Raw genomic sequence first — 182,396 nt, forward strand, 5'->3', positions numbered from 1 at the left:
ATCGCGCGCCCCCTCAACGGGTGCGGCAAATGCGCGATCAGGAACAACAGCGATCAGGAAACGGCGGGCGGGCCTCTTGGGCGTCCGGACGGGAACGCGCCGAGCGGCGTGAAGCGGGTGGAGAGGGCGGGCGGCACAGTGCCGGCAAGCGCGAGTGCGGGCGGCGGTTCGACGGCCGCAACGGTCGGCATGGCGACGTGATGCTGGAGCAGATGGCAGTAGCCGCATGCGCCGAAGGCGTCGTCGTGGCTGAGGTGGACGGGCGCCGGGTTGGCCTGCGTGGATTGGCTCACCAGGCTCTGATTGGCCGGCTGCAGCGCCGAGCAGAGCGCCGCGAAGGGCTCGTTCGCGCGGTTCGACACCAGCATCTGACTCACGACCGGCGCGAACACGACAAGCCACATGGCGATCAGGCCAAGCCATGCGGTCATGCGGTTATGGGAGCGTGGAGTCATGGTGATGAACGTAAAGACGCGGGCGATTCTAGCACTGCCGCGCGGTCTTTTCTCCTGTGATTCCGTCTATAGCGTCGGATTAGAAGGCCGAAACCGGCTCATTTCGGGGCGTTACAGCGTGACCGTTTCCCTTAAGCTGCATGGTAAATGTTCGGCTTTCCCTGTCGGCGCTTCGACCTCCTGCGCGGCCGCGCAGATACGCGAAACGCCGGACAGGGCAGGCAAAACACGATTGACCCGGCTGACCGCCACCACCCGTTACCACGACTCATGACTGCCACGCAGACGCGCGCTTCCTCGATAGCCGACATCAATCAGCAGGCGGCATTGCTCTGCAAAAGCGGGCAATTCGCCGATGCCTGGTCGTTGGTGGAGCCGATCCTCGACCCGCACGACGAGGTGGAGGAAGACGCGCGGGCCGACGCGTTGAATATTGCGGGCGCCTGCTGGTACGGCATGGGCAATCTGTCCGACGCGGAAACCTATTGGCGCCAGTGTCTGCGCGCCAAACCCGACTATGCCGAGGTGTACAGCAGTCTCGGCATGCTGCTCAAATCGCACGGCCGCCTGTCGGCGGCCAAGGCGGTCTATCGGCAACTGGTCGCGCTGCGGCCCGGCCAGGCCGACGCGCACAACAATCTCGGCACCGTGCTCTACGGGATGGGCTACCGGGAAGAGGCCGAGGCGTCGTATCGTCAGGCGGTGACGATCCGCCCCGACTACGCGGAGGCGCACTACAACCGGGCTATCGTATTGCACGAACTGCGCCGGCTGCATGAGGCGGAAGTGGCCTATCGCGAGGCGCTGATCGGCCTGCCGGAACACGCCGAGGCGCACAACAACCTGGGCAACGTGCTGATGGAACTCGGCCGTGTTGCCGAGGCGGATGCCGCCTACCGGCAGGCGCTGACCATCAAGCCCCAGTATCCCGAAGCGCTCAATAACCTCGGCGGCGTGCTGAAGGCGACGTGCCGTCTGCCCGAGGCCGAGTTGGCTTGCCGGCTCGCGCTGGCGATTCGCCCGGATTACGCGGAGGCGCACCTCAACCTCGGTGCGGTGCTGGCTGATCTCCAGCGTCTGCCCGAGGCTGAAGCGGCGTACCGGGAGGCAATCGCGCATCGCCCGGATTATGCCGAGGCGCACTACAACCTCGGCCTCGCGCTAACCAGCCTGGAGCGTCTACCCGAGGCCGAAATGGCTTACCGGGAAGCGATTCGCTGCCGGCCCGACATCGTTCACGCGCACAACAACCTGGGCTGCGTGCTTCGTCAGATCGACCGCTTGCCGGAGGCTGTCGAGGCCTTCGCGCAAGCACTCACGCTTCGTCCTGATCTCGCCGAGGCTCACTACAACGTCGGGGCCGCGCTGGCGCAACTCAAGCGGCTGCCGGAAGCCGAAGCCGCTTACCTGCGGGCGCTCGCTTTACGCCCCGATTACGGCGATGCCAGGTTCGGTCTGGCTGTGCTGGTGCTCAGCATGGGCCGCTTTGAAGATGGCTGGCGCTTGTACGAGTGCCGCTACGACCAGCCGGGTTTCGTGCATCACAAGACGCGTTCCATGTTGAGCTGTCCGCAGTGGCAAGGCGACTCGCTCGCCGACAAGTCCTTGCTGGTCTGGCAGGAAGACGGGCTTGGCGATATGGTCCAATTCAGCCGCTATTTCGCCTTGCTCAAGGCGCAAGGGGCCGCGCATATCGCCTTTGTGTGTCAGCCTGCCTTGCACCGGCTGATGGCTACGGTGGACGGCGTGGATGCCGTGCTCGATCACGATACGGCGTTGGCCCATGTAGCCGCATCGACATACGACTGCTGGACGAGCTTGTTGAGCGCGCCGCTGCACTTGCGTACGGCAGTGGACACGATTCCGCGCCCGGTCCGTCTCGCGGCCGAGCCGTCGCTCGTCGAAAAATGGCGGCCGATGCTCGAGACCCTGCCGCCCGGCCGCAAGGTCGGGCTGGTGTGGAAAGGCAATGCGAAACACCATAACGACGCGAACCGGTCGATCCCAACGCTAGCCACGCTTGCGCCGCTCTGGAGCGTGCCGGGTCTGAGCTTTGTGAGTCTGCAAAGAGGCCAGGGCGAGGACGAGGCGCAAAACCCGCCCGCAGGTCAGCCGCTGCTCGAACTCGGTTCGACGGTGAACGATTTCGCGGACAGCGCCGCGATCATCGAACAACTCGATCTGGTGATTTGCGTGGACACGTCCATGGCGCATCTGGCCGCCTCGCTGGGCAAACCGTGCTGGATAATGCTGCCGGAGAAAGACATCGACTGGCGCTGGATGCACGAGCGCAATGATTCGCCGTGGTATCCGCATACGCTGCGGCTATTCCGCCGGGCAGTGGGCGAAGACTGGGCCGTTTCGGTCGAGAGAGTGCGGCAGGCGTGTGTGGAGCGGTTTGCCGTTGAACGCGCTACCGAACTCTGAACTCCTCCGGATTCCTCACTTGATCCGCTGCCCGCGCTTGCGGCCCGCTTGCGTTGAAGCGTGAAACTGGCTCTCGGTCGCCTCGATCGCGTGGCCGAGGAACTGCAGGAACATGCTCATCGCGACGGTCGTAGTCAGGTCGGAGCGTTGATAAAGGCAACTGAACGACTTCGCGCCCGCATCGGCGAGCGCAGTCCACGCAAGCTTGCGTTGCGTCACATCCTCCGCCACGTTCTCCGCAATCAGGAAGCCGATCCCGACACCGTCCGCAACGAGCCGGCGCACCATCGAAACCGAACTCGTTTCCACCAGCGGACGCGCCTTGCGTTGCTCGCGGTGGTCGATCTGATCCACCATGGCCCGCAACTCCGTATCCGGTGTCATGAGGATAAGCGGGTAGTCGAGGCAGTCGCGCAGCCGGGGCCGTTTGCCGAGCTTCGTCAGCGGATGCCCGGGCGGCGTGACGAGCCCGAGGTGCTGCGAGAAGGCGCGTACTTCCACCACACCGGGCGGCGGTTTGCGACGCAGGCCATAACCGATGTCGGCTTCCCCGGTCTCCACCCACTTGAGAATGCTCTCGCCGTTGCCCGAGCGCACGCTGTACGTCACCCCCGGATAGCTTTTCATAGCGGCCTGAATGGCTTCGGGCACCAACTGCTCGGCCGACGAAGGCGACACCGCGAGGTTGATATGCCCGCGGCGCAGCGAACGCAGGTCCTCCACCTGCGTCATCGCATTGTCGAAATCGCGTTGTCCGCGCCGCACCGCAGCAATGATGATCTCGCCAGCCGTGGTGAGCTGCATGCCGCGCGGCAACCGGTCGAAGAGCGGCGAGCCGACCTGCTCCTCGAGATTAAGAATTTGCTGGTGCACGGCGGCCGCGGTCAGGTGCAGCGATTCGGCCGCTTTGCGGATCGAACCACGCCTGACTACCTCGTCGAAACAACGGAATGTCTGCGATATTGGACGCATAAATCGACCGTATAGTTTTTCCATACGGCCCGTTAAGAATAATCAGATTTTATTGACGGAACGGATAGCCTAGATTTCGCTTCATCATCTTAACGGAGCGAATCGTGACCACGACAGTCGATCAAATTACCCAGCGCCGCCGCGGCGTTGGCCTCATCGCTCACGACCCCAGGGTTTCATTCGGCGGGTATACGCTGATTGCTCCGCAAACGGCGGGTGGCCGCGTCTATCTCATCGATATCGAGGGCGTCGTCGTGCACGAGTGGAAGATGCCGGTGCGGGCCGGACGCCACGCCGTGATTCTTGCCAACGGCAATCTCGGCTACAACGGCAATCATGCAAAATCGGAAGGCCGTTACGCCCCATGGTCGATGTGGCACGGCGGCGATTTCTCCGAAGTCACGCCTGAGGGCGAGGTGATCTGGCATTACGAAGATCCCGCGCATCATCATGACGCGCAGTGGCTCGCCAACGGCAATCTGCTTTACGCCGCGTGCGCACCCGTGCCGGCGGGATTTGCCGAGCGCGTGCCGGGCGGCACCGCGCACAGTCCCGACGAAGTCATGTACGCCGACGTGATCCGCGAAGTCAATCGCGCGGGCGAACTGGTGTGGGAATGGAAAGCATGGGAGCATCTCAAGCCCGAAGACTTTCCGATCGCGTCGGGCTTCGGCCGGTATCACTGGCCGCTCGTGAACGGGCTCGGCGTGAATGCGAAGGGCGACGTGTTGATGAGCCTGCGCACCACGTCGGGCATCGTCGCCGTCGATCGCAAGACCGGCGGCGTGACGATGCACATTCCGCCGAGCGTGGTGTCGCACCAGCACGCACCCGTGGCGCTCGCTAACGGCAACATTCTCACGTTCGACAACGGCAATTTCCGTAGCGGCGCGCATGTGGCTTTTTCGCGCGTGCTCGAAATCGATCCGTCGAACAACGAGGTGGTGTGGTCTTACGCCGACGACATGGTGAATGCGTTCTACAGCGCTTTCATGGGCAACGCGCAGCGACTCGCGAATGGCAATACGCACATCACCGAGTCGGCAACGGGCCGCCTCTTCGAAGTGACGCCCGCTGGAGAGGTGGTGTGGGAATACGTGATTCCCTGGTTCGACCAGTACCCGGACGAAGCGGCGCGCAAAACCGGCCCCGGCCAGTTGAACAGCGTCTTCCAGACCTTCCGCTACAGCCGCGAGCAATTGCCGTGGCTGCGCGCCTGAACGCCGCGTTTTCGATCCCTCGGGGGTAACGTGAATCCAGACCCAGCCACACATAGCGTCGATACGCGCCTGCCTGCGTGGCAACTCGCGCTGTTCGGCTTGCAGCATGTCCTGTCGATGGCGGCTTCGCCCGTCACCGCGGTTTTTCTGGTGTCGAGGATGCTGTCGCTCTCATCGGACATGACCGTGCATCTGATCGGCGCGACCTTCTTTGCCTGTGGCGCCGGCACGCTGTTGCAATCGCTCGGGGCGGGGTCGATCGGGGCGCGGCTGCCCTTTGTAATGGTGCCGGGCGGCGCGCCCGCCATGCTGTTCGCCGTCATCGCCACGCAGACGGATCTGCGCACCGCCTCGGGCGCGGCGATTCTCACCAGCCTGTTCTACTGGCTCGTCCTGCCGGTATTCGCGCGATGCCTGCGGTTTTTCCCGCGTGTGGTGGTGGGAACGATGCTGCTGCTCGTCTCAGTGAGCCTCATCAAGATTTACGCCGGCATCATCGTCGGCCAGCCGGGCACACCTGGTTTCGCTCGGCCGCAGTCGCTCGGCCTTGCGTTGCTCACGATCATGGCCACGCTGGCTGTGGCGCGTATCTTCAAGGGCACGGCGGGGCGGCTTGCCGTGCTGCTCGGTCTTGCGATGGGCACGTGTGCCGGCTGGGCTATGGGACTGATGCCCGCAGGCGATATGTGGGGCGGTCCGCTCTTCACGCTGCCGGTTTTGCTGCCATTCGGCATGCCGCGTTTCGACGTGCTCGCCGCGCTACCGATGCTGATCTTCAGCGTGATCTCGATGGCCGAGGCAACGGGGCAGACGGTTGCCGTCGGCGAGATCACCGGCAGGAAGATCGACATGCGCCGCGATGTGCCGAGGACGATTCGCGGCGATGCGGTGGCGTCGCTGCTCGGCTCGCTGCTGGGCACCTCGCTCATCATCACGAGCGCGGAGAACATCGGCGTCGTGCAGACCACCGGGGTGCGCTCGCGCTACGTGACCGCGACGGCGGGTGCGATGTTGATGGTCATCGCGCTGTTTGCGCCGCTCGGACGCTTCGCTTACGCCATTCCCGCGCCGGTGGTAGGCGGCACGGCGCTGATCGTGTTCGCGATGATCGGCGTGATGGGCGTCAATCTGCTCGGCAAGGTCGACCTGCATGCACGCGGCAATCAATACACGCTCGCTGCCGCGCTCGTTGCGGGGCTGATACCGATTCTGGTCCCCAACGTCTACGCATCGTTCCCGGGCTATGTGCAGATCGTATTGGGCAACGGCATGGCGGCGGGGACGCTCACGGCCATCGTCGTCAATCTGGTTTTCGGCGCATGGCATCTAAGCCCCGCGGAAAAGATTCAACCAACCTGATGAACTCGGGCTTTAACTTCTAACGCACGGCCACGCAGTTCTCCCTCCAGCGCTTCAACCAACACGCCATGAAAACCCATTTCGCTTTCCGCGCGACATTCGTCGCGTGCTTGCCTGCGCTCGTCGTTTCAACCGCGGCCAACGCCCAGAGCAGCGTCACGCTGTATGGCAGTCTCGATGCGGGTCTCGGCTACGTGAGCAATCTGCACGGCGCCCATGCGTATATCGCCGAGCAGGGCACCTTTCAGGCCGACCGCTTCGGCTTCCAGGGCGTCGAAGATATCGGCGCGGGCCGTTCGGTGGTATTCAGACTCGAAAGCGGTTTCGTCACGACGACGGGCGCGTCCGCCAGCAGCAGCACCTTCTTCAATCGTCAGGCCTACGTGGGACTGTCCGATCCGATGTTCGGCACCGTGACGCTCGGCCGTCAGACCGACTGGAATTTCGATTGGCTCGGCTCGGTGTCGACCGGTCAACTGCTCGGCGACTTCTCTGCGTTTCACCCGGGCAATCTCGATGGCCTTGGAAGCACCTTGCCGGTTCAGTTGTCGAGCACCGTGAAGTGGAAGAGTGCGAACTACAGCGGACTCAGTTTCGGTGCGCTCTACGGATTTCCCGGCGCGTCGGCCAGCAACACCGATGGACGGACCATTAGCTTCGGTGCCAACTATACGAACGGGCCGCTCAAACTGGTGGCGGTGTATTCCGAATACCGCGACCCTTTGCTGCCGCTTTCCAATGGACTCGGCCTGACGTCGTTCGAAGGGCAGACACTCGCGCCAGGCACCACCTTCAACGCGAAACAGGTACGCGACATGGGGATCGGCGGATCGTATCGTTTTGAACGCGTGACGCTGCATGCGCTCGCAACGGATGTGCGAATCCAGTCGGACGGCGGCAGCGAGCACTTTCGCACCGTCGACGGCGGCGTCAATGTGCGCCTGACGCCTGCGGCGGAGATTGCGGCGGGGGCATGGACCGCGACACTCGCGGGGCGCCGCTGGACTCAATTGACCGTGGCGAACGTGTATTCGCTTTCGAAAGCAACTCAACTCTATGCCGATCTGATGTTCGAGACCGCAGGTGGCGGGGCGGTGGCGAATACGCTCGGAATCGGCGCGGCGTCAGGTGGAAGGCAGACGGTGTTTCTGAGCGGGATACACCATCTTTTCTGATTCGAGCGCGGGACGACGGAGTTGCAGTCGCGCTGTGCCGCGTGTTCGAGAACATCGTTGAACAACGCGCTCCTCAAGGTTCCAAGCCGGTCTCGCGTTGAACCGACTCATTCCGATAAACAGATTAGATGGCATTGCACGCTCCTTTAGGTGCTTCCTCGCCACCTTCGAAACCTACAATAGTACCCATCACATAGTGAATACAGGTGGATTGGAAATGGCAGGCAAGGCGATGTTGGTGGTGAGCGCGCATAGCGCCGATTTCGTGTGGCGAGCAGGTGGTGCAATCGCTCTGCACAAAAAAAACGGATACCGTACGAAGGTCGTGTGTCTTTCTTTCGGCGAGCGCGGAGAATCGGCGAAACTCTGGCGCAAGGGCGAAATGACGATCGAGAAGGTCAAGGCGGCGCGCAAGGAGGAGGCCGAGCGGGCCGCGGACATCCTCGGTGCGGAAGTCGAATTTCTTGATCTCGGCGATTACCCGTTGCGCGTGCCGGACGAGGCTCTGATGCGCCTCGTCGATGTGTACCGTGAACTGCAGCCGGCGTTCGTATTGAGCCATTCGCAGAAAGACCCGTATAACTTCGATCATCCGCTCGCCATGCACGTGGCGCAGGAAGCGCGGATCATCGCCCAGGCCGAAGGTCACAATCCCGGGCAGAAGGTGGTTGGTGCGCCGCCCGTCTACGCGTTCGAACCGCATCAAACCGAACAGTGCGAATGGATGCCCAATACGTTCCTCGATATCACCGAGGTCTGGGACACCAAGCGCCGTGCGATCGAGTGCATGGCGGGCCAGGAGCACCTGTGGGAGTACTACACGCGCGTCGCCCTGCAACGCGGCGTGCAGGCCAAGCGCAATATCGGCATCACCGCCGCGCGCGATATTCAATACGCGGAAGGCTATCAACGCATCACCCCGGCCGTGACGGGAGAACTGGCATGAAGCGAGGCGTCGTGGTGACGACTATCCGCCGCGCCAATCCGCGCGATGTGGCCGTGCTGCAGCATGCGGGCGCCGCCACCGTTCACGAGGCGCAGAACCGGCTAGGCCTGCTTGCGTCGTACATGCGACCGATCTACTCGGGGCCGGCTATCGCGGGGTCGGCGGTGACGGTGCTGGTGCCGCCGTCGGACAACTGGATGCTGCACGTTGCCGTCGAGCAATGCCGCGAGGGTGACATTCTCGTTGTGGCGCCGACTTCGCCTTGCGAGGACGGTTATTTCGGCGACCTGCTCGCGACCTCGCTTACGGCACGTGGCGTGCGCGGACTGATCATCGACGCGGGATGCCGCGACGTCGCCTCACTCAGGGAAATGAAATTCCCGGTCTGGTCGAAGGCCGTGTCCGCGCAAGGGACGGTCAAGGAAACGCTCGGTTCGGTGAATATCCCGGTGGTATGCGCGCAGCAGATCGTGCATCCCGGCGATGTCATCGTTGCGGACGATGACGGCATTGTCGTCGTGCCGTTCGATACCGTGGCGAGTGTCGCGCAGGCGTCGCAAGCCCGCATCGCGAAGGAAGAGAAGACGCGTTCGGTGCTGGCCGGCGGCACGCTCGGTCTCGACTACTACGCGATGCGCGAGAAGCTCGCGCAAAAGGGCCTGCGCTACGTCGCCTCGGCCGAAGATATTTGACGGAGAGGCGAGGTCATGCCCAGTCGCGCACAAACGCGCATTCCGTGCATGATGATGCGCGGCGGCACGTCGAAAGGCGCCTATTTCATGGCGACGGATTTGCCGGCCGATCCCGCTCTTCGGGACCGTGTTCTGCTTGCCGTGATGGGCTCGCCCGATCCGCGCCAGATCGACGGCATCGGCGGCGCCGATCCGTTGACGAGCAAGGTGGGGATCATCTCGCCCTCCACGCGCGACGATGCCGACGTCGACTATCTGTTTGCACAAGTCGTCGTGAACGAAGCGCGGGTCGATTTCGGACAGAACTGCGGCAATATTCTCGCGGGCGTCGGCCCGTTTGCGATCGAACGCGGTCTCGTGGATGCACGCGACGGCAGCACACCGGTCGCGATTCACATGGTCAACACCGGGCAGATCGCGGTAGCGACGGTAAGCACGCCGGGAGGCCAGGTTACCTACGAAGGCGATGCCCGCATCGACGGCGTGCCAGGCCTCGCAGCGCCGATTCCGCTCGAGTTCAGGGACACGGCTGGTTCCACTTGCGGCACGCTGCTGCCTACGGGGCATCTCAAGGATACGGTCGACGGTATCGACGTGACGTGCATCGACAACGGCATGCCCCTCGTGCTGCTGCGAGCGCGCGATCTCGATCGCACCGGTTACGAAACGCGCGAGCAACTCGACGCGGATGACGAACTGAAAGCGCGCATCGAAAAGATCCGGCTTGCTGTGGGGCCAATGATGAATCTCGGCGACGTGAGCGCGCGCACGGTGCCGAAGATGTGTCTGGTGGCCGAGCCTCGCCACGGCGGCACGATCAGCACGCGCAGCTTTATTCCGCATCGCTGCCACGCGTCGATCGGCGTACTCGGTGCGGTGAGCGTGGCCACGGCCGCGGTGCTGCCGGGTACGGTCTGCGAGGGCCTTGCCGAGGTGGACGCTGACGGCGCGCGAAAGCGCGTGTCGGTTGAGCACCCGACAGGCGAGTTCACGGTGGAACTCGTTCTTGGCGGAAGCCTTGGCCAGCCTGAAGTGCTGAGCGCGGCGCTGTTGCGCACGGCGAGGTGGCTATTCGACGGAGCAGTCGGCATTCCTTCGGCAGTGTGGCCGGCACGGACATAAGCGGACTTCAGGCGGGTCGCTTCGCTGGGTTTCAGCGCGGTTAGCGGTATTGCGGGTTGTTTGTGGAGTTCAACCCGATAAATAAGTCAGAGGCATCCGCGCTGATTGAAATTCTGCCTATTCTTAAAATTGATGCGCGTTGTAATAAATGTTTCGCAATGTCGAGGTAGGGATGGTCGCCTCGATAAAGTTTCGGTCTGTAAATACAATATTCAAATATAAACAGACTCAGCGAATTCAAAATGAATCGATCGTGTTAATTAAGCCGTCGATTCAAACATTGGTGTGTTGAATGGATCAGCCATTAAGCCACGCCCGGCGGGCATCCACGGGGCTGTGGCAGTGTTATCGAGGGGCATTGCGGGGGCCCTGTAATGCGGAAGTATTCAACAGACAAAACAGCAGTTTTGATAAAGCGCATCCCGCATATTGCATTTGAAAATTGAGCGGTTATGATGGCGTCTCCCAGATGCGATTTCTCGAACGATCGCTTGCGGAGACGGCAGGAACATTTGCCGGGCATTAAAGCTGGAGGGGGTAATTAATACTTCCCGCGCAGATGGACTAAATCGAGGAGACGATATGTTGAGTCCCCATGAATTCGCTACGTTAATGCTCATCAAGAACGCCCCGGATCAGATCGAACTGGGCCGCGCCGAGCTCGACGCTCTGCTCGAGCGACAACTCATATCCCTGGAAAACCTCGCGTCGGGACGTTCACGTCCTCAGATCACAAGCGAAGGCGATTCCATTCTCAAGGCGGTTGCCCGGATGCGCTAGGCATCTGCATCTGCGACACCCACATCGATTTATTCACCATCGCGATCCGCCGCAGCACACCCGTCCGATCGGGGCTTCGCGTGCCGGACCGAACTTTGAGGAATTCACAATGACTCTATTGAGTCCCGAGCAGGTTGCTGCACAGAAGGCCAACGTCGACGCGTTCTTCGGGGTGGCCGGAAAGATCTTTGAAGGCTTCGAGAAACTGGCCGCGCTGAACCTGCAGGCCGTCAGGGCCACGCTGGCCGAAACGCAGGAAAATATGGCGAAGGTGTCTGGCACGACGGAGCCGCCGCAATGGTTCGCGCTGCAAGCCGGTTTCACCGCACCCTTCGCGGAAAAATCACTGTCATACAGCAAGCAGGTGTTCGAGATCGCATCGAGCACTCAGACTGAAGTGACGCAACTCGCACAGGCGCACTACGAGCGCTATAACGACCGTGTGCAGGCATTCGTCGAAGAAACGGCGAAGCATGCTCCTACCGGCTCCGAAGCAGCAGTTGCCGCATGGAAGTCCGCGATTGCCGCCACCACGACCCTGTACGAAACGCTGCAGAAAACGGGGCAACAGGCTGTGCAGTTTGCCGAAAGCAATCTTGATGTAGTCACAGCCTCGGCATCGAAGGCCGTGCAAGGCAACTCTGAGAAGGCTCCCGTAGCCGCGGGCGTGAAGCGTTAGAACTGAAGCCGATAGTTCGCTAGTTCCGCAATGGAGGTCGCGATGAGTGAAGCAGTGGGAATCGTTATGGGTTCGTTCGTGCTGGCGATGGCGCCTGTGTTCGTCGCCGCTCATTATTACCGGGAGCAGATGCGTCGCAAGCGGCTTAGACATCTCGATCACCGCCACTACTGGCCGCATTGGAGCAAAGCCCGGCATTGAGCCTCCGCGCTCGCCAGGCTGTTATTGCCGTACCTGGGTGCTGCTGCGGTCCAAGGCGCAGCAGGCACCTTTGGATTCTGCTGGACTTCTTGACCCACAGAATTTTCCAAGCCAAGGCTTCACGCCTTGGCTTTTTTTGTGCGCGTCTCTCATGGAAATCCCGTACGGCTCCTTGGTCTCCGTGTAAGCCGAGGGAAGGATTCGCTCTCCTAGAATCGGCCCATCGATGCAGACGGGCGGCACTCCGCCGCACCGGACAATAACGGAGACAATCGATGACCCCTCGCTTTCGCACCTTGCGCCATATCGCCGTTGCTTCCGGCCTGCTGTTCAGTCTTGCGTCGCAGCACGCGATAGCCGCTGACGGCGAGAAGATCACGATCATGGTCGGCGGTATCACGAAGCTGATCTATTTGCCGGCGCGCCTGACCGAACAGCTCGGCTATTTCAAGGATGAAGGGCTCGACGTCGAACTGCTGTCGCAGCCGGCAGGCGTCGATGCTGAGAACGAACTGCTGGCCGGCGCCGTTCAGGCCGTCGTCGGTTTCTATGACCATACGATCGATCTGCAAACCAAGGGCAAGGACGTCAAGGCAATTGTCGTGTTCGGGCAAGTGCCGGGCGAGGTCGAAATGGTATCGACCAAAGCGGCCGAAACGGTCAAATCGATGGCGGACGTGAAGGGCAAGACGCTAGGTGTGACCGGCCTCGGTTCTTCGACAAGCTTCCTGACGCAATACCTCGCCGGACAGCACGGCATCCCGTCCACGCAATACACGATGCTGCCGGTGGGCGCCGACGCGAGCTTCATCGCGGCGATCAAACAAGGCCGCATCGACGCCGGCATGACGACTGAGCCGACCGTCTCGGCATTGCAGAAGTCCGGCGACGCGAAGGTGCTTGTCGACATGCGCACGGTGGAAGGCACGAAGGCGGCATTGGGCGGCACCTACCCGGGATCGAGCCTCTATGTGCAGGCGGCATGGGCCGATTCCCACAAGGCGGAAGCAGCAAAGCTCGCGCACGCGTTCGTTCGCACGATGCAATTCATCAACACGCATAGCGCGGAAGAAATTGCAGCGAAGATGCCTGACGACTATCAGAAAGACAAACCGCTCTACGTGAGCGCGTTGAAAGCATCGCTGCCCATGTTTACGAAGGACGGCAAGATGCCGGCCGACGGTCCCGAGACCGTGCTGAAGGTGCTGTCGGCGTTCAACCCGTCGGTCAAAGGTAAGCATATCGAGCTGGCGAAAACTTACACCAACGAGTTCACCGGGTCGAAATAAGCCGGCGCTTGCCGGTCACTGTCGCGTGTTGGTTGCGGAGTGATTTCGTTGCGCCGCCGGTGCCGCTTTCGCGGTACCGGCGCCTCGCACGCATTTACCTGATGAATCCCGCTGTTTCCAAAGACGCTCCGGTGATCGAGTTCGACGCCGGTGGCGTACCGCTTTATCTCCGAACGGCCTGCGGCGCTGAAGTGGGTCGGCATCATCTTGCGCGGCATCGATACCGCGTAGCGAGCGCCGAATTATCGACGTATATCGGTGAATTCACTTAGTTGTGCCGGTGATGCGGGAAAGCGGCGTGAAGGATTGAGAAAACTAGGATTGCGCTCATCGACTGATCGGGGCTGTTGTCCGGATCTCCGGACCGCAGTCACCGCAGTCGGCGAAAACGAAAATTTCAACGTTGTAATCAGAGGAGACGATCGTGAAGAAAAAGTATCTGGCTTTGGCCGCTACGGCAGGCGCTTTTGCGGCAACCGGCGCGCACGCCCAATCGAGTGTTCAGCTCTATGGCCTGATGGATCTGAGCGTACCGACCTATCAGTCGCACGCGAATGCGAACGGCGATCACGTGATCGGCATGGGTATCGGCGGCGAACCGTGGTTCAGCGGCAGCCGTTGGGGCCTGAAGGGCGCGGAAGATATCGGTGCCGGTTCGAAGATCATTTTCCGGCTTGAAAGCGAATACGTTGTCGCCAACGGCCAGATGGAAGATCCGGGCCAGATTTTCGACCGTGACGCATGGGTCGGCATCCAGAACGATACGTTCGGCAAGATTACGGCAGGCTTCCAGAACACGATCGCACGCGACGCATCGACGATTTATGGCGATCCGTACGGCACCGCGAGTCTGACGACGGAAGAAGGCGGCTGGACGAACGCGAACAACTTCAAGCAGATGATTTTCTATGCGGCCAGCGCGACCGGCACACGTTATAACAATGGCGTGGCATGGAAGAAGCTGTTCGACAACGGCATTTTCGCCAGCGCAGGCTACGCATTCGGCAACTCGACGAGTTTCGGCTCCAACGCCAACTACCAGGCAGCGCTCGGGTACAACGGCGGCCCGTTCAACCTGTCGGGCTTCTATAGCCACGCGAATCGCGTCGGCTTTACCAACCAGTCGTTCTCGGTGGGTGGCAACTACACGTTCGGTATTCTGCGCGCCAACGCGGGTTACTTCCGTTACCTGGGCAATCAGGGCGCGCTCGGCCAGCGTCAGGACAATGCCTTTACGGTGTCGCTCAAGCTCTCGCCGAAGGGGCCATTCGACTACGAACTCGGCTATCAGCAGATGCGGGTACACAACGCCGCTTACAACAGTGACGGCGATATCCCGAACGCGAACATCGGCGCTTTCGATCCGACGTCGGGCCTCCACAACGGTTACAAGGAAACGCTGTACTGGTCTGCGTTCTATCACCTGTCGAAGCGTACTGAAGTGTATCTGGCGGGCGACTACATGAGGCTGCATGGCGGCTACACCGTCGGAACGACGTTCGGCGCAACCAATCAGCTCGAACTGACTTCGGGCGTGCGCACTCGCTTCTGATGCAGGAATCAGATTCGCGCTGATTCGTTCATCGGCGTGCTCCTACTAGCGGTGGGCGGACTTATCCGCTCACCGTTTTTTTGGGGCTCACCATGTGCAACCTCCCACGCCGACGGTAGGTCCAAGAACTAGCGTATGCGGTAGATGGGAGGAGGTGTGCGATGAACGGTCGAGCAGCAGTACGGTGCATTTGCGCCGCTTTACTCACGTTACTCACGTGCGGCTTTCTCGCCGGTGTTGCCGGGTGCAATGCGCTAAGCGGTCCACCGGCGGCGGAATGGCCAGGGCCTCACACTCCCTATCCTTTCCCGGACGACGTTCCGCATCGTACCGAATGAGCCGCACGCACTCCGTCACGCCACTCCAAGTCAACCGACGGCCCCGCACGCGACGTTCGGTGCTGTGTACGGGGATGGATACGCAGACGTGGGGCCGCTGACGAGGCGCAGTCGCTGAGTCGCCAATACGTCGGCTTCCGTCGTTTCGCGTCGGGTGAGCGCGGTGCCGGTGGCGCGCACAGCGGTCGGGGGCTCGTTCACAGCACAGCTCAGCGTTTTGCCGTCGGAAAGGTGCACCGTTGTCGAATAGGCGTAATTCGGCTGAGCGGCTTGGCTATCGGCAGCCCAGAACGCGGTGACGGCGAATAGTGCGAACAAAAAAGATTGGCTTTTCATAGTGCTTCCGTTGTCTTGATCGTCACTATTCGACCAAGACAACAGCGGCATATTCTGGCGATCTTTGTAATTCTGAATTCCAGTTTCCAGTGACTTTGCAGCGTTAAAGCTGGTTAAAGCTGGCTCGTGGCGATGCTGATCGTCCGCGTGACATCGACAACCGAGAGCCGGATCGCGTCGATCAACGCACGCGCCGCGGGTGAGGGTGTGCCGGCTGCCCGCATGGTCAGGCCTATGTCGCGCCGGGTGTTGTGCAACTGCACGTCGAGCATCGTCAACTGACCAGATTGAACTTCGTAGTGCAGTTGCTGGCCCGATAATGCCGCGACCATGTCCGTGCCGAGCAGCAGCCCACGAATCACGGCAAGGTCGGCCGTCTCGACCGTGGGCATGGGCGGCTTTACTTTCATTCGCTTGAATTGCGCTTCGAACAGTGCGCGAGCCGGCGCATTGCTGCGCGGCACGATCCACTGCGCGTCGCGCAAATCCATGATGGTCAGATCGCGTGCGCGAGTGAGCGGGTGATCGCGACGCACCAGAACGACCATATCTTCCGACATCAGGCGCTCGTTCTTCAAACCGCTGCTGGCGTCATTATCGCGCAGCGCGCCGAGAATGAAGTCGATATCGCCCGCGCGCAGGCCGGCGACCAGCGCCTCATAGGCGCTTTCGTCAGTGACGACTCTCACGCCCGGATGCTGCGTGGTCATCCGCGCAATCGCCTTGGGCAGGAGCAACGTGCGCCCGAGCGGCAATGCGCCTACCGTCACCGCACCCTGAATCTTGCCGTGCAAGGCGGCGATATCGTCGGGCACATGCCGCAATTCGTTCAATGCGCGGCGCACGTGAAGCAGAAACGTTTCGCCCTCCGTGGTGAGCAGGATGCCGCGCGCGCTGCGATGGAACAGACTCAAACCGGAGCCGCTTTCCAGCACCCGGATCGCTGTGCTGACGGCCGGCTGACTGATGCCGAAGGTCTTCGCCGCACTCGGCATATGCCGATGACGGGCCAATGCGATGAATAGCTGAAGCCGCCGGGTGTTGAGCAGATAGGCCGGCAACGCGCCTTCTGCTGTCGGCCGCCGGCGTGCCTGCCTCGTGGAGCACCACTGCGCGAGCTCTTCCAGCTCGGCGAAGATCCGCTCGCACCGCTGCAGCACGGCGCGGCCAACGGGCGTCGGAAGCATGCCGGAGGGGCCGCGATCGAAGAGGGGCTCGCCGAGTGCCGACTCGAGTTCCTGTACCGAGCGCGTCACAGCCGATTGGGCGCGAAATAGCGCCGCTGCCGCACGCGTGGCGCTACCCATGTCGGCGACGAGTCGAAATGCGCGCAATTGCGCCAGGTTGAGGAGTTCTTTGCTGCTCACGGGTGGCGGCATTCCGGCTGGCGGATGTTCAACGTGTCCGCGATGGTGTGCTGGGTGATCTCGTTCATGGGTGTCTGCTCATTCGAGGCCATCAAGTATAGCGACGCATCAGGTCCGGTACCACGCTTGCCAGGCGGCTTGCGACTTCGTTTCCCGGGCATCTGTTTTGTTTATCGCATGTGGATAGTCGGGAGTGTAGGCCGGGACTAGGCACGCTCGCCAGCGATACCCCACACCCTATATCCGGTGGGGCTTCCAGCGCTTATCCGTGCGCCGGCCACGGGCATTCAGGGTGCTTGCGAGCAATTTAATCGGTGCAAATGTGGTTTACCCGTACTTTCGGCAAGCCTGCATGATCTTTATGGTTGCACCTCAAGATGGTTGCAAAGGCTGCCACCCCGGTAGCGGCGACCCATCCGATTGGCGCTTGTTGAAGCACGGCACGAAGTAACGGAAGACAACGGGATATGGCAAGGATCATTGGTGGAATCGGCACGTCGCATGTGCCCACTATCGGCATGGCGTACGACAAGGGTAAGCAGAACGATCCCGCGTGGGCGCCGCTCTTCAAAGGCTACGAACCGGTGGCCGACTGGCTCGCCGAGCGCAAGCCGGACGTGATGGTGATGTTCTACAACGACCACGCAAACAGCTTCTTCTTCGATTGCTATCCGACCTTCGCGCTGGGTGTATCGGCCAATCACGAATTCGCGGACGAGGGCGCAGGCAAGCGCCCGCTGCCGGACATTGCCGGTCATCCCGATCTGGCGATTCACATTGCCGAGCAGCTCGTCAACGACGAGTTCGATCTGACGATTTTCCAGGACCGTGCACTCGATCACGGATGCAATTCCCCACTTTCGCTGATGTTGCCGCATGACGGCGGCTGGCCGATGTCGCTCGTGCCGATGGAAGTCAACGTGCTGCAATATCCGCTGCCGACCGCGAACCGCTGCTACCGTCTCGGCCAGGCGCTGCGCCGGGCGATCGAGTCGTTCGAGCAGGACCTGGATGTCGTGGTGGTCGGCACCGGCGGGTTGTCGCATCAGGTCCACGGCGAGCGCAGCGGCTTTAACAACACCGATTGGGACATCGAGTTCCTCGATCTGATCGTGCATGAGCCACAGCGGCTCGCCGCGATGAAGCATGTCGACTATGTGCGCCTTGGCGGCGCGGAGAGCGTGGAGACGATCATGTGGCTCGCGATGCGCGGCGCGCTCGGGCCGAAGGTTCGTGAACTGCATCGCAGCTATTACCTTGCGACGAGCACCGCGATGGCCGTGACCCTCTACGAAGAGGAGGTGATGCAATGAACCCGCAACTGATCGGTATCGAGGAATTGACGGGTACGTATCCGTTCGATATTCGCCAGAGCATGAAAGCGATGCGCCTGAACCGTTTCTTCTGGCAGATGCGCGAAGCGCCGGCTCGCACGCTGTGGCTGGAGAACCGGACCGCTGCCTACGACGCGGTCGGCCTGACGGCGGAGGAGCGCGCGCTCGTCGACAACACAGACTGGATCGGACTGATTCGATATGGGGTGTGTTTCTTCGTGCTCGAGAAATTTGCGCGCGTGGTGAAGATTACTAACCTGGGCATGTACGCCAGCATGCGAGGCGAAACACTCGAGGCGTTTCTGAAAACGCGCAGGGTGCCGGAGGCCGTCTAAGGCGACTCGACCCTGCGTCACCCCTTTTTTTAGCGGCTTTTTCATTTCAATACCAAGAAGACCCGGCTTCGACAGAACGCCGGGGCGGGAAACTGTTTTCTCCGGAGACACGCATGAAATCTGCAGACTCAGTCGACATCAAGGCGTTTATCGACGCACGCAAGATGTCGGCGTACCAATGGCTGGTCCTCGTTCTATGTTTTCTGATCGTCATGATGGACGGGCTGGACACGGCCGTGATGGGCTTTGTCGCGCCCGTCATCATGCATGACTGGAATGTCAGCCGGGCTGCCTTCGGCCCCGTGATGAGTGCCGCGATGGTCGGCCTTGCAATCGGCGCGCTGTCTGCAGGACCGATTTCCGATCGCATCGGGCGCAAGAAAGTGTTGATTGCCTCCGTGCTCTGCTTCGGCTTCTTCAGCCTGACCTGCGCATTCGCCGACTCAGCCTTGGAACTCGTTGTGCTGCGCTTTCTGACGGGCTTGGGCCTCGGCGCCGCGATGCCGAATTCGACCACGCTGCTCTCCGAATACGTACCGTCGCGCAGTCGCTCGCTGTTGCTCACGATCATGTTCACCGGCTTCAACTTCGGTTCGGGGGCCGGCGGATTCGTGGCGGCTTCCCTGATTCCGCACTTCGGCTGGCGCGCGGTGTTCATGTTCGGCGGTATCTTGCCGATCCTCAGCATTCCGGTGCTGTTGTTGCTGCTGCCTGAGTCCGCGCGTTTGATGCTGGTGCGCAAAATGTCGACTGAGCGCATCGCCGCAACGCTTGGTCGCGTCTGCGGGCATGTCTTCGGTCAAGACGTGCGCTTCACTGCACCCGAACCGGTGGTCACAGCGAAGGCGCCGGTGCGGATGCTGTTCGCGGACGGCTACGCGTTCAGCACGCTGATGCTGTGGCTCACGTACTTCATGGGCCTGCTGATCATCTATCTGCTCACTGGCTGGCTGCCCACGTTGATCAAGGACGCCGGCCTGCCGGTCGAGCGTGCTGCCGCGATCACCGGCATGTTCCAGTTGGGCGGCACCGTAGGCGCCATTGCGGTCGGCTTCGCGATGGACCGCATGGATCGCAACGCGGTGATCGGTGCGGCGTATCTGCTCGGTGGGGTGTTCATCTTCGCGCTGGGCATGGGCACGCTCAAATCGAACCTGCTGCCGGTTCTCGTTACCTGTGCCGGCTTTTTCATGAGCGGCGCACAGACCGGCCTCAATGCGCTTGCCCCGAGCTGCTATCCGACACGTGCCCGCGCAACCGGCGTGAGCTGGATGCTTGGGTTCGGCCGGCTCGGCGGCATTCTGGGATCGCTCGTGGGGGGCACGTTGCTGTCGCTGGGATTCAGTTTCGAAACCGTATTCGCGGTGCTCGCTGTACCTGCGCTGATCGCTGCTGGGGCGATCGTCATGAACCGTCTCGCGCTGCGCTTTATCACCAGTCCCGTGGCCGACGCCTGAACGCGTTTCCAGCGGGCTCACGCAGCGGCTTGCTGGCCGCTGCGCGCACGGCATCCCTTACCAGAAGTTATTGAAGGAGAGCAGACATGGGCGGCAATTTTAGCGTGAGCGGAAGCGGGCTCAACAAGGGCGAGGCGACGAATGTGACGGAATGGCCGAACCGCATGGCCATGATTCGCGCGGGCGTGATCGGTGGATTGGTCGGCGCCGTGATCATCTGGATTTACGAAGCACTCATCTGGGTAGGGGCGCAGCACCTGATGCCGTTGGCGGGGATTCCACGGAACGCGACGGGGCTGGTGTTCGGCAAACAGGTGCAGGAATCAATCGGTGTGTGGGCGTATATCGTCGGCACGGGCATTCACTTCGTGTTCGCGTCGGCGTGGGGTGTTCTGTTCGCGGCAATCTGGCCTTACTTTCGCCGGCGCGGATACGAAGCCACTTTCGTGGCGCTGTTTTACGCGGTTTTCGCGTGGATCGTCATGCATGTGGCGATCATGATCGCCTCCGATAACCATCCGAACTACTACGACCCGGCTGTGATCATCGGTGGCTTCATGTCCCATATCTTCTTCACCGTCCCCCTGGCCTTGACGGTAAAGCGACTGCTGCAACCGCAAGGGCAATAGAACAAAGTGTTTGGCGAACCTCGAGCGTCAATGCCGATTAAGACAATTTCAACAAGACGTACGATTTGGAGATCTGCAGCATGAATAAAAGTATCAGACGAGTAGACGTTGTGCTGTTGGGAGCAGCGATCGCAGCTTCTGTGCCGGCTTTCGCGCAAAACAGCGTCACGTTATACGGTATCGTCGACAACGGCTTTTCTTATACGAACAATCAGACGTCGCTCGGCTCCACTAGCGGAGGAAAATCGGCCGTCAAAATGGCGCAGGGTGTATTTGCGGGCAGCCGCTTCGGCCTCAAGGGCGCGGAAGACCTGGGTGGCAACACGAAAGCGATCTTCCAGCTTGAGTCCGGCTTCAATTCGGCAACCGGTGCTCAGCAATACAGCAACGCGATGTTCGGCCGCCAGGCGTGGGTCGGCCTGACCAACCCGACATACGGTACCTTCACGGCGGGCCGCCAATACGCTTCGTACTACCAGATGCTCTCACCGTATAGCCCGACCACCTGGATCACCGGCTACTACGGCGCGCATCCTGGCGATATCGACGGCCTCGACACGATCTACCGTGCGAACAACACGCTGGAGTACACGTCGCCGAAGCTCTATGGCCTGACGGTGAGCGGCTCGTATTCGCTGGGCGGCGTGGCGGGCAGCACGAACCAGGGGTCGACCTGGGCGACCGGGATCCAGTATGCGATGGGGCCGGTCGGCCTCGCAGTCGGCTTCTCGCGAATCAATAACTCGACCGCGGGCGGCGGCTCATGGGGCTCGGATTCGACGACCTCGAACGGCGGCTCGCAAATCGGCGTATCCGCGTTGACGAACGGCTATCAGACCGCGCAGGCGCAACAGCGTTTCGCGGTGGGTGGCGGCTATAAGTTCAATGGCGCGTGGGATATTACGGCGACCTATTCGAACGTCCAGTACATTCCGGGCACTGGCTCGAAGTTCCACGATACGGCGATCTTCAATACGGCGGGTACCGTCTTGCACTGGAAACCGGCCGTTGCGTGGGATTTTGCCACGGGGTACAGCTATACCCGTGCTACACGCGCGAACGGCATTCAGGACAGTGCGCAATACCACCAGTTCAATCTCTCCGAGTACTACGCGTTGTCCAAACGCACGGGTTTGTATGCGTTGGAGGCCTATCAGAAGGCGAAGGGCAAGACGCTGGGCACGAACGGCGCGGGGCAGATCATCGACGCCACGGCGACACTCGGCGATGGGTATAACACCACGCCTTCTTCCTCAGGCAGTCAGTTGGCGGTGGGCGTGGGCCTTATTCACCGGTTCTGATTGGTAGTTTTTGCGGTGAGAAAGGCCGGGGGCAGTTCAGACCCGGCCTTTTGCTTTTCGTGAACGCTTGCATGGCCGCGTGCCGGTTACCGAAACCTATTACATCCGAGGTAATTGGCGAGCCGCACGCTCACGCCTAATCTTCGGTCATCGCGCAACTCATCCCGAGCGGCGCTTACGATCGAGGACACACCATGTCGACGTTTCACATTCACACGATTGAATCCGCACCCGAACAATCCAGGCCGGTGCTTCGGCAACTTGAGCAAAACTTCGGCCTTATCCCTAACATCGCGGGCGCGATGGCTGAATCGCCGGTGTTGATCGGCGGCTTCATCGGTATCTTCCAGAAGGTTCATGCGGGTACTTTCACGGAAGCGCAGATACAGACGCTATTGCTGACTAACGCAGTGACCAATGCATGCACGTGGGCGGTTGCGTTTCACACCGCGCTCGCGCTGAAAGAGGGCCTTTCACCCGCCGATGTCGAAGCGATTCGCGACGGCCGCGCACCTGCCGATCGCGAGCATGCCGCGTTGTCGACCTTGACGAAAACGGCGATTGAGAAGCGTGGACACCTGGAGGACAGTGACGTGAACCCGTTTCTCGAAGCCGGCTTCCGTCAGGATCAGGTGCTCGAGGTTCTCACGGTGCTCGCTGCTTCCACTATCACGAATTACGCCGGCAACATCACCAAGCCTCCGCTCGAAGCGCCGTTCCAGGAATATGTCTGGACCGCGTAGGTCGCGTCTGGCAGGGCCGGTCCGCAACTGGGAGTATGCTGACCGGCGCGGTTCGAACGACCGGTTGGCGCCGGACATCTGCGATGCTCCGGCGCCGCCGATCACCGAACCTGATCTGTATCGACTAACGGACCACAGACCGATGAATCCTGCGAATCCCGAAAGGAAGACGCCGCCGAACGACCTCGGCGCGTTGTTGCGTCACTGGAGAGACATGCGCGGCATCAGCCAATTGGACCTGTCGTTCAACGCGGGTGTCTCGCAGCGTCACATTAGTTTTATCGAAAGCGGACGCAGCGTGCCGAGCCGGCAGATGCTGTTGGACATCGCTCAGACGCTCGACATTCCTCTGCGCGAACGCAACACGCTGCTATTGGCGGCGGGCTATGCGCCGATGTATGCCGAAGGCGCCTGGAACGCCCAGGAAATGCAGAGCGTCACGAAAGCACTTGGGCGAATGTTGCGCCAGCACGAGCCGTTTCCCGCGCTCGTCATGGACCGCTACTGGAACGTGCTGATGACCAACGAATCCGCGCCGCGCTTTTTCAATTGCTTCATCGATATGGCTGCGCGCAAGGGACCGCGTAACATGCTGCATCTGATTTTCGATCCGGATGGAATGCGTCCGTTCGTTGCCGATTGGCAAGCGGTGTCGAATAGTCTGATTCAGCGTGTCTATCGGGAATCGGTTGGTCGCGTGGTCGACGAACAGACGCACGAGTTGCTTGCCGCGTTGCGCGCCTATCCGGATGTGCAGTCTGATGTGAAGGCTTCTCAACGGGCCGTGGAAACCGGGGCCGCTGCTGCGGCCATGCCGGTGATCCCCATCGGTTTCATCAAGGACGGCAAGGTCCTGAACTACTTTTCAATGGTCGCAACCGTGGGCACGCCACAAGCCGTCGCGGCACAGGAGTTGCGTATCGAATGCATGTTCCCCGCAGACGAAGAGACAGAAGCGCGTCATCTCGAGATGATCGACGCGGTCCAGCAACAACACTGAACGGCAGCGCCGGCCAGCCACTCCAGCGCCGCCCAGACCCATCAGAACCGGTGCCGCAAGCCAATGCTCACAATAGCCTGGGACTGCGCGTCCGACGAGTGGCTGTTGCCCTTGTCGCTGACCGACGCGGTCGCCGCGACCGGATTGCCGAGCGCATCCAGCGTGACGCCGGACGCGTGCTGATAGCCGCCCATCAGATAGACCGTCGAACGTTTCGAGAGGTTGTACTGCGCGCCAAGCGTCACGTTGTGATATTGCGCGCGCTCATCCACACCTTCCACTTCGCCGCCGCGCGTGTAACTGTAGCCCGCGAACAGTTGCACGGCGGGGCGGATCGTCCACTGTCCGAACACACCCGCGATATTGAACGTCGCGTGCCCGTTGAACAACGAATCGGCGCCCGAGCGGTACTGCACGTTGCTGTAGTTCACACCGAGAATGGCCGGGCCGAAGTTGTACGTTGCGCCCGCGCCGATGATCTGTTGCGATTGCGCGCTCGCGTAGCCTTCATTGATCGACGAATTGAACAGGCCGTCGTCCGTGCCGTTCCATTTGCCGACCGTCGAATCATTCGGCCCGTTCTTGCTGTTATCCGAACGCTCGTAGCCGACGCCCACATGCAGCGGGCCGTTGCCGTATCCCGCGCCCACGCTCCACGTGTTCTGCTGCTTCAGGCTGCCCGGTTGACCGCCGAATCCATACAGCGCGCCGAACGTAAAGCCCGAGTAGTTCGCGCTCGTGTACTTGATCGAGTTGTTGACGCGCGCGGTCTGGTCGAGATCGTCGATATCGCCCGGATGCGCGCCGAAGCCGCCCACGAACGCGACCGGCGAAACGGGCGCGACGAAGTCGTTCAACGAGGTGTACTGGCGGCCGAGCGTGACCGTGCCATATTGCTGGCTGCCGATGCCGACAAACGCCTGGCGGCCGAACAGTCCACCGTTCTGGCCGGTCTTGCCGTTGGTGATGTCGAAGCCGTCTTCAAGCAGGAACAGCGCGTTCCAGCCGCCGCCGAGGTCTTCCTGACCCTTGATGCCGAAGCGGCTGCCGGAGAGGTTGCCGCTCGTCAACGCGACGTTCGAGTGTCCCGTGTAAGCGCCGACGGAGCCGGTGCGCTCGTTGCTGCGATAGCTGATACCCGCATCGACGATGCCGTACAGCGTGACAGAGCTCTGCGCGGCCGCAATGCCGGCGAAGGACAACAGCAGGGGTGCAGCAATCAATTGCTTTTTCATCGTGGTTATAGCTCGGTTGGATCGTCTATCTCAGGTCGCCTGCACGGCGATCTCTCTTTTTTCCGCGCGCACGCAGTCCGCTCCTGACCAACGGAGCAGATTGCGTGACGCGGGGGAGGCGGCTTGCGCGACCCTTGTTACTCGCCCTGATTGCGGGCGCGCTGCAAGGGCATGTTTAGCGGCTTAGTGGCTTAGCGCCGCACCAGGTGGCATTTCGGGCGCATGCACCGTGACAGTCTTGCGGACCTTGGCGACATCCGCCGCGCTGACCGTCGAACCGGTGTTGCCCCAGCTAGTGCGCACGAAGTTCGTGACGTCAGCGACTTCCTGATCGTTCAGGCGCCAGCCGAAGGCCGGCATCGTGAACGAGGAGGGCGCGGTTTTCGTACCTTCGAGCGTGTTGCCGGTCAGCAGCACATGAATCAGTGAGGTCGCGTCCTTGCCTTGCACGACAGGATTGCCGCCTAGTGCCGGGAACACGCGTGTATAGCCGCGGCCGTCACTGCGGTGGCAGGCGGTGCAGTTGTCGCGGTACACGGCGGCTCCTGGCGCTGTGGCGTCGCCGGTGCGCAGAGCGCGAGCCGCCGTATCGTTGTACACGTACGGCGTTTCCTTCGGATCGGTCGACGGCAGCGTCTTCAGATAACGCGCCATTGCCGTCAGGTCGGCGTCGTTCATGTGCTGCATGCTGTGCTGCACGACGTCGGTCATGCCGCCGAACGCCGCGCTGTGCTGCGTGCGTCCGGTCTTCAGGAATTGCACGATATCGGCCTCGCTCCACGAGCCGATGCCGGTGCGTGGATTCGCGCGCAAGCTCGACGGGACCCAGCCGTCGATCGCTGCGCCGCCCGCGAGAAACTCCGAGCCGTCGAGATCGCTCAACGCGCGTTCCTGCATCGTCACTGCACGCGGCGTGTGGCAGGCGCCGCAGTGGCCGAGGCCCTGCACGAGGTATGCACCGCGTGCGACCACCGGATCGGCATAGTGCTTCGAATTGAACGCCACGGGATCAGGCGCGAACAGATAACGCCAGATGCCGAGCGGCCAGCGCATTGACAGCGGCCAGACGATATCGACAGCACGGTTCCCCTGGTTCACAGGTGCGACGCCTTGCGTGAAGTACGCATACAGCGCATGCATGTCGTCATCGCTCAAACGTGCATACGAGGGGTACGGCATCGCAGGATACAGCGTGTCGCCATTCGGCCGCACACCTGCGCGCACCGCGCGATCGAACTGCGCGAAAGTCCATGAGCCGATGCCGGTGTTGCGATCGGGCGTGATGTTGGTCGAGTAGATCGCGCCGATCGGCGTGTCGAACTTCAGGCCGCCCGCGAAGGGTTTGCCCGATTGTGCGGTATGACACGCGATGCAGTCACCCGCACGCGCGAGGTATTCGCCGTGCGCGATCAACGCCGCGTCGGATTGAGTTGGAGGCGTTGCGGCTTGCGCGGCGAGCGGCATGGCCAACGTAGCCGCCACGCAGAACGACGCTGCGCGCACGCGTCTGAATGCCTGACCCAGGCGTTTCACATCGATGTTTTTCTTCATACGCTCACCAGCGGGCCGGGGTTCTTCAGATACTGCTCGCGGATCGCGCGCGCCGACCAGTAGGCGAGCGCAGCGACAAGGCCAGTCGGGTTGTAGCCGATGCCTTGCGGGAACGCCGACGCGCCCATCACGAACACGTTATGCACGTCCCAGCTTTGCAGGTAGCGGTTCAACACGCTCGTCTTCGGATCGGTACCCATGATCGCGCCACCGACGAGGTGAGTCGTCTGATAGCGGCGCGAATCGAAGTGCGCGCCGAATTCGCGCGTATAGACGCCGATGGACTTCGGCCCCATCTGTTGCGCGATCTTGTGCATCTGCCCGGTCACGTATTGCGCCATCTTGATGTCGTTGTCCTTCCAGTCGAAGGTCATGCGCAACAGCGGCTGGCCGTATGAGTCGCGATAGGTCGGATCGAGATCGAGGAACACGTCGCGGTACGACATGTTGGAACCGTGCGCGTCCATCGAAATCGTGTGCGCGTAGTGGTCCTTGACCGCCTTCTTCCAGTCCACGCCCCAGTTGGGCGTGCCGGCCGGTGTCGCGATGCCGCTGATCGGTTTGGTGCCGGCCTGATTCACCCACAACGGCGAGCCGCCGACAAAGCCGAGCGGACCGTGATCGAAGTTGTCGGCATTGAAGTCGTCGACGGCGACGCCGTTGCCGCCCGCGCCAATGAACGGATTGGTGAAGGTGTCCTTGTCAAAGAACGCGGTGATCGTGGAGAGATTCTGATACGCGAAATTGCGGCCGACCACGCCTTCGCCCGAGACCGGGTCGTACGGCTTGCCGATGCCCGAGAGCAGAAGCAGGTGGACGTTGTGATACTGGAACGCCGCGACGATCACGAGATCCGCAGGCTGAAACACTTCGTTGCCCGCCGGATCGACGTACGTCACGCCCTTGGCGCGTTTTTTCGTGTCGTCAAGTTCGACGCGCAGCACGTGGCAACGCGAGCGCAGTTCGAAATTCGGCGACTGCTTCAGCGCAGGCAGGATGTTCAGATTCGGCGACGCTTTCGAGTACATGTAGCACGCGTAGCCGCTGCAGAATCCGCAGAAGTTGCACGGGCCCATCTGCACGCCGTACGGGTTCGTGTACGGACCCGAGGTATTCGCCGAAGGCAGGCGGTACGGGTGCAGTCCGAGTTCGCGCGCGGCCTTGCCGAAGCGTTCGGCTGAGTAGGTGTTCAACTGCGCGGGGAGCGGGAAGTTGTCACTGCGCGGCGCGTCGAACACGTTACCGTCGCCGACCACCTTGCCGTTGACCTTATAAGCCTGGCCCGAGGTGCCGAACACTTTCTCGGCGAAGTCGAAATGCGGTTCGAGTTCGTCGTAGCTGACGCCGTAATCCTGAATCGTCATGCCGTCAGGAATGAAGCGCTTGCCGTAGCGCTCTTCATAGTGGCTCTTCAGACGCAGCTCTTCCGGCGTGATGCGGAAATGCACGCCCGACCAATGCAAGCCGGCGCCGCCGACGCCTTCGCCCGGCAGAAACGCGGCAAGCTGCCGATAAGGCAGCGCCGTTTCGCCAACGTTATGACGGATCGATACGGTGGTCTTGGAGAGATCGAGGAACAGCTTCTTGCGGACGTTGTAGGTCAGCTCGTCGATCGTGTTCGGATACGCGCCGTCCGGATAGGTGTCGCGATACTCGCCGCGTTCGAGCGCGACCACTTTGAGGCCGGCCTCGGTGAGTTCCTTCGCGAGGATCGCACCGGTCCAGCCGAAGCCGATGACGACCGCGTCGACGTGCGGTTTGGTTTGTGTAGTCATCAGGTGCGTTTTCCTTCAATCGACACGGGGCCATACGGATAGGCCTGGCCGTTCTGGTTGACGAAGTCCATGAAATCGGCGCGCGCGCCGGGGAAGCCGATCATCTTCCAGCCGCCCATGTCGCGATTGCCGCCGTGGATCGGATCGCAGAAGTAGCCTTCGCGGGTGTTTTGCAGCAACTGGCCGAAGAAGACGCCAGCCGGTACATCCGCGAGTTCGATCGAGCCTTTCTCGAGCGCGGTGAGCACGGTGTCGCATGTGGGGGCGTCGAGGGCGTCGAAAGGATGCGAGTAGGTCTTCGTGCAGTAGGCGTTGACCGCGGCGATGCCGAGGCGGTACAGATCGCGCGGCACGAGCTTCAACTGATAGCCGAGTTCCGGTGCGCCTTGCTGGAACGGGCCCTGCATGTACCAGAGCGCGCCGTGCGCATACGGCGTGTCCATCTGCCGGTCGATGAACTCGGGCACGCCGGCTTCGACCGCGCCCGGGCCTTCGCTGTCCGATGGAATCAGGCGATCGACCGCTGCGTGGATAAACGCCCATTCCTTCGCGTCGAAGAAATGCGGCTTGTAGTCGACGCCGGAGGGTTGGCCCGCGGAGGCGGCGCCGTTCGCGCCCTGAGCAGTCGTGGCGGATTGCTTGACTTCACAACCGGCGAGGGTCCCGGCTGGAACCAGCGCGACAGCCGTGCGTAAGAAGCCGCGGCGGGAGGTAAGAGGAGATTGAGCCATATTGTTCTTTATCGCGAGATTAGAACGCGCCGTGCTGCGCACGGACGGTCGTCGGATTTGGGCGCCATAGTAAATGGAACCGGTTCCAAAGTGTCTCTACTTTTTTACAATAAGCTGTTTCGTGAAGTGATTAAATGACGTCTTGAAAGAAATATGTCTTTCAAATCATAAGTGTTTTGCCGCGCGGAGCACTGGGAAGTTGACGCGAAAAAGCGACGCTTTTTGCTCCGGCCATGGCTCTGAGCGGCCGTTCGGGTGAACGTGGTTTACCCGCGCTTACAGCACGCTGACAACGGCAAGCGGTCGCCGGTCGGGCCTGAGACGGCCATACGGGGCAGGTGAATCCCGCTATATCTTCCAGCCGTATTGCGCGAGCCTCGACGCAAGAATACTTTTCGCCTGCCGCAAACGCGCGAAAACAGACGAAGCCTACAAATTGAAAGAAATTCCGCGCTGAAGGGCTCTTTTCGACGCCTGTGCCTCGCGCCGCCGGGGGCACACATCACGACGATCATCAAGGAGACAAGCTGTGCTTCCCGCAACCATGCCGATCAACGTTGGCAATACCGCTTTCATGCTGCTGTGCGCGAGCCTCGTCATGCTGATGACGCCGGGTCTCGCGTTTTTCTACGGCGGCCTCGTCGAACGCAAGAACGTGCTGGCGATCATGATGCAGAGCTTCATCTCGCTCGCGTGGACAACCGTGCTGTGGTTCGCGTTCGGCTACTCGATGTGCTTCGGCCCTAGCTGGCACGGCATCGTCGGCGACCCGACCTACTATGCGTTCCTGCGCGGCATTACGCTGCAAACCATGTACACGGGCAACGACGCGGGCATTCCGCTGGTGGTCCACGTCGCGTATCAGATGATGTTTGCGATCATCACGCCGGCGCTGATCACAGGTGCGTTCACCAACCGCGTGACGTTCAAGGCCTACTTCCTCTTTCTGACCGGCTGGCTGGTGCTGGTGTATTTTCCGTTCGTGCACATGGTCTGGAGTCCGGATGGACTGTTCGCGAAGTGGGGCGTGCTCGATTACGCGGGCGGCATTGTGGTCCACAACACCGCCGGATTCGCCGCGCTAGCGTCGGTGTTGTATGTGGGACGCCGTCAGACCCTCACGCACAAGCCGCACAACGTGCCCTTGATTGCGCTCGGCACGGGCCTGCTGTGGTTCGGCTGGTACGGCTTCAACGCCGGCTCCGAGTTGCGCGTCGACGCCATCACGGCTTCGTCTTTCCTGAACACCGACGTCGCCGCTTCGTTCGCTGCCATTACGTGGCTGCTGATCGAATGGGCCAACGCACGGCAGCCGAAATTCATCGGCTTGCTGACCGGTTCGGTCGCCGGCCTCGCGACCATCACGCCCGCGGCCGGCTATGTGTCGTTGAGCACCGCCGCGATAATCGGCATTTCTGCCGGTGTGATCTGTTACTACGCTGTTGCGCTGAAAAACCGGCTCGGCCTCGACGACGCGCTCGACGTGTGGGGCGTGCATGGTGTGGGCGGTCTCGTCGGTACCGTTCTGCTCGGCGTGTTCGCGTCGAAGGCGTGGAATCCGAATGGCGCGGACGGCCTGCTGTTGGGTGGCGGCGCTTTCTTCGTCAAGCAATGTGTGGCGGTATGCGTGTCCGGCGTCTGGGCGTTCGTGTTCACGTGGGGCATGTTGTGGCTGATCAACCGCGTGACACCCGTTAAGGTGGGTGAAGCGGCCGCGCAGCACGGGCTCGATACCGAGTTGCATGGCGAAGTGGCTTATCTGGACGCGTAGGCCCATGGTCGCCTCTGTGCTAGCGTTGGGTCTTGGCTCAACGTTAAGCGCAGCATCCATGGAAAATCTCCTCAAAAAGCTCGATCTCACCTCGCTGCGCCTGTTCGTCGCCGTCTGCCAGGAGCAGAACATCGCGCGCGCGGCTGAGCGCGAGTTCATCGCGTCGTCCGCGGTGAGCCGGCGCATCGCCGAAATCGAGGCATTGATCGGCTTGCCGGTGATTCAGCGCCAGTCGCGCGGCATTACGGTGACGCCGGTTGGCGAGACGGTGCTGCGCTACGCGCTCGCGATCATCGGCAACATCGAACAGATGAGCGCCGAGTTGTCGCGCTTTTCCTCGGGGGCGAAGGGGCGGGTGCGGGTGGTGGCGAATCTCTCGTCGATCGTGCAGTTTTTGCCGGAGGACGTGGCCGCTTTCGGGCGCGCGTTTCCGGAGGTGTCGATCGAACTGGAGGAGGAGAACAGCGCCGACGTGCTGCGTATCGTCGACGAACACGGTGCGGACTTTGGCATCTGCAATCCGGTGGCGGGCAGTGAAGCTTTCGAGCAGGTGCCGTATCGGGAAGACCGACTGGCGGTGCTGGTGCCGGGCGGTCATCGTCTGGCCTCGGCTTCGCGGGGCGTGGCCTTCGACGAGTTGCTCGACGACAGCTTCGTCGGCCTGCGCAGCGAGAGTGCGCTGACCAAGCTTCTCGCGCAGCAGGCGGCCAGCGCAGGAAGGCAGATCGACGTCAAGATCCGCGTCAGCAGCCTCGATGCGCTGTGCCGGATGGTCCATGCCGGCCTCGGCATCGCAATCGTGCCCGAGCAGGTGGGGCTGCTCTATGTGAATGCGCTCGACGTGCGCTTACTGTCCTTGAGCGACGCCTGGGCGGTGCGGCATCTCATCATGATCTTCAAATCGCGCGATCAGTTAAGCGCCAGCGCGGCGGCGCTGGTCGGGTTCCTCGGCAGCAAGCCTTAGCCCGCGGGGCGCCTCGCACCATTCTCCAAACAAGACGTCTGCGTTGCTGGACCGGCACTTCGGCATTGCCTACGCGCGCCGTATAGTGGGCGCAAGGAGAATGCTCATGAGCGATACGATTCGTCTGGACGGCCGCGTGCTGTACCTGTCACAGGACCCTGCGGTGATCGAGGCGCAACTCGCCGGCGAAAATTTCACGCGCGCCACCGCCGGTGCGCTGCGCGATAACGTCTCCACCGACGAAATCACCCCGGTTACCGTCATGCTCACCTATGACGAACGCCTCGGCCAGTATCCGTACGTCGGCTTCAAGGCGGGCGAGCGCATGCCGATCGGCCGCGATGCGGTCAGGAACGGCGGCTTCCAGGTGACGGTGGCGGGCAAGCGCTACGGCAAGGGGTCGTCGCGCGAATCGAGCCCGTTGGCGGAGTTGTCGGCGGGCATTCGCCTGATCGTTGCGGAGAGTTTCGAGCGTATCTATCAGCAGAACTGCGACAACATCGGCATTCTCACGACCACCGATTTCTCCGTGCTCGATCGTCTGATCGCAGGAGAGGCGGTGCCGATTGACGAGTTTCTCAAGGGGCGCGATGCCCTCACGCAGCAGATCATTCGCAGCGGCGGCTTGCTTGCGTACAGCAAGTTCGCGGACTGGCCGGCGCCGCGGGTGCGGGAGATGGCAAACCCGGCAAACGAAGCAAGCACCGCCGAACCGAAGACGCTGGTCGAGAAGATCATCGAGCGCCATCTTCATCCCGGCATTGAAAGCGCGCAGCGCGGCGACGGCGTGTTCATTGCCGCCGATTGGCGCTTCAGCCACGACTACTTCACCGGCATGTGCGCGCATCTGATGCATCGCGCGTTCGGCAAGCCTGCGCCGCTGCATGCGCCGGATCACATCATCGCGTTTCAGGATCACCTGGTGCTTGCCTCGCAAAGCATTCCGCACGTTCGCGACGGATTGCTGCCGGGCGTTGCCAATCTGATGGAAGGGCACACGTCGTTCTCGCGCGACTATCCGGTGCGCTCGCACGGCGCGCTCGACAACTCGCCGGGTTCCGAAGGCATCTGTCATGCGCTGATGGCCGAGCAGTACGCATTGCCAGGGCAGGTTGCATGCGGTACCGACTCGCACACGCCGCATTCCGGCGCGCTCGGTTGCCTGGCATTCGGTGCGGGCGCAACGGAAATCGCCAATAGCTGGGTGACGGGCTACGTGCGCTGCAAAGTGCCGGAGACCTTGCGCATTGAAATCGACGGCACGTTGCGCGACGGCGTCACCGCGAAGGACCTCGTGCTGCACCTGTTGCAGATGGACGCGATCCGCTCGGGCGGCGCGATCGGTCTCGTGTTCGAATACGGCGGCGCCGCGGTGCGCGCGATGTCGATCGACGAACGCGCCACGCTGACCAACATGGTCGCGGAACTGGGCGGTTTCACGGGCATTGTGGAGCCGGACGAACGCACGGTGGCGTTCCTGAAGGAGCGCCGCGGTGTCGATTTCACCCTTGAAAGCTGGATGAAGAGCGATGCGGGCGCGACGTATCGCGACACGATCCGCATCGACGCCACCGCCATCGAACCGATGCTCGCGCGCCCGGGCGATCCGGGCAACGGTGTGCCGGCGCCGCAACTGGAGCAGGACGTCGCGATCGATATCGCGTATGGCGGCTCGTGTACGGCGGGCAAGCGCGAAGACTTCGACTTCTATCACGAGGTATTGCGCTGGGGCGTGGAGCAGGGCATGCATGTGCCCGAGGGCACGCGTCTCTTTCTGCAATTCGGCACCATGGCCGTGCGCGCCTACTGCGAGAACCAGGGCTATTTACCGGTTTTCGAGCGTGCCGGCGTGACGCTCGTGATGCCGGGCTGCGGTTCGTGCGCGAATTGCGGACCGGGGCAGTCGGCCGATGCGAGCGAGGTGACGATCAGCGCGATCAACCGCAATTTCCCTGGCCGCTCGGGGCCGGGCAACGTGTGGCTCGCGAGCCCGTACACCGTTGCGGCGAGCGCGCTGGCCGGAAAAATCACCACCTTCGAACAATTGAAGCGCGCACGCGGCTAGAATGCTGGCCGGACCTTGCGGCCCGGCATCGTGGTGCGTGCGACACACTAAAGTACCTAAGGCCGGCACAAGACCGGCTGCGGCGAGCATCATCGTGCATCGCCTGAATGACCTGCATCACCAGGAGACAAACAATATGACATCCCCCGATCACGCTGGGTCCGTCGCGCGCAGCGCCGGCGGCGCGGCGTCTTCCGCAAGCGCGACTGCCGCGGCGTCCGCTGCATCTACCACGCTCGACGCCGGCAGCATCTCCGCGCGCCTCGACCGGCTGCCCGCCACGCGTTCCATCTGGAAGCTGGTGGTGCTGCTGAGCCTCGGCTTCTTCTTCGAACTGTACGACCTGCTGTACTCGGGCTACGTCGCGCCTGGCCTCGTCAAAAGCGGCCTGCTGACCGCGACGACGCACGGCCTGTTCGGCTCCACCGGCGTCGCGAGTTTTATCGCGGCTCTGTTCAGCGGGCTGTTCATCGGCACGATCGCGTGTGGGTTTCTGGCGGATCGCTTCGGGCGCCGCGCCGTGTTCACGTATTCGCTGCTGTGGTACACGGCGGCCAACGTCGTGATGGCGTTTCAGGAAACGGCGACGGGTTTGAACTTCTGGCGCTTCGTGGCGGGGGGCGGCATCGGCGTCGAGCTGGTGACGATCGGCACGTATATCTCGGAGCTGGTGCCAAAGCAGATTCGCGGCCGCGCTTTCGCATGCGAACAGGCGGTCGGTTTTACAGCCGTACCTGTGGTGGCTTTTCTCTCTTATCTATTGGTGCCGCGCACGCTGTTCGGTCTCGATGGCTGGCGTTGGGTGGTGCTGATTGGCGCGCACGGTGCGCTGTTTGTCTGGTGGATCCGGCGCGCGTTGCCGGAAAGCCCGCGTTGGCTCGCACAACAGGGGCGCCTCGCCGAAGCCGATCGCGTGATGAGCGAGCTTGAAGCGAAAGTACGCAGTGAATACGGCCGTGAACTGCCGCCGCCGGCGCCGCCCGCGCCGGTCGCGCCGCGGGGCAGCTTCCGCGATATGTGGGTGCCGCCGTACCGCAGCCGCACGCTGATGATGACGATCTTCAATATCTTCCAGACCGTCGGTTTTTACGGCTTTGCGAACTGGGTGCCGACGCTGCTGATCAAGCAGGGCATTACGATCACCACGAGCCTGATGTACTCGAGCGTGATCGCGTTAGCTGCGCCTATCGGTCCGATTATCGGCCTTTTTATCGGCGACCGCTTCGAACGCAAGACGGTGATCGTAGTGATGGCGGCCGTGAATATCGTGTGCGGTTTGTGGTTTAGTCAGGCGTCCGGCGCGGTGTTGTTGGTGAGTCTCGGCGTGTGTCTGACGCTCGCGGGTAACATCATTTCGTACAGCTACCATGCGTATCAGACGGAGCTTTTTCCGACCAGCATCCGCGCGCGGGCGGTGGGCTTCGTTTATTCGTGGAGCCGCTTCTCGGCGATTTTCACGGCCTTTCTGATTGCGGCGGTGTTGAAGCACTTCGGGACGACTGGCGTGTTTGTGTTTATCGCTGGGGCGATGCTGATTGTGATGCTGGCGATTGGCTTGATGGGGCCACGGACGAAGGGGCTTGAGCTGGAGAAGATTTCCAGGTAGACGGGGGGTGGGGCACGAATGAGTGCTCCCGGCCCACAACGGCGCTGCAGATGCGACTAGTTCGCCGAACCCTTTGGACGCGCTTCGCGTTCGAGATACCCTAGACAGAGCGACTCAAGTTGACCGCGAAGCTTGCGGATCATTGATTGCGGCAACTTCCCCTCAAGCAGCAAACGCATGGGACCGACCAATGCCCCCGTGAACATGAAAATGGTCGTGGACATGTCGTCAAAATGCGCATCGGAAGCCGTCTTCAGCATAGCCTCCAGCGCCGCGCGGTTGCGAGCCTCCACTTCACGAACGTAGCCGCGTGAGTCGAGTTCGAGGGCAACCGCATATAGCGCACGCGATTCGTCCAGGTTCTCCGTCTTTGCTTTCACGAATGCTGCAACCACAGCCTTCACCATCGTCGACAAACACGCGTTATGCGCTGACGCAGTGGCGTCCTCGATCGCTTTCACCACTCTTTCCAGATGCCGCTGCAGCACGGCAAAAAGAAGCGCCTGCTTTTGAGGGAAGTACTGATAAAGCGTTCCGACCGATACGCCAGCTCTCTCGGCAACCCGGATAGTGGTCAGCCGCTGCAAGCCCTCAGCCAGCAAAACCTGAATAGTCGCATCGAAAATCGCGTCCACGGTAGCCTGGGAACGCGCCTGCTGCGGCTGTTTGCGGGCGTCCAGCCCTTGTCCGTTATCTGTCCGCATATGCGAATTCACAATCTGAATGATTATTCGTATTCTATCCGAACACTTTGTAGCTACGGAAACAACAACCCGAAAGAAGGAGTGCATCAATGGCTGACGTTACGCGAGCTGGTACTTTTCAACTTGGCGACCTGTCTGTGACGCGCATGGGCTACGGCGCGATGCAGCTAGCGGGTCCTCACGTTTTCGGCCCACCGAAAGACCGCGCCACAGCGATAGCAGTGCTGCGTGCCGTTGTTGAAAGCGGAATCACGCACATTGACACGAGCGATTTCTATGGCCCCCACGTTACCAATCAGCTTATCCGCGAGGCGCTCCATCCTTATCCTGACGCTCTCACTATTGTCACGAAGGTAGGGGCCAGCCGGGGTAGCGATGGCTCGTGGAATGTTGCGTCATCGGCGGCCGAACTGGAATCGGCGGTGCATGACAACCTTCGCAATCTCGGTCTCGATACGCTGGACGTCGTGAATTTTCGTGTGATGTTCGACGTCGCAGCACCGACTGAGGGCGACATCGAAGAGCCTTTGACGGCGCTCGCGGAGCTTAAGACGAAAGGCTTGATTCGTCACATTGGGCTGAGCAATGTGACCGCACGGCAGGTGGCACAGGGTCGCGCGATTACGCGCATTGCGTGCGTGCAGAACATGTACAACCTTGCTCATCGGAACGATGACACGCTGATTGACAGTCTTGCAGAAGAGGGCATCGCTTATGTCCCGTTTTTTCCGCTCGGCGGCTTCTCTCCGCTGCAGGCCGATGCACTGAGCCACGCTGCAGACCAATGCGAAGCGACACCGATGCAGGTAGCGCTTGCATGGTTGTTACAGCGCTCGCCGAACATCCTCCTGATACCCGGTACCTCGTCAGTAGAGCATCTGAAGCAGAACATTAAAAGCGTAGACCTCCACTTGCCGGAGGATGTTTTGTCGTCGTTGGACAAAATCGGTTCCGGGAAGGCGCAAGACTAGGTCCGTCGTGTCGGCTGCTTCGGCTGCAGGTTTGACCATTGATGTGCGCGGCGCAATCAGCGCGGTAACCGCTAGAAGCTAGAATTGCGGTTTTACCTCGGAATACGCCAATGTCTTTTGCCTCGCTTGGCCTGATCGATCCCTTGCTGCGTAATCTGCAGGGCCTCAATTACCAGACACCTACGCCGGTGCAGGCCAAGGCGATTCCTGCTGTGCTCAGTGGCAAGGACGTCATGGCTGCGGCACAGACCGGCACTGGTAAAACGGCGGGTTTTGCGCTGCCGCTGTTGCAACGGCTGGTGCAACACGGCCCGGCGGTGTCCAGCAACCGCGCGCGTGTTCTGGTGCTGGTGCCCACGCGTGAACTGGCCGAACAGGTGCTGCAAAGCTTTATCGAATACGGCAAAGGCCTCGACTTGCGATTTCTGGCCGCCTACGGCGGTGTGAGTATCAACCCGCAGATGATGAAGTTGCGCAAAGGCGTGGATGTGCTCGTTGCCACGCCGGGCCGTTTGCTGGATCTCCATCGCCAGAACGCAGTGCAGTTTGATCAAGTACAAACGCTGGTGCTGGATGAAGCCGACCGCATGCTGGACCTCGGCTTTGCGCGCGAACTCAACGCCGTCTTTGCTGCCTTGCCCGCTCAGCGCCAGACTCTGCTCTTCTCTGCCACGTTTACCGATGATATCCGCGCCATGGCGGCGGGCATTCTGCGCGGCCCGGTCAATATCAGCGTCAGCCCGCCCAATGCCACGGCCAGCAAGATCAAGCAGCGGGTGGTGACGGTGGATAAAAAGAACAAGCCAGATCTCTTCATGCACCTTGTGGCTGAGAACAACTGGGAGCACGCGCTGGTGTTCGTCAAAACCCGCATTGGCGTGGATTACCTGGCGGCCATGCTGGATGACGCGGGCTATGCGGTCGACACCATCCACGGTGACAAACCGCAACCCGCGCGCCTGCGTGCGCTGGAGCGCTTCAAGACGGGCGAAGTCCAAATGCTGGTCGCCACCGACGTGGCGGCGCGCGGGCTGGATATCGACGACCTGCCGCTGGTGATCAACGTTGATCTGCCGATCGTGGCGCAAGACTATGTGCACCGGATTGGCCGTACCGGCCGCGCGGGCGCGAGTGGCGTGGCTGTGTCCCTTGTGTGTGCCGATGAAGCGCCTCAACTGGCCGCGATTGAAGCGCTGATCCGGCAAACACTGCGCCGTGAAGAAGAGCCGGGTTTTGAAGCCGAACACCGCGTGCCGCAAACTAGCGCGACAGGCGAGATCATCAAGAAACCCAAAAAGCCCAAGAAGCCGAAAGTGCCGCAAGCGGCGTCGGGCGCCATGCAGGTGCCCAGCAATAAACCGCGCCCACAAAGTGGCGAAAACAAACGCAAGCCTGCGACGCAGCGCACTGTGGCCGCGGGCCAAGGCTCAAGCTTCTCCAGCGGTAGCCCATTCAGCGTGCAAAAGCCACGCAGCAAACCCGCCAGCAAGCCAGCTGCGGGTTCACCTAAAGCGGCTGGCAAACCGGCCGGTGGCCGCGGCAAACGCTAACCCTGATCTGTGGGGATGAGGACGACGCGGTATTAGACCTTCAATGCATCCGTGTCGCCCGGACTTTGCGCCGGCGCCACCATTGCCATAGTCCCGTCGCCGCCATCGCGACGGCGGCCGGCACGGTGCCTGGCGCGCGCAATCAGCGACGAGGAATCGCCGCCTCGGTAATTCTCGGATGGGGCGCGCTAGTCGGTGCGATGTTCTGTGCCGCATGGGCCCCCGCGACACACTCAGCATTCACCTTTGACCCGTCACTGCGGTATATCGGCAGCCCCTGCTGTATCTCGCGGTCGCAGCGTCGTGCGGCGGCACCTCGCTTGCGACACTGGCCGCAAAGCTGGCGCGCTATGCGGACTTCGAACAGCGATTCGAATCGCGCTACGGCAAGGTGGTCGTGTTTGCGCCTTACGGCTACGACGCGATGATATTGCTCGCCGATGCGATGCGTCGCGCGCATTCAGTCGATCCGCATGTCTAATCTGCCTGCGCTGGAAACCGCCAACTATACCGGCGTGATTGGCACGATTCGTTTCAACCCGCAAGTTTCCCCTCTCTTTGAGGCCGAAAGCATCAAAGAATCATCTAGAGCGTAAGCCTGCTGCACGACGGATTCAGGCATGCAATAAGTCTTGCATTAATCGGTAAGGATTCTATTTATTAATTCTTAATAGAACATGATACCGTTGCGCAGGTGTGCACTGCTGGATAAGCTGCGCCGCCGACCTCCTGGTCTGGAAGTCGGAACATTCTGATATCGGGAGTCAGAATTTGCGATGATGGATTTTTCTCGCTATATACGGCTTGAATAATTTCGGCATTGTCCGGGTCGGCACGCTAAAAGCACATAATTCTGCATTGGTCATGTCATGCTCACAGCAACAAACGAAATATCGAATCCAGCTTCCACACTGGGTAGCAAGATACGCTCGCTGCGACTGCGGCTGAAACGCACTCTCGAAGAAACGGCAACGGGGGCGGGTATTTCGAAGCCCTTCCTCTCGCAAGTCGAGCGAGGTCTGGCATCTCCTTCTATCACTTCGCTAACAGGCATTGCAAACGCCCTCGGCGTAACTGTGCGGTATTTCGTCGAACGGCCCAGCGAAGAGCGCTCGGTCTGTCGTGGTGACCAGGTGAGTTTTTTTGGTTTTGCAGACTCGGCGAATCGGTTTGCACGGTTGACAAACTTGAGAGGCGGGTGTCAGTTAGATCCGATTCTTGTGAAGATGCCTCCCGGGCAAAAGCGTACCGAAGTCGCAACGCATGCATCTGAGGAGTGCTTGTACGTCATTGCCGGCGAAGTGTTGCTGACATTGGAGGGCGAAACGTTCGTATTGAAGGCCGGAGACAGTGCGCATTACGAATCGAAGGTGCCGCACAGTTGGGAAAATACAGCACAGATTGAATCTGTCTTTCTTTGGGTCGGGACGCCCAGGCTCCTTTGAATAGCAGCGCAACTGTCAATTGGTTTCGGAAAGCGAAAGCGCTGCTGAGCGGCTCTTCCAATATTGCCTTCGCACGAGGGTATCGTCCCGCCAGGAGTCAGTCGCCTGGCGGGGGAAACGCGTACAGTGATCTATATCTTCGGTCGTCCGGCGAGGCATAGCCGGAGCTGTTCGCGCGCCTGCAGGCCGTCGTGGTAGAACGTGTCGATTACCTGCTTGCCATCCACGGACACTTTGAACGTCATATCGTTCTTGGTCATCCCTTGCAGCAGCGCCTCGGCAGTGGGGATGCCGAACGAGACGGCACCAAGCTTGCCCTGCGCCACGGCGTAATTGAAGACGTTCACGGTTTGCGGATTGCCATCGCCTTGATCCAGCGTGACTTTGATGTGCGCGACTGTCGAGGGCTTGGGGATATCCAGGCCCATCAAGGTGAGCATCGCTCCTTTGTAGGAGCTGCCAGGTCCCGACAGTTGGACGGCACCCTTGAGGTTCTGGAAAAGCGCCACGCACTTTTGTCCCGAGCTGGGCTGCTGGGTGTCGTGGAAGTAGCTCCAATAACCCGTTCGAAGCTTCCTGAATTCAGGGTCCTGCGCCGTTTTGCTCATATCCTCCAACAGATATATCTGGCTTGTGGCGAGGCCGCCCATCGCCTTCGCGAGCCCGGCAGCAGCATCCGCTTGCGGATCCGCGGCGCGGCCCGGTTGTGATTGCTGTTGGGATTGTGCGTCCTGGACGCACATGGGCACGGGTGCGACGCCGGGAGAGCCACCCGCCATGCCGATCTGGCGTTCGCCTGGCCCAGGGCCAGTCGGACACACAAAGCTCCCGCCGAAAGCGGCCGACGATATACCGAACGATATGGCCAAGACGCCCAATATTTTGCGATTCATTCCAGCAATCCGTAGTTGTTGATGGCGTTGCGAGTATAGCGGGCTGACCTGCTTCAGCAGCCCAGCCGTCAAGTCGCGCAGTGCTTGCGCGTCCAGGGCGTTGAGGTCAGGCGGGATGAGTGTCAGACGCTGCTTTGAGCCGCTGAGCCCCGGGCTTCGTGAAGAATCCATTTCGCAAATGCCTGTAGTGGGGCTTCACTTAACTCGATTGGCTCAGGAAGAACAAGGCAGAAGTTTTTGGTAATCGCTTTGCCGTCCGGCCAAGGCGCTACCAGGCGGCCTTGCTCAAGCTCTGCCCCGATGTAAAGACGCGGCACCAATGCAACACCCAAGCCCGCTAGCGCCGCCTCGATCAGCATGGAATGGAGATCGTAACGTGCGCCAACCGCCGAATTGGTCAGCACGATGCCGGCCTCTTGTGCATAAACCTGCCACGCGTCCGGGTTTTGTCGCCTGTGAAGGCGTGGGAGTTCGTTTAGCGACATGTTCGCATCGGCGTCTGCGAGGAGCGCGGGACTACAGACGGGAACAAGCACCTCCTCTAGCAGGCGATGTAGATGCATACCCGCCCATGCTGGATGCTCAAAATGGATTGCTGCGTCAAAACCGCTACCCGCAAGGATGAAGGGTTCCATACGTTCGGCGATATGCACAGTGATGTTCGGATGTTTATTTTGAAAGCGTTTCAGCCGAGGGATAAGCCAACGGGTGGCGAAGGTCGGAATCGCGGCGATATCAATGCTCGCGCCTTCGATGGGCTGCCCCATCAGATATAGGCTGTCCCGTTCCAGTCGATCCAGAATCTCGCGAACCTGCACAGCGTATCGCGTGCCGTTGGGAGCAAGCCGTACCCGATTTCCAACGCGCTCGAACAGCGCGACACCCAAAAATGCTTCCAGTCGACCGATCTGACGACTGACGGCGCCTTCGGTCAGCGCTAGTTCTTCAGCCGCGCGGGCGAAGCTGCCGTGTCGAGCCGCGGCCTCAAAAGCCTGGAGCGCGGAATTGCTTGGGATCTTACGTCGCATTGGGTCTCGCCGATTGTTATGCGTTCAATGTCAGCTTGAGTAAATATCACTGAAGGCTGACTTTATATCGTTATATACGCCGAAAATCTCAGATTAGCATTACGTTACCGCAATGAACATGGATCGTTTGCAGCAATCTGCTTACGCGCCACGAAGGATAATCTGATGATCTACACCGTGGAATGCAGCTTCGCCGATCTAAGCAGCGAAGCCGAATGGAACGACTTCTACAGCCTTGAGAAACTGCCCGCCCTTATCTCGGTTACCGGCTTTCACACGTCACAGCGCTTCAAGTCGTTAAGCGATGGTTGCCCGGCCTACCTTGCCGTCCACACGATCGACGGTCTCGATGTCCTGACGGGAGAGGAATATCGCCAGAAAGGCGGCGGCAATTTTGCAAGGTGGCAGCAACACATCGCCGACTGGCACCGAAATCTCTACAGCGATATTGGCCTTGCGCCGGCGGTCAATGCAGACGAACTCCTCGTGTTTTGTGCAAACGGCCCCGAACCGCTGATCCAAATGGGCCTCACACCGTTGGCCATGCGAGCAGTTGCGCTGGAGAAGTTTCCGGAACACCGTTGGCTCGCAAAACTGCCTCGGCGAAACGCGCAGCTTGTCGGGAGCATGCCCGAAGGTGTCCACCTCTACTCGCCGATGACGGAACAACTGACACGCTCCTCCACCGTTTCGACCGGACAGGAAAAATAGGTCCGCGATGCCCAATGTGACTATCTACATCCCTACCGGGCACATGCCGTCTGATGAGAGGCTTGCCAATCTTTCCTGCGACTGCGTCAAACTCTGTACTGGTGTCCTTGAAGCGGCACTCGAAAACGTTCATGTCATCTATGTCGACGTTCGGCAAGGGCACGGACATCCCGTCTTCGCGGAAGTCCAATATCGCCTTGAGACATTTCGCACGCCTCCGGTGATGAACCAGTTCATGGAAGCCCTGGACGACGCCATCGAGCGCTGCACGGGTCTCACAGCGCGCATCCGTTGTTTTGGTTATGCCGCGTCGAACATTCACGCCCGAAATTAGGAAGTCTTCCGGAGAAGAATTGTGTCCACCATTACCTTTCCAAGGCAGCGAGCCGGGGATTTCACGATCACCGCAATCAGCGACGGCTACCTCACTGCTAGTCTGGACTTCCTCTCGAATATCGACCCTTCCGAAGCCTCCAGAATACAAAGTGACGCAGGGCAGAAGGAGCCTTCCGCCGTGCATATCAATTGCTATGTAGTACGCGGAGCGGGCCGCACGATTCTCATCGACGGTGGGGCTGGAGGCATCAAGCAATGGGGCGGTCGCCTGAGAACCAATTTATCGCTTGCTGGCGTCGAACTATCCGAGATCGACACAATCCTGCTCACGCACGCCCATCCCGACCATGTCGGAGGGCTAGTGGACGCGGCCGGACAAATTACCTTTCCGAATGCGGAGCTAGTTGCCCATCATCGAGAGGTCGAATTTTGGCAGGATGACGGAAATCTAAGTCGTGCCAGCGAGCGTGCCCGCGGTAACTTCCTGATAGCGCGCCAAGTGTTCGACGGCTACCGCGACAAGCTCCGTACTTTCGATGAGGGGGAAGTGCTTCCCGGTATCAGAGCGATGCCACTACCGGGACACACAGATGGACACTCCGGATATCTGCTCGAATCCCGCGATCAGAGCCTGCTTGTCTGGGGAGATATTGTTCATTTTCCTCACATCCAGATTGAACGGCCAGACGTATCGATTGCATTCGATCAAGATCCTTCCCTAGCAGTCACCACACGATCACGGCTTCTGGACCTGGTCAGTTCGGAGAGACTGTTGATTGCCGGTATGCATTTGGGGGAACTCGGCTTCGCGCGAATAAAGCGAACAGGCGGGAGCTACGGCCTGCTTTACGAGACCGAAGCATGAGGCCGCGAACAGAAGCAACCACATCTGATACCACTCCGGCATTCTGCACTGGAGCAACTACGCACACTCCGTTGCGGTGACAACGGCCTTGGCCGCTTCGTGCTTTATAGGGGACATCCGGTTGCACTAACGGGGCAGCCGCTTCGGCCGAAAAAGGAGCGTTTGTCTCTCTCGACCGGATGACCGGTTACAGGGGCAAGCCGACGCATAAGCGTCCGACCGACAACGCATGTTAAAGGCGGCTCATGGCCGCACTGTGAGGGATGACGATCGGCTCAGGCCGACCCGATTCGGTCCTTCGACCCGGCGCGACCTCAACGGCGGCTTCCACGGTTCAGCGGTCATTCACGCCTTCCCCGTTCTAGTCATTCCGCAATGCCCGCTTTCGTGCATTGATCAATTTGAAGAATGGATTAGGTGTCCAGGTGGATCACATTTACTCGACTTCATAACTAAAGCAGGGCAGTTTTAAATCCACATTTATATATTGGCCCTTGGTCAATGTGCATGAGCGGAATTCATATTCGCCATTATTGTCGCGAATTTGACCCTCAAAATCACCCCACAGATACTGGATTCCATGCGGCGCCGCGCACCCCGCCTTACGACATGGGCACCATCGTGGGCAAATGATGTTTCACGCACCTGGACAGGATAATGAAATCCACTAATACGCCAAGAAATCACGTGTTGGAAAAATTCAGATTTTACGCGGTATTGACGCAAACCAGATTGAAACGCTTACCGACACTCCTGGTCTCGTCCAGTGTTGCTGTAATGCTGGGGGGATGTGGTGGTAGCGGCCCGTCGACCACGCCGACTATCACCATGACTGATGCCGGCGCGGTGCAGGGCGCGACGGCCAAGGGCGTCATTGCTTACAAGGGCATCCCCTTTGCGGCTCCGCCGGTCGGCAACCTACGCTGGCAACCACCTCAACCTGTGGCGGCCTGGAACGGCGTGCTCCAGGCCACGTCATTTGTTCACGACTGCATGCAGCCTGTCGACCCGGCGGTTACGCCGCTGGCCACGACGCCGTCCGAAGATTGCCTGTATCTCAACATCTGGCGTCCCACCAGCAGTTCCGGGTCCTCGTCAAACACCAAGTTACCGGTCATGGTCTGGATCTACGGCGGTGGATACGTCGTGGGCGGCACGTCCATGCCCGAATATGACGGCACGCAATTTGCCAAGCAAGGCGTCATCCTCGTCACTTTAAATTATCGTGTCGGCCGCTTCGGTTTCTTTGGCCATCCCGCGCTCACCGCGGCCGCAGCGCAGTCCGGCCAGGTGTTGGGCAATTACGGCTACATGGATCAAATCGCCGCGTTGAAGTGGGTGCAGCGCAACATCGCCAATTTTGGTGGCGACCCCGGAAACGTCACGCTTTTCGGCGAATCGGCCGGCGGTGAGTCGATCCATAATCTTTTGACATCACCATCGGCCGCAGGATTATTCCAGAAGGCAATTAACGAGTCTGGCAATGGACGCGTAAATCAATATTACGGGCGTTCCCTTACACGTAACTCAAAAACCGTCGGGGCCTCCGCCGAAGAACAGGGTACCGTATTCGCTCAGGAATTCGGTATCAATGGCGCCGACACGAACGCGCTGCAAGCGCTGCGCGCGCTGTCGGCAGATCAAGTCGTCAATGGACTCGACATTACGACGTTGAATACTCCGCAAAACGTCGCTACCTTTTCGGGCGGCGCGATTGTCGATGGCAAATTGGTGCTCGATGAACCCGAAAATCTATACAACAGTGGGCAATTCGCCAAAGTGCCTCTCATGCTCGGAGTAAACAACGCCGACCTCGGCTTTTCCACTCCCGGTATTACGACGAAAGACCAGGCGTACGCGATCTTTGGCGCTCAAAATGTAGCCGCAGCAAGCGCGGCATTTGATCCCACGGGCACGGCCACCGTCGCCGCCGTCGAAAGCCAGATCTCCCGTGTAATTACGATGGACGAGCCCGCGCGTTTTGTTGCACGAAACTTCACCTCCCGAGGCGCCCCCACCTACTTGTATCGCTTTTCGTACGTTGCACAATCAGTGCAAAACACGGTCAGCGGCGCAGTGCATGCTGCCGAGGTACCGTATGTCTTCGACACCCTTGCGTCACAGTACGGCAACGCGGTCACGAGTCAGGACGAGCAGGTCGCCCAACGCATGAATGCGTATTGGGCGGCGTTTGCCAAAACGGGAAATCCATCTGACGCGGGCGTCACCAACTGGCCGGTGTACAGCATCGCGCTCGACAATCAGATCGAGTTTACCGCGGCCGGTACGGTGCAAGTGGATCAACCAAATCCGGTGAAAGCACAAATCGATCTTGTTCAGCCACTTAACGACGCAAACCTGACGGTTAACCGCCAATACCAGTAAGCACGCGAGATTAAGATCCATACCTGTTTAATGGTACTAAGGGAAGAGTGTCAGGACTATTTCGAATGGAGGGAATCGGTATTGGATGACGCTTTGGCTGACCAAATCGGCCAGCGTCATCCAAGGCGGTGCAAATAGTCGACATGCACCTCGCCATAGAATTCGTATCGAGCCTCGATTTTGCAGTTGGCATCTTCGAGCGATTTGAACCAGGGGTAAGCGCGCGATAGACAGTGTGGATTGCGCGAGGTGAAAGGATTTGCGTCAGTCTACCGAAGCAATTAGCCGCCAAAGTAGGAGGGCAGCCAGCACCGGGCGAACAAAAGACGCATCGTGAGTGTTCATGGCCGCCAGCGATGACATCCTCGTCGGTTCCATGGCCGCCGAAGCAGGCAAGAATTTCCGAACCGACAACGTCAGTATCGCTATGGTTGTTCGGCATATAGGCTTTCGCCTGGGTTATACCCGGAAGCACTACCCTGGGCCCTTAAGGGCGTGCTAAAAATAGTCGATATCCCGTAAGCGCGGGTGAAGCTCCGGTCCTGAGATTGGAGAATCCCACGCGGTCTGTCGCACGGAATTCCGAGGTGAAAGTATGGAAAAAAAGTGCTCGTCGCGGTAGCCGCTGCGCTTGTGTCTTCTGTGGGCGCGCTGCATCCCGAATCCGCCCGTGCCGCTGATGCCGCACCCTCGGCCTTCGAAGACTCCACCGTCGACGCATCTCTCGACCCCGGCGAAAAACGCGTCTCCACCGATGCCGACATTCAGGCGCGCCTGGCGGACCTGCGCTATGCGTATTTCATCGGCTATAACGCGCGCGCCAGGGAAGACTCGAAATCCTATGCGACGTTGGGCGACGAGGTGAAGCATCGGCAGAAGCAGCCTGCTGCGCCGGCCATACCCGCATCGCCGAAGCCGGTTGCCGAGCGTGTTGCACCCCCAAGGCGGGTCGTAGCGCAAGCCGCGCCGCCGAGGCAAGTATCCGCGCCGGTCACATTGCCGAAGCGGAATGCTGCGGCGCGAGCCACGCCGGTGAGGCAGGTCGTCGTGCAGGCCAGCCCTGTGCCGCTGAAACACGCCCCCGTGCAAGTCGCGTCTGCGCCGCCGAAGCGGGTCTCTGCACCGGTCGCGGTCGCGTCGGTGAAACAGGCTTCACTGCGGGTTACGCCGCCTAAGCGGGCCGAGATACAGCCTGTGCCTCTGAAGCAGGTTTCTACTAGGACTACGTCGCCGAAACTGTTTGGTCCCGAGTCCGAGCCGCCCATACTGATTCCGACGCAAGCCGTGACGGCATTGCCGCATGATGACGACGCGCAGGTGACGCAGAGGCGCGATGTGCAGAACGCTCAGCGGGCAGTGCCGCAGTATCGGCAGGCCGATGAGGAACCGCAATACGCGGCGGAGCAGGGGACTCAAGCGGCTTACAACCGGCAAGCCCGGCAATATCAGAATCAGCAGCCCCAGCAATACGCAGCGGCGCCGGCCTATAACCAGACGTCAGCAGAGTCTCAGGAGTCAAGTGGCTACTCGAGGCGGGACTACGCGCCGCCGGCTCGAACTGCTCAGGCTAACCAATACGCGCCAGCTCCGTATCCGCCCGCGCGATACCAAACGGCTGACGCGCAGTCCGCCTATGTGCCTCGGCCGCCCACTCAAGCGGCGCAGCAGGTCATCATGGTGGGCCGCCCGCCTGCTTATCCGGCCTACAACGAGATGTACACGCCGCCGGAGCAGCGTCGACCGTACCCTGCCGGTTACGGCAATCCGGCGCAGCCTGCCGGATATCAGGGATGGGAGTAGGCGCACTCACTCACATGAGCCGCTGGGTGCGCTGACTCACGTATGCAACGGGCCGTGACAGGCGTCCCGTTTCCATGATGGCGGCAACATGCGCATGCCGCACACGGGCGATGGCACTGCCGTGACACCGCTCGCCCATCAGGGCGATTCCTGCGAAGGTCCATAATCGTACCGATTGTCGCCACTGGAGCATTCCCCACCGGCGTGACTCGACGGCTGGTTCATGCCGAAACTTGCTGGATAGGTAAGGCGGGGCGTCTCGACCGATACCGTTACAGGCGGCTTTCGTTAGAATGTGTTTGCGATCCTTATATTCGTCTAATAACCGGAGACAAACGTGCCAAGCTTACTTCCCGATGTCGACCGCGAGGGACTGCTCGAGTATTCAGTCGTATACACCGACCGATCAATCAATCATATGTCGCAGCTCTTTCAAGGAGTCGTGCGCGATATTTCCGCTTCGCTGAAGAAAGTCTACAACGCGAAGTCGGCCGTTGTGGTGCCGGGCAGCGGGACGTTCGGCATGGAAGCCGTTGCCCGGCAGTTCGCCACCAACAAGAAGTGTCTTGTCATCCGCAACGGCTGGTTCAGTTTCCGCTGGTCGCAGATTTTCGACATGGGCAGCATTCCGTCTGAATCGATCGTGCTGAAGGCGCGGCCGGTCGAACAAGGGAGGCAGGCTGCCTATGCACCGCCACCGATCGAAGAGGTGGTCGCTGCGATCAGGGAAAACAAACCGGATCTGGTCTTTGCGCCGCATGTCGAAACCGCATCCGGGATCATGCTGCCGGACGCTTATTTGCGCGCGGTGGCCGACGCTGTGCATGACGTCGACGGCATGTTTGTACTGGATTGCATTGCCTCCGGCACGGTCTGGGTGGACATGAAGGCGAGCGGCGTTGACGTCCTGATCAGCGCGCCGCAAAAGGGATGGAGCGCGTCACCGTGCTGCGGGCTGGTCATGCTGAGCCCGCTTGCTCGCGAAAGAATCGACGGAACGACCAGCACCAGTTTCGCTTGTGATCTTCGCAAGTGGCTGCAGATCATGGAAGCCTACGAGAATGGTGCGTTCGCGTACCACGCCACGATGCCCACGGACGGTCTCGCTACGTTGCGTGACGTCATGAAGGAGACCGAGGCATACGGCTTCGATAAAGTGAGAGTAGAGCAGCTTGAACTCGGCAAGCGCGTTCGCTCACTCCTCGTGGAGAAGGGTTTTAAAAGCGTGGCGGCCGAAGGGTTTGAGGCTCCGGGCGTCGTCGTCAGCTACACGGACGATGACGGAATACGATCCGGTAAGAAGTTTGCTGATGCCGGCTTGCAGATCGCGCCTGGCGTTCCCCTTCAATGCGACGAGCCTGACGATTTCAAGACCTTCCGTATTGGGTTATTCGGCTTGGACAAACTGCATGACGTTGAAGGTGCGGTGGGCAGGCTTGCGAAGGCGCTGGACAGTATTCGTTAGGGCGGTTTTTCTTTTTGCGGAGGGAGGTTGATCTGTACAGGAAGCGCGTTCCCGCCAGCTTCGTAGAAATTGGAACCGTCACATCGCCTTCAGATCAGGCAGCAGTCTTTCGCACTCGTTCCTGACAACGCGATAGCACTCGCACGCGCGCTTTTCGACCAGATGCGGGGCGACGCGTGCCCACTCCGACTCGTCCAGCACCGCAAGAAGGTGATTACCGTTTCGATTGTCTTCCTTCAACATTTGCCGCATTCCTCGCAGACTGTCTGGAAACCGCACCGTGTCGCCGATCTGTTCCTGTGCGTGACACATCGATGCGGATATTGGAAGCACTGCGCATAGTACGGCGAGCATGGGAGCGCGAGTCTGTTTTCACATCAAACGCATCCTCGCCGGGTCCGTTTGCGACGCTGGACGATAAAAGCTGAATGCCCCTGCGCCTGAAGTTCGATCAGCCGCCGCGTAATAGGCGCTACACTGGCGATCCAGCAGTCTCCAGCGTGGCACCATGAATGATTCCAATAACACTTCTGCTGCGCCAGGGCTGGTCGTCGCTCCCCGCATAGTCGCAATCGGTGCATCGGCCGGTGGCCTTCATGCGCTGAGCCTGTTTTTTAGGGCGGCTTCCGAAATTCCGGCCGACGTTGCCTTCGTGGTCGTTGTCCACCTGGCGCCAGGCGCCGAGAGTCATCTCCCGGGGTTGCTGGCGAAAGACACGGCTTTGCCTGTGTCGGCGATTGAGGACGGCGCAATACCGCGTGCGGGGCACGTCTATGTCATCCCGCCGAAGGTGTCGGTTGTTATCGAGCAAGACGCGTTCAGGCTGCGTGCAGCCGTTGATCGTCCAGCAATCCCCATGCCGATCGACGCGTTCTTCACTTCGCTGGCCGCTGACCAGCACGATCGCGCTATCGGGATCGTGCTCACCGGCGCGAACGCAGACGGTTCAGCGGGCCTGAGAGCGATCAAGGCCGAGGGCGGCATGGTCATGGCGCAAACGCCTGACACGGCGGAGCACAGCGCAATGCCTGGCCATGCAATCGCAACGGGGTTGGTCGATTATGTGCTGCCGGTTGAAAACATGCCTGCTGCGCTGTTCGATTACATCACACGATCCACGGCAGGGACGTCACAGGCCGCCTTGGATGCCGCGCGGCCGGTCGATCTTGAACCGGTGCTCAGGGCGCTTGCAGCTGCCGGATCAGATTTCAGGGGCTACAAACGGGGAACGCTTCAGCGTCGCATTGCCCGCCGCATGGCGGTCAACCGGATTGATAGCCTTGATGCCTATTGCGGCGTCCTGTCGGCCTCGCCCGAGGAGGCTCAGGCACTCAGTCTCGATATGATGATCGGTGTGACGGAGTTCTTCCGCGATCCTGATGCTTGGACCGCACTGTCCGAACGCGTGCTGAGCGTTCTGCTGGAGGAGCCGCAGAGCGAGCAGCCGATTCGTGTATGGGTGCCGGGATGCGCAACGGGCGAAGAAGCCTATTCGATGGCCATGCTGCTGACCGAGGAGATCGAGAAGCGCCGGGTGACGCGGCCGTTCATGATCCTTGCCTCCGACGTGAACCGCGTTGCGCTGGGACGCGCACGCCAGGGCATCTATTCGGCCAGCGTCGCGTCACCAGTGGGTGAAGCGCGGCTCGAGCGTTTCTTTCAGACGCACAGCGATGGATTCCAGATCCGGCAGGAACTTCGCGAAACGGTTCTGTTCACCCCGCAGAACCTTATTGCTGATCCACCGTTTTCCCGCGTCGATCTGATCAGTTGCCGGAACCTGCTGATCTACCTCGAGCCCGAAGCCCAGCAGCGGGTATTTGAGTTATTCCACTTCGCGCTCAATCCGAAGCGCTACCTGTTTCTGGGACGATCGGAAAGTACCGATCCCGATTCCACCCAGTTCCAGGAGGTGTCAAGAGCCTGGCGTATTTACCAGCGCAGTCCGGTCATCGCACCGGCTGTCACTGGCTACCGGTTTTCCGCAAGTACGGCGCGCCGCGAGGAATTCCCGCCCGCAAGCCGCGTCGGTGTCCGCAGCAAAGGCTACGCGGAACTGGTCAACGCCACGCTGCTGGAAGAGCACCATGCCGCCTCGGTGCTGATCAATTCTGCTCACCAGGTGCTCTACGTGAGCGGCTCGACGGACGAATACCTGACGCAGCCGGCAGGTGAGCCAACCGGCAATATTCTCGACATGGCGCGCGACGGCCTGCGCCTCAAGCTGCGGATTGTATTGCGCCGGGCGGTCCAGGACCAGGCAGCCTCGCCGGTCAGTGAAATCGTCGCTGACGGTGGTGCGCCCGCGGTGAAAATCACGGTGACGCGACCATTCGACACGACGCATGCCGGCAAGGCATTGCTTGTCATCTTCGCGAGGTTGCCGACGGCCGACCGGCCTGCGTCGACGGCGCCCTCCGGCGCGGATTCCGACCTCTGGCATCTCGAGAGCGAGCTTCGCACAACGCAGGTGGAGCTTGGCAGCACAATCGAGGAACTGGAGGAGAGCAATAGCGAATTGCGGGTATCGAACGAAGAAATCCTTTCGATGAATGAGGAACTGCGCTCCGCGAACGAAGAGCTCGAAACGTCGAAAGAGGAGCTACAGGCGGTCAACGAGCAATTGAATGTCGTCAATTCCCAGCTCGAGCAGAAGGTCCACCAGTTGGAGGTTCTCAGTGAGGACGTCACGAATCTGCTTGCCAGCACGGAAATATCAACACTGCTTCTCGACAGGCAGAGTCTGATCAAACGGTTTACGCCCAGCGCGGCGAGGATCCTGGGACTTGCGCCGCCGGACATCGGGCGCAGGATCGTAGAGGTTCTCGGCAACCCGCTCGGCAACGCGTTGCCGGAGGAGGTCGACAGGATACTTCTGGGCCTCAACGAGAAGGTGGAAAAGGAAATCGAAACCGCGACCGCGGAATGGTATGTCCGCCGCATTACGCCCTACATTGCGGTTCGCGGAATGCCGCCTGCTGGCGTCGTGGTCACATGGACAGATATCACCCAGGTCAAGCTGTCCGATGAACGTGCCCGGCGCCTTGCCGCCGTGGTTCAGGATTCGAACGACGCGGTGACGGTATTCGACCTCAAAGGCCGCTTTCTCGCCTGGAACCGCGCGGCTAGCGCGATGTACGGCTATAGCGAGACTGAAGCGTTGCGTATGACCGTCTCCGACCTGGTCCCACGCGGCGCCAGGCAGGATCATCTCGACTTCATCCACCACGCTGAGCACAATGAGGCGCTGCATTCCTACGAGACACAGCGGGTCACGAAGGACGGACGCGTGGTTGATATCTGGCTCACGCTGTCGGTTCTGTCGGACGACGCGGGCAACGCTATTGCGGTGTCATCAACTGAGCGCGATCTCGTCAACCGCAGCGTGAGCAATGCTCATCTTCGTGAGCGTGCCGAACAGCTGGCGGTCGCCGACCGGCGAAAAAACGAATTTCTGGCCATGCTCGGCCATGAGCTGCGCAATCCACTTGCAGCGCTGGTTTCCGCCGGAAATCTGCTCGCGTCGGAAACGGTCCCAGTCATGCAGAAGGACTGGGCTGCCGGCGTCATTCAAAGGCAGGGGCGCGCAATGATGCACCTCGTGAACGACATGCTCGATATCACCCGGATAACGAGTGGCAGCATCGAGTTGAACCGACAGACGGTTCTCCTTAAAACAATCGTTCAGAGCGCCATCGAAGTTTGCCAGCCGATCGTCGATGAGCGTCGCCATTCATTGTCCGTCTCCCTGCCGGAAGAACCCATCTGGCTAAACGCAGACCCGACCCGCCTGTCGCAGGTCATCGAGAACATCGTGATCAACGCGGCGAAATACACCGCGCCGGGCGGCTCCATACAGTTGCGGGCGACCACCGCGGCGCATCGGCTATCGCTCAGCATCAAAGACAACGGGAGAGGTATCCCGTCCTCGATGCTCGGGAGTCTTTTCGACATGTTTGTCCAGGGGCCCGCGTCCAATAGCCAGCGCAACAACGGCCTGGGTGTTGGCCTGTCCGTGGCGCGGCGACTGGTCGAGTTGCATGGCGGTTCGGTTCGGGCCATTAGCGATGGCAAGACTGGCAGTGAGTTTGTCGTCGATCTGCCTCTCGATCCGGGACCCGTCCCCGGAGATCGGATCAGTTCGCAGCCGGCACCGGTCACCGCCCGCCCGCAGCGGATTCTGATTATTGATGACAACGCCGATGCGAGTGAGGCGTTGGGCATGCTTCTCGCCAATGAGGGGCATCAGGTCGAGACGCGCATAGACGGTGTTTCGGGACTCAGCGCTGCGGCGGCCTTCAACCCTGACTTCGTACTTCTCGACATCGGACTCTCAGGCATGGACGGATACGAAGTAGCGAGAAGGCTACGCGAATCCGGGGCAAATCGAAATGTGATCCTGGTGGCCGTCACGGGATACGGACTGCCGGCGGATCGCATCAAATCAGTCGAGGCGGGGTTCGACCATCATCTGACCAAGCCGGTCGACTATGAAGCCTTGATCCGCTTATTTGGCGCAGGGACGCAGGGGACGCCACGCACGTAGAGGTTCCCTCGGCCACCACGCGGTCCGCCACCGTACCGACTTTCTCCGGGTGACACGGCAGAGTGGGTTCAAGCGACGACAGTCGCGCGTCAGTTCAACCGCCCGAACAGACATGAACCACTGCGTACGGGCCGATCCAATGCAACCGGAGTTACCTACAATGAAAGCATTCGTTTATCTTGGTGCTGGCAAGAAGGCTGTTGAAGAACGGCCCAAACCCGAGATCGAGGCGTCCACCGACGCCATCGTCAAGATCAGCAAGACGACAATTTGCGGCACGGACCTGCACATTCTCAAGGGCGACGTCGCGACCTGTCAGCCCGGCCGCGTGCTCGGCCATGAAGGTACAGGCGTAATCGAGCAGGTCGGCGCAGGCGTCACGGCGTTCAAGCCAGGCGAACGCGTCCTGATTTCTTGCATCAGCGCATGCGGTAAGTGCATGTACTGCCGCAAACTCATGTATTCCCATTGTGTCAACGGCGGCTGGATTCTTGGCAACAGGATCGACGGCACGCAGGCCGAGTTCGTGCGGATTCCGCACGCGGATACCAGTCTTTACCGGATTCCCGACGGCGCCGACGAAGAAGCGCTGGTGATGCTGAGCGATATCCTGCCGACGGGCTTCGAGTGCGGTGTACTCAATGGGAGGGTGCAGCCCGGCAGCATCGTGGCTATTGTCGGCAGCGGGCCGATCGGGCTTGCGGCATTGCTCACCGCCCGTTTCTATTCTCCCGCCGAAATCATCATGATCGATCTGGACGATAACCGGCTAGAGACCGCAAAGCGCTTCGGTGCGACCGCGGTGATCAACAACGCGGATGGCAATGCGGTGAAGGCGATCATGAAACTCACGGCCGACCGCGGCGTCGATACCGCAATAGAGGCGGTCGGCATTCCGGCTACCTTCGAAATGTGCGAGGCTATCATCGCGCCGGGCGGGACGATAGCGAATGTCGGAGTGCATGGCGTGAAGGTGGATCTTCATCTGGAGCATCTGTGGGACCGAAACATCACCATCACCACGCGGCTGGTCGATACCGTCAGTACACCGATGCTGATGGATACGTTGCGCGCCCGCAAGCTCGACGCCAGCCTTCTGATTACGCACCGCTTCAGGCTCGATCAGATTCTCGACGCTTATGAGACCTTCGAGCGTGCTGCGGACACGCGTGCGCTGAAGGTGATCATCTCTGCATAGCCGGTCGCCGCGACGATAGTGTTGCCGCTCGAGCGCGGCCTCTCTCATAGGCCTTCGATATGAAATACAAAGACTATTACGAAGTGCTGGGATTGCCACGCAGCGCGACGCAGGACGATATCAAGCGGACGTATCGCAAGCTCGCTCGCAAATACCACCCGGACCTGAGCAAACTCGACGACGCGGAGCCACGCTTCAAGGAGGTCGGCGAGGCGTACAGCGTGCTCAAAGACACGGAAAAGCGCGCGGCCTACGACCGGATGGGCGACCAGTGGCGCAATGGTCAGGACTTCGAGCCGCCGCCGCAGTGGGACGAGGGCTTCGAATTCAGCGGCGGGGAAGACCGCGGAGCTGAGGATGCACGCTTCAGCGAATTCTTCGAGGCATTGTTTCGCGGTGAACATGCCGGTGGTGGTCGCGCCTCGACAAGACGCGGGCGGCACGCTGCCGGCGGCAGACATGATCGCGCAAACGCGCAAGACATGGAGGACGCCTATGGCGGTGTGCCGCACTCGGCTTCGGGGCAGGACCACCATGCCAAAGTGGTGATCGATCTGGAAGATACCTATCGTGGGGCGCAGCGCACGATTTCGCTGGAGATGCCAGTACTCGATGCGAGCGGCCGTGCCGTGCTGAAGTCGCGTACGCTTGACGTCTCCATTCCGAAGGGCGTGCACAGTGGGCAGCATTTGCGACTCGTCGGCCAAGGGGGGACGGGTTTCGGCGAGGGGCGTGCTGGAGACCTGTATCTGGAAATCGCGTTGCGCCAGCATGGACTTTTTCGCGTCGACGGCCGCGATGTGACGATCACCGTGCCGGTCGCCCCTTGGGAAGCGGCACTTGGCGCGCACATTACCGTGCCGACGCCCGACGGCGCCGTCGAAATAGCCATACCCAAAGATTCCAGCGGAGGCCGACGCTTACGCTTGAAAGGCAAGGGAATCCCCGCGAGCGGTCCGACTGGTACATCGGGCGATCTCTATGCGCAATTGAACATCGTTCTGCCGCCGTCTGACAGCGAGCAGGCACGCGCGGCTTTCGAGACACTGCGACAGGCATGCGACTTCAACCCGCGCGCGCACTTTTCAGGTGATGCATCATGAACGAATCGCGCACTGGCTGGCTTGAATGCCTGATCGTCGAGGAGCAGGTGGAGTTTACGCTACTCGAATTGTGCCGGGTGTCCGGCGCTTCTGAAGTCCAGCTCGTTGAATGGATCGAGCAAGGCGCAATTGAGCCGAAATACGTCAGCGAGGACGATGGCCCGCACTTCGACGGCGTCTCATTGCGCCGTGCCCGCAAGGCTCGCCATCTCGCGCAGGATCTCGAGATCAACGCTGCCGGCATCGCGCTCGCACTTGATCTGCTTGATGAAATCGAAGCTTTGCGAGCGCGGTATCTGAAGCGATAGGGCAGCTCCTTCACGCTATTTAAGGTTGTTGAGCTCGGCACGTGCAAGGGTCTCGGCCGATTCCCATGCGACATCTTCACGTTCGAAGAAAGTGTCGAGTTTGATGATGGGTTCGTTGCTCTTCGCTGCGCCTTTCGGAACGACACACACGCTCGCCACCCAGCCATCGGCAATATGGTCTCTGACTGTCATGTAAGCGTCATGTGTTGTGCTTGAGATAATTCTGTCCGCCATGGTGTCGCCCGTTTGAGTAAACGACAGCCACATTGGCCGTCGTCGCTGCTGGTAAATCTCGCGGTTGATCTGGCACGGTCCGGATTTGATGAGGACCGTGGTCCGTGCGGCGGTTCATTCCGATGCGACTGGCTCGTCGGCGCCTGCGTCCGACCAATATCCATGCTTGTCGTAAAACTGGTGCAGAACGACCTCGTAACGCCGGTCGATCGGCATCGAGTCGTCATAAGCCGGGCTATTCTTGATGACGTCGCGCGTCAATTTCGTCGATACGGTTGAGTCGAACCAGTCGACTTCGTCTATCCAGTGAATCGCGATGAGCACGGCCTTGCCACCGGGCCACCAGTTGTGCGTCTCTACGACCAGGTAACGAATCGCCCAGTCGGTGTCGTCATAAATGAAGTCCGATACGTGACCGATGCTGCCGTCGGCCGTCTTGAGGTGGTAGCCCTTGACCTCGTCGGTGCTACGCAGATGGACGTCGGGTTGCGGTTTGCTCGTATCAAGGGTTGGCCCTGGTGGCTCATCGGGCAGGGCGTCAGGCGCTACACCTGTTGGGTCATAGGCCGGGTAGGCGCCCATCCCCCACAGGTTTGGGCCGCCCCAATAGGTCGGATAGCTGTAGTAGCGCAGATACTCGATCTCGTGCTGCCGCGATACCGGCTTGTGGGCGTCCAGCATTGGGCTGTCCCTCACTTGCTGCTGGGAGAGGCCGACATGCACGACGCTCGATCCGGGATCGGTGTGTTTCACCGAATACGGCGAAACCAGCACTTGCCGGTCATTGAGCCAATTGCCTGTTTCGACCACCAGGTAGCGCACACCCCATGACTCATCGTCGAAATAGGCCTGGCTAACTGAGCCGATGTCGCCGTCCACTGCGCTAACGGTGCTTCCGTGCAAGTCTCGCATGCTTCGTAACATGGTTTCTCTATCCTGTGTTTCGACGAGGGCGCACATCACGCGCGTCCCTCGGCCTCAATTTCAAAGCGACGTGAGCCGCGTGACTTTTGTGCCTTCCAGCGACGCGCCCGCCATCAGGCCAGTGTTGGTCAACACGAAAGCGTCGACCTGTCCGGTCGCGGTGCTAGTGTCGAGATTGCCGTTCGCACCGACTTTCAGCAGGGCCACGGAGGCGTCGCCGCCAGCCGACCATCCGTCCCTGCTACGGAAGCGGTTGAGCGACTCGTCGGTCATGAACAGGAAGACGATTGCGCGCGATTGCGCGCCGATCTGCCAGCCGATCGAACCGGTCGCCGTGCTGTAGTAGCCGACCGTGTGTCCGCCGACGCGCAAGGAGCCTTCGCCATACTGACCGCCGACCACGAAGCCGGCATCGATCACCGACGGGAACGTCAGTACACCGTGCGCCTTGCCGACCAGTTCGCGTGATCCGCTTGCCATACCGTACAGGCGAGTCAGAGTCGAGTCGACGCCTGCATCGATGGTGCGGCGCTTGTCCATCTGCTGACTGCGGCTCGCATCGGAAGAAGAGGTGGTAGTGCAACCTGAGAGCGCTGCGCCGAGCACCAGAAGCGATCCGGATGTGCTCCAGATAAAGGTTCGTCTAAGCATGATTTTCTCCGCGCTGGTCAACGATAGAAGTCACGCTACGCGCACGCGCGGCAGAAAGCGGTACGACAACGTACAGAGATCTGTCTATGTTCAAACGCACAATCCGCGCAGACCCGTTAAGGCGTGGCCGGTGGCGCGCCGCGACGTACCACCAGACGCACGCGAACTATAATTTAAACAGGGTTTACTCTGGTTCGACGTCCTCGCCCCATTCGTCTGGCGCATTCATGCAACTACTGCTGATGCCTGATACTGTTAAGGACAATTCTGCGAAAACGGCGCAGTTTCTGGACGGGATGTCGGGGAGCGATAAATGGAAAACGAGCAACATTCCAAAGAAAACCACCTGCTTTCGGTTTTGCCGGAAGCAGAGCGGGCGCGCGTAGCGCCGCATCTCGTACCGGTCGAAATGCCCTTGGGGCAGGTCGTGTACGAGTCTGGCGATCGCCTTGATCATGTCTATTTTCCGACAACGTCCATCGTATCGCTGCTCTATGTGATGGAGGACGGCGCGTCCGCCGAGATCGCAATTGTGGGCAACGAAGGGATCATCGGTATTGCGCTCTTCATGGGCGGTGAAACAACGCCAAACCGGGCAGTCGTGCAAAGCGCAGGACGGGCGTATCGACTGGATGCGCGCATCCTGAAAGAGGAATTCCATCGCGCTGGCCCGGTGCAGCGGTTATTGCTGCGTTATACCCAGGCATTGATTACACAGATGGCCCAGACCGCTGTCTGCAACCGGCATCATTCGATCGACCAGCAATTGTGCCGCTGGCTGCTGCTCAGCATGGACCGCCTGCCGTCAAACGAGCTGAAGATGACACAGGAACTGATCGCCAACATGCTTGGCGTGCGCAGATCCGGCGTGACGGAAGCGGCGCTGAAACTCCAGGACGCGGGGCTGATCCGCTACGGTCATGGCCACATCGAGGTACTGGATCGACCGGGACTCGAAAAGCGTGTGTGCGAGTGCTATGGCGTGGTGAAACGGGAGTTCGACCGGTTGTTGCCTGATCTGAGGGCGATATAAACGCGCATTATTCCGTCGGACGAGGCGCGGCCCGGCCCCATTTTTAGCAAATTTTTCGTTCTTTCGATGGCGACGGATTAACTCCAAAATTGGCTTCTTTTTAACGGATTGGACTCCCCATCGTCGGCGCACACTGACATCGTGCCAATCGCGCAGGGAGCCTGAGATGTCTTTCCGCCACGACAAAAGTTACCAGTTCGAAGTCGGCCTGCCGGACGTATCTATGTCCGATGGGAACGGTCCTTCGCCATACTCCGACGCGGGCATGATGCGCGGCCTGCACCTCGCGTCGGAGTCCGTGTTGCGCCTCGCGACGCAGACTCACAACGCCGTCGCACGTGGCGACACGGTGGGTGCGGAAGTAGCGCGCGTATCGCTCGAAAAGCAACTGGCACTGACCACGTGCCTGATCGATGAGCTATTGCTCAAAGGTACCGACCAACCTACGACACATTGATTGGCCGTCAGGCCAGACAGAACTAATCGCAGTGTCGAACTTCTGAAGACTGAAATGAGTGCCTTGACCGTAATTCTTAGCATTTGGACGATGGTAGCTATCTGCGCGATCCTCTTCATCCGCGGCGCCAGCCCGCGCGTTGAGCGGACCACCAAATCGCCGCAACGCCGCCCGGCGCGCTTTTCAATCGCTGAGTAACGGCGATCAGCCTGCCAATACGGCGGCGGGCGCGGCCGCTTCTTCGACCTCACCCGAATTGCTTCCTTCGTTAAGTGATTGTCGTGAAGGGCAACACTTTAGCAAACGCCGTGCTGCGGATAGTCCGCGACGGCGAGGCAGACGAACACGAGGGGCGGTAGCCTCCATAGCCTAGCTGTCAGCTTGCGGCCACAAGTGGACGTTCGACACACCGGCTTAGATCCCCGACAATCGCGTGCAGAACCTTCATTAGCGACGTCGCTACCATGACTACCACCGTCTACGAAACAATCCTTTGGTTACAGTCGAAAACCAGCGAAAAGCAATTCCCCATCGTCGAATTTTCCGCTGATACCGACATGGCTACTCTCGGATGGGTGTCTTTAACGAGCACAGACCGACCCGAAATCGTTGTCACTCAGGCAACAGCAGAGGAGTTCCGAGCAATAGCAGATGACCTAGATGGTTACCTAGGAGTTGAACACCGAGTAAACACCGCTCTTAAGCGCTGCGACCTCAAATGCTCATGGCTGGTTCGTGTTGAAAACGTAACTTCAAGCGCCGAAGGCCTCTCGTTCCAAGAATTCAGAAAAGCGTATCAACCACCAAAGCTATTTTTTCGCGACATTCTGCATTGCGATTCACTAGCGGTGGAAGTCAGTCGTACCACACGCTCCGAGTTTGAGCGCAACGGCGGAAAATTCATCATTCTCCAATGAGGCACCACCAGCCAGCCGACTTGCTAGGGCACATTGTCAGCCGCCCCTCAGGTGAAGGACCATGTTAATGTCTGCTTCCGGGAGTTTTGACCGGCCGCTCGGGGTCGATCAGAGCCGGTCGTCGTCGGGCTCAGTTCGGCCACTAAGGGCCAGTCGCGAATGTGCGAGCGACGGCCGCAGCTTCGACGTTATCGGTCATTCGATTGATGCGAAATTCTGGACCGTGCGCCGTGCTCATGACAGCTAGTTGATACCTCAATTGTCGGCGTGCTCACGCGCGTTGCGGCGAATAGCCTGAGGTGGCTCACCGAAAGCTCGCAGAAACGCACGGCGCATTCTGTCTGGATCAGCAAAACCCGTTTCCCGCGCAACGACGTCAATCGGCAGCCTGCCCTGCTCGACCATGAGTCGCGCTGCTTCCAACCGCAAGTTCTCGACAGCTTTCGCAGGTGATTGCCCGGTCTCCTCACGGAACGCCCGGCTAAATTGCCGCACACTCAGATTGGCGGCTTCAGCGAGTCTGTCTACCGTCAGTGGGGTGTGCAAATTGCTTTTCGCGTAGACCAGCGCGGTTTGTATCCGGTCAGTTTTTGCATCGAGGTCCAGCAGTGTGGAGTGCTGTAGCTGTCCGCCGGCACGTCGATGGAACATGACCATTCGCTTGGCGACAATTCGCGCTACCTTTGCACCAAGATCTCTTTCCACCATCGAAACCGCAAGATCGGTCCCCGCAGTCATGCCCGCGGATGTCCATACTGGACCATCCACGATAAATATCCGATCTTCTTCGACTTTGACTTTCGGATACGTCGTCTGCAATTCGCGCGCGTGTGCCCAGTGAGTCGTGGCACGCCGATCGTCCAGAACGCCGGCTTGAGCCAAAAAGAACGCACCCGTGCACATTGAGGCAACGCGCCGGGTGTTTTTCACCGCGCCTCTTAAATATTCAATCAGCGCGGCGCTCGCCGGGTACGCGCCAGTGATGACGCCGCCGATGATCACCGTATCGAACCCACCTTCAGCGAAACTATCCGTCATGACGGAGTATCCGAGAGAACTTTGAACCGGCCCACCGCTTTCAGATATCAGACGTATCTCGTAGTACGGCTCCTTGGTCAGTCGGTTTGCGAGCTCAAACACTGTTAGTCCGCCGAAAACCATGACCTGGAAGCCTGGAACGACGATGTAGCCAATGCGCAGCATGATAGGTCCCGGAAAATAGCAGGACATAACGTTACGTCCTGCGCGCTGGCGCCTGGCGCGAGCCGTCGCCTGCTGAGCTGTGATTCTAACCAGCGATCCCGATGCCGATAAGAGTGGCCGCGCCAGCATGGCCAGAATTGTCGGAAATACGTCCCTCCCGCCTCGTTGAGGGCTTCTACCATTAGCGGATTCCCGAGTCTCACATCGGACCAATCGAGAAACCCCTATGGAAAGCAACCTCTCTGGAACAGTGTCTATTCCTGCACCCTCTATCTCGCGCCGCGCGTTCCTCGCGAGCGGGACGGCCTTTGGTGCAAGCCTGCTGCTGGATCGCGGGGCGCAGGCGCAAAGTCCTGGAACCGGCGGCGTACCGGGTATCAAGGAGTACGACGTCAATACCAATGGCATCACCATGCACGTAACCGAACAGGGAGATGGGCCAGCCGTACTCTTCTGCCACGGGTTTCCGGACACTTCCTACACGTGGCGCCGGCAGATGAAAGCGGTGGCGTCTGCCGGATATCGGGCAATTGCTCCCGATATGCGCGGCTACGGACGCAGTTCGGCGCCGACGGACCCAACCTTGTACACGCCACTGCAAACGGTCGGCGACCTGGTTGGCCTGCTCGATGCGTTGAAGATTCCAAGCGCTGTCCTTGTGGGTCATGACTGGGGTGCAACGCATGTGTGGCAAGCAGCGTTGATGCGTCCCGATCGATTCAAGGCCGTGTTCTGTCTGAGCGTGCCATTCGTTCCTCGTGGGGATGTCAGCGTCTTCGAGAAGATGCGCAGGTCCGGCCACCAGGATGATTTCTACATGTTCGAACAGATCCGGCCAGACGCCGATCAGATCTGGGCCGACGCCACGGTGACCATTCCAGGAATGCTGTACTGGGCATCGGGCTCCGCTCCCGCAGACAAGCGGTGGAGTCCGATGGATCCGGCACGCAGCCTTCACCGTGCGGCCCCCGGACCGTTACCGTCATGGGCGGAGCCTGATTACGTCGCTTATAACGTGGCGGAATTTCAGCGCACCGGCTTTCACGGTGCCCTGAACTACTATCGGGCCGCTGAACCGTACTTCTACCTGTCCGCTCCTTGGAAGGGCGCCAGGATTACCCAGCCTTCATTTTTCATCTGGGGGAAGGCGGATGGCTTGAAAGAGCTTTATCCGCTGACCATGGACCAGATGCGCTCCGGCGTTCCCAGTCTCATTGGCGGTCTCGAACTCGACAATGTGGGCCACTGGGTACAACACGAAGCCCCTGATGTGGTCAATGAGCAACTCGTGAAGTTTCTGCAAACCGTAACGACCACCTGACTCGCGCTGGGATTGATACGAGGAAGGGACATCTATCCTGCGTGATAGCACCCGATTCCACGCACTTTGCAGCAGCCGCGCCGGCAAGAACTACATCCAACTGAAACGGATTTAACGATGGTGACAGGCAAAAGCCCCGTGTACAGGTTGAACAATGGAATCGAGATGCCCGCATTCGGACTTGGGGTGTTTCGTAGCGAGCCTGAGAAGACCGTAGCTGCGGTCAGATCGGCAGTCGCAAACGGATACCGGCTGATCGACACCGCTGCGGCCTATATGAACGAGCAGCAGGTTGGGGAAGGTATCTATGTCAGCTATGTCACGCCGCACTCTGCTCGCCAATGGAACCGCCTTTGGTGCAAGTCTGTTGATGAGTAAGACAGCTTTTGGGTCTGGGTCTGGGTCTGGGTCTGGCGCTGCCGGCGGCACGGTAGTCGTCGGTGCCAGTGCAGATAACGTCCCTAACCTGACCGTGCATACCTTCAGCTCGCCGCGCCACACAACGCGCTACCTGGCGGCTGGCCCGGCCGATGGGCCGTTGATGATTCTCCTCCATGGCTGGCCCGAGATCGGCCTGATGTGGCGCGCGCAGATCGAGGCGTTCGCATCCGAAGGCTGGCGCTGCGTTGCACCGGATATGCGTGGCTATGGCGGCTCATCGGCGCCGGCCGCTTCCGAGGCCTATGCCTTGAACGAGATCGTCCACGACATGGTCGAACTGCACGACCATTTGGGGGCACGCCCGGCAATCTGGGTTGGCCACGACTGGGGAAGCCCGGTGGCCGGAGCGCTCGCTGCGCACCACGGGGTGCGCAGTCGCGGCGTGGTGCTGATCTCAGTCCCTTACTTTCCGGAGGGCTTCGCGCTGCCCAATCTCGTGCCGCTGATCGACCGTCAGTTGTACCCTGCGGATCAATATCCGGATGGGCAGTGGGATTACTTCCGCTTTTACCTGACGCACTTCAGTCAGACGGTTAGCGATTTCGAGGCGGACACCCCGGCAACGCTCGCGTCGCTTTATCGGCGCGGCAATCCTGCGTCTGTCGGCCAGGTCTCTCCGTCCGCCTTGATCACAAAAAACGGCGGGCGTTATGGCTCGGCGCATCGCGCCCCGGCGACGCCGCCTGATCCAGCGCTCTGGACGCCCATCGACTTTGACGCGCTGGTCGATGCGTTCGATGTCAGTGGTTTCCGTTCGGTCAATGCCTGGTACCTGAACGACACCGCCAACATTGCATACGCGCGCACAGCGCCGAAAGGCGGCCAGCTATGCCAGCCCGTTTTGTTCGTCAACGGTGATTGGGACGCAATCTGCGACATCAACCGCAGTCGCCTCGGAGAACCCATGCGCAGCGCCTGTGCCGACCTTTCCATAACGAACCTGCCCGCTGGCCACTGGCTTCCGCTTGAGCGCAAGGCTGAGCTTGTCCAAGCGATTCGTGCGTGGCTTAAGACAAGCGGGTTGTAGCGGGTGGACCGGCCGGGTGAACGTTTCCCGGTCGAAGTGAACCAGTTCGTCGATTGGCTGAGGCAAAGCTTCCTCGCATGAGGTTAATCAAGCACCCCGACGTGCCACAGATCCAACAGCCCTTTCCCTACAGCGTGGAGTGTTCGAAATGTCTGATAAGAAAATTTTTGTTGCCGGAGCGACAGGCGATACCGGTGGAGCAGCTACCGAAGCACTTGTAGCGGCCGGTGAAAAGGTACGCACGCTGGTGCGGAAGGAGGACCAACGTTCGGAACGACTGAAGTCGCGTGGAGTCGAGGTTTTGGTCGGTAACCTTTCCAGTCTGGACGACGTGGCACAAGCTCTCGAGGGCATTTTTTCCGCGTACTTTGTCTATCCAATCGAAGCAGGGGGAATACAGGCGAGCGTCTATTTTGCTCAGGCGGCCCGGGAGGCTGGAATCAGCGGGATCGTGAACATGTCGCAAATTTCCGCTCGCAGGAACGCAACGAGTCACGCCGCACGTGACCACTGGATCTCGGAGAGGGTATTTGACTGGTCGGGAATCCCGGTCACCCACATTCGCCCGACGTTCTTCGCACAATGGTTAACTTATCCCGGCCAGGTTGCAAACGTCAAAAAGGACGGAACGTTGAGGCTGCCCTTTGGTAACGGGCGTCATGCACCGATTGCAGCCGAAGACCAGGGGCGCGTCATCGCTGCGATTCTTCGTGATCCAGCTCCTCACGCTGGCAAGGTCTACCCGCTATACGGCCCCGTCGAGATGAACCACCATCAGATTGCTGATGAAATGAGCAAGGTTCTGGGCCGGGAAGTGAAGTACCAGCCGATTGACCTCGATATGTTCGAAAAGCGTTTGAATACCGATTCGAAATTTAGCGATGCATTTTCACAGCATCTCCTGTCTGTCGCTGTCGACTATCAAAATGGCGTTTTCGCCGGTACCAATACGCTGGTCGAGGAACTAACGGGCACCCCGCCCATGACCGTCGAGGCGTTCATCCGGAAGCACGTGGCGGTCTTCGCAGACTGACGGTCTAGTCCTGCCCTCGAAAGAAGCTGCTCGCGATTGTCTGGACTTGCGTAGGACGCTTCGTGAGCAGGTATCCCGATCACCAGAGAACGCATGAAGTAGTTGGCACTGAGCGCAAAGTGCGAACCCTTCCGGTTCCAATACCCGCGATATATGACGTAGTTGATTCTGAATCGGATTCGAAACTTTGACCCGAGAGAGCGGACTGTGCATACGGCCGCTACCGAATGCAAAGGAGTCGTTCCTGTGGCGGCGCCGACTGGCAGTTCCGGGTCAATGCTGGTGAAAAATGCTGGAGGACACTCCGATTTCATGGGTTGCTTTGTGAGTGGGTATGCAGAGGCATGCGAGCGTATTCGCGCGACGCTGCTCGACGCTCCGCCTGAGAACGGAAAGCGTGTGCTGCTTTACATCTGCCCAGAGTGCGGCGATGTTGGCTGCGGCGCATATTCGGCCCTCGTGCGGCGCGATCGCGAATCCTACGTCTGGGAAAATTTTGCCTACCAGGTGGGCGAATATGATTCGACGTCACTTGAGGCAGTTGGACCGTTTGTTTTCGAATTAAGTCTATATAAAGCCGGTTTGCTCAATGCGTCACGATTTTGACGGACCCGAATAGGTGTGAGGCCCCAGTCGGCCACCAAGAGTCATTCGCCGGCAGCGTCGATTGGACATCAAGGCGATCGCTGCACACCGGCAACCGGCCGTTTGACAGGTGTTGCTGAAAGACTCGGGCCGACAATGCGCGCTTCCATCGGCTCGCACCAAGCCCGGTAGGTCTCTTCGAGCTGATGGTCACGCGACTGCCCCTTCGCGCCGATTCCCCCGTGCTCCGAACTGGATTGACGCGGCCGACGTATGTCAGTCACGATGATCCTCCGGGCTGTCGGGCCGTCTTGTAGTTCACCAGGCTAGTCATTGCGCAGCAGCAGTCGAGATTCCGGGCGAGCAGGAGCGCCGCTGGCGTCGTTCAGGTCGTCGAGCCTTTTCAAATCCCGAATCACGTGGAAACGATCACGCATTGAATCAAGATCAATCAGTCTCAAAAACGCAAAGGTATCCTGATAAGCTCGCATCCAGGGGCTCATTGCGGAAGCCACAGCTTTTCGTCCCTCGGTCGTCACGGCGAGCTGATGTGTCCGCCGATCTCCCTTGTGGGTGATCGATGAGATGAGCTTGCGACGGAACAATGGTGCCAGATTGGCCGACAGGTTCGATCGGTCCATTGCCAGTTCTGCTGCCATGTCGCCGAAAACCATTGGTTCGCGTAGATGTAGCAAGGCGAGCATACAAAACTGGGATGCGTTGACGTCGGTATCCCGCAGCGCTTCGTCGAAATGAGCCCATAAGGCGCGCATTGCGCGCTGGGCGAAAAAATGGTTGAGCGCGAGAGCGGAGATTTCTCCGATTGCGAGCATCGACGACTCGAAATTCTGACTTTCCATATGTGCGGTTCCGGGTGCGTACGGGCTCGGTTGCAAAGAGTTCCGTGCTGCTGCGGGCCGTGGTTGAAAGGCGCCGAAGTTGTCATGACCATGGACGGCTGAAGCTAATCACTCGTCGGCGCAGGGCAGGCCCGCGAACGTGATGCACGTTGCGGCGGGAGAGAGGATTTCACGCGAGCCCGAATGTTTTCCTCAAGCTTGCATCCACGGGGCCGGAGGGCATGAAGCGCCGCAATTTGCGCAACAGGGATGCTTCGCCGGCCGGCGTGCGACGCATACGCCAGGTACCGAGCGCCGCTTCAACGATTGTCTTCGCTACGCCGTCGGGCGCGGGGGCGCCATTGACACTGTTGACGACTGCACTTGATGCAAGGACCCGCTCGCGATCATAGTCGGCGATCTTCGAACTCACCTCCGGTGCATTGACATCGAGATTTGTGCGGGTAAAGGACGGCTCGACCAACGATACTCGGATACCGAACTGGCGCACCTCATGATCCAGGGTCTCGGTCAGCCCTTCGACGGCATGCTTGGACGCGGAGTAGAGTCCCATGTAGGGGGCGGGCAAGAACCCGAGCACCGAACTGACATTGATGATCCTTCCGCCATGTTGTGCACGCATACGGGGAAGTACTGCCTGCGTCGTGCGCAGAATGCTGAAGACGTTGGTATCGAACAGCGACAAGGCCTCGGCAGCCGAAGTTTCCTCCACGGCACCGATCAGGCTCGTTCCCGCATTATTGACGAGGACGTCGATTCGCCCGGTGCATTCGATGACGGACTGGATTCCGGCCTGGACCGAAGCATCGTCGCGAACATCCATCTCGACAAGCTCGACTCCGGAGATAGGCACCGCTTTTGCAATGCTGCGCACTGTGCCAAACACGCGGCAATCTCGCCTCGTAAACCTCTCGGCGGTGGCGCGTCCGATACCCGATGACACGCCGGTCACAACGACAACCGTGGAATGCGACATGAAAAGCTCCGTTTGGTGATTTGATGGTGTTTCAACGCGCGTCGAGCGCATCCTGGGTCATCGGTTCGGAGCGCGAAGACTGGTGATTCCGGCTCTTGTGCGAACCCACAGGGCTGCCGGGGCGGATCCTGAACCAGATCGCGAACATGGCCGGTAGGAACACCAGCGTGAGAATCGTTCCGGCTAACGTGCCACCGATCAGCGTGTAGGCGAGGGTTCCCCAGAACACCGAATGCGTCAGCGGGATGAATGCCAGGATCGCCGCCATGGCCGTGAGAATCACCGGGCGCGCCCGCTGCACAGTGGCTTCGACGACCGCATGGAACGGATCCAGCCCGGCATGTTCGTTCTGGTGAATCTGCCCGATCAGGATCAGCGTGTTGCGCATCAGGATGCCCGAGAGCGCGATGAGACCGACCAGCGCATTGATGCCGAACGGCTGCCGGAACAGGATCAATGTCGGAACGACGCCAATGAGGCCGAGCGGACTCGTCAGGAACACCATCACCATCGCCGAGATCGAGCGAACCTGGAGAATGATGATGATCAGCGTGATCGCCAGCATGATCGGGAACAGCGGCAGCATCGCAGTCGTCGCTTTGCCCGATTCCTCGATGGAGCCAGCCTGCTCGATCCGGTAGCCGGTCGGCAGCTTCGCGATGATCGGCTGAAGCTGCCTGGTAATTGCCGTTGATACGTCCGGTGGCTGCAGATTTTCGGCAATGTCGCCACGTACCGTGATCGTCGGCACGCGGTCGCGCCAGCGCTTGATCGGCTCCTCCAGCCGCACGTCGACCTTGCCGACCTGCGACAGCGGAATGCGCTGCCCGTTGGCGCCGGCTAGCGTTAAGTCGCCGAGCCGGGCAGGGTCGAGACGCACATCGCCGGCCGAGCGCGCGATCACCTGCACGGTTCGGATATCCTCACGCACGGCGGTGACAGGCACGCCGGTGAGCAGGAACTGCAGCTGTTGCGCGACGGCGCTGGACGTCAATCCCACCGCCTGCAAGCGATCCTGCTGCAACGTGAAGTGCAGCGTCGGTGAGCGCGTGCCCCAGTCCGTGTTGACCGTGCGCATCATCGGACTGGCCTCCATCACCTGCTGGACTTGAGCCGCGATTCCACGCAGTTTGTCCGGGTCCGGACCGGTGACGCGATAGGCGACCGGGAACGGCGAATATGGCCCGAACACGAGTTGCGTGACGCGCACGCGCGCTTCGGGCACAAGACCATCGGCGATGGCTCGCCTCAGTCGCGCCTTCAGTGCATCGCGCTCCTCCTGACTGTCCGTGCGGATCACGATCTTTGCGAACGACGGATCGGGCAGTTCCGGTCCCATCGCCAGGAAAAAGCGCGGTGCACCTTGCCCGACGTACGCGGTGACGATCCTGGCGTCCTTCTGTTCAGACAACCATGCCTCCACCTTTCGCGTGGCGATGCTGGTCTGCGAAATCGATGTGCCGTAGGGCATCTGCACTTCGACCAGCACTTCGGGGCGATCGGAGATCGGGAAGAACTGCTTCTTGACCACGCCCATACCGAGGATGGCCAGGGCAAAGAGGCCAACGACCGAACCGGCGACCAGCCATTTGCGCGCGATCACGCGCGTCAGCAACTGGCGGAAGCGGTTGTAGCGCGGCGTGTCATAGATCGCGTCATGCCCACCTTCGACCTTTTTGAAGTCGGGCAGCATCTTCACGCCGAGGTAGGGCGTGAAGAACACGGCAACGACCCAGGATGCGATCAGTGCAATGCCGACTACCCAGAACATATTGCTGGTGTATTCGCCCGCGGTGGACCGCGCGAAGCCGTTGGGCATGAAGCCCACGGCCGTCACCAGCGTGCCCGACAGCATGGGGGCGGCAGTGTGGCTCCAGGCATAGGCAGAGGCGGCCACACGGCTGTAACCTTCCTCCATTTTCACCACCATCATTTCAATAGCGATGATCGCGTCGTCCACCAGCAGGCCCAGCGCCAGGATCAGGGATCCCAGCGTGATGCGATCGAAGTTCTTGCCTGTCGCGGCCATCACCACGAACACGATGGCCAGCGTCAACGGGACAGCGGCGGCAACCACCAGGCCTGCGCGCCAGCCCATGCTCACGAAGCTCACGAGCATGACCACCAGCAGGGCGACAAAAAACTTGAGCATGAACTCGTCGACCGCCGAATGAATGTTGACGGCCTGATCGGTGACCTTTGTCAGGCTCATGCCCAGCGGCAGCCCGGCGTTGATTGCGCCGACCTCGCTGTCCAGTGCCTTGCCGAGATCGAGCCCGTTCCAGCCGTCGCGCATCACGATGCCCAGCAGCAGCGCGGGCTCGCCGTTGTTGCGGATCATGAATGTCGCCGGATCTTCATAACCGCGCTCGACGGTGGCAATGTCCGACAGTTTCAGCGTGCGGCCCTGCACGACGACCGGCGTGTCGCGGATCTTCTGCAGGTTGTCAAAGGCGCCGTCCAGGCGAATGAACACTTCCGGACCTTTGGTCTCCACGGAGCCGGCCGGCGTCAGGGCGTTCTGGCCATTGAGCGCGGCGAATACGTCCTGCGGACTGACACCGAGCGTTGCCAGCCGGTCATGCGAGAACTGGACGTAGATGCGCTCGGCCTGCTCGCCGATGATATTGACCTTCTTCACGCCCGGCACATGCAGCAGCCGCTGGCGCAGCGTCTCGGCATCGCGCACGAGCAGCCGTTGCGGTTCGCCCCGGGCTTTCAGTGCGAAGAGCGCAAACGTGACATCAGCATATTCGTCATTGACCATCGGCCCGATCACGCCAGCCGGAAGGTTAGCTGCTTCGTCGCCGATTTTTTTCCGGGCCTGGTAGAACTCCTCCTGCACTTCCGACGGCGGTGTGCTGTCGAGCAACGTCAGCGTTGTGTATGCCAGGCCAGGTCGTGTGTAGGTTTCGGTTCGGTCGTACCAGCGCAGCTCCTGCATGCGCTTTTCGATCTTTTCGGCGACCTGGTCGTGCATTTCCTGCGCAGTGGCCCCCGGCCATACGGTGATGATGGTCATCACCTTGATTGTGAACGCCGGGTCTTCGGCGCGACCCAGCTTGAAGAACGACAGGAGCCCGGCCAGCGAGATCAGGCAGATCAGGAACAGGGTGATGGAACGCTCGCGCACGGCGAGCGCCGACAGATTGAATCGGCCTTCGCTCACGGACGTGCTCCTTCGTTTGCCATCGCGACGGCCTGGCCGGACACGCGGACCTGCTCGCCTTCGCGCAGCAACTGGGCACCGAGCGCAATGACGCGATCGCCTTGCTTCAACGCACCGGACACGCGCGCGCTGTCGTCGTCCAGGTGAAGGACCGTCACCGGCTGCCATGCAACCCTGGCCGGCTCGCCGTTGGCGATCCACACGCCGGGCCCTTTGCCCGCGTCAAGCACCGCGCCGATCGGAACCTGCATGCCGCCCTGGAGCGCCACGCGTGCGTCCGGTATCTCGATCGTGACGGTTGCGCCTAGCGGCGCGTCGGCGAGCGCGTCCTGCAACACATAACGCGCTTCGAATGTGCGGGTACGCGGATCCGCCGTATCCGAGAGCTGGCGCAGCGTGGCTGGCACGCTGACGCCGCTGTTGCCGAACAGGGTTGCCTTGGCGACCGAACCGATGGCGGGGCGCAGAGTTTCCGGTAGCTGGATCACGGCCTCGCGGCGCCCGGCATGGGCCAGGCGCACCACGGGCTGTCCGGCGCTGACGACCTGGCCCGGTTCGGCCAGCGTTTCCATCACGACGCCATCGCCGTCCGCGGCCAGATTGGCGTAGTCCGTCGCATTGCGCGCCACGTCGGCGTCGGCCTGGGCCGCGCTGAGCTGCGCCCTGGCGGCATCGGCGGCCGCCTTGGCCTGGTCGTAGGCCGAAGCCGAAATCGCACCCGTGCCGCGCAGGTCGCGATACCGCTCCTCATCCTGCGCGGTCTGGTGCGCTCGCGCCCGCGCGGCGGTGACCGCCTCCTGCCGGGCCTGCGCGGCAAGCTTGAGATCGATGGGATCGAGGCGCATCAGCAGCTGGCCGCGTTTGACGGTTTGGCCGGTATCCACAAGCCGTTCCAGCACCTTGCCGGAAACACGGAAACCCAGGTCGCTTTGCACGCGAGCCGCGACAGTCCCCGTAAACGAACGGGCTGCGGGGACGGCGCTCTGAACGATGGCCGTGCGCACCAGCGGCACCTCGGTGCGCGGATCGGACGGTGCTTTTTCGCCGCAGGCCGCTAGCGCAAGCGGCAGCGCACAGGCGAGTGCGGAGGTGGCGAAGCGACGCGAGAACATGAAAGTCCCATCGATGAAGTGATGACGGCTTTCATTATGGTTCTAGTGACCAAATTAGTCAAGAGTCACTAGTGTTGATCGCGTCAGGGCGACAGACTTCGGAGAACCAGGCTGGACAGCTGCGCAGGCGCGACATCGGTGGTGTCGCGGTTGTACTGCAGGAGTAGCGGGTTGAGGTACGGGCGCAGCACCAGGTAGATTGCCATCGCGGTTTCGTCCAGCGGCGTCTTGCGTTCGAAGTCTCCGCTTTGCCGACCTTCCTGCAGAACTTCCTGGAGCAGCTTCTGAACACGTGCCTCATAGGCTTGCACCGCCTGCCAGTTTTCCGTGGCGGCCGATGCTGCGATTTCGTATAGCTTGCGGTCCCGGAAAAACAGCCTGAGGCTCGCTTCGGTAAAGACCTTGAAGATCCGTCGCAGCTTCTCCGGCGGCAGATCGGTCTCTGCGACGGCTGTCCGGACCTCGCTTTCGATTTCGCGCAGGCAGTTGACGCAGATCATCTCGCCAATGGCCTGCTTGGATTCGAAGAACTTGTAGATGTAGGCCTTGGAAAACCCGATCGCCCTGGCAAGGTCAGAGACCGTCGTTTTCTCGTAGCCATACCGGCTGAAGTGCTCGGTGGCGGCGGCAACGATCTGGTCCCGCACTTCGTGATCAGCCGGGCCACGCGCGGGGGCGGAGGAAGTGGTGGTGTTTTTCATGGGCATAGCATACAGGAATGGACAACGAGTGACTATTTGGTATTATAGTCACATCCGGAACTTCGCTAAGACGCTCATGCTACCCAAACACCTCCTTGCTGCGGTCATTGTCGCCAGCCTCTCGGCGGCCTGCGCTGTCGGCCCCGACTATGTCCGGCCCGATGTAGCCATGCCGGACCATTTCCAGGGCCAGGCTGCGGTAGATCACCGGCAGGCGGCGGCGAGCGCAGACCTGGTCACGTGGTGGACGGGTTTCGGCGATCCGCAACTGACGCGATTCGTCGCGCTTGCGCTGGAGCAGAACCTCGACCTCGCGCAGGCATCCGCTCGCGTCGTGCAGGCGCGTGCAGGACTTGGCGCGGCGAATGCCGCGCTGCTGCCTTCTGGCAATGTTAGTGGCCAGGCGGCCCGGGTCTACCAGTCGGTTGAAACTCCGCTGGGACGTGTCCTGAACTCAACGCCTGGTTTCGATCGCTACGGTAACGACTACGAGGCCAATTTCAACGCGAGTTGGGAACTGGATGTGTTTGGTGGCCTGCGTCGCGGGCGGGAAGCGGCACTTGCCGACTATCAGGCTTCAGAGGCCGGCGAGGTGGCTACGCGCCTGGCTGTGGCAGCACAGACCGCCGACATCTACATCACCATCCGTGGATTGCAGGCTCGTCTGCAGGTGGCCCGCAAGCAGTTGCAGACGCAGCAGGATCTGCTCTCGACCATCGAGCTTCTGTATGGGAAAGGCCTGGCGGCCGACCTTCAGGTGAGCCAGGCTGAAGGCGCGCTTGCGCAGGTTCAGGCGTCCATCCCGGTCCTCGAGGCCGGCCTGGATGCGGCGATGAACGCGCTGGATGTGATGCTGGGCTCACAGCCCGGCACGCATCGGGCGGAACTCATCGAGGGCGGCGATATCCCGGCCGCCCCGCGAATCGCAGGCACCGGATCGCCTGGCGAGTTGCTCAGGCGTCGGCCCGATCTGATCGTGGCCGAGCGCCGCCTTGCTGCATCGAACGCGCGTATCGGCGTGGCAGTCGCTGAGTATTACCCCAAGCTGTCACTCAGTGGACTGATCGGGAGCGCCACTTCAGTGGCCAGCGGCAACCTGTTCAGTAGCGGCGCCGGTCAGGCCGCTGGTCTGCTGGGGCTGCGCTGGCGTCTGTTCGATTTCGGCCGCATCAATGCCCAGATCAATGAGGCCAAAGGCCAGGACGCCGAGATGCTCGCCGCGTACCGGCTTGCCGCATTGCACGCAACGGAGGACGTCGAGAATTCTTTCTCTGCACTCGTGAAGCGCGAGGAGCAGGCCGCCGTTCTCGCGCAGGGTGTGAGCTCGCTCGGCCGGGCGCGAGCCGCCTCGTTTGCGGCCTACCAGAAAGGTGTCGTCAGCCTGATCGAAGTCCTGCAGGCCGATCAGAACTTGCTGAGCGCATCCGACGAGCGGGTGCAGGCGCAAACAGAATCGGCGCGCGCAGCGATCGCCGCATTCAAAGCGCTCGGCGGGGGGTGGCAACCCGCCGATCCTCAGGCCGTTGCAAGCCGATAGCACCACCACCCTGGGCCGGCTGCAGTTGGCCCGCTCGTTTGCAGAGGCTTCCTCCGACAGTCGGGACGCTGTTTCCGCGCCTGCCGATGCGCAGTGCGCACGACAGGCAAGTGACCGTTGGTAATTCGAGAACGGCCACAGCTAGTGCAATGACCTGACTGAAGGAAACGGATCCGCAAAGCGGCCCTGTCCGTTATCGATCGATAGTGCCGTAGAGCTAATGTTTCATGGCCTCGATGCGGGCGGCCGCGGTCGCTGCGCTACCTTCCTTGACCGGAGCTAAAGAAGCCGTGATTCTCGTTAGAAAACGCTGGGAACCAGGTTCTCACCACCGGATACCTCGATGACGGTGCCGGTTACATAACGGTTGGTCATCAGGAACAGCGCAGCGTGTCCAATATCATCTGCTGTGCCTGCGTGTCGCGCCGGAAAGGACTCACGTACTTTTGCTCTCAATGCCTCGCGCTCGTTATCGGACATGACGCGCCACAAGTTTGTGTCGACATAGCCGGGACGTATCGTGTTAACTCGGGTAGGGGCTAGTTCGAGTGCGAGTGAGCCCGATAAGGATTCCACCGCGACAAACGCAGAGGTGACAGCGCTGAAGCCGCTCTTATGTCGCGCTGCCAAGCCACCGGTAAGGAAGGTAATCGAGCCGCCGGCTCTCAGGTGGGGCGCTGCATAACGCGCACAGGCCCAACTGCCAAGGAACTTATTTTCTATATAGCTTCGGACGCCGCGCATATCGTCGTCCATGAAAGTCCCCCAGGTCCCCAAATCGGGCCCTGCTGTGACGGCGAGATGGTCGAATGGTCCTATGTTGTCAAAGGCCTTTCTCACCGCTGCCTCATCGCAGATATCCAAGGTCACCTGTTCGAAATTAGCCAAATCCCGACGTTCCTCCGCCGAGGTGATACGCCGACTTGCGACCGTCACGGACGCACCCGCCGCATACGCCGCGTGCGCAATTCCAAGGCCAATTCCTGTTTTCCCGCCAACCACCACCACTTTTTTTCCCGAGAGGCTCAGTAAGGGCGGTGACGAATGTTCTCGATGATTCATTGCGGTGCTCATGGCTCTAGTCCTATTTGATCAGTAGTTTTGTTGTTGATCCAGGAAGCGCCGCAACTTATCGACCAAAAAATCGATGAGCGGCGTTCCTTCCAACAGGGGTTTCAAGGTGCTCGATGGGCTTGGGCGGCTGTGACGCATTGTTTTGGTAAAAAACGTGTTGCCACGCTAGCTTCTGCTGTCGTTCGACCGATCGATCGGGCACGCATCGATACTAATTTGGTCGGTTAAGATTGATAATGGGCAAATATTTCATAGGTACCATTCTTTGAAAGAATAGGTCGATCTGCCCCGGGAGGTCCGCAGTCGATTCCTGGCAAGGTTCATGCGAGCCCCGCCAAGCTCGCCAAGGAAATGGAATGGATCGATTTCATGAATTGACCGCTTTCATCACGGTTGTAGAAGCGGGTGGTTTTTCCGCTGCCGCGCGCCGGCTTGATGATTCGCAATCTGGAATGAGCAAATCCATCAGTGCATTGGAGAAGCGGCTCGGTGTGCTGCTTTTCAACAGGAGCACGCGCAGTGTGACGTTGACCGATCAAGGGCGAAAATACTATGACCGTATCAAGCCGCTTCTCGAGGAAATGGACGAAGCGGACGGGGAGCTAACCAGCAGCTCGCTGGAAGTCTCCGGTCTTGTCAGGATCGCTGCGCCCTCTACATTTGGCCGGCTTCATGTCCTTCCGCTGATCCCACAATTGTTGGCACTTCATCCGAAGATCAAGTTGGATCTTGGTCTTTCGGACAGCGTCCGAGATCTGCTTGCGGACGGGATCGATTTGGCGATTAGAGTCGGTCCTGTGCACGATCCGGATGCGGTGGTGAAACGGGTGACGGGCACTTCATTGGTATGTGTTGGGTCTCGCCATTATTTTGCTCGACACGAGGCGCCCACGGTCCCGGAGGATCTTGTCAGTCACAATTGTCTTGTCTACAACGAGATGACGAATTGGGCTTTTGGCGGCCCAAAAGGAGAATTTAGCGTGCCCGTGAGCGGTAATCTTTCTTCGAATAGTATGGAGACGATTCTTTCCGGGGTGCTTGCTGGTATAGGCATAGGCATGTTTTCCCGGGCGTCGTTGGTAGGTGAACTCCAGCATCCAGACATCGTTACCGTGCTCGATCCGTTTATGAATGAAGCGAGAGACGTCAGCCTCATCTGGCCAAAGCGTAGGTTTGTACCAGCCCGTGTGCGGCTGGTAACTGATTTCTTCGTGACGACGCTCTCTCAGCGTGTTTGAGCACCATGTGGCAAATAGCCCATGACGATTTCCGTTCATGCGAAGGGATGGTCAAGTTAGCGACTGAACGGGTAGGCCCCCGCATTCGCACCGATCCGACTGGCCCTTGAACAACCCCAAAGCGGACATATGCCTCTCGAGTGCGAACGACCGTTTCCGTCGTTCAACTGTCATCCGGCTTGATCTGAGAATGGCCGTCGTACTCCGAACGCGGATGCCCTCCACATTCTGGCAATACTGCTCGAAAGACATGGCGACTGATCGTTATACAGTGTCGCGTATGCAGCCGCACTTACTGCACCCGAGCGATCCACGGATCAGCGTCGCGGACGATATCATCGGGGCTCGATTTGGCCAAGCCGCTCCGTCAGCGATTGCGGGTGGCCATCAAACAGCGCCGCGTAGTAAACCGTGTTCGACAATACATTCTTGACGTAGTCGCGGGTTTCGTTAAACGGAATTGTCTCCGCGAAAATCGCGCCTTCCACCGGTCGCGGCAGGTTGGCCTGCCACTTACGCGGGCGCCCAGGGCCGGCGTTGTAGCCGGCGGTCGCGAGCACGGCAGAACGGTCAAGCTGGTTGTAAATCATCGATAGATAGGACGTGCCAAGCAGGATGTTCGTGTCGATGTCGTTCATCCTGGCCCGCGAGATCGTACCGAGCCCGATCTTCCTCGCGACCATGTCAGCGGTGTTCGGCATCACCTGCATCAGGCCGCCCGCGCCAACCTCCGAGCGCGCATTGATAATGAAGCGCGACTCCTGGCGAATGAGGCCATACGCCCATCCGACGTCGAACCCGGTGGACCGCGTATCGCGCTCGACAATCGTGCGGAATGGCGCCAGGTAGCGCAGCGAAAAATCATGTTCCGTCTGCGTCCTGTCGGCAGTGCTCACAGCCCGGTCATAAAGCTCGATGCGACGCGCGTACTCGGCGACTGCGAGCAGTTGTCGGTCAGTCATGCCGCGCAGCTGCCAGTTCCACTCACGGTTGCCTTCCGTACGCAGGTGCAGCGCGTAAAAGCGTTCTGCCAGCTCGAAGCCTGGTGTCCGGCCAGCCCGCTCAACTTCTTCGTCGGTCACCTTGGTCTGCGGCGGGATCACGATCTGCCGGCCGAGCGCCTCGGAGGCCAACTGGCCATAGAAGGTGTAGTTACCCGCGATCGTTCGGAATTCCTGGTCGGCTGCCTCCACCTCGCTGCTCTGCTTCAATGCGCGCGCGTACCAGTAGACCCATGCTGGCTGTGCGCGCAGCGCGGCCGGCATCTGCTCGATCGACCAGCGCACCATTGTCCAATCCCCGGCCAGCAGCGCGCTGCGCGTGCGCCACTCGTAGGCCTGACTCGACAGGGGCGCGTTCGCCGACAGCCGGTACCAGTTCACCGCGCCCGGTAGCTGCCTGAGCACCGCCTGATAGGCGATCGTGCCCCAACCGATAGCCCGTTCTGCCAGGGTGAGCGACGGTGCGATTACGGTGAAGGTGGCCTCGGCGGCCTCCGGATCGCCGACCGCCAACTGTGTGATGGCGAGCAGCGCGAGTTGATGGGACGCTGCGTCCAGCTGGATGCCTTTCGCGAGCAACAGGCGTGGCTGGTTCGTCGCCTGCTCGAGGAGCCGCTGATCCGGGCGCGCCGCGCCCAGCGCATCGACCAGTCTGCCGCCTGTCGTCCTCGCGCCCTGTTCATAGGCCTGGCGAATCAGCTGCCACCCATCGTCCGGAGTGAACTGCTGGTTACGGACGAGCGCGGTGATCAGATCGACGCAGCCGTCACCGTACCAGTTCGGCTCGACGAGCAGCGCCCGCGCCGCGTTGGCCACATTTTCGCCTCGCGTGGCACGGGACTCGAGCGCATAGCACTTCACCTGCGTGTCGTCGTCCAGGACGAACTTTGAATATTGCGAATCGAAATCGTGCCAGTCGTGGCGCGCCCCGAGCACGCGAAGGTAGTCGTTGCGCAGACGGTCGGCAATCGCCTGTCCGTCGTAGCGTTGCAGAAATGACAGCACCGGTGCGTCCGGCGCGTCGAGATTCGCATGCCCCGCGCCGGTGAACAGACGCGGCTTGATCTGGAAATAGCTGAGATAAGCCGGCGCCGGATAATTCGGAATCAAGCTTGCCAGGTGCGCTGCGCGCGCGGGATCGTTGTCGCGTGCAGCGTCATGCAACTTGATGAAAATCTGATCGTCGGCGGACAACGAGGTGAACGGGGTGGGATGTCTGGCTAGCACCGTGCCAGACATGACCAATGTCACGGCGGCAAGGGCAAGGCCGACCGTGCGAGACACCCGGTGAAGTCGTGTGGACATCGCTGTTTTCTCGTTGTTTCAGTGCAGAACATTGAACCAAAGCTTAGGCCGCTACCCTTCGAAGCGAAGCTTCGAAAAAGACAGGACTCAACCCGCAATTCAGCTCTTTGCGAGCCGGATGCCTGGGGCACATCGGCACTTGCGTGTCCGCTGTTTCGTAGCGTGGGCCGGGAGCTGGATTCGGCAATGCGATCCAGAAGGTCTTGAACGCGGCGTTGGTCGTTCTGGCCGGGATGCTCGCTTCTGGGTGGTTTTGGAGCGGAGGGTCGTCAAAGTGCAGCGAGGACTAAATGAAAACGGGCACCCACCTGGGTGGAGATTCCTCCGCTTATGTCGAGAAAGACTCTTGACTGACCAGCGCGGCTAGAGCTCACGAGTGCTGCGAGTGAGGTAGTTGTTGGACCCAACCACGGTAGCCAGGCAGCGAGCGCGGGGGGCACAGCCGAGACCTTGGCTAGTCGGATGGAAGTCGCGATCGACGAACGTGGCCGAGTTTGTGATCTACATCGTCAAAGGCCGTGACGTTCGAAGCAAATCTTTATACGACTGCTTTGCGCGCTGCGTCAGTATTTAACGGAGCACGGTAGTCTGCGACGATAGACGGCCAATTGCAGCAGTTCGCTCTCGTCGGCGCGTGGTCATTCGACCGGCGATTCAGCTTTGGTAAGAGACATTGAGACGGCCGAGCGTCGGGCGGCAGAGAAGGGTCGATCAGAGCCGGTCGTCGTCGGGCTCAGTTCGGCCACAAACGGTCATTTGACGATCGCCCTCAGATTGCTGACAATCCGGCGTCTTTCGCCGATCGACGACTTGTCAATCCATCCAGTTTTTCGCTAGACAGCGCCACGAGAGTGCCAATGACCATCTCCAGAATTCTCGAACTTTACGCTCGGAGCGGACGGTCGCTTGAAGATATGGGCCTAAAGGAAGCCGCGCTAGATCTCTCTGAAGCAGGGCAAGCGTTGGACCTGTTTGCAGGCCAAAAATGGCTGGTCCTTGGAGGGGACGTTTACCGCGCAACGTCAGACGGACGAAGTCTTGAGCCCACGTACGACAATTGGTTTTACGAGGGAAACAACGTCGACGAGGGCATCTCTGCAGCCCGGGATTTCTTGCATTCCTTGCGAGACCGTTCGTTATTCGTTGTGTTTGTCGTTACTGGCCGAACTCTACCCCCGCGAATCACCGCCTCATCGAAGCGAGCGGGCGCTCATGGCGAATCTGCAGTCCTAGGTGCCGGCCCGCTACGCGAATGTAATAAGGCGACGGTCGGCCAACAGCGGCCTGTCGACCGCGCTGCGTAGATCGTTGACGATCGTCATCCAGCCTTTACGGTAATCCGCGTCATGCCGTGAGACGCCAGAATTTCGATAAACTCGATCATTGCTTGCGCCGGCGCCGTACCAAAGTCAACTGTCAGGTACCACCACTCGCCATTCGATTCGACAGGAGTGAAGGAATGAGCCGCCCCGCTAAGATTGTCATAGGCATGAGCTTCTGTTTCTTCAACGTCGAGCCACCGAGTAATAAATCGGTCCAACTGCTGCTGATCGGCGATCGCCTTTTCGAAAACGATTTGTGCCCTGTTCCAGCTGAACGGATAAAATGCGACCTGAAGCCCACCAAACTTGAATGCGGTCGCCTCGAAATTTGGGTCTGGGTCAAGCGCCAACTCGAATGGCTTGATCGCGTCATCGGAGTTTTTGGAGAGCACATCGACTCTGAGATAACGATACGGATACGGGATCTGTTCGTTGTTGAGAGCGATTAATACCTCTGCGGCGACGTTTTCTTCAGAGGCCGAAATGCGGTCGCGGGCAGCCGTGAAAAATTCAATGTAACGTCGCTGTACGTCACCGATCAAAGACGTAATCGTCACCAGGCCACCTAAGTAGAGTTTTCGAACTGGCCGTCAGTATAGACTGACGCCAACTTTCAGAACTTGCACCGACGATCGAGTTTTATCGGTTTGAGTGGCTGCTTTGGAGGGATCTGAGAGACCGTTCGGGGTCGACTTCTGCCGATCGCATCAGGCTCTGTGTGGCCTATCAACGACCTTCGGCTACAGGCAACCATTTCTGTCCCGCGCGCCAATAGTTCGATGGCTAGCAAAGCCATGATGGTCCAGTGCTACGCGGATCGGCGGCCCGGTTGCCCGGTCCGCCGTTTTCCCCGATGCGTGGTTCCTTCGTTACTTCCTTGATGTCAGCCCACCGAGCACGGCGCTGGATGACCCGGACGTTCCTCCGCTGGCGCCGCCAAGCGCACTCTTCAGGGCGTTGACGAGGCCGGTCACGGGCGCGAGCAGGTTGGTCGTGCCGGACCCACCTGAACCGCCTGAGGCGTGTAGCGCGCCTGTCGACGATGATGCTACTGACGTCGCTGGTACTAGCGGGTTGTTGGCGCTGCCTGTCGCGCCGTTCAGCGCGACGCTTGCCGAGATGGCCACGCCGGTGAGCGGCGCTAATGGATTGCCCGGTCCTCCGACCACGCTGGTCAGCGAAGAGGTCAGCGAAGTCAGCGTGCCGGCCAGAGGTGCGAGTGGATTGGTCGAGCCGCCAATACTGCCAAGTCCGCCCGTCAGCGTGCCGGGCAGCGAAGTGAGGATGCTGGTGAGCGGTGCCAGCGGATTGCCGGACGAACTGCCGCCCGGATTGAGGATGCCGGTCAGGCCGCCGAGCGGATTACCGCTGCCCGAGCCACCTGTGGTCAGCAGGCCGCCGACCGAGGTAACCGTATTGCCCAACTGGGTCACGACGTTACCCAGGTTCTTGCCGATCGGATTACCCGTGGCGCTGCCGATCTGGCCGCCCGCAGTGTCGAGGCCGTGGCCGATGGTCGACAGTAGTCCATTGAGCGGCTTACCCAAACCGGTCGTGTCGCCGACGGTCTGGGTGGTCTGCGCGAGCGTCGCGGTGATTGGCGTGATTGCAGTGCTGAGGGTCTGCGTGAGCTGCTGCACCGGGCCGTTAGTGAGCGTCGAGCCGAGTTGCGTGCCCAGGCTGCTGACGGCGGTGCCCACGGTTGAGATCGTGCTACCGAGCGGGGCCGTCAGGGGGCTGAGCGGAGCAGTCGGACCGCTGCCGAGGCTGGTCACGAGCTGTCCGGCGCTATTGACGGCCTGGCCGGCGTCATAGACCAGGTTGCCGCTGCTGGCGAGGGTGGTACCGAGAGGGTCGGTCGAGTTCCCTAGCTGGCCGAGACCGTTGAAAGCGCCCGCGCCGAGTGCGGACACTCCGGCGCCGAGATTCGAAACCACACTGCCGAGCGCTGTGGCGGTAGCGGTGTTGCCGCCAGGGATCGGCGTGAGACCGATCTGGCTGCCGATGGCCGAGACAGTCTGGCCGGCCGCAGTGACGACATTGCCGGTGTTCTGCACCACGACGCCGAGTGGGTTCGCGCTCGACGGCGTGGGTGTCGGCGTCGGCGTGGGCGTAGGCGTAGGCGTAGGCGTCGGCGTCGGCGTCGGCGTGGGCGTGGGCGTGGGCGTGGGCGTGGGCGTAGGCGTAGGCGTGGGCGTGGGCGTGGGTGTGGGCGTCGGCGTTGGCGTTGGCGTGGGCGTCGGCGTCGGCGTCGGCGTCGGCGTCGGCGTGGGTGTAGGCGTGGGCGTGGGTGTAGGCGTTGGCGTTGGCGTTGGCGTGGGCGTGGGCGTCGGCGTGGGCGTGGGCGTTGGCGTAGGCGTAGGCGTCGGCGTGGGCGTTGGCGTTGGCGTGGGCGTCGGCGTGGGCGTGGGCGTTGGCGTAGGCGTAGGCGTGCCGTTACCTGAGCCGGACCCCGATCCGGAGCCTGTACCGGACCCCGCCCCTCCTCCCGAACCACTGCCGGACCCGCCGCCTGTACCTGTGATGGCGCCGCTTCCCGAACCATTGCCAAGCGTTGGCGACTTCGTGGTCAATGTCGATCCACAACCTTGAAGAACCATCAGTGACGACACGCACATGGCGATCGTCGTCATTTTGAAATTGCGATTCATGCTTGCACCCCCCGGTGATGAAAATCCTGGGGTTGTGACTGCAAAGGTCATACCATATGGGGAGCGCACCGTGCGGTGCATAAGAAAGGTCAGCAAATCAAGGGCGCGCAGGCGATCGATTCCCGCGCGTCGCGATCTTGAATGCCAGTGTGGTGCGGAACATTGTCTTCCAAACCTCGAACGTAACGTAACGTGCGGAGCGGTTTTCACACATCTGCGTTTCCCCCGAGGCAGCTGTTCTTCAATAATGAACAGTCGTTTAAGAGCCGATTGCGATCGACGGTTGATGGTCGACGACTTTGCCTGACGACGACCGGCTCAGTTCGTTTAGGATTGTTCGACGCCTGCTCGCATGCGTCATGCGTGCGCTCACGCGGCAGCAGGCAAGGGCAGGTGTCGAATAATCCTAAACGGGTGTGGACGTTCGCCGTCGTAGGCGCTCAAGCACCCGATGCGGTTGCTTCCTTGCCTGCATTGCAGACTGGCGTACCGTTCGGGCTAGTTGTGGCATCCGGGCGAATGTCCGTTGTCGATCAATTCGAACGTCCCTATCGGGTCCACTGCACACAAACGCATTGAGCAGCCAGCCGGCCACTCAATGCACTCACCGGCGCGCTCGCCTGCGGAACTCGCTTCCAACATTTCCGTAGGCCAGTCGACCAGCGAAGAGCCGAACCAGCCTGAGGCACTAACAGCGCACCTCAAGCAAGCGCCACGACAGCAATCTCGACAAGCAACTCGGGCGCGGCCAATTTCGCCTGCACTGTCGCACGTGTTGGTGCGCAGCCTTGTGGAACCCATGCGTCCCATACTTCGTTCATACCGGCGAAATCGCGGCTAATGTCCGAAAGCCAGACCTGCGCGGAAACCAGACGCGTCCTGTCGATGCCAGCTTTCTCCAGAAAGCCGTCGATCTTCTCCAGTACTTTCGCGGTCTGAACCTTCACGTCGGGTGCGTGATCGGCCGACGTCTGGCCGCCAACGAACACGAGGCCACCGGCTTTGACGACGCGGCTCATACGCTGATTGGTTTCGATACGAACGATATCGGTCATGAACATCTCTCCAGTTGAAGTCGGACGAAACCGTCGCGCGCCGACTCAACGCGCGTGACGGAGCAAAAAGAAGAAGGCGATTAGTGCGCGACCAGCTGCGCAGTGCGTGAAAACGACGAGTCGCGGCCGAAGCGATCGATAGCGAACGCATCGAGCGGGATCGATGGCGCGCCGTCGAGTATCAGTTCGGACACGAGCTTGCCGCAGCCTGGCCCCAACTGAAAGCCGCTGCCGCAATAGCCAAACGAGTAATACAGATTCGACGCCTTGCGGCTCGCGGAGATCACCGGCAATTCATCCTCGGTGAAGGCTTCGACGCCGGCCCACGCGCGATTTACACCGAGATTGCGCAGGTGCGGAAACAGATCGGTCACGGTTCGCGCGCTGCGCACGAGGCGGGCGAAATCCACTTCGCCGTGACGATTCGCGAGGTCCGCGATACCGATCAGTTTGCCGCCGATCACCACCGTGCCGTTGTCGAATTGCTTGAACGACAGCGGCCTGCCCGTTGCGCCAAGCGTCGCGCGACAGAAGGGCGCGACACGATGCGTGACCATCAGCATCAAACCTTCGGGGTGCACCGGAACCGGTTCACCCACCTGCTTCGTGAGTTCGCCGGACCACGCGCCCGCGGTGACCAACAGTTTTTCCGCGCTGAACGTGCCACGCGATGTCACCGCGAACCACCGCGTGCCGCGCTGTTCGATGCGGCGCACCGGCGTGCCTTCCAGAAAGCGCGCGCCCAGTCTTTGCGCGGCGAGTCGGAAGGCAGTCGTTGTCCGATAGGGCAGTGCGAAGCCGTCGCGCTCCACCCAGATGCCGCCCGTCACGTGCTGCGCAAGCGCTGGCTCGAGTTCCAGCACGGACTCGCGGTCGATCACTTTCTCGTGCGTGAATCCATGCGATTCGAGCAACGCGACGCGCTGGCGGCACGCTTCCAGTTCGTCATCGGTTTCGGCAATTTTCAGCTGGCCGGACGGGACGAAGCCCCCATCCTCGCAGAGCAGATCGCTCATCCGATACCAGATTTCGCGCGACATCAACGCGAGCGGAATCTCGGGCAACGGGCGGCCCAGCGTGCGCACGCCGCCCGCGTTCACGCCCGACGAATGACGCGCGACGTAGTCGGCTTCGAGCACGATCACCTTCGCGCCACGCCGCGCCATGTGGAACGCGCTGCTGGTGCCGTGCAGTCCACCGCCCACTACAAGGACATCGACTTCGTGAAGGTGGGTGGTGTCATTCACCGGCGAGTTCTCCGAGCGTGAGCGGCTTGATCGGCGGACGGATGCGGTAATAGCCCACTTCGGCGGGCGAGACGCGGCGCGCTTCGGCGATCACTTCCGTCACCGTGAGACCGCACATGCGGCCCTGGCACGGTCCCATTCCGCAGCGTCCGAAAGACTTCGCCTGATTCGGTCCCACACAGCCCAGCTCGACGAACTTGCGCAACTCGCCCGCGGTGACCTCCTCGCAACGGCACACAATGGTCTCGTCGCGCGGAATGCGGTTGATGTCGCGCGGACGATAGAGGCTGTCCAGAAACGGCCGGATGCGCATGACGTCGGCGAGCGCGCGGCGATGCTGAGTGGCCTCGGTATCGCGAAGCGAGGCAGTGATGGCGTCCAGTTGCGCGGCGGCCGCGAGCCCCGCGAGCGACCCCTGCAATGCCGCGGCCTGCGCGCCGCCGATCCCCGCGCAATCGCCCGCCACGAAGATGCCCGGCACGTCGAGTTCGCCCCACGCATCGACTTGCGGCGTAAAGCAGAGTTGCCCGTTGTCCCAGCGGTGCGTGGCGCGCAGCGCCTGCGTGAATTGCGTGTTCGGCACGACGCCCTGGTGCAGCAAGATCACGTCGGCTTCAATGCGATGCGCCGTGCTTTGGGTCGTGAAGTGAAGCGCGGCGGCGCGCTCGACGTGATCCGTGCCGATGCACCCTTCCACACGCAGATCGTCTGCCGCCTCGAAGATCGGCACGCCGGCTTCGCGCAGCGTGCTGATCAGTTGCAAGCCTTTGGAGAGAAACGGCCACGCGCGCAGCGCCGCAAACACATGACGCTTGGCGCGCCAGCGATCTTCATGACGCGTGGTGTCGACCAGCGCGCGAATCGGCACGCCGGCGCGCACGTATTGCCAGCCCAGCAGATAGAGCAGGGGGCCGCAGCCCGCCAGCACAGGCGGCGCGGCGGGCACTTCGCCCGCGCTTTTCAGGAGAATCTGCGCCGCGCCCGCGGTCAGCACCCCGGGCAGCGTCCAGCCGGGAATCGGAAAGGGCCGCTCCAACGCGCCGCTCGCGAGAATCACGCGCTGTGCGTCGAAGCTGCCAATCTTGCCGTCCTTCAGATAATTGACGCCGCGCTCGCGCGTGACTTGCCACACGCTCGCGTTGGTCACGTGGCGCGCGCCGGAAGCGACGAACGCGTCGGCAGTGGCGGCACCCGCTGCGTAGTCCGGACCGAGAATTTCCTTCCGACGCGCGTCGGCGCGGCCAATGCCGCGATAGATCTGGCCGCCCACGGCGTCCTGTTCGTCGATCAATACGGTTTTGAGGCCTGCGCGCGCGGTGCGCGTCGCCGCGCTCATGCCTGCGGGACCGGCGCCGACCACAACGACGTCGACAGTTTCAGAAGCGAAATCAGCTGCCATGTATGTTCTCCAGCGGTGCGTCAGTCACGGGCGGCAGGTCGCGCGCGCCTTCCTGCGAGCGAATCCGCATGCCGGCCTTCACTTCCACCATGCAGCTCTGGCGGCTCGGCACGCCGTTTATTTCGACGAGGCATTCGAAGCACGCGCCCATCATGCAGAAGGGCGCGCGCGGTGCGCCGGACACGGGCGTCGCACGAAAGCGCGAGACGCCCGACGCGAGCAGGGCGGCCGCGACGGACCGGCCGCCGGGCACGGTGAGCGGCTGATCGTTGAACAGGATGTCGACGTTCGCGGCGGCTGTGCCTTGCGCGTCCGCTAGTGGCTTGAAGAGGGTGTGGGTCGATTGCGAAGTCATATCGATGGTCAGTGAGCGGGAGTCAGTTCTCGGGCGTGCTCGAAGCGGCGCGCGGAAAAATTGGGCAGTTCCTCTGGCATCGGTCTGCCCATGATCCACGGCGCCACGCGCAACGCGTGCGCCGCCGCGAGCGTCACGCCGCTGTGACACGTCACGACGAACGCGCCGGGATGCTTCACGGACTGGTCGTAGATCGGGAAGCCGTCGGGGGTGTAGACGCGCAATGCGGCCCACATGCGCACGAGCCGCACGTGCTGCAACAGCGGGAATGCGCGCACGCCGCGTCGGGCGATGTCGGCCAGCACGTGCGTGGTGGTGAAGTCGTTGAAGCCGACTTCCTCCATCGAATCGCCGAACTGCACAGTGCCCTCGTCGGTCTGTCGTACGTTGAGCGTCGGATAGTCGAGAAACTGCGTCACGCGCTCGCTCACCAGCACCTGTCCCCGATTGGGCGCGACCGGCGCATTCAGTCCGACGAATGGCGCGAGCGCGCGATTGCCGAGGCCAGCGGCGAGAACCACTCGCGCCGCGCGATACGTGCCGCGTGTGCCATGCACGATGAAGCCATCGCCTTGCGGTTCGATGCGCTCCGCGCGTTCGCCTGAGACGAGCCGCACGCCACGCGCCTGCATCGCGGTGTGCAGTCCGCGCAGGAGCTTGAGCGGATTCACGTGACCGTCCATCGGCGTATAACTCGCCCCAATCACATCGGGGCCGATCTGCGGAATGCGCGCGCGGACTTCGGCGGCATCGAGCATCTGATACGGGTAATCGCCGAGTTCGGCTTGCAGCGTGGAGAGGCGTTTCTCGCGTTCGGCGAGTTCGTCGTCGTTGAAGCAGAAGTGGAAGCCGCCTGGCTGACGCAACGCGACATCCACGCCGGTTTCCTTGAGCAGCGCTTCGGCGAGCAGGGGCCAGCGCGTGGCCGAACTGCGCGACCAGCGCGCGTAGGGCGACATGCCGTAGCCCTTGCCCTGAATCCAGACGAGGCCGAAGTTGCCGCGCGAGGCGCGGAAGCCGCCGTCGTCCTCGTCGAGCACGGTCACGCGCGCGCCTTCGCGGGCGAGTCCGTAGGCCACGGCGGAACCGACGAGTCCGCCGCCGAGCACGAGCACGTCGGGGCAGACGCTGCTTGTCAATGTCATCGGGCTTCTCCGATCAGAATGCGATCGAGTCCAACCATGCGATCGAGCAGGATCATCAGGAGGACAGTGCCGACGATCAACACCGCCGACACCGAAGCGACCAGCGGATCGATCGTCTGCGCGATCTGGTTGTACATGGCGACGGGCAGCGTGGTGGTGCCGGGCGTCGCAACGAAGATGGTCATCGTGAGTTCGTCGAAACTCTGGATGAACGAGAGCACCCAGCCGCCTGCCACGCCGGTGCGGATCATCGGCAGCACCACGCGGCGAAACGCGGTGAACCGGCTGGCGCCACACGAGAGCGCGGCGCGCTCCGCATCGCGATCCAGTCCGACAGCGGACGACAACGCGAGCCGCAACGCATACGGCAGCACGATGATCACGTGTGCGCAAACCAGTGACCAGAACGATCCCGACAGATGCAGCAGCGACAGAAAGCGCAGGAACGCGATGCCGAGCACGACGGCGGGAATCATCATCGGTGAGAGAAAGAAGCTCGTGAGCGCGGCGCGGCCGGGAAAGCGATACCGCGCAATGGCGAGCGCGGCGGGCACCGCGAGAACCACGCCGATGGTCGCCGAAGCGAACGCGAGCCGCACCGAGAGCCAGAATGCCGAGACCATGTCGTCGTTCTCCAGGATCGCGCGGAACCAGCGTAGCGACGCGCCATCGAAAGGCATCGAGATATAGCCTTTATCGGTGAAGGCCACGAGCATTACCGCCGCGAGCGGCGCGATGATGAAGGTGAGAAAGAACGCGTTGTACACGAGCCCGAGAATGCCGTTCTGTTTCATGTTCGCTCTCCCTCGCTCAGTCGAAGATATGCCGGAAGCGGCGTTCTGTGAGACGGCTGCAGCCCATCACGATCGCCACGTTGGCGATCAGCAGCAGCATGGCGATGCTTGCGCCGAGCGGCCAGTTGAGCGTGCCGAGGAATTCGTCGTAAGCGGCGGTGGCGACCACTTTCAATCGACGTCCGCCGATCAGCGCTGGCGTCGCGAAAGCCGAAGCCGAGAGCGCAAACACGATGATCGAGCCCGACAGCACGCCCGGCATGATCTGCGGCAGCACCACGCGGCGGAACACCGCGAATGGCGAGCCGCCGAGCGAGCGGCCGGCCCATTCCACTTGGGGATCGAGCTTCTGCACGGTCGCCCACACCGACATCACCATGAACGGCACTAGCACGTGAGTGAGCGCGATGATCATGCCCGTCATCGTGAAGACGAGACGGATCGGTTCGCTCGTGATATGCAGCGACTGAAGCAGATTGTTCAGCACGCCGTTATTGCCGAGCAGGATTTGCCAGCCGAGCGTGCGCACCACCACGGAAATCAACAGCGGGCCGAGCACGATCAACAGACACAACGACTGCCATGGACGCTTCATGCGCGCGAGGACGATGGTCTCCGGCACGCCGAGCACGATCGAAAGCAGCGTGACGGCGAACGCGAGACCGGCAGTGCGCAGGAAGATCGTGCCGTAGTAGGGATCGCTGACCACTTCCCAGTAGTCCGTGAGCGTATAGGCGGAGGTGACGCCGGCCGTGTCGCTGAACACGCGGAACGACAGCATCAGCGTGAGCAGCAGCGGCACCAGCAGCAGGCCGACGAACAGCAGCAGCGCGGGCCCCGACAGCAGCCACGGCGCCGCGCCGGGGCGGCCGTCTTCAAGCGTGGCCATGAGCGCTTTCCCGATCGTCTTGCGTGAGTACGCGTAGGTCGTCGTCGGTCCATGCGAGACCCACTTCGTGACCTTCCTCGGGCGGCGGCGCGCCGAGGTTCGGCTGCGCCACGCGCAGCTTGCCGAGTTCAGTCTCCACTTCCAGCAGCCACTGATTGCCGACGAAGACCCGCGTCGCGATACGGCCGCGCACACGGGCGTCGCCATTCGCCAGATGAACCTTTTCCGGGCGGATATAGACGTTCACCGATCCATCTACCTGACGGCCCTCGTGCGGAACATGCAGCGTGGTGCCGACCACCGCGACTTCCGCGCAACGCGGATTGCGGCGCAGCACTTCGCCGGGAAACGCGTTGGTGCGGCCGAGGAAGGTGGAGGCGAACGGCGTGGCGGGCCGTTCGTACGCGTCGTAGGGCGTGCTCAGTTGCGCAATCGCGCCGCGATGCATCACGGCAATGCGATCGCTCATGGTCATCGCCTCCACCTGATCGTGCGTGACGAGAATCGTCGTGATGCCGAGGCGCTTCTGGATGGCGCGCAGTTCGATGTGCATTTCCTCGCGCAGCTTCGCGTCGAGGTTCGACATCGGTTCGTCGAGCAACAGGAGTTCGGGCTGCATCGCGATGGCCCGCGCTATCGCGACGCGCTGCCGCTGACCGCCAGACAGTTCCTTCGGATAGCGGTGGCCAAGGCCATTGAGGCGCACGAGTGAGAGCGCTTCGGCCACGCGCTCGTCGCGCTCCTTGCGCTTCACCTTGCGCATCTCCAGCCCGAAGCCGACGTTGCCGGCGACTGTCATGTGAGGAAACAGCGCGTAGCTTTGAAACACCACGCCAATGCCGCGTTTTTCCGGGCGTTCCTGGGTAATGTCGCGGCCATCGAGCAGAATCCGGCCCGCGGTCGGCGTGACGAAGCCCGCGACCATCTGAAGGGTGGTCGTCTTGCCGCATCCGGACGGGCCGAGCAGCGCGAGCAGTTCCCCACGTTCGACGGCCAGATCGAGCTGCTCGATGGCGGTGAAATCGCCGTAGCGCTTCGAAATGCCTTGCAGAGTCAAAAAGGCCATACGCCTCGCTCCTTCATCAGATCGCGCGCCGCGCGAAGAACTTACCAGTCACAGACGGCTGTGACGTACATCAGCGTTCGACCGAACGGTTCCAGCGCTCCGTCCACTCGGCGCGATGCTGGTTGATCGTGGCCCAGTCCATTGCGGTCAGCTTCGAGACCTGCTCCGGTCCATACGGCACGCGCGCGGCGATGTCAGGTGTGAGCTTCACCGTCTTGTTGACCGGACCGATGCCGATGCCTTGCGCCTGCAACACCTGCACTTCCGGGCTCAACAGGTACTGCACGAACTGCTGCGACAACTGCGGCTGCGCGTTCTCCGCGACAACGCATGCCGCCACCTGCAACGCGACCGCGCCTTCCTTCGGGTAGATGAACTTGAGCGGGAAGCCGGTGTTCTGGAGCGCCACGGCGCGGCCGCTGCCATAAGGCGCGAGGATCACGTCGCCGGCTTGCATCTGACCGTCCATCTCGCCGGGCGTCGGCGCCCAGGAGAGCACGTTCGGCGCGACTTCCTTCGTCATCGCGGCGAAGCCAGGATCGATATTCTTTTCGCCGCCGCCGGAGAGGCGCGCGAGCATCACGAGCGTATGCAGGCCGTAGGTGTTGGTGATCGGCGGCACGCCCAGCTTGCCCTTGAGGTGATTGTCGGTGAGCGCCTTCCACGAGTCGGGCGGCGGCAGGCCGGCTTTCTTGAACGCCTCTTCGTTGTAGCCGATTCCGGTCGCCACCATGCCGACGCCGATCGAGGTCGGGCCGAGTTTGGCGAGCGGATAGACGTCTTTCATCACGGGCGCGTCGTCGAGCTTCGCGCACAGGTTGAATTGCATCGCCTGATACATGGGGCCGTCGTCCATCACCGCCACGTTGATCTGCTGATGGCCTTTCTGCGCCTGGAGCTTGGCGAGCGTGTCGCTCGAATTCCCCGCGACGTAGACGATCTTGACGTCATGCGCCTTTTCAAACGGCGGAATGATCTTTTGCCGGTAGACCTGTTCGTTCGAGCCGCCGACGTTGGCCACATAGAGCGTGGTCTCGGCCTGCGCGAAGAGCGGGGCGGCGAGGGCGGAAGCGAAGGAAACGGCCGCGATGGCGGCGCGCGACGGGGCGGACAGACGGCGATGCAACGCTCTTCTCATGACGACGATCTCCAGTTCCGGTGTGGGGAGGCGGGCTTGGTCGCCCGTCGTTAGAATGCAGTGTCACGCTGCCTAATCATGTCGTCCAATACGAATTAAATACCTACCTATGCATGAGTGATATGGGTTAGGGGTGGTCGTTTAAGGGAGAATACGGATGAATCTCAAGCACATCGAGGCGTTTCGCGCGGTGATGGTGTCGGGGTCGATGACCGCCGCGGCCAAGGCGCTCTTCACGTCGCAGCCGAATGTGAGTCGGCTGATCGCCCAACTGGAGCGCGATACGGGCTTGCAGCTCTTTCAGCGCAGCGGCGTGCGGCTGATTCCGACCAGCGAGGGCGAGGCGTTCTTTCGCGAAGTCGAACGCGCATTCGTCGGCTTGCAGGGTTTGGCCAATGCCGCGGCGCAGATTCGCAATCTCGGCAGCGGCCGTTTGCGCATTGCCGCCATGCCATCGGCGGGCATGACGCTGGTGCCGCACGCGATCAAGCGGTTTGTCGCGCTATTTCCGGAAGTCACCGTATCGCTGCATGTGAATACGTCTGGCACGGTCAATCATTGGACTGCTTCGCAGTTCTGCGATCTGGGTGTGGCGGTGTACGTCAGCGAGGCGTCGGATTGCGAGGTCGAGCAGTTGTCGAAGGTGGCTGCCGTTTGCGTGATGCCGGCGGAACATCGGCTGGCGGGAAAGCGCAGCATCAAGCCGGAGGATCTGGAGGGTGAGTCGTTCATCTCGCTGTGTCACGGCGATGGCACGCGCGTGCTGATGGACGAAGTGTTCCAGCGCGCCGGCGTGCAGCGCGTCCTGGCGATCGAGGCGCAATACACCGCGATGTGCTGCGAGATGGTTCGGCATGGGATGGGCGTGACGCTTGCGCATCCCATCGTCGCACGCGACTTCGCCGGACCTGATATCGCAATTCGCCCATTTCTACCGGCCACACTCTTTCCGACTTATCTGCTTTTTCCTCCGCACCGGCCACGAGAGCGGCTCGCGTCAGCTTTTGTAGAAGTGTTGCGGGGGCTGCACGAGGAATTGCTTGCAGAGGTAGTTGCGCCGGTTCGGAGTACGGCGGGCCGCGCGCGAGCGCGCTCTCGGGCCGGGGCGTGACGGGAAACGTTTCGAATTGGCGGCGGCGTATTCTGGTCTTGTGGTGGGGCCGTCGGGCGGGGTTCGGCCAATTGCGGCCGTTGGTCAAGTCTTTGAGTCGGACGCTTAAACGTCGCTTTCTTGGTTGGCTGCTGACATTCGAACGCCAGTCGTGGTCGTCGCGATATCAGCCTAAGGACGGCCGCTTGCAGCGTATCGCGGGTACTGGCGTCACCGTCACCGCTGTGGTGCCGCGGCCAACGCGCTGCAAGTTTTAGGGCGACTTGATTGAGAAGCAGCCCGAGGGCAATTGCGTCACGCAAGAGGAAGTCAATCACGGTTTCCTGAAGGCGATGCATGATGGGTCCGACCACCCTCGTCCAGCTCGCGACCAAGGACGAGGTTATCAACATCATCGTTAATGTTTGTTTGGAGCAGGCAAGCGCGACGAGCGGCACTGAACTAAAGTCTCAGGCGGCGGCGTCCGCTGAGTCGACTGAGGCGGGAGCGACGAATACCTGATCGTGAAATGTGAAGATAAAAATACGGTATCGGCTGAAGCACTCAACCGGCTTTTTCGATTCGACCGTACGTACCGGAAATGGACCGACGCCCCAGTCGAAAAACGCTTGATCCACGACCTCTGCGTCCTTCACTGAACACGAAGGGCCGCACGAGGTTCTCCAGACTAAAGCGAGCGGTCGCGCTCGGCAAGAGTGTTCACCATCTCTGCCATGTTCTCTGTTCCCCAAGTGCATAGCGGGACAATCTTGTCGGCCAGACTACGACCGAGTGGGGTCAGCGCGTAGTCCACGCGTGGTGGCACCTCCTTGTAGTCCGTCCGCTCCAGTACACCATCGGCCTCCAGTTCCTTCAATTGCTGAATCAGCACCTTGGCGCTGATACCGTGGACATTGCGTTTAAGCTCGCCGTAGCGCTTCGGGCCGTCGAGCAGGAAGTAAAGGATCAGCGGCTTCCACTTGCCCGCGATGATGCTGAGGGTGGCTGCGAGCCCGTAGGAGTAGCGGCCACCACACTTTTCAGAGCAGTCGTTCATTTGATGGTTACCAAAAGGTGCATACTTGTACTCAGGTTATCAGAACTGCATACTGGACTCAAGTAAGCAGTTCGCTGCTTCCCAACAACTCCAAGGAAGGATGCAAGTGATGACCAGATTGAATGGAAAGACCGCTGTGATCACCGGTGGCGCTACCGGCATCGGACGCGCGGCAGCAAAGCGCTTCATCGAGGAGGGCGCCTTCGTCTTCATCTACGGCCGCCGACAAGAAGCGCTCGACGCCGCTGTAGCCGAGCTCGGCTCCAATGCCCGCGCGGTGAAGGGCTCGGTCTCGGATGAGGCCGACCTAGACCGACTCTACGCGGCGGTGAAAGCCGAACGCGGAACCCTCGACATCGTCTTCGCTAATGCCGGGGCTGGAAGCCAGCTTGCGCTCGGCAAGATCACCGCCCAGCACATCGACGAAACCTTCGACACTAACGTGAAGGGAACCATCTTTACTGTTCAGAAGGCGCTGCCGCTGATGGGCCAAGGCGGTTCGATCATCCTGACCGGATCGAGCGCGGGCACCACGGGTGCGCCGGGAATGAGTGCGTACAGCGCGAGCAAGGCGGCCGTGCGCAACCTCGCGCGGACCTGGGCGGAAGATCTCAAGGGCACTGGCATCCGGGTAAATGTGCTGTCACCAGGCGCGACAGCGACGGAACTCGCGAAGGAGGCGCTGGGCGAGGAAGGTCAGAAAGTCTATGCCTCCATGACTCCGCTGCAGCGTATGGCCGATCCGGCCGAGATCGGAGCGGTGGCGGCCTTTCTCGCGTCGCAGGACAGCAGCTTCATGACCGCTAGCGAGGTCGCCGTCGACGGTGGTCTGGCGCAACTGTGACACCCAGCGCATAGCAACTCAACGCGCGTGAGCTATCCATCACGGTCTATGTTCATTGCCGATACGGAAAGGCAAGTGCCGGAAGCTTGTCCGCGTCAGAGGCCGGCACTTCACACCTGACGATCCACCGCAGCAATTGGAGAATCCTCGTGAATGCGCAAACGAATGTTCGGATAGCGAAGGCGTTTTTTTCCGCTATCGGGAAAGGCGATAAGCAAGTCGTGATCGCGCTGTGTGCCGAAGACATCGAATGGATCATTCCAGGCGAATGGGCGTGGGCCGGCGCACATCGCGGACATGCGGGATTGACAGATTTTATTCAGAGATCGTCTGAAACGGTGGAGATTTCATCTTCTGAGCCACCGACATTCATCGCGGAAGGAGACCGGGTTTTGGCAGTCGGTGTGGCGAAAGGAAAAGTCAAAGCCACAAACAAGACTTTCGAGGACCATTTCATCTTCGACTTTACCGTTCGCGAAGGAAAGGTGACAAACATTCGGGAGTATATCGACACGCTGGCACTCGCAAGGGCCTCCGAGACGGCCTAAAGCTACGGACTAACACTTCTAGAGAACAGTTATGAGCTACGCAATTATCGGCTTCGGCAAGATAGGACAGGCGCTTGCCACGGCGTTCGCGCGCAGCAACATCGAGGTATCGGTAGCAACCACACGCGACCCGGCAAGCTTTGCATCCGCTGCGGCCGCGATTGGACCCACGATCATTCCCAAGACACTGGCCGAAGCGGTCAAGGCGGATATCGTTTTTCTGGCTGTCCGTTTCGAGTCGCACCAGGATGTCGCGAAGACGCTGACCGACTGGCAGGGTAAAACTATCGTCGATGTGACGAACGCCTACGGCGTATCGCCTGAGGAGCTGGGTGGGCGACCTTCGTCCCGCTTTGTCGCGCAGAGCTTCGTTGGCGGCAGGCTGGTCAAGGGCTTCAATCACTTGGGCGCTGCCGTCCTTGCCCAAGACCCAGCTATTCATGGCGGGAAGAGAGTCGTGTTTCTGGCGAGCGACGATGACGACGCGGCAGCGGAAATCGGCGCGCTCGCGGACAGACTCGGATTTTCGCCGATCGAACTTGGCGGCCTTTCGGAAGGTGGACTGCTTGTGCAGGCGCGCGGAAAAAGCTGGGGCCGACTAATCTTCAAGGACCTGGTCAAGTTCGACTGACGGTAGGGGACCTCTATTCCCCTGCTTTTAGTGCAGACGCCGGTAGTCATAGCGGTGAGCAAGCCAAGGCCTCGCTGTTCCATCTGCGAGGATGAAATACTGATCTTTCGTTTCATGATCGGGGCCATCGCGCGTAATCACTTCTTCCATGCGAAGCATGCGCCCGGCCCAACCGGGCGCAACCGGCGGCGCGGCGAACGGTTCAAATCGTACGGTTATGCGCTCCGGCGTGTCCCGCGCAAAACTCGACGCCGACATCGGCGCAACAAGAATGCGCGCTTCGATCGAGACGTAGCGCCATTGTCCTGCTGTCGTGTCGTAGCCGAGGTAGTCGATACGAAGAGGTCTGGAGGTCTCCGATGTGTGCAGCGTCTCCTCGAGGAAGCTTCCTACCATCCGACGCTCGGCAACCAGCCCCTTGCTGACCTCCGGCGCCATGTCTGGTCCCGCCTTGAACGTATCGACCACTGACCAACTACCTTCCTGTTCTGATAGCGCCGCTGTTTCTCGCGATGTTTGTGCGGAGGTAGACAGGCTCGAAAAGAAGCCAGTGACGATAAGCGCTATCTGCAAACCGCGGCTTGTGCGTTGTGAAAGCATGTGTATCTCCTTTCGCGAAATACTATCCCGTGAAGCCGGTGAATATCAACGGGCTACATTGGGATATTATTTCCACTTAATGTAGCGTCACAGGATGCAATGTGCTTGATCTTTTCAATGACATTCCGGCGTTCGTTGCGGCCGCCAAGGCCGGAAGTTTCTCGGCCGCCGGACGCGATCTGAACCTCTCCCGCTCCGCGATCGGCAAAGCAATCGCCCGCATCGAAGCGCGGCTCGGCGTACGATTGTTCAGTCGCACGACGCGCGCACAGAGACTCACCGAGGAAGGCCGAGCATTCCTTGCGCGGTGTGTCAGGGCAACAGACGAATTGCTCGAAGGTGCGGCTTTCCTTGAAGCTGGGCGTTCAAGCATCACGGGCGTGCTCAAGGTAACGATGCCGGTCCTCTACGGGCGGCTGAAGGTCGCGCCGACGCTGTTGGCCCTCGCATGTGACCATCCCCAACTGACACTTGAACTCGACCTGCGGGACCGACGCGTCTCCCTGGTGGAGGAAGGATTCGACCTGGCTGTCAGAAGCGGTTCAATCGGTTCCGTAGCGGGTCTGTCGACCTGTGTCGTCGGTCGACATGCCACCGTGCTGTGCGCCGCACCGTCCCTTGTCGAACGACTAGGCATGCCCGGTTCACTCGATGACCTCGGTCGATACGACGCGATTGTTTATCACCGTGATGGAGTGACTGAGCCCTGGATGTTCCCGGGCGAGGACGGGCGCCAGTTGTCGATCGAACCGGCTTCCCGAATTCGCGCGGCCGATCTCGGCATCATCCTTGATGCCGCCATTTCGGGGCGGGGTGTCGCGTGGCTTCCCGACTGGCTAATAGAGGATGCGCTCAAGACAGGACGACTTATACGCCTGCTGCCTGATCTCCCTGCTCGTCACCATGACATCCATTTGCTGTGGGCGACGGCACCGATTCTGCCGGCCCGACTGCAAGTTGCCATAGCGGCGCTTACCGAAGCATCCGATACCTGATGTGCAGGTGCCACCAGTCAGGGCCAGGATTCACGGCAACCCGGACCCGTAGTGACTGCGTCGACTTTTGAACAGTCCCTCTTGCCCTGGTTCAGAATCGGCCGGCTCGAAAGTCAGCGAACGCTTGCTGGATTTCCGCCTGCGTGTTCATAACAAAGGGACCTCCAAACGCGATCGGCTCACGCAGAGGCTGGGCGGCGAAAAGAAGAAAGCGGCCGGCATTGCCACGCGCCGTTATGGTAAGTTCCGACGATCCCGGCTCCTTCGATCGCGTCAACCAGCCAAGCTGGCTGGCCTCCAAACCGATCGGCAGGCGCACGATGCCCGCAGCTCAGGTCTTATTCGCGGACGATCCGGCGGACGAAGTGCAATTCCACAGCCGAAAGAGGGCCGCCGAGCTGTTGCATCGCACCGCCGTCCGCGAGAGAACCGAGGTCGAGCGCGACCAGGCCCGTCGAATTAATAAGTTCGACCACGAGCACCTTGGCATCGCGATCGTCGCCCGACACGAACAGTACGGTTTTCGGCTTCTGTGGCGAGAAATCCTGTATCCAGGCCATCGGCATATTGCTGATCGACTTCACCAGCCTGGCCCCGGGCGCCATTGCGGCGACTGTCTCGCTCGACGTGCGGCCCTCCAGCGCGGCAACCGATCTCGCTACGCCGACAGCGCTGATGTCCGGTTCCTCGCCCATGTGGGCGTTCGTCCCGTCGACGAGGATGCGGCCGCTCCAGTCGATACCCTTGAGCGCCTCCGGCGCATCCGCCCAATTCGTGGCGAGGATCACCACATCGCATTCCGCAGCGTCCTGCCTGGATCCTGCGCTGGCGGCCGGACCCAGATCGGCGACGAGCCCCGCTAACGCTTCCGGCCCCCGCGAACTGGACAGGACGACCTCATGGCCCGCACCGAGAAAATGACGACCCATGGTCGTAGCCATGCGACCGGCGCCGATGAACCCAACTTTCATGACCGTTTCTCCGAGATCAACCGACGACTCGAGCAGCCGCGGCCGATGCAATCACTTCGCCGAACGCCTCCACCGCCGTCTCGCCTGACATTCCAGCGCGCGCCGATCCGGCGAGTACGATGTCCAGATCTGTAATTCCGATGAACCCCAGCACCTGACGGAGGTAGCTGCTGGCGTGATCGTAGCCTTCGATCGGAGAGCCAGGACTGAAATCACCACCGCTCGCAAGAATGACGGTGGCCTTCTTGCCGGTTAGCTGCCCGACATTGTCGACGACCGTGACACCGACCCGGACGATATGGTCGATGTAGGCCTTCAGCGCCGCAGGGATGGTGAAGTTGTACATCGGTGTGGCGATGATGATGCGATCAGCTGCTTGCAACTCGGCGACCAAATCGTTGGAAATCTTGATGGCGGCAGCGCTCTCCGGCGAATGTTGCTCCGGGGGCGTAAACGCGCCGCCAATCCATGGCAGATCGACAAACGGCAGATTGGTCTTCATCAGATCGCGTTCAATGGCTTTGCCGCCGGGGTGTGCGGCCAGCCATTTCTCGACGAACACCGCCGAGAGCTTGCGGGAGGTCGAGTATTCGTGGCGAGGGCTTACCTGTATCGCGAGAAGTGTCGGCATTTCGATCTGTTTCCTATCAGCTTTGAAGCGTTGCCCAAGTGGGCTTGCGTGATACGCAAGATAGGGAAAGTGAATCATCTTGAAAACTGACAAAATATCGCTTCTATCCATCTAAGGAGTAGATGACGTGCTCGACACCGTCTCAATCAACCAACTTCACACCTTCGTCGCGGTGTGTGAGGAGATGAGCTTCACGGGCGCGGCCCGCCGGCTTCGGCGAGCCCAATCCGCCGTTAGCCACGCGATCTCCGCCTTGGAAACCGCGCTAGGCCTAGAACTCTTTCAGCGAGATGCCCGGAAGGCCGAGCTCACCGCTGCAGGACGGGGCCTTCTTCCTGACGCGCGAGCCGTGATTGCACGTATGGAAGAGATGAAGAACCGGGCGAAGTCGATGTCGGCGGAAGGCGTGCCGAGCCTCTCAATCGCCGTCGATACGTATTTCCCAAGGGGGCGCCTGATCGACTGCCTGCGTGCACTCGAACGCGAATCGCCAACGGCCGCCATTAGCCTGCGCATGGTCACCATGCAGGGTGGTGAGGCGCTGGTACTGGCAGGCAGCTGCTCGCTCGCGGTTACCGTTTCAGACGTGCCCGAGATCAAGAAAGGCGCGATCGAAAGGCACTGGCTTTGCGAAGTAGAGATGGTCACCGTGTGTGCGCCGACCCATCCGTTAGCGAATATCGAGCGGCCAATCTCCCTCGAACAATTTGGTCAGCATGTGCAGTTGGTGGTGACAGACAACCAGCCGGGTGCAGAGAAGATCCAGATGGGCGTAGCAGGAGAGCGCCAGTGGCTCGTCAACGACCTCGGCGCGAAACGTGACCTTCTGATTTCGGGGCTCAGCTGGGGCCACATGCCTGCGAACCTGGTCGCTGAAGACCTGGCTGTCGGTCGTCTGGTCGAGCTTCGTCGCCGGGCATGGCACCTCCGCCCTCTTGTGTTTGTCCTCTCGCGCATGCGCGGCAGCGAGCTTTCTCCGTTTGAAGAGCGTGCCGTACAGCTTCTGGCGGATCGGGCGATGTCAGACTCTTCGCAATATCCTTGAGATCGGACATTCAGTCCCGCGCGCGGCCAAATTCGGCTTGAGCGCGTTCCAGTTCAGCGCCATAGGTCAGCGCCCAAGTTTGCACCCATTGGGGAGGTCGACATGAAGTTGGTGCCGGGATCTGTCAGGGCTTCACGAACCGATAGGCGAAGCGATCGGTCTCGCCCTTGATCGCAGGATCGAACACCTTGATCGAGTGCGGATCGTCCTTGTTCGCGAGCATGGTGCTTTCCGCGTCCAGTACGAAGCCGGCGGCCTCCACCTCCTCGCGAACGGACTCAGGCTCGATCCGATGCAGCGACTGGGCGTCGCTCGTGCCCTGCCCGACGGCGGCGGCGTGGTCCACGATGACGTAGTACCCGCCGGGCTTGAGCTGCTCGTAGACCACTCGATTGAAGTGGGCCGCCGTCGCGCCCCTGGCCTGCATCAGCGGTGTGTGGAGATCGTGATAGAACAGATGCAGCCAGAGGACATCCGCTGGTTGCGTGACCTTCGGCATCGCGATGAGATCCGCCGAGACGGCTTCCACGTTCTCTCGGCCCGGCTCCGTTGCAAGCGTCCGCATGCGGCCGACCGGATCGTTCTTGAAGTGGGCGACTTCGGCCGGTACGAAGCTGTAGACCCGTCCTTTGGGTCCCACGATGTCGGAGAAGAGACGGGTCCAGTCGCCCTCGCCTGGGTAAACGTCGATGACGGTGGAGCCCGCATCGACTTGTGCAAACCGGATCAACTCGGATAGCGTGGATTGGTCGTACATAGAGCTTTCCTTTACGGTTGGGTATTCGACGAGCGCGCGGCATGCGAGGGGACGATCCACGGCAGATCCACCGTCTATCCCGACCCGATGGCCGCAGATGGCCAGCGCTACGCCGGCCCGGACGTGTCCGTCTGCGAGGCCCGCGCCAGTGCTTGCGTGTCGATGTACTCCCGGATGCTCGTCAGTTTGCCGTCACGGACCGTGATGGCGAAGATCCAGTTGTCCTCGAACGTCTTGTTCGTGGCTTTGATCGTCCCCCTGGCGAAGCCGACGACCACGACCCTGTCTCCTTGCGCTATGAACTCCCGGGGTTCCACGGACGTTTCTATCGACTTGGATGCGGTCTCAAGCAAATCCGCCAGCCCCGCGTGTCCGCGGCGCGTTCCGGCCAACGGCCAGTCCTCGCCCGGAATGATCCACTCGATGTCTTCGGCGGCCAGCGCCAGCAGATCCTTTCTGTCGCCGCGGCCGATCGCGGCGAAGAAGTCCTTCACGGTCTGGACGTTCTTATCGGTACTCATCGGATTTTCTCCATTTCTCTCGGATCGGGTCGCGCGCGAAGTGTCTCAATCAGGCTCGCCGTCAATATCCGTCGCCCCTAGCGGCCTGTCTTCGGTCACGTCGATCAAACGCCTCAACAAGCGCCCGGCCGATATTGCAGAAACGTGGTCCCACGACTGGCGCGGCTTGTGGGCCAGCCACGGGAGCGCGCCGGGGTCAGACCTGCGCCATGCCTCCATCGACGGCGAGATCCACACCCGTGATGTAAGAACTTTCATCGGAAGCGAGGAACGTGACTGCCGCCGCGATTTCCTCGGGCATGCCTCTGCGGCCCATCGGGATCTGCGCGGTGAACTGTGCAACTGCCTGCTCGGCCTGTTCAGCGGTAAGGCCTGTCGTCGTCGCCAAGGCCGGGGTGTCGATCGCTCCGGGACTCATGGCATTCACGCGGATCTTGCGGTCTTTCAATTCCATAGTCCAGCCGCGCGCGAAGTTGCGTACAGCCGCCTTACTCGCGGCGTAAGCAGTAAATCCCGGAAGCCCGAGCACGTTTGAGACCGAAGAGTTCAGGATGATCGAACCGCCGTCTCTGAAGAGGGGAAGGGCCTTCTGCACCGTAAAGAACATTCCCTTCACGTTCACGTCGAAGGTCTGGTCGAAATGGCCCTCTGTAGCTACCGCGAGCGGCGCGATTGTCCCTGCGCCCGCGTTCGCGAAGAGAACGTCAATGTGACCATGCTTCTCTTTTACCACGGCATAGAGCCGGTCCAGATCTTCCAGGCTCGACACGTCGCCCACGACCGTCGTAACGTTTCTCTCGATGGCGGCGGCGGCCTCCTGCAGCTCTTTCTCTCGCCGCCCGGTGATCACGACGTGCGCACCTTCTTCCACGAAGCGCCTGGCTGTGGCCAAGCCAATCCCGCTGCTTCCGCCCGTGATGACTGCAACCTTACCTTCCAATTTCTTCATGATCTTTCGCCTTTCGTTTGAGGTGTCAGCAGCGCCGCTGTTCCCATGGGTACAAAGGCGCTGTATCATTTGGACCACCGATCCAGATCCTGATTCGCGACATCCGGACCAGTGATCCAAATATACGGATCAGCGATCCGTTTGTCAAGGGACCCCATGCGAGCCGACGCCCAAAAAAATTACAGCCATCTACTTGCAGTCGCGCACGACGTTGTCGCCGAGCACGGTGTCGACGCGTCGATGCGAGATATCGCCCGCCGGGCTGGCGTCGGGTTGGCGACACTGCTGCGTCATTTCCCGACGCGAGAAGCCTTGTTCGACGCGTTGTTGTGTACGAATCTGGACGAACTGACGCGGAAGGCAGGCGAACTCGAAACGTCGAACTCACCTGACGAAGCGCTCGTGTCCTGGTTTCGCGAATGGATCGCATTTGCCCAAAGCTATAGGGGTGTTGTCGCCCTGATGGCGGCAGCTCATACCAACCCGGACTCCGCGCTTTACGCTTCATGCGCAGCCGTGCACTCAGCGAGCGCACGGCTGTTGCTGCGTGCCCAAGCCACGGGGACAGCACGTGCCGATATGAATGGGGACGACATGTTCGGCCTGATGGCAGCGCTCGGCTGGCTTGTTGATCTGCCCTCATTCGCGCCACGGGCAGATCATCTTGTTCACCTTATTACGAGCGCTATCCTGACAAACCGGCCCGGCAACGACGTCAAAAAGAAAGATGTCAAAAAGGCCATGCGCTGAATCAGATCGGCTTAGAAGGATTGCTGCGGGTCAGTCGAACTTGACTAAGTCCTTGAAGATCAGTTGACCCCAGCTATTGCCGCCTGCCAGGGCCTATTCGTCGCAAGTTCATAGCGAACCACGGCGAGAACATGATCGTCGACGTGGGTCTCCCGCAGCTCGGCATCGGTCGCGGCAAGCTTGCCAAGAGTTGATGCCAGGTCAGCAGCTCGAACTGCCGTGTATCGCTCAATCGCGATAGTGAGCGTTTGGGGTACGAGGCCACGCGTGGCGACGAGGCACGGGAGCATCCGCTTCCAGTTCTCGATCCACACGCGAGAAGCAGCGATTTCAGCCGACGAAACTTCCCTGACCGTCGTAGAACACATTAAAGATGTCAACGTTGCGCCTATAAAGTCGCCAACTCGGCACTACGGATCGCCCTGCGATTCAAATCATGGCTGCTAGCGTTCGCCTTGAGCGCAGCGTGTGCCGGTTTCGTGGCATGCCTGAACCTGGTACTCGACAATCCGGAATATCCGCAACCGCCCTGGTTGATCTATTTACATGTGGCTTGTGCATTCATCGGCGCGCTGGCCATCACTCGTTTCATTCAGGGCATTCCCGCCGCACTGCAGGGACCGAGTTCACGGTCCACCGTCGCACAAACCTTTGTCGCCCACAACAGGGTGGCGGTCGTGAACATCGTCGTGCCAGGTAAGAGTGCATTCTTCTCGACGGTCCGGTGCGCCATGATTCTCTGCTTTGTGCTGTGCCTCATGGCACGCTTTCAATCGCGATTCCTCTGAAGAGCATCAACCGCACCGAAGCGTTCGCGCCGGCGCGAACTCTCCTTCTCTATTTCAAAGGGGCGTCGGCGCCCGATGTGGTGGTCTCAACAAATGCTGCCGGCATTTCCGCTAGGCCGTTCGCATATCAGCACTATCTGGATTCAGAAAACAGCCATCAGTCATTCAGCCAGCGTTATGGATCGCAGATCAGCACGGTCGGCATCACCGCACTATTTGCGCTTTGGTTTGGTTGGTCGATCTGGTTGATCCTCGCTGGTCGGAAGCGCGAAGTCGCAAATATGGTTCATGCAGTGACAGTAGTTGAGAACTTGATCCAAGGGCTCCCATCCCAGCCGATGTCGCCAGGGCAACAGCATGACTTCGCGAAAAATTTGGTTTTCGAGATCTGGAGCGCGGCATACCACCGGGCATGGCGCATCAGCAGACTTCTCTCGGTAGCACCTGATCGATCCAAGCTTTGAAACTGCGACGGTGATTGGGAACCGAGAGGTATGCTGGCTACGAAGTCAGAGTCATCCCTTTCACATAGCGGAGGAAGAAGGGGGGGGAACTTAAGCATTTTGCCGATGCGAGGCGAGGAGACCCGGGAAGTCAGGCGACCACACACTGCAGGCGTCGCCCTCGTTCCGATCAAACAGTAATTGCGGCTATCGCCCTTTGGAGCTTTCAGCGTCTACGCGGCGTGGAGCTTAATTGAGGCGCTTACGCATCCCCTTGTCAGAAGCCGTTCCGTGAAGCTGAAGTCTGGGAGCAGATAAAGAGGCTCGGCGGAACCGACAGCAACCCCCTTAGAGCAGCACATCGATCGGATCGTTTGGGAACCTTACTGATTTTATGGTCAGCCGATCACGAAGATTAATACCGGTCCCTTGGAACTCAAGTTTCCAACTCAGCGGGCGGAAACACGTGGCAGGTTTTGTTTTTCTATGGCAGATACTTCCCGGACCGCCTCGCTGGTCTTCCCTGAAACGACGGGTTCTTCGATTTTGCGCACTTTCGAACGACCACTTTCGGCATCGGCGCCGGTGCGCTCCGGGTCGATCAGAGCCGGTCGTCGTCGGGCTCAGTTCGGCCAGGAGCGGTCAGTTACCGGCGTCATTCAAATGACCGCAGCTGGGTCGGCAGTGGACATTTATTCCGCAACATCCGGACCGGGCGCTAATGTCTCAAACCAAATCAAGAACGATAACGAAGCGAGTCGATGACGACACGTACAGCGACCGGAAGTTGGCGTCGGTCGGGATAATAGAGGAAGCTTCCCGCTAGCGTGACAGACCATCCCTCTAACACTTGCGTCAATGTGCCTGACTTCAGGTGGGGTTGCACCTGTTCTTTGAGAACATAGGCGAGGCCGTTTCCCGCCAGGGCGGCATGGATAAGGATATCGCTGTCATTGGAGATAAAGACCGGATCGACTGGCACCTGGACGGATCGGCCCTCTCGCTCAAAGTCCCAGAAATGGAGGGCCTTCGAACTTGGTCGTTGATATCCCAGACATGCATGGCCGGCCACATCGTCCGGAGTGAGCGGCGCGGCATTGTTCTTCAGGTAAGAGGGCGATGCAACCACCGCGGTTCGGTAGTCTGCACCGATGCGAACTGCCACCATGTCCTTAGCCAATAGTTCGCCATTCCGGATGCCCATGTCGAAGCCAGCCGCGACGATGTTTGCCAAGGAATCATCTACCGACAGTTCAACCACGACCTCAGGATAGTCGCGCCGAAGTTGTGTGAGCTTCGGCACGACGAACATAAGCGCTGCCGTGCGATGAACACTGATACGGACACGGCCTGCTGGCCGGCTTCGATTATCCGCAAGCGTCGTCAAGCCTGCCCCGATCTCGATGAAAGCGGGCCGCAACCGGCTCAACAGCTTTTCTCCCGCAGCGGTCGGTGCGACGTTTCTTGTGGTTCTATTGAGCAGCTTGACGCCGAGGCGCGCCTCCAGCAAGCGAATGGAATGACTGAGAGCAGAAGCGGAAACACCGAGCCGCGCGGCTGCACGCGTGAAGCTGGATTCCTCGGCGATGGTTGCAAAAGTTAGCAGATCGGCCAGATCCTCGCGGTTCATTGTTGAGTCTCACTCATGATTTCATACAAAATTATGTCACTAATCAACAAAGCCGACAGGCACTAGACTGCTGGAACTGATGACAGTCCGACGCAATAAGGCGTCGTGCAGTGCGCAGGAGGATCGATGACAGCAAACATGATTGCAGTGGTGACGGGTGCGAGCAGAGGCGCCGGAAAGGGAATCGCGATCGCGCTTGGAGAAGCCGGGGCCACGGTCTATGTCACCGGGCGCAGTGCCACTGGGGGCGAAACGCCCTTCGGCGGTTCAGTAGATGAAACAGCCGAACTCGTGTCTCGCGCAGGCGGGACAGGAATAGGAGTTGTGCTCGATCACGCAGACGATCTGGCAGTGGCAGATTTCTTCGCCGACATCCGTCGTCAACACGGCCGTCTCGATATCCTCGTGAACAACGCTGCAAAGGTTGGTGCACCCGCTCAAGGCGGCTTCTGGCAGAAGCCGTTGGATACGGCCGATGTGATTACTGTCGGCCTGCGCTCGCACTACGTGGCTAGCTACTATGCTGCGCCGCTTCTGATTGCCAATGGCCGTGGGTTGATTGTCAACACCGGACACTACGGTGCCGTCAGCTACCATCAGAACCCGGCCTACGGCGCCCAAAAGGCAGGTGCGGACAAAATGGCGGCCGATATGGCGAAGGAGCTACGGCCATACAATGTCGCCGTGGTTTCCGTTTGGATGGGCGGTTTAGATACCGAACGTGCTCGCGCCTATCTCGCTACGCTCCTCGAAGACAAGCGCCCCAGGCAAAAGCGCGAGTCTCCACAATTTACAGGCCGCACTATCGCCGCGCTCTATGAATTTGAGTCCATGATGGCACTTTCAGGCAGGGCGCTGATCGGCGCGGAGATCGGCGCAACACTCGGGGTGACCGACATCGACGGTAGCCGGCCACGCTCTGATCGCTACGCGATGGGTGGCCCGCCTGAGTTACATCGTTCCCTTACCATTTAAGCCGTCCTGCCATATACAAATCTGAACACTAGCGAAGCGTGTCGGATGAAACCGTGTGATGTCGGCTTTTGTCCGGGCAACGGCCATTCGTGATCGTAGCCTACAGGGTGGCTGTGGGTCGAACCCAGGCGCTCGCCATCCGGCTGAGTTCGGCCTTGGATTCAACCGGTCGCCGGCTCGCGAATTTCAGGCTGCGAACGCCACTTGCGTGAGGCAGACAGCGGCCATAAGCGGACCTTCGACAACCACACCAGAATCGTCGACAATTTGCGTGCTCAACGTCAGAGGCAACCGGGAAGAGAATCATGGACTGCAAGTCTGCCGTATTCGCTGTGGGGCTGCTTTTTGCCGGTGTTGGTCCGATTCAAGCCCAAAACGAGGTCACGTCGTCAGATCCAACGGCGGTCAGGCCAATTCACACAGCCCCTATGGTTCCACCCGCGATGAGTCAAGAGGGTAGGGATGCCTTATGTACCATCTTCAATCGCATAAGTGTCGCGACGAAATCTTTGAAACTCGGGAGCGACTCTCCACCAGTAGTCGGCTATAGCGTCCATGTTGACAGTAGTGGGCAGGTTACGAAAGTGATGAAGAACGCGCGTGCTGAAGATTCCGATTTTGATAACGCTGTCAGGCACGCTCTCGTAGGTTACAACGTGTCTCAACGCCCCGATGGCTTTCCATATGTTGTGACTATCGGGTTCGACGGAGAAGGGCACCTCGATGACAGCTACCATCTGGGAGACTGCCTTATCGCGCACTGACAAGCTTGGCAAACAGCGAGTGTGCAGGTCCAAAGGAGTCTCGCTAAAGCGCATCGGGCCGCGATCTGCCAGGAACGGCCTTTCATTGGTGCCCAATGATTATCGCAGGAATGGCGGTTTTCGATCCGTGAGCCGACGCCCTTGATTAATCGGTTTTTCGAGCGCTACCCGTGCGACGACAAATATCTGATTGACACAAGATAGACCGATTAGTATCTTTGCGTACGCAATCAGGCCATCACATGACCTTTATGTGACGCTATTTCGTCATGTCGTCGTGAAGCGCTTCATCACCCGCTAATGGCGCCGGCATGGCTTCCTATTTTCAAAACGGAAATACCACGCCGATGATATTCTTGTCCATCCGCCGTCTTGCGTTCGGTGTCGCCGTCATGCTGTCCTTGACCGCACTGGGCGGCTGCGCGGTGCCCTCATCCAAGACGCAGTCCGAGCGTGAAGCCGAGGTGGCTGCACACGAAAAAGCCGCCGCGGAATCTGGCAATGTGATGGCCGAGTATCTTTACGCCTCGCACCTCGTAGGTCAGAACGACCTCGCCGGGGCCTTCGTCTATTTCCTGAAAGCCGCGCAGGCCGGCGATGCTTTGGCACAAGCAAAAGTCGCCGGGTACTACTACTACGGAAGTGGTGGCGTAACCAAAGACTATGCCGCCGCCGCGTCATGGATGCGGAAATCCGCCGAACAAGGCAACGACCGCGCGCAATTTTCGCTGTCTACCATGTATGCGGAGGGGGTAGGCGTGCCGAAGGACAAGGCCAAGCAGATTGAATGGTTGGAGAAGGCGGCCTGGCAGTACAACCGCGATGCGCTTAACGCCCTTACTCGCGTGGGCGATCCTCACGGAGTCGTGCAAAAGGTAGAAGCGAACAGAGACGCGTTCCTCCGGGCATCGAACGCGAACGTTCAGGCCGAACGACTCCAGCAGGCGGTACAGCAGCAGAATTCACAACCGGCGCCGCAGCGGCTGTGCCCGGTGACTATGGGTAGTGTTACCGGCCTGGCACCGTGCTGAGAGATCAGGCCGCCGGCAAAGCTGAGAATATGGCGTCCACCGAGGACACGCAAATGGCCGTTGGACTCCGGAAGCGGACTTTCAAGTAAAGCTGGCTCCAATGGCGGTAGAGGGTCGACAAGACTCAGTTGAGTTTCTTGAAAACGACCGTTCGTAGACGAAGATGTGTGTCCCTTCGATTAACGGCTATCGCTGAGTGCCAGCCGTCCAGCGGCGACAAAGAAAACGGGCCGAAAGTGGATCGCGCATCCAGCGTTAAAAAACACGGGATACGCGATCGATGCTCAATGATCGTCGTCAGCCGCGCACATACGGTTATGGTCTTGGCCGCGACCGTGACCGTTGCCGCGCGTGTCGTCATCCACTCCGGGCAGGCGCTGCGCGACATAGGCCGGCAAGTCGCTCGGATCCCACGCGAACACGAAGAACTGATTCGGGTTCGCGATACCGGCCGGATGATTGGAATCGGTTATCGTCCCGATAAAATCGTTATCGTTCGCAATGAACAGCGTGTGCTTTTTCACGCCGCCGACCATGACATCGGGACCGAACGCGAGGCCTTCGAGCTTCGCCGGTATATCGTTGGCGCTGAGACCGTGTGCATTTAGCGTGGTGACGACATCGAGGAACAGGGCCTTCTGGACCGCGTAGGGTGCGAGCCCCGCCTGACTGCTTGCGTTGCTCACATCCTGGGCGCCCGTCAGGTCAATGTGAAACACCTTCTTGAACACTGCCGTCGAATTGTCGCCAAGACCCTTGCCGTCGCGTTCGTCCATCAGCAGTTCGTGATCGTTGACGGCGACCACGTCGCTGATGGTCGGGTACTTCGGCTTGGCTGCCGTGCCGATGTTCGTTAGCGGATACGCAAATTGCGTCATCTTGCCGCTGCGTATATCGATTTTCACGATGCGCGTATAAGCGCCGTCCGTGCCGCCATCCTGGATCAGCGGGCTTTGCATCGCGCCGAACAACGTCTTTCCGTCGGGCGAGATCGCCAGGCCTTCCATGCCCTTGTTCGCCACGCGGCCGGAGGTGTTGAGCGTGATTTCATCGCTACCGAGAGGGCTGAGCGTCGAGACCGCGAACGTATCCGGCAGCTTGTAAGTGTCGATGCGGCGTCCACTGCGGCGATCGAACCGGTAAACGTACGGACCGTATTCATCGGAGATGAATACGGTCTCGCCGTCATTGCTCACGCGCACACTTTCCGGGTCGAAGCGCGCGTTGCGATCATTCGTCGACAAGCGTGAAGGGTCAAAGTTGTCCGAGCGGCCCGAGAAGTAATGCGTGTGATTGCGGCGGTTAAGCGTTGGGGCGCCATCGGGGACGCCGGCAGCCGCGCCCGTTCCGTAGACCAGTGGTTCGGAGGCGTGGAGCAGGGTGGTATCGAGGAGTTTAGGTGTCAGCGTGTACGGCAGTGCTGCGCTCGCCGACGCCGGTTTCAGGCGCAGGCTCAAGGTCTGGAAGCGGTTGATGTACGACGCGGTATCGTCGATCGCGGCGTTGTACGACACGGCATTCGGGCCGCGGTCCGGAACAGCCACGAACGTTTGGCACCCCGCGTAAGCGATGCCCGAACCCAGGCCGCCGAGCAGATTGCCCGCTACACCGTTTTCCAGCGGCGCAGCCGTTTCCTTCGATAAATCGCCGGTCAGACCGCTCAGTTGGCCCATCGCAATGAGATCCACGCCCGCATACGCCGTAGTTGTAAATATGAGCGACGACGCAATCGCCGTCAGAGCAAACAGTCTTGAACGTGACACGATGTCTTTCCTTGAGTGGGCATGGTTCTTGTCGAGCGCGTATGGCGCTGAGTCTTGTCCTCGCTTGTCTTGCTCGCCCGGATGTTTGCATCGGACAAGGACGGACTCGCGCGCAGATCGTCGGCCATTTGAAGGCTGGCGGTAATACTGCGTGAGGGTTGTGACCGATTGATGACGCTAATTAGTTGGATCGGCCGGACGCTCAGATTGGCCAGTCTTGTGCCGCTTGCGCTAGAAACCGGGCCCTATTGCTCGCTGTACCTTGCTGGCTCAGGAGAAACGTCGGAGCCAATTCCCGGAGCGCGCCGGCTGCCTTTCTGTGTTACCTGAAGGGTTTGAGTGCTCACTGGCCGACAATCGCGAAGAGCGGTCTACTGTCGCGGGAATGAGAATATTGGGTGCCTCGTACAGACAGATCCACTCGGATCTACCGCGTTCTAGCGGATCTGTTTCGTGTATCCAGTTGAAGCCACAGTGCTTGCAGCGATAGCGATGTAGAACAACCGGCGGTCGGCCGAAGGGGCGAAGAATTGCTGGGTTGCGATATGTCAGCAGCCCATCGTGGGAACCGTCTGAATCGCCAACCAACAATTTCTGGCACGCTTCGCAGGGCATGGTTTCCTGAAGCCGACCGGGGTGAGCATCGAAGGTAGCACGTTCGCGAAGAAAGGAAAGAACGTTTGGGCGAAAAAATACCCGCTTTGTGGCGGGCTCAATTCATATCAATGGAGACATGGAGGAGACGTAACGAGTACAAACCCTTGGGGCTCGATTGCAATCGCACAACTATGCGCTCTATCTGGCAACCAGTGTCGATGGCATAGCTGCCTGCAATCTGTTCAGCCGTCCGGCGGTGCTGGCGAAGTCGTTCCCCGCTGGCGATTGTAGGTCGAAACTATGACGAGCCTGACGGGACCTTCGAGTGCTTAGGCGGTGCCTAAGCGCGATTCGGCAATCCGCTTCAGATCATCGGGAGTTGAAGCAGATTCAGCCAACCGCCCGAGCAGCTCCGTGGCCCTGTTTTCGTCTTTAGGCCCACCATCGCCAAGCGTCAAACTCACCGCCAGGTTAAGTATTGACCTAGGGAGCCCTCGCGAGGCCAGAGCCTCAAGGAGGTGACGAGCCACTTCGGGTTCTCGCTTTCGGTTGCCGCTTAGCAACTCATCAGCAATCGATTCTACAAACCTCAGCGAGCTTTCGTTTTCCGTTCTGTGTATGCCAGTCATGAGCGCTTGTTCGAAGTGGCCAACGGGACGGTCCGCGGCGTGAGCCAATGTGCTCAGCGCCTCCTGAAAACTCAGATCTTCCTTTGAGCCGGCAAACGGCGCTTCTGTCGGGTTCGGGCCCTCTTCGTGCGCATGTGCGGACGATGGTTGCCACCATCGAACAAATTCGTCGGCGGATTCACCGTGAAGATCAACTGACGATGCGAGCAATTGCGACGCCTGATATACGCGTCTCTCGGTTAGTGTCACGCTGTCACACGCCTCGTCGAGCGCGGAAGCCGCTTTGCTGCCCAGGTCGCGGTGGAGGTCGGTCCAGTCTCTATAGCCGAAGACTTCGGAGGTTACCTGTCGCGCCTGGGATTCCTTTAGCGAAAGGCGGAATTTAAGCCGATTGGCGGCCCGCGTCGGGATAGACGCGTTCTGGAAGTAGATACGCATGGCTTCGGTCCGAGTATCCGTGCCGATGAGCCTCCACAGCCGGCACGGAATCGAAAAGAACTGTGAGGCGGCGCAGGGGGCGTGACGCCCCATCAGAAAAAATACCGTTGGTTTCTCAAGTAGTCAATCCCATGCAAAGAGGTCGGTATTCTGCGCGATAACACAACCTTTCACTTCCAAGCAGACCCGCTCCGCGACAAATTGATTGACTCTCTGGACAAGCAAGATAGTGGGGTCTGGATTCGCGGTCTGAACAAGCAACTGGAGGCCTTCCTGATACGGGCACTACCGATCAAAGAGACCATGGATAAACGGGCGAGGAACGGGCCGCCGAAGGTTCCTCTCAGCATGAAGCTGGGCACTCTGCTTCAGTGGGGCAAAAAAATAGGCATCACGCAGTGTCAGTGCGCCGCACCGTAGCACGTGAATGTCCGCTCAGGACAAATCCCACAGACCGCTCAGGGTCGACTTCAGTCCTCCGCGTTCTCCGAGAGCAGTCATTCGACCGGTTGCGATCAGATGGAGGTCCACCGTCCCTTAGGCCGATGAACCTCCATCAACCGCCAAGTTCGGACACTGACGAACCCCAGATACGCCTACGCGCTCACTATCACCGCAGAGCCAACCAACCGCCCGCGTCCTCTACGGCCTCCGAGTTCACGCCAACCCGCCAACCGCCGCCGCCGACGATGCCTTATCCAATCGGCCAAACGCAAACACTTAGCCTGCCTGGTTGATCGCTACGCGGCTGCCTTGATTTATAATCATCAAGCCGTTGGGAAACACCCGGCGGTCAGGTGTGGAAGCCTGTTGTTCTAACCGCACACCCGCCTAGGCGGGTCGTGCGTCTACCCCTGCACGTCTGTTGTCTTCAATGGGCGGGCTGTGGTGGGGGAGCCGCAAGGCTCGCCGGCTCGTTAGAACACCGGTCTTCCAAACCCGCCACGTGCCCGCTCACCCACTTCCCCAAGCAAGCGAGTGTCGGGCGATCAAAGAAGTACCAGGGAGGTCGCACCATGAGCAACAAACCTACAAAACAATCCCAACCCGCTTCACGCCCGCCAGTCGACGCGCTCCAGTACGAGAAGCTCGCGCTTTCCACCTTCGCTCTCTGCAATCGGCAGTTGAACCAACTCAACACATTGATCACACTTGCGTCCTCGATGTGTAGGAATCCTGCCATCACGAGCGACGAAAGACGACGCCAGCAGACCATGCTTGAATTGCTCGTCGACACAGCAGAGCAATATCATCACGAACTTGAGTGCGACCGTGAGCTATACCAGGTGATCGCGCTCGATGCGAAGGGCATCCCTCAAAGCCGCATCACCGCGAGCCGTGCAGCGCGCCTTCTCGCAGAGGCGTCACAAATAGCGACGACGGAAACACCGGCAGCCACAAAGCCCAGCCCGGCCAAACAAGCGTCAGCCAAATCCGCGACAAACGAAGAAGACGACGCGGACGAACAGCCGGCTCCTGTGCACCACTAACCACCGAGAAAGGCGGACGGCTTCAGTTGGCCGACTGCCGTCCAATGCTCAGCCGCCCGAAAGCGGGCGGCTCTTCCAACCTTGCTTTCAACCGTTCTCACCGCCGAATTTCGCCGCATACACCTGACTCGCCCAATCCACGAAAGCGCGGACCCTCGGAGCGAGCTGCCGGTGCTGGGGATAGAGAATATTGATAGGTAAGCCCGGACTCTCCCAGTCCTGCAGGACCTCGACAAGACGACCATCGGCAAGCTCGTCCTCCACGTGGAAGCGGGGCAGCTGAATCAGACCCGCCCCGCGCAACGCGCAGACGACATAATTCTCAGCGTCGCCCACCGAGATCCATCTACGCAGCTTGAATTCAGTGATCTTCCGCTCGATGCGCAGTTCGATCGCATAGGAGGACTCGCTCGTCTGGGAAAAGAAGCCGACGGCTTCATGCGAGGCCAGATCAGCCGGTGTCGCGGGCATACCCCATCGCGCCAGATAGGCGGGGCTCGCGCAAATGATCTGCGGCACGACGGCCATGGGCCGCGCAATCAGCGACGAGTCGCGCGGACGCCCCCCACGGATCACGCAATCGACACCTTCGCGCACGAGGTCGACGAGGCGATCGCCGCTACTCACCACCAGTTCGATACCCGGATAGCGCGCCCGAAACTCGTCGATGCGCGGCAACACGATGCGTGTGGCGTGCGTGCCATGCAGATCCAGCCTCAATACGCCACGCGGGTTGCTGGTCTGATGCGAGAACGACGACTCCGCATCGTCGATCTCGCCCAGGATGCGCACGCAGCGCTCGTAGAAAGCCTGGCCGTCGAGTGTCGGTCGCACGTGCCGCGTCGTTCGTTCGAGCAGCCGCGTGCCGAGCCGCGCCTCGAGTGCCTTGATGGCATAGGTCGCCGTCGCGCGCGGGATGTCCACCATGCTTGCACCCTTGGTGAAACTGCCCTGCTCGACGATCCGGACGAACAACTGCAGCGTGTCAAAACGATCCATATCCGCCGATCTCGATTAGTTATTCCCATTGAATAGTCATGGCAATTTACCACCATTTATCCAGGTGCTCTGGGCAGGAATAATCGCTCTCAAGGCAGTCGGCCAGATGAACGTCACTCTGGAAAGGAGCAGAAATGGACACTGGTTCTTCACGCGTGGCGGTCCAGGTGCCGAAAACCGACACCCCGTTTTCAAACCCCAATCAAGGAGTTTTTCATGCCATTTGCCAATTACAAGTTTCCGCAAGGCACGCTCGATGCCGCGAAAAAAGAAGAAATCATCCATCGCACGACGGCCATGTTCGTCGAGTACTTCGGGGAGGGCGTCCGTCCTTACTCGATGGTTCTCGTGGATGAGGTCGCCGACGGTGGCTGGGGGCGCGCCGACGAGACCCTGACGATGGAGAAGATGGGTATCCCGCGGAACTGATGTCCATACGGGTGCGAGGATGACCGCCTCGCACCCGTTCAATCGCAAGTCAAACGGTCAAGTGTTGAAGCCTGCAATGCAGAACCGCCCGAAAGCGGGCGGTTCTGCCATCAGCGGATAATGCAAAGAAACGGGTTAAGACCGAAGCAGTAATAGCCTTACTGTCCCACCAGCGGCGCAACGTCGCCGACATGCGCGGCGTCTGCGGCGTCGTGATGTGCCCCGGTCACGGTCGAACCCGTTTGCCCCTGCACACGCGCAAGGCTCAACCGGAACTGCTTGCACCCCAACCACAACAACCCTGCAGCCAGCAGCGTGGCAACAAGATTAACGATCGACATCGAATCACCAACCGCTTTCGGCGCACCGAACACCTTGTCAGTCAGCAACGCGACGAGCGTCGTACCGATGCCAAGTGCGATGAGATTGGAGACCAGCAGAAACACCGCTGAAATCTGCGCACGCATCTGGTTCGGCGCGAGTGTCTGCATCGCGGCGGTCGAAGTGGGCATCGGGAACGACGCGAAGAACATCGCAACGACCAGCAGCGCAAGCGACACGTTCAGACTATCGACCTGTGTGAAAGCAACGGCCGGCACCAGCATTCCAACCGCGCCGATAAAACCCGCGAGCATCGGGCCGTCCGTGCGGCCTTTCTTCATGAGCCAGTCGTTGAGCCACCCGCCGCAGAACACACCGATGGTGTTCGCGACCAGCAGGATCGTGCCGAGCGTGTAACCGGCTTCGGCCGGCGTGAGCCCGAAGTGGCGGATATAGAACGCGGGCGTCCAGCTCATCAGGCAGAACAGCGTCATCGCATAGAACGAGAAGCCGAGGTAGTGGCAGGTGAACGTCTTGCCATGCGTGCCGATGAAGCGCAGCGAGTCGCCCATCGACACGCGCTTTGCCTGGCCGGCGCCATCCCGCATGAGTCCTCGACGCGCCGGATCGCGCACGGTGAGGATAAACAGCAGAGCAACGAGAAAGCCCGGCAATCCGACGATAAAGAACGTGAGTTGCCACGAGCGTACGTCGCCGAGAAGCGGCACGCTGATCGTCGTCATCTGCTTGAGCAGATGGATCACGTACCCGCCGATCAGGAATGCCATCCCGCCGCCGATGAATGAACCCAGCGAATACACGCCCACCGCGCGCCCCAGTTTTTCTTTCGGAAAGTAGTCGCTCAACATCGAATACGTTCCGGGCGACAGCGCGGCTTCGCCCACTCCGACGCTCATGCGGGAAAGGAACATGTGAATGAAGTTCTGGCTGGCGCCGCAGGCCGCGGTGGCGAGGCTCCATAACGCAATGCCCGTCGCGATGATGCGAGGGCGGGCGAAGCGGTCGGCGAGATAGGCGAGCGGCATGCCCATCACCGCATAGAAGAGCGAAAACGCGAAGCCTTGCAGCAGGCTGAACTGCGTGTCGGTCAGATGCAGATCCTTCTTGATCGGCTCGATCATCAGCGCGAGAACCTGTCGGTCGACGAAGGAAAACACATACGCAAGCATGCAGATCAGGACCACGTACCACTCGTACGTATAGCGCCTGCGTGCAGGGTTATTGCTCGTTGATACGGCCATGCCGGTTCTCCTGTGCCTGATATTCGACGAAGTTGCGATGAGGTTTCAATGAGGTTGCGAAGCAGCGTATGTAAACAAATTTCTGAAACATATACGCAAGGCCTGCGCACACACGGAGAGATTCCCCTGGGTCACTAAAGTTTTCCCCAGGAGGCGGCCGGAAAGGCTTGTCCCATAAGGCCCAAGAGGCCGTTGTACGGTGCGCGGCCCACCTCATTCGCGCTGTCTATAAGTGTTATATGTGCGCATTCATCGACGCTCGAAATTGGTGTTCCTAGACTCGCTTCGTTTTCCGCTCCATCAAACGAAAGGCATTGGAGAAGACGGAAAACACGAGCGTCGCGACGGCAAATCCGCGCGGCAGTTAGAACCAGACTTTCGCCGGGACTAAGGGAATGACCAAACGGATGTGGTGCGTGTCGCTGCTGAGCCTCGCAGCGGCACCCGCGCTTGCGCAATCGAGCGTGACTTTGTACGGACGGATCGACACGTCGATCGAATACGCGAATTTCGGCCCCAACCACGTGGTGCGGTTGGGCAGCGGCGATATCTTCGCGACGCAATTCGGCTTGAAGGGCAGTGAAGATCTCGGCGGCGGTTATCGCGCGATCTTCAAGCTCGAAAACGGCTTCAACTCGGCTAACGGTACGCTCGGCAACAACGGCGCGCTGTTCGGACGCGAAGCGTGGGTCGGGCTGTCGGGTCCGTTTGGCGCGATGCAGGCGGGCGTCAATTACACAGTGCTGCATACGTCGTTCGTGACCTACAGCTTGCCGGGCGACGGCGCCGGCCTCGCATGGGGCAATGCGGCGAATAACTTCGTCGGGCCGGCCTTTCTGCGCGTGAACAACTCGATACGCTATTCCTCGCCTCGTATAGGCGGCGTGCTGGTGCGGGCTATCGCCGCGCGCGGAGCGAACGGTGCATCGAACGTGCCTTCGACGCTGGGCGATACGTATGGCGCCTCGGTTAACTACGTGAACGGCAGTCTGTCGATCGACGCCGACTACATGCAGCAGACCTTCAGTCCGGCGAGTGCGGCGGCACTGAACGCGAAAAGTCCGACGGCCGCCGGCAATTACGCGCTTGGGGCAATCTCGTACGATTTCGGCTTCATCAAACCGGCTTTCATCTATCTACGGCATCGCGGCGGGCCGGACGTCACGACGAGCGTGAACGCCGCCAGTTCGAATCCGCACAACGATCTGTTCGAACTCGACGCCACCGTGCCGGTGGGCCGTTCGCTGGTGTTGCTGAGCTACGGTCATTACCGGAAAGTGGCCGACAGCGCAGGCAATGCAGATTCGTTTGGCGTGCGCTGCGACTATCCGCTTTCGAAGCGCACCGTGCTCTATACGGGCGCAGCGATGATCCGCAACGGCGCGCACGCGAACTTCACGGTCAATGGCGCGGCGGGTGGCGGGGTATCGGTGGCGAAGGCTGGCGCGACTGCAAGCTCGGTGGTGGCCGGCATCATGACGGCCTTCTAGGCGGCCGATCAAGCTGACCCGCTGGTGAAGCGGCGGGTCGCTCCCGACGCGTTCAGGCGCTACGTACGCCTTCCGGATTGAGATCGAGCGGCGCGCTGAGCCAGCTGTCGAAAGGCTCACGGGCGCCGATCCGGAACAGCTCCATGAGCACACCGCGCAGCCACCGGTGGCCGGGATCGGTATCGAAACGGCGATGCCAGTAGGCGTTCACGGGCCACGTGAGCGCATCTTCGAGTTCGAACACGGCCGATTCACCGAGCGTGGAGAACGCACGCGCAACGGTGCGGGGCAGAATCAGCGCGTAATCGCAGCGGCTCAGGATAGCCGGCACCACCATAAAGTTCGGCACGGCGATCCGCACACGCGAGGTGAGCCCATAGCGCTCGAGCAGTTCGACCGATTGCGGGTGAGAAGTGACCGCGATGAAGTGCAGCCCTGCAGGCACGTTCGCATTCAACGTATAGCCTTCCCGCAGTTCGAACTGCTCCGCCACGCGCCGCGCCATCAGCAGCACATAACGCTCGTGCAGCAGTTCGCTATGGTGAAAGTGGCTCGACGCATGCGGGAAATGCCCGAGCGCGAAGTCAATGCGACCGGATTCGAGCGCCACGTTGAACTGGCTGTCGTCGATCTGATGGGTTTCGATCACCACACCGGGCGCTCGCGTATCGAGTTCGCGCATCAGCGTCGGCAGAAACGCGGCTTCGGCGAAGTCGCTCATATGCAGGCGGAACACGCGGCGAGACGTGGCGGCGCGGAACTGCGCGCCTTCATCGAGCATGTCCTGGAGAATCTCCAGCACGCGATCGATGGAAATCGCAAGGCGCTGCGCACGCGGCGTTGCTTCGACACCGCCGGGCGTACGCACGAACAGCGCGTCGCGAAACACGAGCCGCAGGCGGGCAAGCGCATGGCTCACGGAAGGCTGCGTGATCCCCAACCGCAACGCCGCACGGCCGACGTTTTTCTCGATGTACACCGCGTGAAATGCCTTCAGCAGGTTCAGATCGAGGTCCCGTACGCGCGGGGCCCCGGCGGTCTCTGCGAAGGCCAACGGGTCATGTTCGTGCGAAACGGAATCGGCAGAAGCGGTCGGATCAGCGGAATTGGCGGGATCGGTCTGCATGGGAGTCAGTTGCGCACCATGCGCTTCGCGGTGGCCGATGGCAGGCAGCCGAAGCGCCGCGCGTACGCCTTGGCGAAATGCCCAAAGCTGTGCACGCCGTGCTCGATGAAAATATCGGTCACCGAGCGTTCAGACTGCGTCTGTAGTGCGCGGTGCACGGCTTCGAGCCTCCGTTCGCGGATATAGCCCCCGGGCGACGTATTGAGGAACTGGCTGAAACCGTTCTGTAGCGTGCGCGTCGAAACACCGGCGGCGCGCGCCAGGGCGTCCATCCGCAGCGGCTCGTCGAGGTGGGCGTCGATATAGTCGCGCGCGCGGCGCACATGGACCGGCAGTGGCGACGAGGAGGCACGGGCCAGCGTCGCGCTGTACGAATGCGGCAGCTGGCTGAGCAGAACCGTCATCAGCCACTGCGTCAGATCGCGGCCGAAGATCCGTTCCTGCGCGGGCTCGTCGAACTGATCGCACAGATTGCACAGGTAGCGCAGGGTCGACAAAAAAACCGTGGTGCCCGTGTGTGCATTGTCGAAAGCGAGATCGAACACGAGCGGTTGTTTGACGCTGTCGTTCAACATCTCGGCAAGCTTGACCTCGAGCGCCTGGCGGTCGATCCGCAAGAGCAGGTTGCGGCATTCGCGATCCGTGACGATGCGGCTCATGCGTGCGGGCGATGACACGCTCAGGCTCCCGGCCCGCAGCGAAACGCGTTCGCCGCCCGATTCCAGCGCGCATTGGCCGCTGAGCGTGGTGCGAAACAGGTAGTGATTGCCGATGTCGCCGGCGTCGATGTGGGTTTCGCTGCCGTAGTGCAGTTCGAGGAGCATCGCCTGATGGAGCGCGACGCCGTATAGCTCGGCGTTGAGCGGGCCACGGTGTGCGACTTCCATCCGGTGCGGACAGAGCACCTGTGACACTTCCCGCTCGATATCCTCGCGGGCGTGCGATGCGATCAGACGGTTACGGTTTCTGCGTGAAATCGCGATTTCCATTCATGGGCCTCGAAGCGGGGGAGCGGGCAGCGCGCTCATCATGCGATGGCCATTTTTTTCGCGCAAGAACGGATCGACCCGGATAGCGCGATTGTTCATCAGGCGCGCGACCGCATTCTCATTGAGTTGCCGGATTTGAATGCGGCTTGCGCGCGGTGAAGCGTCTTTGTGCCGGCGACCCCGTAGTCTGATGATCATCGAACAAGGAGAAGTGTGATGAATGTCAGCGTACTGGGCGGGGGGCATGGCTGCTATGCGGCCGTGATCGACATGCTGGAAAAAGGCCATAACGTGACGTGGTGGCGCCGCGATACGGTCGCCGCGGCGCGGCTGCGCGAACTCGGCGCGCTCAAGGTCAAGGACTTTCGCGGCGAGCGGCGGGTGCCGATCGGCGCGCAGCCAGGCGCGATACGTCTCGTCGACGATCTGGCGGAAGCGGTGGAGGGCGCAGCGCTCATCGTGATTCCGTTGCCTTCAACGACGCACGAAGCGCTGGCGGCTCAACTGGCACCATTTCTCGCGGACCATCAGGTGGTGTTCCTGCCGCCCGGCACGTTCGGCAGCTATGTGTTCGCGAAGGCGATGCACGAGGCGGGCAACGCGCACGAGGTGGCCTTCGCGGAGACCGGCACGTTGCCGTACCTCGCACGCAAACATGGCGAAGACAATGTGGTGGTGAGCGCGTACGCTACGCGCCTGCCGAGCGGCGTCTTTCCCGCACAGTTTGCGGCGTGGGCGGTTCCGGTGCTGCAGCAGGCCTATCCATCGGTCGAACCGATCGAGGATGCGTTGAGCGGCGCCCTGATGAACGCGGGACCGGTGATCCACCCGCCACTGATCATGATGAACGCCGGCCCGCTCGAGCACTTCGATGCCTGGGACATCCATAACGAAGGCACGCAACCGTCGATCCGCCGCGTGACGAGTGTGCTCGACGCCGAACGTATGGCGGTACGCGAGGCCCTTGGCTACGGCGCGCCGCATTTTCCGCTCGCCGACCACTATGCGAGCGAGGGCGACGAGTGGATGTACGGCCGCGGCGCGCACGGCAAGCTGACCGATAGCGGCGACTGGCGCGAGGACATCGATCTGAAGACGCACCGCTATATGCTCGAAGATACGCGGCTCGGTTTGTCGTTTCTTGTTTCGGCGGGACGCTGGGCTGGCGTGCCGACGCCCGTCGCCGAAGGTCTGCTGAATCTGGCGAGCGCGGTGTCAGAGCGTGACCTGTACGGCGAAGGCCGCACGCTCGAGCGGCTGGGCCTTGCGTCGCTTTCGCGCGAGGCGATGACGGCCTTGCTCGAACGGGGTTTCGATCAATGAGCGCGGCCGTCGACATCCAGCACGTTCATATCCTCGGTGCGGGGCGGATGGGGCAAGGCATCGCGCTTGCCTTCGCTTATGCCGGCTTGCGCGTAACGCTGATCGACTTCAAGGAGCGCGACCCGGCGGCTCGCAGCGCCTTCGCGGCTGCCGCGCGTGGCGAGATCGTGCGGCAGTTGCAGACGCTGGTGGTGTTGGGCCGCATCAGCGAGGCGCAGGCTGCGGAGACGATGGCGCGCATCGTCATCGTGGATCGTGAGCACGCGCGGGAAGAGCTTGCCGAAGGCGAGATCGTCTTCGAGGCCGTGCCGGAAGTGATGGAAGCCAAGCAGACCGCGTTCGCCTGGCTATGCGAACACGCCGGGGCGGACGTGTTGTTTGCATCGACCACGTCGACGTTTCTCGTGACCGAGCTTCAGCAAGTGGTCGCGTATCCCGGGCGGCTTCTCAACGCGCACTGGCTCAACCCGGCTCACTTGATGCCGCTTGTTGAAGTCAGTCGTAGCGATGCCACGGCCGCAGCGACCGTTGAGCGCGTGGTCGCCTTGTTGCGCCGGGTTGGCAAAGTGCCGGTGGTGTGCGCGCCGTCGGCGGGATACATCGTGCCGCGCATCCAGGCGCTGGCGATGAACGAGGCCGCGCGCATGGTCGAGGAGGGCGTTGCCAGCGCGGAAGACATTGATACGGCTATCCGTACCGGTTTCGGTCTGCGGTTTTCCGTGCTGGGTCTGCTCGAATTTATCGACTGGGGCGGCTGCGACATTCTCTACTATGCGTCGCACTATCTGGCGCGGGCGATCGATCCGCGCTTCCTGCCCGCCACGATCGTCAGCGACAACATGCGGGAAGGCCACGATGGTCTGCGCGATGCGCGTGGCTTCTACGATTACGCGGATGTCGATGTGCCGGCGTATCTGCACAAACGGCTCGGTGAATTCAGCAGCTTGCTCGACAACACGGGACTCGCGCCTGTGTTTAATGCCGCGTTGAAAAGCTGAACGGCGTCTGCGAAGAAAGTTCGTTGAGGGCGAAACGGTGTGGACGCCCCTCATGAATCAGATGACGACTCTATCGTCTGGATTCGCAGCCGTTGCGTATCGCCCTGGCGTCGTCCCCATCACTCGCCGGAACATGTCGATAAACGCGCTGACGTTGTCGTAGCCGAGTTCGAGCGCAATCGTCGTGACAGGCAGGCCATCCGCGACGAGCTCGAGCGCTCGAAGCAGACGGGCCTGTTGACGCCATTGTGCGAACGTCAGGCCCGTCTCCGCCACGAAACGCCGACTCAGAGTACGTGGTGCGACGCCGGCCCACGCGGCCCATTCTTCCAGGCGGCGATTGTCTGAAAGGTCGCTCGCCAACGCGTCGGTGATCCTGACGAGCCTTGGATCGTCGGGGCTCGGCAGACCTAGTGATTCCTCTTTCGCCGCTGCAAGTTCATCGACGATGACGTCCGCAATACGCGTCTGCGCCTCGTCGAGTTCGATGCCCGGCCAGGTCGCCGCGCGCCGCACGGCTTCGCGCAGCAAGGGGGCCGTCCTGATCGCGCGAGGCTCACGAGGTAAGGGCGCGCACCTTTCTTCAGCGATAAACACGCTCCACCCTGAGAACGGGCCATACGACCGCACGGAGTGGACGCAATGCGGCGGAATCCAGATCGCGTGTATCGCAGGAACAACCCATTGCTGCTTGTCGAGTCCGACCGAGACGAGGCCGCTCAGCGCGCCCATGAGCTGTCCGCGCGCATGACTATGTGGCGCCGTCGCGCGCGCTTCGTTTTGCGTCAGCTCGGCCGCGGCGAGATAGGGACCTTCCTGCGAGGTCACGAGATCGGGGCGAATGAGGTAAGTGGACATGGCCGAAACACCGTATGGAATGGCCTTTATACCGGAGACGGGCCGCTTTTGCACGACTACACTGGTTTTGTTCTTTTAACGACCGGAGTGCAGTGCGATGCGAGCAGAACAGATTCTTCCCGATCACGTCGACCAGGTCGACTTCAACGGCACGACGGTCCGCAAGGGCACCGTCGCGGCTTTTCTCGCCAGTGCGCGTATCTGGAGCGATGAAGGCGCCAGTGAAGAGGCGCGTGCCCATGCCGAGGCCGACATTGTCGAAGGGCTGCCTGCACTGCGCGCAATAGGACTCTTCGATGTGCTCGAGATCCGTGATGTTTCGCTGCGCAATTGGCTCGACGCACATTGATCGGGACGCAGCCTCAATCTTCTCTTCGAGGAATTCTCATGAAAGCTGCAGTAGTTAAAGGTGCGGGGCAGCCACCCGCTTACGAAGACTTCGATCGTCCCAATGCGCTGGCTGGCCATCATCTGATCGACGTCGCCGCTTCGGCGTTGAGCCGGATTACCCGCAGCAAGGCAGCGGGCTCGCATTACTCGGCGTCGGGCGCGTTCCCGTTCGTCGCGGGCGTCGATGGTACGGGGCGTCTCGAAGACGGCCAACGTGTCTATTTCTTCGCCCCGCAAGCGCCGTTTGGCGCGCTGGCGGAACGCAGCCTCGTGCCCGAGGCAAACTGCATTCCGCTCCCCGATGCGATCGACGACGTCACAGCGGCCGCTATCGCGATTCCGGGCATGTCGTCCTGGGCCGCACTGACCGAGCGCGCCAGGTTTGTGCAAGGCGAGACGGTGCTGGTCAACGGCGCAACGGGTGCCTCCGGGCGACTTGCTGTGCAGATCGCGAAGCATCTCGGCGCCGGAAGAATCATCGCGACAGGCCGTAATCCGGCCAGCCTCGAATCGCTCAAACGTGCCGGTGCCGATTTCACGATCTCGCTAGAGCAGGACGAAAACAGCCTGAGCCGCGCCTTCGAATCACATTTTCGCCAAGGGGTGGACGTCGTATTGGATTACCTGTGGGGACCCAGCGCACGGTCATTGTTGATCGCTGCGGCAAAAGCATCGGCTGATGCTTATCCGGTTCGCTTTGTCCAGATCGGCGCGATTAGCGGTGCCGATATCCAGTTACCGGCGGCCGTGCTGCGCGCGACCGCGATCACCCTGCTGGGCAGCGGAATTGGCAGCGTGACTTTGCCTCGTCTCCTGCATGCGGTAAAAGAAGTGTTCAATGCAACGGTACCCGCCGGACTTCAGATTGCAACGGAGGCCGTGCCGCTTTCCGATCTGAACCTGCATTGGGGCAGCAGCGATAGCCAGGTCCGCACTGTCTTCACGCTCCGGTAGTTCCAGTTGTCGTTGCCGCGTCTCGATGCCCGAAGCAGACTACACTTGCCGTAAGCAAGGCAGACTACGGGCCACAGAGACCGGAGGAGACAAGATGGACCTGTTCATGTCGATGGAAGCGTTCGTGCGGGCCGCGGAAGCACAGAGCTTTGCCGGTGCCGCGCGCCAGCTGGGCGTCGCCAAATCGGTGGTGACCTCGCGCGTCAAGCAGCTCGAAGACCATTTCGGCGTGCCGCTCTTTCATCGTTCAACGCGCGCGGTACGCCTGTCGGAACTCGGCGAGACTTACTACCGTGAGTGCGCCGAGCTGGTCAACAAGGTCCACGATCTGTCCGGACGCTCGCGCGGCGATCCGCAGGCGCTCGCCGGCACGCTCAATATCCATGTTCTACCGGGCTTCGCGCTTGGGCATTTTTCGCAAACACTGATCGAATTCCGCGCCGCTTACCCACGCGTCGAGTTCGTCGTGACCGTCAATGACCGGGTGATCGATCCCGTACAGGAGGGCTTTGATCTGGCCTTGCAGATCTATCCGCCGGCGTCCAATTTGCTGGTGGAGCGGCGTCTCTTTCCCGTGCGTGGCGTGCTGTGCGCGGCGCCCGGTTATCTGAAGGAAGAGCCGGTGATCGAGACGCCGCTCGACCTGTTGCGGCACGATTTCGCCCGTTATTCGTACTACCCATGGGGCGACAAGTGGCCGCTGATGCGCGGCAACGAGTGCTTCGAAATCGCGCTGAATCCGGTACTTAAAACCAATAGCGTGCACCTGCTGCTCGAGTTCGCGCGGGCCGGTGCGGGCGTCGTCTATTTGCCGACGATGGTCGCCGCGGCCGATCTGCTCGAACGGCGCCTTGAACGCGTGCTGCCGGAGTACGCGGCGCCGCCGTTGTGGCTGTCGGCGGTCTATCCTGCCTCGCACCGCTCGACCACCAAGGTCAAGGCTTTCGTCGACTTCCTGCGCGCCCGCTATCTGCGCGAACCGCAGTGGGACAAGGCGCTCGGCATTTCACCGCCGGACGACGAGACCAAAAGCGTCGGCGAGGAGCTGGCCGAAGACTGAGAACCCCCGCAGAACCCGCGGGTTCTCCACCAGGTAGTTTCCCTGGCGCGATTTTGAAGCACCCATGGTTCGCGTTTCCCGACCCTCAGATCATTGCTGTTGCGCCTGCCGCCACTTAATCTTCGATCCAAGCAACGCATTCGCGGATTCGTAGATCAACTGGAGGCAGACATGCAAGAGACCTGGTTCGGTAGCCTGGACAATTTCCGCAAAGGCTCCATCGAAATCATCACGGGCAAACCGGAGCACTACGCGATGTCGAACGTATTCGACGTCGCAAGCCGCGCAGAGCCCTACGAGAAAGTCGTCGTCGGCAAGAATCTCAAGTACGTGATCGAGACACTGCGCGCGGAGGGTTCGTCGCCGTGGTTTGCTGCGTCGCACGATGAATTCGCGGTCGTGCTCGACGGCGAGATCGACATCTTTTTCATCAAGCCGTCGGACGGCCCGCTGGTCGACGCGCAGACCGAAGGCAGCGTGCGGCTCGAAGGCCAACCGTCGGGCCAGTCGATGGGTTATGTGCGGCTGCGTCGCGGTCATCAGGCCCTGCTGCCTGCGGGCGCCGCGTATCGCTTCGAAGCGAGGACGAAAGGCGTGCTGCTCGTGCAGACGATCCTCGGGCGCTATTCGGTCGAGAAGTGGGCCGACATCTGCATCCACTGATTCCCTCTACCGATCGATCCTCTACTGGAGCCCATCATGGACAAAGCCAGCACCCTGCAAAACGTCACCGCGAGCGAGGCAGACGCGGTGAGCGGTTATCGCACGTTCCGTCTCGGCGATTTCGAATTTAGCCGAGATGCTTATTTCGCCACCGTCAAATGGCCCGCGAAAGGCCAGATCCGCTCGCACCAGATGCATGCCGACGACTTCCTGCGCGCCATGATGCGCGACGTGGCGTGGGGTTTCTTCTACGGCTGGGTCAACTTCGACGAAGTGATCGGCACCCGCAATCACTACGGCAAGGTCGACATGTATGCCGGTGCGTACAACGCGAGTTTCAAGGAAGCCGGCGTCGATCATATGCAGCAGTTCGACACGCCGCTCATCATGGCCACGTTCAAGGCGATTCTGCGGGACTGGGTCAACGAAGGCTTCGATCCGTTCGCCGCGCCTGAAGAAACCGGCTCCGCGTTCGGCACGAAACATGGCGACAACATCTCCGCGATCGAGCGCACGCGGATCGCCACGAAGCGTATGCCCGGCCTCGAAGGCGATTCGCCATTGCGTGACGACTTGCCGGTCAATCGCCAGTTCGCCGATGTGGTTCAGGATGAACCCGAGATTCATGCAGAGCCAGGATTTGAGAGCGCGTTGCATGCGTTCAGCCTCTTCAAGTACCTGTCTCGCTCAGACGTGACGTGGAATCCGTCGGTCACGTCGGTCTGCCAGCAGAGCCTGTTCTGCCCGACCACCGAGGAATTCGTGCTGCCGGTGTTTCATGGCAACGACCGCGTCGAGTGGTTTCTGCAACTGTCCGACCAGATCATCTGGGACGTCGCCGATAAAGACAGCGGCGAGCCGCGTGCACGCATCACGATGAACGCGGGCGATATCGCCGCGATGCCGGCCGACATCCGCCACAAGGGCTATTCGCAGAAACGTTCGATGCTGCTGGTGTGGGAGAACGCCACGCCCGATCTGCCGAAGCGCTACGAAAGCGGTGAATTGCCGCCGTATCCGATCCAGATCTAACTCTCAGACATCCCCTCCGATCGTCGATCGAACGGCGCCAGACCGCTGGCGCCGCGGGGATTGTCACGTCCAAAGTTTTACTTGCGCGGGATTGACATGCAAACGCAACTCTTCATCGGCGGCCGCTTCGTGCCGGCTGCAAACGGCGAAACGCTCGCCTCCCTTAATCCGCACGACAACTCGGTGATTGCCGAAGTCGCGATGGCCGGACCCGCCGATGTCGACCGCGCCGTGGCGGCTGCGAAGGCGGCGTTTCCGAAGTGGAGCAATCTCGCCGCGATGGAGCGGGGGCGTTTGCTGCTCAAACTCGCCGACGCAATCGAAGCAAACGCCGATGCACTGGCGCGCCTCGAATCGCTCGATACTGGGCACCCGATTCGCGACACACGCAATCTCGATGTACCGCGCACGGCAGCGACGTTCCGCTATTTCGGCGGCATGGCCGACAAGTTCGAAGGCTCGGTAATTCCGGTCGAGCAGGGTTTTCTGAACTACATGACGCGCGAGCCGGTCGGCATTGTCGGGCAAGTGGTGCCGTGGAATTTTCCGCTGATGTTCACGAGTTGGAAGATGGCGCCGGCGCTTGCGGCAGGCAATTGCGTGATCATGAAGCCCGCTGAACTCACGCCGCTCTCGAGTCTCGCCATCGCCGAACTGATGGCGGAGGTTGGATTTCCAGAGGGTGTCGTCAATATCTTGCCGGGCCTCGGTCATGTGGCAGGTCAGTACATCGCCGAGCATCCGGAGATCAGCAAGGTCGCCTTCACCGGTTCGACTGCGATCGGCCGCAAGATCGTGCAGGCGTCGAGCGGCAATCTGAAGAAGGTCCAGCTCGAACTCGGCGGCAAAGGCGCGAACATCGTATTCGGCGACGCGAATATCGGTGCCGTTGTGCAAGGTTCCGCGTTCGCGATTTTCCATAATCAGGGGCAGGCGTGTATCGCCGGCTCGCGGATGATCGTGCACGAATCGATCGCCGACGAAGTGCTGGAAAAGTTCGTCGCGTTGAGCCGTACGATCCGGATCGGCAATCCGCTCGATCCCCTGACCGAAATGGGTCCGCTCACCTCGCGTCAGCATCGCGACCGCGTGCTGTCGTTCGTCGACGTCGCACGTGAACAGGGTGGCCGCGTGCTGGCGGGCGGCAAGGCGCCGGACGATGCCACGTTGGCGAATGGTTGTTATGTCGAGCCGACCATTGTCGAAGCGAAGCCGGAGCATCGCGTGTCGCAGGAAGAAGTGTTCGGTCCGTTCATGACGGTCACCACATTCCGCACAGACGAAGAAGCACTCGCGATCGCGAACGGCACCGAATACGGTCTCGGCGCGGGTCTCTGGACACGCGACCTGCAACGCGCGCATCTCGTGGCGCGCGAGATTCGCGCCGGCATGGTGTGGATCAACTGCTACAAGCGCGTGAGCCCCGCGTCTCCGTTCGGCGGTGTCGGCGCGAGCGGCTATGGACGCGAGATGGGTTTTGAAGCGATGCGCGAATACACGCAGCCCAAGTCGGTCTGGGTCAACGTGGATGCGCAGATTCCGCCTTACTACCCGCGCTGAACCGCCATGGAATCGTTCGTCTATAACGGCCTGCCGTCACGCGTGATTTTCGGTGTGGGCAGTCTCGACCAGCTCGATCGAGAGATCGGCTTGCTCGGCGCCATGCGCGCGATCGTGCTGTCCACGCCACAGCAGCGTGCCCAGGCCGAAGCGTTGGCGGCAGGTCTTGGCTCGCGGGCGACAGGCGTCTACGCCGAAGCGGTGATGCACGTGCCAATCGAAACCGCCCGCGCGGCCCGCGATTTTGCCGCGCAGGTCGGCGCCGATTGCGCGATCGCGATAGGCGGCGGTTCGACGACCGGACTCGGCAAGGCGATCGCGCTCGAAACCTCGCTGCCGATCATCGCGATTCCGACCACTTATGCAGGCTCCGAAATGACGCCGATCTACGGCCTCACCGAGGACGGCATCAAGAAAACCGGCCGCGATCTGCGGGTATTGCCGAGAACGGTGATCTACGACCCGTCGTTGACCACGTCGCTGCCGCCCGCGTTATCGCTGACGAGCGGCATCAATGCAATCGCCCACGCGGCCGAGGGGCTCTACGCGCAGGACACGAACCCGATCATTGCGCTGATGGCGGAAGAGGGTATCCGCGCGCTTGGTCAAGGTCTGCCTCGGGTGATGCTGAAACCGGACGATCTCGCCGCACGCGGCGACTGCCTCTATGGTGCATGGCTGTGCGGCGCCGTGCTCGGCAGCGTTGGCATGGCGCTGCATCACAAGCTGTGCCATACGCTCGGCGGCACGTTCAATCTGCCGCACGCGGAAACGCACACGATCGTGTTGCCGCACGTGCTCGCCTATAACCGTGAGGCCGCACCGGGGGCGATGAAGCGTATCGCACACGCGCTGCATGCCGACGACGCCGCGCAAGGTGTATTCGACCTCGCACGCGACAACGGTGCGCCTACCGCGTTGAAAGACATTGGTGTAAGCGCAAGCGATCTCGACCTCGCGCTCGATCTCGCGTTGAAGAACCCGTACTGGAATCCGCGGCCGGTTGAACGAACGCCGCTACGCGCGCTGCTGGAAGCTGCGTTCGAAGGCAGACGGCCTGATTAGCACGAACGCCCCCACTCATACAAAAAAATTCAGGAGACAACCATGGACGCATATTCCTTCGATGCGAAGCGCCGCCGCTTCGTCACACTCGCCGCGGGTGGCGCGCTCGCCGCGTCAACCTCGGCGTTCTCGCCGCTCGTCTTCGCCGCCGGCCCGCGCACGCTGAAAATCGGCTACGTGTCGCCGCAAACCGGCCCGCTCGCGCCGTTCGGTGAAGCCGACCGCTTCACGATCCAGCAGATGCAGACGACGCTGAAAAACGGCATCGTGATCGGCGGCAAAACCTATCCGGTGTCGATCGTCGTCAAGGACAGCCAGTCGAATCCGAATCGCGCCGGCGAAGTCGCCAACGATCTGATCCTGAAGGACAAGGTCGACATCATGCTCGTCTCCGGTACACCCGAGACCGCGAATCCGGTGAGCGATGCGTGCGAGCTGAACGAGATGCCCTGCGTGTCGACGGTCGTGCCGTGGCAGCCCTGGTTCTTCGGCAGAAAGGGCGATCCGAAGAAAGGCTTCCGCTTTACCTATCACTTCTTCTGGGGGCTCGAGGATGTGATCACCGTCTACACCGGCATGTGGCAAGCGGTGCAGACCAATCACAGTGTTGGCGGTCTGTTTCCGAACGATGGCGACGGCAACGCCTGGGGCGATGCGAAGCTTGGCTTTCCGCCAGTGCTCGCGCAGAAAGGCTTCACGCTGAAGGATCCTGGTCGCTTCCAGAGCATGACGCAGGACTTCTCCGCGCAGATTTCGTCGTTCAAGCAGGCGAATGCGCAGATCGTGACCGGTGTCGTGATTCCGCCCGATGCGAAGAACTTCCTCGTGCAGGCGCGTCAGCAAGGACTGAAGCCCAAAGTCATTTCGATCGGCAAGGCACTGCTGTTTCCCACTTCGATCGAAGCGCTCGGCGATCTCGGCGATGGCCTCTCCACCGAGGTGTGGTGGTCGCCTTCGCATCCGTTCAAGTCGTCGTTGACGGGACAAAGCGCGCGGCAAGTCTCGGACGACTACGAGCGCATCACGTCGAAACAATGGACGCAGCCGATCGGTTTCGCGCATGCGTTGTTCGAAATCGCCGTCGATTCGCTAAAGCGCGCGAAAGACATCGACTCGAATGAAGCGATCCGCGACGCAGTGGCAGCGACGAAGCTCGATACGCTGGTCGGTCATGTCGCATGGGGCAGCGGACCGGTGAAGAACGTCGCGAAGACGCCGTTGGTAGGCGGCCAATGGGTGAAGGGACAAAAGCATCGCTTCGATCTCGCCATCGTCAACAACCAGCTCGCGCCGAACGTGCCGCTATCCGGCCCGCTCAAGCTGATCGCGTGAATGTATAGCGGAGAGCGGTGATGAACCCAGTTCTAAGATTGACCGGCGTGTCGAAGCGTTATGGCGCGCTACAGGTGACCGACGACATCAGCTTCGCGGTCGAACGCGGCGAGACATACGGCATTCTCGGCCCGAACGGCGCCGGCAAGACCACGCTGTTCAACCTCGTTAGCGGTGACGTGCGGCCCGATCAGGGCAGCGTCGAATTCGACGGCGCGGACGTGAACCACTTATCGCCACATCGCCGATGCGCGGCGGGGATCGGCCGCTCGTATCAGGTGCCGCGGCCGTTCGGCGGCATGACGGTATTCGAAAACCTGCTGGTCGGCGCGACCTTCGGTGGCGAACTGGCCGAGCACGCGGCCTACGACGTCTGCATGGATGTGCTCGAACGCACGGGGCTCAAAGCGCGCGCCAACCAGTTGGCCGGCACGCTGGGGCTGTTGGATCGCAAGCGCCTCGAACTGGCCCGCGCATTGGCCACGCAGCCGCAGTTGTTGCTGCTGGATGAAATTGCAGGCGGCCTGACCGAACCCGAAACGCACGAACTCGTCGACGAGATTCGCCGCGTGAAAGAAGCGGGCGTGACGATCGTGTGGATCGAACACGTCGTACATGCATTGCTCGCGGTGGCCGACAGGCTGCTCGTCATCAACTTCGGCAAACGGCTTGCTGAAGGCCTGCCCGGCGCCGTGATGGACGACCCCGAAGTGCGGCGCGTGTACCTCGGACTGGAGGCGTGACCATGTCGGCATTACTGGAGACTCGCGCGCTGAGCGCGTTTTACGGCGACTTCCAGGCGCTGTTCGGCATCGACGTGACAGTCGCACCCGGCGAGGTGATCGCGCTGATCGGCTCCAACGGCGCGGGCAAGTCGACCTTTCTGAAATCGGTGGCGGGGCTGCTGCGCCCCCGTTCCGCCGGGCAGATCCTGTATCGCGGCGAGCCGATTGGCGGCGCTGCTGCGGCGAGCATTGTCGGCAAGGGCATTGCGCTGGTGCCGGAAGGGCGGCGTCTGTTTGCGAGCCTGAGCGTCGAAGAAAACCTGCTGCTCGGCGCATTTTCCAAACGGCCCGGCCGCTGGAACCTGCAAAGCGTCTACTCGCTGTTTCCGGCCTTGCGCGAGCGCCGTCACCATGCGGCCACGGCCTTGTCGGGCGGTCAGCAGCAGATGGTCGCGATCGGCCGCGCGCTGATGAGCAATCCCGATCTGTTGATGTGCGACGAACTTTCGCTCGGCCTCGCGCCGGTGATCGTGCGCGAGATCTATGCGGCGTTGCCCGCGATTGTCGCAGACGGCATGAGTGCAATCGTCGTCGAGCAGGACGTGCAACTGGCGCGCCGCGTGTCGTCGCGTTTCTATTGCTTCCAGGAAGGACGCGTGTCGCTGGCGGGCGTGTCGGCCGAGGTGTCGGACGAGGCCATCACACAGGCATATTTTGGAGCGGTCGCATGAACACGTTCATCAATATCGTCGTACAGGGCGTGCTGCTCGGCGCGCTGTATGGGCTCTTCGCGATGGGGCAATCGCTCGTATTCGGCGTGATGCGGCTCACCAACACCGCGCACGGTGATTTCATCGTGCTGCTGGTGTTCGTGCTGTTCGCCCTGACGAACTACGCGCATCTGCCACTCGCCGTGTCGCTGGTGCTGCTGCTCGTGATTGCGTTTGGTGCGGGTTACGCGGTGCAGTACACGATCCTCAATCGGGTGAGCAGCCGCGATCCGCTGCCTTCGCTGATCGTCACGTTCGGCTTGTCGATCGTGATCCAGAACGTATTGCAACAGGTGTTCTCCGCCGATCCGCGTTCGATCGCAACCGGCAGCTTCGAATCGAAGAGCCTCACGCTCGCGGGCGGTATCACGCTGGGCTATTTGCCGCTCGTCACTTTGGTCGTCACCACCGCTTTGGCTTTCGCCATGCAGTGGTTGTTCGGCCGCACGTCACTTGGCCGCGCGTTTCGCGCCACCTCGGATGACCGCGAGATCGTGCAACTAATGGGCGTCTCCTATCGCCGCACTTATGCACTCGCGATGGGCATCGCGTTCGTGCTGATCGCAGTCGCTGCCGCGCTGTATTCGATGCGCACCGCGGTGTCGCCGACCGATGGCCCGGCATTGCTGCTGTACGCGTTCGAAGCCGTGATCATCGGCGGGATGGGCTCGTTCTGGGGCACCTTCGTCGGCGGCATGGCGCTTGGAATTGCGCAGCAGGTGGGTTTTTACTTCGATCCCGGCTGGGGTATCTGGCTCGGCCACGTGGTGTTTCTCGGCGTGCTGGTGGCCCGGCCGCAGGGCTTGCTGCCCAAAACCGCATAGAGGCTCGATATGACGATGATGCATATGAACCGGCCCGCAGGGGGCTTCGAAGTGCGGCGCGCGACGCGTGCGAGCCGCGTGGCGATGATCGTGCTGCTGATCGTCGCGCTGGCGGTGGCGAGCGCGCCATGGTGGGCCGGGCGCGATGCGATGCGCGACTTCGTGCAGCTCGCGTCGTATCTGGTGTTCGCGTTGATGTGGAATCTGCTGGCGGGCTATGGCGGGATGGTGTCGATCGGGCAGCAGGCGTTCTTCGGCATCGGCGGCTATGGGATGCTGATTCTCGCCAACTACTGCGGGATCTCGCCGTTCGTCGCTGTGCCGATCGCGGCGGCAATCGCAACGGTCATCGCAATTCCTGTATCGATGGTGGCGTTCCGGCTCGAAGGCGGTTACTTCGCGATCGGCACGTGGGTGATCGCCGAAGTGTTCCGGCTGACGGTGGCGAACGTCTCGGTGCTGGGCGGTGGTTCGGGCACCAGCCTCACCGCGTTGCAGGACGTGCCGCGTGCGCTGCGTGAATCGCTGACGCTTTGGCTCGCGCTCGTTATCGTCGCGGCCGCGATCGGTCTGCTGTATCTGTTTCTGCGTTCCAAAGCCGGTCTCGCATTGACCGCGATGCGCGACAACGCCGTGGCGGCCAGCAGTCAGGGTGTCGACGTGAAGCGTGCACGCTTGCTCGTCTATCTGGTATCCGCGTGCGGTACAGCGTTGGCCGGTGGCCTGTATTTCGTCGGCAACCTGCGTATCTCGCCGGACGCGGCGTTCTCGGTGAACTGGACCGCGTTCGGCATTTTCATCGTGATGATCGGCGGCCTGGGCACGCTCGAAGGGCCGATTGTCGGCGCGCTGATTTTCTTTGTGCTCAACCAGTTCCTCTCCGACTTCGGCACCTGGTATCTGATCGGGCTCGGTGCGCTGGCGATCGTTGTGACGATGTTCTTCCCGCAAGGGCTGTGGGGCTTCGTATCGCGCCGCTACGGACTGCAATTGTTCCCCGTGGGACGCCGCGTTGTATTCGTCGATGCCGGCGCTTCTCAACAAGATTCACAGCAAGCTTCGCCGCGCGATGCATCGCCCGATTCCGTCGAAGCGCCGTCGGCTCCCCATCGCGCATGAGGTCGACAATGAACGACGAAACCATTCACCCCTTGACGCAGAACGTGCTCAGGACGTTTGCCGACTGCACCGATCCTCGACTCAAGCAGATCATGACCGCGCTGGTCAAGCATCTGCATGCATTTGCCAGCGAGGTTGAACTGACTGGCGAGGAGTGGCGCCGCGGCATTGAATTCCTGACGGCGACCGGCAACAAGTGCAGCGGCATTCGCCAGGAGTTCATCCTGCTGTCGGACACGCTCGGCCTGTCGATCATGGTCGACGCGATCAATCACGAGCGCGCAGGCGACACGACCGAGAGCAGCCTGCTCGGTCCGTTCTACCGCGAGGGCGCGAAGGATGAGGCCTTCGGCGCCAACATCGCGCGCACCGAAGGCGAGCCGACGCTGATCCACGGCCGTCTCGTCGACGAACGTGGCGCACCAGTGCCCGGCGCATTGATCGAGGTGTGGGAAACGGCCAATAACGGCATGTACGAAGGCCAGGATCCTGATCAGCCCGAGAGCAACCTGCGCGGCAAATTCCGTTCTGGACCGAACGGCGAATACGCATTCAGAACTATCAAACCAACCAGCTATCCGATTCCGACCGATGGCCCGGTCGGACAGATGTTGCTCGCGACCGGACGTCATCCGATGCGGCCCGCGCATATCCACTTCCTGATCGAGGCACCCGGCTACGAGACGCTCACCACCGCGTTGTATTCCGCTGGTGATCCGTATGTCGACTCCGACGCGGTATTCGGCGCGAAGCCTTCGCTCGTAATCGACTACGTGCCGAACCACAGCGCTTCGGCCGCGAAGGAATGGGACTTGCCGAGCCCGTTCTTCGAAGTCCAGCGCGACTTCGTGATGAGTCGACGACTCGCGTGAGGAGGGCAGGTCATGAATGCCGCAAGTCCCGAACCCCATGCGGGCTTTCTGTGCGCGCTCGACGATATCCCGGACGGCGGCGCGCTGGAAGTTGCCGCTGAGCAAGCCGGTGCCCCTGGCATCGTCGTGGTGCGCCGGGGTGATGACGCCTGGGCCTATCGCAACGTCTGCCCGCACTTTTCGATTCCGCTGAACTACGAGCCGAACACGTTCTGGGCTTACGACGCCGAATTGCTGATGTGCGCGCATCACAGCGCGATGTTCCGTTTCGAAGACGGTCAGTGCATCGACGGTCCGTGTCAGGGGGCGGCGCTCACGCGCGTTGCCATTCGTATCGAGCAGCGAAATATATTCAACAACGATGGAAGGGGACAAGCATGAACAAGACGAAGACGAAGCGCTTTTCGCTAGCAGGCTGCACGGTCGCGTTGATGGCGCCGGGTTTCGCAGGCGCGCAAAGCAGCGTGACACTGCAAGGCGTGATCGATGCGGGCGTCACCTATGTGAACAACCAGCATGGCGGCGCCGCGACGCTGTTCGACAGCGGCGTGCTGTCGCCGGATTTGCTGACCTTTAAAGGCAGTGAGGATCTGGGCGGCGGCAATAAGGCGATCTTCGAACTCACGTCGCAGTTCGATCTGGGCAGCGGCGCGACGATCCCCGGCGCAGGACAGCTTTTCAATCGCACAGCCCTGGTGGGACTCACCAACGACCGCTTCGGCTCGCTGACCTTCGGCAATCAGTATGACTTCATGTTCGAGACGCTGACGCTCGGACTGTATGACGGCGCGTTCCTGTTCGGCGGTATCTACGATTTTCGTCAGGGGCCGTTTACTGCGTTGGGCGTGCCGAACAATCCGACCGGTTCGTTCGACTTTGACCGGATGGCGGGCGCAACGCGTGTGGGGAACTCGGTCAAGTATCGCAGCCCGGATATATCGGGCTTCACTTTCGGCGCGCTCTTTGGCTTTGGTGGCGTTCCGGGTTCGTTCTCGGAAGACTCCACCATGAGCTTCGGTGCGAACTATGCGAACGGTCCGTTCGGCATCGGCGCGGCGTATGTCGAAGTGAAATATCCGCAACTGGGCGACGGTCACGACGGTATCCGCAATTTCGGGGTCGGCGCGCACTATAACTTCGGCAGCGTTCTGGCCATGCTGCTGTACACAAACACGAAGAATACGGCGAGTGGTGCGAAGATCGACGTGTACAAGGGCAGTGCGGCGTGGACGATCTCCGGGGCATGGACCCTCGGCCTCGACTATGCGTATATGAAAGGCAACGACGTGCTGCTGGACAACAAGGCGCAGCAGATCACCACGGCGCTGCAATACAGTTTCTCGAAGCGCACCACTGGCTATATTGAAGCGATGTATCAGCGAGCGGGCGGCGATGCGGCGGTGACGCGGGCGTGGATCAACGGTTTGTTGCAACCGGACGGTGCGGCGAGCAACCGGTCGCAGACGCTTGCACGCATTGGCTTGCGCACGAGCTTCTGAGGATGCGGCGGTTGTTTTTCAAGCAGACGTGTCATGTGGCTTCTGCGAAGCATTCATTGCCAATGCTGCTCTCAGAACAACTGTCTCTGCCCCGACACCAAGGTCGTAAAATCATCGCGCAATAACGGCAGAATCGCGTCGGCGACCGGTTGCAACTGCCGGGTCAGATAGTGTTCGTAGTCGATCGCCGAGCGCAAGGTTTCGAGCGGTTCTGGTCCGGCGGTTGTCATCACATAGCTGATCCAGCCGCCGTCCTGGTATTGCAGCGGACGCCCCTGTTGCCGGTTGAACTCGTCGGCCACACGAGCCGCGCGCACATGGGGCGGAACGTTGCGCTCGTAGTCGCCGAGCGAGCGGCGTAGCCGCTTGCGGTACACGAGTTGATCGTCCAGTTTTCCTGCCAGCGTATCGCGCACGTAGTCGCGCACATAGTCCTGATACGGCTGTTGCCTGAAGATTCGCCCGTAGAGTTCCTGCTGGAACTGCTGGGCGAGCGGCGTCCAATCAGTCCGCACCGTTTCGAGCCCTTTGTAGACGATCTCCTCGCCACCGTCCGGCAAGATAGTCAGCCCGGCATAGCGCTTCTTGCTGCCTTCCTCGGCGCCGCGAATCGTCGGCATGAAGAAGCGCTTGTAGTGCCGCTCGAATTGCAACTCGAGCGCGCTCTCGAGGCCGAAACGTTTCTGCAGATTCTGCCGCCACTGCGCGTTGATATGTTCGACAAGCGCCCGGCCGATGCGACTCGCTTCTTCCTCGCTATGCGCGTGCTTCAACCACACGAAGGTCGAATCCGTGTCGCCGTAAATAACCTCGTAGCCTTGCGCCTGAATGAGCTCACGCGTGGTGTGCATGATTTCATGGCCGCGCATGGTGATCGATGACGCAAGGCGCGGGTCGAAGAACCGGCAGCCTGTGGAGCCGAGCACGCCGTAGAAGGCGTTCATGATGATCTTCAACGCCTGCGAAAGCGGCTTGTTGTTCTCGCGCTTGGCGGTTTCGCGCCCCTGCCACACCTGGCCGACAATCGACGGCAAACAATGGCGGGTGCGCGAGAAGCGTGCGCCGAGAAAACCCGGCACCGATTGATCGTCGCCAGGATTGAGCATGCCTTCCACGAGACCCAGCGGGTCGATCAGAAAGGTGCGAATGATCGACGGGTACAGGCTTTTGTAGTCGAGCACCAGGACCGAGTCGTAGAGGCCGGGCCGCGAATCCATCACGAAGCCACCGGGGCTCGCGGCACCGGCTACGTCACCGAGATTCGGTGCAACGTAGCCTTGCCGATGCATCCGCGGCATGTACAGATGCGTGAACGCCGCGACAGATCCGCCGCTTCGATCCGCGGGCAGGCCGGTGACCGTCGCGCGCTCCAGCAAAAACGGTAGCAACTCGGTCTTCGCAAAGATGCGCGTGACCAGTTCGCAGTCTTTCAGGTTGTACTGCGCGAGTGCAGGTTTGTCCTCATCGAAGCGACGCTGGATTTCATCCATGCGCTGATACGGATTGTCGATCGACTTGCCTTCGCCCAACACCGTGCGCGAAACGTATTCGAGGCTGAACGAAGGGAAAGTCCACGTGGCGGAGCGCAGCGCTTCGATACCGTCGATGATCAATCTTCCCGCAGCGCCCGCGAAGAAATGGTTCTGCTTATGGCCATGCTCGCGCCATTCCATGACCGCGCCGCCGCGGCCGAGCCGTAATGGCACGCGATATTGTTCGGCATGCTGCTGCAGCACACGCAAATCGAACTGCACGAGGTTCCAGCCGATGATCGCGTCGGGGTCGTGCCGTTCCAGCCACGCGTTCAGTTTTTCGAGCAACTGCGCGCGGGTTTCGCAGTATTCGAGGTCGAAGTGGACGCCGCTCGCATCGCCGTTCGGCGGCCCCAGCATATAGACCTGGCGCTGCCCGCAACCTTCGAGCGCGATCGAATAGAGTTCGGCGTGCGCGCTGGTTTCGATATCGAGCGACACCAGCTTCAATGACGGCCGGTAGTTCGTGGCCGGCTTCAATTCGCCGTTCAGAAGCGGGCCGCCATGCTGTGCGTCGCCGGCGAACCACACCGGCGCGGTAATGAAGCGCTCCATCATGTAGCGCTCGGGCGGGAAGATGTCGGCCTCGTAGACATCGACGCCGCCTTGTTTCAGGCGTTTTTCGAAACCCGTTAATTGCCGGTATTGCGGGCAATAAAGCCCCATCACCGGCCGATGCTGGAAGTCGCACAGTTCGAGCGGGCGCAGATCGAGCGGCGCTTCGCGGCGCAGGATGGTTTCCGCTCGCTCGCGGTGGTCGGCCGGAATGAAGGCTACCGAAGGCTGAGGACGCAGGCGCACGTGACGGGGCCCGCCGTCTGTTGCCAGCCAGAAATCTACCTCCGTGCCGGCGGGGGTATCCCGCCAGTGTCGGGTCAAAATGAAACCCTGTTCAAGCTCAGTCAAACTTCCACCTCTAAACGGGCGTCATCGCCTGGCTCGATTTTACCGTTATGCGCTTTGGGCCGCGCCTCCGCCTTTTCGTGGCAGCGACGGGGGCGTTTCGTTCGCGCGACACGTCTGGATGCAGACCCGCCGCGTAGTCTGTATCATCGTTTGGCAGCGATTCCTTCGGCGCAAACCATGCGCCGGTCAAGTCTACTAAGAACGGAGTGAGCGATATGACGTTGAGCAAACTTGTTGTCGTGGTCGCGGTAGCTGCAACCAGCTTTGGTGCACAGGCGCAAGTCGCCGGCACGCAACCTTTGAGCGTCACGGTCGAACAGTCCAATGCGCTGCTGAGCGGCTGGAGCGTGAAGAAGAGCATTCTCGGTAAGGCCGTCTACAACGACCAGAACGAGAAGATTGGTTCGATCCGCGATCTGGTGGTCGCTCCCGACGGCTCGCTGTCTGCTGCCATCGTCTCCGCAGGTGGATTTCTCGGCGTGGCGTCGCATGACGTAGCGGTGCCGATCGCTGCGCTGGATATTCGCGGCGGGAATTTCTATCTGGCCGGCGCGACCAAAGATGCCTTGAAGGCGACGCCGGAGTTTCAGTACAACAAGGTTCAGGCGCCGCCGAAGCCTAAAAAGCTGACTGGCCAGTAATGCGTTAAGCCGGCGGATTCAGCGGCGGGGCTGCACCAGGCGGCTTCTGAATCACCCGGCAAAAGAAAACGGCGCTTGCGGCGCAGAACGGTAGCTGAATCCAAACCGTTTCACGCTTGCGGCGCCGTTTTTGCATTCAATTCGGCCCCCGTCGGGCCGCTGCTCACGCTTCCAACGCGAGCGTGGCGAACGTGCCCAGCCAGTGTTCGCCCATATAGTCGCCCGCCACATGCGGCAGGGCGCTTAGAAGATGCCGCTCGGCCGAATCGAACAGGGCAGTCCGACGCACGTCGCCGGCGGGCAGTGCGCGCGCCAGCGACCGCTGGCACCATGCACGGCTCAGATTCAAACCGTCCAGGTGCGCGATCTTGCCGTCGGTACGGTCGGTTACTGTGACGGGTTCGAACAGCGTGGCGGGTTTTTTCGCGCCGAGATCGGGCAGAAAGCGTCTGAACCATTCGACGAATTGCGCGGGCGGCAACACGCGCCGCATCAATTCCGCTTCCATCAGCGAAGGCGACAAAAACTCATCGCCGGCGGGCTCCCAGGCCTGACAGGCGACATCGTTCAGGAACCAGCGCTCCGCCGTATTTACCAGCAACGCCTCCAGCGATTCACGCGAAGTCTGCCGCGCGAAATCTAGCGTGAGCGCAAGTGCGAATGCCATATTGAAGTGCGTGCCGACGCGCAACGGGTAGGTCGCTTTCGGCAGAAATTCTTCGAAGCGGCTAACAAAAGTCGCGGTAAGCGGCGCAAAGACCTTGGACCAGCGCGCGGCCTCCGAGAGCTTCAACGAATGAAGTTGCGCGCTCAGCGCGAGCAGCCATGCCCATCCATACGGACGCTCGAAACCGCGATTGTGCGGCAGGTCGAGATACGCCAGTTCGCCAGCCACATTCGCTTCGGTGAAATGCTCGTCGACCACCGCAACGATGCGCGCTGCTTCAGGCAGATCGGGAAAACGGTCGAGCAGATGCAGGATCAACCAGTAGCCGTGCACGCATGAATGCCAGTCGTAGCTGCCGTAAAAAATCGGATGCAGGGCGCGCGGACCTTGCACGTCTTGCGGGCCGGCAAGCGAGTGGGTCAGCTTGTTCGGATACTCGCGCGTGAGGTGGGCGAGCGCGAGATTGGCGAATTTGGACGCGAATTCGGGCGTGAGTTGGACAGTCATCGGCGCCTCCTCAAAAGCGGAATGCAATAAGTACGACAGTATGATATTGACGACCGACAATAGTAAAGCAGCCGGTCGCCGCGCCCGGATCGGGCCATTCGGGCCATTCCGGCTTTTCAGTTCCAGCAGCGCGGCCGGCGCGATATTGAAGTTCGGCGCCGTCGGCGCCATCAAAGTGCCGCAAAAGCCGCACAGTACGCCGATCTATCCAGAAAATGAATACAGGCCATTCCAACATTTAATTTGTGGATATATCGGCGGTCCGATATGGTTCAACGATCCATTCCACACAAGACCATGCGGCGCAACGAACGCAACCCGATCAGGGCGCGCTGGATGCGTGCTTGAGTCCTGATTTGCAGAGGCCAGAACCATGTTCGACCGCGTATTCGTCAATGCCGTAGACGCCGACGGCAACCCGCTCAACCTCGCCGTGCGTGAGGGGCGCCTTGCGGCCATCGGTCCGGAACGTCCCGCGATCGGCGGCGCGGAAGTCGTCGATCTGGCCGGGCACCTGGTGTTGCCCGGTTTCGTCGACGGGCATATTCACCTCGATAAAAGCTTCGTTGGCGATCGCTGGCGTCCTCATCGTCATGTCACAAGCCTGCGCGAGCGGCTCGCTATCGAAAAGCAGGAACTGGCAAGCGCCGGGCCGATCGTCGAGCGCGCCGACGCGCTGATCCGCCAGGCTGCGTCGTTCGGCACCATTGCGATGCGCAGCCATGTCGACGTCGACGCGACGACGGGTCTAACCAATCTGCATGCCGTGATGGAAGCGCGCGAGAAATGGCGTGGCGTGGTGGATATCGAACTCGTCGCGTTCCCGCAGGCGGGCGTCGTGTCGTGTCCGGGGACGGCGGAGGTGCTCGATGCGGCAGCCCGTGAGGGTGCGCAGGTGGTGGGCGGAATCGATCCGACAACGCTGGATGGCGACGCCGATGGCCAGCTCGATATTGTCTTCGGCATTGCTGAAAAGCGTGGCGTGAAAATCGATATTCACCTGCATGAGCCTGAGCAGCAGGGGATCGATCAACTGCATCGCATTGCCTCGCGTACCCGTGCAGCGGGGTTGAACGGCCGGGTTTCGGTGAGCCACGCCTACGGGCTCGGCGACGTCGCACCCGAGGTGGTGGATCGTATCGCCGCCGCGCTTGCAGAAGCCGGTGTATCGATCATGACGAATGCGCCGGGCGACCGCGCGTTCCCGCCGATCCTGCAATTGCGCGCAGCCGGAGTGCGTGTGTTCACCGGTAATGACAACATTCAGGACGCGTGGTGGCCGTACGGCAACGGCGATATGTTGCAACGGGCCATGCTGGTTGGTTATCGCTCAGGTTTTTATACGGATGAAGAACTGGGCGTTGGGCTTCGCATGGCGACGGAAGCAGGCGCTGCGGTGCTGGGGAAAGGTGACTACGGATTGAAGGTCGGCAATGAGGCGACCTTTGTCGTCGTGAAAGCGCCGAATGCGGCCGCTGCCGTTGCTGCAGTACCGGCAGAACGTGCCATTGTTCGAAGCGGGCAATTCTGGGGCGATTCGTCCCGCTTGTTGTTTAAGGTCACGTCGGCAGGCGTGGGCTCTGTCGGCTGAGGTTGAAGTTGTTGTCGGGCACCGAGCCGGTGTCTGGAGCGGCTTGCGTCGTCGCAAGCCGCTCCACCCTCAATAATGGCTACCTCGCCACAATGTAGGCGGCGTTTCCAGCAAATGACGCAGCCCTGCGCGGTCGAACGCTTGATCCGCGGCCACCTGCACGCGCTCCAGAATGTCCCCTTCGTCGACCGACAACACCCGGTAGTTCTCCATCAGGACTTTGCCGCCGACCATCGTCATGCACACGTCGCCGGCATTCGCGAAGCAGGTGACGCGATGAACAGGCATATTCATCGGCATGAGGTGCGGCTTGAACAGGTCGACCAGAATGATGTCGGCCTGCTTGCCCACTTCGAGCGAACCGAGCTCGTGGTCAAGCGACAACGCCTTGGCGGCATCGATCGTGACCATTTCGAGCACCTTGCCGTGCGGCAGGACGTCCGGGTCACGAAAATGTCGACGGTGGTAATGCATGCATTGCCACATGTGGCGGAACATGTCGTAGCCTCGATCGGGCGCCGCGCCATCCGAGCCGATCGCCACCGTCACGCCGGCATCGATGAGTTCCGGAACCGGGCAACGTCCGATGATCGACATGATCGCGCTTGGGTTGTGCACGATCGAGGCGCCGGTTTCAACGCACGCCGCGATATCCTCGGAGGTGAGATCGATGGCATGCGACATGAACGACTTCGCGTTCAGCAGTCCCAGCTCGCGATGCGCGAAATCGAGCGAACCGGCGCGATGGCCGTCCTGCGTCAGACTTAGACCGCGCTCGCGGGCCAGCGCCGTGTAGCGCTCGGCCTGAAGCCGGACGCTGCGTTCGTGTGCCGCGTGCTCGGGATAGTGCTGCGGAGCGTAGACGGGCAGCGTCAACGCAATCTGGATACGGCCGTTGGCATCGCCATGGCATGCGTCGATGATCTCTTTGCAAACCTCATACATCTGCGCGAAATCGACGTCGCGCGTCACGCTGCCGTTCGCGCCGTGCCGGGTGTAAGCGCGTGGTTCGGGTGGCCGCGACGGACCGACCGCGACGATCGAACGTGTGCCCGTTTTAACCACCGCGTCGCAGTGACGCCGCGCGTACACGGGGTCGTCGACGCGCATGATCGAGTCCCCGCCGCCGAGCAGCGATACACCCGTTGTCACGCCCGCCTTGAGGCGCTCCAGCGCCGCAAGATGCGATTCCATTTCCCAGAACGTTTCGTCCGAGGCGCGCGTATAGATCGCCTCGCACGCCGCCGACCACGCATCGCCGTTCGCGCCGCCAATCGTCCTCAACATCGCGTGCCCGGCATGGGCGTGTGCATCGATCAGGCCTGGCAGCACCGCTTTGCGGCGCGCGTCGATTACGCGGTCTGCCTGGTATTGCTGCGCAAGCTCGCTTGTCTCGCCGACGGCGACGATGCGGTCCCCTTTGATGGCCACTGCGCCATCTTCGATAACGCGGCGTGTGGCATCGATTGTGATCACGCAGCCGTGCTCGATCAGGATGTCGACCTGTTGCTTATCGTTCATATGCCAATTCTTCTTGTGTCTTTTAAGGTGCTCTCGCACAGTTACGCGGCGTCGACCAGCGCTCCATTGCGCGCGACGATGCGTCCGTTTGCGATAACCAGCTTGCGTTTTGGCCGTGCAACCACGGCATGCGCGACGCACTCGGCATCGACCAGTACGAGATCCGCGCGTGCACCGATACGCAGGCCATAGTCGGCGAAACCGCAACCTCGAGCGGCAGCGTCGCTCACGCAGTCGAAGGCAATTGCGAGGTCGTCGTCGCGTCGCAAGTCATAGCGCATGCCGATCAGCATCGCGCGCTCGAGCATGTCCGGCACGCCATACGGCGACCAGGTGTCGCGAATGCCATCGTTGCCGCCGAAGATCGTGATGCCTTTGTCCCTGCAAACCTTGAGCGGCGGAACGGGACGAGACGGCGGCGCGCTGGTCAGAAGCGCTAAACGCAAATACGAGATCCGTTCGAGCAGCGCGTCGCGTTCACGTTCGGGCAATGCGCCGAGGCAAAATGCGTGGCTGACGACGACTTGCCCCTGCATGCCCGTAGCGGCAACGCGATCGAGCAGCAGTTTCAGCGTGAACGCGCCGACTTCACCGGGTTCGTGCAGATGGATGTCGATCGGCTTGCGATAGCGCTCCGCCAGCTCAAAGGTCGCGTTCAACGACGCGACGGGATCGCCGTCGATCAACGCAGGATCGAGCGCGCCGAGAACATCAGCGCCCGCAGCGAGTGCGCTGCCTAGCAGTTCGACAGTACCGGGACGGATCAGCATCCCCGATTGCGGAAACGCGACGATCTGCATGTCCAGCACATCGCGCATTGTCTGCCGCGTGCTGAGTACGCCTTCGATATAACGCAGGCCGGCGTCGGTATCCACGTCGACATGGGTACGCAGTCGCGTCGTGCCTGCCTGCACGAATGCCCGCGACAGTGTGAGCGACTGGCTGGCCGCATCGTGTCCCGACGTCTTGCGCCATTCGCGCTCGTTGCTGATCCGGTCGGTTAGTGCGGGTCCGACCTCGTTGCGATACCACGAGCGGCCCCAGTGGCTTTTATCGATGTGCGTGTGCCCTTCGACGAAACCCGGCAGCAGCAATGCGCCGCCGCCGTCTTCGGCCAGCACGCCAGGTTGCGCTTCGACATGCGGGCCGAGCGCCGTGATGCGGCCATCGGCGATGGCTACGGAAACCGCCTGGCCATCAGCCAGCCGGACGTTGGAAAGAAGAATAGAGCGAGTCATGGTGGTCATGCCGATTCGACGGAAGTGGCGATACGAGCCCGCAGCGCGCGCTGCGCGGCGCTGATCGCGATGAACACCACGGCATTGGCGAACAAGGCGACGAGGCCCGTGTTGATGGAGGTGAAGGCGATCGGTGCGGCCGGGAAAACAGTGGCCAGCGTCATGCCGCGCCAGTTCGCCAGCGCCAGCACGATTGCGCCCGCGAAGATGCCGCCGAACGCGGCTTCCCGGGTGCCGAACGGGCGCTTCAGGAAACTCGAGGCGAGCATAGGGACGAGTTGCGTCAGCAGGCTCGACGAGAAGATTGCGAGCGCAACGAAGTTCGAACCGCCACGCAGCACGAAGTAGACGACAACCAGCGTGAACAGCGGCAGCGCGATGCGTGCGACGCGCCCGACTTGCCGGTCACTCGCCTGCGGTGCGAAACCTTCGCGATAGATGTTGCGGGCAATCATCGTCGACGCATTGAGCATGATCAGCGAGCCTGGTACCAGTGCCGTCAGCAGACCGGCGCCGCCGACGATCCCGACGAACCACGATGGGAAAGTCTGCTTCACGAGCCGCAGCAGCGCGAGATCGGTTTGCGCGCCTTCGAGCCCATGCACGGTCAGCACCGCGGCGAAACCGACGAGAAACAGGAACGCGATCAACACCTGGTAGATCGGCATCAGCATGGTGTTCTTGCGCAGCGCAGACGCATCGCGTGCCACGTAGACGGCGGTGAAACCATGAGGATACAAGTAGTAGCCCAGCGATGTCAGCAGCAGTGTCGAGTTGTACCAGCTCAGATTGAAACCGTGCTCCGGCATACGCAGCAGTTCCGGATGGACGGCATCGATGCGCGCGAACATCTCGCCAAAGCCGCCGAAGTAGTGCAGCGGCAAATACGTGCCGAGAAAAATCGCAAGACCGAGGATCAGCACGTCCTTGAAGATCGCAATGCTGGCCGAACCGTGGATGCCGGAGACGCTCATATACAGGACCATCAGCGTAGCGCTGATCCAGATGGCCGTTTCCTGCGAGATCAGGCCATACGACATCTCGGAGACGATAATGCCGAGACCGCGTAACTGGATGATCAGCAGCGACACCATTGCGAAGACGGCCACCACCGACACCAGCACGCCGATGGCGCGGCTGTCGTACTTCGAAGCGAAATAGTCGGCGAACGACACAAGGCCGCGTTCCTTCGCATAACGCCAAATGAGGGGCAGCATCCAGTAACCGAATACGTATGCGAGGCAGCCGTACGACAGGATGTAGAACGCCGGCACGCCTTTGCTGTAGGTCCAGCCACTCGCGCCGAGAAACGAGAAGGTCGAGAACGCCTCACCTGCCATCAGCAAGAAGGTGAGCAGCGACCCGAAGCCGCGTCCGCCGACCGCCCATTGCTCCATGCTGAAGGTCTTGCCGCGCCGCGCGTACAGGCCGACCGCCAGCGCGAAGAGGGCAAACAGAACGATGATGACGAGTGCCGGGTTCATTGCCCACCTCCCGTCTGCTCGGCCGCTTGCGCCGCTTCGTCGCGTGTGTCGAGGCAATAGATGATGGCGAGGATGGCCGCCGTTGCAGCCATCCAGAACAGATTCCAGACGAGCAGAAACGGCAGGCCGAACAGGAGCGGCGTACCGGCGGCAATTGAGCCGCCTGAATAGATGCCGATGAATGGCAGCGCGGCTAGCAGAAAGCGAAGTTTCATGGGGTCGTTCCCGAGGTGTCTTGCGTGTCCAGTCAGAACTTCTGACGCAGGCCGGCGACGAACGCCAGTTGTGAAGTCGTCGACGAGGGCGCTGCGATGCCGTCGATCCACGCATGACCGATGCGCGACGAGGCGTTCTGGTAGAGGCCGTTCACATACACGTCGGTGCGCTTGGACAACAGGTACTGGAGACCGGCCGAGGCCTGGTGATAGTGTCCGCTGGCGTCGCCTTGCGACACCTGGGTGTAGGTGTAACCGGCGGCCGCGATCAGCGCGGGCGTCAGCGCGTAGCGCAGGCTTCCCTCGTAGTTGCCGAAGCGCAAGGCGCCACCTGCCGCCATGTTGAAGTCCGTGCCCGTGTAGAGCAGTCCGAGCGTGGCGGGCCCGATGGCATAGGTCGCGCCCGCGCCCCAGATCTGTTGACGCGTCGCGGCGCCGAGATGTGTGCCGAATACGGCGGCCGAAGACGCAAAGTAATTGTCGGATGCGACCGCGCCCGCCGCGCTGCTGGCGGGCTGATTCATACGTGCGTACGCCGCGCCGGCATTGAGTGGACCGTGCGTGTACGTCACACCCGCGCTCCAGCTATTGTTCGCAGCGAAGCCGGTTGCGTTCGAAAAGCCGTACATCAGGTTGGTTTGCAAGCCGGCGATGATCGGCGAGACGTATTTGACCGCGTTGTTGGTGCGGAACGTATTGTTGATGTCGTCGTTGTCGAACGGGTGGGTCGAATACTGGACCAGCGTATTGCTGATCTGGATCGAGCCAAGAATGTCCTGGACGGTGTTGTACTGGCGGCCCAAGGTCAGCGCGCCCAGCTTGTCGCCGCTCACGCCGACCCATGCCTGACGGCCGAACATCCGGCCGCCCTGGCCGGCCGCGCCGTTTTCGAGGTTGAAACCGTTTTCCAGCCGGAAGTTTGCCTTCAGGCCGCCACCCAGATCTTCCGTTCCGAGCATCCCCCAGCGCGGCCCGGACTCGTTGCCGGCCGTCGCCTGCCATGCCGAGTGGCCTTGCTGGTTGTTCGTGTAGGTCACGCCTGAATCGACGATTCCGTACAGCGTGACGCTGGACTGCGCACCTGCCGTGCCCACTAGCATCATGCCTGCGCCGATGCCTGCGAGTGGTTTTCTCCAACTTTTCTTCAACTGCGTTTGCTGCATGCCTGTCTCCGGGTATGTGTCTCGGTGTGGCGCTTTTTTCTGCCGGCACGGCGGCGTCATGCCGCGTTTCGCCCACATTCGAGTTTTTTGTCTGATGTCGACGCGGAGTAATCGGCCGTCGAGTGGCCACCGCTTCGACATCGCTTGATGTTATCCACGTCACCCAATATTCAAAAATTAAATGTTCAAATGCATATCAGTGCGAAATCGAATAGTATTGATTAGACGTATGCCCTTATCCGGCATGGCGGCGTCTGACTGGAGGCTCAATGAAACCCAACGCCAAAGCGCGTACACCGTTGTTCGATCTGGATCTGCTGAAGGCCATCGTCATGGTGGCCGATTGCGGCACCTTTACTGCGGCTTCCGCACGACTTCATTCCACGCAGTCCACCATCAGCCAGAAGGTGCGGCGTCTCGAGGATATGGCGGGGCACAAGCTACTCGAGCGGGGCAGTCGCGACGTGAGTCCGACCGATGCCGGCGAAACCTTGCTCGCCTACGCGCGCCGCATGCTTGCTCTCAACGATGAAATGATTGAAGCGCTCTCGGGCGCGACGGTGGGGCTGACGGTCCGGCTGGGCGTGCCGGAAGATTTCGTCGGCGGGCCGACAACCCATATGCTTGCCGCGTTCAACCGCAAGCATCCGCAGGTCAAGCTGGAAGTGACCAGCGGATTGAGCCGCGACCTGAGCAATAGCTACGATCGGGGCGATCTGGATCTGATTCTCGTGAAGCAACGGCGTAACAGCCGTGAGGCCGTTGCGTGCTGGCCGGAGCAATTGAGGTGGATCGACAGTGCGAAGAATCCTTCAATCCACCTTGATCCGATTCCGATCGTCGCGTTTCCGCCGCGCGGGTTATACCGTGACGACATGACCAACGCGATCGAAGGACTCGGGCGCCGCTGGCGGATGAGCTTTATCAGTTCGAGTTTGAGCGGAATCCAGGCAGCTGTTGCCGATGGTCTCGGGATCAGTCTGCTGCCCGCGCGCGCGGTGCTGGCGGATCACGCGGTGCTGACATCGAAGAGCGGGTTGCCTTCGATCGAAACCATGGATATTGCGCTGCTGCATCGTCCGACGGCGGATGCCGCTGTTAAGGAGCTTGCGCGCGCGTTGTCGCGGATGTTTGGGCCGCAGCGGCGATAACGTCTGCTTGGGTGCCTGCAGCAAGGTATTCAGCGATCGCCTTTTGCTAACATGCCAGGCAGAAGCCAGCAGCAGATTCTGCTGTTGGTGTGCGGACGAGCAACAGAGATTGCCGATGCGGTGGACCACATAAGTAACGGTTGCTGGGCGTGCCCAATAGACTATGTCTAGCTCACCAACCAACAGGAGGCGTTACTGTGAAACTGACCGACTTCGATACACTGACTTTCGATTGCTACGGCACGCTCATCGACTGGGAAACGGGTATTTTCGAGGGTTTGCGTCCGCTGCTCGAACGCGTCAACCCGCCGCTGACGCGGGATCAGGTTCTTGAAGCACACGCACGTCATGAGTCGTCGCAGCAGGCCTACACGCCGGCCAAGCGTTACCAGGAACTGCTGCCGATCGTGTACAAGCGACTCGCCGAGGAATGGCAGGTGCCTTTCACGTACGAGGAGTGCCTCGCCTACGGCAAGTCCATACGCAATTGGCCGGCATTTGAGGACTCGGCGAACGCGCTGCAGTATCTGAAGAAGCACTACAAGCTGGTCATCCTGTCGAACATCGACAATGACAGCTTCACGTACAGCAACGCGAAGCTTCAGGTCGAATTCGATGCGATCATCACCGCAGAGGACGTCGGCTCCTATAAACCGTCGCCGCGAAACTTCGAGTACATGTTGGACAAGCTGGAAAAGCTGGGTGAGCGCGGCATCCGGAAGGAGAAGATCCTCCACACCGCCGAGAGTCTGTTCCACGACCACAAGCCCGCGAACGCGTTCGGACTTGCATCGTGCTGGATCTATCGCCGCCATTCGCAAACCGGTTTCGGCGCAACGATGAACCCCGGTGAGCAACCCACTGTGAACTTCCGATTCAACAGCATGGCCGAATTCGCGAAGGCTCACCAGGAAGCGCTGCTGCAGAAGTAAGTAGTCGATAAGTTTACCGGCCTTTGTGCCGGTTTGATTTGCCGCGCCGGTGCGGGCGCGGCGAGTTCCGCGCAAGCCGGAACACCCCAGTTAAGGAGCCCTTCATGCGGCTGACGGATTTTAAGGCCCTGACGTTCGACTGCTATGGCACCCTGATCGACTGGGAATCGGGCATCGTCGCGGGCCTGTCAGCATTGGTCGCATCGCTTGACCCGCCACCGACGCGCGACCAGGTGCTGGAAGCGCACGCCCGCCACGAGTCATATCAGCAGAACGCTACGCCCGACATGCCGTACAACCGGCTGCTCGAGGTGGTCTACAAGCGGCTCGCGGAGGAATGGGGCGTCAGCTACACGCGCGAGCAGGCGGAGGCCTATGGTCGTTCGGTGCGCAATTGGCCTGCGTTCCCGGATTCGGCAAGTACGCTGCAGTATTTGAAGAAGTACTTCAAGCTGGTCATCATATCGAACGTGGACAACGAGAATTTCACATACAGCCGCGCCAGGCTGCATGTGCCCTTTGACGTCGTTGTCACGGCTGAGGATGTGGGAAGCTACAAGCCGTCGAGCCGTAATTTTGAATATATGCTCGACGTGCTGTCGAGACTCGGCGTGCGTAAGGACGAAATCCTGCACGTCGCGGACAGCATGTACCACGATCATGAGCCGGCCAACCGGTTAGACATTCGTTCATGCTGGATTCATCGGCGCTTCGAGCAGCGCGGGCTCGGCGCGACGATGCGCACATTCGCGGAGCCTTCTGTCGATTTCAGGTTCACCAGCATGGCGCAGTTCGTCAAGGCGCATCACGAGGAGCTTTCCCGCGTTTAGCGGGAAAGCCGGTTCGCCCGCCGATTCGAGAACAGAACGATATGAGCAACCGACCAAAACTCGACCGGATCGACATCAAGATCCTCGGCGAATTGCAGAGGAACGGCAACATCACCAACGCGAATCTCGCGGCCGCGGTCGGTCTTTCTGCGAGCCCGTGCCTGCAGCGCGTCAGGCGTCTTGAATCAGCCGGTGTGATTTCGGGCTACGGTGCGCACGTGAATGTCGCGAAAGTGACCAGCATCGTGTCAGTGTTCACGGAAATCATGCTGCATGATCATCGGCGCGACGACTTCGTGCGTTTCGAGGCGAACGTGCGCGATCTCGACGAAATTACCGAATGTCACCTGGTGAGCGGTGGGTACGATTACCTGCTCAAGTTCGTCGTCAAGGACATCGGTCACTACCAGGAAGTGATCGAACGCCTGCTCGACCGCAATCTCGGCATCGAGAAGTATTTCAGTTACATCGTGATCCGTTCGCCGTTCGTCAAGCACGGAGTGCCTCTCGACAAGTTGCTGACAGATGATGACTGAAGCTACGCAATTAGCGTGGTTGGAGCACTGGCCGATCTCACGTCTTAAAGCTCGAAAGCCTGCCTAGAACAACTCCAGAATCCGGTGATACATCATCCCGAGTTCCAGCGCCGGCCCACGTAATGCCGGGCCGCCCGGAAAGCGTGCGTGCCGCAGTTGCGCGAACAGATCGAAGGCCGCGGTCTCACCGGCCATAGCTTTCGCAATCACGCGCCCGGCAATCCCCGTCAACGCCACGCCGTGACCTGAAAAGCCCTGCACGTAGAAGTAGTTCGGATCGATCGAACCGAAATCGGGTGCACGATTGCGCGTTACGTCGACAAAACCGCCCCACGCATAGTCGATTCTCACATCGCCTAGCTGCGGGAACACGCCGATCATGCGCTTGCGGATTTCCTCGCCGAGTTGCACGGGCGACGCGCCGGTCGAACTCGCGCGGCCACCGAACAGCACGCGATGATCAGCCGACAGACGGAAGTAATCGAGGAAGAAGTTGTTGTCGCAAATCGCCTCACGTCCTTTGATCAGTGCGTCCGCGCGTGGCTGACCGAGCGGTTCCGTGGCGACAATGTAAGAGGCAATCGGCGCGATGCGCGCGGCCACTGGAGCCGGCAACACGTCGCCGATCGTGGCATTGCCGCATGCCGCGACGAAGCGGCAGCGTACCTCGCCATTGGCGGTCCGCACGACAGGCCGTGCACCACGCACGACTTCGATCACCGGCGAATGCGCAAACAGTTGTGCACCTTCACGACGTGCTGCATCGGCGAGACCGAGGCAGTATTTGAGCGGATGCAGATGACCGGAAAACGGATCGTAGACGCCGGCCAGATAACGTCGCGAAGCGACGCGTGAACGCACTTCATCGGTATCGAGCCACGAGAGTTTCGTATAGCCCCAGCGTTGCGACGCCGATTCCATCCACGAACGCAAATCCGGCACGCGTTTCGGTTTGGTGGCCACCGTCAGATAGCCGGCGGTGAAATCGCAATCAATGCCGTAGCGTTCAATGCGCTCGCGCACCAGAGCCACGCCTTCCACTGACATCGCCCACGCGGCGCGTGCGCCGTCGAGTCCGAGTTGCCGTTCGATGATCTCGTCTTTCGCGAAACCCACCAAGGTCTGCCCGCCGTTGCGGCCCGACGCGCCCCAACCGGGACGATGCGCATCGAGCACCACCACCGACAATCCGCGCGTCCGGCATTCCAACGCCACCGACAAACCGGAAAAACCCGCGCCAATCACGCAGACGTCGGCCTCCAGCGTGCCGTCGAGCATCGGATCGTCGGCCGGCGGACGCGTGGCGCTCGCCTCGTAGTAGGAGTTGGCGATCAGCGCATCGGCGCGGTGGTCGAGCGTGTTGAAGCCGGGAGTCGGTGCATTCATCAAAGCAGGTCCTTCATTCGATACCAGGCCATCGCAAGGACGAGGGCAGGGGTGCGCAGTGTAGCGCCGCCGGGGAAGTCGCGGTGGCGAATCTTGCCGAACAGATCAAAGCGCGAGGTCTGACCATCGATCGCTTCGGCGATCAGCTTGCCCGCGAGCCCGGTAGTGTTCACGCCGTGGCCGGAGAAACCCTGCGCGAAATACACGGTAGGCGATAGGCGGCCGAAATGCGGCGCGCGATTCATCGTAATGTCGACGAAGCCGCCCCACGCATAGTCGATTTTGACATCGTCGAGTTGCGGGAAAGTCTTCAGCATATCGCGGCGCATTGCTTCACCGAGGTTGCGCGGCGCGAAGGTCGAATAGCTGACTTTGCCGCCCCACAACAAACGATTGTCGGGGGCAGGGCGGAAATAGTCCAGCACGAAGCGGCTGTCGCACACGGCCGCTTTCGCCGGCATCAGCGCTTCGGCGCGATCGGGATCGAGCGGTTCGGTGGCGATCACGTAGGTGCCCACCGGCATGATCTTGCTGGCGAGATCCGGCGCGAGTTGGCCGAGATACGTATTGCAGGCGAGCACGACGAATTGCGCATTGACTTTGCCACGAGCGGTTTCGGCCACATGCCGGCCGTTTTCCTGGCGCAACGCGGTGACGCAACTGTCTTCGAAAATCCGTACGCCGGCCTCGCGTGCCGCGCGCGCCAGACCGAGCGTGTAATTCAGCGGATGCAGATGGCCGCTGTCCGCATCGAACAATCCGCCGAGGTAGCGCTGCGATTGAACATAGTTGCCGACGCCATCGGCGTCGACATAGCTGAAACGGTCATAGCCGAAACGCCGTTGCGCTTCGTCGCGCCATTTTTGCAGTGCATCCGTATCGCGCGGCTTGTTCGCCGCGGTCAGGTAACCGATGGTCAGGTCGCAGTCGATCTGATGCTTCGCGACGCGTTCCTTGACGATATCCAGGGTTTCGAGCCCCATGTCCCAAACACGCTTCACGTCATCCGCGGGCATGAACTTCGCGAATGTGTCGATATCGCAGGCAAAGCCGCCGATCAACTGGCCACCATTGCGGCCGCTCGCGGCCCATCCGACTTTCGATGCTTCGAGCACCGCGACCGAGTGACCGCGTTCGGCGAGGTTCAACGCAGTCGAGATGCCGGTGAGTCCGGCGCCGATCACGCAGACGTCGACGTTAAGCGTTTCTTCGAGTGGGGGATGGCGGGTGGTGTCGTTAGCGGTTGCTGCGTAATACGAGGCGACGTGAGGCTGGTTTGAGAATCGGAGCATAGGCAGAGCATGCAGAAGAGGCCTTGGCGCGTGGCCCGCGGTAAAGCCGGGCCACGCGATGAGGCGGGTCGTTTTAGAACGAGTAGATGAACTGCGTTGCGAGCAGGTCGTTGGACTTGCCGTACGAGCCGTCGTTCTTCAGGAACACCTGTTTGTTCGCCCAGTCGTGGCGGTATTCCACCTTGACCGTGATCTGCTGGGTCGGGTAGAACAACAGATCGAGCGAAACGTCCTGGCGGGTTGCGCCCTTGCACTCGAAGCCGAGACCGCCGTTGGCCTTCGAATTGGCGAGGCAGTCCGCGCCGATACCGAAGCCGTCGGCAGTGTCCATGCCGTTCGAATTCAACGCGATGCCACCGCCGCCGCCGCCATTCTTGCTGTCGACGAGCAGGTCGTAACGGGCGGTCACGCCCATACGGCCCACCACCGGCAGCGAGAACTTGCGGTGCGCGAGCAGCGAGAGGCCGTACCACTGTGCCTGGCCGCCGTTGAACGCGGCGTTCTGCTGCTGACCGTAGTCGAGTTCGGCGTTGTACTGCACGTCCGCCAGCGTGTAGGTCAGGTCGGCTTCGGTGAAGAAGAACGTACCGCCCGAGCTCGGCGCCTGACCGCCTACGCCGTAGCTGACCGCACCAGTGTTCGCATCGATCGCGCTAGGCAAGGTCTGACGGCCGATGTTGAACGAGCCACCCACATCCAGTGCGCTCGACCACGTGTAGTCGACTCGTCCCGTGAGGGTCGGGATCTTGTTGCTGGTCGTGATCGGATCGCCCAGCGCATTGGTGCCGACCTGCGTCGTCGCGCCAAACGTGCGGTACTGTTCGTTGCCGAGGAAGAACTTCCACGCCCAGTTACCCGTCGCATAGTTCGCGCCGATACCGATGTAGCTGCCCGGATCCGAGAAGTCGTACAACAGGTTGTGCGTGAGCGTCAGCATCTGGTTCGATTGCTGCACTTCATAGCCGCCGAAGCTCGGAATCAAACCGGCCACGAGGGTCGTGGTCGCCGTCAACGGCACATTGACCACGGCCGTGTTCAGGATGTTGTTGCCGATATCGCCGTGCTCGTTCGAGAGCAGCGTAATACCGTTGCCGCGGTTCGGCATCAAGGTGATCTCGGCCGACGGCGCCATCGGGCCGACACCGAAGGTCTTCTTGATGTCTAAGTACAGATCGCCGAACGTGCTGTTGAAGTAGTTGTAGCTACTTTCATGGTTCGCGAACAGGAACGACGAGCTGCTCTGCGCGCGGTTATACATGTAGGTCGGATCGATATAGCCCGTCACCGACAAGCCGGCGATCGGCCCCGTGTTCGCCGCGTCCACCAGCGAGTCGACCTTCAACTGCTGATTGGCGATCTGCTGCTTCATCGAATCGACCTGGTCGTTGGTCAGCGTCGCCTGCGCCTTGCCGTAATCCGGCGAGGAGATGTCGACCGGCGCCGCCACCACAGCCGGAGCCGGTGCCGCGGTGGCTGCCGCCGCCGCTTTCGGTTTGGACGCTACCTCGGAACGCAACTGCTTCACCTCCTTTTGCAGTGCGTTGAGCTGGGCCTGTAGCGCCTTGATCTGGTCGCTGGTGGCGTCTGCCATGGCAAGGCCTGGCAAACTCCCCGCCACCAACAGACAGATGAGCTTCTTTCTCATGCAAATTCTCCTTATTGGTCGTATTGCAAAAGGACTTCTTATGCGCGTGCCGTATCGAGCGACTTTCGTACGACGGCTTGTTGTGGTGCTGACGGTAACGGGTCGGCGGCTTCGGCGAGTGCGAACGCCATCTGCATGTCGCGGTTGCGCTTGCGCTCACGCACCTGCATCCAGCGGTTCACGCCGATCACGCCGATCGTCACCGTGGTGATGAAGATCGTGGCGAGCGCGTTCATTTCCGGATTCAGGCCAAGACGAACACGCGAGAACACGACGAGCGGCAGCGTGGTCGAACCGGGACCGGAGAGGAACGCGGAGAGCACGAGATCGTCGAAAGACAGCGTGAACGACAGCAGCCAGCCGGACATCAGAGCCTGCGAGATCAGCGGCAGCGTGATCAGGAAGAACACCTTGAAGGGCGTTGCGCCGAGATCGAGTGCGGCTTCTTCGAGCGACTTGTTGAGCTCCTTCACCCGCGATTGCACGATGATGGCCACGTACGAAACGCACAGCATCACGTGGCCGATCCAGATCGTGAAGAGGCCACGGCCCTTCGGCCAGCCGAGCATCTGTTCGAGCGCGACGAACAGCAGCAGCAGCGAGATGCCCTGAATCACTTCAGGAATCACGAGCGGCGCGTTGATCATGCCGGCGAACAGCGTGAAGCCGCGAAAGCGTCCGAAGCGGGCCAGCACGAAGCCGGCCCATGTACCGATCACCACCGATGCACACGCGGTCAGCAGACCGATTTTCAGCGACAGCCACGCTGCACTGAGCAGTTCGCCGTCTTGCAGCAATGCGCCATACCATTTGAGCGAAAAGCCGGACCAGACCGTAACGAGCTTCGACTCGTTGAACGAATACACCACGAGGCTGATGATCGGGATATACAGAAACAGAAACCCGAACGTCAGTACGCTATTGGAAAGCGTTCTATTTGGCTTGATCATTTCGCGCCCTCCAGTTCCTTGACCTGGTAGTACTGGAACACGGCCATCGGCACGAGCAGCAGTAGAACCATGGCGACGGTGACAGCGGATGCCATCGGCCAGTCCATATCGTTGAAGAATTCATCCCACATCACGCGGCCGATCATCAGCGTATCGGCGCCGCCCAGCAGTTCAGGAATCACGTACTCGCCGACCGCCGGAATAAACACCAGCAGACTGCCGGCGATAATGCCGTTCTTCGACAGCGGCAAGGTGATGCGCGTGAACGCGGTCCACGGTTTGCAACCGAGGTCGTAGGCCGCTTCGAGCAGCGTCAGATCCATCTTCACCAGGTGCGCATACAGCGGCATCACCATGAACGGCAGATACGAATAAACCATGCCGATATAGACGCCAATATCCGTGTGGTAGAGGCGCAACGGCGAATGAATCATGCCGATGGCCATCAGCGTGTGATTGAGCAGGCCGTCGTCCTTCAGGATGCCGATCCACGCATAGACGCGGATCAGGAACGACGTCCAGAACGGCAGCATCACGCCCATCATCAGCAGGTTGCGTTTGGTCGGCTCCGAACGCGCGATGTAGTACGCAATCGGGTAGCCGATCAACAGGCAGAAGAAGGTTGAGATTGCGGCCATCTTCAGCGAGCTGATGTACGTGGCGACGTACAGATCGTCCTGCAGCAGGAAGGCGTAGTGGCTCAGCTGCATGGCGAAGTGCACCATGCCGTCCTTGACCGTCACGAGATCCGTGTACGGCGGAATGCCCAGGCGCAGATCGGCGAAGCTGATTTTCAGCACCAGCACGAACGGCAACGCGAAGAACACGAAGAGCCACATGAACGGCACGCCGATCACGGTCGTGCGGCCCGAGGGCACCAGGAACGAGAGGCGTTTTTTCAGCGAGCCGAGCAAACGGCTGCCGGACGGCGCGCCGAGCGCCGCGGGGGAGGTAGTGGGATTGCTCATTGCGTCAGCACCACGCCGCTAGCCGGCGACCAGTAGACGAACACGTCGTCGTTATAGGACGGCGCACCTTCGCTCATGAGGTGCGAGCTGGAGAGATTCGACACGACCGTCTTGCCGCTCGGCAGGCGCACGTGATAGAGCGAATAGCTGCCCATGTACGCGACGTCCGAGACCACGCCGCGCGCCCAGTTGTGCGGCGTCGAGGGCTTGTCGAGCGAGACCTTCACGCGTTCCGGACGCACCGAGATGCCCACCGGCATGCCAAGCGGGCCGGTAATGCCGTGGCTCACGTAGATGCGCGATTCGAGGTCTTCGCTTTCCACGAAGATGTGGTCAGGTTCATCCGCGACCACGGTGCCTTCGAACAGGTTGGTCGAGCCGATGAACTCGGCCGAGAAGCGGCTATTCGGAAATTCGTACACCTGGCTGGGCGAGCCGATCTGCACGATGCGGCCTTCGCTCATCACGGCGAGGCGGCCGGCCATCGTCATGGCTTCTTCCTGATCGTGCGTCACCATCACGCAGGTCACGTCGACCTTCTCGATGATGTTCACCAGTTCGAGCTGGGTCTTCTGACGGATCTTCTTGTCGAGCGCCGACATCGGCTCGTCGAGCAGCAGCAGCTTGGGGCGCTTGACGAGCGAGCGGGCCAGCGCCACACGCTGCTGCTGTCCGCCGGACAACTGGTGCGGCTTGCGTTGCGCGTATTTGCTCATCTGCACGAGATTCAGCGCGTCGGCAACGCGTTCCTTGATCTCGTTCTTGGGCGTGCCTTCCTGCTTGAGGCCGAACGCGATATTCGCTTCGACGCTCATGTGCGGGAACAGCGCATATGACTGGAACATCATGTTGACGGGCCGCTTGTACGGCGGCATCGCGGCGAGGTCTTCGCCGTCGACGAAAATGCGGCCGGACGTGACCGACTCGAGCCCCGCGAGCATGCGCAGGAGCGTGGACTTGCCGCAGCCGGAGCTGCCGAGCAGCGCGAACAATTCATTCTTCGCAATGCTCAGATTGACGTTGTCGACAGCAGTACTGTCGCCGAATTTCTTCACGACATTTTCGATGCGAACGAATTCGTCCGATTTCGATTTTGTCGTCGGTGCGGGGCGGGCCATCTGGGTGGCGCCGGCTACGCTTGTTTGTGTCGTCGAGTTCATGATGTAACCATTCCTTGCGGATCGCGAGCGCAAGTGTCTCCATACGAGTCGCGGAAAGCGGCTCGCAAGATGCGCTGCGATCGGAAAACATGGGACTGCGCACAGATGGGACTTAAGCACGCAGGCTGACTACCGTTACTGCCATTCATGCGCTCAGGGTTCGAGCGATCCCTGAGCGCGGGATCGATTCTTTTTAGTTTGGCTTAATCAATGGCCGGTTTTAAGCTGCGCCCAAAGTCGATTTTCAAGGCGCAGAATGTCGGTGGGCATCGGTTTCATCAGTGTCATTTTGCTCAACACTTCATCGCCCGGATAAACGGTCGTGTCCTGTGCGACACCCGGAACGACGAACTGGCGCGCGGCCTTGTTCGCGGTCGGGTAGAACACTTCATTGGTAATCGCTGCGTTGACCTTCGGATCTTCGATGTAGTTGATCCACTTCAGCGCGGCTTCCGGATGCGGTGCGTCTTTCGGGATCACCATCACGTCGAACCACAGCAGACCGCCTTCCTTGACGTTCGAGAATTTCACCTGATACGAACGCTTGGCTTCCGCGGTACGGCGGCTGGCGATGCCGACGTCGCCGGACCATGCCACCGCGACGCAGATGTCGTTGTTAGCGAGGTCGTTGATGTAGCCGGACGAATTGAATTGGGTGATGTACGGGCGGACTTTCTTCAGCACTTCGAACGCGGCCTGATAGTCGGCGGGGTTCGTGCTGTTCGGATCCTTATGCATGTATTGCAGCGTCGCGGCGAACACGTCGACAGCCTGGTCGAGGAACGACACGCCGCAGCCTTTCAGCTTCGACAGATTGGCCGGGTCGAACACGAGGGCCCAGCTGTCCACCGGCGCATTGGCGCCGAGTGCCTTCTGCACGGCCTGGACGTTGTAGCCGATACCGTCGGTACCGTAAGCCCAGGGCACGCCGTACTGGTTGCCCGGATCGGCGTCGGAAATCATCTTCATCAACACGGGGTCGAGGTTCGACAGATTCGGCAGCTTCGACTTGTCGAGCTTCTGATACACGCCGGCCTGGATCTGCTTGGCCATGTAGTTCGACGTCGGCACCACGATGTCGTAACCGGAACTGCCCGCGAGCAGTTTGGCCTGCAAGGTATCGTCGCTATCGTAGTTGTCGTACTTGACCTTGATACCGTCCTGCTTCTCGAAGTTTGGAATCGTGTCCTTCGCGATGTAGTCCGACCAGTTGTACACATTCAGTTCCGTGTCGGCCGCAAGGGCCGGCGTAACCGACAACGCCGCAAAACCCGTGAAGGCGAGAAGCGCGGCCCCCGCGACCGCATGACGAAGATGACAAACGCTCATGGTTTTTTCCCTTGATGTGAAGAACCGGCATGGGCGCGTATCGTGGGTGTGCTCATGCCGGAACGAACTGCCGTTACGAAATTCCGAGTTGTTGTGCGGTCGCGTCGATGGCGTATTTGGCCTTCGCAACGATCTCGTCGATTTCCAGCTTGTTGATCACGAGCGGCGGCGACAGCAGCATCCGGTCGCCGGTGGCGCGCATGATCAGGTTGCCGTTGAAGCAGAAGTCGCGGCAGATCGTGCCGACTTCTCCACCATTAGCAAAACGCTTGCGTGCTTTCGGGTCTTCTGCGAGTTGCAGACCGGCGACCAGACCCGCGCCGGAGATTTCACCGATGATCGGGTGATTGGCAAAGGTGTCGCGCAGCTTCTTCTGGAAGTACGGACCCGTGTCGGTCTTGACGCGCTCGACGATCTTGTCGTCGCGTAGCAGCTTCAGATTGGCTACCGCTACTGCCGCGGCCACCGGGTGGCCGGAGTAGGTGAGGCCGTGATTGAAGTCGCCATTTTCGATGATCGCCTTGGCGACGCGATCGTGCAGACCGACCGCGCCCATCGGCACGTAGCCGCTTGTCAGGCCCTTGGCCAGCGTGATCAGGTCCGGTTCGAAACCGAAGTGCTGATGCGCGAACCATTCGCCGGTCCGGCCGAAGCCGCCGATCACTTCGTCGGCGACCAGCAGGATGTCGTACTTGCGGCAGATGCGTTGGATTTCCGGCCAATACGTCGAGGCCGGGAAAATCACGCCGCCCGCGCCCTGGAAAGGCTCACCGATAAAGGCGGCCACATTGTCCGCGCCGATTTCGAGAATCTTCGCTTCGAGTTGCTGCGCGCGGGCCAGAGCGAATTCTTCCGGCGTCAGATTGCCTTCTGCTTCGCCGAAGAAATACGGTTGGTCGATGTGCACGATGTTCTCGACCTTCGAGGGCATCTGTTCGTGCATGTAGCCCATGCCGCCCAGCGTGCCGCCCGCGATCGTCGAACCGTGATAGCCGTTCTTGCGCGAGATGACGAACTTCTTCGAGTGCTTGCCTTGCGTCGCCCAGTATTGGTGAACGATGCGCAGCACGGTGTCGTTGCCTTCCGAGCCGCTGTTGCAATAGAAGAAGTGGTTGAACGGTTCCGGCGCGAGCTCGGCGAGCAGGGCCGACAGTTCGATCACCGGCGGGTGCGTCGTCTTGAAGAAGGTGTTGTAGAAGGGCAGTTCCTGCATCTGACGGTACGCTGCGTCGGCCAGTTCCTTGCGGCCATAACCGACATTCACGCACCACAAACCGGCCATGCCGTCGATGATCTTGTTGTCGTCCGAATCCCACAGGTACACGCCCTGTGCCTTGACGATCACGCGGCTGCCGCTGCGATTGAGCGAACCCATATCCGAAAACGGATGGATGTGGTGCGCGGCGTCGAGCGCGCGGTATTCGGCGGTGCCGCGTTTCTGTTGTGTGGCTTGTGCGCTGGCGGCGGGTTGGGCCGGCTGCACGTAAGCGACTTCTTCTGTTCTGTAGCTCATACTGCCTCCAATTTTTTTGCGTTTGCGGGCGACGTCGTTGAAATAGATCTTAGACGTGCAGCAGCAAATGCCGGCGTTCCCACGAACTGATCACGCGGAAAAACGCTTCATATTCGGTTTCTTTCAGTGCGAGGTAGGCTTTGACGAATTTCTCGCCGAGTACTTCGGCGATCGGCTCGCAAGCGCCCATCAGCGTCAAACCTTCTTCAAGGTTGCGCGGCAACTGGTACGGCAATTCGTAACCGTCGCTGAGCAGCGGCTCAGTGGCTTCGAGGTTTTGCGTCATGCCGAGATAGCCGGCCGCGAGCGTTGCGGCAATCGCCAGATACGGGTTGCAGTCCACGCCCGGAATGCGGTTTTCGATGCGCCGCGCAGCCGGGCCCGAATGCGGAATCCGGAAACCCACCGTGCGGTTGTCGTAACCCCATGCCACGTTGATCGGCGCAGCCATGAAACGCGACAGGCGGCGATACGAGTTGATGTACGGCGCGAAAATCGGCATCAGTGCCGGCGTGTATTTCTGCAGGCCCGCGATATAGCCCGTGAAAAGCGTGGTGGGCTTGCCGTCCGGACCGGTGAACAGGTTGTGGCCAGTTTCTTCGTCCACGAGACTCTGGTGCATGTGCATCGCCGAGCCCGGTTCGCCTTCCATCGGCTTGGCCATGAAAGTCGCGTACATCTTGTGACGCAGCGCGGCCTCACGCACCGTGCGCTTGAACAGGAACACGCTGTCGGCGAGTTTCAGCGGATCGCCGTGCATGAAGTTGATTTCCATCTGCGCGGCGCCGACTTCGTGAATCAGCGTGTCAACTTCCAGTTCCTGGACTTCGCAGTATTCATAGATGTCTTCGAACAGCGGATCGAATTCGTTGACGGCTTCGATCGAGTACGCCTGACGGCCGGTCTCCGGACGGCCCGTACGGCCGATCGGCGGTTGCAGCGGCAGGTCGGGGTCCTTGTTCATGTCGACCAGGTAGAACTCGAGTTCCGGCGCGATGACCGGCTTCCAGCCCTTGGCCTTGTACAGTTCCAGCACGCGGCGCAGCACACGGCGCGGCGAGATGGCGACGGGCGTGCCGTCGAAGTGAACGCAATCGTGGATCACCTGGGCGGTCGGATCGACGGCCCACGGAATCATGCGGATGGTGCTGGCGTCGGGAACGCAGACCATGTCCGGGTCGGTGACGCCGGTGAGCGTGCCGTCTTCCGGATAGTCCCCTGTGACGGTCTGGATCATCACCGCCTGCGGCAAGCGCATGGATTCGCCGGATTCGAACTTGCTGCGCGGAATGATCTTGCCGCGTGCGATCCCGGCCATATCCGGAATGATCGCTTCGATTTCGGTGACGCGGTTCTTCTTCAGGAAGTCGTCGATTTCATGCATGGTTATTCTCTCAGTTTTGGTGCGCGACCGGCTCAGGCATGCGTGGCAGCGGCGGATGCCGCGCCATAGCCGGCCTTGGTGCGCATTCGATCGCGGCAGGCTTCGCCGAAGGCACGGAAGATCGCGGTGGAAAGCGCGTCGTTGGCATGCTTCCATTCCGGGTGCCACTGCACACCCAGCGCGAAGGCACGCGCATCTTTCACGCTCACCGCTTCGATCAATCCGTCCGGCGCGGTGGCTTCTGCCACCAGACCCACGCCCAGCCGCTCGACGCCCTGACCGTGCAATGAATTCACACGCGCTTCATTCGTGCCGCCCGCGAGGCGCTGCAACAAGCCGCCCTGCGCCAGCGTGATCGAATGCGACGGTGCGTATTGCACGTCGAGGTCGTCTTCCTTGTTCTCGCGATGGTCGTTCAACCCGGCCACCGCGTGAACGCTTTGATGCAACGTCCCACCGAACACCACGTTCATTTCCTGAAAGCCCCGGCATACCGCCAGCACCGGCACGCCTGCGGCGATCGCGGCGCGCAGCAGCGGCAGCGTCGTCGCATCGCGTGCGGCGTCGTGCAGCGTGCCCGGCGCGCTGGGATGGCCGCCGTAGCGGTGCGGCTCGACATTCGAATAGCTGCCGGTGAACAGTAAGCCGTCGACAGTAGCCAGCACGTCCTCGGTGGACTGACGCTCGCCGAGCGCCGGCAGCAACATGGCCAGTGCCTGCGAGCCGTCCACGATCGCGGCGATGTACTTCTCGCCGGTGACGTGCGACGGGTGGACTCCCATCATCGTTCTGTCGGCGCTGATGCCGACGAGAGGTTTGTTTCGCATATCAGATAGACGTGTATGTTCCCCGCGGGACGCGGCATGAACAACGTTAAACACGGCGCGGCAACATTCCGCAGCCGGACGCAAGGCGTCAGGCCACCGGGTAGTGCAGGCGGTCGTCGTCAGCGGGACGCGCCGCGCGTGGTAATTAGATGTGTCGTTCGATTCGGCCCGTTGCGGTGCGCAACTAACTAATCTGATCCGCATGAAGTGCATAGGCGGCAGACGGCACCGCACACGCACAAACGCATGGCTCAAGAGAGCGCGTTCACGCAAACGGACGAATCGAACGACGGAAAAGGGGGAGGCGCTACGGCAGCAGCGAGGCGACTTCGTCCGTGCGCACAGCAATGAAGGCGCGCGCGGAGATGGAGTTGTGACGTCGAACTGAACGGCGGGACAGGATCGTGAAGACGGACAGGAAGCGGCGGAACGCAAGGCTGCCGTTGCTGCCGTCGGCGATGGCGCCGTCAGCGCGAGGACAACTCGCCTGACTTCGATTCCATCTCACCAAAGGGCCTCGGACTCTCACGATTACACTCGACTAGCGACGTTGAAAGTATTGAACGCTTGCTCGAAAAACGCACAGGGCGTTTAAAGAAACATGACGCTGGGATGACCGTCTCTGACCGTTGCGAACCGGGTTCGCTGCGTCAGAAACACACGTTCGTGTTTCGTGACGTCGGCATGACGATCGCCTGAGAACCATCGTATACGAGCCAATAATGCCGTCAAATCATTTTTATAAAAGATTTATCAGGGCTTTCCCGAGGGTGTCCCTGGAATCCGGGTCATTGGGAACATTCGTTGCGCAAATCATATTTCGGAATCCTTTCAGGGTTTTCCCCAGCGGCGCAACGATTAAAGTGATTAGAATATTCAACACTCGCGGGCACACGTTGCCCGAGTCCACGCGCCCGATCGTCTCCCATGTCAGAGAACCTAGCGATGTCCATAGAAGTTGCGACCCGCCTGCAGTACATCCGTAAGAAGAATGGTCTGTCCCAGCGTGAGCTGGCGAAACGGGCGGGGGTGACCAACGGCACGATCTCGCTGATCGAACAGAACCGGGTGAGTCCGTCGGTTGGATCGCTGAAGAAACTGCTTGAGTGCATACCGATGAGTCTCGCCGAGTTCTTCACTTTTGAAGTGGAGGTGGAGCGCTCGGTTGTGTCGCGCCGCGCCGACATGCCGAATCTCGGCAATGAGTCGATCGAGTTCTATCTCGCCGGCTCCAGTGTGAAAGACCGCAACATGGGCATTCTGCGCGAGGTCTATCAGCCGCTCTCGGATACCGGGCCGGAAATGCTGGAGCACGAAGGGCACGAGGGCGGGGTGGTGGTCAGCGGTCAGATCGAACTGACAGTAGATGGCGTGACGTGGCTGCTCGACCCTGGTGACAGCTATTACTTCGAAAGCCGTCTACCGCATCGTTTTCGCAATCCCAGCGCGGAGCATCTCTGCGAGATCGTGTCGGCCAATTCGCCGCCCACGTTCTAAAGACTCCGCGCCAACGCGCCGCGACGCAGTTCCAGGCCGCTTGAAGTCGGAGCCGGCGTGCGTCGAGCGCATAACATTGAGGCATCCTGATGGACAAGAAATCTCTCGCTTTCTGGCAAGACAAAGCCGCTACGCTTTCGATTGAAGGCCGTGCGTTTATCGACGGCGAGTATCGTGACGCCGCAGGCGGCCGCACGTTCGACTGCCTGAGCCCGATCGACGGCAAGCTGCTTGCCAAGGTGGCTGACAGCGGTGCGGCGGATGTCGACGCCGCCGTGGCAGTTGCACGCCGCGCGTTCGATTCCGGTGTGTGGTCCGGCCTCAACCCTCGCAAGCGCAAGGCGATCCTTCTGCGCTGGGCCGCGTCGATCCGTGAGCATATGGACGAACTCGCGCTGCTCGAGACGCTGGACGCAGGCAAGCCGATCGCCGACACCACCTCGGTGGACGTGCCGGGCGCGGCCTATTGCGTCGAGTGGTTTGCTGAAGCCATCGACAAGGTCGGCGGCGAAGTCGCGCCGGCCGATCATCATCTGGTGGGCCTCGTCACGCGTGAGCCGATCGGCGTGGTTGCGGCAGTCGTGCCGTGGAATTTCCCGATCCTGATGGCGTCGTGGAAGTTCGGCCCGGCTTTGGCCGCGGGTAACAGCGTGGTTTTGAAGCCTTCGGAGAAGTCGCCCCTCACCGCGATTCGCCTCGCTCAACTCGCGCTGGACGCGGGCATCCCCGCCGGCGTGTTCAACGTAGTGCCGGGCGCGGGCGAACCGGGCAAGCTGCTGGCACTGCATCAGGACGTGGACTGCCTCGCTTTCACCGGCTCGACCAACGTCGGCAAGCTGATCATGCAATACGCCGGTCAATCGAACCTGAAGCGCGTGTGGCTCGAACTCGGCGGCAAGTCGCCGAACATCGTGATGCCCGATTGCCCCGACCTCGACCGCGCGGCGAATGCGGCGGCCGGCGCGATCTTCTACAACATGGGCGAAATGTGCACCGCGGGTTCGCGCCTGCTCGTGCACAAAGACATCAAGGACGTGTTCCTCGACAAGCTGATTGCCGCCGCGCGCAGCTATACACCGGGCAATCCGCTCGACCCGCAAACCTCGATGGGCGCGATCGTCGATAACGTGCAACTCGAACGCGTGCTCGGTTATATCGAAGCGGGCCGTGCCGAAGCGAAGCTGCTGCTGGGTGGTTCGCGCGTCAAGCAGGAGACCGGCGGCTTCTATATCGAGCCGACCATCTTCGAAATCCCGGCTTCCGGCGCGAAGGTTGCGCGCGAGGAAATCTTCGGGCCGGTGTTGTCGGTGATCACGTTCGACACGGTTGAAGAGGCGATCAGGATCGCTAACGACAGCGAGTATGGTCTTGCCGCCGCTGTCTGGACTTCGAACCTCACCACCGCGCATGAAGTGTCGCGCAAGCTGCGCGCCGGTACGGTATGGGTCAATTGCTACGACGAAGGCGGGGACATGAACTTCCCGTTCGGCGGCTACAAGCAATCGGGTAACGGCCGTGACAAGTCGTTGCACGCGTTGGAGAAGTACACCGAGCTGAAGTCCACGCTCGTTCGGCTGCGCTAAAGGATTCGCAAGCCAGCGCGGCGGCGTTTGAAAGAAACGCCGTCGCGTTCCCAATGAATCCGAGGCCGGACGTTGCGCGCATTACCTGGAAGCCCCGCGTGCGGCTCCGGCATGTTTAGGTATCAGGTCATCCCATGACTGAACTCGTTTATGGCGACGGCGCGATCCGTCGTCCATCGCTTTATGGCTCGTCGATCGAAAACACCTATGCGGGTGTGTTGTCGTTCATGCGCCGCAAGTACACCCGCGAACTCGACGGCGTCGACGTCGTGGTCTCCGGCGTGCCGCTCGATCTGGCCACCACCTTCCGTTCAGGCGCACGTCTTGGCCCGGCGGCGGTGCGCGCGGCGAGCGTGCAATTGTCGGAGCTGCATCCCTATCCGTGGGGCTTCAATCCGTTCGACGATCTCGCCGTGACGGACTACGGCGACTGCTGGTTCGACGCGCACAATCCCATGACGATCAAGGAATCGATCGTCGAACATGCGCGCACGATTCTGCGTTCGGACGCGAAAATGCTGACGCTCGGCGGCGATCACTACATTACGTATCCGCTGCTGATCGCGCATGCGGAGAAGTACGGCAAGCCGCTCTCACTGATCCATTTCGACGCCCACTGCGATACCTGGGCCGACGACAGCCCGGACAGCCTGAATCACGGTTCGATGTTCTACAAGGCGGTGAAAGACGGTCTGATCGATCCGAAGACTTCGGTGCAGGTCGGCATTCGCACGTGGAACGACGACTTCATGGGCATCAATATCCTCGACGCCGCATGGGTCCACGAACATGGCACGCGAGCAGCGGTGGAGCGGATTACGTCGATTGTCGGCGAGCGGCCCGCATATCTGACCTTTGATATCGACTGTCTCGATCCGGCGTTCGCGCCGGGCACGGGTACGCCGGTGGCGGGCGGTTTGTCGTCGGCGCAGGGGCTGGCCATCGTGCGCGGACTCGGTGCGTTGAACCTGGTGGGCGCGGATGTGGTGGAGGTGGCGCCCGCTTATGACCAGAGTGAGATCACGGCGATTGCCGCCGCGCATATCGCCTGTGATCTGTTGTGCCTTTGGCGGCAGAAGAAGGTCGCTGAACGCTAGGCACGTTCAATCGTCTTGAAGCGGCGCAGTGCAGGCGTTAGCCCATCGACGACGATCGATCGGGCTGACGCCGGCCTTCGCGCAAGCCGAGCGTGTAGACAACGAGCGCGCCGCTCATGATCGCCAGTTGCCACAGCAGCATGTCGCTGCCGCGTGCTTTCATGGCGAACCCGGCAATGAGCGGCCCCACGATCGAACTCGCGGTGAAGGTGAGTGATACCAGCCGCATGTTGCGCGTGAGCGATGCCTTATCGCTGCATGCCGCCGCGACCATGCCGAGTGTGATGTACGCGCTGTTCATGCCGCCGAGCAGCAGTGCGCTCGCGTCCGCGAGCCATGAGGCGGGCGCGGCGAGCGCGAAACCGCAGATCGCCAGCGTGCTGAGCGCGGCGCAGACGATCACCGTGGCCGCCAGGCCCGCGCGATCCGCAAACCAGCCGACCGGAAATTGCAGCGCCATGCCGCCGACACCGAATAGCGTGAGTAGCGTGGCCGTTTGTGTGGTGCTGAGGCCGCGAGCGTCGGCAAACAGCGGGAAGAGCCCATAGAGCGCGCCATCGCCGATGCCGCCTGCCGCGACGACCACCATGCCGAGGCTGACCATTGGGCCGATTGGGGCGCTTTTCGCTGCGCTGCCTGTTCGCGCAGGCCGTGCTGGTTTAACAGCAGCGGGCCTGTCGTCCGACGCAGTCAGCCACAGCGGAAGGGCAGCCGCAAACGTGAAGGCCGCGCCGGCCGCGAACGTAATCCGCCCGTCGACTGCACACCACACAGCCAACGCCGGACCGATGACACCGGCGCTGGCAATCAGCGCTTCGTGCACGCCCACTACACGTCCGCTCGACTCAGCCGGCACGAGCCGATAGAGCCACGTTTCATTGGCGATCCAGCGCAATCCAATGCCGAGCCCTGTCAACAGACCGGGCACGAGCCACAACGGCCACCACAGCGCATTCATCGTTGCGAACGCAAGCACTGTGGCGGCGAGACCGAGCGATACCGTGCGCTTCGCACCGATCCGCTCCATCAACCACGGCGCGATCAACAAGCCGGCCAGCATGCCGGTCCATTGCGAAGCGGAGAAGAGGCCGGCGCGCGGTGCGTCGAGGCCACGCTGCGCGAGCCACACCGGCAGCACCATGAAGCCGATGCCGAACTGGCCGATCTGCGAGAGCGCCGAGACCGTGGTCAGTGCGGCGATCGCCGGCCAGCGCACCGGCGCGACGGTATTCATGTGCCGCTCCGCGCAGGCATGGGCAGACCCTGTTCGCGGCATTCGACCGGGCAGCCGGCTTTCAGGCAGGGGCCGTCGTCGCAAAGGCGGCACAGTTGCATGGCGTGCGCCGGATCGCGGGTTTCATTCCACAGGATCTTGATCAGCAGGTTTTCGAGCACGTCGCGTTCGCGCTCGTCGAGCTGCCCGACGATGCGTTGGAGCATCTGGTCGCGTGCCGTTTGCAGGCGTTTGGCTTCACGCTTGCCGGAAGCGGTCAGGGCAAGCGCGACGGAACGTTTATCCGTGCCGGACTTCTTTTCGACGAGGCCGGCCTCCACCAGGCCCGCTACGGCGCGGACCGCGGCCGGATGCGAAAGATCGACCGCCTCGCGTAATACTTCAATGGATGAATCGGGATATTGACCGACCGCGTTGAGCATGGCGCGGGCAGTGGGGCCCGCGAGCGCGGCCACGGTAGGCTGCGCGTTCATCTCGTCCGTGACCAGCAGGGCGAGCACGCCAAGCAGGTTTTCTGTGCGCTGCGTCATAGCAATACCTCAATGTGTGCAACGTGCATATATGCATAGTGCACACATTGAAGGGGATGCGCAAGCGGTTTTTATTTCCGGCTCGTTATGCTCGGGCGGGCGGGGTTCAGGCACCTGCTGTCACTTCGCCAATCGTGCCCGCACGGTGTATTCGCCCTCGTTGCCCTCGTCTTCCGCCATATGGGCCATCGCCGTCTCGAAGTCGGGCGGCAGCGGCTCGACCGGATAGCCGCGTTTTTCCCACGCGTCGAGGCCGCCCTTGAGCGCGCGGACGTGATGGATATTCTTTCGATGCAGCTGATTGACGATCCGCTTGGCCGTCGCCTCGTTAGGGCAGACGCAGTAGACGACAATTGGCCGCTTCAGCAAGTCGGGATGCAGGGGCTCGGGCGAATCGAGGTCCAGCAACTGCGCGCCCGCAATCCGGTGCGATTCTTTCGCGCGGATGCTGTGCGGCCGGGCGTCGAGGATCAGTGGCGGCTCATTGGACCTCATCATTTCGTCGAGCTGGTCCGGCGAAATGCGTATATGCGCGAGCCAGCGGCGAAACTGCCAGCGGCGCACGTAGCGATAGACGAGCACGGCGAGGAAGATCGCCGCGAACGCGTCGAAAATCGTTCCACCGTGATGGCGCACGAGCAGAACGAGTTGCACGATCTGATCGTCAAGCGCGGCGCCGCCGATCACCCACACGCTGGCCCACAGCATCGCGCCGACAAAATCCCACAGCAGAAACACGCCGACGTTGATTGGCGTGGTGCCGAGCAGCGGCGCCGAGATCAGTCCGAGCCCCGGCAGGAATTTGGCGACGGTCAGAATCGGCGCGCCGTACCGTTCATAGGTATTGCGTGCGACGCGGACGGTGGTGTCGAGCGAGAGTGAGAAGCGCACCAGTTGATTCAGCAAGCGGCGGCCGTAGGCTCGTCCGGTGAAGAACCATAGCGAGTCCGCCAGCAGCGTGGCGCAGACGGCGGCCCCAATGACGCTGGCGTAGGAGGTTTGTCCCATGGCGGCCATGGTTCCGCCGAGGATCAGCATCGGCGCTGCGGGAATCGGCAAGCCGAGTTGCGTGACGAGGACGCTCATGAATACGGCCCACACGCCCAGCGAGGGTGGAATAGCAACCGGAAAATGCCACACAACCACGCTCCTGTTGATGCAGTGAAGGGATCTTGAACAGTCGGCGCCCGGACCGCGTGCGTTGTGAACACGTCATGCGTGGCCGGTTCCTGCCGGTCAGCGGCTGACTGCATGGCTCGGTCAGCTGGCCCGCGGCACGAACGCATCAGCACGCATTTCGGATTTAAGCACAGGTTGACGAAATGGCGCTGCGGGGCGGGCTGAGTACCCGCAAAAATTTAAGGGAATGGAGCGATTGTCCGTGTTGCGGCGCCCCTGTGCGGCCTGTCCCTGCCGCCGCCCAGCACAGAGCAAAACGCCAGATTGACCGGGACGGCAGCGGGTCGAAGTTCGCTACAATCGTCGTGCACATACAGATACAACGGAGACACAACATGGCAAACCTTCAGCCGATCAGCCGCTATCCCGTGCCTGAGCCTGACGCGTGGCCGGACGACATCCGCGCCCGCATCCTCGAAGTGCAGGAGAAAGCCGGTTTTGTCCCGAACGTATTTCTGACGCTGGCGCACCGGCCGGATGAATTCCGCGCTTTTTTTGCGTACCACGACGCGTTGATGTTGAAAGAGGGCGGCCTCAGCAAAGGCGAGCGCGAGATGATCGTCGTCGCGACGAGCGCTGTGAATCAGTGTCTGTATTGCGTGGTCGCGCACGGCGCGATTCTGCGTATCTATGAGAAGGCGCCGCTGCTTGCGGATCAGGTGGCCGTCAACCATCGCAAGGCGGATATCACGGCGCGTCAGAAGGCGATGCTCGACTTCGCGCTAAAGGTCTGCCGCGAATCCGGCACGGTCGACGATGCCGATTTTCAGACGCTACGTAAGCATGGCTTTTCGGATGAAGACGTGTGGGATATCGCGGCCATCACAGCATTTTTCGGTTTGTCGAACCGGATGGCCAACGTCATTTCAATGCGGCCGAACGACGAGTTCTATCTGATGGGCCGTGTGCCGAAAGCGGCGGCGGACGCGCCGCGAAAATAGCATTGGAGATGCGAGTAGCGGACCCGCGGTGCGTGCGGATACCTGCTTTCGCAGGCTCGCTCGCACCGGACCCTTCACGCAGCCGCCGGCTCGGACCGGATTGCTGGCGTGCTGACGGCCTTGTCGTCGATCGGGAAGTGCAGCATCGCCGCGACGAGTCCTGCAACGACCGTCGCTTCCCACAGCAGCGAATACGACCCGGTCAGATCGAACACCAGGCCGCCTAGCCACGCGCCGAGAAACGAGCCGATCTGGTGGCTCAGAAAGCAGACGCCGAAGAGGCTGCCGAGGTGCCGAGTGCCGAATACTTTCGCTACGAGTCCGCTCGTCAGCGGCACGGTCCCGAGCCAGGTCAGCCCCATCACCGCCGCGAAGATCACGACCGAAGCGGAGGTCTTCGGCAGCAGAAAAAACGCGCCGATCGTCGCGCTTCGAATGAGGTAAAGCCAGCCGAGTACATGGTGCTGGCGGAACCGGCCGCCGAGCCATCCGCATCCCCAACTGCCTGCCATATTGAACAGGCCGATCAGCGCGAGCGCTGTGGCGCCAAGCCCGACAGGCATATGGCACAGCGTCAGATACTCAGGCAGATGGGTGGCGATGAACGCGAGCTGAAATCCACAAGTGAAGAAGCCGAGCGTCAGGAGTCGATAGCCCCGATGCCGGATCGCCTGTGCGAATACCTTGCGAAGCGGCGCAGCGGGCGGCTCCTGAACCTGCATGCCGACACTCGCGCGCCGGTCGAGCACCATGCCGAGCGGCGCGATCAGCAGCATCAGGAAGGCCAGCACGAAGAGCGAGGTGGCGATGCCTGAGCTGAGTCGAATACTCTGCACGAGCGGGATCATCAGCACCTGTCCCGCCGAGCCGCCTGCGCTGACGAGACCCATCGCCATGCTGCGCTTTTCCGGAGAAGCGATGCGGCCGACTGCCGGCAACACCACGCCGAACGTCGTGCAACTCACGCCGATGCCGACCAGCAGACCCATCCCGACAATCAGCATCGGACCCGATGGCGCAACCGCCGCGACGCCCAGGCCCGCGGCAAACGTCGTCGCGCCGAACGCGACCACCGGCGCCGAGCCATAACGGTCCGCTGCCGCGCCCGCGAACGGTTGCGCGAAACCCCATACCAGGTTGTGCAGCGCGATGGCGAAAGCGATCAGCGTAACGGGCAGCCCGCGGTCGAACGAGAACGGCCCGATGAAGAGACCGAAGGTCTGCCGGATGCCCATGGCGGCGCTCAGAATCAGCGCGCCGGCGATGATCACGAGCGTCGTTTGACTCACGGGGATGGCGAGGCGTTTGCTATTTGACGTGGACATGGTTCTGATCTCCTTGGACACCATGGTCGCAGCGAGCGTCAGAAGCGGCAAAAGAAAAGATTTTGACGACGGGTGAGCGCCGCTCACCTGTCCAGACAGAGGGTGGGCAGGGTTTAGTGGTCGGCGCGGTGCAATTCCGAATCGGCAGCAGCGGGTGGATTGGCGAACGGTTCAGCCTCGCTGAGCAGCCACCGTTTGAAGTCGGACAGTTCCGGGCGATTCTCCGCGCTATCCGTGTTTTGCGCGCTCACCAGCCAATACGCCGTGGAAGAGTCAATCGTTTGTGGGCTGGCCTCGACGAGTGCGCCGCTTGCGAGATCGCGGTCGACCAGCGGCCGTCTGCCGAGCGCGACGCCGAGGCCCATGCTCGCGGCTTCGAAAGCGAGCTGGATCGTGTCGACACGCAAGCCGTCGTTCAGGTCGATGCCGTCGATAGCCGTCCCATCGATGGCGACCCCGTCGAGCCACGCCTGCCAGTCCTCGCTCGCCGAGTTCACGTGAATGAACGTCGCGTGACGCAGATCGACGTTGCCATGCGCGTCGCGCAGATTGTCCACGTACGCCGGGCTGCACACTGGCACCAGGCGTTCGCCGAACAGACGCGTCCACGCGGTCCCCGCGACCGGAGCGCGGCTCAGGCGAATGGCGAAATCGAAACCGTCGACGGGAAAGCCGACCTGACGGTGCGAGGTATCGACGGTGACGTTCGCAGCCGGCCAGCGTGCGCGAAAGGCGGCGAGGCGCGGCAACAGCCAACGCGAGGCAAGCGTAGGCGCGCAACTCAGCGCGATCGGGCGATTCGCGCGGTGGTTCGGCAGGCGCTGCGTGCCGATCGCGATCAGCGAAAACGCTTCGGATACGTACGACAGATAGTCCGCGCCCGCCGTCGTCAGCGAAATTCCGCGCGGCTCGCGCACGAACAGTTCGACGCCGAGCGATTGTTCGAGGCCGACGATGCCGTGGCTAATCGCGCTCGGCGTGACGCTCAGTTCCGCGGCGGCGAGCTTGAAACTCTGATGCCTGCCGGCCGCTTCGAAAAAACGAAGCGCGGGCAGAGGAGGCAGACGAAGCGGCATAGGGCATCCTCAAAGGCGGCGCGGCGGGCATCGTGACGGTGCAAAAGTACGCCGGCGCGCGCATGCTGTTTTGGGAAAGGATACCTTGCAATGAGGGTTCGATTACCGCCGCGGACGGGCCAGCAAAATATTTCGCTGACGTTGTCGATTCGCCGGCATGCCGTTCGTCGTGGCTATATAAGGGCAAAAGATGCGCTCGCAGCCGCGTCGCGCCATGCCGTGCCGCTATCGCGCCCTTAATCCTTGTTACCGCAACAGGAGGTGGCTGATGAATGATGTAGACCCATCTGCACAAGCGTTGAAACCGGCCCGGCTGCTGGCCGAATCGCCCGCCCGCTTTCCTGGCGAGAGCGCCGAATATCGCAGCGCGCGCAACGACCTGCTGGCCGAAGAAATCGAATTACGCCGTCACATCGAACGCGTGGCCGCGCAGCGCCGTGCGCTGCCGCCCGGCGGTATCGTGCCGCAGGACTATCTCTTCGAGGGGGAGGCGGGCCCGGTGACGCTATCCGAAATGTTCGGCGCGCATGACACCCTCGTCACCTACAACTGGATGTTCGGCCCGCAGCGCGAGCGCCCCTGTTCGATGTGCACTTCGCTCCTGAGCGCGTACGACGGCGAAATGCCCGACATCTTGCAACGCGTGGCTTTTGCGGTGATCGGCCGCTCGCCGATCGACAAGCTGGTGGCCTTCAAGAAAGAGCGCGGCTGGCGGCACCTGCGGCTGTATTCGTCGGGCGGCAATACCTTCAACCGCGACTACGCCGCCGAAGTTCCGGATGGCGGCGACAATCCCGCCTTCAACGTGTTCACGCGTTCAGCCGGTACGGTGCGGCATTTCTGGGCCGAGGAAATGGGACCGTCGACGGCGGACCCGGGTCAGGATCCGCGCGGCGCCCCCGATGTGATGCCGATCTGGACGGTGCTCGACATGACCCCCGGCGGCCGCGGCAGCGACTGGTATCCGGAGTTGGAGTACGACACTGCGCCGCGTTAGTCGTGCGGTTTCATGCAGGTGTGCGGTGCGCCTGAAGTGCTGATTCGCACGAGGTAGGGGATGAGGGCTCTACGTCTCGACGACGTCACCCTGCCCGAGCATGGTCTGCAAGTAGGCCGGGACGGCGCTTGCCCGCATCGGCCTGCCGAACAGATAGCCCTGCAGCGCGCGAGCGCCCAGCGCCTTGACGACGTCGGCTTGCGACGACGTCTCGAGTCCTTCCACGATGCATTCCAGTCCGAGGTTTCTGCACAGATCGAGCACCGACTTGACGATCTTCTTCGACGCACTATTGGAATCCACGTCGGTCATGAAGCTGCGGTCGATCTTGATCGTATCGAAGGGCAGGCGATGCACGTAGCTGAGGCTCGAATAGCCGGTGCCGAAATCGTCGAGCGAGACACGGCAGCCGGCTTGCTTGATCATCGTGAGAGAGCAGTGGGCCTGCTCGAAATCGCGCGTGACCGCGGTTTCCGTGATCTCGAAGTTGACGTGATGCGCGGGCACGCCGCTCGCCAGCACGATATCGACCAGGCGGCGAGCGCGCGGCGAAGTCGAAATATCGATCGCGGAGAGATTGAACGACAGATAGAGATCGGCCGGCCAGCGGGATGCTTCGTCAAGGGCTTTGCGCAGCAGCACTTCGGTGACGCGCAGAATCAGATCGGTACGCTCGGCAATCCGAATGAATTCCTCTGGCCTGACCGCGCCTAGCCGCGCGTTGTGCCAGCGCCCGAGCGCTTCCATGCCGATGGTACGTTGCGTGCGCACGTCGTAGATCGGCTGAAACTCGAGGAATAGTTCGGACTCCAGGTCCGCATGGCGGAGTTCCTGCGCGACGAGACTCGAGCGCCGGATCCGCGTCTCATGTTCGGTCGAAAAGATTACCGGCGTGCCGCGGCGGCTTTCCTTGCCGACGTACAAGGCGGCGTCCGCGCGTTCGAAAACCTGCTGCACTGTCGTGCCCGCTTCAGGAAACGCGGCCCAGCCGATTGTTCCGGTCAGTTCGGCGACATTGCCGGCGACCCGATAGGGCTGGCCGAGCGTTTCGCAGATGCGCTCTCCCAACTCGACGAGCGTCTCGTTCGGCAGTTTGTGCTGGGCCAGCACGCCGAATTCGTCGCCGCCCAGGCGCGCGAAGAAGATGCCGGGTTCCGCGAGCGCCAGCAAGCGCACGCCGACTTCCTGCAGCACGAGGTCGCCACTTGCATGTCCGTAGATATCGTTAACCTGTTTGAAGCCGTCGAGATCGATCAAGCCGACATTGAAACCGCCACCGGCTGCGGGCGTCTGTTCCGATAGCGCGCGCAGCGAGGCAAAGAAGCTGCGCCGGTTGGGCAGATCGGTCAGGCTGTCGATGCTCGCAAGTCTGAAGTTGTCGTCGCTGAGTCTTTGCGTTTTTTCCTGGCTTACCTGCAATTCGCGCTGCGCGTGCACCACGCCGGCAAAGGTCCGGTAATACAGCTCGATGATGAAGGCGAGTGCGAGGCCGACCAGGGTCATGTCGACGGCCATCGCGATGAACACTGGCGAGCGCGTGGAGACCAGGTACGCCGAAAAGCTCAGGATAACGATTGATAACAGAAGCAGGGCGGCCGCCCGCAGGTGCATCAGGCAGAACACGCAGCCGACCAGTGTCGTTGCCATGTAAAACGCGACCTGAGCCTGCTCATAGGCTGAGCCGTAGGGAAACAGTAAGAGTGACCAGCTGCTGAAGGCGACGGCGAAGATGCCCGCGAGCCAGATCAGTTTGCGCAGTTCCGGCACGGCCTTGTCGTGCGTCAGAACCCGGTGCCGGATACGCCACCAGCGCACGCAACGGATGACGCACAGCGCGCAGAGCGCCCCGGGGAAGTAGATGGACAACCACGCCGGCGCCGATCCCAGGTGCGTGACGGCCACGGCCATCGTGTTGACGATGAGGATGAAATAAAGCAGCGGTATCTGGCGGCCGAATGCCTGAAGTTGCGAGCGCACGAGTTCCGGGTCGCCTTCCGCGACCGATAGCGCTTCCCTCAATCTGGCTAACCGAACCATGCCCGTCCCTGTAACGTTTGCGCCGCACACGCAGCTTTGTATATCGGCAACGTCGGCGAGACCTTGAGGGAATTCTCAGCGGAAATAAATCAGGCGTGTTGAATGAGCGGTAAATACACCCTGCGAGCGAGTCGCTGATGAGTCATTTGTGCCGCGCCGACCCGCGTCACGCAGGCGGTATCGCCGGCTGCTCCGGTTCCCCAAGACCATCCGGCGAGCGCCACGCATGTTGCAATATGGCGAATTTTCATTGTTTTATTCTTCCCGGATTTTTATTACTGGGCGTAGCGTGGTGCTGAATCGTCAATTTTTGCGATTCCCCATAACATCGTAAAAAAGCATGGTGGTAGCCGGTTTGCCGCCGCTAAATCACTGAAATTGCAACGGATTGTGATACGCCGCGGAGCGCCGTAAAGCGGGAGAAATGCGTAAGCGCGCGATTCTTATAGCACTTTGGGACAAAAAAACGTCAAATTGCCGCTGGGCGGGCGATACAAGGCTTACATCCAAGGTTTGCGCGAATGCGCGCCTATGCGTTAGTGTGTCGGTCCCGGCGCAACAGATGTGGCGCCGGTTCCATGATTACCATACGGGAAGTGCTATGAACAAACAGGAACTGATTGATGCAGTCGCCGCAGCGACGGGCGAAAGCAAAGCGGCCACCGGCCAAACCATCGACGCTATCGTCGAAGCGGTGACCAAAGCCGTGGTGGGTGGTGATACGGTGCAACTGGTCGGTTTCGGTTCTTTCTCGACCGGCGCGCGCGCAGCACGCGTGGGTCGCAATCCGTCGACCGGTGCAGAGATCCAGATCGCCGCAGCCAAGACGGTGAAGTTCACCGCCGGCAAGGCATTCAAGGAAGCCGTCAACGCGTCGTAATGCAACGCGCCTCGCGCTGGAGCATCCACGTGCGCTGTTTTAGTGCGCGGTGCCCGATGCATCGGGCGTGAGGAAACACGCGCTGCCCAACACCGGTGAGGGTGTTCTATCGGTGATTGGTGCGGCGCGTGTGGTGCTTATGGTGGTGTTGTTTGCTTCAGATTTGCGTCGTGCACGCTCGCGTTCCAGCCTTTATTGATGCTCATCGTGATGGTCATCGGACGGTTACTGGAAGCGCGAGATCGTGCAGGCCGCGTCGGCGGGTTTCAGCCCGCGCGTCGTTTCTGGGTCGCTTCGGCCAGCGTCTCGAGCGCCGGTTCGGTTTGCGCCCAGCTCACGCAGGCGTCCGTAATCGATACGCCGTGACGCAGCGGCACACCGGTCTTCAGATCCTGACGACCTTCTTCCAGATGACTTTCGAGCATGACGCCGAGAATGCGGCGCTCGCGCTGCGAGAGTTGTTGCGCCAGATCCTGCACCACCTCCAGTTGACGCAAATGCGATTTGCCTGAGTTCGCATGTGAGCAGTCGATCATGACCTGCTCGCGCAGGCCTGCCGATTTGAGCACTGCGCAGGTTGCATCCACGGACGCGCTGTCGTAATTCGGACCTTTCTTGCCGCCGCGCAAGATCACGTGCGCGTCGTCATTGCCACGCGTCTCGAAGATCGCGGCCATACCCATCTTGGTCATACCCATGAACGCATGGCTTGCGTGCGCCGCGACGATGGCGTCCGCGGCGATCTGTACGCCGCCGTCCGTACCGTTCTTGAAGCCGATCGGGCAGCTCAGCCCCGATGCAAGCTGCCGATGACTCTGACTCTCCGTCGTGCGCGCGCCGATCGCTCCCCAAGCGACCAGATCCGCGATGTATTGCGGGCTGAGCAAGTCGAGAAATTCGGTGGCCGTGGGCAAGCCGAGACCGTTGATGTCGAGCAGCAGTTGCCGTGCGAGACGTAAGCCCTCGTTGATGCGGAAGCTGCCATCGAGACGCGGGTCGTTGATATAGCCTTTCCAGCCTACCGTTGTGCGCGGCTTCTCGAAGTACACGCGCATGACGATCAGCAGATCGTCCTTGTAGGTCTGCGCCGCGACCTTGAGCTTGCGGGCGTATTCGATGGCCTGGTCGTGGTCGTGAATCGAACACGGGCCGACGATCAGCACAAGCCGGTCGTCGCGGCCATGCAGAACATCGGCGATTTCCGCGCGGGTTTTCTCGACGAGCGTCTGCACCGACGGCGGCACAGGCAATTCATCCTGCAGCAGGGCAGGGGAAATCAGCGGACGTACCGCGCCGATGCGAACGTCGTCGATGCGCGTGGTGTCCTGGGTGGCGTCGGCCGAGCCGACTTCCTGATCGTGCAAAGGATTGTCGATGGCGCTCAAAATAGTCTCCCGGACCTTGGATGTTGGGGTGGTCTCACCGCCCGATGGGTGAGTGTCGATGCGTCGATTCGCTGCCGGGATTATGACACTCGCGCGTGTGAGCCGGATGACCGTTATTCGAGGCGTTCGATCAGCGCCATGGCGGCGGCCGGATTGCGTTCCTTGAAGCCGCTGATGACGTAGAGGTAGACGTCGCGCGCCGTGGTTTTTGCGGGGGCTGCGGCGGATGTTTCGAGGTCGTCCGGTGTCGTGCCCGCGGCGAGTTGGCGGGCGCGTTCAACCCAGGCGTCGAGGGCCTTGGTTGAATAGCCTTTGGCTTCCTTGTCGCTTGTACCCATGATGCGGGCGTAGACGAATGGCGCGGTGATGTCGGCGATTTGCGGGTAGTCGCTGTCGGCTGCCAGCACGATGGCGACTTTGTACTTTCTGGCTAGCGCGATGAATTCGGGGGTCTTGAAGGTGTCGTTACGGACTTCGATGGCGTGCCGTAGTTTTTGCCCTTCGATGCTGGCGGGCAGCAGTTTCAGGAAGGCTTCGAAGTCTTCGGGGTCGAACTTTTTGGTGGTAGCGAATTGCCAGTTGATCGGGCCTAGTTTCTGTTTTAGCAGTAGCACGCCGCTGGCGAAGAAACGTTCGATGGTTTCGTTCGCGTCGGCCAGGACTTTTCGGTTTGTTGCGTAGCGGGGGGCTTTTAGCGAGAAGACGAAATCTTCGGGGGTTTCCTGATACCACTTTTCGTAGCTTGCAGGTTTTTGCAAGCCGTAGAAGGTGCCGTTGATTTCTATCGATGTGAGGTTTTGGCTCGCGTGTTGGAGCTCGCGGCTTTGTGTCAGGTCTGACGGGTAGAAGGTGCCTCGCCAGGGGGCGTAGGTCCAGCCGCCTATGCCGATTCGGATTTTGCCGGGTTTCGGGGAGGGCATTTTTTTGAGCCTCTTGAATGGTGGCTTCGCCGGGAGAGGTAGGGTAGCGCATTTTAGGGTTTTTGCCTTCGCGGCGCTTTTTGTCTGTGTTCCTGGTTTTTGTGTCTTGTTCTGGCTTTCGTGCCTTTCCTTGTTTTGTTAGTGGTCTATTAGTGTTGCCCCTGTGCGGGGCGGC

General features: G+C 60.9%; 168 protein-coding genes and 2 pseudogenes. 92 read left to right on the forward strand and 78 right to left on the reverse strand.

Going from position 1 to position 182,396, the window contains the following annotated elements:
* Positions 1 to 53: 53 nt before the first annotated feature.
* Positions 54 to 455, reverse strand: coding sequence for a DUF2946 domain-containing protein (locus M0D66_RS14845; protein WP_211706514.1), 402 nt, complete (start codon positions 453 to 455; stop codon positions 54 to 56).
* On the opposite strand from M0D66_RS14845, the gene M0D66_RS14850 reads away from it, so the two are divergent.
* On the forward strand, positions 454 to 729 hold the full coding sequence (locus tag M0D66_RS14850; RefSeq protein WP_211706513.1) for a hypothetical protein: 276 nt from the start codon (positions 454 to 456) through the stop codon (positions 727 to 729). The genes M0D66_RS14845 and M0D66_RS14850 overlap by 2 nt on opposite strands.
* The gene (locus tag M0D66_RS14855) at positions 726 to 2,882 is read left to right on the forward strand and encodes a tetratricopeptide repeat protein (protein ID WP_211706512.1); all 2,157 of its coding nucleotides are present in this window, start codon (positions 726 to 728) and stop codon (positions 2,880 to 2,882) included. Before M0D66_RS14850 ends, M0D66_RS14855 begins: the two co-directional genes overlap by 4 nt.
* Before the next feature lie 15 nt (positions 2,883 to 2,897).
* Here M0D66_RS14855 and M0D66_RS14860 read toward each other — a convergent pair whose 3' ends face one another.
* Positions 2,898 to 3,854 carry a LysR family transcriptional regulator gene (locus M0D66_RS14860; protein WP_211706511.1) on the reverse strand — a complete coding sequence of 319 codons (957 nt, stop codon included), beginning with the start codon at positions 3,852 to 3,854 and terminating at the stop codon, positions 2,898 to 2,900.
* A gap of 104 nt (positions 3,855 to 3,958) precedes the next feature.
* Between M0D66_RS14860 and M0D66_RS14865 the strand changes: the two genes are divergently transcribed.
* The 11 genes from M0D66_RS14865 to M0D66_RS14915 all read left to right on the forward strand — a co-directional run bounded on the left by M0D66_RS14865 (position 3,959) and on the right by M0D66_RS14915 (position 14,869).
* Complete coding sequence (locus M0D66_RS14865) at positions 3,959 to 5,074, forward strand: aryl-sulfate sulfotransferase (RefSeq protein ID WP_200618330.1); 1,116 nt, start codon at positions 3,959 to 3,961, stop codon at positions 5,072 to 5,074.
* Positions 5,075 to 5,104: 30 nt separating this feature from the next.
* Positions 5,105 to 6,433 (forward strand): uracil-xanthine permease family protein, encoded by a 1,329-nt coding sequence (locus M0D66_RS14870; protein ID WP_211706510.1) that lies wholly within the window; start codon positions 5,105 to 5,107, stop codon positions 6,431 to 6,433.
* A 68-nt stretch (positions 6,434 to 6,501) separates the two neighbouring features.
* Complete coding sequence (locus M0D66_RS14875) at positions 6,502 to 7,608, forward strand: porin (protein ID WP_266210942.1); 1,107 nt, start codon at positions 6,502 to 6,504, stop codon at positions 7,606 to 7,608.
* Between the two features lie 217 nt (positions 7,609 to 7,825).
* Positions 7,826 to 8,554 (forward strand): PIG-L deacetylase family protein, encoded by a 729-nt coding sequence (locus tag M0D66_RS14880; protein ID WP_093637889.1) that lies wholly within the window; start codon positions 7,826 to 7,828, stop codon positions 8,552 to 8,554.
* Positions 8,551 to 9,246, forward strand: coding sequence for a 4-carboxy-4-hydroxy-2-oxoadipate aldolase/oxaloacetate decarboxylase (locus M0D66_RS14885; protein ID WP_211706508.1), 696 nt, complete (start codon positions 8,551 to 8,553; stop codon positions 9,244 to 9,246). Before M0D66_RS14880 ends, M0D66_RS14885 begins: the two co-directional genes overlap by 4 nt.
* Before the next feature lie 15 nt (positions 9,247 to 9,261).
* Positions 9,262 to 10,368, forward strand: a complete 1,107-nt coding sequence (locus M0D66_RS14890) for a 4-oxalomesaconate tautomerase (protein WP_211706507.1) — start codon at positions 9,262 to 9,264, stop codon at positions 10,366 to 10,368.
* 582 nt (positions 10,369 to 10,950) lie between these two features.
* Positions 10,951 to 11,148: a hypothetical protein gene (locus tag M0D66_RS14895; RefSeq protein ID WP_054038930.1), complete on the forward strand. Its 198-nt coding sequence runs from the start codon at positions 10,951 to 10,953 to the stop codon at positions 11,146 to 11,148.
* A 109-nt stretch (positions 11,149 to 11,257) separates the two neighbouring features.
* Complete coding sequence (locus M0D66_RS14900; protein WP_211706506.1) at positions 11,258 to 11,827, forward strand: phasin family protein; 570 nt, start codon at positions 11,258 to 11,260, stop codon at positions 11,825 to 11,827.
* A gap of 42 nt (positions 11,828 to 11,869) precedes the next feature.
* On the forward strand, positions 11,870 to 12,028 hold the full coding sequence (locus M0D66_RS14905) for a hypothetical protein (RefSeq protein WP_166618145.1): 159 nt from the start codon (positions 11,870 to 11,872) through the stop codon (positions 12,026 to 12,028).
* Between the two features lie 275 nt (positions 12,029 to 12,303).
* Positions 12,304 to 13,317, forward strand: coding sequence for an ABC transporter substrate-binding protein (locus M0D66_RS14910; protein ID WP_200618335.1), 1,014 nt, complete (start codon positions 12,304 to 12,306; stop codon positions 13,315 to 13,317).
* Positions 13,318 to 13,741: 424 nt separating this feature from the next.
* The gene (locus M0D66_RS14915; RefSeq protein ID WP_093637908.1) at positions 13,742 to 14,869 is read left to right on the forward strand and encodes a porin; all 1,128 of its coding nucleotides are present in this window, start codon (positions 13,742 to 13,744) and stop codon (positions 14,867 to 14,869) included.
* 368 nt (positions 14,870 to 15,237) lie between these two features.
* Here the strand turns inward: M0D66_RS14915 and M0D66_RS14920 are convergent, their stop codons facing one another.
* On the reverse strand, positions 15,238 to 15,543 hold the full coding sequence (locus M0D66_RS14920; protein WP_211706563.1) for a hypothetical protein: 306 nt from the start codon (positions 15,541 to 15,543) through the stop codon (positions 15,238 to 15,240).
* Between the two features lie 113 nt (positions 15,544 to 15,656).
* The gene (locus M0D66_RS14925) at positions 15,657 to 16,910 is read right to left on the reverse strand and encodes a LysR substrate-binding domain-containing protein (protein WP_200652868.1); all 1,254 of its coding nucleotides are present in this window, start codon (positions 16,908 to 16,910) and stop codon (positions 15,657 to 15,659) included.
* A 467-nt stretch (positions 16,911 to 17,377) separates the two neighbouring features.
* Between M0D66_RS14925 and M0D66_RS14930 the strand changes: the two genes are divergently transcribed.
* From M0D66_RS14930 to M0D66_RS14960, 7 genes are all read left to right on the forward strand, one after another.
* Positions 17,378 to 18,223 carry a gallate dioxygenase gene (locus tag M0D66_RS14930; protein WP_200652869.1) on the forward strand — a complete coding sequence of 282 codons (846 nt, stop codon included), beginning with the start codon at positions 17,378 to 17,380 and terminating at the stop codon, positions 18,221 to 18,223.
* Entirely contained in the window at positions 18,220 to 18,579 is a 360-nt protein-coding gene (locus tag M0D66_RS14935) for a protocatechuate 3,4-dioxygenase (protein ID WP_200618338.1), read from the forward strand. Before M0D66_RS14930 ends, M0D66_RS14935 begins: the two co-directional genes overlap by 4 nt.
* Positions 18,580 to 18,692: 113 nt before the next feature.
* Complete coding sequence (locus M0D66_RS14940) at positions 18,693 to 20,036, forward strand: aromatic acid/H+ symport family MFS transporter (RefSeq protein WP_200618339.1); 1,344 nt, start codon at positions 18,693 to 18,695, stop codon at positions 20,034 to 20,036.
* 86 nt (positions 20,037 to 20,122) lie between these two features.
* Entirely contained in the window at positions 20,123 to 20,665 is a 543-nt protein-coding gene (locus M0D66_RS14945; protein WP_093637928.1) for a hypothetical protein, read from the forward strand.
* A gap of 80 nt (positions 20,666 to 20,745) precedes the next feature.
* On the forward strand, positions 20,746 to 21,966 hold the full coding sequence (locus M0D66_RS14950; RefSeq protein ID WP_200652871.1) for a porin: 1,221 nt from the start codon (positions 20,746 to 20,748) through the stop codon (positions 21,964 to 21,966).
* A 194-nt stretch (positions 21,967 to 22,160) separates the two neighbouring features.
* Positions 22,161 to 22,709, forward strand: a complete 549-nt coding sequence (locus tag M0D66_RS14955) for a carboxymuconolactone decarboxylase family protein (RefSeq protein ID WP_211706505.1) — start codon at positions 22,161 to 22,163, stop codon at positions 22,707 to 22,709.
* Positions 22,710 to 22,851: 142 nt separating this feature from the next.
* Positions 22,852 to 23,709: a helix-turn-helix domain-containing protein gene (locus M0D66_RS14960; protein ID WP_211706504.1), complete on the forward strand. Its 858-nt coding sequence runs from the start codon at positions 22,852 to 22,854 to the stop codon at positions 23,707 to 23,709.
* A 41-nt stretch (positions 23,710 to 23,750) separates the two neighbouring features.
* Here the strand turns inward: M0D66_RS14960 and M0D66_RS14965 are convergent, their stop codons facing one another.
* From M0D66_RS14965 to M0D66_RS14980, 4 genes are all read right to left on the reverse strand, one after another.
* The gene (locus M0D66_RS14965; RefSeq protein WP_200618343.1) at positions 23,751 to 24,944 is read right to left on the reverse strand and encodes a porin; all 1,194 of its coding nucleotides are present in this window, start codon (positions 24,942 to 24,944) and stop codon (positions 23,751 to 23,753) included.
* 183 nt (positions 24,945 to 25,127) lie between these two features.
* Entirely contained in the window at positions 25,128 to 26,408 is a 1,281-nt protein-coding gene (locus tag M0D66_RS14970; protein WP_244869763.1) for a cytochrome c, read from the reverse strand.
* A gap of 83 nt (positions 26,409 to 26,491) precedes the next feature.
* Positions 26,492 to 28,270, reverse strand: coding sequence for a GMC family oxidoreductase (locus M0D66_RS14975; RefSeq protein ID WP_200652876.1), 1,779 nt, complete (start codon positions 28,268 to 28,270; stop codon positions 26,492 to 26,494).
* Positions 28,270 to 29,001, reverse strand: a complete 732-nt coding sequence (locus M0D66_RS14980; protein ID WP_211706502.1) for a gluconate 2-dehydrogenase subunit 3 family protein — start codon at positions 28,999 to 29,001, stop codon at positions 28,270 to 28,272. Before M0D66_RS14980 ends, M0D66_RS14975 begins: the two co-directional genes overlap by 1 nt.
* A gap of 529 nt (positions 29,002 to 29,530) precedes the next feature.
* Here M0D66_RS14980 and M0D66_RS14985 point away from each other — a divergent pair.
* The 4 genes from M0D66_RS14985 (at position 29,531) to M0D66_RS15000 (ending at position 35,407) form a co-directional block, all read left to right on the forward strand.
* A complete protein-coding gene (locus M0D66_RS14985) occupies positions 29,531 to 30,772 on the forward strand; it encodes an ammonium transporter (protein WP_200562106.1) in 1,242 nt (413 codons plus the stop codon).
* A 58-nt stretch (positions 30,773 to 30,830) separates the two neighbouring features.
* Positions 30,831 to 31,736, forward strand: a complete 906-nt coding sequence (locus tag M0D66_RS14990) for a LysR family transcriptional regulator (protein ID WP_211706501.1) — start codon at positions 30,831 to 30,833, stop codon at positions 31,734 to 31,736.
* Positions 31,737 to 31,842: 106 nt separating this feature from the next.
* Positions 31,843 to 33,801 carry an aconitase family protein gene (locus M0D66_RS14995; RefSeq protein WP_211706500.1) on the forward strand — a complete coding sequence of 653 codons (1,959 nt, stop codon included), beginning with the start codon at positions 31,843 to 31,845 and terminating at the stop codon, positions 33,799 to 33,801.
* 136 nt (positions 33,802 to 33,937) lie between these two features.
* The gene (locus tag M0D66_RS15000; RefSeq protein ID WP_211706499.1) at positions 33,938 to 35,407 is read left to right on the forward strand and encodes an MFS transporter; all 1,470 of its coding nucleotides are present in this window, start codon (positions 33,938 to 33,940) and stop codon (positions 35,405 to 35,407) included.
* 56 nt (positions 35,408 to 35,463) lie between these two features.
* Here the strand turns inward: M0D66_RS15000 and M0D66_RS15005 are convergent, their stop codons facing one another.
* Positions 35,464 to 36,042 (reverse strand): TetR/AcrR family transcriptional regulator, encoded by a 579-nt coding sequence (locus M0D66_RS15005; RefSeq protein WP_244863968.1) that lies wholly within the window; start codon positions 36,040 to 36,042, stop codon positions 35,464 to 35,466.
* A 158-nt stretch (positions 36,043 to 36,200) separates the two neighbouring features.
* On the opposite strand from M0D66_RS15005, the gene M0D66_RS15010 reads away from it, so the two are divergent.
* The 4 genes and pseudogenes from M0D66_RS15010 to M0D66_RS15025 all read left to right on the forward strand — a co-directional run bounded on the left by M0D66_RS15010 (position 36,201) and on the right by M0D66_RS15025 (position 40,077).
* Entirely contained in the window at positions 36,201 to 37,082 is an 882-nt protein-coding gene (locus tag M0D66_RS15010) for an aldo/keto reductase family oxidoreductase (protein ID WP_211706498.1), read from the forward strand.
* 110 nt (positions 37,083 to 37,192) lie between these two features.
* Positions 37,193 to 38,632, forward strand: a complete 1,440-nt coding sequence (locus M0D66_RS15015; RefSeq protein ID WP_266210943.1) for a DEAD/DEAH box helicase — start codon at positions 37,193 to 37,195, stop codon at positions 38,630 to 38,632.
* Between the two features lie 334 nt (positions 38,633 to 38,966).
* Positions 38,967 to 39,177: pseudogene (locus tag M0D66_RS15020) on the forward strand (ABC transporter substrate-binding protein); the annotation flags it as partial.
* A 324-nt stretch (positions 39,178 to 39,501) separates the two neighbouring features.
* Entirely contained in the window at positions 39,502 to 40,077 is a 576-nt protein-coding gene (locus tag M0D66_RS15025; RefSeq protein WP_200652883.1) for a helix-turn-helix domain-containing protein, read from the forward strand.
* 131 nt (positions 40,078 to 40,208) lie between these two features.
* Here the strand turns inward: M0D66_RS15025 and M0D66_RS15030 are convergent, their stop codons facing one another.
* A complete protein-coding gene (locus M0D66_RS15030) occupies positions 40,209 to 41,141 on the reverse strand; it encodes a hypothetical protein (protein ID WP_093647107.1) in 933 nt (310 codons plus the stop codon).
* On the reverse strand, positions 41,093 to 41,998 hold the full coding sequence (locus M0D66_RS15035; protein WP_093647105.1) for a LysR substrate-binding domain-containing protein: 906 nt from the start codon (positions 41,996 to 41,998) through the stop codon (positions 41,093 to 41,095). Before M0D66_RS15035 ends, M0D66_RS15030 begins: the two co-directional genes overlap by 49 nt.
* A gap of 165 nt (positions 41,999 to 42,163) precedes the next feature.
* Between M0D66_RS15035 and M0D66_RS15040 the strand changes: the two genes are divergently transcribed.
* From M0D66_RS15040 to M0D66_RS15065, 6 genes are all read left to right on the forward strand, one after another.
* Positions 42,164 to 42,709, forward strand: a complete 546-nt coding sequence (locus M0D66_RS15040) for a sugar ABC transporter (RefSeq protein ID WP_200622803.1) — start codon at positions 42,164 to 42,166, stop codon at positions 42,707 to 42,709.
* Positions 42,710 to 42,716: 7 nt separating this feature from the next.
* A complete protein-coding gene (locus M0D66_RS15045; RefSeq protein ID WP_211706496.1) occupies positions 42,717 to 43,043 on the forward strand; it encodes a hypothetical protein in 327 nt (108 codons plus the stop codon).
* 21 nt (positions 43,044 to 43,064) lie between these two features.
* Positions 43,065 to 43,910 (forward strand): MBL fold metallo-hydrolase, encoded by an 846-nt coding sequence (locus M0D66_RS15050; RefSeq protein ID WP_211706495.1) that lies wholly within the window; start codon positions 43,065 to 43,067, stop codon positions 43,908 to 43,910.
* Positions 43,911 to 44,567: 657 nt separating this feature from the next.
* Positions 44,568 to 46,295 carry a carboxylesterase/lipase family protein gene (locus tag M0D66_RS15055; RefSeq protein WP_200652887.1) on the forward strand — a complete coding sequence of 576 codons (1,728 nt, stop codon included), beginning with the start codon at positions 44,568 to 44,570 and terminating at the stop codon, positions 46,293 to 46,295.
* Positions 46,296 to 46,901: 606 nt separating this feature from the next.
* The gene (locus M0D66_RS15060; protein WP_266210945.1) at positions 46,902 to 48,095 is read left to right on the forward strand and encodes a hypothetical protein; all 1,194 of its coding nucleotides are present in this window, start codon (positions 46,902 to 46,904) and stop codon (positions 48,093 to 48,095) included.
* Between the two features lie 337 nt (positions 48,096 to 48,432).
* Positions 48,433 to 49,560: an aminotransferase class V-fold PLP-dependent enzyme gene (locus M0D66_RS15065; RefSeq protein WP_266210946.1), complete on the forward strand. Its 1,128-nt coding sequence runs from the start codon at positions 48,433 to 48,435 to the stop codon at positions 49,558 to 49,560.
* Positions 49,561 to 49,638: 78 nt separating this feature from the next.
* On the opposite strand, the gene M0D66_RS15070 is transcribed toward M0D66_RS15065, so the two are convergent.
* Positions 49,639 to 49,803 carry a hypothetical protein gene (locus tag M0D66_RS15070; protein ID WP_266210947.1) on the reverse strand — a complete coding sequence of 55 codons (165 nt, stop codon included), beginning with the start codon at positions 49,801 to 49,803 and terminating at the stop codon, positions 49,639 to 49,641.
* Positions 49,804 to 50,068: 265 nt separating this feature from the next.
* Between M0D66_RS15070 and M0D66_RS15075 the strand changes: the two genes are divergently transcribed.
* The 4 genes from M0D66_RS15075 to M0D66_RS15090 all read left to right on the forward strand — a co-directional run bounded on the left by M0D66_RS15075 (position 50,069) and on the right by M0D66_RS15090 (position 56,715).
* Positions 50,069 to 54,106 (forward strand): CheR family methyltransferase, encoded by a 4,038-nt coding sequence (locus M0D66_RS15075; protein WP_266210948.1) that lies wholly within the window; start codon positions 50,069 to 50,071, stop codon positions 54,104 to 54,106.
* A gap of 160 nt (positions 54,107 to 54,266) precedes the next feature.
* Positions 54,267 to 55,304 (forward strand): zinc-dependent alcohol dehydrogenase family protein, encoded by a 1,038-nt coding sequence (locus M0D66_RS15080; RefSeq protein WP_266210949.1) that lies wholly within the window; start codon positions 54,267 to 54,269, stop codon positions 55,302 to 55,304.
* Positions 55,305 to 55,363: 59 nt separating this feature from the next.
* Positions 55,364 to 56,407 (forward strand): DnaJ C-terminal domain-containing protein, encoded by a 1,044-nt coding sequence (locus M0D66_RS15085; RefSeq protein WP_266210950.1) that lies wholly within the window; start codon positions 55,364 to 55,366, stop codon positions 56,405 to 56,407.
* Entirely contained in the window at positions 56,404 to 56,715 is a 312-nt protein-coding gene (locus tag M0D66_RS15090) for a chaperone modulator CbpM (protein WP_266210951.1), read from the forward strand. The genes M0D66_RS15085 and M0D66_RS15090 overlap by 4 nt, the downstream gene beginning before the upstream one ends.
* A gap of 15 nt (positions 56,716 to 56,730) precedes the next feature.
* On the opposite strand, the gene M0D66_RS15095 is transcribed toward M0D66_RS15090, so the two are convergent.
* The 3 genes from M0D66_RS15095 to M0D66_RS15105 all read right to left on the reverse strand — a co-directional run bounded on the left by M0D66_RS15095 (position 56,731) and on the right by M0D66_RS15105 (position 58,524).
* Complete coding sequence (locus tag M0D66_RS15095; RefSeq protein ID WP_266210952.1) at positions 56,731 to 56,907, reverse strand: hypothetical protein; 177 nt, start codon at positions 56,905 to 56,907, stop codon at positions 56,731 to 56,733.
* 156 nt (positions 56,908 to 57,063) lie between these two features.
* Complete coding sequence (locus M0D66_RS15100; RefSeq protein WP_211700532.1) at positions 57,064 to 57,873, reverse strand: PRC-barrel domain-containing protein; 810 nt, start codon at positions 57,871 to 57,873, stop codon at positions 57,064 to 57,066.
* Positions 57,874 to 57,933: 60 nt separating this feature from the next.
* Positions 57,934 to 58,524 (reverse strand): YSC84-related protein, encoded by a 591-nt coding sequence (locus M0D66_RS15105; protein WP_054042588.1) that lies wholly within the window; start codon positions 58,522 to 58,524, stop codon positions 57,934 to 57,936.
* 313 nt (positions 58,525 to 58,837) lie between these two features.
* On the opposite strand from M0D66_RS15105, the gene M0D66_RS15110 reads away from it, so the two are divergent.
* The 3 genes from M0D66_RS15110 (at position 58,838) to M0D66_RS15120 (ending at position 60,931) form a co-directional block, all read left to right on the forward strand.
* A complete protein-coding gene (locus M0D66_RS15110) occupies positions 58,838 to 59,557 on the forward strand; it encodes a Crp/Fnr family transcriptional regulator (protein ID WP_200652893.1) in 720 nt (239 codons plus the stop codon).
* A 166-nt stretch (positions 59,558 to 59,723) separates the two neighbouring features.
* A complete protein-coding gene (locus M0D66_RS15115; RefSeq protein ID WP_200652894.1) occupies positions 59,724 to 60,014 on the forward strand; it encodes a hypothetical protein in 291 nt (96 codons plus the stop codon).
* Positions 60,015 to 60,478: 464 nt separating this feature from the next.
* Positions 60,479 to 60,931, forward strand: coding sequence for a hypothetical protein (locus M0D66_RS15120; RefSeq protein WP_211700533.1), 453 nt, complete (start codon positions 60,479 to 60,481; stop codon positions 60,929 to 60,931).
* A gap of 255 nt (positions 60,932 to 61,186) precedes the next feature.
* On the opposite strand, the gene M0D66_RS15125 is transcribed toward M0D66_RS15120, so the two are convergent.
* Positions 61,187 to 62,134 (reverse strand): GlxA family transcriptional regulator, encoded by a 948-nt coding sequence (locus M0D66_RS15125; RefSeq protein ID WP_054041342.1) that lies wholly within the window; start codon positions 62,132 to 62,134, stop codon positions 61,187 to 61,189.
* Positions 62,135 to 62,360: 226 nt separating this feature from the next.
* On the opposite strand from M0D66_RS15125, the gene M0D66_RS15130 reads away from it, so the two are divergent.
* The 5 genes from M0D66_RS15130 (at position 62,361) to M0D66_RS15150 (ending at position 66,562) form a co-directional block, all read left to right on the forward strand.
* On the forward strand, positions 62,361 to 63,455 hold the full coding sequence (locus tag M0D66_RS15130) for an alpha/beta fold hydrolase (RefSeq protein ID WP_211700534.1): 1,095 nt from the start codon (positions 62,361 to 62,363) through the stop codon (positions 63,453 to 63,455).
* Between the two features lie 117 nt (positions 63,456 to 63,572).
* Positions 63,573 to 63,833, forward strand: a complete 261-nt coding sequence (locus M0D66_RS15135; protein ID WP_093647331.1) for an aldo/keto reductase — start codon at positions 63,573 to 63,575, stop codon at positions 63,831 to 63,833.
* A 94-nt stretch (positions 63,834 to 63,927) separates the two neighbouring features.
* On the forward strand, positions 63,928 to 64,923 hold the full coding sequence (locus M0D66_RS15140) for an alpha/beta fold hydrolase (protein WP_301772818.1): 996 nt from the start codon (positions 63,928 to 63,930) through the stop codon (positions 64,921 to 64,923).
* A 148-nt stretch (positions 64,924 to 65,071) separates the two neighbouring features.
* On the forward strand, positions 65,072 to 65,956 hold the full coding sequence (locus tag M0D66_RS15145; RefSeq protein WP_054041338.1) for an NmrA family NAD(P)-binding protein: 885 nt from the start codon (positions 65,072 to 65,074) through the stop codon (positions 65,954 to 65,956).
* Between the two features lie 246 nt (positions 65,957 to 66,202).
* Positions 66,203 to 66,562 carry a hypothetical protein gene (locus M0D66_RS15150; RefSeq protein ID WP_143131867.1) on the forward strand — a complete coding sequence of 120 codons (360 nt, stop codon included), beginning with the start codon at positions 66,203 to 66,205 and terminating at the stop codon, positions 66,560 to 66,562.
* A 68-nt stretch (positions 66,563 to 66,630) separates the two neighbouring features.
* On the opposite strand, the gene M0D66_RS15155 is transcribed toward M0D66_RS15150, so the two are convergent.
* From M0D66_RS15155 to M0D66_RS15180, 6 genes are all read right to left on the reverse strand, one after another.
* Positions 66,631 to 66,825 (reverse strand): hypothetical protein, encoded by a 195-nt coding sequence (locus tag M0D66_RS15155; RefSeq protein ID WP_200621493.1) that lies wholly within the window; start codon positions 66,823 to 66,825, stop codon positions 66,631 to 66,633.
* 42 nt (positions 66,826 to 66,867) lie between these two features.
* Positions 66,868 to 67,401 (reverse strand): MarR family winged helix-turn-helix transcriptional regulator, encoded by a 534-nt coding sequence (locus M0D66_RS15160; protein WP_266210954.1) that lies wholly within the window; start codon positions 67,399 to 67,401, stop codon positions 66,868 to 66,870.
* 169 nt (positions 67,402 to 67,570) lie between these two features.
* Complete coding sequence (locus M0D66_RS15165) at positions 67,571 to 68,377, reverse strand: oxidoreductase (protein ID WP_266210955.1); 807 nt, start codon at positions 68,375 to 68,377, stop codon at positions 67,571 to 67,573.
* Positions 68,378 to 68,408: 31 nt separating this feature from the next.
* On the reverse strand, positions 68,409 to 71,546 hold the full coding sequence (locus tag M0D66_RS15170) for an efflux RND transporter permease subunit (protein WP_200621492.1): 3,138 nt from the start codon (positions 71,544 to 71,546) through the stop codon (positions 68,409 to 68,411).
* Positions 71,543 to 72,658 carry an efflux RND transporter periplasmic adaptor subunit gene (locus tag M0D66_RS15175; RefSeq protein WP_200621491.1) on the reverse strand — a complete coding sequence of 372 codons (1,116 nt, stop codon included), beginning with the start codon at positions 72,656 to 72,658 and terminating at the stop codon, positions 71,543 to 71,545. Before M0D66_RS15175 ends, M0D66_RS15170 begins: the two co-directional genes overlap by 4 nt.
* 83 nt (positions 72,659 to 72,741) lie before the next feature.
* Complete coding sequence (locus tag M0D66_RS15180; protein ID WP_093647345.1) at positions 72,742 to 73,359, reverse strand: TetR/AcrR family transcriptional regulator; 618 nt, start codon at positions 73,357 to 73,359, stop codon at positions 72,742 to 72,744.
* 76 nt (positions 73,360 to 73,435) lie between these two features.
* On the opposite strand from M0D66_RS15180, the gene M0D66_RS15185 reads away from it, so the two are divergent.
* On the forward strand, positions 73,436 to 74,896 hold the full coding sequence (locus M0D66_RS15185; protein ID WP_256456625.1) for an efflux transporter outer membrane subunit: 1,461 nt from the start codon (positions 73,436 to 73,438) through the stop codon (positions 74,894 to 74,896).
* Between the two features lie 300 nt (positions 74,897 to 75,196).
* Here the strand turns inward: M0D66_RS15185 and M0D66_RS15190 are convergent, their stop codons facing one another.
* Positions 75,197 to 75,970, reverse strand: a complete 774-nt coding sequence (locus M0D66_RS15190; protein ID WP_266210956.1) for an SDR family oxidoreductase — start codon at positions 75,968 to 75,970, stop codon at positions 75,197 to 75,199.
* A gap of 356 nt (positions 75,971 to 76,326) precedes the next feature.
* Between M0D66_RS15190 and M0D66_RS15195 the strand changes: the two genes are divergently transcribed.
* A complete protein-coding gene (locus M0D66_RS15195) occupies positions 76,327 to 77,208 on the forward strand; it encodes a LysR family transcriptional regulator (protein WP_200652898.1) in 882 nt (293 codons plus the stop codon).
* A 335-nt stretch (positions 77,209 to 77,543) separates the two neighbouring features.
* Here M0D66_RS15195 and M0D66_RS15200 read toward each other — a convergent pair whose 3' ends face one another.
* A complete protein-coding gene (locus M0D66_RS15200; protein WP_266210957.1) occupies positions 77,544 to 79,514 on the reverse strand; it encodes a lytic transglycosylase domain-containing protein in 1,971 nt (656 codons plus the stop codon).
* A 914-nt stretch (positions 79,515 to 80,428) separates the two neighbouring features.
* Between M0D66_RS15200 and M0D66_RS37955 the strand changes: the two genes are divergently transcribed.
* On the forward strand, positions 80,429 to 80,818 hold the full coding sequence (locus tag M0D66_RS37955) for a hypothetical protein (protein WP_367619540.1): 390 nt from the start codon (positions 80,429 to 80,431) through the stop codon (positions 80,816 to 80,818).
* Positions 80,819 to 80,832: 14 nt separating this feature from the next.
* Here the strand turns inward: M0D66_RS37955 and M0D66_RS15205 are convergent, their stop codons facing one another.
* The 11 genes from M0D66_RS15205 to M0D66_RS15255 all read right to left on the reverse strand — a co-directional run bounded on the left by M0D66_RS15205 (position 80,833) and on the right by M0D66_RS15255 (position 92,575).
* Positions 80,833 to 81,393: a hypothetical protein gene (locus tag M0D66_RS15205; RefSeq protein ID WP_074302232.1), complete on the reverse strand. Its 561-nt coding sequence runs from the start codon at positions 81,391 to 81,393 to the stop codon at positions 80,833 to 80,835.
* A 312-nt stretch (positions 81,394 to 81,705) separates the two neighbouring features.
* Complete coding sequence (locus tag M0D66_RS15210) at positions 81,706 to 83,487, reverse strand: collagen-like triple helix repeat-containing protein (RefSeq protein ID WP_266210958.1); 1,782 nt, start codon at positions 83,485 to 83,487, stop codon at positions 81,706 to 81,708.
* A 701-nt stretch (positions 83,488 to 84,188) separates the two neighbouring features.
* A complete protein-coding gene (locus M0D66_RS15215; RefSeq protein WP_054041348.1) occupies positions 84,189 to 84,542 on the reverse strand; it encodes a RidA family protein in 354 nt (117 codons plus the stop codon).
* Positions 84,543 to 84,622: 80 nt separating this feature from the next.
* Positions 84,623 to 85,789 carry an FAD-binding oxidoreductase gene (locus tag M0D66_RS15220; protein ID WP_266210959.1) on the reverse strand — a complete coding sequence of 389 codons (1,167 nt, stop codon included), beginning with the start codon at positions 85,787 to 85,789 and terminating at the stop codon, positions 84,623 to 84,625.
* Positions 85,782 to 87,188: an FAD/NAD(P)-binding oxidoreductase gene (locus M0D66_RS15225; protein WP_266210960.1), complete on the reverse strand. Its 1,407-nt coding sequence runs from the start codon at positions 87,186 to 87,188 to the stop codon at positions 85,782 to 85,784. The genes M0D66_RS15220 and M0D66_RS15225 overlap by 8 nt, the downstream gene beginning before the upstream one ends.
* Entirely contained in the window at positions 87,178 to 87,543 is a 366-nt protein-coding gene (locus tag M0D66_RS15230) for a (2Fe-2S)-binding protein (protein ID WP_266210961.1), read from the reverse strand. Before M0D66_RS15230 ends, M0D66_RS15225 begins: the two co-directional genes overlap by 11 nt.
* An 8-nt stretch (positions 87,544 to 87,551) precedes the next feature.
* Positions 87,552 to 88,688, reverse strand: a complete 1,137-nt coding sequence (locus M0D66_RS15235; RefSeq protein WP_266210962.1) for an FAD-binding oxidoreductase — start codon at positions 88,686 to 88,688, stop codon at positions 87,552 to 87,554.
* A complete protein-coding gene (locus M0D66_RS15240; protein WP_200621479.1) occupies positions 88,685 to 89,482 on the reverse strand; it encodes an ABC transporter permease in 798 nt (265 codons plus the stop codon). The genes M0D66_RS15235 and M0D66_RS15240 overlap by 4 nt, the downstream gene beginning before the upstream one ends.
* Positions 89,483 to 89,498: 16 nt before the next feature.
* Positions 89,499 to 90,371, reverse strand: coding sequence for an ABC transporter permease (locus tag M0D66_RS15245; RefSeq protein WP_266210963.1), 873 nt, complete (start codon positions 90,369 to 90,371; stop codon positions 89,499 to 89,501).
* Entirely contained in the window at positions 90,358 to 91,437 is a 1,080-nt protein-coding gene (locus tag M0D66_RS15250; RefSeq protein WP_266210964.1) for an ABC transporter ATP-binding protein, read from the reverse strand. The genes M0D66_RS15245 and M0D66_RS15250 overlap by 14 nt, the downstream gene beginning before the upstream one ends.
* 70 nt (positions 91,438 to 91,507) lie before the next feature.
* Complete coding sequence (locus tag M0D66_RS15255) at positions 91,508 to 92,575, reverse strand: ABC transporter substrate-binding protein (protein WP_200654326.1); 1,068 nt, start codon at positions 92,573 to 92,575, stop codon at positions 91,508 to 91,510.
* A gap of 157 nt (positions 92,576 to 92,732) precedes the next feature.
* Between M0D66_RS15255 and M0D66_RS15260 the strand changes: the two genes are divergently transcribed.
* Positions 92,733 to 93,686, forward strand: a complete 954-nt coding sequence (locus M0D66_RS15260; protein ID WP_211606879.1) for a LysR substrate-binding domain-containing protein — start codon at positions 92,733 to 92,735, stop codon at positions 93,684 to 93,686.
* A 667-nt stretch (positions 93,687 to 94,353) separates the two neighbouring features.
* On the opposite strand, the gene M0D66_RS15265 is transcribed toward M0D66_RS15260, so the two are convergent.
* Positions 94,354 to 94,722, reverse strand: coding sequence for a helix-turn-helix domain-containing protein (locus tag M0D66_RS15265; RefSeq protein WP_211700553.1), 369 nt, complete (start codon positions 94,720 to 94,722; stop codon positions 94,354 to 94,356).
* Positions 94,723 to 94,831: 109 nt separating this feature from the next.
* Here M0D66_RS15265 and M0D66_RS15270 point away from each other — a divergent pair, with 109 nt between their 5' ends.
* From M0D66_RS15270 to M0D66_RS15280, 3 genes are all read left to right on the forward strand, one after another.
* Positions 94,832 to 95,566, forward strand: a complete 735-nt coding sequence (locus tag M0D66_RS15270; protein WP_122155410.1) for an SDR family NAD(P)-dependent oxidoreductase — start codon at positions 94,832 to 94,834, stop codon at positions 95,564 to 95,566.
* A gap of 149 nt (positions 95,567 to 95,715) precedes the next feature.
* Positions 95,716 to 96,114: a nuclear transport factor 2 family protein gene (locus M0D66_RS15275; RefSeq protein ID WP_123385462.1), complete on the forward strand. Its 399-nt coding sequence runs from the start codon at positions 95,716 to 95,718 to the stop codon at positions 96,112 to 96,114.
* Positions 96,115 to 96,145: 31 nt separating this feature from the next.
* Entirely contained in the window at positions 96,146 to 96,745 is a 600-nt protein-coding gene (locus tag M0D66_RS15280; protein WP_211700554.1) for an NADPH-dependent F420 reductase, read from the forward strand.
* 27 nt (positions 96,746 to 96,772) lie between these two features.
* Here the strand turns inward: M0D66_RS15280 and M0D66_RS15285 are convergent, their stop codons facing one another.
* Positions 96,773 to 97,345 (reverse strand): hypothetical protein, encoded by a 573-nt coding sequence (locus M0D66_RS15285; protein ID WP_266210966.1) that lies wholly within the window; start codon positions 97,343 to 97,345, stop codon positions 96,773 to 96,775.
* A 101-nt stretch (positions 97,346 to 97,446) separates the two neighbouring features.
* On the opposite strand from M0D66_RS15285, the gene M0D66_RS15290 reads away from it, so the two are divergent.
* Complete coding sequence (locus M0D66_RS15290; protein WP_266210967.1) at positions 97,447 to 98,340, forward strand: LysR family transcriptional regulator; 894 nt, start codon at positions 97,447 to 97,449, stop codon at positions 98,338 to 98,340.
* Positions 98,341 to 98,431: 91 nt separating this feature from the next.
* Here M0D66_RS15290 and M0D66_RS15295 read toward each other — a convergent pair whose 3' ends face one another.
* Genes M0D66_RS15295 through M0D66_RS15305 form a run of 3 tightly spaced genes read right to left on the reverse strand, consistent with a single transcriptional unit; the run spans position 98,432 to position 99,942 of the window.
* A complete protein-coding gene (locus M0D66_RS15295) occupies positions 98,432 to 98,659 on the reverse strand; it encodes a pirin-like C-terminal cupin domain-containing protein (protein ID WP_266210968.1) in 228 nt (75 codons plus the stop codon).
* A gap of 19 nt (positions 98,660 to 98,678) precedes the next feature.
* Positions 98,679 to 99,311 carry an NADPH-dependent F420 reductase gene (locus M0D66_RS15300; protein WP_211700556.1) on the reverse strand — a complete coding sequence of 211 codons (633 nt, stop codon included), beginning with the start codon at positions 99,309 to 99,311 and terminating at the stop codon, positions 98,679 to 98,681.
* Between the two features lie 16 nt (positions 99,312 to 99,327).
* Positions 99,328 to 99,942, reverse strand: coding sequence for an FMN-dependent NADH-azoreductase (locus M0D66_RS15305; protein WP_256457442.1), 615 nt, complete (start codon positions 99,940 to 99,942; stop codon positions 99,328 to 99,330).
* Positions 99,943 to 100,069: 127 nt separating this feature from the next.
* Here M0D66_RS15305 and M0D66_RS15310 point away from each other — a divergent pair, with 127 nt between their 5' ends.
* A complete protein-coding gene (locus M0D66_RS15310; RefSeq protein WP_256457441.1) occupies positions 100,070 to 100,987 on the forward strand; it encodes a LysR family transcriptional regulator in 918 nt (305 codons plus the stop codon).
* Positions 100,988 to 101,111: 124 nt separating this feature from the next.
* Here the strand turns inward: M0D66_RS15310 and M0D66_RS15315 are convergent, their stop codons facing one another.
* The 3 genes from M0D66_RS15315 to M0D66_RS15325 form a co-directional block, all read right to left on the reverse strand.
* Entirely contained in the window at positions 101,112 to 101,744 is a 633-nt protein-coding gene (locus tag M0D66_RS15315) for a class I SAM-dependent methyltransferase (protein ID WP_266210969.1), read from the reverse strand.
* 107 nt (positions 101,745 to 101,851) lie between these two features.
* Positions 101,852 to 102,265 carry a nuclear transport factor 2 family protein gene (locus M0D66_RS15320; protein ID WP_266210970.1) on the reverse strand — a complete coding sequence of 138 codons (414 nt, stop codon included), beginning with the start codon at positions 102,263 to 102,265 and terminating at the stop codon, positions 101,852 to 101,854.
* Between the two features lie 196 nt (positions 102,266 to 102,461).
* Complete coding sequence (locus M0D66_RS15325) at positions 102,462 to 103,214, reverse strand: SDR family NAD(P)-dependent oxidoreductase (RefSeq protein WP_083086790.1); 753 nt, start codon at positions 103,212 to 103,214, stop codon at positions 102,462 to 102,464.
* Between the two features lie 156 nt (positions 103,215 to 103,370).
* Between M0D66_RS15325 and M0D66_RS15330 the strand changes: the two genes are divergently transcribed.
* The 3 genes from M0D66_RS15330 (at position 103,371) to M0D66_RS15340 (ending at position 105,216) form a co-directional block, all read left to right on the forward strand.
* Complete coding sequence (locus tag M0D66_RS15330) at positions 103,371 to 103,964, forward strand: TetR/AcrR family transcriptional regulator (protein WP_122152105.1); 594 nt, start codon at positions 103,371 to 103,373, stop codon at positions 103,962 to 103,964.
* Positions 103,965 to 104,443: 479 nt separating this feature from the next.
* Positions 104,444 to 104,752 carry a hypothetical protein gene (locus M0D66_RS15335; protein WP_266210971.1) on the forward strand — a complete coding sequence of 103 codons (309 nt, stop codon included), beginning with the start codon at positions 104,444 to 104,446 and terminating at the stop codon, positions 104,750 to 104,752.
* On the forward strand, positions 104,689 to 105,216 hold the full coding sequence (locus M0D66_RS15340) for a hypothetical protein (protein WP_211700561.1): 528 nt from the start codon (positions 104,689 to 104,691) through the stop codon (positions 105,214 to 105,216). Before M0D66_RS15335 ends, M0D66_RS15340 begins: the two co-directional genes overlap by 64 nt.
* 715 nt (positions 105,217 to 105,931) lie before the next feature.
* Here M0D66_RS15340 and M0D66_RS15345 read toward each other — a convergent pair.
* A complete protein-coding gene (locus tag M0D66_RS15345; RefSeq protein ID WP_093645171.1) occupies positions 105,932 to 106,825 on the reverse strand; it encodes a LysR family transcriptional regulator in 894 nt (297 codons plus the stop codon).
* Between the two features lie 126 nt (positions 106,826 to 106,951).
* Here M0D66_RS15345 and M0D66_RS15350 point away from each other — a divergent pair, with 126 nt between their 5' ends.
* Both M0D66_RS15350 and M0D66_RS15355 read left to right on the forward strand, forming a co-directional pair.
* Positions 106,952 to 107,800, forward strand: a complete 849-nt coding sequence (locus M0D66_RS15350; RefSeq protein ID WP_266210972.1) for an SDR family NAD(P)-dependent oxidoreductase — start codon at positions 106,952 to 106,954, stop codon at positions 107,798 to 107,800.
* A gap of 1,075 nt (positions 107,801 to 108,875) precedes the next feature.
* Positions 108,876 to 109,595 (forward strand): tetratricopeptide repeat protein, encoded by a 720-nt coding sequence (locus tag M0D66_RS15355; RefSeq protein ID WP_211706937.1) that lies wholly within the window; start codon positions 108,876 to 108,878, stop codon positions 109,593 to 109,595.
* Positions 109,596 to 109,879: 284 nt separating this feature from the next.
* Here M0D66_RS15355 and M0D66_RS15360 read toward each other — a convergent pair whose 3' ends face one another.
* Both M0D66_RS15360 and M0D66_RS15365 read right to left on the reverse strand, forming a co-directional pair.
* The gene (locus tag M0D66_RS15360; RefSeq protein ID WP_093645162.1) at positions 109,880 to 111,358 is read right to left on the reverse strand and encodes an esterase-like activity of phytase family protein; all 1,479 of its coding nucleotides are present in this window, start codon (positions 111,356 to 111,358) and stop codon (positions 109,880 to 109,882) included.
* Between the two features lie 926 nt (positions 111,359 to 112,284).
* Positions 112,285 to 113,022 carry a hypothetical protein gene (locus M0D66_RS15365; RefSeq protein ID WP_200620411.1) on the reverse strand — a complete coding sequence of 246 codons (738 nt, stop codon included), beginning with the start codon at positions 113,020 to 113,022 and terminating at the stop codon, positions 112,285 to 112,287.
* A gap of 1,016 nt (positions 113,023 to 114,038) precedes the next feature.
* Between M0D66_RS15365 and M0D66_RS15370 the strand changes: the two genes are divergently transcribed.
* The gene (locus tag M0D66_RS15370) at positions 114,039 to 114,512 is read left to right on the forward strand and encodes a hypothetical protein (protein ID WP_093645150.1); all 474 of its coding nucleotides are present in this window, start codon (positions 114,039 to 114,041) and stop codon (positions 114,510 to 114,512) included.
* An 87-nt stretch (positions 114,513 to 114,599) separates the two neighbouring features.
* On the opposite strand, the gene M0D66_RS15375 is transcribed toward M0D66_RS15370, so the two are convergent.
* Positions 114,600 to 115,511 (reverse strand): LysR family transcriptional regulator, encoded by a 912-nt coding sequence (locus M0D66_RS15375; RefSeq protein ID WP_211706936.1) that lies wholly within the window; start codon positions 115,509 to 115,511, stop codon positions 114,600 to 114,602.
* 216 nt (positions 115,512 to 115,727) lie between these two features.
* On the opposite strand from M0D66_RS15375, the gene M0D66_RS15380 reads away from it, so the two are divergent.
* Positions 115,728 to 115,940 (forward strand): 4-oxalocrotonate tautomerase family protein, encoded by a 213-nt coding sequence (locus tag M0D66_RS15380; protein WP_200620408.1) that lies wholly within the window; start codon positions 115,728 to 115,730, stop codon positions 115,938 to 115,940.
* Positions 115,941 to 116,098: 158 nt separating this feature from the next.
* On the opposite strand, the gene M0D66_RS15385 is transcribed toward M0D66_RS15380, so the two are convergent.
* Positions 116,099 to 117,523, reverse strand: a complete 1,425-nt coding sequence (locus tag M0D66_RS15385) for an MFS transporter (protein WP_211706935.1) — start codon at positions 117,521 to 117,523, stop codon at positions 116,099 to 116,101.
* A gap of 395 nt (positions 117,524 to 117,918) precedes the next feature.
* Between M0D66_RS15385 and M0D66_RS15390 the strand changes: the two genes are divergently transcribed.
* Entirely contained in the window at positions 117,919 to 119,013 is a 1,095-nt protein-coding gene (locus M0D66_RS15390; protein WP_211706934.1) for a porin, read from the forward strand.
* A gap of 52 nt (positions 119,014 to 119,065) precedes the next feature.
* Here the strand turns inward: M0D66_RS15390 and M0D66_RS15395 are convergent, their stop codons facing one another.
* Complete coding sequence (locus M0D66_RS15395) at positions 119,066 to 120,139, reverse strand: LysR family transcriptional regulator (protein WP_200653971.1); 1,074 nt, start codon at positions 120,137 to 120,139, stop codon at positions 119,066 to 119,068.
* Positions 120,140 to 120,144: 5 nt separating this feature from the next.
* Positions 120,145 to 121,128, reverse strand: a complete 984-nt coding sequence (locus M0D66_RS15400) for an AraC family transcriptional regulator (protein WP_200574830.1) — start codon at positions 121,126 to 121,128, stop codon at positions 120,145 to 120,147.
* 216 nt (positions 121,129 to 121,344) lie between these two features.
* Between M0D66_RS15400 and M0D66_RS15405 the strand changes: the two genes are divergently transcribed.
* A complete protein-coding gene (locus M0D66_RS15405) occupies positions 121,345 to 122,451 on the forward strand; it encodes an NAD/NADP-dependent octopine/nopaline dehydrogenase family protein (RefSeq protein ID WP_200653973.1) in 1,107 nt (368 codons plus the stop codon).
* Positions 122,448 to 123,449 carry a 3-hydroxybutyryl-CoA dehydrogenase gene (locus M0D66_RS15410; protein WP_211706933.1) on the forward strand — a complete coding sequence of 334 codons (1,002 nt, stop codon included), beginning with the start codon at positions 122,448 to 122,450 and terminating at the stop codon, positions 123,447 to 123,449. Before M0D66_RS15405 ends, M0D66_RS15410 begins: the two co-directional genes overlap by 4 nt.
* Before the next feature lie 57 nt (positions 123,450 to 123,506).
* Here M0D66_RS15410 and M0D66_RS15415 read toward each other — a convergent pair whose 3' ends face one another.
* Positions 123,507 to 124,307, reverse strand: coding sequence for a helix-turn-helix domain-containing protein (locus tag M0D66_RS15415; RefSeq protein ID WP_211706932.1), 801 nt, complete (start codon positions 124,305 to 124,307; stop codon positions 123,507 to 123,509).
* A gap of 97 nt (positions 124,308 to 124,404) precedes the next feature.
* Here M0D66_RS15415 and M0D66_RS15420 point away from each other — a divergent pair, with 97 nt between their 5' ends.
* The 15 genes from M0D66_RS15420 (at position 124,405) to M0D66_RS15490 (ending at position 138,172) form a co-directional block, all read left to right on the forward strand.
* The gene (locus M0D66_RS15420) at positions 124,405 to 124,656 is read left to right on the forward strand and encodes a hypothetical protein (protein WP_093645129.1); all 252 of its coding nucleotides are present in this window, start codon (positions 124,405 to 124,407) and stop codon (positions 124,654 to 124,656) included.
* A 38-nt stretch (positions 124,657 to 124,694) separates the two neighbouring features.
* Positions 124,695 to 125,651, forward strand: coding sequence for a zinc-binding alcohol dehydrogenase family protein (locus M0D66_RS15425; protein WP_211706931.1), 957 nt, complete (start codon positions 124,695 to 124,697; stop codon positions 125,649 to 125,651).
* Positions 125,652 to 125,745: 94 nt separating this feature from the next.
* Positions 125,746 to 126,711, forward strand: coding sequence for a LysR family transcriptional regulator (locus M0D66_RS15430; protein ID WP_093645125.1), 966 nt, complete (start codon positions 125,746 to 125,748; stop codon positions 126,709 to 126,711).
* 171 nt (positions 126,712 to 126,882) lie between these two features.
* Positions 126,883 to 127,374 carry a hydroxyquinol 1,2-dioxygenase gene (locus M0D66_RS15435; protein WP_211706930.1) on the forward strand — a complete coding sequence of 164 codons (492 nt, stop codon included), beginning with the start codon at positions 126,883 to 126,885 and terminating at the stop codon, positions 127,372 to 127,374.
* Between the two features lie 36 nt (positions 127,375 to 127,410).
* The gene (locus M0D66_RS15440; RefSeq protein ID WP_211706929.1) at positions 127,411 to 128,406 is read left to right on the forward strand and encodes a hydroxyquinol 1,2-dioxygenase; all 996 of its coding nucleotides are present in this window, start codon (positions 127,411 to 127,413) and stop codon (positions 128,404 to 128,406) included.
* Positions 128,407 to 128,502: 96 nt separating this feature from the next.
* The gene (locus M0D66_RS15445; RefSeq protein ID WP_211706928.1) at positions 128,503 to 129,966 is read left to right on the forward strand and encodes an aldehyde dehydrogenase family protein; all 1,464 of its coding nucleotides are present in this window, start codon (positions 128,503 to 128,505) and stop codon (positions 129,964 to 129,966) included.
* A 6-nt stretch (positions 129,967 to 129,972) separates the two neighbouring features.
* On the forward strand, positions 129,973 to 131,031 hold the full coding sequence (locus tag M0D66_RS15450; protein WP_211706927.1) for a maleylacetate reductase: 1,059 nt from the start codon (positions 129,973 to 129,975) through the stop codon (positions 131,029 to 131,031).
* A gap of 42 nt (positions 131,032 to 131,073) precedes the next feature.
* A complete protein-coding gene (locus tag M0D66_RS15455; RefSeq protein WP_266210973.1) occupies positions 131,074 to 132,363 on the forward strand; it encodes an ABC transporter substrate-binding protein in 1,290 nt (429 codons plus the stop codon).
* 20 nt (positions 132,364 to 132,383) lie between these two features.
* Positions 132,384 to 133,106: an ABC transporter ATP-binding protein gene (locus M0D66_RS15460; protein WP_211706925.1), complete on the forward strand. Its 723-nt coding sequence runs from the start codon at positions 132,384 to 132,386 to the stop codon at positions 133,104 to 133,106.
* A 2-nt stretch (positions 133,107 to 133,108) separates the two neighbouring features.
* Positions 133,109 to 133,819, forward strand: coding sequence for an ABC transporter ATP-binding protein (locus M0D66_RS15465; protein ID WP_211706924.1), 711 nt, complete (start codon positions 133,109 to 133,111; stop codon positions 133,817 to 133,819).
* A complete protein-coding gene (locus tag M0D66_RS15470) occupies positions 133,816 to 134,682 on the forward strand; it encodes a branched-chain amino acid ABC transporter permease (RefSeq protein ID WP_200620395.1) in 867 nt (288 codons plus the stop codon). Before M0D66_RS15465 ends, M0D66_RS15470 begins: the two co-directional genes overlap by 4 nt.
* A gap of 9 nt (positions 134,683 to 134,691) precedes the next feature.
* The gene (locus M0D66_RS15475) at positions 134,692 to 135,801 is read left to right on the forward strand and encodes a branched-chain amino acid ABC transporter permease (protein WP_244869786.1); all 1,110 of its coding nucleotides are present in this window, start codon (positions 134,692 to 134,694) and stop codon (positions 135,799 to 135,801) included.
* Positions 135,802 to 135,809: 8 nt separating this feature from the next.
* Complete coding sequence (locus M0D66_RS15480; protein ID WP_244869785.1) at positions 135,810 to 136,673, forward strand: intradiol ring-cleavage dioxygenase; 864 nt, start codon at positions 135,810 to 135,812, stop codon at positions 136,671 to 136,673.
* Positions 136,674 to 136,685: 12 nt separating this feature from the next.
* The gene (locus tag M0D66_RS15485) at positions 136,686 to 137,054 is read left to right on the forward strand and encodes a Rieske 2Fe-2S domain-containing protein (protein WP_211706922.1); all 369 of its coding nucleotides are present in this window, start codon (positions 136,686 to 136,688) and stop codon (positions 137,052 to 137,054) included.
* Positions 137,051 to 138,172 (forward strand): porin, encoded by a 1,122-nt coding sequence (locus tag M0D66_RS15490; RefSeq protein WP_211706921.1) that lies wholly within the window; start codon positions 137,051 to 137,053, stop codon positions 138,170 to 138,172. The genes M0D66_RS15485 and M0D66_RS15490 overlap by 4 nt, the downstream gene beginning before the upstream one ends.
* A 71-nt stretch (positions 138,173 to 138,243) precedes the next feature.
* On the opposite strand, the gene M0D66_RS15495 is transcribed toward M0D66_RS15490, so the two are convergent.
* Positions 138,244 to 140,610, reverse strand: a complete 2,367-nt coding sequence (locus tag M0D66_RS15495; RefSeq protein WP_211706920.1) for a DNA polymerase II — start codon at positions 140,608 to 140,610, stop codon at positions 138,244 to 138,246.
* A 215-nt stretch (positions 140,611 to 140,825) separates the two neighbouring features.
* Here M0D66_RS15495 and M0D66_RS15500 point away from each other — a divergent pair, with 215 nt between their 5' ends.
* Entirely contained in the window at positions 140,826 to 141,251 is a 426-nt protein-coding gene (locus M0D66_RS15500) for a PRC-barrel domain-containing protein (RefSeq protein ID WP_054041262.1), read from the forward strand.
* Between the two features lie 163 nt (positions 141,252 to 141,414).
* On the opposite strand, the gene M0D66_RS15505 is transcribed toward M0D66_RS15500, so the two are convergent.
* Positions 141,415 to 142,425 carry a DUF2891 domain-containing protein gene (locus M0D66_RS15505; RefSeq protein WP_093645177.1) on the reverse strand — a complete coding sequence of 337 codons (1,011 nt, stop codon included), beginning with the start codon at positions 142,423 to 142,425 and terminating at the stop codon, positions 141,415 to 141,417.
* A gap of 84 nt (positions 142,426 to 142,509) precedes the next feature.
* Positions 142,510 to 142,596: pseudogene (locus M0D66_RS15510) on the reverse strand (hypothetical protein); the annotation flags it as partial.
* A gap of 202 nt (positions 142,597 to 142,798) precedes the next feature.
* Here M0D66_RS15510 and M0D66_RS15515 point away from each other — a divergent pair.
* Positions 142,799 to 144,016, forward strand: coding sequence for an amidohydrolase family protein (locus tag M0D66_RS15515; RefSeq protein WP_211706919.1), 1,218 nt, complete (start codon positions 142,799 to 142,801; stop codon positions 144,014 to 144,016).
* Positions 144,017 to 144,085: 69 nt separating this feature from the next.
* Here M0D66_RS15515 and M0D66_RS15520 read toward each other — a convergent pair whose 3' ends face one another.
* From M0D66_RS15520 to M0D66_RS15540, 5 genes are read right to left on the reverse strand one after another with little or no spacing between them, the layout of a single operon-like run.
* Complete coding sequence (locus M0D66_RS15520) at positions 144,086 to 145,537, reverse strand: amidohydrolase family protein (RefSeq protein ID WP_266210974.1); 1,452 nt, start codon at positions 145,535 to 145,537, stop codon at positions 144,086 to 144,088.
* Positions 145,538 to 145,578: 41 nt separating this feature from the next.
* Positions 145,579 to 146,775: an amidohydrolase family protein gene (locus M0D66_RS15525; protein WP_211706917.1), complete on the reverse strand. Its 1,197-nt coding sequence runs from the start codon at positions 146,773 to 146,775 to the stop codon at positions 145,579 to 145,581.
* Between the two features lie 5 nt (positions 146,776 to 146,780).
* The gene (locus M0D66_RS15530) at positions 146,781 to 148,259 is read right to left on the reverse strand and encodes a sodium:solute symporter (RefSeq protein ID WP_093645097.1); all 1,479 of its coding nucleotides are present in this window, start codon (positions 148,257 to 148,259) and stop codon (positions 146,781 to 146,783) included.
* Positions 148,256 to 148,474 carry a DUF3311 domain-containing protein gene (locus tag M0D66_RS15535; RefSeq protein ID WP_093645095.1) on the reverse strand — a complete coding sequence of 73 codons (219 nt, stop codon included), beginning with the start codon at positions 148,472 to 148,474 and terminating at the stop codon, positions 148,256 to 148,258. The genes M0D66_RS15530 and M0D66_RS15535 overlap by 4 nt, the downstream gene beginning before the upstream one ends.
* Before the next feature lie 32 nt (positions 148,475 to 148,506).
* Positions 148,507 to 149,637: a porin gene (locus tag M0D66_RS15540; RefSeq protein ID WP_211706916.1), complete on the reverse strand. Its 1,131-nt coding sequence runs from the start codon at positions 149,635 to 149,637 to the stop codon at positions 148,507 to 148,509.
* Between the two features lie 269 nt (positions 149,638 to 149,906).
* Here M0D66_RS15540 and M0D66_RS15545 point away from each other — a divergent pair, with 269 nt between their 5' ends.
* From M0D66_RS15545 to M0D66_RS15560, 4 genes are all read left to right on the forward strand, one after another.
* Positions 149,907 to 150,788, forward strand: coding sequence for a LysR family transcriptional regulator (locus M0D66_RS15545; RefSeq protein ID WP_093645091.1), 882 nt, complete (start codon positions 149,907 to 149,909; stop codon positions 150,786 to 150,788).
* A 197-nt stretch (positions 150,789 to 150,985) separates the two neighbouring features.
* The gene (locus M0D66_RS15550; RefSeq protein ID WP_211706915.1) at positions 150,986 to 151,720 is read left to right on the forward strand and encodes a haloacid dehalogenase type II; all 735 of its coding nucleotides are present in this window, start codon (positions 150,986 to 150,988) and stop codon (positions 151,718 to 151,720) included.
* Positions 151,721 to 151,824: 104 nt separating this feature from the next.
* Complete coding sequence (locus M0D66_RS15555; protein WP_211706914.1) at positions 151,825 to 152,550, forward strand: haloacid dehalogenase type II; 726 nt, start codon at positions 151,825 to 151,827, stop codon at positions 152,548 to 152,550.
* 41 nt (positions 152,551 to 152,591) lie between these two features.
* Positions 152,592 to 153,086: an Lrp/AsnC family transcriptional regulator gene (locus M0D66_RS15560; RefSeq protein WP_211706913.1), complete on the forward strand. Its 495-nt coding sequence runs from the start codon at positions 152,592 to 152,594 to the stop codon at positions 153,084 to 153,086.
* A 63-nt stretch (positions 153,087 to 153,149) separates the two neighbouring features.
* Here M0D66_RS15560 and M0D66_RS15565 read toward each other — a convergent pair whose 3' ends face one another.
* The 11 genes from M0D66_RS15565 to M0D66_RS15615 form a co-directional block, all read right to left on the reverse strand.
* Positions 153,150 to 154,472: an FAD-binding oxidoreductase gene (locus M0D66_RS15565; RefSeq protein ID WP_211706912.1), complete on the reverse strand. Its 1,323-nt coding sequence runs from the start codon at positions 154,470 to 154,472 to the stop codon at positions 153,150 to 153,152.
* Positions 154,472 to 155,764: an FAD-binding oxidoreductase gene (locus M0D66_RS15570; RefSeq protein WP_211706911.1), complete on the reverse strand. Its 1,293-nt coding sequence runs from the start codon at positions 155,762 to 155,764 to the stop codon at positions 154,472 to 154,474. The genes M0D66_RS15565 and M0D66_RS15570 overlap by 1 nt, the downstream gene beginning before the upstream one ends.
* Positions 155,765 to 155,837: 73 nt before the next feature.
* On the reverse strand, positions 155,838 to 157,409 hold the full coding sequence (locus M0D66_RS15575; RefSeq protein ID WP_211706910.1) for a DUF3138 family protein: 1,572 nt from the start codon (positions 157,407 to 157,409) through the stop codon (positions 155,838 to 155,840).
* A 38-nt stretch (positions 157,410 to 157,447) separates the two neighbouring features.
* Positions 157,448 to 158,359: an ABC transporter permease subunit gene (locus M0D66_RS15580; protein ID WP_211706909.1), complete on the reverse strand. Its 912-nt coding sequence runs from the start codon at positions 158,357 to 158,359 to the stop codon at positions 157,448 to 157,450.
* Positions 158,356 to 159,327 carry an ABC transporter permease subunit gene (locus tag M0D66_RS15585; protein WP_200561981.1) on the reverse strand — a complete coding sequence of 324 codons (972 nt, stop codon included), beginning with the start codon at positions 159,325 to 159,327 and terminating at the stop codon, positions 158,356 to 158,358. Before M0D66_RS15585 ends, M0D66_RS15580 begins: the two co-directional genes overlap by 4 nt.
* Positions 159,324 to 160,445: an ABC transporter ATP-binding protein gene (locus tag M0D66_RS15590; RefSeq protein WP_093645173.1), complete on the reverse strand. Its 1,122-nt coding sequence runs from the start codon at positions 160,443 to 160,445 to the stop codon at positions 159,324 to 159,326. The genes M0D66_RS15585 and M0D66_RS15590 overlap by 4 nt, the downstream gene beginning before the upstream one ends.
* 249 nt (positions 160,446 to 160,694) lie before the next feature.
* Positions 160,695 to 161,816, reverse strand: coding sequence for a polyamine ABC transporter substrate-binding protein (locus tag M0D66_RS15595; protein WP_093645074.1), 1,122 nt, complete (start codon positions 161,814 to 161,816; stop codon positions 160,695 to 160,697).
* A gap of 73 nt (positions 161,817 to 161,889) precedes the next feature.
* Positions 161,890 to 163,329: an aspartate aminotransferase family protein gene (locus M0D66_RS15600; RefSeq protein WP_211706908.1), complete on the reverse strand. Its 1,440-nt coding sequence runs from the start codon at positions 163,327 to 163,329 to the stop codon at positions 161,890 to 161,892.
* A 49-nt stretch (positions 163,330 to 163,378) separates the two neighbouring features.
* Positions 163,379 to 164,713 (reverse strand): glutamine synthetase family protein, encoded by a 1,335-nt coding sequence (locus M0D66_RS15605; protein ID WP_093645070.1) that lies wholly within the window; start codon positions 164,711 to 164,713, stop codon positions 163,379 to 163,381.
* A gap of 32 nt (positions 164,714 to 164,745) precedes the next feature.
* Positions 164,746 to 165,540, reverse strand: coding sequence for a gamma-glutamyl-gamma-aminobutyrate hydrolase family protein (locus M0D66_RS15610; RefSeq protein WP_093645068.1), 795 nt, complete (start codon positions 165,538 to 165,540; stop codon positions 164,746 to 164,748).
* Between the two features lie 307 nt (positions 165,541 to 165,847).
* Complete coding sequence (locus M0D66_RS15615; protein WP_236062552.1) at positions 165,848 to 166,048, reverse strand: hypothetical protein; 201 nt, start codon at positions 166,046 to 166,048, stop codon at positions 165,848 to 165,850.
* A gap of 437 nt (positions 166,049 to 166,485) precedes the next feature.
* Between M0D66_RS15615 and M0D66_RS15620 the strand changes: the two genes are divergently transcribed.
* From M0D66_RS15620 to speB, 3 genes are all read left to right on the forward strand, one after another.
* The gene (locus tag M0D66_RS15620) at positions 166,486 to 167,037 is read left to right on the forward strand and encodes a cupin domain-containing protein (RefSeq protein WP_054042828.1); all 552 of its coding nucleotides are present in this window, start codon (positions 166,486 to 166,488) and stop codon (positions 167,035 to 167,037) included.
* A gap of 89 nt (positions 167,038 to 167,126) precedes the next feature.
* The gene (locus tag M0D66_RS15625; protein ID WP_211706907.1) at positions 167,127 to 168,620 is read left to right on the forward strand and encodes an aldehyde dehydrogenase; all 1,494 of its coding nucleotides are present in this window, start codon (positions 167,127 to 167,129) and stop codon (positions 168,618 to 168,620) included.
* Positions 168,621 to 168,754: 134 nt separating this feature from the next.
* Positions 168,755 to 169,717, forward strand: coding sequence for an agmatinase (gene speB / locus M0D66_RS15630; protein ID WP_093645064.1), 963 nt, complete (start codon positions 168,755 to 168,757; stop codon positions 169,715 to 169,717).
* 37 nt (positions 169,718 to 169,754) lie between these two features.
* Here speB and M0D66_RS15635 read toward each other — a convergent pair whose 3' ends face one another.
* The 3 genes from M0D66_RS15635 to M0D66_RS15645 all read right to left on the reverse strand — a co-directional run bounded on the left by M0D66_RS15635 (position 169,755) and on the right by M0D66_RS15645 (position 172,621).
* Positions 169,755 to 170,951, reverse strand: coding sequence for an MFS transporter (locus M0D66_RS15635; RefSeq protein ID WP_211706906.1), 1,197 nt, complete (start codon positions 170,949 to 170,951; stop codon positions 169,755 to 169,757).
* Positions 170,948 to 171,481: a MarR family winged helix-turn-helix transcriptional regulator gene (locus tag M0D66_RS15640; RefSeq protein ID WP_211706905.1), complete on the reverse strand. Its 534-nt coding sequence runs from the start codon at positions 171,479 to 171,481 to the stop codon at positions 170,948 to 170,950. Before M0D66_RS15640 ends, M0D66_RS15635 begins: the two co-directional genes overlap by 4 nt.
* Before the next feature lie 120 nt (positions 171,482 to 171,601).
* Entirely contained in the window at positions 171,602 to 172,621 is a 1,020-nt protein-coding gene (locus M0D66_RS15645) for a VTT domain-containing protein (RefSeq protein WP_211706904.1), read from the reverse strand.
* A 374-nt stretch (positions 172,622 to 172,995) separates the two neighbouring features.
* On the opposite strand from M0D66_RS15645, the gene M0D66_RS15650 reads away from it, so the two are divergent.
* A complete protein-coding gene (locus tag M0D66_RS15650) occupies positions 172,996 to 173,601 on the forward strand; it encodes a peroxidase-related enzyme (RefSeq protein WP_211706903.1) in 606 nt (201 codons plus the stop codon).
* Positions 173,602 to 173,675: 74 nt separating this feature from the next.
* On the opposite strand, the gene M0D66_RS15655 is transcribed toward M0D66_RS15650, so the two are convergent.
* Together M0D66_RS15655 and M0D66_RS15660 are read right to left on the reverse strand one after the other, a co-directional pair.
* The gene (locus tag M0D66_RS15655) at positions 173,676 to 174,926 is read right to left on the reverse strand and encodes an MFS transporter (protein WP_211706902.1); all 1,251 of its coding nucleotides are present in this window, start codon (positions 174,924 to 174,926) and stop codon (positions 173,676 to 173,678) included.
* A 113-nt stretch (positions 174,927 to 175,039) separates the two neighbouring features.
* A complete protein-coding gene (locus tag M0D66_RS15660) occupies positions 175,040 to 176,002 on the reverse strand; it encodes a LysR substrate-binding domain-containing protein (protein WP_211706901.1) in 963 nt (320 codons plus the stop codon).
* A 268-nt stretch (positions 176,003 to 176,270) separates the two neighbouring features.
* On the opposite strand from M0D66_RS15660, the gene M0D66_RS15665 reads away from it, so the two are divergent.
* On the forward strand, positions 176,271 to 176,999 hold the full coding sequence (locus M0D66_RS15665) for a DUF899 family protein (RefSeq protein ID WP_200621169.1): 729 nt from the start codon (positions 176,271 to 176,273) through the stop codon (positions 176,997 to 176,999).
* Positions 177,000 to 177,068: 69 nt separating this feature from the next.
* Here M0D66_RS15665 and M0D66_RS15670 read toward each other — a convergent pair whose 3' ends face one another.
* Positions 177,069 to 179,036, reverse strand: a complete 1,968-nt coding sequence (locus M0D66_RS15670) for a bifunctional diguanylate cyclase/phosphodiesterase (RefSeq protein ID WP_211706900.1) — start codon at positions 179,034 to 179,036, stop codon at positions 177,069 to 177,071.
* 601 nt (positions 179,037 to 179,637) lie between these two features.
* Between M0D66_RS15670 and M0D66_RS15675 the strand changes: the two genes are divergently transcribed.
* Positions 179,638 to 179,916: an HU family DNA-binding protein gene (locus M0D66_RS15675; protein WP_006049832.1), complete on the forward strand. Its 279-nt coding sequence runs from the start codon at positions 179,638 to 179,640 to the stop codon at positions 179,914 to 179,916.
* A gap of 266 nt (positions 179,917 to 180,182) precedes the next feature.
* Here the strand turns inward: M0D66_RS15675 and M0D66_RS15680 are convergent, their stop codons facing one another.
* Entirely contained in the window at positions 180,183 to 181,301 is a 1,119-nt protein-coding gene (locus tag M0D66_RS15680; protein WP_093645047.1) for a 3-deoxy-7-phosphoheptulonate synthase, read from the reverse strand.
* Between the two features lie 113 nt (positions 181,302 to 181,414).
* Entirely contained in the window at positions 181,415 to 182,221 is an 807-nt protein-coding gene (locus M0D66_RS15685; protein WP_200652198.1) for a DUF72 domain-containing protein, read from the reverse strand.
* Between the last annotated feature and the right edge of the window lie 175 nt (positions 182,222 to 182,396).

Origin of the sequence: Paraburkholderia sp. SECH2 (assembly GCF_030464795.1) — a bacterium.
Taxonomy (GTDB): domain Bacteria; phylum Pseudomonadota; class Gammaproteobacteria; order Burkholderiales; family Burkholderiaceae; genus Paraburkholderia; species Paraburkholderia aspalathi.

What these genes read in the sequence shown, in the direction of transcription:
- M0D66_RS15255 (WP_200654326.1), bottom strand. Translation starts at nt 92,575, where the DNA reads ATGAGAAGAGCGTTGCATCGCCGTCTGTCCGCCCCGTCGCGCGCCGCC.
- M0D66_RS15215 (WP_054041348.1), bottom strand. Translation starts at nt 84,542, where the DNA reads ATGACCGATATCGTTCGTATCGAAACCAATCAGCGTATGAGCCGCGTC.
- M0D66_RS15230 (WP_266210961.1), bottom strand. Translation starts at nt 87,543, where the DNA reads ATGACTTCGCAATCGACCCACACCCTCTTCAAGCCACTAGCGGACGCG.
- M0D66_RS15400 (WP_200574830.1), bottom strand. Translation starts at nt 121,128, where the DNA reads ATGGAAATCGCGATTTCACGCAGAAACCGTAACCGTCTGATCGCATCG.
- M0D66_RS15350 (WP_266210972.1), top strand. Translation starts at nt 106,952, where the DNA reads ATGACAGCAAACATGATTGCAGTGGTGACGGGTGCGAGCAGAGGCGCC.
- M0D66_RS15520 (WP_266210974.1), bottom strand. Translation starts at nt 145,537, where the DNA reads ATGAACGATAAGCAACAGGTCGACATCCTGATCGAGCACGGCTGCGTG.
- M0D66_RS15355 (WP_211706937.1), top strand. Translation starts at nt 108,876, where the DNA reads ATGGCTTCCTATTTTCAAAACGGAAATACCACGCCGATGATATTCTTG.
- M0D66_RS15240 (WP_200621479.1), bottom strand. Translation starts at nt 89,482, where the DNA reads ATGAAACAGAACGGCATTCTCGGGCTCGTGTACAACGCGTTCTTTCTC.
- M0D66_RS14920 (WP_211706563.1), bottom strand. Translation starts at nt 15,543, where the DNA reads ATGAAAAGCCAATCTTTTTTGTTCGCACTATTCGCCGTCACCGCGTTC.
- M0D66_RS15300 (WP_211700556.1), bottom strand. Translation starts at nt 99,311, where the DNA reads ATGAAAGTTGGGTTCATCGGCGCCGGTCGCATGGCTACGACCATGGGT.
- M0D66_RS15320 (WP_266210970.1), bottom strand. Translation starts at nt 102,265, where the DNA reads ATGAGTACCGATAAGAACGTCCAGACCGTGAAGGACTTCTTCGCCGCG.
- M0D66_RS15555 (WP_211706914.1), top strand. Translation starts at nt 151,825, where the DNA reads ATGCGGCTGACGGATTTTAAGGCCCTGACGTTCGACTGCTATGGCACC.
- M0D66_RS15270 (WP_122155410.1), top strand. Translation starts at nt 94,832, where the DNA reads ATGACCAGATTGAATGGAAAGACCGCTGTGATCACCGGTGGCGCTACC.
- M0D66_RS15260 (WP_211606879.1), top strand. Translation starts at nt 92,733, where the DNA reads ATGAATCTCAAGCACATCGAGGCGTTTCGCGCGGTGATGGTGTCGGGG.
- M0D66_RS15575 (WP_211706910.1), bottom strand. Translation starts at nt 157,409, where the DNA reads ATGAGAAAGAAGCTCATCTGTCTGTTGGTGGCGGGGAGTTTGCCAGGC.
- M0D66_RS14875 (WP_266210942.1), top strand. Translation starts at nt 6,502, where the DNA reads ATGAAAACCCATTTCGCTTTCCGCGCGACATTCGTCGCGTGCTTGCCT.
- M0D66_RS14890 (WP_211706507.1), top strand. Translation starts at nt 9,262, where the DNA reads ATGCCCAGTCGCGCACAAACGCGCATTCCGTGCATGATGATGCGCGGC.
- M0D66_RS15485 (WP_211706922.1), top strand. Translation starts at nt 136,686, where the DNA reads ATGAATGCCGCAAGTCCCGAACCCCATGCGGGCTTTCTGTGCGCGCTC.
- M0D66_RS15445 (WP_211706928.1), top strand. Translation starts at nt 128,503, where the DNA reads ATGCAAACGCAACTCTTCATCGGCGGCCGCTTCGTGCCGGCTGCAAAC.
- M0D66_RS15430 (WP_093645125.1), top strand. Translation starts at nt 125,746, where the DNA reads ATGGACCTGTTCATGTCGATGGAAGCGTTCGTGCGGGCCGCGGAAGCA.
- M0D66_RS15135 (WP_093647331.1), top strand. Translation starts at nt 63,573, where the DNA reads ATGGTGACAGGCAAAAGCCCCGTGTACAGGTTGAACAATGGAATCGAG.
- M0D66_RS15525 (WP_211706917.1), bottom strand. Translation starts at nt 146,775, where the DNA reads ATGACTCGCTCTATTCTTCTTTCCAACGTCCGGCTGGCTGATGGCCAG.
- M0D66_RS15450 (WP_211706927.1), top strand. Translation starts at nt 129,973, where the DNA reads ATGGAATCGTTCGTCTATAACGGCCTGCCGTCACGCGTGATTTTCGGT.
- M0D66_RS15610 (WP_093645068.1), bottom strand. Translation starts at nt 165,540, where the DNA reads ATGCGAAACAAACCTCTCGTCGGCATCAGCGCCGACAGAACGATGATG.
- M0D66_RS15480 (WP_244869785.1), top strand. Translation starts at nt 135,810, where the DNA reads ATGAACGACGAAACCATTCACCCCTTGACGCAGAACGTGCTCAGGACG.
- M0D66_RS14960 (WP_211706504.1), top strand. Translation starts at nt 22,852, where the DNA reads ATGAATCCTGCGAATCCCGAAAGGAAGACGCCGCCGAACGACCTCGGC.
- M0D66_RS15285 (WP_266210966.1), bottom strand. Translation starts at nt 97,345, where the DNA reads ATGCTTTCACAACGCACAAGCCGCGGTTTGCAGATAGCGCTTATCGTC.
- M0D66_RS15515 (WP_211706919.1), top strand. Translation starts at nt 142,799, where the DNA reads ATGTTCGACCGCGTATTCGTCAATGCCGTAGACGCCGACGGCAACCCG.
- M0D66_RS14880 (WP_093637889.1), top strand. Translation starts at nt 7,826, where the DNA reads ATGGCAGGCAAGGCGATGTTGGTGGTGAGCGCGCATAGCGCCGATTTC.
- M0D66_RS15120 (WP_211700533.1), top strand. Translation starts at nt 60,479, where the DNA reads ATGACTACCACCGTCTACGAAACAATCCTTTGGTTACAGTCGAAAACC.
- M0D66_RS15545 (WP_093645091.1), top strand. Translation starts at nt 149,907, where the DNA reads ATGAAACCCAACGCCAAAGCGCGTACACCGTTGTTCGATCTGGATCTG.
- M0D66_RS15535 (WP_093645095.1), bottom strand. Translation starts at nt 148,474, where the DNA reads ATGAAACTTCGCTTTCTGCTAGCCGCGCTGCCATTCATCGGCATCTAT.
- M0D66_RS15185 (WP_256456625.1), top strand. Translation starts at nt 73,436, where the DNA reads ATGCTACCCAAACACCTCCTTGCTGCGGTCATTGTCGCCAGCCTCTCG.
- M0D66_RS15330 (WP_122152105.1), top strand. Translation starts at nt 103,371, where the DNA reads ATGCGAGCCGACGCCCAAAAAAATTACAGCCATCTACTTGCAGTCGCG.
- M0D66_RS15280 (WP_211700554.1), top strand. Translation starts at nt 96,146, where the DNA reads ATGAGCTACGCAATTATCGGCTTCGGCAAGATAGGACAGGCGCTTGCC.
- M0D66_RS15245 (WP_266210963.1), bottom strand. Translation starts at nt 90,371, where the DNA reads ATGGCCACGCTTGAAGACGGCCGCCCCGGCGCGGCGCCGTGGCTGCTG.
- M0D66_RS15225 (WP_266210960.1), bottom strand. Translation starts at nt 87,188, where the DNA reads ATGGCAGCTGATTTCGCTTCTGAAACTGTCGACGTCGTTGTGGTCGGC.
- M0D66_RS15440 (WP_211706929.1), top strand. Translation starts at nt 127,411, where the DNA reads ATGGACAAAGCCAGCACCCTGCAAAACGTCACCGCGAGCGAGGCAGAC.
- M0D66_RS15250 (WP_266210964.1), bottom strand. Translation starts at nt 91,437, where the DNA reads ATGGCCTTTTTGACTCTGCAAGGCATTTCGAAGCGCTACGGCGATTTC.
- M0D66_RS15475 (WP_244869786.1), top strand. Translation starts at nt 134,692, where the DNA reads ATGACGATGATGCATATGAACCGGCCCGCAGGGGGCTTCGAAGTGCGG.
- M0D66_RS15315 (WP_266210969.1), bottom strand. Translation starts at nt 101,744, where the DNA reads ATGTACGACCAATCCACGCTATCCGAGTTGATCCGGTTTGCACAAGTC.
- M0D66_RS15465 (WP_211706924.1), top strand. Translation starts at nt 133,109, where the DNA reads ATGTCGGCATTACTGGAGACTCGCGCGCTGAGCGCGTTTTACGGCGAC.
- M0D66_RS15405 (WP_200653973.1), top strand. Translation starts at nt 121,345, where the DNA reads ATGAATGTCAGCGTACTGGGCGGGGGGCATGGCTGCTATGCGGCCGTG.
- M0D66_RS15600 (WP_211706908.1), bottom strand. Translation starts at nt 163,329, where the DNA reads ATGAGCTACAGAACAGAAGAAGTCGCTTACGTGCAGCCGGCCCAACCC.
- M0D66_RS37955 (WP_367619540.1), top strand. Translation starts at nt 80,429, where the DNA reads ATGGGCCTAAAGGAAGCCGCGCTAGATCTCTCTGAAGCAGGGCAAGCG.
- M0D66_RS15265 (WP_211700553.1), bottom strand. Translation starts at nt 94,722, where the DNA reads ATGAACGACTGCTCTGAAAAGTGTGGTGGCCGCTACTCCTACGGGCTC.
- M0D66_RS15500 (WP_054041262.1), top strand. Translation starts at nt 140,826, where the DNA reads ATGACGTTGAGCAAACTTGTTGTCGTGGTCGCGGTAGCTGCAACCAGC.
- M0D66_RS15620 (WP_054042828.1), top strand. Translation starts at nt 166,486, where the DNA reads ATGTCCATAGAAGTTGCGACCCGCCTGCAGTACATCCGTAAGAAGAAT.
- M0D66_RS14860 (WP_211706511.1), bottom strand. Translation starts at nt 3,854, where the DNA reads ATGCGTCCAATATCGCAGACATTCCGTTGTTTCGACGAGGTAGTCAGG.
- M0D66_RS14930 (WP_200652869.1), top strand. Translation starts at nt 17,378, where the DNA reads ATGGCAAGGATCATTGGTGGAATCGGCACGTCGCATGTGCCCACTATC.
- M0D66_RS15410 (WP_211706933.1), top strand. Translation starts at nt 122,448, where the DNA reads ATGAGCGCGGCCGTCGACATCCAGCACGTTCATATCCTCGGTGCGGGG.
- M0D66_RS15055 (WP_200652887.1), top strand. Translation starts at nt 44,568, where the DNA reads ATGAAATCCACTAATACGCCAAGAAATCACGTGTTGGAAAAATTCAGA.
- M0D66_RS15650 (WP_211706903.1), top strand. Translation starts at nt 172,996, where the DNA reads ATGGCAAACCTTCAGCCGATCAGCCGCTATCCCGTGCCTGAGCCTGAC.
- M0D66_RS14965 (WP_200618343.1), bottom strand. Translation starts at nt 24,944, where the DNA reads ATGAAAAAGCAATTGATTGCTGCACCCCTGCTGTTGTCCTTCGCCGGC.
- M0D66_RS15115 (WP_200652894.1), top strand. Translation starts at nt 59,724, where the DNA reads ATGTCTTTCCGCCACGACAAAAGTTACCAGTTCGAAGTCGGCCTGCCG.
- M0D66_RS14945 (WP_093637928.1), top strand. Translation starts at nt 20,123, where the DNA reads ATGGGCGGCAATTTTAGCGTGAGCGGAAGCGGGCTCAACAAGGGCGAG.
- M0D66_RS15345 (WP_093645171.1), bottom strand. Translation starts at nt 106,825, where the DNA reads ATGAACCGCGAGGATCTGGCCGATCTGCTAACTTTTGCAACCATCGCC.
- M0D66_RS14975 (WP_200652876.1), bottom strand. Translation starts at nt 28,270, where the DNA reads ATGACTACACAAACCAAACCGCACGTCGACGCGGTCGTCATCGGCTTC.
- M0D66_RS15165 (WP_266210955.1), bottom strand. Translation starts at nt 68,377, where the DNA reads ATGTCGCATTCCACGGTTGTCGTTGTGACCGGCGTGTCATCGGGTATC.
- M0D66_RS15125 (WP_054041342.1), bottom strand. Translation starts at nt 62,134, where the DNA reads ATGCTGCGCATTGGCTACATCGTCGTTCCAGGCTTCCAGGTCATGGTT.
- M0D66_RS15200 (WP_266210957.1), bottom strand. Translation starts at nt 79,514, where the DNA reads ATGTCCACACGACTTCACCGGGTGTCTCGCACGGTCGGCCTTGCCCTT.
- M0D66_RS15195 (WP_200652898.1), top strand. Translation starts at nt 76,327, where the DNA reads ATGGATCGATTTCATGAATTGACCGCTTTCATCACGGTTGTAGAAGCG.
- M0D66_RS14955 (WP_211706505.1), top strand. Translation starts at nt 22,161, where the DNA reads ATGTCGACGTTTCACATTCACACGATTGAATCCGCACCCGAACAATCC.
- M0D66_RS15590 (WP_093645173.1), bottom strand. Translation starts at nt 160,445, where the DNA reads ATGGCCCGCCCCGCACCGACGACAAAATCGAAATCGGACGAATTCGTT.
- M0D66_RS14950 (WP_200652871.1), top strand. Translation starts at nt 20,746, where the DNA reads ATGAATAAAAGTATCAGACGAGTAGACGTTGTGCTGTTGGGAGCAGCG.
- M0D66_RS15560 (WP_211706913.1), top strand. Translation starts at nt 152,592, where the DNA reads ATGAGCAACCGACCAAAACTCGACCGGATCGACATCAAGATCCTCGGC.
- M0D66_RS15305 (WP_256457442.1), bottom strand. Translation starts at nt 99,942, where the DNA reads ATGCCGACACTTCTCGCGATACAGGTAAGCCCTCGCCACGAATACTCG.
- M0D66_RS15655 (WP_211706902.1), bottom strand. Translation starts at nt 174,926, where the DNA reads ATGTCCACGTCAAATAGCAAACGCCTCGCCATCCCCGTGAGTCAAACG.
- M0D66_RS15110 (WP_200652893.1), top strand. Translation starts at nt 58,838, where the DNA reads ATGGAAAACGAGCAACATTCCAAAGAAAACCACCTGCTTTCGGTTTTG.
- M0D66_RS14850 (WP_211706513.1), top strand. Translation starts at nt 454, where the DNA reads ATGGTGATGAACGTAAAGACGCGGGCGATTCTAGCACTGCCGCGCGGT.
- M0D66_RS14905 (WP_166618145.1), top strand. Translation starts at nt 11,870, where the DNA reads ATGAGTGAAGCAGTGGGAATCGTTATGGGTTCGTTCGTGCTGGCGATG.
- M0D66_RS15105 (WP_054042588.1), bottom strand. Translation starts at nt 58,524, where the DNA reads ATGCTTAGACGAACCTTTATCTGGAGCACATCCGGATCGCTTCTGGTG.
- M0D66_RS15190 (WP_266210956.1), bottom strand. Translation starts at nt 75,970, where the DNA reads ATGAGCACCGCAATGAATCATCGAGAACATTCGTCACCGCCCTTACTG.
- M0D66_RS15030 (WP_093647107.1), bottom strand. Translation starts at nt 41,141, where the DNA reads ATGGATTCTTCACGAAGCCCGGGGCTCAGCGGCTCAAAGCAGCGTCTG.
- M0D66_RS15420 (WP_093645129.1), top strand. Translation starts at nt 124,405, where the DNA reads ATGCGAGCAGAACAGATTCTTCCCGATCACGTCGACCAGGTCGACTTC.
- M0D66_RS15540 (WP_211706916.1), bottom strand. Translation starts at nt 149,637, where the DNA reads ATGCAGCAAACGCAGTTGAAGAAAAGTTGGAGAAAACCACTCGCAGGC.
- M0D66_RS15025 (WP_200652883.1), top strand. Translation starts at nt 39,502, where the DNA reads ATGCTCACAGCAACAAACGAAATATCGAATCCAGCTTCCACACTGGGT.
- M0D66_RS15080 (WP_266210949.1), top strand. Translation starts at nt 54,267, where the DNA reads ATGAAAGCATTCGTTTATCTTGGTGCTGGCAAGAAGGCTGTTGAAGAA.
- M0D66_RS15390 (WP_211706934.1), top strand. Translation starts at nt 117,919, where the DNA reads ATGACCAAACGGATGTGGTGCGTGTCGCTGCTGAGCCTCGCAGCGGCA.
- M0D66_RS15085 (WP_266210950.1), top strand. Translation starts at nt 55,364, where the DNA reads ATGAAATACAAAGACTATTACGAAGTGCTGGGATTGCCACGCAGCGCG.
- M0D66_RS15675 (WP_006049832.1), top strand. Translation starts at nt 179,638, where the DNA reads ATGAACAAACAGGAACTGATTGATGCAGTCGCCGCAGCGACGGGCGAA.
- M0D66_RS15565 (WP_211706912.1), bottom strand. Translation starts at nt 154,472, where the DNA reads ATGAATGCACCGACTCCCGGCTTCAACACGCTCGACCACCGCGCCGAT.
- M0D66_RS15505 (WP_093645177.1), bottom strand. Translation starts at nt 142,425, where the DNA reads ATGACTGTCCAACTCACGCCCGAATTCGCGTCCAAATTCGCCAATCTC.
- M0D66_RS15585 (WP_200561981.1), bottom strand. Translation starts at nt 159,327, where the DNA reads ATGAGCAATCCCACTACCTCCCCCGCGGCGCTCGGCGCGCCGTCCGGC.
- M0D66_RS15640 (WP_211706905.1), bottom strand. Translation starts at nt 171,481, where the DNA reads ATGACGCAGCGCACAGAAAACCTGCTTGGCGTGCTCGCCCTGCTGGTC.
- M0D66_RS14895 (WP_054038930.1), top strand. Translation starts at nt 10,951, where the DNA reads ATGTTGAGTCCCCATGAATTCGCTACGTTAATGCTCATCAAGAACGCC.
- M0D66_RS15380 (WP_200620408.1), top strand. Translation starts at nt 115,728, where the DNA reads ATGCCATTTGCCAATTACAAGTTTCCGCAAGGCACGCTCGATGCCGCG.
- M0D66_RS15625 (WP_211706907.1), top strand. Translation starts at nt 167,127, where the DNA reads ATGGACAAGAAATCTCTCGCTTTCTGGCAAGACAAAGCCGCTACGCTT.
- M0D66_RS15100 (WP_211700532.1), bottom strand. Translation starts at nt 57,873, where the DNA reads ATGTTACGAAGCATGCGAGACTTGCACGGAAGCACCGTTAGCGCAGTG.
- M0D66_RS14910 (WP_200618335.1), top strand. Translation starts at nt 12,304, where the DNA reads ATGACCCCTCGCTTTCGCACCTTGCGCCATATCGCCGTTGCTTCCGGC.
- M0D66_RS15035 (WP_093647105.1), bottom strand. Translation starts at nt 41,998, where the DNA reads ATGCGACGTAAGATCCCAAGCAATTCCGCGCTCCAGGCTTTTGAGGCC.
- M0D66_RS15635 (WP_211706906.1), bottom strand. Translation starts at nt 170,951, where the DNA reads ATGAATACCGTCGCGCCGGTGCGCTGGCCGGCGATCGCCGCACTGACC.
- M0D66_RS15070 (WP_266210947.1), bottom strand. Translation starts at nt 49,803, where the DNA reads ATGTTGAAGGAAGACAATCGAAACGGTAATCACCTTCTTGCGGTGCTG.
- M0D66_RS15370 (WP_093645150.1), top strand. Translation starts at nt 114,039, where the DNA reads ATGAGCAACAAACCTACAAAACAATCCCAACCCGCTTCACGCCCGCCA.
- M0D66_RS14995 (WP_211706500.1), top strand. Translation starts at nt 31,843, where the DNA reads ATGAGCGATACGATTCGTCTGGACGGCCGCGTGCTGTACCTGTCACAG.
- M0D66_RS15685 (WP_200652198.1), bottom strand. Translation starts at nt 182,221, where the DNA reads ATGCCCTCCCCGAAACCCGGCAAAATCCGAATCGGCATAGGCGGCTGG.
- M0D66_RS15425 (WP_211706931.1), top strand. Translation starts at nt 124,695, where the DNA reads ATGAAAGCTGCAGTAGTTAAAGGTGCGGGGCAGCCACCCGCTTACGAA.
- M0D66_RS15460 (WP_211706925.1), top strand. Translation starts at nt 132,384, where the DNA reads ATGAACCCAGTTCTAAGATTGACCGGCGTGTCGAAGCGTTATGGCGCG.
- M0D66_RS15075 (WP_266210948.1), top strand. Translation starts at nt 50,069, where the DNA reads ATGAATGATTCCAATAACACTTCTGCTGCGCCAGGGCTGGTCGTCGCT.
- M0D66_RS15470 (WP_200620395.1), top strand. Translation starts at nt 133,816, where the DNA reads ATGAACACGTTCATCAATATCGTCGTACAGGGCGTGCTGCTCGGCGCG.
- M0D66_RS15570 (WP_211706911.1), bottom strand. Translation starts at nt 155,764, where the DNA reads ATGCTCCGATTCTCAAACCAGCCTCACGTCGCCTCGTATTACGCAGCA.
- M0D66_RS15385 (WP_211706935.1), bottom strand. Translation starts at nt 117,523, where the DNA reads ATGGCCGTATCAACGAGCAATAACCCTGCACGCAGGCGCTATACGTAC.
- M0D66_RS15000 (WP_211706499.1), top strand. Translation starts at nt 33,938, where the DNA reads ATGACATCCCCCGATCACGCTGGGTCCGTCGCGCGCAGCGCCGGCGGC.
- M0D66_RS14990 (WP_211706501.1), top strand. Translation starts at nt 30,831, where the DNA reads ATGGAAAATCTCCTCAAAAAGCTCGATCTCACCTCGCTGCGCCTGTTC.
- M0D66_RS15605 (WP_093645070.1), bottom strand. Translation starts at nt 164,713, where the DNA reads ATGCATGAAATCGACGACTTCCTGAAGAAGAACCGCGTCACCGAAATC.
- M0D66_RS15145 (WP_054041338.1), top strand. Translation starts at nt 65,072, where the DNA reads ATGTCTGATAAGAAAATTTTTGTTGCCGGAGCGACAGGCGATACCGGT.
- M0D66_RS15365 (WP_200620411.1), bottom strand. Translation starts at nt 113,022, where the DNA reads ATGCGTATCTACTTCCAGAACGCGTCTATCCCGACGCGGGCCGCCAAT.
- M0D66_RS15435 (WP_211706930.1), top strand. Translation starts at nt 126,883, where the DNA reads ATGCAAGAGACCTGGTTCGGTAGCCTGGACAATTTCCGCAAAGGCTCC.
- M0D66_RS15660 (WP_211706901.1), bottom strand. Translation starts at nt 176,002, where the DNA reads ATGCCGCTTCGTCTGCCTCCTCTGCCCGCGCTTCGTTTTTTCGAAGCG.
- M0D66_RS15580 (WP_211706909.1), bottom strand. Translation starts at nt 158,359, where the DNA reads ATGATCAAGCCAAATAGAACGCTTTCCAATAGCGTACTGACGTTCGGG.
- M0D66_RS15665 (WP_200621169.1), top strand. Translation starts at nt 176,271, where the DNA reads ATGAATGATGTAGACCCATCTGCACAAGCGTTGAAACCGGCCCGGCTG.
- M0D66_RS15180 (WP_093647345.1), bottom strand. Translation starts at nt 73,359, where the DNA reads ATGAAAAACACCACCACTTCCTCCGCCCCCGCGCGTGGCCCGGCTGAT.
- M0D66_RS15160 (WP_266210954.1), bottom strand. Translation starts at nt 67,401, where the DNA reads ATGGAAAGTCAGAATTTCGAGTCGTCGATGCTCGCAATCGGAGAAATC.
- M0D66_RS14970 (WP_244869763.1), bottom strand. Translation starts at nt 26,408, where the DNA reads ATGCCGCTCGCCGCGCAAGCCGCAACGCCTCCAACTCAATCCGACGCG.
- M0D66_RS15045 (WP_211706496.1), top strand. Translation starts at nt 42,717, where the DNA reads ATGCCCAATGTGACTATCTACATCCCTACCGGGCACATGCCGTCTGAT.
- M0D66_RS15455 (WP_266210973.1), top strand. Translation starts at nt 131,074, where the DNA reads ATGGACGCATATTCCTTCGATGCGAAGCGCCGCCGCTTCGTCACACTC.
- speB (WP_093645064.1), top strand. Translation starts at nt 168,755, where the DNA reads ATGACTGAACTCGTTTATGGCGACGGCGCGATCCGTCGTCCATCGCTT.
- M0D66_RS14940 (WP_200618339.1), top strand. Translation starts at nt 18,693, where the DNA reads ATGAAATCTGCAGACTCAGTCGACATCAAGGCGTTTATCGACGCACGC.
- M0D66_RS15130 (WP_211700534.1), top strand. Translation starts at nt 62,361, where the DNA reads ATGGAAAGCAACCTCTCTGGAACAGTGTCTATTCCTGCACCCTCTATC.
- M0D66_RS14855 (WP_211706512.1), top strand. Translation starts at nt 726, where the DNA reads ATGACTGCCACGCAGACGCGCGCTTCCTCGATAGCCGACATCAATCAG.
- M0D66_RS15175 (WP_200621491.1), bottom strand. Translation starts at nt 72,658, where the DNA reads ATGTTCTCGCGTCGCTTCGCCACCTCCGCACTCGCCTGTGCGCTGCCG.
- M0D66_RS15670 (WP_211706900.1), bottom strand. Translation starts at nt 179,036, where the DNA reads ATGGTTCGGTTAGCCAGATTGAGGGAAGCGCTATCGGTCGCGGAAGGC.
- M0D66_RS15210 (WP_266210958.1), bottom strand. Translation starts at nt 83,487, where the DNA reads ATGAATCGCAATTTCAAAATGACGACGATCGCCATGTGCGTGTCGTCA.
- M0D66_RS15235 (WP_266210962.1), bottom strand. Translation starts at nt 88,688, where the DNA reads ATGACATTGACAAGCAGCGTCTGCCCCGACGTGCTCGTGCTCGGCGGC.
- M0D66_RS15530 (WP_093645097.1), bottom strand. Translation starts at nt 148,259, where the DNA reads ATGAACCCGGCACTCGTCATCATCGTTCTGTTTGCCCTCTTCGCGCTG.
- M0D66_RS15040 (WP_200622803.1), top strand. Translation starts at nt 42,164, where the DNA reads ATGATCTACACCGTGGAATGCAGCTTCGCCGATCTAAGCAGCGAAGCC.
- M0D66_RS15595 (WP_093645074.1), bottom strand. Translation starts at nt 161,816, where the DNA reads ATGAGCGTTTGTCATCTTCGTCATGCGGTCGCGGGGGCCGCGCTTCTC.
- M0D66_RS15395 (WP_200653971.1), bottom strand. Translation starts at nt 120,139, where the DNA reads ATGCAGACCGATCCCGCCAATTCCGCTGATCCGACCGCTTCTGCCGAT.
- M0D66_RS15375 (WP_211706936.1), bottom strand. Translation starts at nt 115,511, where the DNA reads ATGGATCGTTTTGACACGCTGCAGTTGTTCGTCCGGATCGTCGAGCAG.
- M0D66_RS14900 (WP_211706506.1), top strand. Translation starts at nt 11,258, where the DNA reads ATGACTCTATTGAGTCCCGAGCAGGTTGCTGCACAGAAGGCCAACGTC.
- M0D66_RS14845 (WP_211706514.1), bottom strand. Translation starts at nt 455, where the DNA reads ATGACTCCACGCTCCCATAACCGCATGACCGCATGGCTTGGCCTGATC.
- M0D66_RS15415 (WP_211706932.1), bottom strand. Translation starts at nt 124,307, where the DNA reads ATGTCCACTTACCTCATTCGCCCCGATCTCGTGACCTCGCAGGAAGGT.
- M0D66_RS14885 (WP_211706508.1), top strand. Translation starts at nt 8,551, where the DNA reads ATGAAGCGAGGCGTCGTGGTGACGACTATCCGCCGCGCCAATCCGCGC.
- M0D66_RS14980 (WP_211706502.1), bottom strand. Translation starts at nt 29,001, where the DNA reads ATGGCTCAATCTCCTCTTACCTCCCGCCGCGGCTTCTTACGCACGGCT.
- M0D66_RS15490 (WP_211706921.1), top strand. Translation starts at nt 137,051, where the DNA reads ATGAACAAGACGAAGACGAAGCGCTTTTCGCTAGCAGGCTGCACGGTC.
- M0D66_RS15325 (WP_083086790.1), bottom strand. Translation starts at nt 103,214, where the DNA reads ATGAAGAAATTGGAAGGTAAGGTTGCAGTCATCACGGGCGGAAGCAGC.
- M0D66_RS15015 (WP_266210943.1), top strand. Translation starts at nt 37,193, where the DNA reads ATGTCTTTTGCCTCGCTTGGCCTGATCGATCCCTTGCTGCGTAATCTG.
- M0D66_RS14935 (WP_200618338.1), top strand. Translation starts at nt 18,220, where the DNA reads ATGAACCCGCAACTGATCGGTATCGAGGAATTGACGGGTACGTATCCG.
- M0D66_RS15010 (WP_211706498.1), top strand. Translation starts at nt 36,201, where the DNA reads ATGGCTGACGTTACGCGAGCTGGTACTTTTCAACTTGGCGACCTGTCT.
- M0D66_RS15095 (WP_266210952.1), bottom strand. Translation starts at nt 56,907, where the DNA reads ATGACAGTCAGAGACCATATTGCCGATGGCTGGGTGGCGAGCGTGTGT.
- M0D66_RS15090 (WP_266210951.1), top strand. Translation starts at nt 56,404, where the DNA reads ATGAACGAATCGCGCACTGGCTGGCTTGAATGCCTGATCGTCGAGGAG.